Raw genomic sequence first — 230,686 nt, forward strand, 5'->3', positions numbered from 1 at the left:
GGCGATCTCGCCCTTGGCCTCGGGGAGCGGCTTGCCCTGTTCGGCCGTCAGGATGCGGCCGAGATCATCCTGGTTTTCCATCATCAGCTCGAACCAGCGCTTGAGGATGCTGGAGCGTTCCTTGGCGGTGCGGGCGGCCCATTCCTTCTGGGCAGCTTCGGCCGCGGCAATCGCCTTTTTGGTCTCGGCAGCGCCCAGATTGGGAACGCGGCCGATGATCTCGCCGGTCGCCGGATTGTCGACCTTGATTGCGTTGTCCCCTGCCTCGATCCAGTCGCCACCAACCAATGCGGCCTGCCGGAACAATGTTGCGTCTTTCAAATGCATGACGGCCTCCTCGCATCGCGAAGGTTGATGAGAAACGGACGTTTTCGCCCGCTCTCAAAGGTAACGCTTAGGGCGCGATAATCGGCTGTGCCTTCAAGTCAGGCTCGGTTACTTCAGCACCGGCGAACAGACTGCCATGTTCGAACCAGGATTTGGGAGCGGGTGCGCCCCACAGCGTCTGGCGCTGCGGATCCTTGAGGTCCCACTTGATCGGCTCCAGATCGGGATCGACGGTCTGATAGTCCGAGCAATAGATCTCGATGCGATGGCCGTCCGGATCGAGGATGTAGAGGAAGAAGGCGTTGGAAATGCCGTGACGTCCCGGACCGCGCTCGATATTGGCAACCCAGCCGGTGGTCGCCATCAGGTCGAGCAGGTCGATGATGTTCAGCGGCGTCGGCACCCAGAAGGCGGTGTGGTGCAGGCGCGGGCCACGGCCGTTGGTGAAAGCGATATCATGGACGCCGCCCTTGCGATGCGTCCAGGCCGCCCAGAGGCGGCCGGTTTCCTCATCCTCGGTATATTCGGTCACACGGAAGCCGAGTTCGTTATAGAAGGCGACGCTCTCGTCGACATTGGTCGAAAAGCAGTTGAAGTGGTCGATGCGCAGCGGCTTCACGCCCTTGTAGAGGGCATATTTCTGATGGATCGGCGGCAGGCGATCCATCTTCGAATAGAATTCGAGCGGGATGCCGTGGGGGTCGCGGGTGCGGAAGGTCCGCGCCTGGTAGGGACGCTCGACCCATTCGACCGGCAGGTCCTTGCCCTTGAAGAAATGCGCCGCCTTGTCGAGGTCCTCGTCGCCGAAGACCTTGAAGCCGAGATCGCGGGCTTCGGCCTTGTCGGATTTCTTGAGCACGATGCAGTGGTGGCCGCGTTCCTCCATTGCCCGCAGGTAAATCGTGTCGGAGGTCTCGTCCGTCACTTGCAGGCCGAGCGTGTCGACATAGAAGGCACGGGACTTGGCAAGATTGGTGACACCGAATTCAACATGGCTGAGGCGCACGATGTTGAAGGGCGGATAGAGATTGGGTTTCGGCAGGGGCATTTGTTCCTCCTCTTTATGCGTGTTGGCGGCTCAGCCGCCGAGTTTCTGGATGGCGTGCGGCTTGGTGGCGAAGGCGATGTTCTTGGTTTCCATGTAGAAATCGAAAGACCAGTCGCCGCCGTCGCGGCCGATGCCGGAGCTCTTGACCCCACCGAAGGGGGTCGGCAGGTGGCGCACATTTTCCGAATTCACCCAGATCATGCCGGCTTCGAGATGGTCGGTGAAACGGAAGGCGCGAGTGACGTCCGACGTCCAGAGATAGCCGGTCAGGCCATATTGGACGTCGTTGGCAAGGGCGAGCGCATCGGACTCATCCTTGAAGGGGATGGCGGTCAGCACCGGCCCGAAGATCTCTTCCTGGGCGATACGCATCTGGTTGTTGGCACCGGTGAACAGGGTGGGCGAGACGTAGCAACCGCCGCCCGGGCCGTTGAGTTTCTCGCCGCCGGCCGCAAGTGTTGCGCCTTCCGATCTGCCGATCTGGATATATTCCAGCACCTTCTGTTCATGCACGGGATGGATGAGCGGGCCAACGACCGTTTCTGGGTCCAGCGGATGGCCGACCTTGATGCGCTTGGCCTTCTCGGCGACGATCGCGGTGAACTTGTCGTAGACGCTGTCTTCGACCAGCAGGCGTGAGGAGGAGGTGCAGCGCTCGCCGTTCAGCGAATAGATCATGAAAACGGCGGCATCGGCTGCGCGCTCCAGATCGGCATCAGCAAAGACGATGACCGGGTTCTTGCCGCCGAGCTCGAAATGCACGCGCTTCAGCGTGTCGGCGCCCTGCTTCATGATCATCGAGCCGGTGCGGCTTTCGCCGACGAAGCCGATCGCCTTGATCAGCGGATGCTCCGTCAGTGCGCGACCGGCATCCTCGCCGAAGCCGTTGACGAGATTCCAGACACCCTTCGGCAGGCCGGCCTCTTCGGCGATTTCGACGAGCAGGCGGGCCGTCAGCGGCGAGAATTCGGCCGGCTTATGGACGATGGTGCAGCCGGCGGCGAGCGCCGGCGCGATCTTCCAGGTTGACAGCATAAAAGGTGTATTCCAGGGCGTGATGATGCCGACCGGGCCGATCGGCGTCCTAGTCGTCAGGTTGACCTGACTATCGGTACGCAGTGACTTGCCATCCCGGGCTTCTGGTGCGCGGTCGGCGAAAAAGCGGAAGTTCTCCGCGCCGCGCAAGGCGGCCTTGGCCATGAATTTCAGGGACTGCCCGGTATCCATGCATTCGACGAAGGCGATCTCCTCAGCACGGGCGACGATCGCGTCGGCAATCTTGTGCAGGAGCTTCTTGCGCGCATCGCCCGGCAGGGCAGCCCATTCGGCGAAGGCAGATCTCGCGGCCTTTGCGGCGCGGTCGATGTCGGCGGCCTTGCCGCGGGCAACGGTGGCGAGCGGCTTCAGATCGACGGGCGAGATGGTCTCGAAGGTAGAACCGTCATCACCCGGCACATCCTCGCCATTGATGCGGTTGAGTACGCCGCGATCCTTGAACCGGGCGAGAAAGCTTTCGGCCTTCGCGATGTTTTCCTGCAGTTTGGACATCGTCTATTCCTTTGGTGTTACGTCGTCCCGCGAAGGGGTGTCACTTGCCGCGTAACCGCGGATGGATGGCGTTCTTCTTCCAACTCAGCTCCGCGTCGATCTCGCGGATTTCCAGCGAGAGGGCGAAATGCGGCGTCTCGAAGAGAGGGGCGAGAACGTCGATTGCCGCGGCAAAGATCGCTTCGCCGGCCCGCTTCTTTTCGTCGTCCGTGCGGCCTTTCCCGATGCGGAAGTTCAGATCGACGAAGGCGTTCTCGGGCAGCTTGTCGGCAATTGCGTAGTGATCGGCGCGAAAGGCGCGCACCCGCACGGCACCGACCTCGAAGAGGCCGGTTTCCAGAACCGTCTTCAACAGCAGCTCGCAGAGCGCACCAATGTCGGCGCGCCCCTCTAGATTGGCCGAATATTCTATGGCGAGATGTGGCATGGGTCCTCCCTGTCGTCGTCTCATAATTAACATGTTAAATATACGGGCGGCTGTCAAGCGGCTTTCGACGATTACGATTGCGGGAGTGGATGACGCATAGACTTCGGCGGCTCTTAGCCCCCGAAGCTGCCGGTCTGCGTCGGTACGTGTACGTAGTTACGATCAAAGTAGAGCAAGGCGTGACCATCCTTGCGCGAGCGAATGTCAACCACTTCGCCAATGAAGATATTGTGCGTGCCGATGAGGCGCGACTCGACCAGCCGGCAGTCGAAGGAGACGATCGCGTCGGCGAGCGCCTGGTTGCCGGAGCGCAGGTCCGTCCACTCGGCGGCCGCATAGCGAGCCTCCATGTCGGATTGCTGGCCCGCAAAATAGCCGGCGAGTTCCTTGTGCTCGCCGGTCAGCACGTTGACGCAGAAACGACGGTTCTCAACGAAGAGCCCGCTCTGCGCCGAGCGGCTGTTCATGCAGATCAGAAGCGTCGGCGGTTCATCCGTGACGCTGCACATCGCCGTGGCGGTAAACCCGCCCCGCCCGGCAGGTCCGTTGGTGGTGATGACGTTGACCGGGGCGCAGACCCTGGCCATCGCATTGCGGAACTCGATTTTCGAGACTTGCTCCTCCATGGCCGTGCCTCATTCAGCCGCGTTGCGGGTGAGGATTGTTCTGTCGATCGGCGGCAACCACGTATCGCCGGTCCAGCCGTTTTCGTCGTAGTCGCTCATGCAGCGATCGACGAGCGCTTCCATCTCCTTGAGACGCCCGCCGCGCTCCGCGCCCTTCAGCACCTGCAGCCGGACCTCCTCCGGCGCGCCGGCGTAGTTGAGTTCGTAAAGAGCGTGGCGTCCACCGAATTCGGTGCCGGTCGCGTCCCAAAGCAGTTTCATGATCTTGATGCGTTCGATATGGCCCATATCGTTCGAGCCGCGGACATATTGCGCGAGATAGCGGTCGATCTCCGGATTGCCGAAGTCCTTGGCCGAGGAGGGAAGATAGATCAGACCAGAGGCGACAACCTTGCGCACTGTTTCGATGACGCGTGGATAGGCCTCCGACATGAAGGTGCGGTAGGAAAGGGCGGCTTCCATGTTCGGCAGCACCGCGCCGTTCGCCCAGGACTGCGGATTGTAGGCCATAGCATTGGAGAAGGACCAGAACATGTGGCGAAGCGCGATGACTTCGCCAAGCGCCGCCTGGTTGCCGCGGAAGGCATCGCCGCCGGTGGCGCGCAATGCCTTGGCGAGCAGGCCGGCCAGGAAGTCGAGCTTGACGGCAAAGCGCGTGCAACCCTGGAAGCAGTAGCCGTGCATGAAGCCGGAGGCCGGATGGAACGACAGGATCTTGGCGGCATCGCGAAGGACGAGCACGTCCTCCCAGGGCACGAACACATTGTCGAGCACCAGGATTGCATCGTTCTCGTCGAAGCGCGAGGACAGGGGATAGTCGAAGGGCTGACCGACGGTGTTGGCAGTCTGCTCGTAGGAGACGCGGCAGAACATCTTTATGCCAGGCGCATTCATCGGCACGATGAACATCACCGACAATGAAGGGTCTTCCGTCACCGTCGCCGAGCTTTGGGCGAGAAAATTATAGTGGGTGAGCGCCGAGGAGGTTGCCACCACCTTGGCACCGGAAACATATATGCCGGCATCGGTTTCCTTGGTGATATGGACGAAGACGTCCTTGACGGCATCGGCGGGCTTGTGGCGATCGATCGGCGGATTGACGATCGCGTGGTTCATGAAAAGAACGGATTCCTGCGCCCGCTTATGCCAGGAACGCGCATTGTCCTTGAATGGCCCGTACCAGTCGGCATTGGCACCGAGCGTGTTCATGAGGGCCGCCTTGTAATCGGCGGTGCGGCCCATCCAGCCATAGGACATGCGCGCCCAGTCGGCGATGGCGCCCTGCTGGGCGACGAGTTCCGCAGAGGATTTCGCGACCCGGAAATATTTGTGGGTGTAGCCGCCCGAGCCGGTATCGGTCGGTGAGGTCAGACGCTCCTTCGTCTTTTCGTCATGCAGGGCGTCGTACATCCGCGCGATGGAGCGAGCGGAATTGCGCATCGACGGATGAGCGGTGACATCGGCAATTCGCTCGCCGTTGATATAGACCTCACGCCCGTCGCGCAGGCTGGCGAGATATTCGGCGCCGGTAAATGGACGGGTGCTGTCCCCGCGGTGGTCTTCAGCTCGCATGTCGCGTTCCTCCCCTGAAATGTTGATAAAAGCTAGATCGGGAGAGCCGTCGGGACCATGGACAAAGAGGGCAATTCGCTTGTACTTTTTGCGGCATGGTTGCGAGAAATGATATTCCATCCTTCTTCGTCTACGGCGAGCCCGCCCGTGAACTCGACGTCGGTTTCCTCCACGTCGAGACGGTCATGGACCGAAAAAGCGAGCATTTCGGCCATGTCGCTCCACATCAGCACCCACTGATGGGACAAATAACCTATTGGTTCGAGGGTGGAGGCACCTACCGGATCGAGGAGGAGACTTGGAATTTTTCGGCTCCGGCCATCAGTTTTGTGCCGAGCCGTGTGGTGCACGGCTTCGATGTCGGCGAACAGTCGGACGCTATTGTCGTCTCGGTCTCCGACGATCTTCTGCGAGCTATGGCTCCCCAGGTGGATCTCAGCCTCGACGTGCCGATGCTGCTCAAGGGGGAGAGCGCCGATCCCACGTGGACAAGGCTGGGTTTGCTTCTCACGATGATTGCTGATGAATACCGCGCCGATGCAAGTGCCAGCGAGAAGGTGCTTGTCAGTTTAGTGTCGGTCGTGCTGTCGCTGATGGCACGCCTCGGCGGAGCGGGCGGCCTCGATACGGCGTCACCGACCGTGGCCTTGGGAATAGCACTGCGCCGGGCTATTGACCAGCACTACAAGAAGGATTGGCCGGTCGGGCGCTATGTCGATCTGCTGGCGACGACGCCACATTTGCTCGACAAGGCGGCGCGTGAAGTCTTTGGGCATACCGTCAAGGAAACGCTGCTTGATCGAAGACTGCTTGAGGCCAAGCGGTTGTTGAAATTTACCATCCGTCCGGTCGAGGACATCGGCCGCGAGGTCGGATTCGAGGATCCCGCCTATTTCTCCCGTTTCTTCCGCAAACGCACCGGTGAAGCGCCGGCCGCCTGGCGCCGGCGACATCTGCAGCCGGAGGCCGGCCCGTCGGGGGACCTCAGGGTCGCAGCCCTTCAGCCCGTTACCTGATGATCGAGCCTGTCACCGCTGGGAGAGCCCCTCCGCAAGCTCCAGGGACTCCGCAACATAGCGCGCCAAACGCTCCTTCGCTTCCGATGCGGTCACGCGGCTGCTGGCCCAGCCAATATAGGTAAGGCTGCGCAGCAGTAGAAAGAGGGGAAGGGTTTCGAGCGCCGTATCCGATAGCGGCCGTCGTCTGCAATATCCCTCGATAAGCGATGCGCTGATCAGCTCGAAATCCGGCTCCCGCCGATTTCTGAGGAGTGCCGTGGCGATATCGAACATGCGCCAGCCGTAGCCGGCATCATCGAAATCGATCAGCTCGACATGATCGGGACCCACAAGAACATTTTCGCGGACGAGATCCGCATGGATAAGCCCATAATCGAGCCCGGATCTTGCCGCCGATCTCAGGCTGTCGATGAGCAGCGGCCGGAGTGTGGCAAGCCGATTTGCCGCCTCTGGCGCCAGCCCGGGACAATCCCAGAAACGCCCCCAGAGGGGGCTTTCCCCGAGTAAACCGTCGAAATCCCATGCAGGCCGCACAAACGACGGCGGTGGTGTCCAGCGGTCGGAGATATTGTGAAGCTCAGCCATTGCCTCGCCGAGATGGCCGAAGATCGCTTCAAGGCGCAGACGCGCGTGGTGAAGCGGCGTGCCGGAACGGCCCAGCTCTTCGCCATCCATCCAGCTTACGATATCGGCCTGCTGGGTGAAAAAGTACGGCGTAGCGGCCAGGGTCACCAGATTGCGCCCGTCAATGGTCGGGATCGGGGCTGGCACGCGTAGTCCGCCAGCCTTCAAAGCCGCCATCCATTGCAGTTCGGAGGCGAGAGCGCGGTCGTCATGATAACCGGGACGATGTAGCCGCAAGACCGCGGGTGTGCCATCGGCCATCCGGATCCTGAATACCGCATTCTCGCGGAATTTCAGCAGTTCCGGCGTTTGGTCCGCCAGTCCCCAATGGACGAGCGCTTCCTTGGCTCTTGCACAGAGATCATCCGCAGGCGCGGCAATGTTGGGTTCGGCCATGGGCAGCTCACAGGCCTGCCAGCACGTCATCGAAGATCGACAACATGAAGTCGGCATTGTCCTTCGAAAACGGCATGGGCGGGCGGATCTTCGTGGCGCATTGGTGAATGCCGATTTTGCCCATCAGCACACCGCGTTCACGCATGGCGTTGACGATCCGGGTCGCCTCAGCGGCGGCCGGCTCCTTCGTCTGCCTGTCCAGCACGAATTCCGTGCCCATGAAGAGACCGCTGCCGCGCACGTCGCCGATGATCGAATACTTCTGCGCGAGCTGCTTGAAGGCATCGCGCGTATATTCGCCGACATTGCGGGCATTCTCGATGAGGTTCTCGTCCTCGATGACATCAAGCACGGCCATTGCCGCCGCACAGGAGACTGGATTGCCGCCGAAGGTGTTGAAGTAGCGGAACGCTTTGCGGAAGGCATTTATCGTATCGACATTGGCAATGACGCCGCCGACCGGATGGCCGTTGGCCATCGGCTTGCCGAGCGTCACGATGTCGGGAACGATGCCGGCGTGCTGATGGCCCCACATATGCGAGCCGGTGCGGCCGAAACCGGGCTGCACCTCGTCGGTCATGACGAGACCGCCGGCCTTGCGCACGGCTGAGACCGTCTTGTCCAGAAAGCCTGGCGGCAGATCCGGAAAACCTTCATTGGCGAAGAACGGATCGATGATGATGGCCGAAAAGCCGTGTGGGCTGTCCTGAAGCGAGGCGATCGCCTTCTCGACCTCGGCCGCGAAGGCCGTCGCGAAGGCATCGCCGCCTTCGCCGCCGAGGGGGCGATAGCTGTCCGGCGCCGGCACATGTCGGACATGACCTCCGAAGCCGCCGACCGGCGGCATGCGGGTCGATAGCTGCGACACGGCAGTCGTGTTGCCGTGATAAGTATGGTTCGTGGCGATGACGCCCGTCTTGCCGGTTACGGCCTGTGCCATGCGCAGCGCCACATCGTTCGCTTCGCTGCCCGTGCAGGTCAGGATCGCAGCATTCAGGCTCTTGTCGAAGGTGGCGGTCAGCCGCTCGACATAATCGAGAATGCCTTCATGCAGGTAGCGCGTATGCGTGTTCAGCATCGAGGCCTGCCGCGTGATCGCCTCGACTACGTGGGGATGGCAATGGCCGACATGCGGCACATTGTTGTAGCAATCGAGATACTTGCGGCCATCGGCGTCCCAAAGCCAGACGCCTTCCCCGCGCACCAGATGCACAGGGTCGTCGTAGAAGAGCGACATGTTCCGGCCTAAAAGCCGTTCGCGACGCGCGATCAGGGCTGCATTGTCGGACATGATCAGCCCCTCGCCGCGGCAAGACCTGCGTCGAGCGCGGTCAGGATGGTCTGAACATTATCGGCCGTCACGATGAGCGGCGGCGACATGATGACGTTGGCGCCCGATGTGCGGATCAAGACGCCAGCGTCATAGGTTGCGTCCTGAACCTTCTGGATGACGTCTTTGGCGGCACTGCTCTTCTTCTTCCGGTCGCTGACGAGCTCGAGGGCGCACATCAGGCCCTTGCCGCGCACGTCGCCCACTAGCTCATGCTTGTCCTGCAGCCTCTTTAGCCCGGCCAGCAGCTCTTCGCCACGTGCCGCGGCATTGGCGGCGACGTTGAGGCGCCTGGTTTCCTTCAATGTGGCAAGGGCTGCGGCGGCACCGACCGGGTGGCCGGAATAGGTGTAGCCGTGGCCGATGCTGCCGACCGGGCTCTTATTGCTTTCGAAGACCTGTACCACCTTGTCCGCGATCATCACGGCGCCGAAGGGGAAATAGCCGTTGGTGATGGCCTTTGCCGTCGACATCAGATCCGGCTGCACGCCCCAGAGACGCGATCCGGTCCAGGCGCCTGTGCGGCCGAAAGCGGTGATGACTTCGTCGGCGATCAGCAGGATGCCGTGTCGATCGCAGATCTCGCGCATCAGCGGCAGGAAAGTCTCGTGCGGAACGATGACGCCGCCGGCGCCAAGCACCGGTTCAACGACCAGCGCCGCGATGGTATCGGCGCCCTGGAAGGCGATTTCATCCTCGAAGAGCCTGCCGATCGCAGCCGCAATCTCCGCACCGTCGGTGGTGTTGAACGGGTTGCGATAGGTAAAGGGAGCGGGCAGGTGAATGACGCCTGGAAGCAGCGGCTCGTAATTGCGGCGGAAATTCTGGTTGCCGTTGACGGAGGCACCGCCGAAATGCGTGCCGTGATAACCCTTCTTCAGCGCAACGAACTTGGTGCGCTCCGGCTCGCCGTTGATCTTGTGGTACTGGCGCGCCAGCCGCAGGCAGGTCTCGACCGAATCCGAGCCGCCCGAGGTGAAGAAGGAGCGGCTCAGGCCATCCTGCTTGAACCATTCGGCAAGCTCATAGGAGAGTTCGATCAGCGGCGAGTTCGTCGTGCCGCGGAAGGTCGAATAATAGGGCAGCTCGTCAAGCTGGTCGCGGATTGCCTTCTTCACCGGCTCGCAGGAATAGCCGAGATTGACGTTCCAGAGGCCGCCGACTGCGTCCAGCACCTTCCTGCCCTGAATATCGACGATTTCGACGCCTTCGCCGGCATTGATGATACGCGGCGGGTTGGCCTGCATTTCCGCAGGGTGGGCCATCGGATGCCAGAGGTGGCGGGCGTTGTTTTCGATGATGAAATTGGTTTCACGCATGTCGATTCCTCTTGGTTCAGAGCCCCAGCATGGCAAGTGCGCGGGCATAGCTTTCAGCGGGCCGGGTCACGTCGAAATGCACGTGAGGCAGGTTCACGGCTTCGGCGCCTTCGATGTTTTTCCTCTGATCGTCGACGAAGACGCAGGCCTCGCGCGGCAAATCGAGCTCGGCAAGAACGAGCTCATAGGCGCGCGGATCGGGCTTGAGGATCTTGGTGTAAGTGGCATCGACAATGACGTCGAAGAGCTCAATCAGCGGAAAGCGCTGGCGGAATTCGACGCCGTAGAAGAGGTCGAGCTCGTTTGACAGGATTGCCAGCTTGAGACCTGCCTCCTTCGCACGCAGGATGGCGTCGCGCGCTTCCGGGCGCAGAACAAGCTCCGGCTCGGCGCCGCGCGCCCGGCGTACGAAGGTCTGCATGTCGGTCCAGTTTTCGCCGACAAGCTTGCCGACTTCGCCGGCGCGCCTGAGCCAATAGTCGCGTTCGGTGATCTCGCGGTTCTGCATCGCAACCCAGAGCGGGTCCGTGGTCGTATCGAATGGCCCGAGCCAGGTCAGCGATCCCTTGGGAAGGTCGAGCGTGCGTTCGGTAATATCATGCGTTTCGAAAAGGGTGCGGGTAACGACGCCGCCGAAGTCGAGGATAAGCGCGCGGTCTTGTGTCATGGCCGTCCCTCGGGAATGACGCCCTCGGCGACCCATTGGTCGAAGATGGCGAGTGCCGCAGCCGAGAAGGCCGGCGCGTTGATATGGGCATCGACCTCCTGCAAGGTGACAGAAGACGGTACGGCGCGGCGCATCTCATCGAGGAAGGCGTCCAAGCCCTCCGGATCATGCAGCGGCTCATCCGGCTTGTCCCATTCCTGCAGCCCTTCGGTCGGCAGGAGGAAGGCGACCTTTGCTTCGGCGCGTTTCAGTTTTTCCCCGATCAATCGGGCGACTTCCCGTCTACCCTCTGGCGACGTGGTCACCGATCCGATCAGCCGGTTGTGGGCGTGATAGGGACGATCGGCAAAAATCTCCGGCAGGGCCTGCCACGCCTGAAGATCGACCATGTCGACAGCGCCGGGGGCGACGATCTGCGGAATGCCGGCGCGTCCGGCATTTTCCAGCCTGTCCGGCCCGGAGGTGACGACAGTGCCGTAGTGATGGTTGCTGACTTCCTGAATGCAGAAATCGAAAACGGCGGCAAAGTCGCCCTGGGAAGCGATGGCTTCATAGGCGCGTCCACCCATGCCGGTGGCATGGAATACGGCGACGTCATAGCCGCGCTTTTCCAGCTCAGGCCGCAGATATTTCATATATTTCAGGCAGGACGAGCCGAGCGAGGTCATGCCGACGAGCGGCCGTTTGCGATCGGGTCTGCTTCCGTGTTTTGCCGCACCGACGACCGCGCCGCAGGCTTGCGAGAGGACAGAGCGGCAGATGCTGTTGAGGCCGTAGAGACCACCGGCCCACAGGATCATCATCAGGTCGGGCGCAATGCGTTCGGGCGGGATAAGGTGAGAATAGGCGATGGTCGAAACCACGAATTTCGGGACGCCGAGCGGCAGGAAAGCGGCGACATCCAGCGCCAGATCTGTCCCCATGGAGCCGCCGAGCACGATGACGCCGTCGACAAGTCCGTCTTCATAGAGGCGCCGGGTCAGTGCTGCCGCGCCCCTTGCCATGGCGGCCATGGCGCTGTTTTCATCGCCGCTTTCGGCGATTGCCGCGATTGTAGTTTCAGCGGCCTTGGCAACGTCATGCTTGGAATAATCAGGACTATAGGGTGGATCGCCGAGAATGCTGACATCCATCAAGGTTGGCTGGCCGCCGGCTTCCGCGATGACGGATGCCATGAATTGCAGTTCGTCACATTTGGTGTCACCGGTTCCGATGACAAGTATCTTTGGCGAGGGAGCCTCCGGGCTCATCAATCTGTCCTCCTGATTTTTGCAATGGTTCCCATGGGTCTTTCCGACCCGTAATATTTTTCTGAGATCGCATTGGCCGCAGCGACTGCCTGCGCGCCAAATTCGTGGATGGCTACCTTCGTCGTGCGTGAGAGCGGGGCGGCGACCGCCACGCAGCCGATGGGATGGCCATTGGGCGTGCGGACCGGCGCGGCCGCGCTGATGACGCCGGCCTCTAAACCCTGATGACTGATGGAAAAGCCGCGTGCTGCCGTCTCATCGAGCATCGCACGCACCAGCAGGGGATCGACGATGGTATGGTCCGTAAATTTCTCGAGCGGCTTTTGGAGAGCCGCGTCGATCTCTGAGCGTGGAGAGAAGGCCAGAAAGGCAAGACCGGACGCCGTGGCATGAAAGGGCAGGAGGCTGCCGACATCGATGATGATGCGGTGGGCGCGGGGCGAATCCTCCACATGGATGGTCGAAAGCCGCCCTCCCGAAAATTCCGAAAGGTGTACCGTCTCCGTCGATGTTTCGGCGAGCGACTTGATGAACGGGATGGCGACCCGCAGAAAAGGAAAGCGTGCTTCGCGAATGCGTGCGAGGCGAACCGGCGCCGAGCCGATGCGATAGCGGCGCGTATCCTGATCCTGCTCCACGAAGCCGTGCCTTTCCAGCTCCACCAGAAAGCGTCGCGCTGTTGCCTTGTCCAGCGCGCACAGGCGGGCGATGTCGGTCAGGCCCGCCTCCTTGTCCAGCCGTGACAGGGTATCCAGCAATGAAAGCGCCTTTCCGATCGTGCTCATCGTTCCTCCTCTTGGGTGGTCGGGTTCTGATTTCCTGTGTCCGGCCGAAGCTTCCCCTCAAATCAGGTCGCCGACCTTGCGCCGCGGCACGATAGCAGCGACCCAAGATACTTAACATGCGAAATAACTTGACAGAGGCCGGGAATGTTTGCAAGTCTATATTTGAAGCTGCGGTTCAAATAATGAACCATAAGCGCTGACGGCGGCAAAATCAACAAAAGCCCAAACCCCGCTCGTCAGTCCGGTTCTGGTGGAGGTCGCCTGCGCGCAATCGCAGCGATGATCGGATATTCTCAACAAGGGGAACGAACGAAGATGAATACGCAAAATTCGCAGGGCGCGGCTGAAAACCAGTTGCGCAAAAACAGTCTCGGCGTAGGTGCCGTCACCTTTCTGGTGGTTTCGGCCGCAGCGCCGCTGACCGCCGTTGCTGGCGGCGTGCCGCTTTCGATGATGCTTGGCAACGGGCCGGGGATACCGCTCACCTTCCTGCTGGTGACAGGCATTCTGCTGCTGTTTGCTGTTGGTTACGTCGCCATGGCGCGCCATATCCGCAATGCCGGCGCCTTTTATGCCTATACGGCCCAGGGTCTTGGCGGCCTCATGGGCGGCGCGGCCGCGCTGATCGCCATTCTCGCTTATAATGCCATGCAGGTCGGCGTTCTCGGCCTTTTCGGCGCAGCGACCAAGGGTTTCTTTGCCGAGCAGCTCGGCCTTGACCTTCCCTGGTGGGTCTGGAGCTTCGTCGGTATCGCCTTCGTCGCCGTTTTTGGCTACCGCCGCGTCGATCTATCGGCCAAGGTGCTGACGGTGCTCGTCATTCTCGAATATCTGGTCGTCCTCGTCATCGACGCCGCGATCTTCGTCAAGGGCGGCGACGCCGGCCTTTCCGCTGCGTCGTTTACGCCGACGGCCTTCTGGAGCGGAACTCCGGCCATCGGCCTCTTGTTCTGCTTTGCCGCCTTCATCGGCTTTGAAGCGACGACTATTTACAGCGAAGAGGCCCGTGAGCCGGAAAAGACCGTGCCGCGCGCAACCTATATCTCCGTTCTCATTATCGGTCTCTTCTATATGCTGACTTCATGGCTGATGGTGGATGGCGCAGGCGTCGACAAGCTGGTTCCGGCGTTACAGGGTCTTGCCGATCCGACCACGTTCCTCTTCGGCCTTGCCGAGCGCTATGTCGGTCACTGGATCACCGTCGTGATGAGCGTTCTCTTCATCACCAGCCTGTTTGCCGGCATTCTCGCCTTCCACAATGGCGTGGCGCGTTACATGTATGTCGCCGGTCGCGAGGGTCTGCTGCCGAAGTCGGTCGGGGTCACGCATCCGGTCTTCCAGAGCCCGCATGTCGGCTCGATCATCCAGACCGTCATTGCCGTGCTCGTCGTCGCACTCTTTGCAGCGACGGGTCAGGATCCGGTGCTGGCACTCTTCTCCTGGCTCACCAATGTCGCCACGCTTGCAATCATCCTGCTGATGGCGTTCACGGCCTTCTCGATCGTGGTGTTCTTCAGCCGTAATCCGGGGCTTGAGCGCAATGTGCTTGTCATCAAGGTGCTGCCGATCGTGACGGGGCTGATCCTTCTGGCGCTCGTCTACTACATCTCGGCGAATTTCGGTGCGATCGCCGGTGCCAACGGCGTACTTGCCGTGTTGCTGCCAGGTCTGGTGCTGATCGCGGCGATCATCGGATTCATCGCCGCGGCGCGTCTGAAGTCTTCGGATGCGGCAGGCTATGCCCGCCTTGGTGCCGGTCAGGAAGCCTGAAGCAGTTCCAATCGCGGTGGCGGGGAAACCCGCCACCCTCTTTGTGAGACAATGAGATGCAAGACAAGATCGACCAGCTCCGGACACTATCCGTTTCCCCGCAGGCATTGTTCATCGGCGGCGCATGGCGCCAGCCGGTCAGCAGCACCACGATGGATGTCATTTCCCCGATCGATGGAACGAGGCTGACCACCATCGCCGATGCCGGTAAGGAGGATGTCGATCTTGCGGTCAAGGCTGCACGGCATGCTTTTGAAAAGGGTAGCTGGTCGAAGGCGGCGCCGGCGGAACGCAAGAAGGTGCTGCTGAAGATTGCCGAGCTGATCGAAAAGAATGCGCTTGACCTCGCCGTGCTCGGCGTACGCGATAACGGCACGGAAATCTCGATGGCGCTGAAGGCCGAGCCCGGCAGTGCCGCAGGCACCTTCCGTTATTATGCCGAGGCGATCGACAAGGTTTATGGCGAAATCGCTCCGACGGCGGAGAATATTCTGGGTCTCGTTCATCGCGAGCCGATCGGCGTCGTCGCTGCCATCGTGCCGTGGAATTTCCCGATGATGATCGGCGCCTGGAAGATCGCCCCCGCACTCGCTGCCGGCAATTCCGTCGTGCTGAAGCCCGCCGAAGGCGCATCGCTGACGCTTCTCAAGCTTGCCGAAATTTGCGCCGAAGCTGGATTGCCAGAAGGCGTGTTCAATGTCGTCACCGGGCGCGGCGCGGTCTGCGGCGAGGCCCTGGGGCTGCACATGGATATCGACGTGCTCGCCTTCACCGGTTCCGGCTCGATCGGGAGGCGTCTCTTGGAGTATTCCGCGCGTTCAAACCTGAAGAGGGTCTATCTCGAACTCGGCGGCAAATCTCCGAACATCGTCTTTGCGGATGTGCCGGATATGGATGAAGCGGCCAAGGTCTCGGCCTATGGGATATTCCGAAATGCGGGGCAGGTTTGCGTCGCAGGATCGCGGCTGCTTGTGGAGAAATCGATCCATCAGGCGTTTGCGGAGAAACTCGTAGGGGTCGCGGAGACGATGAAGGTCGGCGATCCTCTGCAGTTCTCTACCGAGATCGGCGCGGTTTCCAGCGAAGCGCAGCTCGGCAAAGATCTTGGCTATGTCGAGCAAGCTCTCTTCGAAGGAGCTTTTTTGCGCACGGGCGGCAAGCGCATTCTGGGGGCGATGGGGGGCTTCTACATGCAGCCCACTGTCTTCGATATCAGGCCCGACATGACGCTGGCGAGGGAGGAGGTCTTCGGCCCCATTCTGTCGATCATACCCTTTGAGAGCGAGGCCGAAGCTTTGGAGATTGCCAACGCCACCGATTATGGTCTCGCCTCGGCGGTATGGACCTCGAACCTTTCGCGAGCGCACCGCATGATCCGCAACATCCGCGCCGGCGTGGTGCATGTGAATACCTACGGCGGGGCTGACAACACCGTACCCCTCGGTGGCGTCAAGCAGTCAGGCAACGGTCACGATAAGTCTTTGCATGCGCTCGATAAGTACGTCGATCTCAAGACTGCTTGGATCAAACTCTAAGGTTCACGCAGGAAAGATGCTGTCGGGCATTGGGTTGGTGCCCGACAGCGCGCAACAGATTGGAGTCCACCGTCATTCCTCGACTCCTGAGAAGTGAATGACAAAGGACTTTGACCAAAGTCAGCCCGGAAGTTTTCCTAAGAAAAAACCCGGACTGATCGGGGCAAGGTTACACAGCGAGGCCTACCCCCACTTCATCTCGCCCTTTGCGACCTTGGCGCCCAATTCGAGCGAGCTGGCGTCGCCCAGATGGGGATAACGCTTGGTCATTGCGGCGATCAAAGCCGCACTGTCCGTGGCCTTCACTTCCTCTTCATGGAAGGCGACAAGATAGTCGCGCGTAAACTTGACGGCATCGAGACCTTGCGGAGCACCCTCGGCCTGATGAGCGGGGACCACGATCTTCGGCTTACGAGCCGCCAATGCGTCGAGCGCCTTGATCCAGGCTTCCCGCTTTTCAGGCGTGGCCTCGTCGGCGACCCAGACGTGGATCCCGGAGGAAATCAGCACGCCGCCGAACACAGCCTTGATGGAAGGGACCCAGAGATAGCGGCGATCGTGCATGTCAGGGACTTCGATGATTTCGATCTTCTCGCCGTCAAGTTCGAGCGTACTCAGATCCGACGCAGTGGGAATGACGACGTCCGAGAGCTTTTGCGGACCATTTTCCTTCAGTTGCGGTCCCCAAACCGCGAGCTTGCCTTCGACATTGGCATGGATGGCCGCGACGGTGACGGGCTTCGCGATGACCTTGGCATCCGGGAAGGCTTCGACGATTGGCCGGAGGCTGAAATAGTAATCGGGATCGTTGCAACTCACATAGATGGTGCTCAGATGCTTGCCGGTCGCCTTGATGGCGTCCGCGACGGCGCGGCCATCCGAAAGCGTGAAGCCGCCGTCGATGAGAATGGCTTCCTTCTTGCCGGTTAGCAACACCGGCGTGCGGCGGAACCCGGTCTCGGACGCCTGAAAATATTGCCACTTGATCTTCGAGCTTGCGGCCCGGGAAACGCTGAGGGGGACAAGCGAAATGGCGCCGGCGGCCAAGGAAAGTTTGAGTGCATCGCGTCTGGTAAACATACAGGTTCCTTTGTGGTTAGTAAGATCAAGCGGCTTGGAGATGCGCCATGAGGTTGTCATAGCTGCCGAAGAGGGCACTGGCGTTCAGCAGACGCTGGTGTCCGTTTCCTTCGACGACGAGGGCTGGGACGCCGTTGGCGCCATGTTGGCGGAAGAGGCCCTGGCCTTGAGCAATGAGTTGCCGATTGGCGTCGAGCAATTCGACCGAGCCTTCGGTCAAGAGACGGGCGGCTTCGCTCAATCCTTCGGATTCGAACAAGCCTGCCAGAACCGGCACGCTGGTAATGTCCAATCCCTTCACATAGCGGGCATGCTGGATGAGACGCAGCGCATCGAGGCGTCTGCGGTGGTCCGCAAGGCCAGCCGCCGTGATTGCCAGTGTTGCCGGACCCGAGTCGAACAGCGAGCCCGGCCTATTCAAGACCTTCGATCGATAATCCTCAGAAAAGGGCTGGCCGCTCAAGCGTTCGATCCGTTGATCGTTGGACCAGGCATAGGTTGCCAACGACGCATCCATCTCACGGGCACCCCCACCCGTGAACAAGCCCGTCGGCAGGAGCTCGAGCTCGACACCTGCCAGATGCAACCGCTCAATCACTGGGCTGGCTCCATAGCACCAGCCGCATAGGGGATCGAAGAGATAGACGGCCGAGAATTCCTGCATGGATCGTAGTCCTCCGTTGGTGGGGCCGATCATCTCAGCGGTTGCGATGTAAGGAAATATCGGTCAATCATACAGACTGTACGAACAAATCAGACAATGGCATGAGCGAACTCCTCAATCTCAACAGGTTGATCTTCTTCACATCCGTGGTGGAAACCGGATCATTCACCGCCGCCGCTGAACGGCTTGGCGTCGCCAAGGCCGTGGTCAGCCATCAGGTGGCACGTCTGGAGGATGAGCTTGGCGTGTCGTTGCTGATGCGAACGACCCGGCGGCTGCATGCTACGGAAGAGGGGCGGGTGTTTTATGACCGGTGCGCCATCATTCTGCGGGAAGCAGAAGCCGCTTATGGAGAGATGTCGCTTCACGCCATCGAACCCACCGGCACGCTGACGCTGACGGCACCCTTGGACTACGGTGAAGCAGTCGTTGCGCCGGTGGTCGCCACCTACAGGGAGCGGTTTCCGCAGATGCGCGTCGATCTCATATTCGATGACAATGTCATCGATCTCGCCAATGGGCAGTTGGACCTGGCAATCAGGGTTGGCTGGCTGACGGATATGAGCAACAAGGCCCGGCGCTTGGGCACGTTCCAGCAGTATCTGGTGGCAACGCCAAAGTTGGTGGCGAGTTTTCCCAAGGTCTCGAAGCCGGCCGATGTAGCGGCGCTTCCCTGGATCGAGAACGCGGTCCTGCGCCAGCCTTTACGTTGGATGTTTTCTCGCGAGGGCCATTCCTCCGAGATCGTCGAGACGAATTCGGCCGTGCGCACCGACAAGACGCCATCGGCCTATGCCTGCGTGAAGGCTGGTATTGGTGTTTCCGTCTTTCCTGACTACATGGTCGTCGACGATATCGCGGCCGGGCGTTTGAGCCGGTTGCTGCCTGACTGGACCTTGCCCGCCGGCGGGATCCATGCCGTGCTGCCGATGGCTCGTTTCCGTCCCGCCAAGGTACGGCGGTTCATCGAGATGATGCAGGCCGCCGAGCGGCGTCGGGGATCTACGCCCAAATAGGCTGCTCGCCGCCGCTGGATTATATGCCGAAAACGACGGCACCTCCCGTCAGGCCTGCGCCCGCGGCTGTCAGTAGCAGCTTTTCCCCCGAAACGAACGGCCTGGCTCGATGTGAGACCGACAGGGAAAGAGCGATCGTCGCCGCCGACGAATTTCCGTAGGTTTCGATCGTCCGCACAGTTTTTGCCGGATCGATGCCGAGCCTGTCGGTAACGGCATCGAAAATGCGGGCATTCGCCTGATGTGGCACGAAGCGGTCGATCGCTGCCGCATCCAGATCGGAAGCAGCAAGCGCGCGGGCGCTGCTGGTCGCCATCATGTCCACCGCTTGGGTAAACATTTCGCGGCCGTCACGCATCGTCATCAGGAAATCCTCCGTCGCCATGCCCGGTGCGAAGGGCCTGTTGCTGCCGCCGGCCGGAATGGAGATCAGATCGTAGCGGCTTCCGTCTGAGGCGAGATCCACACCAAGAATGCCCTTCTCCGTATCGCCTGACGGCGCCAAGACGACGGCGCCGGCAGCATCCGCGAAGAGAACGGCGCTAGCCCGTTCGGCCGGGTTGATCCGCCGGCTGAGAATATTGGCCGCCACCACCAGGACCGGCCGCCCCTGCGTGCGGACAAAGCCGTCGGCAAGCGTCAGCGCGTAGAGGAAGCCGGAACATGCGCCGGCCAGATCGATCGCGCCGCTATTTCGAAGGCCGAGGCGATGTGCCAGCAGGGGGGCAGAGGGTGGCAGCAGATGATCGGGTGTCGACGTGGCGAGCAGGGTCAAAGCAATGTCGTCACGCGCGATGCCGCAGTCGCCGAGGGCAGCTTCGCCGGCCTTTGCGGCAAGTCCGCTCAGCGTCTCAGCATCGTCAACCCAGTGGCGCGCGCGGATGCCGGTCCGGCGCTCGATCCAGCCGGGTTCCAGGCCGAGTCTCGCTTCAATCTCGGCATTTTCGACGCGCCGATCGGGCACGGCATGGCCGACGCCCGCGAGAGAAGATGAGCGCGCCTCCCTCATAGCCGCCCAGCCGCAAGAAGGCCTGCCGCTTCATCGATGGCGTCATAGGACCGGTCAAGGTCAGCGGCGGTAATGCAGTAAGGTGGCATCAGATAGATGACGTTGCCGAGCGGACGGATCAACAGACGTCGCTCGCGGAAGAAGGCGCGAAGGCGAGGCCCGACCTCCGAGAGGTATCCGCCTTCCGGCACGACGAGATCGAGCGCGGCGATCGTGCCGCATTGGCGAATATTGTCAAACCGCGGATCACCTTGAAAGCGGGAAAGCCCCGCGCTTTGGCGCTCTGCGAGCTTGGCGATGCGCTCGCCGACGGGTTCCGTTTTCCAGATCTTCAGGTTGGCAACCGCTGCCGCGCAGGCGATAGGGTTGGCGGTATAGGAACTGGAATGGAAGAAGGTCTTGCGCCGGTCCGCCGAGAGATGCGCATCGAATATCTCGCGGGTGCAGAGCGTTGCCGCCAACGGCAGCGCGCCGCCCGTCAAGCCCTTGGATGTGCAGAGTATATCAGGGGTTATAGATGCCTGCTCGCAGGCAAACAGACTGCCCGTCCGGCCCCAGCCGGTCATCACCTCGTCGGCGATCATCAGAGCGCCGTATCGCTCGGCGATGCGCTTCAGCTCGCTGAGCAGTGAGGCTCGATAGATTTTCATCCCACCCGCTCCGAGAATGAGCGGTTCGATGAGAAGCGCCGCCACCTCGCCTGACCGGCAGGCATCCTCGAACGCATCGAGCGTGGCCTGCTCCTCGCCGATCGTCGGAAAGGGCAGTCTGTTGACCTCGAAAAGCAGCGGCTCGTAAGCGGCGTTGAACACGCCGCGCTCTCCGACGGACATCGTACCGATCGTATCGCCGTGATAGCTGTGCTCCATCACCACGATGCGGCTGCGCGGCTTTTGCGTGTTATGGAAAAAGCCGAGCGCCATCTTCAACGCCACCTCGACCGCGGTGGAGCCGCTGTCGGAATAGAAGACGTGCTTGAGCCCAGCGGGTGCGATCTCGATCAAGCCTCTGGCCAGCTCTTCGGCCGGTTCATGGGAATATTCGGCGAAGATGATCTGGTCGTAGGTTTCGCAGGCTCGTCGGATCGCATCCATGATCACGGGATGACGGTGGCCGTGGGTAATCACCCACCACGAGGAGATCGCATCCAGAATGGCGGTGCCATCTTCGTCTACAAGATGGGCACCTTCGGTTTTTGCAATACGCTTCATCGCCGGCTCGAGCGCGTGCTGCGTAAAGGGATGCCATACGGGCGACGACGTCATACCGGCTCCTTGCGGAAGAGATCGATGTCGAAATTTTCGCCAAAGGCCTGGCGCAGAAGCTCCGGCGTGAGCGTATCGAGTTTTGGAAGCCGTCCGAGTGAACGGACTCGCCCCAGCTTTGCGATGATGCTTTCCGTTTCCGCCTGTTTATCGCCGATGAAAGCGACGCCGAAAACTGGAATGGACCGGGCGCGCAGCGCCTCCAGCGACAGCAATGTGTGATTGATGGTTCCGAGGCCCGTGCGGGCGCAAAGGACAACAGGTATTTTCCAGCGGGCAAAGACCTCTGCAAACACGGCCTCTTCGGTGAGCGGCACCAGCAATCCACCTGCGCCTTCGATGATCAGCGGCGCATCGGTGCTGGGCGGAATAAGGGCTTCGGCCTCCATCCGGACTCCGTCGATCCTGGCCGCAAGATGCGGCGAAGCCGGTGTCCGCAGCCGGTAGGCTTCCGGCATGATGCGCGCAGGCGGGATCCGACCGAGCCGCTGCACCGTCTCACTGTCCGTTTCGTCTTCGAGACCGGCTTGGATCGGCTTCCAATAATAAGCGCCGAGCGCATCGGTCAGGGCCGCCGAGAAAACCGTCTTGCCGATGCCCGTGTCGGTTCCTGTGATCACAAACCTTAGCGTCACGGCTTTTCCTCCGCGATGACGGCGGCGAGGCGCGCGAACATGTGCGATATCGTCGCCTTGTCTACGTTCAAGGTGATGGCAATTCTGAGCCTCGCCGTGCCTTCGGGTACGGTCGGCGGCCGGATCGCGCGGATGTCGAAGCCTTCGTCGCGCATCCGCGCTGCGATCCGCATCGATAGGGCGTTATCGCCAATTGGAACCGGCAGGATCTGCGAGCCGCTACCGTCGGCGCCAAGTGCGGCAGCAAGTTCTGCGTTGGCGAATGTCTGCAATGCTTCCAGAGAGGCCCGGCGCTCGGGTTCGTCGGCAAGAACCTTCAACGCCTCGCGTACGCCGGCAGCCATCAGCGGCGATGGCGCGGTCGAGTAGATGAAACCGCGTGCCCGGTTGACGAGATAGTCGCATAGCACCGCACGGCCGCCGATCAGCGCGCCGCTACTACCAAGCGCCTTGCCGCAAGTATGGAGAACGACGATGTTCTCGCGGCTTTCAAGACCGGAAGCGAATCCACGCCCGCCGGGTCCGAAAACGCCCGTCGCATGGGCCTCGTCAATCACCAGAAGGCCGTCATGCCGGTCGGCCAGTTCGGCGAGCTCGGTCAGCGGAGCCCGATCGCCATCCATCGAATAGAGGCTCTCGACGGCAATCCATGGATGGCCGGCGCCGCCCGCAGCGCGCCATTTCTGAATGGCCTCGGCAAAGGCCTGGACGTCATTGTGCTGCACGGAGACCGATGGTGCCTTGCTTGCCGAAATCCCTTCGTGCACGCTCGCATGTACCAACGCGTCATGAACAATCAGGTCATCCCGCTGCGGTAGGGTCGAAAAGAGCGCGACATTGGCGGCATAGCCGCTGCCAAAGTAGAGGCAGCGTTCCACGCCGAAATAGGCGGCGGCTTCCGCTTCGAGTGCTTCATGTTCCGGATGGTTGCCGCGTAGCAACCGCGAGCCGCCGGCACCGACCGGCACGCCCCGTTCGATCGCTGCGGTGATGGCAGCCTTGAGGCGCGGAGAATTGGCGAGTGCCAGATAGTCGTTCGAGGTGAAGTCGACGCCCCCTTGCGGCAGCAAGGTCCGATACCGTCCCTTGCGCTCGAGCCCGTTCAATGTCCGGCCATAGCGCGCGAGGCCCGCGCCTGTCATGCATTCGGCTCCAGTTCCATGGGCTTCAAGCCGAGGCGGCGGAAAAGGCCGGTGTCGTGGTCCTCCCCCGGATTATCAGTGGTCAGCAACGTATCGCCGACGAAGATGGAATTGGCTCCGGCGAAGAAACAGAGCGCCTGCGTCTCATCGCTCATTTCCGTCCGACCGGCTGACAGGCGCACATGGGATTGCGGCATCAGAATTCGCGCAAGCGCAATGGTGCGGATGAATGCGATGGGATCGATCGGCGCGGCATCGGCGAGTTTTGACCCAGGGATCGGAATGAGCATGTTGATCGGCACGCTTTCCGGCGGCGAGGGGAGGTCGGCGAGCGTCACCAGCATGGAAATGCGGTCGTCAGCCGTTTCCCCCATGCCAAGGATGCCGCCGGCGCAGACCTTGATCCCGGCGTCGCGCACGTTCGAAAGCGTTTCCAGACGGTCGGCGAAGGTGCGGGTGGTGATGATCTCGCTGTAAAAGCGCTCGGAAGTATCGATATTGTGGTTGTAATAGTCGAGGCCGGCATCTGCGAGTTCCGCGCTCTGCCCGGGCGACAGCATGCCCAGTGTCATGCAGGTCTCCATGCCGAGCGCCTTGACGCCGCGAACCATCGCAACGATCGCCTCCATGTCGCGTTCTTTCGGGCTGCGCCACGCAGCGCCCATGCAATAACGCGTTGCACCACCCTCTTTGGCCTTGGCCGCCTCGGCGACAACCCGCTCGACCTCCATGAGCTTCGACGCTTTGAGCCCTGTTGGATAATGTGCCGACTGGCTGCAGTAGCCGCAGTCCTCGGCGCAGCCGCCGGTCTTGATCGAAAGAAGCCGGCTCATCTGCACGGCATTGGGATCGAAATTCTCCCGATGCACGCTATGCGCACGGAACAAAAGATCATTGAAAGGAAAATTATAGATTTTTTCTGCTTCGAAAAAACTCCATTTCTCCGTTGATGCAACCAGTTTTGGATCGTTTGTAGCGATTTCGTGCGGCATCTCCGGCAAATTCCTTCTCCCTGCAGAATAGTTATCGATAGAGCGTTCCTGATTATCTATAATTTCTCGATGCGAACTACTGCAAGCACGCATACGGCGAAGGTTGTCGGTCGTTCAACAATTCATGAGAGTGTGGTTACCGGGGCCGGCGATGGTTTGTCCTCCCTTTGCCGGCAAGCAGTTCGTCTCGGAGACTATGGCTTCATGTGCCGTGCCGCGTTATATTCCACGCCACCGGCGCGAAATGATTGCGACATCAGGGCGCGCGATCATTCATGGTGCGGCTCAGGCAAGCGAAATGATTGCCTCGATCTCGACTTGTGCCCCTTTGGGCAGCGAGCTGACCTCATAGCAGGCTCGGGCTGGAAAAGGATTTCGGAAGAAGGTTGCGTATATCTTGTTGATGTCAGCGAACCGGGAAAGGTCCGTGAGCAGGACGGTCGTCTTGACCGTCTTCTCGATGCTCGATCCCGCCGCTTTCGCGATCGCCGCAATGTTTTTCAAGCATTGTTCTGCTTGTTCGACAGGATCGTCGGAAACGAACTCTCCGGTGGCCGGATTGATCGGGAGCTGCCCCGAGACGAAGAGCAGATCGCCCACCTTGATTGCCTGCGAAAACGGGCCGATTGCGCCCGGAGCTTCAGACGTCGTTATTGCCTCGATCAATGATGCCTCCATCCTGTCTTGCGTTGAATAATGGCTCAGCGGTAACGGCTGATTGCCAGATCGGCCGCGTCGATTTCCGGCTTGCGCCCACTGACCAAATCGCTGATCAGACGCGCAGAGCCGCAGCTCATGGTCCAGCCGAGCGTGCCGTGGCCAGTGTTGAGGAAAAGGCCGGCAATCTTCGTCGGGCCGATCACCGGCGTACCGTCCGGCGTCATGGGCCTCAGCCCGGACCAGAATGACGCCTTCCGCAGATTGCCGCCTGGGAAAAGGTCGGTTACCGAATGGTCGAGCGTCCGCCGGCGGGCATCGCCAAGATCGTTGGTATAGCCCGAGATTTCAGCCATGCCGCCGACGCGGATACGATCGCCGAGGCGGGTAATCGCAATTTTGTAGGTTTCGTCCATCACGGTCGATTCCGGTGCCCGTGATGCATCGATGATCGGGATCGTCAGTGAGTAGCCCTTGACCGGATAGACGGAAAGCCGGATGCCAAAGGGCCTCAGCAGCAGTGGCGAATAGCTGCCAAGTGCGACGACGATCGCATCGGCGCTCATATGCCCGCGGTCGGTCATGACGCCGCGAACCTTGCCGCTCTGGACATCGAGCCCCTTGATCGTCGTTCCGTATTGGAACCGGACGCCGAGTTCGCTTGCCCTTGCGGCGAGGGCATTGGTGAACTTGAAGCAATCGCCGGTCTCGTCCTTAGGCGTCAGCAGACCGCCGACGATCTTTTCGCGGACATGGCGGAGCGCCGGCTCCACGCGAATGCATCCGTCGCGGTCGAGTACCTCATAGGGAATGCCGTCGGCTGCAAGAGCCTTGACGTCCTTTGCCGATGCATCGAGCTGTTGCTGCGTTCGGAACAACTGCAGCGTGCCCTGCATGCGCTCGTCATAGGCGATGCCGGTCTCCTTGCGGACCTCGGCCAGCGAGATGCGGCTGTAGTCGGCAAGGCGCAGCATCCGGCTCTTGTTGATCGCATAGCGTTCCGACGTGCAATTGGACAGCATCTTGACGAGCCAGGACAGCATGGCGCGATCGAGCCGTGGACGCAGGATGAGCGGAGCATGTTCCATGAACAGCCACTTCATCGCTTTCATCGGGATGCCTGGTGCGGCCCAGGGCGAGCAGTAACCGAACGAGACTTCACCTGCGTTTGCGAAGCTCGTTTCCAGGGCGGGTCCTTCCTGACGGTCGACGACGGTGACCTCGTGTCCTGCCTTGGCGAGTTGGTAGGCGCTGGTTACGCCGATAACGCCGGCGCCGAGTACGATGACTTTCATAGTTTCCTCGATGGTGGTCTGTTGCTCAGCGATACCGACGTTCGTAGCGACGGCCGAGGCTGGTCAGGAGTTCATAGGAGATGGTGCCGGCGGCTTCGGCGACGTCCTCAAGCGTCTGGTGAGGGCCGAGGACTTCGACGAGGCTGCCAAGCGAAAGCGTGCCGGAGGGGAGGGCGGTGATATCCACGGTAATGCTGTCCATCGAGACACGGCCGACAATCGGCAGACGAACGCCACCATAGAAAACGGCTCCTCGATCACTGAGACTGCGCGGCAGCCCATCGGCATAACCTGCGGCGATCGTGGCGAGCCTGCTCTCGGCAGAAGTCACGCGGGCGCCGCCATATCCGACGCGCGTGCCCGCCGGAACTGTTCTCGTCTGGATCACGGCGACATCGAGCCTGACGATCGGCTCCATTGGATTGGCTTTGCCACGAGTGGGCGCTCCGCCGTAAAGCGCGATGCCGAGACGGGCCAGAACCCCGTGATACTCGCTGCCTAGAAAAACGCCTCCCGAATTGGCGAAGCAGACATCAAGGCCGGGAAATTCGGTCGCGACAAGACGCATTTCCGCGAGCTGATCGGCATTCTGCCTGTTGTCCGCCTCGTCGGCGCAGGCGAGATGGCTCATGATGAAAAGGACTTCGATGTTGCTGCAGCTCTTGAGATCGGTTGCGAGTGCGCTTCTTTCTTCCGGCGAGATGCCCAAGCGCGACATGCCGGTGTCGAACTGCAAAACGGCGGGAAGAACGCGTCCGAGCTTCTGAGCCGTAGACGACCACCGCCGGAACTGCTCAAGCGAGTTGAGAACCGGAACGATGTCGGCCTCGGCACAGCCAATCTCCGATCCCGGCTGCAGTCCGTTCAGCACGAATATTCGCGTATCGTTTGGGACAAAGGGCCTGAGTTGGATCGCCTCCGAAAAGTGTGCAACAAAGAAATGCCGGCAGCCTTGCGCATAAAGGGCCTTGGAGACCTGTTCGGCGCCAAGACCATACGCATCAGCCTTGACGACGGCTGCGGCTTTTGCGGGCGCGACCGTCGCCGAAAGCTTCCGGTAATTTCGGCACAATGCGGGAAGGTCGATGGTCAGATAGCCGGAAGCCCCGATACCGGCTTCGGTCTGCTGATAGTCTACATGCAGAGTCTGATGATCCATATGCACCCCCTCGGACATGCGAGAAGATATTGAAATATTCTTTGAATATCCCGCCTATTGCTGATCGTTTGTTTCAATGCATGATATTCAGTCGAATAATCTGCGAAAAAATGGAATATTCTGCATGGCAGCGATTGACGCGATCGACCGCAATCTCCTCCGCCTGCTGCGGTTGAACGCACGCATGAGCAATGCGCACCTGGCGCAGGAAGTCGGCTTGTCCCCTTCGGCCTGCCTGCGGCGGATCAAATTGCTCGAGGAGGCTGGCATCATCCGCGGCTATACGGCCCTGGTGAACAGCGGCAGTTCCGAGGATACGATCGCGGTGATCATAAACATCACATTGGAGCGGCAGACCGAGGAACATCTCGACCGCTTCGAGGCAGCGGTGCGAAAGCATCCCGAGATTCGTGAATGTTTCCTGATGACCGGCGGCTCGGACTATTTGCTCAGGGTGGAGGTGGCAGGCGCGGGTGAGTTCGAGAGAATTCATAAGGAAATTCTCTCGACGTTGCCCGGCGTCCTGAGAATTCATTCCAGCTTTTCAATTCGAAACGTCCTGGCTACCCGGACCAGGGGGCGACGTTGATCCCATCTGGCAGATCGGCCGGTTGATTATCTGGTAAGCAAGATCGCCAGTTCCGCCCGCTTCATCCTGGAACTTGTTCCGCCGCTGCGCCGCAGATCATATTCGTCGTGCAGAGGGGGAATGTCCTGAACATCCCTTATTCGAATACGTTGTGCCCAACGCCATTGAATGTCCGAGCCAGTCAGGCACTTTTGCTGATGTGCAATAAACTCAAGCCGTAGTGAATTTTTTTGCACAGTCGCGATCGCTATATCGATGGTAGACAGTATAGCATCATCGCTTTTAAAGGCGAATTCGCCAGCTTGGTAATTAAAAATAGAGAGATGAATAGGCGACTTAGATAGAGGCTATGTCGTCTTGAGAATAACCGCGCTCTTATGCGGGAACTGCGGCGCAATTGGAATCCTGCCCGCGGAGGAATGGGCAAGAGAGACTTAACCCAGGAGGAGACAGACTATGAGCAGGAACAGAGGCGTCGTCTACATGCGGCCCGGCAAGGTCGAGGTCCGCGACATCGACGACCCCAAGCTGGAGGCGCCGGACGGTCGCCGTATCGAGCATGGCGTGATCCTCAAAGTGATTTCCACGAACATCTGCGGCTCAGACCAGCACATGGTGCGCGGCCGCACGACGGCAATGCCTGGTTTGGTGCTCGGCCACGAGATCACGGGGGAGATCATTGAAAAGGGTATCGATGTCGAAATGCTGGAGATCGGCGACATCGTCTCCGTGCCGTTCAACGTGGCCTGCGGGCGCTGCCGCTGCTGCAAGTCACAGGACACCGGTGTCTGCCTTACTGTTAACCCTTCGCGCGCTGGTGGCGCCTACGGTTATGTCGACATGGGCGGCTGGATCGGCGGGCAGGCGCGCTACGTCATGGTGCCCTATGCGGATTTCAATTTGCTGAAGTTCCCCGATCGCGACAAGGCGATGGCTAAGATCCGCGATCTTACTATGCTGTCCGACATCCTGCCGACAGGTTTCCATGGCGCGGTGCGCGCGGGCGTCGGTGTCGGCTCTACGGTCTATGTGGCGGGCGCCGGTCCAGTCGGCCTTGCCGCTGCCGCTTCGGCGCGCATCCTGGGGGCGGCCGTTGTCATGATTGGCGACTTCAACAAGGATCGCCTGCAGCATGCTGCCAATGTCGGCTTCGAACCCATCGATCTCTCCAAAAGCGACAAGCTAGGTGACATGATCGCCCAAGTGGTCGGCACGAACGAAGTGGACAGTGCGATTGATGCGGTCGGCTTCGAGGCGCGCGGCCATGCGGGCGGCGAGCAGCCAGCGATCGTGCTCAACCAGATGATGGAGATCACACGCGCAGCAGGCTCGATTGGCATTCCAGGGCTCTATGTGACGGAAGATCCTGGCGCTGTCGACAACGCGGCAAAACACGGCAACCTGTCATTGCGCTTTGGTCTCGGTTGGGCGAAAGCGCAGTCCTTCCACACTGGTCAGACGCCGGTGTTGAAGTACAACCGTCAGCTCATGCAGGCGATTCTGCACGACCGGCTGCCGATCGCCGATATCGTCAATGCGAAGATCATTGCACTCGACGATGCCGCTCAGGGTTACGAGAGTTTTGACCAGGGCGCGGCGACCAAATTCGTCCTCGACCCGCATGGAGACCTGCTGAGGGCTGCCTGAAGTAAAACAGATTGCCACGGCGGAACATTGTCCGTCTGCGATATGAGCCAGGAAGCAGGCTTTGCGTGGCACGATGATATGGAAGCTCAGGCCTAGTCTGAGCTTCTATTCAAAGCAGTCGACTACATCCTCATTTGGTTGAGCTAGGTCGATGCTGCGACGTTTGACCTGGGGTCGCACGCCTGCCGTCAGTGATTTGTGTAACACGCATCGGCCGTGAGATTTGTGCCGCCGGACAAGGACATCAGTAAATCTGGCACGACGGTGATGAATTGATAGGTGATTTTTACTTGCGAGAAGCCTGCCAAGCCATGGCAAGTGGCGTCGTGATCGAGCGTGACCGATGCGTCGTCCAGCCCTACGAACCAGCCGGTAGCCGTACTGCGTGCGAAGGCTGCCGCCTTCGACGCACTGTAAGTCCCGCCATCTTCGCATTCCGTCTGCGGAATGCCCATGCATCGCGCCGTTGCAATCGCCGTGTCATGGAGGGCATGGCTCGTCCAGAGCAATCGGCCGAGCTCGATCATGCCGAACAGCATGAGGAAAAAGACTGGCGCAACCAGCGCGAACTCCACCGCACTAGCGCCGGAACGCGACTGCCAAATTTTTCGGATAGCGCGCTTCATTGTGTCCGCACGATCGCGCTGGCGTCAATAAAGTCGCCTTTCACAAGGCCGTAGCCGGAGAACAACGGCGTATAGGCCTGTTTTACCATGACGGAGACAAACCGGCCCGCCCGCCCGCCATCGGGGCAGGACGAACCACAGGATTGCTGCGAGCCCCAATCAAGCGACGACGCGCTGCCGCTCGGACAGTAACAAGCATCGGCTTGGCTGACGTTGCCGCTGATCACAATTTTCGCACCATTGTAGTTGGCGACTGCGCCGTTATTCACATTTACTGATGCCTGCGTATCGCCCGCCGCGTATTCGCTGGCGATCATGGTGGCGATTTTCGTTGCCAGATCGCTGCCATCCTTGCCATCGACCAGATCAGCATTGACCATCGCATAGCTGGCACTGTCGGAAACCGTAGCTTCTAGCTGAAAGCGCGAGAATATGAGCATGCCGAGATCAAGGCTGCCAGCCAAGATGAGGATGAAAACTGGCGCAATCAGTGCAAATTCGACTGCTGCATTACCCGAGATATCTCGCAGAAAATGTCTTAGGCCGGCTCGAAGCTGGAGAGCTTTTTTCCCGGCTACATGGATGAAAATCATTGAACCAATTCCACCTCGCTACTGGTGGCCGACAGAGTGCATTCCGACATCGTTTGTGAACCACCGGACAATGAAATACTTGCGCCAATCAATTGCAGGCAGCCGGTTGCGGCATCACCGATCTGGCCGCCGCCGCCGAAATCGATCAGCCCTTTTGGAAAATAGAACGCGCCGGAAATCTTACCTCTGCCGCCGGAGGTGATTTCCGCGTCTGCATAAGATTTCGATGATTGCGGGCCGATAACCGCAAGATTGGCGTAGGTGCCGCTCTGCGGGGCAGAAAGTGTGATGGCATTGCCGCCAGTCAAACAGAATGCCTTTCCTTTGCATTCCCAATCGGAGGGCGTTTCGGTCCCCGAAATGACGATCGTGACATTTGTCCCGGAAACGGCGATGGAATCGCTGCAGCTAGCGCCCCCGGTATTGACCGAGAAATATCCGTCGACCGTGTAGACCCCGGCACCCAGCCTGGCGCCGCCCGCGAGGTTGACGCTGCCCGATATGTCGTGCTGTGCGCTTGCGGGAAACGTGATGCAGCTACCACCGCCGCCGCCATTGATGTCGCCGTCGGCGCGGAAAACACCCTTGCCCGTACTGGCATCCGCCATATAGGTGGTCGAGCCGCCACCCACGCCCATCGCGTTGTCGCCGCTGGACTGGCCGATGGTATAGCTGTTGGCCGTTCCGGCTCCGAGCTTCAGGCTAGCGCCATCGCCCGTGTAGAAGCCGGCGTCCAATATGAAGGTGCTGGGTCCGTCGATGACGGTTTTTCCCGAACTGCACAGGCTGTAGCGCGCATCGCCGCAATTGGTGTCGCCCATTCCGAAGTGAAAGGAACCGGCGCCGAATGTCAGATCGGCGCCGTAAACGCCTCCTGCAACATTGTAGGTGCCGTCCCCGAATACCAGCTTCGTGCCGAAATCATTCTGGATCTTGCCCGAGAAGTTGTAGGTCGTGTTTTTGCTGCCCGAAATATTGAATTTTACCTGAACGTTGCCGTGAACCAGCAGGGAGCCGATATTCACCTCAGACCCGGAGCAGGTGATGTCCCATTTGGTTGTCCAATATTGATTGTAGTTCGCAGGATCGTAGCTGCAGTCGATGGATGTTATGGCGTCTGCGGTTTGCTTTGGGGTCGCGTTGCCGCCAAACTCAATGTTGGTACCCGTGCTCACGGAGACCTTCTTTGGCCACGACGCCTTGCGGATGGTATCGAAGCGTGCGGTAAGTTCGGCTACTCCGGAATTTCCCGAGAGAGGATCCTCTGTGTATTGCTTGGTGACGGGCGCCGCACTTCCATCTGCCTGCACGAGGTTGGTAGACCAAGGGCAAGGCTGCGACGTACCGCCGTAATAGGTCGTACCCTTATTGGTGATCTTCGTTCCGCAGGGGGCGACGACATCACTGTTGGAGTTCACGTAGCACTTGCTTGCGCTGACCTGCACGCCGCCCGAGAGAGTGACGCCCGATCCGGATTTGTCCAAGGCGATGATGCAGCCGCTCTCCGCCGAACCTATAGATGAATAAGCTTCAGCCCCGATTTCGAGCTTTGAACTGACGCCGAGAACGGGTGCGAGAAAAAGTGTGTTCGCGGTGGAGATGGTGGCATGCACCGCCTGAACGCGCGCGTCCTTCGGAGAGGTTGTCAGCGAAACGGAAACGCTGCCGGCATCGACACCGTTGAGCTTCGCCACGGCAAGCGCTGCCGCTTTCATCTCGTCTTCCGAACTCGTATCACTATAGGCGAGCGCGCCGGCATAGGAGGCAAGATCCGCCGTGCGCTGGTTTTCGTTGCGCACCAGAAGCCCGTATCCGTACTCCACGGAGAGAGCAGCAAAGCCGATAACAATCGGCAGGCATAAGGCTGCCATGATCGCGATACCGCCGTCCCGGTTCCGGCAAAGCGACCGCAGTTGATGCAGCGCGATTTTCATTGACTCGTCTCCGTTTGAACGATGAGCTTCAAAAAGTCGGGCAGGAGGTACAATCGCAGGTGTTGAGCGGTGGAGATTTTCGCTTGCGCTGACTAACTGTCGGGTATTTCTTAACAAAACCCTTTGTTTCTGCTGCGCCGCACCATTGCCGGCGCGATGCGGATAATTATGCCGAAAACGGATAGAATTTCTCGAAGGCCCGGCCATGCAGCATCGATAGGGCCAGTCATCACCTCGCCTTCGCGGGGCGAGACGCTGGACGCGCGAACCGGCTCCCCTCAGGGCGCACCGACCGTCTATCGCTCTGCCGGCGAGGTGTCGAACTCATTCCTGCAGGGAATGATCTCTTGTACATAATGAGATAGTCCGTTCACCGACGCAGCGATATCGTGCTGAAAAACTGCTAACTTTAGGAAGATCGGCGCCGATGTTGAATGATCCGAAATCGCATGGACTGTGGGAAACATCAGCGCCGCCCGCCCCGATCACGGAAGAGCTGAACGATGATGCTCACGCAGACGTTGTTATTGTCGGCGGAGGCTACACAGGATTTTCGGCGGCGATCCATCTTGCAAAACTCGGGATAAAATCAGTTCTGCTTGAAGCGGTGGAGGTCGGGTTTGGTGGCTCCGGAAGAAATGTCGGGCTCATCAATGGCGGCATGTGGGTGATGCCCGACGACATACCCGGCGTCCTCGGTCCAGAATATGGAGAGAGATGTCTTAAGCTCCTATCGGATGCGCCTGTACTCGTTCGCCAGGTTATTGAAGAGCATGAAATCTCATGCCAGTTGGAAAAGAATGGGACGCTTCACCTCGGCGTCGGGCGCAAGGGTCTGGAAGAGCTCGAGACCCGTCACCGCCAATGGACCGCGAGAGGAGCGCCGCTTCAACTTCTCGATAGCGATGAGACACGGCGCCGTACCGGCTCGGCCGTGTATTCCGGCGCACTTTTCGATCCGAGGGCCGGTACGCTTCAACCTCTTGCTTATGTGCGTGGCCTGGCACGCGCGGCGATCGCGTCAGGCGTCAAAGTCTATACGAAGAGCCCTGTCTTGGCGGTAGAGCGCCGGGCAGATGATTGGCGGGTGGCGACGCGTCGGGGTTCCGTGACTTGCAAATGGATCGTCGTAGCGACCGACGCTTATTCGACCGGGCCGTGGAAAATCGTGCGCGAGGAACAGGTTCATCTTCCCTATTTTAATTTCGCCACGAAGCCGCTTTCCGACAATGTGCGTAAAACGATCCTTCCGAATAGGGAAGGATGCTGGGATACGAAGGAAATTCTCTCGTCTTTTAGAATGGACCAGCGTGGCCGGCTTGTTTTCGGCAGCGTCGGAGCGCTTCGTAACACGGGACGTGCAATTCACGAGTCCTGGGCAAAGCGGTCATTGAAACGGGTTTTTCCCCAGCTTGGCGATGTCGAATTCGAAAGTGCCTGGTACGGGAAAATTGGCATGACCTCGGACGCAGTTCCGCGGTTCCATAAGTTTGAAAACAATGTGGTGGGCTTCAGCGGATATAACGGACGAGGCATTGCGCCTGGAACGACCTTCGGAAAGGTCTTGGCGTCTTACATTGCCGGCAATATCGATGATGCAGGCTTGCCACTGCCGATTACCGAACCAAAGTCCGATCCCTTGCGCATGGCGAAGGAGGCGTACTACGAAATGGGCGCGCAGGTAGCACATCTGGCAGGAGCGCGCTTGTAGGAGGGCATGGGTGCAAGTACCGCGAAGATTTTTGCCTTCACTGCCACTGCTCGCTGCTTTTGAAGCGGCGGCTCGTACCGGGAGCGTAACCGCGGCAGCCAAGGAGCTCAATCTCACCCAGAGTGCCGTTAGCCGGCAGATTCGCGCTCTGGAGGAGCAACTCGGTGTGGAGCTCTTTCATCGAGAGCGCCAGACGATCAAGCTCACCGTCGGAGGTGAGGGCTATGCGCGCGAGATCCGGGACGCGCTGCGTAAGATCAGCAGCGCATCGTTGAACCTGCGGGCAAACCCGTATGGAGGGACGCTGAACCTTGCAATATTGCCAACATTCGGCACCCGATGGTTGGCGCCCAGACTACCGGACTTTCTCGCTGAAAATCCTGGAATTACCGTCAATCTCGTCACAAAGATCACGGCGTTCGATTTTCGGTTGGAGCCGGTGGACGCTGCGATTCATTTCGGCGCCGCGGAATGGCCAAGCGGCGAGCTTGCGTTGCTTCGCCAAGAAATCGTCGTTCCAGCATGCAGTCCGAAGCTGCGTGAACAATACAATTTCACGGAGCCCTCGGACATCCGAGCAGCGCCATTGCTCCATCTGACCAGCCGCCCTGATGCTTGGGAACGCTGGATGATGATGAACGGGGTTACGCCGGATTCGGTTCACGGCATGCTGTTCGATCAGTTCGCAACGGCAACCCAAGCCGCAATAGCAGGCGTGGGGGTGGCGTTGCTGCCAAAGTTCCTCATTGAAGAGGAACTCTCTCAAGGCAAGCTGGTCTATGCTCTCGATCTCCAGATGAAGAGCGCCGAGGCGTACTATCTGGTATGGCCTACCGACCGCGCCTCGCACCCGCCGCTGCTTGCCTTCAAGAAGTGGATATTGGCGCAGACCGCCGCCGATCGATGAAAGTTCATTCCTCGTTGGAATAACATCTGACCTATTGCTTGATAGAAATACAAGCACATCGAAGCGAATACTCCTCAACAATCATGATCTCGGAGAATGACCGAGCTCGTAGCAGACTAGAGGAGGCCATCATGGCGATCGACCACGTGCACCCAGATGATGTTCGGACCCGTTTTTCGCGGGCCATGTCGGAGATGTACCGCACGGAGGTGCCGCAATACGGAACTCTCATGGATCTGGTCGCTGACGTGAACGAAGACACGCTCGCGAACGATCCGGGGCTCCACGACGCGCTTGTTCGCAATGACGAGCTCGATCGCCTGAGCGTCGAACGCCATGGAGCTATTCGCCTTGGCACGGCGGACGAGCTTTTCAATATTCGCCGGGTGTTCGCCGTCATGGGCATGTATCCGGTCGGCTATTATGATTTGTCGGTGGCGGGCATACCCGTTCATTCGACCGCTTTTCGGCCTGTAGACGACGAGGCTCTTCGCCGCAATCCGTTCCGAGTCTTCACCTCCCTGCTGCGCCTGGAACTGATAGCCGACGAAGTATTGCGTGCTGAGGCAGCGGAAATCCTTTCTCGCCGCAAGATCTTTACCGACCGTGCCCTTTTCCTGGTCGATAAGGCGGAAATGGACGGCGGACTTGCCAGCGAAGATGCGGATGAGTTCGTCCGGGAGGTCTTGGAAACGTTCCGTTGGCACAGCGATGCCACCGTCACCCTCGCCACCTACAAGCGCCTGCATGATGCTCATCGGTTGATCGCGGATGTCGTCAGCTTCAAAGGGCCGCATATCAACCACCTCACGCCTCGGACGCTTGATATCGATGCTGTTCAGGAAGGCATGCCCAAGCGCGGCATCAGTCCGAAAGCAGTCATCGAGGGTCCGCCGCGTCGACGGTGCGCCATTCTTCTCCGCCAGACGAGCTTCAAGGCACTTGAGGAGAACATCAAATTCAAACCAGCCGCAGATGGTGGTTCGTCCGGAACGCACACGGCGCGGTTCGGCGAGATCGAGCAGCGAGGCGTAGCCCTGACGGCCAAGGGCAGGAAGCTGTATGACGAGCTTCTTGCGTCTGTTCGTAGTGACGTTCAAGTGGCGTCGACCGGTGGCAACTCGGGAGATTACAACAGCCAGCTCGTCGAAACGTTCAGGCAGTTTCCCGACGAGTGGCGTGAGTTGCGCACGAAGGGCTTGGCGTTCTTCCGGTATTCCGCGACCGAAACCGGATTGAACAACGTCGCCGGTGGTCGCCTTCCGTCGAACTTGGATGCGCTGATCGACGCCGGATACGTCAGATTCGATCCGATCGTCTACGAGGATTTCCTGCCGGTCAGCGCTGCGGGGATCTTCCAGTCCAACCTCGGCACCGATGTGCAACAGAACTATTCGGAGAGCTCGAACCGGGTAGCGTTCGAACAAAGTCTGGGTGCCGCCGTCCAAAACGAACTGGATCTTTACGCCGATGCCGAACGACGCTCGCTCGACCTAGCCTACGAAGTCCTGGGGCTTGGGCAGCCGGCCCAACGCCTTATCGCGTAGGGCGGCAGCAAAGCCACGCAATCGATGCGCAACAATACAGTTTCAATGTAAAAGAGAAAAAGGGAAGCAAATGTCGACAGCTCTCGCTCACCAGACAGCCGGCACATCCATTCAGTCGCTGCAGGCCGAAACACACCAGCTCTTGAGTGAACTCGGCGTCACCCCCCAAGCCTATGCGGATGGCGAGATCCGTGCTCGCACGCCCATCACCGGCGAGACCGTTGGCAATGTCAAGTATATCCCGGCCAGCGAAGCATCCGCCCGCGTCGCCAAAGCCCATGAGGCCTTCCTCGCTTGGCGGAATGTGCCGGCTCCCAAGAGGGGCGAACTCGTTCGACTTCTCGGCGAGGAGCTGCGGGCCAACAAGCAGGCACTCGGACGCCTGGTTTCCATTGAGGTCGGTAAGATCACATCCGAAGGTTTGGGCGAAGTCCAGGAGATGATCGATATCTGCGACTTTGCCGTCGGTCTCTCCCGTCAGCTATACGGCCTGACGATCGCCACGGAACGCGCCGATCACCGGATGATGGAAACCTGGCATCCGCTCGGGGTGATCGGTATCATTACCGCCTTCAACTTTCCCGTTGCCGTCTGGGCGTGGAACGCGGCACTCGCGCTCGTCTGCGGCAATAGCGTCGTCTGGAAGCCCTCCGAAAAGACCATGCTGACTGCGCTCGCGACCGAGGCAATCTTCAACCGGGCGCTGGAACGCTTCAAGGCTGAAGGGGGAGAAGCCCCCGAAGGACTCGCGCAGCTTCTCGTCGGTAACCGCGAGGTCGGCGAGATACTCGTGGACGATCACCGGGTTCCGCTGGTGTCCGCGACGGGCTCCACCGCCATGGGGCGGGCCGTCGGCCCCAAGCTTGCCAATCGCTTCGCGCGGGCAATTCTCGAACTCGGCGGCAACAATGCTGCCATCGTTACTCCCACCGCCGATTTGGATCTGACGCTGCGCGGCGCCGCGTTTGCGGCAATGGGAACGGCGGGGCAGCGTTGCACGAGCCTCCGGCGGCTTTTTGTGCACGAGAACGTGTACGACCAGCTCGTCGATCGGCTGAAGAAGGCATACTCCTCCGTCACCGTCGGCAACCCGCTGGATGGCAATCTCGTGGGACCGCTCATCGACAAGGCCGCCTTCGATGCCATGCAGGCCGCGCTTCAATCCGCCAAGAATCTGGGCGGCGAGGTATCGGGCGGAACGCGGCACGATGTCGGCCAGGAAAACGCCTATTACGTTCGGCCTGCCCTCGTCGAAATGCCCCGGCAGGAAGGGCCGGTCGAGAACGAGACCTTCGCACCCATCCTCTACGTCATGAAGTACCGCGACTTCGATGAGGTCTTGAAGCTTCACAACGCCGTCCCACAAGGACTTTCCTCGTCGATTTTCACCAATGACATGCGCGAGGCGGAACTCTTCATCTCGGCACGCGGATCGGACTGCGGTATCGCCAACGTCAACATCGGTCCTTCCGGCGCCGAAATCGGTGGTGCTTTCGGTGGCGAAAAGGAAACCGGTGGCGGCCGCGAATCCGGATCGGACGCGTGGAAGGCCTACATGCGTAGGGCTACCAACACCATTAATTATGGCCGCACCTTGCCGCTCGCCCAGGGTGTCAAGTTCGACGTCGAGTGAGGGGCCGCGATGAACAGTGTAGCTCAGACCACAAGCTTCAGGCCCGCGGACCGGCTGTCGCAGATCGGTGTGTCGGAAATCCTCAAAATAACGGGGCTCGCGAACGAACTTAAGCGCCAAGGCCGCGACGTGATCGTCCTTGGCGCCGGCGAGCCCGACTTCGACACGCCGGAAAACATCAAGGAGGCGGCGGTCCGGGCGATCGCCGCCGGCCAGACCAAATATACGGCTCTCGACGGGACAGCCGAACTCAAAGCTGCGATACGTCACAAATTCAAGACCGAGAATGGCCTGGAATTTGAGCAGAGCGAGATCACGGTCGCGGCCGGTGCGAAACAAGTGATCTATAACGCGATGATGGCCACGCTCGATCCGGGCGATGAGGTGATCATTCCTACGCCGTTTTGGGTGACCTACGCTGATATAGTGATCATTGCCGGCGGCAAGCCAGTTCTTGTTCCATGCAAGGAAGAGAACGGGTTTCGCCTTTCTCCGGAAGACCTCGAAGCAGCCATCACGCCGAAGACCCGCTGGCTGATGCTCAACTCGCCGTCAAACCCATCTGGTGCGGCCTACTCCGAGGCCCAATATCGTCCGATCCTCGACGTTTTGTTGAAGCATCCGCAGGTGTGGCTGATGGTCGACGATATGTATGAGCACATTGTTTACGGCGACTTTCGGTTCGTTACGCCGGCGGCGATCAAGCCAGAGCTTAGAAACCGCACGCTCACTATCAACGGTGTCTCCAAGGCCTATGCAATGACCGGCTGGCGGATCGGATATGCAGGCGGCCCCGCGGCGCTCATCAAGTCCATGGCGGTGGTCCAGAGCCAGTCGACGTCCTGCCCATCCTCGATCAGTCAAGCCGCTGCCGTTGAAGCTTTGACCGGGCCGCAGGACATCCTCCTTCAGCGTCGCAAGTCCTTCGAGGAGCGCCGTGACCTGGTCGTGAAGGCTCTAAACAATATCGAAGGCATCACCTGCCGGGTTCCGGAAGGCGCATTCTATACATTCTCGAGCATCGCCGGGCTTGTCGGTCGAAAGACGCCGGAGGGACGAGTGGTCGAAAGCGATTCCGTTTTCGCTGACTACCTCCTTCGAAGCGCAGAGGTGGCGGTCGTTCCGGGTTCGGCATTCGGTCTCGCCCCATATTTCCGCATATCCTATGCGACCTCGCTTGCGGAACTCGAAGACGCTTGCAAACGAATTGGCGCTGCCGTCGCGAAACTTCGACCTGAAGGCCGGTAACTCCATACCGAACCTTCAGACAGGTCTCCGGTCCTTCCGGCTACCGCACGACGACGGCCGTCAGGCCTTCTCCGAGATCCGGATGCGGCACGCCGATGATAGCATCGCGCGGCCATTCGCTGTCAGATGAAAATGACTGCGAAGGGTGCGGGGGTCCCGTTTGGCAATCACCAAAAACTCGCCGACTGCGTCCAAGACATTGAGCTCGCGCAGCACGAGAGCATGCTCGACACCAAGTCGCTTCGAAAACGTTCGACTGTCCGAGGCGATGTCGAGCGCACAAGCGACGAGCAGTGCGCCCTGCAGTCCGGTGAGGTGTTTGTTCACCTGAACGAGATTTTCGACCAGATCGAAAAATATCTGCGGCTCGGTCGCGATGTCGTTCAAGATGCCTCGCGGGTCCGCAACGACACCATGATCGATTTCGATGTTGGCGTGTCGCTTTCCTCGCCGGCGCTGGCGAGCGGTACCAGAACGTTCAGCTCCGGATAATAGCCGGCGATGCTGCCACGCGGAATATCGTAGGGGACGAGCCGGAAATCCGCTGCTTTCCGCTCCACGCCGTCGTTGTATTCGCCGATGACATCCACGCGCTCGCCACTCCCGGCGCCCAGCGCAGCCAGGTCGTCGGGGTTGATGAAAATTACCTGCCGTTCGCCGTAGACGCCGCGATAGCGGTCGTCGAGACCATAGACCGTCGTGTTGTACTGGTCGTGCGAGCGGAATGTCTGAAGTGCGAAGCGTCCACCGCCCTTGCGCGCCCGTTGATGGACCGTTTCCTCCGGCAGGCTGCCGGAAGAAAAGGTCGCCTTGCCGGCTGTCGTATTCCACTCGCGATGCGCCGCACTGTTGCGCAGATGAAAGCCGCGCGGCTTGCGCAGACGCTCGTTATAGCGCTCAAAACCGGGAATCGTCGCCTCGATGTGGTCGCGGATACGATCGTAATCGTTGGCGAGCCGCCCCCAATCCACATGGGTATTGCCGACGGTGGTGGCCGCAATGCCGGCGATGATGGCGACTTCCGAGAGCAGGTGCGGCGACGCAGGGCGATTGATGCCGGCCGAGCCATGAACCATGCTCATGGAATCCTCGACGCTTATGAGCTGGGACTGCCCGTTCACATTCAGATCCATTTCCGTGCGCCCCAGGCAGGGCAGAATGAAAGCGATTTCGCCCGGCATCAGATGCGAATGGTTCGGTTTGGTCGCGATATGAACCGTAAGCTTCAGGTGACGGAGTGCCTTCTCCACGAGCGCGCTATCGGGCGTCGCCCGGGCGAAATTGCCGCCGAGGCCGATGAACGCCTGGGCCGATCCGTCGAGCATTGCGCCGATCGCCGCCAGGACATTGTGTCCGTGTTCCCGCGGTACCGCGAAGCCGAACTCCTTCTCCAGGGCAGCAAGAAAATCCTCCGACGGCTTTTCGTTGATGCCGACGGTGCGGTCGCCTTGAACATTGGAATGGCCGCGCACCGGGCAAAGACCGGCACCGGGTTTGCCGATATTGCCGCGCAGGAACATGAAATTGGCGATTTCGCGGATCGTCGCGACGGAATGCACATGTTGCGTCACACCCATCGCCCAGGTGCAAATGACGCGTTCGGCATTGATGTAGACGGCCGCGGCCTGCTCGATCTCTGCGCGGCTCAGACCGGATTGGTCCTCGATGTCGGCCCAGCTCGTTGCCTCCACCGCGGCGCGATAGTCTGCGAAGCCGGCGGCATGCTCGGCCAGAAAGGCCTGATCCAGTATCGACGGTAGGCCGGCGGCGATTGCCGCATCATCGGCCGCAAACACGGCCTTGCTCATGCCGCGCACGGCAGCCATATCGCCGCCGAGCTGCGGTTGAAAATAATGGCTGGCGATCTCGGTCGATCCGCCGCGCAACATCTCCACCTTGTCCTGCGGATCGGAAAAGCGCTCCAAGCCCTTCTCGCGGACCGGGTTGAACACGACGACCCGAGCGCCGCGCATTGCGGCGCGTCGGAGATCGCCGAGCATGCGCGGATGGTTGGTGCCCGGATTCTGCCCGATCACGAAGATTGCGTCCGCTTCCTCGAAATCTTCGAGGAGCACGGTTCCCTTGCCGACGCCGACTGCCTGCTTCAAGGCGACGCCGCTCGCCTCGTGGCACATGTTGGAGCAATCGGGAAAATTGTTGGTGCCGTAGAGCCGCACGAAGAGCTGATAGAGGAAGGCTGCCTCGTTGCTCGCACGCCCCGACGTATAGAATTCGGCGCGATTGGGATTGTCGAGGCCCCTCAGCACCGAGCCGATTTCGGCAAAGGCTTCCTCCCAGGCCACCGGCAGATAGCGGTCGCTTGCCGCGTCGTACCGCATTGGATGAGTCAGGCGGCCGTTCAGTTCAAGCTCATAGTCGCTGAGGCGCCGCAGCTCCGAAACGGTGTGGGCGGCGAAGAAAGCGGGGTTGGCACGCTTTTCCGTCGCCTCCCATGCAACGGCCTTGACGCCGTTCTCGCAAAATTCGAACGAAGAACCATGTTCTGGATCGCCCCAGGCGCAGCCCGGGCAATCGAAACCATCAGGCTGATTGGCACGCAGCATCGCGCGTGCACCCGAAAGCGGCGCTCCGCTTTGCAACAGTCGCTTGCCGCAGCTCTTCAGCGCGCCCCAACCGCCGGCCGCCGATGACTTTTTTCCAATAAAATCAGTGCTCATGACGCATCTATTTGCTGCGGCGCAGCAAAGGTCAAGATTACTTACCTAATGGCTTGATAGAATTTTCCTATCGGTGATCGCAAGTGTGCTTCTGGGGTTCGACAACCACATCGCACATTGGCGCCTTCAAGGCTCGGATGCTGTCAACACTCTTGACTGGCGAGCGCCGAACAACAGGACGACAGCGGCAAAGAGAGCGACCAAGGAAGCAACGTGGAGCACGGTTCGAAAGCCGTAGGCCTGTGCGATGATCCCCACCGCCGGGCCTGCGAGCACGCCGCTAATCATCAGCGTATTCCAGTAAATTGCGGTGGCACGCGCCGGACGGCCTTCGGCGTAGGACTGCACAAAACTGATGCCAAGACTTGCATAGAGCCCATAGTAGAGCCCCTCCATTGCCGCACCGGCCACCATCTGCGGAAAAGTCTGGACCGACGCCAGAACCTGGATGGCGACAACGGCTAGCAGCGTCGTGGCCATCAAGGGCTTCCGAATTCCAAACCGGGCCATCAGAAGCGGGGTTGAAAAAATCGCGAATACTTCGACGAAGGTTTTTACGGTGAAGGCCGTCCCCGGCGCATAGCCGGGCAGCCCGACCTCCTGCACGTAGAAAAGAGGCAAGGTCGAAAACGTCAGGGAGTGCGCGGACGACAGGCAGAACACAAATGTTGCAGCCAGCCAAAGTCCGGGATTTGCGTTACCGCCCTCACGGTTTTCCGGGACGCTTTCCTTGGGCTTGGCCGTAGCATTTTGTGGCTTCACACACCACCAAAGCGCCAACCAGACGAGTCCGAGCAAGACGCAGCATCGGAAGACCGCGGCCTTGCCGAATTGATCTGCGACGAGAAAGGAGACCGCCGGTCCGACCATCCAGGCCGTGGATGTCGTGGCACGCATGAAGGCGTTAAGCCGGCGATTTTCGATCTGGTGCTTCGCGGCCAAACCGCCGCCAAGGCTGAACATCGTCGATACGGCGCTGGTGCTCACCCCGAACCCGATCACGCCGAAGGTCAGCACCGTCCAGAGAGACGGAATGATTGACAAAGAAAGGTTCGCCGAGAGGTAGCCGGCCAAGGCGATCCCGATCAGCGGAAAGGCATTTTTTCCACGGTCGATACGACCGGCAAACTGACGATTGATAGCAATCGCCAAACATGACAGGGCGCCCGCATAGATGCTGATCGTCCACGGGGGCTGTTTCAGACCTTCGACGATGAAGAAGCCCATGAATGGCGCGATCATCGCGTTGCAGACTGTTCCCACGAACAATAGGAGCAGAAAGGGAAGCAGAGCTTTTAAATGAGGGCGAGCCATGAGGACCAATGCGAGCTGATGGGACGCTCTGCATCGCACGGCTTAAAGTTCTAGGCAATCGCGATGCTTCGGCAGCTTTCGCCTATCCGTAAATCAAATGGCTGGGCTCCAATTATTTGCGACGATCGGCGATCAGATAAGGTTCGGACATGCGTTGCCTGCTGTCATCGCAACTGTTTCTTATGGCGTTATACGTTCGATTTCTGACTGACATTCGCCGGCTTAAGCCTGACAGCAGTATTGGTTCCGGCCGGCCGCATTGAATTATCGATATTCGAATGGGCTCAGGATGCTGACCATCCTTGTTCCCGCTGGGTTTTTTATTCCATTGCTATTCAGCCCCCGAGAGGCGAAATGAGTGTTGAAGCCGCGCCCGATACAGACGGGCAGCCATTGTTGTTTGATATCGCCGCTTTTGCCTCACCGCGGCAGGGATTCGAGCGGTTATGTGAGCTGATTGTCGACATCTGCGACGCAACGATGCTGGGCGAGCCGGAGAATTTCCGCTTCGCCGCCAGTACGTTGCATCTTGGCAGCGCGTTGTTGCTGGAAAGTCGGTCGAGCGCCTTGCGCTATAACAGGACGCCTGAGCACGTCGCGCGGGGCCTCGACCATTTTCAGCTCGTCATGTATCTCGGCGGTGGCGCTGAATTCATCGCTGGCGAACACACCTTTCTGCAGCGAGCGGGCGATGTCTCGCTGATCAATATGAGCAAACCCCTCCTGACGCGGGAGATTCCGGGGGATGACGGCGTCGTCCAGGTTTTGAGCTTCATGCTTCCTCGGCCCCTGCTTGCGCCTCTGTTCGCTGCGATCGAAAACGTTCCGACGATCGTCGTCGCGAGGCGCGATGCCGCTTTTGGAACGTTGCTCGGCGAACATATGCTGACGCTGCGGCGTTGCGCGACGCAGCTCACGCAGGCGGAGCGCCAAGCAGCAGCACAATCGCTGGCGCAACTCGCCGCCGGCGGCATGGAGTGGCGCGCTGACAACGCCGACCCTCTGCCACGCTTATCGCAAGAAGCGCTGCGAACCCGGATCAAACGGCACATCGAGGAAAATCTCGGCACGGACTCGCTTGACGTGCCGAACCTTTGCCGCCGCTTCGCCTTGTCGCGCGCAAGCCTCTATCGCCTGTTCGCACCGCAGAGCCCGGCGAGCTACATTCAGCAGCGCCGGCTGCATCGCGCCTTCGCCATCCTCGTTACGCCAGCGTTCCGCCCTTGGCGGGTCATCGACGTCGCCATCGAATGCCAGTTCAGCTCGGACGCGACCTTCATCCGCGCCTTTCGTCGCGAGTTTGGCATCACGCCCGGCGAGGCGCGAGAGCGCTCGCTGCGGACCTCCAACGCGCCTCGCGACGATCACCCGGCCGAGCCGCATCCCGATGCCGAATCGGCGCGCTGGGTGGCTCAGCTCACGGGCGCCATGCCGCAACTTTCGGCGCTTCGCGGCGACCGCAAGCCGTAGTGGGCCGGTAGACGGGCCAATTGCCTCCGCAATAATTCGAAGCTTGAAGCCAACAAAAAAGGCGCCCGAGCGGGCGCCTTCAAAAGGTGGTTTCCGGCGCGCGCGATCAGTTGGCGGCACCCATGCCGGCCTGCACCTCGACGATCGCCTGATTGACCAGATCGATCGCGTTGAGGCGGTGGCCCCCCTTGTTGGTCGCGCCCTTCTGCAGCGATGATTTCGCCGCAAGCAGCGAGCTGAGTGCCGACTGCATATAGGGCTGATTGGCGCCCCATTGGGCTTCGGCATGGCTCGGTTGCAGGACGATCACCGCGCTCGAAGCAAAGGCCATTCCAAGGCAAAAGGCGATCGCCGTACGGCGCGGCAATAAAGACAAAGATTTCATCAAGGACTCCATTAAATCTAAATTTCGTGGCGAGAGATCAATCACTTACGTCGCGCAAGATACGTGGGCGGTAATGAAGGGCAATCACTGGAGCGCATATTTGTGAGGCCAGCAATGAAATTGATACGCTCAGAAAACTTCGCTGAGACGCTTGGCAAATACTTGATGTATTATCGCTCAACCGAAGGCCGGCGATGCGCGTATTTACCCAAGAAGGTTTTAATATCGTCGGGCTGAGCCGCCTTCCCTCGGCGCTTCGCGGCGAACGGAAACATTAGCCGTTCGCCTAGAGGAATGAGACGGTGCGCAAGGCGCGATGGGACATACGGCAAAGCCGCCGTTCCCATCTTCCGCTAGCGTCCATGCTTTCCAACGCAAGGAGATCAGCGTGAACGGGATCGGCATGGCTATTTTTGGAGCGCTAGGCGCAATGTTTTTGCTGAGCGCGGCCCCTGCTTTCGCGGAGGACCAGGTCGGTCTGTTTTATCGTTGCGACGACGGCACGGCCTTGACGGCAAGCTTCCTGAATTCAAGCAACGAGGCCCTCATCACGACAGGCGGGCGCAGCTACCGCTTGCCGCAGGCGAGATCCGGTTCAGGCGCGCGCTACACGGATGGCAGCGTGGTTTTCTGGATCAAGGGCAGAGACGCGCAACTGGAAGCGCCCGGTCGATCGACCAACTGCCACACGCGATAAGTCCAAGCATCAATCGAGAAACTGATATCACCGCCCTCTGCGAAGCTGCGGGGCATTTGACATGGGTTGAACACATGACCGCATGCCTGCTTTCCTACGCCAACGACAAGGATCATTTCGCTAAGCGCATGGCCATTCGTGGCATCGAAAATGCACTTGGCCGCCGCGCGGTGGAAAAAGTCTTTGAACGCTGGCGCGTCGATGTTCACGGTGTTTCTCAACATCCGTTCGGTCGCATACTGGAAATGTACGGCATCGACTTCCGCATCAAGGGCGAGTGGCCGATGCGAGAGATACCCGATGGCCCGATCGTGATGGTCGCCAATCATCCGTTCGGCGTGGCCGATGGCATGGCGCTCGGCGCCATTGCCGAACATTTCGGCCGGCCCTATCGGGTGATCGTCAACGAGCGCATGATGAAGGTGCCGGAATTTCGGCCCTATATCCTGCCGATCTCTTTCGATGAGACCGCCGAGGCGATGGAGGTTAATCTCTCCACCCGCAATGAGGCGATCAGGCTGCTGCGCGACGGCGTCACGATCGGCATTTTCCCCTCCGGCGGCGTGGCAACAGCGCCGCGCGGCTTCGGGCCGGCCGAGGAACTACCGTGGAAGATGTTCCTGGCGAAACTCATTCAGATGGGCAAGGCGAATGTGCTGTCGATCTTTATCGAAGGGCAGAACAGCCTGCTTTTTCAAATGATGAGCCGCGTATCGCCGACGGTGCGCCTGGCACTGCTGTTCAACGAATTCCACCGCCTGTCGCAGCGATCCATCACCGCTCGCGTCGATTGCCTGATGCCCTGGAGCGAGCTTGCCGCCATCCGCGATCGCAAGGCAGTGATGAATCATATCCAGCAAAGGGTTATCGCCATGCGGCCCTATGACCGGCGGCGCCTGTCTCCGGCTGCGCTGCGGGCCCAGCAACAACACTGGCTCTGGCGTGAAGGCGGCATCAGCACCGGATGGGAGATAACTGGCATTTCCAAGTGAAAGCCATAGTGCCGGGAGGTCACGACGGCGCCTCGCGATATCTAACGACATTATGTCGACATTTATGCAAATTTAACCTCATTGGTAGCAGTATTTGGCATTGCTTGCTGGGGTTACAAAAATGTGGGCTGTTTTAGCGGCGAAATTCAATTGGACGATCAGTAGAAAGATCCCGGTGTTGATGGTCGGGGTTACCGTGCTAGCCTGCGGCACCGTGGCCGGTTACGCGGGCCTGACGTCATTCTCCACCGCTAGAAGCCTGATCGGAACTCACCTGGAATATGTTGCCAGTACCAAGCGGAATATACTGGCAACCAAGCTGGATATGTCCAAGCTCGATATCGAGGGTCTGGCCGTCAATCCGGCGCTGGTGAAATCATTCGACAACATGATTACCGGCTACAAGATCCTGCCGCAGGAACAGGCAGCCGCCTTGTCCAAACTCAAGGCCTCAGGCGAAGATCTCAAGGGCGGCGCGACGCCGAAGGCGCAATTCTATCTGGATGCCTACAAGCAGATCGACGTCTGGCTGAAATCCCTGGGTTCCGAGCATGGCTACTCCAACATTCTGCTCATCAACGCAAAAGGGGAACTCATATACAGCACCGGGACGGATCCGCTCGGCGCGGTTGCGCCCGATAGCCCGATCGCTCAAGCCGTACGACTATCTCAGGGCCAGCGGCGGGCGGTGATGACGGATTTCTCCCCGCCGTCGAAAGAAGGACCGGGCTTGGCCTTTTTTGCGATCGGGGTCGCCAACGCGATGATCCCCGACGAGCGTGGGGGCACGCTAGTCGTCGCCGTCAGCACGAATGTCATCGATGCGATCATGCATGACAGCGCCGGCTTCAGTGCGCAGGGCGAAGCGCTTTTTGCGGGAAGCGACGGCCTGGCGCGCTCGACATCGCGTTTCTCCGGCAGCAGCAACGCATCGTTGGCGATCGACAAGAGCCTCCTCGCCCCGAAAGCCTCGTTCAGCGTCTATCGCGATCAGGAAGTCCTCGCAGCGTCCGAGCCGCTGTCATGGGGCGGACAGAACTGGTCGATCATTGCGGTCGAGCCGACGACGGCGGTCTTTGCGCCGGCGGTAGACATGCTGTGGAAAATCCTCGCCATCACTGCGGCGACAGCGCTTTTCACGCTGTTGCTGGCCGTTGTCGCATCCCGCTCCATTTCCGGGCCGATCGTCCGGCTGGTGGCGGAAATGAAAAGGCTGGCCTCCGGGGACACCAGCGGTGATGTGGAAGGAACGACCCGCACTGACGAGGTCGGGGACATGTCCCGAGCGGTTCTCGTCTTCAAGGACAATGCCGTTGCCAAGAGGGTTGCGGAAGAGGATGCGCGAAGGACCGAAGCTGTGGCGGAAAGCGAACGCAAGGTCATGGAAGCTGATCGGCTTGACAGGTCTCGTATTCAAGCCGGGGTCGTCGCTGAAATTGGCAGCAGCCTGTCCGCCCTTGCCAACGGCACCTTATCCCACAAGATCGCTATGAAATTCCCGGCGGACTATCAGCAACTGAAGGATGACTTCAATGAAGCGGTGACGCAGCTCAGTCATACCGTGCTGACCGTTTCTACCCAAGCAAAGTCGATTTCTTCGATTGCCGATGAGATGAGCGGCGCGATGGACACGCTTGCCACGCGAACGGAGCATCAAGCCATCGTTCTCGAAGGCGCCGTCAACACGCTGCATGCGGTCTCCACGGACGTCAATCGAACCGCCGAGGCGGCTAACAAGGCCAATACAATCGTTGCCGAGGCGCACTCGGCCGCCTCCTCTTCCGACGAGATCGTGTCCCAGGCGATTGCCGGCATGGGCCAAATCGAGGATTCCTCGCGGCAGATCGCCAGCATCGTCAACGTCATCGACGAAATTGCTTTCCAGACCAACCTTCTGGCATTGAATGCCGGTGTGGAGGCCTCGCGCGCCGGTGACGCCGGAAAGGGTTTTGCCGTCGTCGCTTCAGAAGTTCGCGCGCTGGCGCAGCGCTCCGCCGACGCCGCGAAGGAGATCAAGGAATTGATCAATACCTCGTCGCGGCGTGTCGAGCGGGGAACTCAGCTTGTCAGTTCCACCGGCGAACTGCTGAAGACAATCGCCGGCCAAATCGATCTCATCAAGTCGGTCGTCTCGAATATCGCCTCGACTGCATCCAATCAGGCGACGCATCTCGGCGCATTCGGTGCGACGATCAAGGAAATCGACATGTCGACGCAACAGACGGCGGCAATGGCGGAGGAATCGACGGCGGCTTGCAGGTCCTTGGCGGAGGAAGCGACCCATCTGCTGCATCTTATCAGCCAGTTCGATCTCGATGAGAATGCCGTGCAGGCCGAGCAAGGCGCTCGTGCCAAGGTCGCTTAATTGCTATCTCTGAGGATGTGCATGCGCCGAAGATAGCCGGACATAACCGAATAGGCCGAGGACAAGCTCGGCCTAAAAGGTGCCCGGGCACCATTGCGGTAGCTCGGGCAACACTTTGATCTCGCCTTTGCAGCCGTTCCGAGGTCGACAGTATTTTGCGTCCATTTAACGGGCTCGTCGAACATCGGGCTGCGCCCGTGCAAGCTGCACCCATACCCAACTTTTATTCGGGTCCCGCCGGCGGAAGCTATGGTCTGAGGCCAAGCCTTCGCCTGTTTGGATGCGGCTGCGCGTCGAAAAACGCCGCTGCAGCGGCGAAAATTAAAAATAAAACTTGACTATGTCGACGGGTAGTCGACAATATAATCCAGTCGACATGCAGCCGACAGAAATTGAACGGGATCCAGCAGACCGAGGACGGGTTCAACTTTTTGCTTGACTTTGTCGACATTAGAACGACTAATTATAAAGTCGACATTAGAACGACAATTGATTGGCCGAAGATGCCAACGGGTGGGAACTGCGCTTAGCGCGCTAAAAATAGGGTGAGGCGATGAAATCGAGCACTGGGGGAATGCGTTTCCCGCTGCCAATGCCTGTCGATCAAAAGTCGAAAGGCGACGCTTTCTTTAGCTCTGTGATGACCTTGTTTTTGCGTCGCAGACGAGCCGTGTGGCCACTTTCTTAAAGCTGACGACTTTCGTTCGACCGTGCCATCTGACGGCTTCGAACTGAATGAATGGGTCGCTTACGGGCTTAAGCCCCCGCGACGCGTCCCGGGCAATTGAAAATCAAGGTCACATCCAACAGAGGACTGAAGGTAATGAAGAATATCTTGAAACTAGCCGTCGCCTTGGCGTCATTGACTGCAGCGGGTACTCAGATCGCTGCTGCAGCCCCTGGCGATACGTTGAAGGCCGTTCAGGGGCGCGGCTATGTCAATTGCACGTCGAGCGATGGCAACTTCGAAGGCTTCGCGGAAGTCGATGCCCAAGGCAAATGGCATGGCCTGGATATCGATTATTGCCGCGCTGTCGCGACCGCGATCTTTGGTTCTGATGACAAACTCAAACTCATCCCCGTGAGCTGGGCCCAGCGCTTTCCGGCGCTTCAGTCCGGCGATCTCGATCTCGTCATCAAGGCGAGCGGCTGGTTGATGAGCCGCGACACCGAACTTGGCCTTCAATTCAGCATGCCCTACTTCATTGGCGTCACAACGTTCCTGGCCCACAAGGACCTGAACGCAAAGTCGATGGCTGACCTGCAGGGTGGGACCGTATGTCTCGCTGGCGGCACGAGCACGGAAAAGCTCATCAGCGACTACATCAAGCAGAACAAATACGACGTCAAAATCGTAACGTTCGAAAAGAACACAGAGGCAGCGGCCGCTTATTTTGCGAACCGTTGCGACTCCTATGCCGAATGGGGCCCTATCGTCGCCGCTACTCGTGCGACTTCGGCCGACCCTGACAATCACGTCATTCTGTCCGATTCCATTTCGCTGGAGCCGGAAGCTGTCGTGATGCGCCAGGGGGATGACTCTTGGGTGGACCTCGTCAACTGGGTCATCGCCGTTCAGCGCATCGCCGAAGAAAACGGCGTCAACAGCACCAACGTCGACCAGATGAAGGCCAATCCTCCGAATACGGTCGTCGGCAAACTGCTCGGCGCCACGCCTGGCATTGGCACCCGTCTCGGCCTCAAGGATGACTGGGCCTACAATGTCATCCAGAAGCTCGGCAATGCCGAGGAAATGTACAACCGCAACTTCGGCACGGAATCCCGCTACAAGTTGCCGCGCGCTTTGAACTCGCCCTGGAACAAGGGCGGCGTGTTCTTCGCTCCGGTTCTCGACTGATCGCACGAATGTCCCGCCGGCCAAGGTCGGCGGGACATAGGCCTATGACAAAATCCCAACATGCCCTTGGGGGGATCGCAGTGATGACCACATTGATCGGAAACCGCAGATACCGCAATGTCGCCTTGCAGCTAGCATTTGTCACGACAATCGCTGCAATCGTGATTGTGGGTGTCGTGACGACGCGGCATAACCTGCAGGTGCAGGGGGTCTCCATGGGATGGGACTTCCTGAACTATACCACGGGATCGACCATCTCTTTCAGCCTGATTGATTACGACATCAACTCGACGTTCGCGCGGGCGCTTCTGGTCGGTTTCGTCAATACGATTTTTCTGGGCGTCATTTCCGTTTCCCTGGCGGTGATACTCGGCACGATCATCGGCACGGCGCGCCTGTCCAGGCATAAGCTCGTCAATTTGATAGCAGCGTCCTATGTTCAGGTCTTCCGGAATATTCCGCTGATATTGCAGGCATTTTTCTGGTATTCCCTGATCACCCATCTGCCTTCGCCCCGTTCGGCGATCGCTTTGCCCGGCGGTATTTATATTGCCAATCGCGGCATTTCCTTCCCCTGGCTGAACGTGGAGCCCTGGCATGTGGTCTTCGCGGCGGCTGCTTTGGCGGCTGGACTCATGCTGACTGTCCGCTCCCTCCGGCGTTCGGCACGTTCAGCCGCTTTTCTTTGGCTTGCAGGCGGCGTGGCTTGTGCCGCCGTTGCCATAATCTTCGGCCGGCTCGACGGTTTGCCGTTGGTCGATGTACCGCACGTCCAGGGACTTCGTCTTGCGGGAGGTGTCATGATGGTACCGGAGCTCAGCGCCGCCATCGTTGCCATTTCGCTGTTTGGCGCATCCTATGTCGCGGAAATCGTCCGTGCCGGCTTTCTGGCAATTCCAATCGGACTGACGGAAGCCGGGCAGGCCCTTGGCCTGCGCAACTGGCATATTTTCTGGCGCATCCGGCTGCCTCTGATGATCCGCAAAATACTGCCGACCATGACCAACCAGATCATCTGGCTGATGAAAGCCACAACGATCGGCATAGCGATCGGCTTCTCGGATTACTTCGGTGTCATCGCCAATTCGATCAATCACTCCGGGCAGACCCTGACGCTGATCTTCCTGCTCATCATCGGGTTCTGGGCAATCAACATGTCCATCGCCTTTGTCATGAACACCATCAATCGTGCAATCGCACTGCCGGGGCGTTAGAAATGAAAGCGGAAACCACATTGACCGCCATCGATCTGTCGTCAACACCGTCGGCCAGGTGGATTGCCGACCTTCGACGCGACTATTTTTCGACACCGGGCCAGGCCTTGGTGACACTCGTTTGCCTGACGCTGGTTGGAATTTTGGTCTGGTCATTCGTCAGTTGGGCCTTCCTTCATTCCGTTTGGACTGGAACGCCCGAGGACTGCCACAAGGCCAGCGGCGCATGTTGGGCTGTTGTCACCGACCGTTATCGCCTCATCCTGTTCGGCCTCTACCCATATGAGGAGCAATGGCGCTCTGCCTTGGCTTGTCTTGCGATCCTGGCAACCGTCATTCTCTCCTGTATTCCCCTGTTCTGGTCGGCAAAGGTGCTGCCTGTCATCTGGCTCGTTGGATACGGGACCTTCTATTATTTGATGAGAGGCGGGATCTTCGGCTTGCCAGTCGTCCTTGAGACGCAGTGGGGCGGCCTGGCACTTACGACATTCGTCTTCTCTTCCACCGTCGTGATCGGCATGCCGCTGGCAATCATCCTGGCATTGCTCCGCAGATCGAAATTGCCCGTGATTTCGTCGGTAACCGCACTCTTCATCGATGGCGTGCGTTCGCTGCCGCTGCTGTCCATTCTTTTCACGGCTGCCATTATCCTTCCCTTTGCGCTGCCGAGCTTCCTGGTTGGGGATAAGCTTTACCGGGTCATTCTCGGCGCAGCGGTTTTCTTTGCTGTCTATCAGGCGGAAATCATCCGGAGCGGCATTCAGTCCCTGCCGGCGGGCCAGGAGGAAGCAGCCGTCGCGCTTGGCCTGAACTATTGGCAGACAATCTCGCGGATTATCCTGCCGCAGGCATTCCGTCTTGCATTGCCGCCGACGATCAACCAAGTCGTTATCGCGTTCATGGAAACGTCGCTCATCGTTATCCTCGGCTTCTTCGAGGTCACGGCATCGGGCAATGCATCCTTTTCGGCGGGCGGCTGGAACACGTTCTATGCGGAGGTCTATTTCTTCGTCGCGCTGATTTACTTCACCTTCACTTTCTCGCTCTCGCGATATGGCGCCTATCTGGAGCGATCGCTCAAGACATCGTCGCGTTGATGGTGCATAGGAGCATGGAGCACGCGCGATGCTGATCGGCTATACGGACAGATATTCGGCGCGGGCTGGCGAGACCATTGAGGTCAAGGTTTCGAGCAGCTTCCGCTGCGATTATCGGGCCGATCTGGTCCGCCTCTATTCGGCGGATCCGAACCCAAAAGGGCCGGGCATGGATGCACGTCCTGTACCCGCAGCCTTCGAGGGAACATATCCCTCCGTTGAGAAATCCGCTTACCCGGGCTCCTACGCCCTGATACCGCTTGCCGGGCTGGACGATATTCGCGGCGCCACGGTCTCGATCCGGTTCCAGCCGCGGCTGGAGAAGGATCGCCCGCAAACGATGCTTTCGCTGAAGGCCGCCAATGGTCGAGCGGTTTCCGTCAGCATCGAAGCGGATGGTCCGACCGTCGATTTCGACGGCACTGTTACACCCGTCGCCTGTCGGCTCGAACTCGGCGTCTGGTATGAATTACGGCTCGGTTTGACGGCTGCCGACGTCAGGCTGGCCTTTTATGTGGTCGCCACGGGAGAGCGGATTGCTCATGCCTCTGTGGCCCGGCCCGACAATGACGGGATATTCGTCGAGCTGTCGCTCGCGGCCCGGAGGAGAGGGGATGACGCCTCCTTTATGGCGCACTTCTTCAATGGGCGGCTCGAAAACCCTGCGATCACCCGTGGTCTTCATTTGCCGGACGCCCTCGGGCCGCTTCCGGCGGATGACGGCGCGGTCCTCGCCTCCTGGGATTTCGCGCAGGGCATCCCCACCGACACGATCCGGGATCGGGGGCCGAAATCGCTCGACGGCAAGCTGGTAAATCTGCCCGCCCGTGCAGTGCGAGGATCGCGGTGGACCGGCGCGGAGATGTGCTGGCGGCATGCGCCGGACGAATATGCCGCCATTCATTTCCATGAAGACGACCTGCATGATTGCGGCTGGGAAACAGATTTCCGCTTCGATATTCCCTCTGATCTCCAAAGCGGCGTCTACGGGATAAGGCTCCGCTGCGAAGGGGCTGAAGACATCATTCCGTTTTTTGTCCGTCCCGCTGCTGGCGGCAAAAATGCGAAGATCGCCGTTCTCTTTTCTACATTCACCTACCAAGCCTATTGCAACTATCCGAGGACGAATTACGGCCCGGCCTATATCGCTCGGCGCGAGGCCTGGGGCGGCTATCCGCATCATCCGGCCCAATTTCCCCAGTTCGGGCGTTCGCTCTATGACGTGCATCCCGACGATAGTGGGGTGATGTTCAGTTCAGCCCTGCGGCCACAGCTTTTGATGCGGCCCGGCTTCTTCGCCTATCTGGACGACAAAGGATCGGGGCTGCGGCATTTTCCGGCCGATATGCACCTCATTGCGTGGTGCGCGGCAAAAGACATCGCGGTCGATGTCGTGACGGATCACGATCTCGACGCGGAGGGCGTCGCAGCACTGGCCGGTTACGATCTGGTGCTGACGGTGAGCCATCCGGAATACCATACCGGCCGCTCGCTCGACGCGATCCAGGATTTCATCCGGGATGGCGGCAATTTCGGCTATCTCGGCGGCAACGGCTTCTATTGGCGCGTCGCAACGAGCGCGGCGTTTCCCGGCGCGATCGAAATGCGCCGCTGCGAAAGCGGCGTCAGAATGTGGCAAGCCGAGACCGGAGAATTTTACCATGCCTTCGACGGGCAGTATGGCGGCCTCTGGCTGAAGAACGACCGCCCGCCCCAGAGGCTCGTCGGCATCGGAATGTCGGCACAGGGTCCGTTCGACGCCTCATATTATCGCCGCACGGCTGCCTCCCGCACCCCGAACTTCGCCTGGCTGTTCGAGGGCATCGAGGAGGAGATTATCGGCGACTTCGGTTTTTCCGGCGGCGGCGCGGCGGGCTTCGAACTGGATTGCATCGATCCCTCCCTCGGCACACCGGCCGAAACCGTCGTGCTCGCATCGTCCGAGGGACACTCGGCCGAATATAGTTGTGTGCCGGAAAGGATCTGGAACCCGGACGTCCATACGCGCGAATGGCAGGCGGAGCAGATCAGGGCAGATCTTTGTTTCGTGCCGATGAAAGGGGGAAACTTCGTGTTTTCAACCGGGTCGATCATGTTCTGCGGAAGCCTGCCCGCGAACGGATACGACAACAACGTCTCACGGCTTCTGGAGAATCTCGTGCGACGTTGTCTGTAGCCAGTTTCGAGGCGTGATCCGCCTCGTATTCGTCGGCACGATGCCGACGGCCGTTTGACGAACCGCCGGTCTCACCCCGTACTCGTCCGAAGCCGCTCGAAAGTTCGGCAAAAATGAGGATATGATGAGCCTTTCAAATTCGATCAAGGACAAGGACCTCGCGTCCCACCTGCATCCGTTCACCAATCTGGCCCGCCATCAGGACGTCGGGCCTTTCATGATCGAGCGGGGCGAAGGCATCTACGTGTTCGACGATCAGGGGCGCCGATACATCGAAGCCATGTCGGGGCTGTGGAGTGCCGGTCTGGGGTTCGGCGAGAAGCGGCTGGTTCATGCTGCGACACGGCAATTGGAGAAATTGCCCTACTATCACAGCTTCACACACAAGGCGCACGCACCTGCCATCGAATTGGCGTCAAAACTTGCGGAGCTTGCCCCTGGCGATCTCAACCATGTGCATTTCACCAATTCCGGTTCGGAAGCGAATGACACCGTCGTCAAGATGGTCTGGTACATCAACAATGCTCTCGGGCGGCCCCAGAAAAAGAAATTCCTGGCGCGCCAGCATGGCTATCACGGATCGACGGTGGCCTCCGCGAGCCTGACGGGTCTACCGGCAAGCCACCGGGATTTCGATCTCCCGGCAATACCTGTTCGGCATCTCACCGCGCCTTACTTTTATCGCTTCGGGCTTCCTGGCGAAACCGAAATGGAGTTCTCCGCGCGGTTGGCGCGGCAACTCGAGGATACGATCCTCGCCGAGGGGCCGGAGACGATCGCCGCTTTCATTGGCGAACCTCTGATCGCTGCCGGCGGGGTCATTCCCGCACCGACAGGTTATTGGAGCTATGTTCAAGATATCTGCCGGCGTTACGACATCCTCCTCGTCGCGGATGAGATCATCACGGCTTTCGGTCGCCTCGGGACCATGTTCGGTTCGGAATATTATGGCTTCCAGCCGGACATAATGGTGCTATCCAAACAATTGACGTCCTCCTACCAGCCACTGGCGGCAATCGTAATCTCCGATGCGCTGAACGAGGTGCTTGTCGAAAACAGCGGCAAGATTGGCACTTTCGCCCACGGCTTCACGACGACGGGACATCCCGTCGCCACGGCGGTCGCGCTGGAAAATATTGCCATCATCGAGGAGCGCGGCCTTGTCGCCCATGCGCGCGATCTCGGCGAGCGGCTGCAGGCCGGGTTACGGCAATTCTCCTCTCACCCATTGGTAGGGGATGTTCGCGGAGCCGGCCTTGTCGGCGGTGTCGAGCTGGTCGCCGACAAGCACACAAAGGCAGCTTTTGAGCGCCGCGGCGATCTCGGCGCTTATGTTTTCCGACGTGCCCACGAGCACGGGCTGATCATTAGAAGCATCTACGACACCATTGCTTTCTGTCCGCCGCTGATCACGACGGACGAACAGCTCGATGTGCTTCTGGACGCCTTTTCGAGAACGCTCGACAACGCCGCAAAGTGGGTCGAGACGGAAGGGCTGAAGTGACGAACCGAAATCATGGAGCTGGCGACTCCACACCTCGCCATCAAGCAGAGAAAGGGAGCAAATATGAACAGCAAGCAGCCGTCGACGGCCGTTGAGGTCGTCAATCTTGGGAAATCCTATGGAAGCTACCAAGTGCTTTTCGATGTGAACCTCAAGGTGGCGAGGGGGGAGAAGATCGTCATCTGCGGGCCTTCCGGTTCCGGCAAGTCGACCTTGATCCGGTGCTTGAACAAGCTGGAGGATCATCAGTCCGGTACCATCCGTGTTCTCGGCACCGAATTGAACGACGATATCGAGAACATCAATGAGATCCGCCGCGAGGTCGGCATGGTCTTCCAGCACTTCAACCTGTTTCCCCACCTGACTGTGCTCGAGAACTGCATCCTTGCACCCATGCTGGTCCGCAAGCAGGACCGCAAGACGGCGGAAGCGCAGGCGATGACCTATCTCGAGCGGGTCAAGATTCCGCAAAAGGCCGGCGCCTATCCGGGCGAATTGTCCGGTGGCCAGCAGCAGCGCGTCGCGATTGCGCGGGCGCTCTGCATGAAGCCGGAGATCATGTTGTTCGATGAGCCGACATCGGCACTCGATCCTGAGATGATTTCCGAAGTGCTCGACGTGATGGCCGAGCTCGCCCAAGGCGGCATGACCATGTTGTGCGTCACGCACGAAATGGGCTTTGCCCGCAAGGTCGCGGACCGCGTGGTCTTCATGGACAAGGGCAGCATCGTCGAAGAGGCGTCGCCCTCCGAGTTCTTCGACAATCCGAAGCACGAGCGTTCGAAAGCCTTTCTCAGCCAGATTCTGGGGCATTGAGGAGATACGAAGGAGCGCAGCCAGCATGAAACCGAACATCCTCCTGGTGATGTGCGATCAATTGACGGCGATCGCGCTCTCCACCTATGGCAATACCGTCTGCAAGACGCCCAACCTCGACGCCCTTGCCGCGCAGGGCTCGGTGTTCGAGAACGCCTATTGCAACTATCCGCTTTGTGCGCCTTCGCGTTTTGCGCTGATGAGCGGAAGGCTACCATCGCGGATCGGTGCGTACGATAATGCCGCCGAGTTCCCCGCCGCGGTTCCCACCGTCGCGCATTACCTGCGGGACGCCGGCTACTACACCTGCATTTCGGGGAAGATGCATTTCGTTGGGCCAGATCAGCATCACGGCTATGAAGATCGTCTGACCACGGAAATCTATCCCGCCGATTTCAGTTGGGTGCCGCCAAAAACCTACGACGAGCTTGAGGACGAGGAGACAGTCGCGAAGGGTAAGGTGCCATTCGGGGTTTCCAGTGTCGAAACCATTGCCGACGCAGCGCCACTCGCGCGCTCACAGCAGATCGACTACGATGACGAGGTGGCGCGGCGGGCCACCCAACATATTTACGACTGGCGGCGATATGGCGATGGCCGTCCGCTGTTCATGACGGTTTCCTTTACCCAGCCGCACGACCCCTATGTCATCACGAGGGAATTCTGGGACCTCTATTCGGACGAGGGTATTGATCCGCCACGAACGCCGAAGATTGCGCTGGAGGATATGGACCCCCATAGCCGATCTCTTTACTTCCACTACAGCCTCGACAAATTCGATGTGACGGATGAGGTCTATCGCCGGGCGCGGCGGGGCTACTACGGCATGATCGGCTATGTCGACCGCAAGCTCGGCGAGCTGCGTCAGACGCTTGATGATGCCGGCATGGCCGACGACACCGTGATCATCTTCACGTCCGACCATGGCGACATGATCGGCGAGCGTGGGCTCTGGTTCAAGAAGAACCTGTTCGAACCGGCGATCCGGGTGCCCCTGATCATCCTCCGTCCGGGCGCCAACCAGCTTTCGCGGATCTCGGCGCCAGTGTCGCTGATCGATCTTCTGCCGACATTCGTGGACATCGCGACAGGCTCGACCGAGGCCATCATCACCGAACATGAGGGAAGCAGCCTGCTGCCGTTGCTCGACCGGGATCAGCCGGATCGCATCGCCATGGCCGAACATATCGATGGCGGCACGAAAGCGCCGCGCGTCATGCTGAGGCGTGGGGCGCAGAAGATTGTCGTGTCCGAAGCCTATCCGACGCAGTTCTATGACTTGTCTGCCGATCCCTGCGAAATGCGCAATCTGGCGGACGAGCCTTCAAGGCAAGCCGATGTGGCCCGGCTCATGGACATAGTCCGACAGACATGGGACCTCGGCCGCTTGCGCGAGGACGTCATGCGAAGCCAACGCGTCCGTCAGTTCGTGAACCGGGCGATGCAGAAGGGCAAAGCGCGGGAATGGGAGCATTATCCGGAGCCCATCCGGGAACACACCAAATTCGTTCGCACGGGCGAACGCTTCCCCGATGTCGAGCGGCGCTCCTATTTGCCCTATGGCGACTACTGACATGTTCGCCGAGCCCATGAACTCGACCAGTTGCTCGGCGCTTGCCGTTTCGGAAGCGCGCGGCTTGTGGGACCGCATGCGCCAGCACCAGCCCGACCATACCAAAAGGGGCGGACGACGTTCGCCCACAGCAGAGAGGCAGAAATGAAATTTGATCGGAAACTTGAACTCCTCCTGGTTCATTGCCAGGGGGAGATTGGAAATGTCCTGGTCGCGGGCGCGCCGGATATTCCCGGGGCGACCATGCTCGATAAAATGAATTACATCAACTCGGTGGATGACAGCCTTCGCCGTTTCGTGACATTCGAGCCCCGCGCCAATGTCGCAATGACGGTCAATCTTCTCTTCCCGCCAACCCGTCCGGACGCCGATGCCGGCTTTATCGTGCTCCAGGCCGACCGCGCCCATCCGATGTCGGGGAGCAACAGCATATGTGTCGTCACCGCGCTTCTCGAAAGCGGTCGTGTGCCGATGGTGGAGCCGGAGACCATTGTCAGGCTCGACACGCCCGCAGGACTGATCACTGCAAGAGCAAGGTGCGAGAAGGGCCGATGCGTGTCGGTCAGCATCGATAATGTCCCGAGCTTTGCCGAAAAGCTGGATCAGGAAATCGACACGCCGAAATGGGGGCGTATCAAAATCGATATTTCGTTTGGGGGCGTCTATTACGGCCTGGTCGATGTGGAGCAGATCGGCTTGACCATTGCGCCCGAAAACGCGCGCGCACTAGCGGAGGCCGGTATCGAGCTCAAGGCATTGTTGGCCGAGCAGGTGAGTGTCAAGCATCCGACGTTGCCAGGGATCGATGAGATCGCCTACGTCATGTTCCGCAGTCGTGAGCCGGACGGCGCAATTCGTACATGCACAACGCTCAAGCCGGGCCGCGTCGACCGATCGCCCTGCGGCACGGGCAGTTCGGCGAATCTCGCAACCCTTCACGCCCGTGGACTGGTTTCCGTTGGCGAGACGCGGATTTCCCGCTCGATCATCGGCGGTGAATTCCGTGTCGAAGCGATCGGCGAGACAGAGATTGGCGGGAAGAGGGCCGTCGTGCCGCGGATTTCCGGGCGGGGTTTCGTCTACGGGAGCCAAATTCTGCGCCTGTCCGAAGACGATCCTATTGCGAAGGGGTTCGCGCTTTCCGACACATGGGGGCCTCAAGTCGGCCTGCTAGGCTGAGCCCGCTCGTCAGATCCATCCGTGCGCCGGACATTTCCGTCTACCGACGGGAGTATCCGGCGTATTGTTTCGGAGCGCTATTTTCGAAGGTAGGAAAGCACCATTTCAACCGCCTGCTTACGCTGGCGCGCAACGGTTTGGTCGCTGCTTAAGTCCTCCTCAAGCACGATCGAGAGCGTGTGGATGTTCGAGAAGTAAAAATAACCGAGCGCCGAGATCGAAATATAGAGGTGCTTCAAGTTGACGTTCGATCGAAACAGACCCTTTTCCTGCCCCTTGCGAATGATCTGGTCCAGTTTGTTTAGTAGGGGCGTATAGAGCGATTTGATGCTCACCGCCTGCTTCAGGAAGCGCGCGTTTTGCACATTCTCATGGGTCAGCATGCGCACGATCCGGGGATTCTTGGCGAAGGTGTCAAATGTCGACTCGGTAAGCCTCCGCACCGACTCGATCGGATCGAGATCATCGAGCTCGATTTCGTGCTGTGACGCCCTGAGCTTCTCGTAGGTGTCCGAGAGGCTGGCGATATAAAGCTCTTCCTTGCTGTTGAAATACTTATAGATCAGGCTTTTGTTGGTTTGCGATTGCTCTGCGATCGCATCGATGCGGGCGCCATCAAAGCCGCGCTCCGTGAACTCGTCGATGGCAGTATCGATAATTCGCTGCCTGGTCACGAGTGGGTTGCGGATTCTTTTTTTCTTGGGCGCTTCGTTTGCTGGCATGTGCATTGTGATATCCGCTCGATATTCTGACTGGCCCGAACTGAACAATCGCCGTTGCGTACTCGTTCACGCCTGCCGCGGGGCAAGGACCTTTCGTAGCCCAAAGAGACCCACTTCGCAAATCGCATAAATCCGCGTTCCCGCGCCGACGGAGCGGGGCCATCAAGCCATTGATATTGATTGGCAATTTTCTGCGTCAGTCCCGCAATTGACCATTGACTGGCCTCTTAAAACGGGCTAGCTGTCTCCTTAATAAACTAAATAGTTCTATAGCGAATGGCGATCGGCCAGTCAATCGGTAGCAGCGGCACGGCTGCTGGCGAACGACCTCGCATGTCCAATCGCTCCCAATCGCCTCAAGGCGCGAGAACGCAGGAGACAGCAATGAACAATGCACGCATAGGCGTGGATATCGGCGGCACCTTCACCGACTTGGTTCTTTTCGGTGATGGCGGAGAGACCTTTTTCACCAAAGTGCCGTCGACCCCTGCAAAACCCGAGGAAGCGGTTCTGACAGGCATCCGCCAGATTACCGCGTCGGCGGGATTGAACGTCGACAGGGTCGTGGAGGTCGTCCACGGCACCACGGTCGGTTCGAACACGCTTCTGCAGAAGGTCGGCGCCAAGACCGGGTTGATTACCACCAAGGGTTTTCGGGATGTCCTGGAGATCGGCCGCGTCCGCACGCCGACCATGTTCGACCTGAGCTGGGAGAAGGCCGTTCCGCTGATCGCCCGCCGCTATCGCATGGAGGTCGATGAGCGCTCGACCGCAGACGGACGCATCTTAAAGCCGCTCAACGAGAGCGAGATTATCGAAATCGGTCAGTTCTTCGAAAGTGAAGGCGTCGAATCCGTCGCGATCTGCTTCATCAATTCCTACCGCAATCCCGAGAACGAGACCCGGGCGCTGGAGATCATGCGCGCCAATTTCCCCGATATGTGGGTCACGGCTTCGGTCTCCGTTCTGCCCGAAATTCGCGAATATGAGCGGACCTCCACGACGGCGGTAAACGCCTATGTTCTGCCGTCGCTGCGGGCCTATTTCGAACGGCTCGAGAATGGCCTTCGTGAAATCGGCGTATCCGCTCCGCTCCTGATCAGCAATTCGAATGGCGGCCTTTCGAGCGCGAAAATGGCGCAGGAAAAGCCCGTTTTCTTCATCTCCTCCGGCCGCTCCGCCGGCGTCGTCGGCGCCGGCCGGCTGGGCGAGGTGATGGCGGAAAAGGATCTCGTCGTCTTCGATATGGGCGGAACGACCGCTTCTGCATCGCTCATTCACAAAGGCGAGCTCTCGCGGGCCAATGAATATGAGTTTCGCGCCGGCATTTCGACGCCCAGCCGCTTTATCAAGGCAGGCGGCTATCTGATGCGCGTCCCGACGGTGGATGTTGCCGAAGTCGGCAGCGGCGCAGGTTCCATCGCCCGCATCGACGAGGGCGGACTGCTGCATGTGGGGCCGATCTCGGCCGGCGCCGACCCCGGGCCGGTTTGCTATGGAATTGGCGGAAACGCAGCCACGGTCACGGATGCGAATGTGATCCTCGGTTTCCTGCCCCCGGCATTGGCCGGCGGTACGATGAAGCTCGACGTCGATGGCGCCCGTGCCGCGATCAAGCGTGATCTCGCCGACCCTCTGAAGCTCTCCGTCGAAGACGCCGCGTTCGGCATTCGCGAAGTCGTGAATATCAACATGGCTCGTACGATCAAGGCGGTTACGGTCGAACGCGGTGTCGACCCGCGCGATTTTGCAATCCTGGCCTTTGGCGGCTCCGGCCCGGTTCACGCCTGCGATCTTGCGAGGACCCTCGGCATCTCCCGCGTGATTTTTCCGAAGTCGCCGGGCGTCTTCACCGCGACGGGCATGCTGGCCGCCAAGGTCGAACGCTATTTCCTGCGCAGCCTCAACGGCATGCTGGATCAGTTGCCGGTTGCTCGGGTCAACGAGCTCCTCCGGGACATGCGCGCCGAAGCGATCGCCTCCCTCAGGGAGGAGGGCTACAGCGAAGCTCAGGTCGAGTGCGGATTCGAGGCCGACCTCCGTTTCAAAGGCCAGGATTTCGAACTGCCGATCGCCTTGCCGGAAACCGTTACGGATGCGCATCGCGATTCGCTTCGGGCTGCGTTCCGGGATGCCTATAGGGCGATCTATGGCTATGCGTCCGATGACGGCGTGGAAATCGTCAATATCCGTCTCAATGCGAGCGGCAACACCGGCAATCGTCTGACCTTCAAGCCACATGCGCCGGATGACGCCGTAGCTGAAGTGGCGACTCGCAGGATCTACTTTTCGCGGACCGATGGCTGGATCGACACGCCGATCTATCAGCGTAGCACTTTCAAAGGCGGCGTCAGCGGCCCGCTCATCATCCAGAGCCCGGACACAACCATCGTCATCCCGCCGCGCGCAAAGGCCGATCTCGATGCGTTCGGCAATGTCGTCGCAACGCTCTCTTGAGTCCCTGGGAAGGAACCGCTTCATGGCTCAGAAACACAACGATCCCATCACTTTTGCCGTCATCAAGAACGCGCTCGATACGATTGTCGACGACATGGCCTTTGCCGTGATGCGCACGGCACGCTCGCCGATCGTGCGCGACGTTCTCGATTATTCCGTCACGCTTTGCGACCGCCAAGGCCGCATCCTGTCGCAAGCCAAGACCGTTGCGCTTCACCTCGGTGCCGTGCCGGATGCCATGGCGGTTATCATGGCGCGCTACGCCGACGACATGGCGCCGGGGGATGTGATCATCTTCAACGATCCCTATGAAGGCGGAATGCATCTGCCTGACATCTTCATGATCAGGCCGATCTTTCACCGGGATACGCTGCGGGGCTTCTCGGTCGTGATCGCGCATCACTGCGATGTCGGCGGACGCGTGCCGGGATCCAATGCCGCCGACTCCACCGAGATCTTCCAGGAGGGGCTCCGGATTGCCCCCATGAAGCTCTACGATAGGGGCGTTCTCAACGATACGCTCATGCGTATCATCACCAAGAATGTGCGCCTGCCCGAGCTCGTTCTCGGCGACCTCGAAGCGCAATTTGCGACCTGCAACCTCGGTGAACGCGAGCTTCTGCGCCTGATCGAGCGTTACGGCGCCGACGAACTCGATGGTTATTTCGACGACCTGATCGATTATGGCGAGCAGCTTACAAGGGCGGCAATCCGGGCATGGCCGGATGGCGATTATTTCTTCGAAGACTTCATCGACGGTGACGGGTTCTCGACCGATGCTATCCCGATAAGGGTGAAGCTGACGGTGAGTGGTGATCATCTGAACGTTGATTTCGCCGGCTCCTCTCCCCAGGTCAAGGGGGCGATCAATTCGACGCTCTCCTTCGTCAAGTCGGCGACCTATCTTTCGGTCCGCTGCGCGCTCGACGAGGAAGTGCCCAACAATGCAGGCGTCTACCGTTGCATCACGATTTCGGCGCCGGAGGGATCCATTCTCAATCCCTTGATGCCGGCTGCGGTGGCGGCCCGTGCTCTCACGGGATATCGCGTCGTTGATACCGTCCTCGGTGCTCTCTCGCAAATCGCGCCGCGCAAGATCATGGCCGCCGGCGAAGGCGGCAACACGGTGCTGGCTTTCGGCGGCTGGGACAAGACGACGCGCGAACCCTTCGTTCTGGTCGACATGATCAACGGCGCCTGGGGCGGCCGTTGGAACAAGGATGGCGTCGAGGGCGTGACCAACCCCTCGCAGAACATGTCGAACCTGCCGGTCGAAACACTCGAAGTCCGCTATCCCATGATGATGGACGAATACAGCCTGCGCCCGAATTCCTGCGGAGCAGGAGAATATCGCGGCGGTCTCGGTCTTATTCGGCAATATCGCCTTCTTGCCGAGGAAGCGGTCCTGCAGATCCGCGCCGACCGCCACGATCATCCGCCCTATGGCCTGTTCGGCGGCAAGCCGGCGGCGCCATGTGTCAATATTCTCGACCCCGAGGGCGAGAATACCAGGCTGCCGGCAAAGATCACCCGGACGATCGGGCGCAACGTGGTGGTTCGGCACGAACAGGCCGGTGGTGGCGGCTATGGTAATCCACTTAAGCGATCGCTCGATCTCATCCGCGACGACCTCTGGAATGGGAAGATTACCCCCGCTTTCGCAGCGGAGCATCACGGCGTCGTTTTCGCCGCTGACGGTATCACCATCGACATAACGGCGACGCAGGTGCGCCGAGCCGGGGAGGCTGCGTGATGACGCAATACGATCTTACCCGCTTCGCCATCAATCAGATCACCACACCGAAATGGTCGATGCCTCAGGCGATCGAGGGCTATTCCCGCCATGGCGTAAGCGGAATTGCGGTCTGGCGCAATTTTCTGGATGACTATGGCGTCGAGGCGACCGTCAAACATCTCCGCGACGCGGGGATGTGGGTTGCGTCGCTATGCACCAGCGCCTGGGTCAACGAAAGTGACCCGGCCCTCTACAGGAAGACGATCGAGGAAAACCGCCGTATCATCGACCAGGCGGCCGCTATTGGCGCGCCCTGTGTCGTCATGGTCATGGGCGGTCTTCCCAAGGGCGACAAGGATCTTGGCGCGCAGCGCCGCCGCATCCACGATGCACTTGCCGAGCTGGCGCCCTATGCTGCGTCCTCGGGCGTTAAGCTCGGACTTGAGCCGTTGCATCCGATGTATTGCGGCGACCGCAGCGCCATGAATCTCATCACCGATGTGAATGACATGATCGACGAGTTCGGCACCGATGCCACCAGCCTCGTCGCGGATGTCTATCACTGCTGGTGGGATCCGGCATTCGAACGCGAACTGCGGCGCGCCGGGAAAGACCGGATCAACACGTTCCATCTCTGCGATTGGCTGGTGCCGACGAGAAATCTGCGCGACCGCGGCATGGTCGGCGATGGCGTCATCGACATCCCGCGCATCCGCGGCTGGCTCGATGACATCGGCTATGAGGGACCCTTCGAGCTGGAGATCTTCTCCGAACTCGACTGGTGGCAGCGCGACCCGGACGAGACCGTTCGGATCGCGGTCGAGCGTTGCGGTCCGTTTGTGGGGCCGCTCGTCCGCAATGGCTCAATCAAGTCGGGTTCCGCACAATGAAGAAAATACGCAATTCAGAGGAAATCCTGTCGCAAGGCGACATAGCCTCCAGACGAGTCGTGATCGAGATAGCCGACCGCACGCTTGACAGGCTGGACAGCTATCGGCGGATCAGAAGCATCATGCGCATGGAAGGCAGCGTCCTTCACATCGGCACCCGGTCATGGGACTTGTCCCGGAAGCGCAACGTCTACCTCTTCGGTGCCGGCAAGGCCTGCAATCATATGGCGATGGCGGTCGATCATGTGCTGGGCGATTACCTGACGTGCGGCATCGCCATCGTGAAGATCCATGAGGAAACGGATCGGTTCAACAAAACCGAGGTGTTTGTCGGCGGCCATCCTCTGCCGAATGAAGAGGGACACCGGGCATCGAGGAAGATTATCGAGATCGTCGATCAGGCCGGCCCCGACGATCTCTTCATCGCTGTGATCAGCGGTGGCAGCTCGGCGCTCATGTCTTGCCCGATCGAGGGCATCTCCCTGCAGGACGAGATCGATACCACCGACGTTCTTCTGAAATCCGGCGCGGGAATTTACGAAATCAATGCGGTGCGTCGTCATATCTCGGCGCTGAACGGTGGAATGCTGGCAAAGCGCATTCAGGATGTCGGCGCCGAACTCATCGGTTTCGGCATTAGCGATGCCGTCGGTTCCCCGGCCACGGGCGATATTGCCGTTCCCTATGCCGCCTACAAGAGTACGCCGATCGGCCCCGATGCGACGACCCTGGACGATGCGCGCGCCACCATTGTCAACTTCGATGTGGCGGATCGCCTGCCCAAAAGCGTTGTCGATTACTTGATGAATGCAGGCCCCGAAAAGGAAACGCCCAAAGCATTCCCCGACAACACCTACTTCCTGCTCAACACGCTGCCGGATTCCTGCATCTACGCCAAGGAAGTCTGCGAAGAGATGGGCATTCCGGCGATCATCGTATCGTCCTTCCTCGAAGGCGAAAGTCGCGATGCCGGCACCTTCTTTGCCTCGATGGCGCGCGAGATCCAGACCTATGGCAATCCGGTCAAGGCGCCCTGCGTGCTTCTCAGTTCGGGCGAAGTGACGACGCAGATTCTGGATAATAGCGTGATCAGGGGGCACGGCGGCCCCGGCCAGGAAATGGCTGTGAGTTTTGCCATTACCGCTGCCAAGACCAAAGGCGCCTGCCTGCTGTCGATTGACAGCGAAGGCACCGACGGCACCGCCAAAGTCGCCGGCGGTATCACCGATTCCACCAGCTTCCGGAGCGCGGCAGACAAGGGGATCAGCCTCTATCAAGCGCTGCGCGAGCACAGTTGCTTCGAGGCGCTCAACGCCGTCGGCTCGACTGTCTTTACCGGCAATACGGGCACCAATCTGTGCGACCTGAATATCGTCTACGTTCCTGAGCTGAAGGGTGCGTAAGATGGAAGACAGGATCGCATCCATCCGGGCACAGCAGATCATCGACTGCAAATGCCGCCCTGCCGTGGAGGTGGAGATACGCACCGAAAGCGGGGCGATCGGCCGGGGCGCCGCGCCGACCGGTACTTCCGTGGGCATGTATGAAGCATTTGTCCTGCGCGACGGCGACTCCAGGACCTACAAGGGACTGAGCGTCCATAAGGCGGTCGACAATGCGGTGAACCTCATCGGTCCCGCGCTGATCGGAATGAACGTATTCGACCAGCGCGCCATCGATGAGAAGATGACCGCGCTCGATGGTACTCCAGACAAGAGGAATCTCGGCGGCAATACCATTTACTCGGTGTCCATCGCCGCTTTCCGTGCGGCGGCGGATGCGCGCCGGATACCGCTTTACGACCACATTGCAGGCAGCGGGATCAAGACCGTGCCTGTGCCCTGTTTCAACGTGATCAATGGCGGGCGATACGATGGGTTCACTCAGGCGTTCAACGAATTCCTGATCGTCCCCTATGGCACTGACAGCGTCGACTATTCGATCGAAATGGCAGTGAGCGTTTTCGAGAAGCTTGCCGACATATTGAAGGATCATCTGGGGCATAAGCCGCAGGTAGCGAGCTCCTACGGCTATGCGGCACCCTCGGACGACCCTGAGGTGGTGCTCGGGCTTATGCAGAAGGCCATCGACCAATGCGGACTGGCCGGCCGGATCGCCTTCGCGCTCGATTGTGCCTCAAGCGAGATGTTCGACCGGGAAACCGGCACTTACCTCCTGAAAGGCAAGCGGGTTTCATCGGACGATCTGATTGCCTATGCGAAGTCGCTGACCGAGAAATTCAACCTGGTTTTCATCGAGGACCTGCTCGATGAAAATGATTGGGCGGGCTACAGCAAGGCTGTTCGGGCATTGGACCGCACCATCGTCCTGGGTGATGACCTGACGGTGACCAACCTGGCGCTGCTTCGACGGGCTCATGAGACGCGGGCCGTGGACGGTTTTGTCCTCAAGCCAAATCAGGTCGGCACGGTCACGGAAGCAATGGATGCCTACCGCTTCGCCGAGGAGCACGGGATGATCGCCGTGCCGTCCGGACGCTCCGGCGGAGTGGTCGATGATGTCGTGATGGATTTCTCGGTCGGCCTGCAAGTCCCATTCCAGAAGAACGGTGCGCCCCGCTCGGGCGAGCGCATTGAAAAGCTGAACTTCCTGATGCGCGCAAATGCGAGAAGCCCCGGCTGCCGCCTCTACGACATATCGCCACTTCTCAAATTCTGACGCGGCGTTCGCGCCCGCGGCAGCAAACTGCATGAAATGCTCAACGCCTCTCAGAAAAGGTTGCCCCAATGTATCCTAAGATCGACTTTCTCTATCTTTCAGAACCGGACATGATCGCCGCCGGCGTGCTTGATGCCGAACGTTGCGTGACCGTCTGTGAAGAGACCTTCAGCCTGCTTGGCGAGGGTGACTATTTGATGGGCGGCGCCAATCACAACAATCACGGCATGAACATCGTTTTCCCGAAGGAGACGAAGTTTCCGAATATGCCGGTCGCAGGGCCGGACCGTCGTTTCGCCGCGATGCCCGGCTACCTCGGTGGACGCTTCGATGTATGCGGCAACAAATGGTATGGCTCCAACCACGCCAATGCCGAAAAGGGATTGCCGCGTTCCATCCTGACGGTGATGATCAATGACAAGGATACCGGTGCGCCGCTGGCGCTGATGTCAGCGAACCTTCTGAGCGCGGCGCGCACGGGCGCCGTGCCTGGCGTGGCGGCGAAGCACCTTGCTAACGCCGATGCGAAGATCGTGTCGGTCGTCGGCTGTGGTCCGATCAACAAGGCCTGTTTCACGGCGATCATGACTCAGCTCAAGGCGGTCGAGAAGGTTGTCTGCTTCGACCTCTTCCTGGACAAGGCAAACGAGTTTGCCCGCTGGGCCGAAGGAAAATACGGCGTCACAGCCGTTGGCGTGGACGAAACCGAGGCCGGTTTTCGCGACGCCGATGTGATCACCGTCGCCGCCTCGCGCCTGAAGCCGCTTCATTTCAAGGACGAATGGATCAAGGACGGCGCAACCATTCTCGTGTCAGGCCCGGTCAATACCGACGAATCCTTCCTCACCGGATGCAAGATCGTCTACGACCATACGCCGTTACAAGAAGCCTATGTCGAGGATGCAATCGCGTCGGGCAACAAGGATGCCTATTACAGCGGCGTCATCGGCGGCCCGTTTTATCGGCTGATCGATGCTGGCAAACTGCCTCCGCTGAAAGAGTCGACCGGCCTTGGCGATGTCGTCAACCGCAAGAAGCCGGGTCGTGAGAGCGCGACCGAGCGGGTGATTTTTATCGCCTGCGGTATGGCGGTTTTCGACATTAGCTGGGGCTTCGAAATGTATCAGAGCGCCAAGGAAAAAGGCATCGGCCAATCGCTCAATCTCTGGGACAAACCAAGCCTGTCTTGATGAAGACGCGCCGGCCGCGACAGACCGTCGTGGCCGGCTTTTCAGGCATGCATCATGTCTGATCGAGTTCCTGTAACAGCGCTCGGCATCAGAAGCGGGTGGAACGATAGGGGGACAGATCCAGCCCCGGAGTGCGGCCGGCGATGAGATCGGATACGATCCTGCCCGTCGTTGCGCCAAGGGTCATTCCCACCTGTCCGTGGCCGAATGCCAGAACGACGTTGTCATGGCCCGGCGCGCGGTCGATAATGGGCAGAGTGTCGGGCATGAATGGCCTCGGCCCCATCCATTGTTGTCCACCCGAGATGTCGAGCCCCGGCAAAATACCGACAGCCTTGCGCGCAATGATGTTGGCGCGCTCGAAGTTCGGACGCGGGTCGAGGCCGGCAACCTCTATGGTTCCTCCAATTCGCAAACCGCTTTCCATCGGCGTCAGCACGAAGCCGCCATTGGCGTAAAGCACAGCGCGGTTAAGCTTTACCCTCGGTTTCGGCAGGTGATGGTGATATCCCTGAAGCGCCGCAATGGGTACCTTGATGCCCAGATTGCGCGCGAGCTTGCCGCTCCAGGCGCCGGCACAGATTGCCAGACGGCGAACCTGCAGCCTTTCTCCACCTGCGAGATGAACCGCCACCGCCTTTTTGCCATCCGTCTCGATGCGCTCGACGGAGGCAGTACGAAGCTTTCCGCCACGCGAGACGTAGAACTTGGTAAGCCGCTGTTGCACAAGCCCTGGATCGGAGAACTGCAACCACCCTTCCAGCAGCACCCCGCATGAAATCGGGCCGTCGAGAGCCGGTTCGAGTGATCGCAATTCCTCACCTGTGAGGAACCTGTGATTGAAGCCATGCTGCCGACGAAGGTCCCACGAAAACTGATCGGCTTCGTAATCGGCCTTGGAGTTGAAGGCCATGATGTTCTCTGCCGGCACAAGATTGTCGGATATGCCGACTTGCGCAAACAATGCCTTATAGTCGTCCTCGGCCCGGTGCGTCAGAGGCGCCATAGCTTTGGCAATCTCAAGAACGCGCTTTCGCCGTCCGGACCAAAGGAAACGCAGCAGCCAGGGCATCTGCGTAATCATCTCCTTTGGGCGCACGAACAGCGGGCTTTCCGGATCGAGCAGCCATTTCGGTATTTTGGTGATGACCCCGGGCTTGGAAATGGGAACCACCTCTCCCACGGCAAGAAGGCCGCAATTGCCGTAGCTTGCGCCTTCGGTTGCAATTCCACGATCGACGAGTTCGACCGAAAAACCCTCATTTTGCAAAGCAATGGCCGTACATACGCCTATGATACCACCGCCAATGATCGTCACATCGCTCACGGGCTATGCCTCTTCAACTTGCTTTGGAGGCTGCCGCATGGGGAGTTGATATGACGCCGCCGACCGCCCAGTTGCCTCTTTCGACTTCACTGAAAACGATCTGGACGTCCTTGATCCCGCAGCCCGCGATCCTGGCAAGTTCCTTCGTGAAGACCTCGGCAATTTCATTCTTTTGCTGCTGGCTACGGCCACTTAACATTTCAACTCTGACGACGGGCATGGGGATCTCCGGTTTTGCTCAAGCAGTCGAACGGCTCTCATCACACCGCTTCCGCCGCCGCTGGCACTTGTCCAGGACCGCGCTTGACTGCAGAAAAAGATATTGCATATCTAATGTCGACATTCTATAGGCAATATGCAAGGATTTGAAAATTGCGCGTCACACAGGACGCTCAAATCTGCAGAAAGGCTTGCACGCATGATTTCCGGAAAGACGAAGATTTTCTACATGCTGGCGGATCCGATCGGGCACGTCAGGACGCCCGAGGTGATCAATCCGGTCTTTGCTTCGCGGGGCATCGATGCTGTGATGGTGCCAATTCACTATACGCCGGAGGATTTCGTGCTCGGCTGGTCGGCGATGAAGCGGACAAAGAACCTCGGGGGGATTGTCGTCAGCGTACCGCTAAAAGAGCAGGCGCTTGAGCTTGCTGACGAAGCCGATGATGTTGCCAGCGAGCTGGGGGCCGCCAACGTGATCAGGAGAACCGACGACGGCCGGATGATCGCGACAAATTTGGATGGGCGAGGCTTCCTTCGCGGCGTGCTGAATGAAGGGGTTGATGCCCGCGATCGAAGAGTATTGTTGGTCGGGGCCGGTGGTGCCGGGAAAGCGATTGCATTCAGTCTGGCAAAAACCGGTTGCCGTTCCCTTCGGGTAAGCGACGTCGATGGCGCGCGCGCTCAGGCGCTGGTCCACGAGATCAGCAGGCGTTATCCCGATTTCGATGTCACCGCCTCGGGCAACCATCTCGCTGATATCGATTTGCTGATCAACGCCACGCCATGCGGCCTATATCCAGACAAGGACCCGTTGCCGGTCGACGTCTCGGAACTGCGGCCGGACATCATGGTCGCCGACATCATTATGAAGCCGCGCGAAACGCCGCTGCTGAAAGCCGCCCAAGCGGCCGGTTGCGAAATCCGCTATGGCGCAGGCATGCTCGACTCGCAGATTGACCTAATGGTCAGCTATTTTGGATATTAGAAACGCATCGGAGCGGCGGTCTATTTCCCATAATCGAGTGAGAGCTTGGCCGTCAGATTCTGGTTCAGGAACTCCATGAACCGGCCTCTGAACTGAACAGCATGCAAATGCGCCTGATGTTCCGCGGCGTCGGCATTTTGTTCCTCGATGGCGGCAACCATTGCCGTATGGCCTTCCGCCAGCTCTTCGACGGAGAGGTTCGGATCCAGCGATTGATATTTGAAATGAAAGAACAAGAGGCGTCGCCCCTCCTGCAGGAGGCGGCGATATGAATCGGCGAAGTAGGAGTTTCTGCAGGCGTAGGCAATGGACATATGAAATTCGAAGTTCTTCTCGATCATTCCGATGCAATCACCGGAGATCAACGCCTTCTGAGCCTCGACCTCGTAGTTTTTCTGGGCGGCACGGATCTTTGTGAAGTCCGCACTCGTGCGATGTAGTGCAGCAAGGCGCGTTACCACGCGCTGCAAAAGATCCAGGGCATCCAGGAATTCCGGCATTTTGTCGAACTCCATCGGCGTTACGATCGTGCTGCGGTTCGGCAGAATTTGAACCAGTCCTTCGCCTGAAAGCCGGACCAGGGCTTCCCGAATGGGCGATCTCGACAGGTCAAAGCGCTCGCTGAGACTTATTTCATCCAGAGGAGCGCCAGGAGCGATATGAACGCGCAGGATATCATCGCGGAGCTTTTGGTAGACACGAGAGCTGCCCGTCTCCTTGGGCGTTTCGGCTTTTTGATCGGTGCGCTGTTCTCGCATCCTGTACTCCTAAATCGCTGCCTCGCGTTTCGCGGTGGTCACCTGTTGTCAATGACCTGACTCTGCGCCGCACGCAACGTTTTTTGCCTGCCGAAGCAGGCTGAGTTATTTGTCGACATTAAAACTACAATTCTTGCGGTCAACAAATTTCGGCATTGGAACAGGAAATCAAGCGGAGACTTTTGTCAGACGGACAGCCAAGCGGGAAGGGCGGGATCGACATAACCCTTGCATGCGGCATCCACACACCGCTCCAAGCTTCCGAAATGGAAGCCCTTGTTGACCACGGCCGGGCCGTAGTGGGCATATTTTCCCGAGTTCGTCAGGATATTTCTGACTTCACGCGCCACAACAGGTTCGCCGATCAGACACCAGCAGGTATCATTCATGAACTTGCCGCCGAAGTCGGAGATTGTCTTCACATAACCTGCAGCCTTTGCCTTTTCGAACACGTCGCGTCCGCAGGTGATGATGAGACTGACGCCGTCAGCCTTTTTTCTGTCGGCGCATAGTTTGGAAAGTCGCTCGCATTCCGTCAGCGAAAAGTGGGGATTGCCGAGGGAAACGAGGTCCACGTCTGGTGTGACGGCGTTGTTCAACTCGTGCCAGGTTTCCGTCAATTCCTCGACACTGACGACATGGCTTCTGCAATCGGAAGCTCCCGTTGCTTCCTCGACAGTCCCGGCTTCCGGAGTAATGCTTACGATATGGAACATCGCCGCTGCGGAGGTGGTCGCAAAAGCCGCGCCGAACGCCTTGAGGTCATCGCGCGAAATCGCCAGGTCTTCCAGTCCGCAAATCACGGGTATGTCGTTCGTGGCAATCTTTCCGATATGGTATCCCAGCGCGGGGTAATAGGAATCGTCCGGTTCCAGCGGCCGTGGGACATCGATCCTGAGCGTCGCTAGGCGGTGGGATCCGACATGGCAGTCGGCGTTCGGCGCGCGTCCCGTGATGGCGACCGGAATGTCGAGGTAGTCGGGATATTTCATCGTCCGCGCGCCCAGGACGGAATTTGCGAAGACGACCGCGTTTGACTCCGCCCACGCGATCTGCTGGCCGAATACCGGCGCACCGTCGAGGAGATAGGGAGCGCAGGTGTAGGTCGGCTTGACGCCCATCTTCACATAGGTTTCCGCCAGCTCGTCGGATGGGAGGCCCATTTTGTCGTCGACTCCGAGGTGTTTCCATTGGCGGCGGTCGACGCAAAGGGCGTTCATGGACGAAGGCACCCTGACGCGGCCTCCCAAATCGAGGAGCCTTTTGGCGAATTCCAACCCTGCCGGGCCGTGATAGAAACATCCGTCGATATGCGCCATGTCGATATCGATGAGGTTGTTGGCACCTTCGAGCTGGGCGGTGCGTATGATGATCCGCATCGCAACCTTTCCAGCCTCCCCATACTCCCCGGCAAGGAAACGGCGATCGTTTTCCGTGAGATCGAAGCCATCTAGGTCGAGGTGTGGCAAGTCATCCCCGCCGGACACTGAAGACGGAGGAGTGTCGAGGATCTCGACTGAACCGTCCCGCACGACTGCGTGGGACGCACTTGCCAGCGACGCGAAATCCGCGGGCTTGAGGCACACCACCGGAATCCCCTTGTCGAAAAGCTCCTTGGCTATGATGACGCCAAGGGTGAGGATCGTCTCCCTGTGCTGGAAAATGAGGGCTTTCGGGGCGTGCCCGTTCATCACGAGTTCGAATATCGCAAGGCTCCCGGCACATGATCCCCGTCCGCTGGGAATGGCCAGTACCTTTCCGCATACGTTTTTGCCATAGAGGGGATGATGGGTGTCGATGACCTCTCCCGTTTTCGGGTTCACCCCTCCCATGAAGCTGAGGCCGATATTCGCGAACAGAACCTCGCCAGCTTGCGCCCCCGGCACGAGACATTCTCCCAACATCCTACACCTTCCTTCCCTTGTTTTCGCGGCCGGACGCTTCTTGTCGTAGTCCATCACCGCAGACGCGTTGGATAGCGTTCGGCATGCTAATTTTTATGCTTGACTTTGTCGACATCAAGACGACATAAATATTCAGTCGACATCGAGACGACAGAATTCAGCCGCTCGCTGGTCCGTAAGGTCCGATGTCTTCGGCCGCTTCCTGTCGAGTACGACACCGCGCCGGGAGCGCGTACTAGTCGCACGTGCCCAATTATTGAAACCGGAGACACCCAATGAAACTTTCAGGCGTCATGCCCGCTCTCGTCACGCCGTTCGACAAGAACAACAGGATCGACTTCAAGGCCTTCGAGAAGCTTCTCGCCCATTTGCGCGAAGCGGGGGTAACCGGTTGGGTTCCGAATGGCTCGACCGGGGAATATTTCAGCCAGTCCAACGAAGAGCGGCGCGATGTTCTGAAGTTCGTCCGCGATTTTGCCAAGCCAGGTGAAATCCTGATTGCCGGGACCAATGCGCCTGCCACCCGCGAGGTGATCGAGCAGACGGCGATGGCCAAGGATATCGGCTACGACACGGTCCTGCTCGCACCGCCCTTCTACACCCGCCCGACCCAGGAAGAGCTTATCAAGCATTACGAAACGGTGCTCGATGCGGTCGATGTCAATCTGGTCCTCTACAGCTATCCGGCAAAGGACGGTTCCGACATCAGCTTCGAACTGATGGACCATTTCGCTGACAATCCGCGCGTCATTGGCATCAAGGAAAGCTCCGGCGTGTTGCAGCGCGCCGTCGACATCGCCAGCCGCTACGAGGGCAAGATCCAGCTCGTCAGCGGCTCGGACGACATTGCGCTCGACTTTATGTTCTGGGGCGCCGAATCCTGGATTTGCGGCCCGTCCAACTGCATGGCCAAGGCATGCTGCGATCTCGACCGCACCTATAAGGCGGGAGACCTCGGCAAGGCCCGCGAGATGATGAAGACGCTCTACCGCGCCATGAACATCCTCGAGTCAGGCAAGTTCGTGCAGAAGATCAAATATGGCTGCGAATTGCAGGGCATGCCCGTCGGCGAATGCCGCGCGCCGCTCGGCCCGCTCACCGATGCCGAGAAGGCGGAATTCAAGGCGGCGATGCAACCGATCCTGAATTGGTAACCGACGTTGCGGAGTGGCGTGCTGCCGCTCCGCGATTTCATTGGTATTCGGGGGAGATTTGAGATGCGCTTCAAGAAAGTCCTGTCCGTGGTCGATTGCCATGCCGAGGGCGAAAGCGGCAAAGTCATCGTCGGCGGAGTCGGCCAGGTGCCGGGCAAGACGATGTTCGACAAGAAGCTCCATCTCGAAGCTCAGATGGACGACATCCGCAAGATGGTCCTGTTCGAACCGCGCGGCGCCGTCTGGCACAACGCCAACATCGTCCTGCCGTCGAACCACCCGGATGCGGATATGGGCTACGTCATCCTCGAGACGACCGAGTACCCTGCCATGTCCGGGTCGAATACGATGTGCGTGGCGACGGTTCTTCTGGAAACGGGGATCCTGCCGATGCAAGAACCCGTCACCAACCTGACATTGGAGTCGCCGGCAGGCCTGATCCGCGTTCGGTGCGAATGCTCGGACGGTAAGGTGACGAGCGTCCGCCTCGTGAACCAGCCGGCGTTCTGCTACCACATCGACCGTTACATCGAGGTCGCCGGGCTTGGTAGCGTGCGCGTCGACATCGTCTATGGCGGGATGACCTACACCATGGTCGATGCCGCCGATCTCGGCTTTGCGATTGATCCATCCGAAGCGCGCGATCTCTGCGAAGTTGGCCAGAAGCTGAAGTTCGCGGCCGCCGAACAGCTCGCCGTCGAGCATCCCGAAAACCCCGCCATTCCGGGGATCACCAATACCGAATTCATGGGGCCATTGCGGCGCGAGAACGGGCAACTCGTCTCAAGAAATTGCGTCGTCGTTTCGCCGGGCCGCTGCGACCGCTCGCCCTGCGGCACGGGCTCGTCGGCAAGGCTCGCATTGCTGCATGCCAAGGGTCTTATGAAGGAGGGAGAAACCCTCATCCATGAATCGATCACGGGCAGCAGGTTTACCTGCACCATTGATGGGCTGGCGAAGGTCGGCCGCTACGATGCCGTCGTTCCCGCCATCGCAGGACAGGCTTGGATCACCGGCTTCTACCAGATGGGCATGGATCCGACGGACCCCTATCAGCAGGGTTTCACGGTGGCCGACACCTGGATGACCACCGTCTAAGAAAGCCTCCCGGAGAGAGTTGAGAATATGAAGTCGGAACGGAACCTTGTGGTGGTCGGAGCGGGTATCATCGGCGTTGCCATCGCCTATGAGCTTCAGCGCCGCGGCAAGTCAGTGATCATTGTCGACCGGGACGAGCCGGGCCGGGGTGCTTCGTTCGGCAACATGGCCTCCATCGCCGTCACCGAGTTCATGCCTGCGTCGCGCCCCGCCATCTGGAAACAGATGCCGAAATGGCTGCTCGATCCGGAAGGGCCGGTGAGGGTACGGCCGTCCTACATGCCGAAACTCACGCCTTGGTTCGCGCGCTTCCTGGCCGCCAGCAGGCAATCCAAGCTGAGGCAGCTCGAAGGGCAGGGAGCCGCACTATGCAAGCGTGTCTACGAGGATTTGCTTCCGCTCCTTCGAGACACGGGCCTGTCTGACATGCTGACGGAGGAAGGGTGCCTCGCGCTCTACGCCAACGATGCCGAACTTGCCGCCGACCGCGACCATATCGAAATCCTCGAACGCTTCGGCTTTGCGCACAGGCATCTCGGACGAGATGATATCCACGCACTGGAGCCGGAGATCAGTGACCGGATTGCCAGGGCGGTCCTGTTCCCTGACAACCGTTCCATTCGCGATCCTTACAAGCTGGTGGTCGGCATATTCGACAAGTTCAAGGAACTTGGCGGGAAATTCATCAAGGGCGATGTCGCTGGATTCGACCGTTCGGCTTCGGGTGTGGATGCCGTCAGGCTCGGAGATGGCCGTGCCATCGGCACGGACCAGCTCGCGCTCTGCGCCGGAGCCTTCACGGCGCGCATATCGAAACAGTTCGGAGAGCCGATCCCGCTTGAGACCGAGCGCGGATACCATACGCAAATCATGTCCCCCGGACTTGGTCTTCGTCATTCGATCATCTGGCCTGCAAAAGCCTTCATGGTGACCCCGACCGCCGGTGGCCTGCGTGTCGGCGGGACCGTCGAGATGGCAGGGCTGGATGCTTTGCCGGACTACCAGCGTGCCAAAGTACTGGTTAAGCGCGCTCGCGAAGCTCTCCCCGGCCTGAAAGTGGAAGGCACCAGTGAGTGGATGGGACACCGACCCGCACTGCCCGACACGGTTCCGATCATTGGTCGCTCTGCCAAGATCACCAACCTCCTCTACGCCACCGGCCACGGGCATCTTGGCTTGACCTATGCGGCGACCACGGCCCGCATCATCGGCGATCTTGCCACGGGCGCGCCGCCGCCGCTCGACATCAGGCCTTATCGCGTCGACCGCTTCTGACACGTTCAACACGGGAGAAACACCAATGCGCACGGAACTCTATATCGACGGGCAATGGACGCGCCCCCTCAAAGGCGGCACCTTCCCGATCGTCAATCCCGCGACCGAAGAGGTCGTTCATCATGGCCCGCTGGGCACGGCGGAAGATGTCGAGCTTGCCGTCCGGGCGGCGCGGCACGCATTCGATCAGGGTCCCTGGCCAAAGATGCCCGGCACCGAACGGGCAAAATACCTTCGGGCGATCGGCGCCGGTATCCGCGATCGGTTGCAGGAACTGGCACGGCTGGAAACCATAGACAACGGCAAGCCTTTGCCGGAAGCCGAGTGGGACATCGCCGATGCTGCCGGTTGCTTTGATTTCTATGCCGACCTCGCAGAGGGTCTCGACAAAAAGCCGGAGGAAGCAATCACGCTCGCCGACGGCCGTTTCGTCTCCAAGGCGGTCAAGGAGCCCGTCGGCGTCGCCGCCGCCATCATTCCCTGGAACTTCCCATTGCTGATGGCCGCCTGGAAGGTCGCGCCGGCGCTGGCTGCGGGCTGCACCATGGTCCTCAAGCCTGCCGAACTGACCTCGCTGACGGCGCTCGAACTCGGCGCGATCGCACAAGCTGCCGACCTGCCGCCGGGCGTCCTCAACATCGTGACGGGTGCAGGCTCGGTGGCCGGCCAGGCGATGGTCGACCACCCCGATGTCGACAAGCTCGCCTTCACCGGTTCGGGGCCTGTCGGCTCACGGATCATGCAGGCGGCGGCGCGCGACATCAAGCGCGTCAGCCTTGAGCTTGGCGGCAAGTCGCCCTTCATCGTCTTTGATGATTCCGACATCGACGCGGCGGTCGAATGGGTCATGTTCGGCATCTTCTGGAATCAGGGCGAGGTCTGCTCGGCGACGTCGCGTGTGCTCGTCCAGGAAGGCATCTATGACCGGTTCATGGACCGCCTTGTCGAGGAGACGAAGAAGATCAAGATCGGCGATGGCCAGGAACCGGGCGTGCTGCTCGGGCCGATGGTGTCGGAGAAGCAGATGAACCAGGTGCTGGCCGCAATCGAGAACGCTCGTACTGATGGTGCGAAGGTCACGGTTGGCGGCGGGCGTCCCGCGGGTTTCAACAAGGGATACTATGTCGAGCCGACCGTCCTCACCGACGTGCCTCTCGACAGCGATGCCTGGAAGGAGGAAATCTTCGGCCCGGTCGTCTGCGTAAGACCGTTCAAGTCGGAAGATGAAGCCGTGGCGCTTGCCAATGACAGCAGGTTTGGTCTCGCCGCTGCCGTCATGTCGAAGGACGACGCCCGCGCCGACCGCGTCGCGGCGGCCCTGCGTGCCGGCATTGTCTGGATCAATTGCTCGCAACCGACGTTCACCGAGGCGCCATGGGGCGGCTACAAACAGTCGGGCATTGGCCGCGAGCTGGGTCGCTGGGGCCTCGAAAACTATCTCGAAACCAAGCAGATCACCCGTTTCGTCAGCGAAGAGCCATGGGGCTGGTACATCAAGTGAATTGGGAGAAGGCATGGTTATGGACAATCCGCTAGATCGCATGAATGTCCTGGTCACCGGAGCATCCGGCGGCTTGGGCCAAGCCATCGTCGAACGCTTGGCGGCTGAAGGCGCGACGCCGATCATCCATTTCGCTCGGAATGAGGCAGCCGCCCATGCGCTGCTCGAAAGGATCGGTGGCAAAGGACACGTGGTTCAGGGAGATCTCTCCTCGCGAGAAGGTCCGGAAGAACTATGGAGCAAGGCAGTGCATGCCGCGCGACGTATTCATGCCGTGGTGAATGCCGCGGGCATCCGCACGGAGGTCGCCCTGACCGACAGCCTGGAGACTTGGCATTCCGCCTGGCAAGGCGAATTCCAGGTCAACCTGTTCGCTGCTGCCGACCTCAGCCGCAACGCCATATTGCATTTCAAGCAAAATGGCGGCGGACGGATCGTCAATATCGCCAGCCGCGCGGGTCAGCGCGGCTATTCTGCCGACGCGATGGCCTATGGCGCATCGAAGGCGGCGCTGATCAATCTCACCAAGTCCATCGCGCGGAGTTTCGGCGGGGACGGCGTGACGGCCATCGCGATAGCTCCCGGCTGGATACGGACCGACATGGCCGAGGACTTCATCGCCAAGAATGGCGAGGCGGCCGCCGTCGCCGACATTCCCATCGGCGCTATGGCGTTGCCGGAGGAAGTCGCGGAACTGACTGCCTTTGTTCTCCGGCCGTCCCAGCGCTCGCTCAACGGCGCAACGCTCGACGTCAATGGCGGCAGCTACATTCGATAGGGGGATAGAAAATGCAGCGATTTGAAAACAAGGTTGCGATCGTAACGGGTGCAGGTGGAGGCATCGGCTCGGCGATCGCCAAGCGGCTGGCAAGCGAGGGCGCCTATGTCGTGGTCACCGACATGAACGGTGATGCCGCCAGCACTGTCGTCGCGGAAATTGAGGCAGCCCATGGAGAGGCGGTAGCCATCGTGGCGGACATCGCCAACGGCGAGTCCTGCCGCGAACTCATCGCGGAGGTTATCGGCAGGAAGGGGCATATCGACATTCTTTGCAACAATGCCGGGATCAACCGCCGCGGCAATCTGCTTTCCGTTACGGAGGAGGATTGGCGGCTGAGCTTCGCGGTGAACATCGATTCCATGTTCCATCTCTGCAAAGCGGTCATTCCACATATGATCGAGACAGGCGGCGGAGCAATCGTCAACACGGCCTCGCAATGGGGTCTCCATCCCGCGCCGAACCATATTGCCTATAACGTTACCAAAGCCGCTGTCGCCTCCTTCACCCAGAATCTCGCACGCGACTACGCGCCCCACAAAATCCGGGTCAACGCCGTCTGCCCGGGTGAAATTCACACCCCGATGCTGGAGGCCGGCGTCATTCGTTCGGGCCGCACCATCGCCGACCTGGACAGGCTGGTTCCCTTCGGCCGGATCGGCAAGCCGGAAGAAGTGGCGGCGCTCGTCGCCTTCCTCGCCTCGAACGAAGCGGAGTTTATGTGCGGCTCATTGGTGGAGATAACAGGCGCACAGGCAGTTGCGTAAGCTTCTACTGAGGCGATGGCGGCCCGTTCAGAAGGGCCGCCGGAGATGTACGCCGGCCGTTCCTGGAACGATGACCGTCGAGAAAAGGCGCTCAATCGGCCACAGAGTTGACGACGCGGCAAAGGTTGTCGCTCATGCTGGGAGCAACTTGTCCTTGCGGCACCATGAAAAGAGCATCGACGCGGCTGCCCTTGCCGCTTTTCCTGACGACGACTCGCAAAGTCTGTGGACGTCCGGATCCGGTCGTTTCCTGTTGGGCCGTCAGCGTGCCGAGTTGTTTCTCGGCATTCACATCGACAAAGCCTTCCGCCAGGACCGCTCGCGATACCTTGTCAAAGGCAACAGTGGGGTTGACCGATGGGAATTCCATCCAGGTCTTGTAGGTCACAGCGGTTACGAGGGGAACGCCGCTGCTTTGATAATGCTGCGAGCATGGACTGGCATGGGCGGAGCTGAGGGAGATAGTGGCAAAGGCGAAAGCGTACAGAATTGTCTTATGCAAAGCGAAACGTCCTCTGTTGATAATCCGACGCGGCCTGGCCGTCGTTTGCGGCATGCTGTCCAGCAATGATGGGACCTCTATTGGAGTCGGGATATTCGCATAACGTGGCGCCGTGGCCGATTACAGTGGATTTCCGAAATCTAAACGCAAGTGCACTTGTTATGGACGATCCTGCACCGCATGCGATCGGCTATTTTCAATTGCCCGGCACACCGAACGGCAATGTCCAACCCGAAAGCCGATTGACATGGTCTTGACGATGGGGAGCGGCGTGTTTCAGCGCGGCGCCGGCGCGAATGTTCTCCAGCGTCTCGCCGGGGGTGTGGCCGAATTCGGTCGTGAACAGACGATAGAAGTATTTCTCGTTCGAGAAGCCGTGCCTCCAGGCGATCTCGGCGATATGCGCCTGCGGCCGGCTGGGGTCTGCCAGCACTTGGTGGGCGCGACGCAGCCTGCGGCGCTGTATTTGCCGCATGACACCGCCGCTGCCTTCGAACAATTGGTAGAGTTTTGCCCGCGACAGGCCGACCTCCCGGCAGATCCGATCGGGCGTCAGATCGACATCCAGCAAATGCGTATCGATGTAGCGCAGGATCCGCTCACGCAGCGCATTTCGGATCGGACCGTTCGCCTCAACCAAAGCATCCGGTGTCGGGGAGACTGCGGCGGTCAGAAGCTGCAGGGTCGATTGAACGACATAGGGAATCTCATGCTCGGTAAGGCTTGCGAGGTTTCGCAACAGCGAAAGCAGATGGTCGCCAAGAAGACGAGCGACGCCACCCTGCAGCGTCTGCCCGTGCAAAAGCGCGGTCCGGTGCGGCAGGAGATCTCTCGGCACCACCAAAGAGATCACGTCGCCAGCCTCGACCAGGCCTTCGTTCACCTGAGCGGCGTCAAGGACGAACAGATCCCCCGCCGCTTTTATGGGTTGAGGCGTGTTCCATCGACACAAAAATCGGCCACTCACCATCAAGGTGAACCGAAAAAAATCCTGACCGTCGGTCCGTATGTGCCGCCCGCTTCGATTGATTTCATAAGCCGAAGACCGGGTCCGATTGAGCCACCGTCTCCCGGACAAGATAAGAGGACCGAGAGCAGCGCCGGTTGCTTCGGCGTTGAACGCAATGGAATCATCGCTCCGCAAGATGCAATCGCAGTGATTGTCTCTGACCCAAGCGTGAAACCGATCTTTTTCAGGAAAGTCGAGCGTCGAGAAACTGAACATCAGCGTGGAATATGTCTGCGCCATTGAACTATGCATTGACCTTTAAGCGATACATAGAGCAACCGCAAAATGTGGCAATAGGTCATAAACTAAACGTTATGCGTGCTTATGCGAGGCCGTCATTACAAAACCCTATTGCCCCAAACGTCGTCGACATTGAAAAGCCTGTTTGATGTCAAATCAATTTCTCGTTAGACGCAGATGGGGGCCTAACCGCGACAAAATCAGAGAATTGGGTAGGGCAAGTTGACCGAAATTTTGACGCTTAAACTCGAGGCGACGTCACTCACAACGAGTGAAGTCTCCGAATGGCTTACTGGCGAAAAGCAGGACAATTTCTATCGGCCTCTCAGTACCGACAGCCGCGGTCTCTTCTCATTCGGTGTTCATGGCGCTGGCGAGCTGGTGGGCTGGGTGGGGGCGAGCTCAACGGACCGCGCCTTTTCCGTCACGATCGAGAATGATGACTTCATGTTTTTTCTCGAGCATGGAACCTGCTACGATCTGGCAACAGGCGGCATAAGGCATGCTATCACGCCCTGCACGGGACTGCTGACGACGGCCGACCGCTATTCCGCGGTGAATATTCACGCAGGCTCCGTTGCCGAAGGATTTTGCGTCCCGAGGAGCGCGGTACACGCGGCCCTGACCAGCACCTTCGAACGTCTGCCGCCTGTCGATTTCGAATTCGTTCCCCTGCAGGACCTGACGGCGGGACCGGCGGCGCATCTTTTCAAGCTCATGCGGTTCTTCCGAGATGAGATTTGCGCCGATCAAAATCTCGAGATTTCTCCTATTGCCCTGACTAGCTTCCAAGAGATGTTCTGTCTGCTGATGGTGCAGAATCTGCCCCATACGCTTTCGGACACCGGATCGCGGGTGCAGACAATTGCCCCTCGCCAGCTTCGAAGAGCGCTGGAGTTCGCCAGAGCGCATATCGCAATGCCGATCACGATCACGGACATGGCAGCGGCAGCGGGTGTCAGCGTGCGGGCGCTGCAGATCAATTTTCGACGATTTTTGAATGTCACCCCAATGGCTTACCTACGACAGCTCCGCCTTGATGGCGCACGCCAAGATCTGTTGACGGCCATGCCATCCGCGACGGTCAGTGAAATCGCGCGCCGCTGGGGGTTTATACATCAGGGCCGCTTCTCTCAGGAGTATCGTGCTGCTTTTGGCGTCCTGCCGAAATACGATCTCGGACGCAGTTATGAGAAGAATCGGCGTGCGGCGTCATAAAGCACACGTCGATACCGGTTCGATATCGGCGCGTGTTCGCGGCTCCTCATGATGGACAAATCGAGGGCGGCGGATCTGCCGGCTAGAGCAATTCCAGGAAAACTGTGCAGCGGTTTTCCGTCAGGAATGCGTAAGAACAAAGAGATAGAGCGGGAAAGCTACTCCGTGAAACGCTGAACCGCTCTAGAGAAACTGAACTCTCTGGGCAATTGCATCCGCTATTTCGCTCGGGCTGAATTCCCACGCATCCAGGTACCCGTCAGTTCCAAGATCGCTCTCCGCGTCGCCATGGTCGAGGCGAACATACATAACGCGGTCATGCGCTCTTTGAGCAGCAATTTGCTGAATAGTGTTCCATTCGATACCGCACCAAGTCTTGGACTGATGGTCGGAGCCGATGAATATGACGATCAGCTTGGAACGGTTCTGGTAGATGTCCCGCAGCAGAAGGTCGGTTGTCGGCCTCGCCAGTTGTCCCTGGTAATTGTAGTCATAAAAGTAAGAGTGGGGCCCAATGTTCTTTTCAAGCTGAGTTGCAACTTTTGCAACCAGGCCCGTTGCTTCAGCGGGAAACGACAAACCGACATCGAAGCGATGCGAGTTTATGTTTATCGCGCGCCCCACGGGGTTCGTCCAGGAGGGCAGGGTAATTCCCAGTCGCTGCAGTTCTTTGGGTAAATTCGTGTCCTTAACCGCCCAATGCGTGCGGTTCATTTCCCAATCGCCAAGGTCGAGGATAAAATGCTTATCCGTCATGTCCTGCCAGCTCAGAAACTTTGGAAGAGGTTGAATCTCATAGTCGATGTGAACCAGCTTCTGGCGAATGGCAATGTCTCGGATAATGCCAAAATGTGGAGCGCGCTCACGGAAAGTTTCGTGAGCAAATATGGTCGGCAGCCTCATGAGCTGTAGCTGCGACGCCTCTGTCGTTACGTCAAATCTATCGGCTATCGCTTTTTCTGTGTACTCAAAGATGCTGATGCATCTGCTTAAATCGATTTCAAATGGCGTTCCGTCCCACGGTTCTTCTCTGCTGGAGACGATCAGATTATACATGCCGCCCTCCCTCAATTTAGCGATCCCGCTACTCCATAATAAATAAACCTCTAGGGTCTGAAAGTCACCAACTACCAAAGCTTGAGGTTGAGACCGCGCAGCTTTTCTGTCGTGCGGGCGCAAGGATTGGAACGCACGATCATGCTTCACAACTGCATAGCGATTTTTTCAGTCCCACCAGCCTCGCTGGTCCTTACACCGGGCTGCAGACACTCTCTGGGTCGTCATTGTGTGATCGGCCAGGGCAAGAAAAAGCGGGTCATCGTCGGTGTTTGCTTGCGAGCGTGGAACAATTGTCTTCTGGCGCAGTTCGGGGACCCGGGATTGAAGAAGATGAAGCGCCAGTGGTGGGATGATACAGTAAAGGTCGGAACCTCCGTTCCGGGCAGGTATCTCATTATCAACAGCACCGAAAGTGCAGCTCAGTACATGTTCGAGGAGTGGCCCGGCGACCGCAGCACGATGGCTTTTCAGGCGACGGTGCAAGCCCTCTTCGATGCCCATGACGGAAAGCTGCCGATTGGCGCTGCGCGCGCCGCCTTCACGACGGCAGTCGAGAACGCCGGACTACGCTTTGCTGCTGAATGATTGGTCAAAATCTAAGAGGAGCAAAAAAAGCCGTTAGCAGGGACAGGGCTCTGCCAACGGCAATAGGAAATGACACCACCTTGGGCACGGTAGTGGCCAGGCGTGTCCCTGGCGGCTGACCAAACTCGCTAGTCTGACTATTGTTCCCGCCGCGAATCGCGATTTTGTAAATCGGTAAAAATCGCGTGAAACCTCAGCTCGTCAGGCGAGGGCTTCTGATGATTTTCAGGAAGAGCGCGTTCATTGCGTCGGCGATGCCCTGCGTCGGATTGACTTCGAAATAGAGGCCCGGCGAAGCGCAACTTTGCAGGCGCGTCGGGATTTGCGATTGAAACGGGGCGATCCAGGTATTGTACCAATTGTTTGCCGGCAGCGGCAGATAGGTCGTGTATAGAATGGCAATCTTGACGTTCTGATCCTTCAGCGGCTGACAGAAGGAGGTGTCGATCGGTTCCTGGCACCGGTTGCCGGTCAAGGGCTTCGTGCAGGTGTATGGCTTTTGGCTGTCACCAACCCCGTCCGTTACGAAGAAGAGAACCTTTTCGCGATCGGTGCTGCTTGTGCCGCCGCCGCCCGTGCCCATATTGCTCTTCATCTGGGTGAGCGCGTTGTCGAAGCTGGTCGTCTGATCGTTGTTATAGCCTTGATAGGGAATGGTCATGAGATCGACATTGTCGGTATAGCTTTTGACCTGCGCCATGTCGGACGACAGGCCGGACACTGTCGTTAGCTGTGCTTTCTCTGCCTGTGTGCCGAACGTATAGACTGCCATCCTGTATTGATCGGGCGTCGAGCGGCTGGTGGTCGCCGTCTCCGTCAGCTTCTGCGTTGCCTGGCGCACCACGTCGATGCGCATGCTCACCCCAAGCTTCTTCGCCAGATTGTAGTAGTTGTTCGTCGTATCCATGTTGTGGCAGGCAAAGGCGCACTTGTCGCTGGTATTCTTTTGCATCGTCGCGACGTCGGTCGGGGTCGCTCCCACGCCCATGGACGGGGTATTGTCGAGCAGCATGTAAAAATCGATGAAGGTGGCGGTCTGGTATTGCGCGGTGGCTGCCCCGGCGATCGGAATGGTCGTGTCGCCAAGGATCTGCAGAAACGACGTTGGAACAGTCGCATGGAACGTGACGTTTGACGTTACGATATTGGCTGCCTTCGTTACGGAGACGTCGACATCCACCGGAACACCCTTCCAATCGCTCGCGAGCTGGCCGAAGAAGAGCTTGCGTGCGTCGTCCTGCCCGATTGTCACGACGCCGTCTCCAGACATGGCCATGGCCGCCGCTACGCCGCTTGAGGATTCCGCGATCGCTCCGAGCGCCGCCGCATCGGCAGCCGCATAGAGCTGGCTGCGCAAGCTGAGCGCGTTCGAGATATCGACCGCCAAGCCCGCCGCACCGATCAAAGGTACGGCGAGGAGTGCTGTTATCGTGCCGAAATTGCCGGATTTGCTCCGCGCGAAGCGAAGGAGTGTATGAAGCATCTAATAACTACCCCAGGCTAGACGACGCAGTTCATTCGCGTTCGACCCGCCATCATGGCAGTTTCAAATCCGTATATCGCTAACTTATAAAGCTGCGTTTAAAGTATAGTACTAAGAAAGAATGAACAGTTTCGGCAAATACGATCGACGCTCTGCTGCGATCTTCGATAACACTTCGAGGAAGTCTTCGTCGACCGCTCGCTCAGAGGTACTAGGCACTTGCCCGCAATAGATCGACACTCACCGGTTTGCCGAGATGAAACCCTTGAACCCGGTCAATGCTGAGGCTCTGAAGGACAGACATCTGCGCCTCGGTCTCCACACCTTCCACCAGAATGGTGTTTCCCCGGTTGCGTATCAGGGCGACCATGTCTTGTAACATCGTCAGCCCGCGCTCGTCCGAACAATCATGCAGGAAGGTTCGGTCAACCTTGACGGTGTCGAACTCGATCGCCCGGAGCCATGACAATCCGGCGTAGCCGGAGCCGAAGTCATCCAACCAAATCTCGACGCCGAGCGCCTGGAGATCGGCGACACACTGCAGCACCTCGGGTTGCATCTCCATATCCAAGCCCTCGGTGACTTCCAATGCAAGCCGGGACCCCGAGACGCCAGTTTCTTCGAGGATCGCTGCAACGCTCGAGGCGAAGCCGGGAGATCTTAGCTGCACCGGAGAGACATTCACGCTCACCGTGGCCATGCGGTCGGACGCCAGGATATCCTGACATGCCGTTTTGATCGCCCAGCGACCCAATTCGACAATAGATCCGGTCCGCTCAGCGATCGGAATAAAGACGCTTGGCGGCACGGAGGTTCCATCGGGCATGCGCAGCCGCATCAAAGCCTCGGCGGCTTTCATCTGCCCGTCCCTGAGATCGAATATCGGTTGATAGACCAGCGATACCAGTCTCCGATCGATGGCTGCGGCCAGCAGCGGCACCAATTTTCCGGCATCCTCGTTCGGACGCCGCAGCACCGGATCAAAGATTCGAACGCAATTGCGGCCGGAGGCTTTTGCACTGTAGAGCGCAAGGTCGGCCTCACGCACAAGCCATTCCACCTTTGCCGCGGATCGCTCGCTGATAAAAGCAACGCCGACACTTACCGTTACGAACTGCGTGTCGTCCGGCCGCTCTTCATGTCGGATTGCGAGCGCCTCGACTTGGTGCCGAATTTTGCCCGCTATATAGATCGCTTCATCCTGCGCTTTCAAAGGCATGACGACGATGAACTCCTCGCCGCCATAACGACCAATAATGCCTCCGTGGCGCTCAACCAGCTTCTGAAGCGTCGTGGCAATGACCGTCAGGCAGCGGTCGCCTTCCTGATGGCCGTACCGGTCGTTGAAACGCTTGAAGAAGTCGACGTCGATCAGGATGACGGAAAATTCGCGGCCCTTATCTTTCCAGGCGCTCCAGCACTCATCCAGCCGCCGATCGATCGCGCGTCTGTTCTCGATGCCGGTGAGGTAATCCGTGTGTGAAAGACGCAGCAATGCCTTTCCGCGCTCTGCCGCCTCCCAATGCTGGTGGCGCGCTTCCACCGCATTCAGGAAAACGTTGTAGCGCTCGACATTCAGGCGCCAGTTCACGAAAGACGTGAACACGAAGCACGAGACGTAAAATAGTCCGAAAGCGAGCTGGTAAGCCGGCGTCGATGGAAACGAACTGTAGAGAGCCGCAAAAAACACGGCCAATACAGTGCCGGACGTCAGGACGGACAGGCGAAACGAGAAGCTGAAGAACAGGTTCGCGCCCATCATGAAAATCGCGCCGAAGATCATGTAGTATGACATGCTCGTCGCATATTCTGTGGCGATAGCCGGATAAAGCCAGCCGGCATAGCCGAAGATCAGCGCCAATGCGCAAGTGCTGTCCAACCAGACGGTCTTTGCCTTCGCCAACCGCAAAGTCTCAAAGGCCAGCAGCGCAATAGCCGCCACGACAAACCGCATGAGGATTGTCAGCGGCGCAACATCGGGAATAAGCCAGCTATCGGGAGCGGCAAAGACCAAATAGACGACGACTGCCATCCACAATCCCTTGCGCGTGCCTTCCCGGCGGACGGCATCGTTTTCCGATGCGTAGGCGGCCCTCATCTCCAAAGCAAAGCCACGGTGTTTTTCTGTCGGGACAGCGCCGTCTACAAATGGAGCCTTTGCGGAAATTTCGGATGCGGTCTGCTCTGTAGATAACTGCTCATAGAACATGCGGCGATGCCTCCCGAGCATTGCTGCCGATAAACCTGCGTTCACCGCTTCCAAAAGTTCCGTCCGTGTCAATCACGAAATTTAGCTCGTACTGCTAGAAATACCCTCTTGACGTGCAGAATCCAATCGCGTTCTGTCGTCCACATATTTATGCTTAACATTGCGTCAACGGAGTTCATAATGGCACAAGGCTTTAAGTTCGACGGCGAGAGTCTCATTGCACCTGGACAAATTTTTCGCCCGACTAAGCCAGACGACCTTCCGTCATCAGACCAGATGGTAATCGCCAAGGCGGAACTTGCTCTCACGCTCGACTTATCGCTTCAACAATTCCGATCCGAAGTGGATCCTCATGCGATTGTCAGCCGGCTATCGCAGGCGTTGCATCAGATCCGCCGGCGGTTTCACGCCAGCATATGGAGCGAAATCGTCTTCCTTGCGCAGAACCATCCCGTTGCACAGTTTCTGCTTCAGGATCCGTTCACGAAATGGTCATTCGATAAACCGCGGGGCTATTCCGGTGACGCGCATCTGCTCGACTTCATTTATGGTCATGCCATCGTGGAGGCGGAAATCGCAGCATCCACCGCGCTGGGCAGAGCGATATATGAATACACCAAAAACGCGTCCTCATCCGTCGCGGTGAGAGAACGCCGCGACATCCTCGCACAACGGGTGGATGAGCACGCCAAGGATCGACCCGGCTCGGCCGAAGTCTTGGCGATGGCATCGGGCCATCTTCGCGAAGCGACGCTGTCGACTGCGCTTAGGGAAGGAAAAATCAGGCGCTGGATTGCGCTCGATCAGGACCCGCTGAGCGTGGGGACGGTTGCGCGCGATTTTGCCGGAACATGCGTCGAAGCGGTGGACGGCACGGTCAAGAGCCTGCTTTCCAACAAGCACGCTTTCGGACATTTCGATTACATCTACGCTGCGGGTCTCTACGATTACCTCACGCTTCCGGTTGCCGCCAAACTGACGCGCAAATGTGTTGAAATGCTCAAGCCCGGCGGCTCCTTCCTGTTCGCGAACTTCTCGCAGGAAATCGAAGTCGACGGCTACATGGAAGCATTCATGAGTTGGCCTCTGCTCCTGCGTTCGGAAAACGACATGCAAATGATTGCCGATGCAAGCGCTAGCAAGGCAGAGACAGATGTATCCATCTGGTTTGGAAAGAACCGCAACATCATCTATTGCGAAATTACGAGGGTAAAGTAACTCGGCAGCCGTTTTTGCCTCTCGCTATGTCGCGCTGCATAAACGGCCGCCAACTGAGACCACTCGCAATGAGGGGCAGGAGCTAGCTAGCTACCTTGGCTAGCTTGCCCCTTCATCATGCAAGGCGCGATGCGCCTCGATTTCCCCCAGGTGATCCAGCACCCACATAGCGAGCTGCAACAGGGGCGCTGAAAGCGAGCGGCCGAGATCCGTCAGGCTGTATTCGACCTGCGGCGGTATGGTCGGATAGACCTTGCGCGTCACCATGCCATCGCGCTCCAGCGCCTTCAAAGTGCGGGTGAGCATCTGCTGGGAAATGCCGCCGATCAGCCGTTTCAGTTCGTTGAAGCGGCGCGGCTGATCGGCCAGCATGGTGATTGCCATGATCGTCCACTTGTCGCCCATGCGGCCGAGGATCTCATTGACTTTCCGGCAACTGGGGTCCGTGCCGGGCATAGTTGGCGGGGTGGGCATATGCATGTGACTAGGCCTCGAAAATATGCGTTCTTGCGACATTGCAGTCATCATATCATATCTGGTCAGTAAAACATACCGCCATCAAGGAGTAAGTTATGACTGACAGAAAAACGATTGCCCTCTTCGGCGCCGGCACCGGGCTCGGAAGCTCGCTGGCCATGCGGTTCGGTCGCGAAGGCTATCGCGTAGCACTTGTCGCTCGCCGCGCCGGCCCGCTCGATGAGCGTGTGGCCGAGCTCGCCCAGGCCGGCATCGAGGCCGCGGCATTTCCGGCCGATCTCACCGATGTCGATGGCATCGCAACGCTGGTGCGCTCCATCGAGGATCGGTTCGGCTCGATCGATGTCGCCGTCTACGCGCCCGTGCCCTCCGATGCGGCTTTTGTGCCGGCGGCGGAACTCGACGCGGCAAGGCTGCGGTCGATGGCCGATATCTTCACCTTCGCGCCGGTCGAGGTGTCGCATGCAGTGCTGCCCGGCATGCTCGCGCGCGGCGACGGCGCGGTCGTCATCGTCGGCGGGCTGACGGCAGTGGTCACGATGCCGGGCATGAGCGGCGTCGGACCGCTGATGGCGGCGGCGCGCAACTACGTCTTCACCCTCAATGCTGAGGTCGCGGAGAGGGGCGTCTATGCCGGTACGGTGAATATCGGTGCGTTCCTCGATCGCTCGACCGGCCTTCGCGCCATGACATCCAATGGCGTGCCGCTCGATCCGAAATATCTGGTGCTCGATCCCGACGATGTCGCCGAGGAGATCTGGGGTCTCGTCACCAGACGCGACCGGGCCGAGATCATCCTCCCGCCGCTGCCGCAGGGTTGATGGGAAGGCGCCATGCTGCAGATCGACCTTTTTACCGAAATCACCTGCCCCTGGTGCATCATCGGGCAACACCGACTCGACAAGGTGCTGGCCGAGCGCTTCCCCGGCCTTGCCGTCGATATCAGGCATCATCCGGTGATGCTCATGCCGGATGCACCGGCGTCCGGGCTTTACATTCCCGACCTGCTGCGCGCACGCTACGGCGTCACCGATCCAAAGGCCGCGTTCGCGCGGCCCGAGGCCGAGGCGCAGGCCTCCGGGCTGGCGCTCGACCTCTGCCGGCAGCTTTGGGCCTATCCGACGCAATCGGCACATGCGCTCATCCTTGCTGCCCGCGAACGCGGCACACAGCATAGGCTCGCATTAGCGATCTCCAGCGCTTATTTCCTCGGCGCGCGGAATATCGCCGATGCCGACGTGCTCGCCGATATCGCGGTGGACCACGGGTTCGAGCGCGCCGAAGTCCACGCGATCGCTTGCGACCCCGCCTGGTGCAGGCGCGTCGAACAGGAGGCGGCGAGATCAGTGGCCGCGGGCGTTCGGTCAGTACCCCACTTCGTCTTCGCCGGACGTATCGCGATCAATGGCGGCCGCAGCGAAGATGAAATTGCCTTATCGATAAAAGAGGCAGTGGCGACCGGCTAAGCGGCAGCGTGTGGTCTGCCCAGACCGGCATTTCCCACGAGCTCGTCAAACAACCCTCAAAGGCGGGCGTTCGGGGCAAAGCTCAACCGGCAAGGCACCTCTAGGCCCGCTTGATCCCTCCCCACCGCAAGTCTTTGCCATCTGGCGCAGCGCTGGTAGCAATATGCAATCCCCTCACCAAAGAGGTAAGGGGATTCGCTTTCCTTCATTTCATCCGCGGACGTCCGGTAGTCATCTCCACGCCGAGAGGGAGAATGGAGCGATTTCCTGGCCGCCGAGCACGAAGTCGTGCTTTTCCGGGATCGTCCAGGCGTCCGGCCCGTAATTGAAGGCGAATGTGAGATTGCCTGCACGACGAAGGCGGATGAAATCGGGCAGGGTAGCGGTCGGCAGATCGAGCCCGGCGGCAAGGTGCGACATCAGATTGTCGAGGAGTTCGCCGTCGGCCCAGCAGGCCAAATAGACGTATCTCCCCTTCGACACCAGCGCTGGGCTGCCATCGTCGAACGCTGCCACGACATCCGCTCCCGCCGCTGTCTCAAGATATTCGCGCCATCTTGTCGCCCGGCCGCTGATCGCGCCCGACAAAGAGGCGCTAAGCCCCGGCCGTAAGGAAGCCACCTGCGTGATCCTGATGCCGGTAAGCTCGCCGATCGGCCCGGGCGGGAGATTGGCGGGAATCTGGAAGTTGCGGTCCCGCGATCCGGTCCGCGGACCGAAAAGCACTGTTCCATCCGCCTGCTCGAATGCCGCCAATGCCGCGTCGGAGACGTGCATGAGGCAGGGAACGAGAACCAGCTTGTAGCCCGTGAGGGACGCGCCGGGGCGGACGAAATCGACGTTGAGGCCAAGCTTCCTGACCGCCTCGTACCAGCGGAAGGCAAGTTCTTCGTAGCGAAAATCCTTGCCCTGCGGCTGAATGACCGTGGACCAATAGGTCTCATAATCATAGACGATGGCGACGGGCGCCCGCGCCGGCTTCTGCAAGGGGCCAACGGTATCGATCTCATGGCCGGCGATTGCGGCTTCCTTGCCTCCGGGCGAGAGCTCGTCGAGGCCAGGAAGGTTCAGGCCGGCATGCATCTGCTCCTGCGCGAACGGCGCCTGACGCCAACGGAAGTAGCTGACAACCTCGGCCCCGTGGGCAAGGCCCTCCCAGGTCCAAAGACGAACCATCCCCGGTTTGGGGACAGGGTTCCATGGTGCCCAGTTCACAGGCCCCGGTTGCTGTTCCATGATCCAGAACCGGCCATTGCCGACGCCGCGGTACAGATCGTGATGGAAGGCGGCGATGTCGGGGTGGGATGTTTCCGCCCAGCGCACGCGCTCTTCCTCGCTGAACGGAAATTTCTCCACGAAGCCGATTGGATAGGAATCCCAGGAAGCGAGGTCCAGGTTTTCGCCAACCTTCCAATGATCGAAATCGTTGACGAAGCCCATGAAGTTATGGGTTATCCAGCGATCCGGGGAGTGCTTTCTGATGATATCGCACTGCATTCGGTCATAGGCGGCGATCTGATCGGACTGGAAGCGCCAGAAATCGAGCCGGACGGCAGGGTTCGCCTCCGTCACTGTCAGATTGGGCAGCGCGACGTCGTCGAAGCTTTGAACTTCCATCGACCAGAAGACGGAACCCCAGGCCTCGTTCAGTTGCTGCGGTGACTGATAGCGAAGGCGAAGCCAGCGGCGAAACGCCTTCAGGTCTTGGGCGCCCCAGGAAAAGCTCGTATCGTGGCAGCCATATTCATTGTCGGTCTGCCAGCCGGCGAGACCAGGGTGCGAACCGTATCGCTGCGCGACCGCTTCGACGATACGCGCCGATTCCTTCCACCAGACTTCCGACGAGAAGCTGTAGTGACGACGAGAGCCGAAGCCCCGCACTCTACCCTCTTCGTCCACCGGAGCGATCTCGGGATATTCGTCCATCAGCCATTTCGGCGGCGTGGCGGTCGGCGTGCCAAGCACAATTTTCAGGCCGGCCGCAGCCAGCGTGTCCATCGCCCGGTCGAGCCAGCCGAAGTCGAAGGAGCCGCGTGAGGGCTCGAGGCGCGACCAGGCGAATTCGCCGATGCGCACATAGGAGATTCCAAGCGCCCGCATACGGCGCGCGTCTTTTTCCCACCAGCTTTCGGGCCAGTGTTCTGGGTAATAGCAAACGCCGAGCATTATTTCGTCAGGTCCCCGTTGAGGATAGCGTTGCCGGCATCATCGAACAGATGGCAGGCAGCCGCCGGAATATGGATGGAGAATTCGTCGCCCGGCTTGGCCTTCGCCAGCCCGTCCGCCTTCACGGCAATCTCGGCGCCGTCGGCAAGGGTGATATAGAACATCGTTTCCGATCCCAGATATTCGGCAAGACGCACCTTGCCCTGAAGCGTTGCGTCTCCGCCTTCGCTGCGATCGAGATGTTCGGGACGGACCCCGAGAGTGATCGATTGCCCTTCCTTCACCGAACCGCCCTCTAGCGTGATCGACTGACCACCGGGGAGATCGACTTTAGCGCCGCCTTCTGCGGGCGATGCCTTGGTCTTGATGAAGTTCATTTTCGGCGACCCGATGAAGCCGGCGACAAAGATGTTCTTCGGCCGGTGATAGAGCTCCAGCGGCGATCCGACCTGTTCGATCAACCCGCCCTGCAGAACGACGATCTTGTCGGCCATGGTCATGGCCTCGACCTGATCGTGGGTGACGTAGATCATCGTCGTCTTGAGATCCTGATGCAGCTTGCTGATTTCCGTGCGCATCTGGACCCTGAGCGATGCGTCGAGATTGGACAGCGGCTCATCGAAGAGAAACACTTGCGGATTGCGCACGATGGCGCGGCCGATGGCGACGCGCTGACGCTGGCCGCCGGATAGCTGGGAAGGCTTCCTGCTGAGCATCGGTTTCAATTGCAGCATCTCGGCGGCAGCGCTCGTTCGGCGCGAGACCTCTTCCTTGGAGTGGCCGGTCATACGCAGGCCAAAGCCGATATTCTCGGCCACGGTCATATGCGGATAAAGGGCATAGCTCTGGAAGACCATGGCAACCCCACGCTCCGAGGGACCAACCTTGGTCATGTCGTTGCCGCTGATCCTGAGCCCACCGGAGGAAATATCTTCCAGCCCGGCAATCATGCGCAGAAGCGTGGACTTGCCGCAGCCGGACGGCCCGACGAAGACACAGAACTCGCCATCTTCGATGGTAAGGTCGACGCCCTTGATGACACTGGCGGCGCCGAACTGCTTCGTCACGCGGTTGAGCGTTACATTTCCCATGAGGCTTAACCTCCCTTCACGGGCTGGAATTCAAGAAGGAGCCCGCTCTCGGGCTTGAGCATCGGCAGCGGCAATCCGACATGTCTCAGCGTATCGAGACTGAAGGTCAGTTCTCCGTTTAGAAGCTTTTGCTGGCCTTCCGAGATCCGGATGAATTCCGGCTCTACGGGATGCACCGCTGCCACGCGCCACAGCACATCGCTATCACCGCTCACAGGCAAGCGGACGGGTGCGGGCTGCTCGCCCGCCATTTGCGGGCCCTGGACGACGAAAGCGACGATGCGGTCGGTATCTGCCGCTCCCCAAACATAACGCCCGTCGAGCGGCGGCAGACGAAATTGCTTGCCGGCTGCATGCAGAAGCGGCCGCAGGCTCTTATGAAGCGCGATCCAGCGTTCCAGTTCCTGCTTCTCTTCAGCGTCGAGCGTCAGTGGATTGAGTTCCACGCCCAGGTGATAGGCGAGCGCGACCAGCGCGCGGAAAGCAAGGCTCAACTTGCGGGCGGTCTGGTGGTTCGGAGATGCGGCGATATGTGCGCCGAGAAGCTCCGGGGGAACGAATTGCGACGCCCCATGCTGTATTTCAAGCCGCTCGAAGGCGTCGGTGCAATCCGATGTCCAAACGCGGTGCGTGTATCTGAGGACGCCATAGTCGATACGCCCGCCGCCCGAGGCGCAGCTTTCTATCTCGACTGCGGGAAAGGCTTGCCGGACCCTGTTCATCAGGGCGTAGACGGCTCGCGTCTGCCTCGCGGTGCGCGCGCGCCCATCTGTGCCGCCGGCATGGGTCAGATCGCGATTCATGTCCCACTTGATGTAGGCGATTGCGTGCTGCGAAAGCACCGCTTCCATGCGTTGGAAGAGATAGTCGCTGACCTCCGGGCGCGTCAGATCCAGCACAAGCTGGTTTCGCGACAGCAGAAGCGGGCGTCCTTCGACTTGCAGAGCCCAATCGGGATGGGCGCGAAACAGTTCGGACTCCGGGTTCACGTTCTCGGGTTCGAACCAGAGGCCGAACTCCATGCCGAGGGACGTCACGTGGTCGACGAGTGGCTTCAGCCCGTTCGGGTATTTTCGCTCGTCTATGAACCAGTCACCAAGGCTGGTCGTATCGTCGTCCCGCTTGCCGAACCATCCGTCATCGAGGACGAAACGCTCGATGCCGACAGCCGCCGCTGCATTCGCCTGGGCTTTCAAGGACTCTATGCGGTGATCGAAGTAGTTGCCTTCCCAGGTGTTCAGCGTCACCGGCCGGGGCTTCATCTCGCCGCCCGGCCAGGCAATCACGCTCTCTCTGACGAAGGCATGGAAAGCCTCGCTGTCAGGACCGGCAAAAGCTGTCGGGCTGTCATAGGCTTCGCCCGGTGCGAGGCGCATTTCACCCGATTCGAAGAGTTCGCCGAGATGCACCAGCCGGCGTCCATCGTCGAGCGTGTCGATCGCCATCTGGTGATTGCCGCTCCAGCCGAGATGGAATCCCATCCGCTCGCCGCCGCACTCGAGGAAGATGATAGGAAAGCGGTCATGCGAGGTTCGCCCCCTCCGGCTTTCCTGCATCCAGAGCCCGTTGGGGAGTTGCGATTGGCGCGTCTGGAACTCCCGGCCCCACATTCCCGTAAAGCTGGTCAGCTCTGACGCGCCGGCCGGCATCAGGAAACTCGCCGCCATGCAGCGATCCAGCGTATAATCGCTGGAGCCGCGGTTGATCAGTGATGTCGAAATCGACAAAACCCCAGTCGCGCCGCCGTTCAGGCATATCTGCAGGCCGATTTCCGCGACGGGATCTTCAGTCTTCAGGATTATGCCGGCGTCGATCTCTTCGGTCTGCCAGTTCTGGAATTCCAGCGTGAACATACGCCCATCGCGGTGCCCGCAAATCGCCGGCCATCCGAAGAATCCGAGTCCGCCGACTGGCAGCAACACATTCGAAGGCACGTCCACGTCCATGCCGTTGACACGGCTCGAACGCGGCACATCGGGCCAGAATTCCGGGGCAAGCGCCCCGCGGCCGAAGCCCAGGATCTCGGGCATGCCACGCTCCGGCAGGCCGAGAGCGAGGCAAATGGCCCCCGCTTTTACAACAATTGTCTTGTTCATCCCTTGGTCGCTCCGAGAGTGAGGCCCGCAATGAAGTGCCTCTGCATGAAGAAGAACATCAGAACTGGCGGCATCGCGGCGACGATCGAACCCGCCGACACCAGATGCCATGCTGCAACCCATTGTCCGTTCAACGCGTTCAGTCCGGCGGTAACGGGCATTGCGGCCTGGCCCTGGACAAGCACGGTCGCCCAGAAATAGTCGTTCCAGACGAAGGTAAAGATCAAGACTGACAGCGCCGCAATGGCCGGGCGCATCAAAGGCAGTACGATGTGGATGAATATCCGCCATTCGGAGACGCCCTCGACCCGCGCCGATTCGATCAGCGAAAAGGGCAAGCCCTTTATGAAGTTGCGCATGAACAAGGTGCAGAAGCCGGTCTGGAAAGCGACGTGGAACAGCACAAGCCCGGTTACGGTGTCGTAGAGACCCATCTTGAGCGTCAAGTCGCGAACAGGGACCATCAGGATCTGGAACGGAATGAAGTTGCCGGCAACGAAGACGAAGAACAGGAACAGGCTTCCCTTGAACCTGTAGACGGCCAGCGCAAAGCCACAGAGGCATGACAGCCCGACCGCACCGATCACCGTCGGGATGGTGATCTTGAAGGAATTGAGGATGTAGTGGCCGATCGGCGAATCCCGAAAGACGGCGGTATAGTTCTCGACACCGGCAAAGCCCGAGGGAATGCCGAAATAATTGCCGGCCGCCAGATCGCCCGATGGGCGGATCGACGTGACCGCAACGCCGATCAGGGGAAGAAGCCAAATGATGAGGGCGATCGGCAGAAGAACCTGATAGGCGGCCGACACCCATGGGCCCGATTTCTGGACAGGAGTTGGAAACATCAGGAATTCCTTTCCTGTCTCAGCATGCGAATAAGGAAGAATGTGATGAAGACCATCATGATCAGGAAGAGCACGACCGCGATGGCAGCGCCATAACCCATCCGGAATCCGTATTCGGAAAGCGCTTCTTCGTACATGTAATAGGAAAGGACGCGGCTCGAACCGTAAGGTCCGCCGGCCGTCATGACCGAAACGAGGTCAAAGGATCGAAGTGCGCCGATGACGGTCACCACCACCGCGATGAAGGTGGCCGGCCGAAGCTGCGGCAGGACGATGTTCCAGAACAGATGCCAGCCCTTGGCGCCATCCATGCGTCCTGCTTCGATCTGCTCCGGATTGATGTTGTTGAGGCCCGTCAGGTAGAGGATCATGCAATAGGCGATCTGCGGCCAGAGGCCGGCGGCGATGATGCCGTAGGTCACCAGGCGCTCGTCTGCGAGAATGGCGACCTGCGTCCCCGTCAGGGCCTGGATCAGCGCAGAGAATAGCCCGAAATTAGGAGCGTAAAACCACGTGAAAATCAGGCCGACGACCACCTGGCTGATCACGAATGGAAAGAAGAACAGTGATTTGTAAAGGCGAATGCCGGTGACGGTCTGGTTCAGGAACAATGCCGCAGCCAAGCCAGCCGGAACCGCCAGCAGATAAAGAACGAGCCATATGACGTTGTTCTCCAGCGACGTATAGAAGGCGTCGTCGGAGAGGAGTTCGACATAGTTCCCTAGTCCGATCCAGGTTTTGGGTCCCAGACCATCCCAGTCATGGAAACTGATCCATACGGATTGGAATACCGGGACGATCACATAGACCAGAAACATCAGGGCGCCTGGCGCAAGAAAAAGCCAAGGTGCAAATGTCCGCTGATTGCGTTTCCAGAACCCCGGTAGAGCGGGACTGCTCGTGCCCATCGTCTGCTCCTATACAAATGCGACGAAAAACGCTGCCGGACGGAATTAACATCCGGCAGCGCGGTATCTTCAGAACGAGTTATTTGTAAGCGTGAGCCCGGATCTTATCGAGGCGAGCCAGGATCGCATCGAGTTTGTCAGGCTTGACCATGAATTCCTGGAAGCCTTCCATGCCGGCCTTCGCCATATCGGCCGGGGCGTCGCGGTCGTAGAACTGCGCGAGAGCGTGGGCGTTCGCCAGCATCTCGAAACCAGCCTTCAGGAACTTATCGTCCGGCACGGTCGACTTGTTGTTGATCGGTAGCTGACCGAGCGTCTCGTTGATTTTCGTCTGGGCTTCAGGCGAGGCGAGATAGGCGAGGAACTTCTTGGCGTCTTCCTTGTTCTTCGCACCCGACGGAATGTGGAACGTGTCGGTCGGAGCCTCTTCAGAGACCGGCACCCCTGCGGTAATCTGCGGGAACGGAAGGAAGCCGATCTGGTCTTGCTTCAGTCCGCCATCCTTCATCGGGGCGACGGCGAAATTGCCCATCAGATACATGGCCGCCTTGCCTTGAACGAATTGCGGCATGGCGTCCTGCCAGTCGAGAGCTGCGTGGTTCTCGATGAAATAGCCCGGCTTTACCAGTTCTGCCCACTTGGCGAATACGGCTTTGACCCTCGGATCGGTGTAAGGCACCTTGCCTGCGGTCAGATCCATGTGGAATTCATAGCCGTTGACGCGCAGGTCGAGATAGTCGAACCAGCCGGCGGTCGGCCACAGGGCCTTCGTGCCGATCGTAAACGGTGTGATGCCTGCGCTTTTCAGCTTGGCGCATGCGGCCACCAGCTCGTCCCAGGTCTTTGGCGGGGTAATGCCTTTGTCCTTGAAGATATCGGCGCGGTAATAGATGCCCCACTGATAGTTGGTGTAGGGGACGCCCCACTGCTTTCCGTCGATCGTCATCGATGCGGCAGCAGACTTCAACTGGTCGTTCAGGCCGTTCGCTGCCCAAACGTCGCTGACATCGGCAAAGAGACCCGCTTTGACGAAGGGCGCCATGCGGTTGCCAGCATACCATGCCACGACGTCAGGCGCGTCGGCGGTCAGGAAGTTGCGGATCGCGGACTTGTAGCCTTCGTGGTCGAAATTGTTCCACTTAACCTTGATGTCCGGATTCTTCGCCTGAAAATCCGCAATCAGTTGTTCCATCGCCTTCTTCGGCGCCGGATCCGACTGGTCGGAATTGAGAACGATTTCGCCAGCGCATGCCGCCGATGCGACGAGCATGTAGCTGAATGCTATAGAGCCGATATTCTTCAATAGGGTCAATTGATCCTCCACAGACCTCATGGGCGTTGGCCGCCCGCGCACACGTCACTCCCGTGTACGGTGGTTGATATTCATCATCCAAATTCGTAGAGCTCTACCGCCATACGGAAGATCGCTTCCGGTTTTCTAAGATCGAGACCCCGCCAGAGCATCTTCCAATGTTGATCGAAGACGAGTCAGTTCCAGTTCACGATGGCCCGACGCGCCATCCGCTTGTCGTTTTCGGCGATCATCGCTTTTGCGCTGGAGAAAGGCTGGAGGTGCGGCGCATGAGCGGTCCGCACATGCACAGCCAGGTGGAGCTCAACTACGTCCTCGATGGACGCATCACATACTGGTTCGACGGCCGCAGGCTCCAGATTTCGCAGGGGCAGCTCTGCCTTTTCTGGGGAATGATCCCGCACCAGGTCGTCGAGGTGACGGAGCCTGCGAACTTCGTCTGCCTCTATGTCCCTATGTCCGTGCTCGTCAACATGCGCAGCATGGGAAGCTTTCGGGATGCTGTCTTCCGCGGCGGCCTGATAGAGGCGCAAAGCGTCAGGCCGCATGACCGCGAAGTCCTTCTCAGATGGCGCGATGAGTTGCTGTCGGGCGATCCGGAGCTGGAACAGATTGTCCGCGACGAGCTGGTCGCTCGCATACGGCGGATTGCGCGTGAGGGCTGGCTGGACTTGCGCGAGCAGGGGTCGGCAATCGCTGTATCGCGCAATCAGGACCCTGACCGGCTGCCAAAGGTCGAGAAAATGATCCGCTTCATTGCCGAACATGCATTGGGCGAAATATCGGCTGTCGATGTCGGATTGGCGGCAGGGCTGCATCCAAACTACGCCATGTCGATATTCAAGAAGACGGTCGGTCTTACCGTCAATCAGGCCATAACGCGCCATCGGCTGGATACGGCCCAATCCCTGCTGATCTCAAGCGACCTTCCGGTGGCCGCCGTCGCGTTCGAATCGGGATTTGGCTCGCTGTCGCGCTTCTATGAGGCCTTCGAAGAGCGTTTTTCGACAACCCCGGCCAGATATCGGAGCGGCTTCGGTCTGGTGAGCGCGAAGCCTGCTCCGGCCGCCTAGCTGGTGGAGCAGGCTATCTCAGACCGAGCGCAAAAGCTCAGGCAATGCCTCGAAAAGATCGGCGACGAGGCCGTAGTCGGCAATCTGGAAGATCGGGGCCTCTTCGTCCTTGTTGATGGCGACGATGACCTTACTATCCTTCATGCCGGCGAGATGCTGGATGGCACCGGAGATGCCGCAGGCGATATAGAGCTGTGGTGCCACGACCTTGCCGGTCTGGCCGACCTGCCAGTCGTTCGGAGCATAACCGGCATCGACGGCAGCGCGGGATGCGCCGACGGCAGCCCCGAGCTTGTCGGCGACGGGAAGGATGACCTCCTTGAACTTCTCCGCCGAACCGAGCGCGCGGCCACCGGAGATGATGATCTTGGCAGACGTGAGTTCCGGACGGTCGGACGCCGACAGCGCATCGGCGACGAAGCTGGACAGGCCGGGATTGGCGACCGCCGGGATTGCTTCGATGCTGGCCGAACCACCGTCTGCGGCAGAGGCGAAGGAAGCGGTGCGCACGGTGATGACCTTCTTGGCATCGGTCGACTGCACCGTCTGAATGGCGTTGCCGGCATAGATCGGCCGCTTGAAGGTATCGGCGGAGACCACCTCGATGATCTCCGAGACCTGAGCGACATCGAGCAGGGCGGCAACGCGCGGCATGACGTTTTTGCCGACCGAGGTGGCCGCCGTCAGGATGGTGTCATAGGAGCCAGCCAGGGACACGATGAGGGCTGCGAGCGGCTCGGCGAGATTGTTGGCAAGGCTGGCATCGTCGGCAACCAGCACCTTGGAGACGCCGGAGAGTTTCGCTGCCTGCTCGGCCGCAGTGTTGGCGTCCTTGCCGGCGACGAGGATATGCACGTCGCTTCCCGTTCCCTGGGCAATCTGTGTCGCCGCCGTCAGCGCCTTGGCGGTCTGGTCGGATAGATGGTTGCTGTCATGATCAGCCAGAAGAAGAATGGCCATGGTGTCTAACTCCTCGTTCGGACTGGATTACAGGACGCCGGCTTCGGTCTTGAGTTTTTCGACCAGCTCGGCCACCGACTTGACCTTGACACCCGCCTTGCGGCCCGACGGCTCCTCGGTCTTCAGCACCTTCAGGCGCGGTTCGGTGGAGACGCCGAAGTCGGCAGGTGCCTTCTTGTCGAGCGGCTTCTTCTTTGCCTTCATGATGTTCGGCAGCGAGGCATAACGCGGCTCGTTGAGGCGCAGGTCCGTCGTGACCACCGCCGGCAGCTTGACCTCGATCGTCTGCAGGCCACCATCGACTTCGCGGGTGACCTTGGCGCTTCCCTCACCGATCTCGATCTTCGAGGCAAACGTCGCCTGCGCCGAGCCCAGCAATGCCGCCAGCATCTGGCCGGTCTGATTGCTGTCATCATCGATCGCCTGCTTGCCGACGATGATCAGGCCGGGCTGTTCGGCCTCGGCGACACCCTTGAGGATCTTCGCCACCGCCAGCGGCTCGACTTGATCCTCGGTCTCGACCAGGATGGCGCGATCGGCCCCCATGGCGAGCGCCGTCCGCAGCGTCTCCTCGGCCTTGGCCGGGCCAATCGACACCACCACCACCTCTTCGGCCTTGCCGGCCTCCTTCAGCCGCAGCGCTTCCTCGACCGAGATCTCGTCGAACGGGTTCATCGACATTTTCACATTCGCAAGCTCGACACCCGTGCCATCCGCCTTCACACGGATCTTCACGTTGTAATCAACCACCCGCTTCACCGGGACGAGAATCTTCATCACATATTTCCTTATGCGAGCGTGTAGGCGGTCTTGACCGAGGTATAGAATTCCGCCGCGTATCGGCCCTGTTCACGCGGCCCATAGGACGAGCCTTTTCGTCCGCCGAATGGTACGTGGAAGTCGACACCGGCGGTTGGAAGGTTGACCATCACCATTCCGGCCTCCGAGTTTCGTTTGAAATGGGTCGCATATTTCAGGCTGGTCGTCGCAATGCCGGAGGACAGGCCGAAATTGGTGTCATTTGCGACCGCAAGTGCCTCCTCGTAGTCCTTCACCCTGATGACTGCAGCGACAGGGCCAAATATTTCTTCGCGCGCAATCCGCATCTGATTGGTGGCTTCGGTGAACAAGGCCGGCTGCAGATAGAAGCCGGGCGTGCTTCGTTCCAGTTGCTCGCCACCGAATGCAAGCTTTGCGCCTTCCCGACGCCCGATATCGATATATTCCACATCCTGCTTCAATTGGCTTTCGTCGACGACCGGGCCGATATGAGTGCCGCCCTTGAGGGCATCATCAATAACGAGTCCCTTCATGCGTTCCGTCAACGCGGCGACAAAGCGGTCATGGATGCCTTCCGTCACGATCAGGCGGGAGGACGCGGTGCATCGCTGGCCTGTCGAGAAAAAGGAAGAGTTGGCGGCTGCTTCGACGGCGACGGAAAGGTCTGCATCGTCCAAAACCACAAACGGATTTTTGCCGCCCATCTCGAGCTGGAACTTCCTGTTATGCTCGATGGACGACAATGCGACGCGTTTGCCGGTCCCTACCGATCCGGTGAATGTCAGAGCGTTCACGTCGGGGCTGTCGAGCATGGTTTGCCCAACCACGCTGCCGCGGCCCATGACCAGATTGATGACACCGGCTGGCGCGCCGGCACGATGAATGATGTCGACGAGCGCCCAGGCGCAACCCGGCACCAGGTCGGCCGGTTTCAAGACGACGGTGTTGCCGTAAGCTAGTGCCGGAGCGATTTTCCAAGCGGGAATCGCAATTGGAAAGTTCCAGGGTGTAATCACCCCGACGACACCAACCGGTTCACGGGTGATCTCGACACCGATGCCGGGCCGAACCGAAGGAAGGATTTCGCCTGAAAGCCGCAGCACTTCACCGGCAAAGAAATCGAAGATCTGTCCCGCGCGGGTCACCTCTCCAATCGCCTCGGGAAGAGTCTTGCCTTCCTCTTGGGCGAGGAGCCGGCCAAGTTCTTCCTTCCGGGCCACGATTTCGTCGCCCGTCCTCTTCAAGACGGCGTGACGCTCCAGGATCGGCGAACGCGACCAGGCTGGGAACGCCGTCTTTGCCGCAGCGATCGCGGCCCTGGTATCATCAGCGCTCGCGCGTGCGTATTCCCCGACACTCTCGTTGGTGTTGGATGGGTTGATGTTCGCAGACGCGTCGCCCGCAACCCATTCACCGGCAATCAGATTTTTGTGCAGCATGGAGATGGTTCCGTTCAATGCAGTCCGAGATAAGCCTTGCGGACTTCCTGGTTGTCGAGAAGGGAGGCGCTCTCGCCGGAAAGATGGATCTTCCCGTTCACCATGACATAGGCTCGCTGCGAGAGTTTGAGCGCATGATTGGCATTTTGCTCGACCAGAAAGATCGTCTTGCCCATGGATGCGATCTCGCGCAGCACCTCGAATACGCGCTTGACCACGAGAGGCGCCAGTCCGAGCGAGGGCTCGTCGAACAGGATCAATTCGGGCCGGGCCATCATTGCCCGGGCAATCGCCAGCATCTGTTGTTCACCGCCCGACATCGTACCGGCCGTCTGGTTGCGACGTTCCTTGAGGCGAGGAAAGAGTTCGAACATGGTCGTTCGATCGTCCTCGAAATAGGTCATTCCGATGGGTGTCGTGCCCATCATCATGTTCTCTTCCACGGTCATTTCCTGATAGATCTGGCGACCTTCCGGAACGAGCGCGATGCCGCGGCGGGAAATCCTGTTCGTCGGTATGCGCGAGATGTCCTCGCCGCGATGTAAAATCCTGCCGGAAGAGGCCCGCGGCGCGCCGAAAATCGATGACAGCAATGTCGTTTTGCCTGCGCCGTTTGCGCCGATCAGGCTGACGATCTCGCCCTCGAAGATGTTGACGTCAACCGCTTTCAGGGCTTCGACCGGGCCGTAATGAGCATGGACGGCGACAAATTCCAGAAGCGGTATCTTTATACCGGAAGGCTGGCTCATGCTTGCACCTCCTCTTCACTGACACCCAGATAGGCCGCAACCACAGCGGGATCGTTGGCGACATGCGCGGGCGTGCCGTCGGAGATGACCTCTCCGTGGTCGAGTACGACGATATGGTTGGAAATGCGCATGACCAGGCTCATGTCGTGCTCGATGACGAGAACTGTTTGGCCGTGTTCGTTGCAGAGCCGTTGGATGACCTCGGACAGATCCCGTGTTTCGGAGGGATTGAGGCCGGCGGCGGGCTCGTCGAGGCAGATCAGCCTCGGCGCAGTGCACATCGCCCGAGCGATCTCAAGGCGCCGCTGGCGACCGTAAGGAAGTTCGGCCGCGAGGCGATTGGCATCCTCGACTAGGCTCATCTGCTCGAGCCAATAGTAGGCGCGATCCACCGCTTCGCGTTCGGCTCTCCGGAACCCCGGGGTGAAAAAGACGCCGCTCAGAAGATTGTTGCGTGTCGCAAGGTGCTGAGCGACGAGGAGGTTTTCGACGACCGACATCTCCTTGAACAGACGGATGTTCTGAAATGTCCTCGCGATGCCGGCGCGCGTTACGAGATGCGAGCCGCCGGAAATCGGTTTTGTAACCAGCTCGCCGACGTCCTCTGCACCATTAGTTCCGTTCAGGACGATCCGGCCCTCGCTTGCGCGATAGAACCCGGTAATGCAGTTGAACATCGTCGTTTTGCCGGCTCCGTTGGGGCCGATCAGCGCCGTAATCGAACCTCGTTCGACGCGGAAGCTGACATTGCGGTTGGCGATGATGCCGCCAAAACGCATCGTGACATTTTGGACGTCCAGTATGGGCTCACTCATCGTCTCGCCTCCAATTGGGTCTGGAGGGGCATTTCGGCGCTGCTCGCTTCCATCCTGGTGCTCGGGAAGAATGCCGGGCGTTTGATCCGAACCAGGCCGCGCGGCTTCCAAATCATCATCACGACCATGAGGACGCCGAACACCAGAACGCGATATTCCGCGAACTCTCGCAGCATTTCCGGCAGGACGGTCAGCACGAGAGCGGCAAGGATGACGCCGATGGTTGATCCAAGGCCGCCAAGGACAACGATGGCAAGGATGAGGGCCGATTCGAAGAAGGTGAAGGACGTCGGATTGACGAAGCCTTGGTGGACGGCGAAGAAGACACCGGCAAGCCCGCCAGTCGATGCGCCGAGCATGAAGGCGGTGAGCTTCGTGAAGACGTGGTTTACCCCAAGCGAGCGGCAGGCGATCTCATCTTCGCGCAGCGCTTCCCACATGCGCCCAAGCGGCATGACGCGAAGCCGCTCGACTACATAGATGACCATGCAGACGGCAAGGAAAAGTACGAGGTAGATGAACCAGAATTTGTAGTCCGCGCTGTAAGGAATGCCCAAATATTCATGCAGCGGAACGCCGCCTTGTTTTGCGGTGCGGGTGAATTCCAGGCCGAGGATTGTCGGCGGCGGAACGGGAGCGCCGTTTGGACCTCCGGTGAAATCGCCCCAATTGTTCAATATGAGACGGATGATCTCGCCAAACCCCAGCGTCACGATGGCAAGATAGTCGCCGTGCATCTTCAGCACGGGAAACGCAAGGATCATCCCGCAGAGGCCGGCAAGGAACGGGGCTATGATCAAAGCCGTCCAGAATCCGAAGCCGACATATTGCGAGCCAAGCGCAAGCAGGTAAGCGCCGACTGCGTAAAAGGCCACAAATCCAAGATCGAGCAGACCTGCGAGACCTACGACGATATTCAATCCCAGGCCGAGCAGGCAGTAGATCAGCGCCAGTATGGCGACGCCGAGAAAGTACTTGTCCGCGACGAAGGGGAGGCTCAGTCCTGCAAGGAACAGGACAGCTAGAAGCAGCACCGGCGATTTTTCCTTGCCGGTCATGACCGTGACGCCGGCATTATTTCCGGCAAAGCGTTGCCTGAATCCGTTGCCCAATCTGCTGGACTGGAAAACCGAGATCGCAAGACGTCCAAGCGTGACGATTGCCGCCAATGTGACCGCCCGCATCAGTTGGTTTTGGAAGGAGAAGCCCTCCAGAACCAGTCCGGAGATCGGGCCGAACAGAACGATGCAAACGGTAAATGTGAGAAGCGCTTCCTTGGCAAGCGCAACTAGCCTGTGGGGTTTCATGTTGCCTGGCTCCTCATTTAGACTTTCTGGATTTCCGGGCGGCCCAGAAGGCCGGAGGGACGGAAAAACAGCAGGATGATGAGCAGCGCGAAGGCAAAGACGTCCTTGTAGTCGGTACTGACGTAACCGGCGAAAAGGGCTTCTGTTAATCCAAGCAGCACTCCGCCCAGCACGGCACCCGGCAGCGATCCGATCCCGCCGAGAACGGCGGCGGTGAATGCCTTGATACCCATGACGAAGCCGATGAAGAAATTGAACGATCCGTAATTGAAGGTGACGAGCGTTCCGCCGACTGCGGCGGTAGCCGCACCGATAACGAAGATCGTCGAGATGATGCGGTCGGTATTGACGCCCAGAACGGCCGAGATGCGGATATTCTGCTGGGTCGCACGGCATTCGCGCCCAATTCGCGTGTAGTTGATCACGTAGGTCAGAATCCCCATGGCGATCAATGAGGCGAACAGGATCACGGTCTGCATATAGGTGATCTGAGCAAAATGGGTGTCATCGCCGAAGCGGAACGCGCCTTGAATGAGGGTCGGCACTCCCTGGTCTCGCGCACCCTGAGCGATCTGGACGTAGCTCTGCAGCATGAGCGAAATTCCGATCGCCGAGATGAGTGGCGCGAGCTTGGTCGAGCCGCGCAGCGGCCGATAGGCGACACGTTCAATCGTCCAGCCATAGACGGCGGTGATGGCGCAGCTAATGACGAGCACCGTGATCAGCGCGAACGGAACGGATTGAACGCCGAAGAAGCTGAGCACCGCCAGGACGATAGCGGCAATGTAGGCAGAGACCATGTAGACGTCGCCATGGGCGAAGTTGATCATGCGGATGACACCATAGACCATGGTGTATCCCACGGCGATCAGGCCGTAGATCGTCCCCAGCGTAACGCCGTTGAACAACTGTTGAACCAGGATGTAAAAGTCCATGGCGAACCCCTCTTATGTTTTTTAGGGCATGGATGAGCGCGCCGGACCGATGACCCGGCGCGCAGGCAAAGCTGCCTTACTTCACGAGAACGGGGGTTCCCTTGTCGTCGAAGTTGTAGAAGACGAACTTGAAGTCCTTGATGTCGCCCTTCTTATCCCACGTGACCTTGCCGATTGCGGAATCAACGGTGTTCGTGCGCAGCCAAGCGGCCTGAGCCTTCAGGTCTTCGCCGGCCTTGAGTGCGGCAACGATTGCCTGAGCGTTCGCGTAGCCATAGAGGACATAGTTTGCCGGGGTGATGTTCGCCTTCTTCAGCGCATCCTGAACGCCCTTCGTGGAGGGGTCTTCCAGCGGATCGGGTGTCGCCGAGTAGTAGACATTCTTCAGGTTCGCCGGGCCGCCGGCGGCGGAGACAAGTTCCGCCTGCGCGAAGGCGTCACCGGTGACGAATACGACATCGACGCCCTGTTCCTTAAGCTGGCGAACAAGCGGCCCGCCTTCCGGGATGAGGCCGCCAAAGTAGACCGCGTTTGCGCCGGAGCTCTTGATCTTGGTGACAAGCGCGTTGAAGTCGCGCTCCCCGCGCGTCAAGCCTTCATAAAGGACCGGCTTGATGCCGCGTGCTTCGATGGTCTTCTTGACTGCATCCACCAGGCCCTGGCCGTAGGTGTCCTTGTCGTGGATGAGAGCGATCTTGTCACGCTTCAGCGTATCCAGAATGAAGCTGCCGGCGACGACCGCCTGCTGGTCGTCACGACCGCAGCCACGGAACAGATTGTCAAAACCGCGATCGGTGACCGTCGGGTTGGTCGAGGACGGCGTCATTTCCAGAATGCCGGCTTCGTTATAGACCTCGGATGCCGGGATTGTGCTGGACGAGCAGAAATGTCCGATCACGGCGTTTACTTTGTCCTGATCGACGAAGCGGTTGGCAACCGCGACGGCCTGCTTGGGTTCGCAGGCGTCATCGCCCTTCACCAGCTCGATCTTTTTGCCGTTGATGCCGCCGGCAGCATTTACGTCATTGATATAGGCCGACACCCCGTTGAACACCTGTTCGCCGAAGGTGGCGTTTGCGCCCGTGAATGGTCCGGCGACGCCGATCTTGATCGTGTCTGCCGCCAAGGCGTTGGAGAAGAGCAGGGCGGACGTGAGCATGGTCGCCGTCAAGAGCCTGGAAATCGATTTCATGGAATTTTCCCTCTGGTTGAAGCTACTTCGTTCAGGTTGATCAGATGCGGGTTCAGCCCGCATTCGCATGTTATTGATTCGAGGAACTGCCTAATTTCATTAGGTAATTCTCGCTTTTTGGAGTTCGGGGCTTGGCGCTTTTCGCAGCGTTTTTAGCCCTCTTCCCAGTTGACAGTTATATGATAAGTGACATATACGAAGAACGTCAAGCGGAAATGTTGCGGCACCGCTTGTCGTGGAGGAGAATGCGCAGACGCACGGCCGCATGGTTGCGGTCTCAACCGGATCTGACGCTTCGGGCGGAAGACAAAAGTGGGGAACAAGCTGGTGAACAACGCACCACGAAACTGCCGGGTCGGCGTCGACATCGGCGGCACCTTTACCGATATCGCGCTCGATCTGGGTGGCGCGCTTCACTCGACAAAGGTTTTGACGGATTACACGGCGCCCGAGCGCGCGATCCTGAAGGGTGTGAGGGCTGTCGCCGACATGGCCGGCATTGCGCTTTCAGAGATAGACATTCTCATTCACGGCACGACCCTTGCCACCAATGCGCTGATCGAGCGGCGCGGCGCGAAGACCGCCTTCGTGACGACGGAGGGTTTTCGTGATGTGCTGGAAATGCGCACCGAGAACCGTTTCGAGCAATATGACCTCAATATTTCCCTGCCGCCGGCCCTCATTGCACGCGCCGATCGCTTCGTGGTGCGTGAGCGCATCGATGCGTCGGGCAAGGTTCTCCTGGTGCTGGACGAGGCATCGGTGGCGGCTGTGGTCGAAAAGATCGCGGAGGGCGGCTATGAGAGCGTCGCCATCGGCTTCATCCACGCTTATGTGAATGGTGCGCATGAGGTTGCCGTCCGCGACGCCATCCTGAAGCGTCTTCCGAATGTCTCGGTGTCGATCTCATCCGAGGTCTCGCCGCAGATGCGCGAGTTCGAGCGCTTCAATACGGTTTGTGCCAATGCTTATGTAAAGCCGGCGATCAAATCCTACCTCGATCGCCTCGTCGTCTCGCTGAAGGACATCGGCGTCGGTTGCCCGGTCTTCATGATCCATTCCGGCGGCGGCATCGTGTCCGTCGAAAGCGCCTCGGAATTTCCAGTGCGGCTGGTCGAATCCGGCCCGGCCGGCGGCGCGATCTTCGCGGCTGATATCGCCCGTCATCACGGTCTCGACGCGGTTCTTTCCTTCGACATGGGCGGCACCACCGCCAAGATTTGCCTGATCGAGAACCAGGTTCCCAAGACGGCCAAGACTTTCGAGGTCGCGCGCACCTATCGTTTCCGCAAGGGTTCGGGCATGCCGATTTCCATCCCGGTCGTCGAAATGGTGGAGATCGGTGCGGGTGGCGGTTCTATCGCCTCCGTTGACGGCATGCGGCAAATCCGCGTCGGACCGCATTCGGCAGCGTCCGAACCTGGCCCTGCCTGCTATCAGCGCGGCGGCAAGAACCCCACGGTGACAGATGCCGACCTTATCCTCGGCAAGCTCGATCCGGAAAATTTCGCCGGCGGCGCCATCCGTCTTTCCATCGATGCGAGCCGCAGGGCGATGAGCGACGATATCGGATCGGTCATCGCGCTCGATCCGGAAGCGGCGGCTTACGGAACCTGCGAGATGGTGGATGAGAACATGGCCAATGCCGGCCGTGTTCACACCGTCGAGAACGGCAAGGACATTTCCGATTTTACGATGATCACCTTCGGCGGCGCGGGGCCGCTGCATGCGGCGCGCCTGTGCGAGAAGATGGGCATTTCCACTTTCCTTGTGCCTCCCGGCGCTGGCGTGGGCTCCGCCATCGGCTTTCTCAAAGCGCCGTTCGGCTACGAGTCCGTGCGCAGCGCCGTCTTCAATCTTTCGAGCTTCGATTTCGCCGAAGCCAACCGGTTGCTGGAATCCATGAAGGCCGAAGCCCTCGGCTTCGTTGAAGGTGGTCTCGACAAGGGCGCACCGACCATCGAGCGCACCCTGTTCATGCGTTATGCGGGGCAGGGCTGGGACATTCCGGTGGCGCTTGAAGACGACCGGTTTGATGCGGCCAGCGCCGAAAAGATCACCGCTCTGTTCGAAAGGGAGTACGAGCGCTTCTTCGGCCGTGCAATCGAAGGCCTCGATATCGAGATCGTCAGTTGGTCGGTCAAGGCAAGCTCGCCGCTTCCGCCGGTTGACCGCGTACCGCCGATCGCTGAAGGCAGCGTCGTCAAGTCGAGCCAAACCCGCCGCCTGTTCGAAGCTTCGCAGGGCTCTTATCTCGAAGCTGGCATTCACGAGCGCACGAGCTTGAAGCCCGGCGACGTGGTCAAAGGCCCCGCAGTCATCGTGGAGCGCGAAACCTCCGCAGTTCTCACCTCTTCCTTCAAGGCAATCGTCCAGAACGATGGCTGCCTCCTCGTAACGCGGCTTTGAGGATAGCTACATGAACCAATCCATGATCGATATCCATATGCAGGTCATGTGGAACCGCTTGATCTCCGTCGTCGAGGAACAGGCGCAGACGCTGATCCGCACGGCCTTCTCCACCTCCGTCCGCGAAGCGGGCGACCTGTCCGCCGGCGTCTTTGACCTGGATGGTCGCATGCTCGCGCAGGCCGTCACCGGCACGCCGGGCCATGTCAACGCAATGGCGGAATCAGTCGCCCATTTCATCCGTGACATCGGCCCGGAGAATATCTTTGAAGGTGATGTCTACATCACCAACGACCCGTGGAAGGGAACCGGTCATCTGCACGACATCACCGTCGTGACGCCTTCCTTTCACCATGGCAAACTGGTCGGATATTTTGCCTCCACTGCCCACGTTGTCGACGTCGGCGGACGCGGCTTCGGGCCGGATGCGCGCGAGGTCTATGAAGAGGGTATCTTCATCCCGATCATGAAGTTCTTCGAGCGCGGAGAGCTGAACCGGACGCTGATCCACATTGTCCGCAACAATGTCCGTGAAAGCGACAAAGTGGTCGGCGACTTTCACGCACTTGCCGCCTGCAACGAGACCGGCCATCGCCGGCTCATCGACATGCTGACGGAATTCAATCTGGAAGACCTGTCGATGATCGGCGGCTTCATCCTCAAGCACAGCCGCGAGGCCACGCTGGAGCGGTTGAGAAACCTTCCGCACGGTTCATGGAACTACAGCCTCGATCTCGACGGCTATGACGAGCCGGTGCATCTGGCCGCAAAATTGACCATCGGCCCGGATGGCGTCGTAGTGGATTTCGATGGCACATCGGGCATGAGCAAGTTCGGCATCAACGTGCCGCTGGTCTATGCGAAGGCCTATGCCTGCTACGGCATCAAATGCGTCGTCGCTCCGGAAATTCCGAACAACGCGGCCTCCCTCGCTCCGTTTGACGTCGTCGCGCCGGAAGGCTGCATCCTCAACGCCAAGCGTCCTGCCCCGGTCGCCGTCCGTCACGTGCTCGGGCATTTCGTCCCCGATCTCGTTCTGGGGGCGCTTCATCAGGCGCTTCCCGGACAAGTGCCTGCCGAAGGTGCAAGCGCCCTCTGGAACTTGCATATGAGCGTGCGACCTGTTTCCGATCAGATCGGCGGCAAGGGTGCCGAAATCCTGATGTTCAATTCCGGCGGGTCCGGCGCACGCGCCTCGCTGGACGGGCTCAACGCAACGGCCTTCCCGAGCGGCGTCCATACCATGCCGATCGAGGCGACCGAAAATGTCGGCCCGGTCATCGTCTGGCGCAAGGAGCTGCGCGAGGGGTCCGGTGGCGCAGGCGCTCAGCGCGGCGGTCTCGGTCAGATGATCGAGATCGAAGCGGCCGAAGGTTACAGCTTCCGTTTCTCGGCGATGTTCGACCGGCTCAATCATCCGGCTCGCGGCCGCGACGGCGGACTTGATGGCGCATCGGGCGGCGTTTCGCTTGACGACGGCACGATGCTGAAGGGCAAGGGCCTGCAATTCGTGCCGGAAGGCCGGCGCCTCGTTCTGTCCCTTCCGGGCGGTGGCGGCTATGGCGATCCTGCCGAGCGCCCGGCCGAGGCCGTCGAGCACGATCTCAAGCACGGCTATATCACCAAAGAACAGGCCGCAGCCTATGGCAAGGGCGGCACCCGGGGAGGGCAGGCATGAACATGATTGCATTCGAAAGCAGCCGCACGGCCACCATCAAGTCGTCGCCGTCTATGGCGGTTTCCCTCGCCGCCAAGGCGATGCGGGCAAGGGGCGAGCATGTCGTCGATCTCTCGCTCGGAGAACCGGATTTCGATACTCCCGCCCACGTAGTCGAAGCCGCGATCGAGGCTATGCGCAAAGGGATCACCCGCTATACGGCCCCGGACGGCCTGCCGGAGCTGCGCCAAGCAATCGTTGCCAAGTTCAAGCGCGAGAACGGCCTGGACTACGCAATGGACGAGATTTCCATCGGCAACGGAGCCAAACAGATCCTCTTTAACGCCTTCCTCGGCACGCTCGAGCCGGGCGATGAAGTGGTCGTTCCCGCACCCTATTGGGTTTCCTACACCGACATCGTCATTCTGCATGGCGGGACGCCCAAGGTTGTCCCTTGCGGAGTGGAAGACGCCTTCAAGATCACGCCGGAACGGCTGGAGGCGGCAATCACCCCCAAGACGCGTTGGTTCCTATTCAACTCGCCGTCCAATCCTACAGGCGCAATCTACACGGCGGAGGAACTGAAAGCGCTCGGCGACGTATTGGCGCGCCATCCGCGCGTTGCGATCATGTCCGACGAAATCTACGAGCATATCGTCTGCGGCGACGTGCCGTTTACGTCCTTCGCCGTGGCGCGTCCGGATCTCAAGGACCGTACCTTGATCATCAATGGGGTATCCAAGGCCTATGCCATGACGGGCTGGCGGCTCGGTTACGCCGCGGGTCCGAAGGATCTCACCAAGGTGCTGAACAAGCTTCAGTCCCAGAGCACAACATGTCCCTCTTCGGTCACGCAATATGCAGCCGCGGCCGCGCTGAACGGACCGCAGGATTTCGTGAGGAAGGCTGTCGAGGAATACAAGGCGCGGGGCGATCTCGTTGCGCGGGGCTTCGGCGCCATTCCCGGACTTGAAGTGCGCGCGCCGGAGGGAGCATTTTATCTCTTCCCCAAATGTGCTCCCTATATCGGCAAGACGGCGCCTGACGGGACGAAAATCACCAACGACACGGCGTTGGCATCCTACCTCCTCACGGAGGGCAAAGTCGCCACCGTGCCGGGCGCTGCTTTCGGCGTCGAACCCTATATTCGCCTGTCTTTCGCAACGTCTCGCGAAAACCTCTCCCTTGCCATCGAACGGACAGCGGACGCGCTGGCCAAGCTTCGCTAATCAGGACGAATTCTCATGACCGACTACAAACGCACGCTTCTGACCGGCGCCGCCGGCGCTCTTGGAACCCAGCTCCGCAAATCCGGAACGAAGCTCGGCAAGATCGTTCGGCTTTCCGCGCGCAACTCCTGCGAAAACCTCGAGCCGCATGAAGAGGATTTTCCAGCGGACCTCGCTGATTTCGATGCAGTTTCCAGGGCCGTCGAGGGCTGTGAAGCCATCATCCACATGGGCGGCCAGGGCCTGGAAGCACCCTGGAAGACCATTCTCGATGCCAATATCGTCGGCAGCTACAACATCTACGAGGCGGCGCGGCAGCACGGCGTCAAGCGCATCGTCTATGCCAGCTCCGTTCACGCCATCGGCTTTTACGATCGGACGGAAACCATCGACGGCAACGTGCCGACCCGCCCCGATAGCCTTTATGGCGTGTCGAAGACGTTCGTCGAGAATCTCGGCCGGTATTATTTCGACAAGTTCGGCATCGAAACCGTGAGCCTGCGCATCGGCTCGTCCTTCCCGGAGCCGACCGACCGACGCCATCTCATCACCTGGCTTTCCTATCGCGATTGCCGCCAGCTCGTCGAAAAGAGCCTGTCGGCCGAGCGCGTCGGTTTCATGGTTGCCTATGGAATGTCCAACAATAGCCGAGCGTTCTGGGATAACCGCACGGCGGCATCCCTTGGTTACAGGCCGGAAGACAGCGCCGACGACTACGCGGAAAAAGTGTTCGCAAAGACCAAGCAGGGTGATCCGAACGATCCCGCGGTTCGCTTCCAGGGCGGCAGCTTCGCGGCGGCTGGTCACTATGAAGACGAACACAAGTGAGGCGAGCCGATGCAAGCTTCCAGATCTGCATATGACGTGATCATTGTCGGGGGCGCAGTCGTCGGCAGCTCCGCAGCTTATTTTCTCGCGACTAATCCCGACTTCAAAGGATCGGTCCTCGTGATTGAAAAGGACTGGACCTATCAGCGCTCGGCAACGGCGCTGTCTTCCAGCTCCATCCGCCACCAGTTCTCGAACGCGATCAACGTGAAGGTCTCGCAGTTCGGCACGGAATTCATCCGCAATTTCAAGGAAAATGTCGCCGTCGATGACGACACCCCCGAAATCGGCTTCCACGAAGCGGGCTATCTCTTCCTGGCCGAGGATGAGCGTGGCGAGCAGGTCCTGCGCCGCAATCATGAAACACAAGTCTCTTGCGGGGCGGAAGTAACGCTTCTCGATCCGGAAGGCTTGGGCCGGCGATTTCCCTGGCTTAATCTCGAAGGATTGACGCTCGGCAGCACCGGCGAGCGCGGCGAAGGCTGGTTCGACAGCGTCGGTCTGCTGCAGGGCTTTCGAAAGAAAGCGCGCTCGCTCGGCGTCGAGTACATCGAAGACGAAGTCGTTGCTGTTGACAGGGAAGGAGACCGCGTCGTTTCCGTATCGACGAAGAGCGGCCAGACGATCGCCTGCGGCATGATGGTCAATACGTCCGGTACCAACGGCAAGAAGGTCGCGCGGATGGCCGGGCTCGACGTCCCCGTGGAGCCACGCCGTCGCTCTCTCTTCGTTGTCGACTGCCGCACGCCCTTGGAGGGTAAAGTTGGCCTGACCATCGATCCGACCGGCGTTTTCTTCCGCCCGGAAGGCAAGTTCTATCTGATGGGCACCTATCCGAAACACGATCCGGAAGTGGACCCGAACGATTTCGACGTCATGCATGACGAGTTCGACGAGGAAATCTGGCCGATCCTTGCAAACCGCGTGCCTGCCTTCGAAGCGATCAAGGTGGTCAACTCCTGGGCCGGTCACTACGACTATTGCACCCTCGATCACAACGTCGTTCTCGGCCCCCACATCGAAGTCAAAAACTTTCTCTTCGCCAACGGTTTTTCGGGCCACGGTTTGCAACAGTCGCCCGCGATGGGCCGGGGCCTGTCGGAGCTCATCACCTATGGGGGGTTCAAGACGCTCGATCTTGCGCCTTTCGGCTACGAACGGGTGGTAGCGAACCGACCCTTCCTCGAAGACGCCGTCATTTAACGAACAGAATAAGGGAACCCCATGAGGTACGAAACTTCAAAGCGCAGCGGCGGTCAGGTCCTGGTCGATGCCCTGCGGATCCACGGCGTCGATCGCGTGTTCGGTGTGCCGGGCGAAAGCTATCTTGCCGCGCTCGATGCTTTTCATGACGCAGAGGATGCCATCGAATTCGTTATCTGCCGTCAGGAGGGCGGGGCGTCCTATATGGCGGAAGCCTATGGCAAGATGACCGGCAAGCCTGGCATCTGCTTTGTCACCCGCGGTCCGGGGGCAACGAATGCTTCCATCGGCGTGCACACTGCCTTCCAGGACTCCACGCCGATGATCCTGTTCATCGGCCAGGTGGCGCGTGACCAGATGGAACGTGAAGCCTTCCAGGAGATCGATTACCGGCGCATGTTCGGTCAGATGGCGAAGTGGGTGGTCGAGATCGAGGATGCGGCCCGCATTCCCGAACTGATCAGCCAGGCGTTCCACCGCGCAGTCAACGGGCGCCCGGGCCCGGTGGTTGTGGCCCTGCCGGAAGACATGCTGACCGACATGGTCGACGTTGCGGACACGCCGGCCTACCGGCGCGTCGAGGCCTATGCCGGCGAGCCGCAATTGCAGGAATTGCAGGCACTCCTGTCCAAGGCCAAGCGTCCGATGGCCGTCGTCGGTGGCGGTGGCTGGACGCAACAGGCGGTGGCGGATCTGAAAAGCTTCTCGGAAACTTTCAGCCTGCCGATCGCAGCCTCCTTCCGCTGCCAGGACCTCTTCGACAACACGCATCCGAATTATGCCGGCGACCTCGGGCTGGCGGCGGGACCGAAGCTGATTCAACATGTTAAAGACTGTGACCTGCTGATCTCGATCGGGGCCCGCCTCGGCGAAATGACCACCGGCGCCTATAGTTTGATCGACATTCCGGTTCCGAAGCAGACGCTTGTCCATATTCACCCCGGTGCGGAAGAACTGGGTCGCGTCTACCACGCGACATTGCCGATCAACGCCAGTGTCGCGGGCTTCTTGGCCCAGGCGGTGAAGCTCAAGCCTGCAGCGGCACCCGCCTGGACCGATTGGACGGCGGCGGCGCATGCCGACTATCTGGAAAACCTCAAGCATCCGCAGGTTCCGGGTCCTGTCCAGATGGGCGCCGTCATGGAATGGCTGCGCGGCCACCTGAAACCGGACGCGATCCTGACGATGGGGGCAGGCAATTATACCGCCTGGGCGCACCGCTTCTATCAGTACCGTACCTTCCGAACCCAGCTTGGTCCGACCAATGGCTCGATGGGTTACGGTGTCCCGGCTGCGGTCGCCGCGAAGATCACTGATCCTTCGCGAACTGTCGTGGCCTTCGCCGGCGACGGATGTTTCTTGATGAACGGACAGGAGCTGGCGACCGCCATGCAATATGACGCACGCGTCATCTTCCTCGTCATCAACAACGGCATGTACGGAACAATTCGCATGCATCAGGAGCGCAACTATCCCGGCCGTGTGTCAGGCACCCGGCTGACGAACCCGGATTTTGCCTCGCTGGCCCGGTCCTATGGGCTGCACGGCGAAACCGTGGAGGTGACGGAGGATTTCGCCGGCGCCTTCGAACGCTGCGAAGCATCGGGCAAGCCGAGCCTGATCGAAATCCGGATCGATCCGGAAGCGCTGACGCCGAAGATGAGCCTTACGCAAATTCGCGATCAGGCAATCGCACAGGGCAAATAAAAAGACGATGCGCCGCCCGGCAAACGGGCGGCGCAGGCCACTTTTTCTCCGCTACTGCTCCGTTTCGCTGCTCACAGGCTCATCGAGCAGCGCGCGATAGCGATTGAGGCTTTCTTCCAGATGGGTTGCCAGCGCGCTTTTTGCCGCCTTAGGATCGCCTTGAGTAATGGCGGATAAAATGGCGGCGTGTTCCTTGTTGATCTTCTTCAGATAGGTGCCGTAATTGCGTGCGGATTGCCGATGCTTCAGTAGCAGATCGAAATTGATCCTCTCGATCACCGCTTCCAGAAAGTTTGGGAAATGTGGATTGCGGGTGGCGCGGGCAATGGCGAGGTGAAATTCGAAATCAGCGCGCGCTTCGACTTCCGCATCTTCCGTTGCAAGCGTTTCCAGCCGATCGTAGGCGCGTGCGATCTCAGCAAGAGCTTCCGGCGTACGCCGCGTAGCGGCAAGCGCGACGGACTGCATCTCCACACCAAGCCGGAGTTCGAGGATCTGCATGGCCGAGCGGATGTCCTCGATGCGGCCTATCTCGAAATTGAGGGCCTTGGCATCCTTTTCGCTCACATAGACGCCAGCGCCCTGACGCGCGGTGACCCGGCCTCCCACTTTCAGGGAGGTGAGCGCCTCGCGAATGACGGTCCGGGAAACGCCGAACTCTTCGCAAAGCTGCGCGCTTGACGGAATCTTCTCGCCGGGCGCATAAAGACCGGAATCGATGCGCTCACTGAGTTTCGCAACAACGATTTCCGCGAGATTTCCCCGTTGCGTGATGATCGACACCTGATTTTGCTCCGATTTTCCTGGGCCGAATTTAGCACATATCACATATCATGCCACATTTGATCGCGGCATGGTCGTGCTAATCTGCAATTATTTCATTCAGCACTTCAAACGGATGCGAGATTCTTTTGTGATCTATCTGCTTGACTTGAGACCGGCATGAATAACCTGTGGCCATCAGCATGTTGGTTTTATCCTCGGCTTCAATCTCGCGTTTCCAGCTCATTGCATAAAGCCGCTCCGAGATGGCGCGGTTGCGCGCTTCATGGCCGAAGGTGCCTGCCATGCCACAGCAGCCGACGTCAGCCGTCCGAAGTTCGATGCCTAACCTTCCGAACACCGCTTTCCATTGCCCCAGTGAAGCGGGCGCGTTCGTGCGTTCCGTACAATGGGCCAGCAATCGGAACCTCTTGCCTTCGGCGGTCGATGGCAGGGCGCCGAGCCTGTCGACATTGGCCGTTAGCCATTCCTGTGGCAAGAGGACGGTTGCCTTCAGCTTCGCACCGGCCGCGCTTTTGTATTCGCTGCGATAGGCAAGTGTCATCGACGGATCGAGGCCGACGAGAGGCACACCGCTATCGGACAGGCGGTTGAAATAAGCGGCGGATTGCCCTGCAGTCCTCTCAAAGCGGCCGAGATAGCCATGGACATGCAACGCCTTGCCGTTGGTGTGACGGGCGGCGAGAAAGGGCGACAGGCCCATTTTCCGAGCCAATTTTATCGCAGCCACAGCAACTTGGGGGTCGAAATGCTCCGTGAAGCTGTCGGGAACGAAAATGACGCTCCGTTTCCGTTCGTCAGGCGACAAGGCTTCGATCCGGCTGGGGGTCGCGACCGGCACGCCCAGGCGGGCGGCCTCTCGTGCCAGGGAGAGGCGTGGAAGCAGCGGCAGCGCCGTCAGCCCGGCGGCATGCATCAGCTTCTCGCCCACGTGCGTTCCCACGAATAGGTTGTATGCGGGGCGCATCCGAACCATCAAGGGCAGAGTGGTCTCGATGGTCGCGACGAGCAGATCCTTCATGGGGCGCAGGTAGCGTCCGTAATAAAGCTCCAAAAACTTGGAACGAAACGATGGGACGCTGACCTTGACGGGGCATTGGCCGGCGCAGGCCTTGCAGGCCAGGCACGTATCCATCGCAGCGCGCACCTCATGCGAGAAGTCATCCCGGTTTTTGGGATTGAGTGAGTTCAAGGCGCGCCGGGCAAGATCAAAAACGGGATTGGCGCCGCGCGCCCGCTCTGCTTCCTTGCGCGGATCGACGCCCTTCTCGACAAGGAGCCTCAGCCATTCCCGCATCAGTGCGGCACGGCCTTTCGGAGAGAAGCGCCGGTCGCCCGTCGCCTTATAGGAAGGGCACATCGGGCTTGCTTCGTCGAAGTCGAAACAGGCGCCGTTGCCGTTGCAATAGGCGGCATTGTCGAAGGCAGCGCGGATCTCGTTGCCGAGAACGCGGTCGACGCTGCCGCGTAGCGGCACCTCGTCTATTTTCAGAAGCGGTTCGTTTGAAGGCGCCGCGATCTTGCCGGGATTAAGCCGGTTCTCCGGATCGAATGCCCGCTTGATCTCCTGCAGGCAGGGATAGAGGTCGCCAAAGAATTCCGGCACATATTCCGAACGCACGCCCTTGCCGTGTTCGCCCCAAAGGACGCCGCCATATTTGCGGGTGAGCGCCACCACTGCGTCGCTGATGTTGCGCACCAACGGGACATGATCTGCGCGGGTTAGGTCGAGCGCCGGTCGCACATGCAAAACGCCGGCGTCGACATGGCCGAACATGCCGTATGAAAGGCCCGCACCGTCCAGCAATGCGCGGAACTCGCGGATATAGGCCGCGAGGTTTTCAGGGGGAACAGCCGTATCTTCGACGAAGGGCACGGGCCGGACCGGCCCTTCCACATTGCCGAGCAGGCCGACGGCGCGCTTGCGCATCGACCATGTCGCTTCGATCTCGGCGTGGTTCCGCACCACCGTGTAACCTCTTCGGCGTGCATTTGCACCGGTGTCGATGGCTGCGGTTATCTCGGATAACTTGCGTTCAAGCTCGTCCTCATCATCGGCGAGAACTTCCGCGATATTGATCCCGTTTGCCGGTCCGATTGCATCATCGGGGAAAAACCGGGCAATGCTGTTCCAGACAATGTCGCTCTTGGCGAGCTTCAAGACCGTCTCGTCGATCGTTTCTACCGAAGCGACTTTGAGCGCCGCCAGGGTCCGGGCATCCTCCAGCGCCGTATTGAAATCGCCATATCTGATGTTGATCAGCGCGGCGTGGGCCGGAAGCGGCAAAAGATTGAGCTCCGCCTCGGCGATCATCGCCAATGTTCCCTCCGAGCCGCAGAGAATGGCGTTGAGGTCGAAACGCCCGTCGGGATGCCGTATGTGGGCGAGATCGTAACCGGTCATATAGCGATTGAGGTTCGGAAAGACCTCGGCGATCCGGTCGTGCTTTTCTCTAGCGATCCGGTCGACCGTCCTGTGGATCTCCCCGATCCGGTCCTGGCGCGCTGCAGCCTCGGCGAGCGCGGCCGCATCCAGTGGGCGCGACCACCATTCGGAGCCGTCGACGAGTACGATACGCAGGCCGAGCACATGGTTGCTGGTCTTTCCATAGAGGCAGGAGCCCTGGCCGCAGGCATCGGTGGAGACCATGCCGCCGATGGTGGCGCGGTTGGAGGTGGAAAGCTCAGGCGCAAAGAAGAGGCCGTATGGCTTTAAGGCGCGATTCAACTGATCCTTGACGACGCCGGCCTGGACGCGAGCAACCCTTCGGACCGGATCTATGTCCAGTATGCTGTTCATATGCCGCGAACAGTCGACCACAACGCCCGATGTCAGCGATTGTCCGTTGGTGCCGGTGCCGCCGCCTCGCGGTGCAATCGCGATCGTGCGGAAGGCCGGTTCCGAGAGGACGGTTGCGACAATTTTCAGATCTTCGGCGCCCTTCGGAAAAAGAATGGCTGCGGGCTCGACCTGATAGATGGAATTGTCGGTCGCAAAAACCGTCCGCGCCGCGGCGCCGGTTTCTATGTCACCGTTGAAGCCTGCTTCAATGAGCCGTTCGAAGAAACTGGCCGGGGGCAGGGGCGTGACGAAATTCGCCCGCAGACGTGGAATCATCGGAAAACCTTTATAAAGCGCTTGAGCTTTGTCAAAGTTGGCATATAAGTGATAACATACAAATTAGGTGACGCAACGCAAAACAACGAGGTGGAACTTGAAGAACCAAACCGCAATCATCGTCGGTGGCGCATCTGGTCTCGGGCTGACGACAGCGAAGCTTATGATCTCTCATGGTGCAACCAAAATCGGCCTGATCGACCGCAATGAACAATTGCTGGCTTCGTCCGCGCAGGTGCTGCGTGCTCTCGGCGCAGAGGTGGCGACGGCGGTCGCCGACATCTCCCGCGCCGAAACGGCGCATCGGGGTTTCAACGAAATCGTCGGGCAGCTTGGTCGCATCCATGTCCTCGTCAACAGTGCCGCGATTTATCCGCGTCGGCCGATTCTCGAAATCACCGATGAGGAGTGGGATCTCGAAAACGCCATCAACGTCAAGGGCACCTATCACATGATGGTAGCTGCCGTACTTCATATGCGCCAGCATGTGAATGCTCCGGAAGTGACGGGACGCATCGTCAACGTCACCTCGGTCGACGCCTTCAAGGCACATCCCCAGAATGCCCACTATGCCGCGACCAAGGCAGCCGTGGTCAGCCTGACCAAATCTTTCGCTCAGGAATGCGCCAAGGATCAGATTCTCGTCAATTCGGTTGCGCCGGCCGGCTTTGCGACCGATCGCGCCAAGGAACTTGGCTTCCTGCCGGAACTGGCCAAGGCCAGCGCGCTTGGCCGCGCAGCCGAGCCGGTCGAAATGGCGGAGTGGATCGTCATGATGGCATCAAGCCGCAACACCTATGCCACCGGTGAAAACGTCGTCATCAGCGGAGGCTACATCTATGTCTGATGTCTATCGCACCGTGGTCGTAACCGGAGCGACCAGCGGTATCGGCAAGGCGATTGTCGTCGCTCTTAGGCAACGCGGATTCACGGTCTATGCCGTCGGCCGCAACGAAGATGTGCTCAAGCAACTCTCCGAGACCAGCGGTGCGATCCCGATCAAGGCGGATGTGCGCGATACGCAGAGGATCGCCGAAGCGCTGAATGGTATAGAGGTCGATATCCTCATCAACAATGCCGGCATCCTGTCGACCCGCGCATCCTTCCAAGAGATCGATCCCGACGAGATCGACGCGATGATCGATGTTAACCTGAAGGCGCCGATGCGTCTCACAAGGGCGGTTGTGTCTGGCATGGTGGAACGCAGGCGCGGTCATTTGATTTTCATCGGCTCGATCGCGGGGCGGGCCGCTTTCCCGAATTCATCGGCCTATGGCGCCTCCAAAGCCGGCTTGAGCCTGTTCTGCGACAATCTTCGTCTTGATTTGCTCGGGACATCGGTGCGCGTCAGCGAGATCGTCCCCGGACGTGTCGAGACCTCGCTTTACCGCACCTCTATTCCGGATGGTCAGGCGAATGCCGTGCTCTATGACGGCTATCGCTCCATTCAGCCTGAAAACATTGCTCGCGTGGTCGAAAATATCATCGATCTGCCGATCTTCGTCGACGTCTCGCGTGTCGAGGTCTATCCGACGGATCAAGCAGCGGGCGGGGGAACCATGGTCAAATTCCAGCAGTGAGAGCAGACGTATCTCCTTGATTTCTGTTCGGTATCTGGAGGGGAACCGATGGCAGACAACACTGCAATTGAAAGGGCGGCGCCCATGCTTTCGCCCCATGAGGACCGGGCGTTTGTGCTTGAGGAGGTACATGCCCGGCCGTTCAGGCCGATCGAAACGCCGGCACGTCTTTTGCATTTCGCGTTTCTTTCAGCGGGAGCCGAACGGGACACTGAGCGCGAAGCGCTTTCGCTTTACTGCCAGGAAAACGGCCACGACGCCATTCCGGCCAATGCCAGACATCATCGCGTGTCGTTTGGCGATATTCATCTTCGTTGGGAACGGCACAGCGAATTTGCGACCTATTGCTGGTATTACAAGCATCCCGCCCAGGCAGATTTTGCTGCGGAACCGGCAACTCTTGCTCCGCAGATGTATGCCATTCTCCAGCCAGGCCCGCACCTCGTCGCCATCGACCTGCACATAGTTGATGTGTCTTCGGCGCCCGATATCGATGCAATGTTCGCAAAGGAGTCCCTTTGCGTCATGACCGCCGAAAAAGGGGGCGTAATAGTTGCCACGGATTTCAAGCCGGACGCCGGCGGCTTCGTCAAAATTCTCGTGGTCAACAATGGCGTGCCCGCCATGCGGATTGGTGCGCTTGCCCAGAGACTGCTTGAACTCGAAACCTATCGAGTCCTCGCTCTATTATGTCTGCCCGAAGCTCAACGTCTGGAGCCGTCCGTGCGCCAGATCGAGCGTTCACTGGTCGATGCAACGCAGGAAATGACGCAAACCGTCTCGCTGGAAGACAACGAAAGCTTGCTGGATAAGCTCGTCGTGCTTGCAGCACGCCTTGAAGCAGGTGCGGCGAAATCCCTGTTCCGCTTTGGAGCAAGCCGCGCCTATCAGAATATTGTTCTCGGAAGGATCACCGCAATCGGTTTCGAACCGGTGCCGGATCGCGAAACCTTTCAGGCATTCCTCAATCGGCGCATGGCGCCGGCGCTTCAAACATGCTTTTCGCTTGAGGAAAGGCAGGTCAACCTTTCGCGGAAGCTGGCGCGCGCGACCCAATTGTTGCGAGCGAAAGTCGATGTGGCGATGGAGCGACAGAACAGGGACATTCTGCAGACGATGAGCGAACGCGCTCAGCTTCAGCTACGTCTCCAGCAGACGGTGGAGGGGCTTTCGATTGCGGCTGTCAGCTATTACGTCGTTGGGCTGCTTGGCTATTTCCTTAAAGGTCTGGCGCATGGAGTCCATGCATTCGATGCGGAACTGGCAATGGGCTTGGCAAGCCCGATAGCTGTCATCTTCGTGGCGACCCTCATCCGCCAGCGCACGAAACACTTCCATTCATCCAGCAATTCTCACAATTACAGCACTCGCTGAGGGTCACATCATGCGCCGCAAGATCGAAAATCAGCCGAACGAAGTCTCAGACCTTGCCGACAATTATGGGCCAATTGCCATCAAGGCGGTGCTTGCCGCCTTCAGCGTGAAGATGCCAAAAGCTGAAAAGACCAACACGGCAGAAGATGATTTTCCACGGCACCCGGACTTTCATGGCTATGAGGTAGACTAACCTTCGTCTTCCCTGCAGAGCGCCGGAAGAACGCCGTTTTATTGCGCGAATGAACGTAGGTGTTCGTAAGTGCTGGCGCTCAGTCGGATGCCATCGCGCTCTGACGCTGCTCGTGTCCTATACCTTCGGTCTGACGGCAGTCGTGTTCCGCCGGACTGCCGGACCAATTCAATCAGATGGGCAACCCGGCTTGCAAATGCGTTATTGTTTCCGCACGTCGGATCAATAAGGATCAGAGCCTGCCCGGTTTTCGGGGTTTCTGCACCGGGATGAGTCGAGAAATCGACCTCCGTTGAAAATTGACCACCCGTTAGCCCAGATGCCAGAACCTCCACCATGAGTGAAAGGGCGAAGCCCTTGTGGCCGCCGAACGGAAGAAGAGAACCGCCCGCAAGAATTCTTTTCGGGTCTTCGCTCAAGAGGCCCTCGGCATCGACTCCGGTGCCCGGCGGAACGTTATGGCCCTCACGCGCCGCGATCCGCAGATCGCCATTCGACATTGCGCTGGTCGCGAAGTCGAAAACGAAGGGATCAGCGCCCGCAACCGGTGTTGCAAAAGCAATGGGGTTGGTTCCCATGATCGGCTTCGCACTTCCCGGAGGCGCAACGCATGCCAGTCCGGACACCATCGAAAGTGCGACGAAACCCTTTCTGGCAAACGGTTCAAGATCTTGCCAAAGCGCACTGAAATGATGCGAGTTCCGGATCGCGAGGACTGCCGCGCCGTATCTTGAAGCCTTTTCGATCAACAGCGGCGTGGCAGCCGCCAGTGCCGGTTGAGCAAAGCCGTTCCTGGCGTCGACGCGAATGAAGGCCTCGCCGCCATTTTCGATGGTAGGCAATGCCTTACCATCCACCCAGCCGCTCCCAAGCGTAGCAACATAGCCAGGGATACGAAACACGCCATGGCTCATGCTGCCGTCGCGTTCACATCCGGCACAGTTTTCAGCCAGGATCGCCGCATTCGCCTCGGAGACGCCGAAGCGAACGAAGATCTTGACCAACAGCAATTTCAGATCGCCAAAGCTGATACGGATGGAGTCTTCTGGATTTTCGATCATCCGATTAATCCTTCGAGACTGGCGTATGGCTCGACATATATCAATGGCAAGATTTGCCTCCTAAATATCCATGGGCCAAGTGTCCGAGAGGCGATAACCCGCTTGAAATGGGTCGCTAGGATCGACCATTAGCTGTTTCGTGCCGATCACCCATGCCCGGCCTGAAATGATCGGATTGATGCCGAGCTTGCCGTTGATGTCAACTTCACTGTCGATGCTGCAATGGAATTCCGTATCGAGCAACGAGGTGCCCACGAACTTGTCGCCCGGCTTCATCTGGCCCTTCGCATGGAGAATTGCCATTCGCGCCGAGCATCCGGTCCCGCAAGGGGAACGGTCGATCTTACCCGGACGTATGGCGACGGCATTCTTGCCCCAAAGCACGCCGTCCCTCATGACCACAGGATCGGTGATTTGGCAGAATGAGATGTGGCCCCAGTCGTTCGCTGGATGCTTGAAGCCAAGCTGTTCGTTCGCGGCTTCTGTGATCTTTACGCCAAACCGGGCGATATCTCGAGCCTGGTCGGGCTGGAGCTGCAATCCCAGCGACGCCGCGTCGACGACGACGAAGCTGTCGCCGCCATAGGCGGTGTCGACAGTCAAGGTGCCAATTCCTTCGACTTCGAGCTTGGCATCGAGCTTATCGGCGAAGGAAGGAACATTCCGCACACGGATACGCTCGGCCTTGCCATTGCGGCACTCTGCCTCAACCTCGATCAAGCCGCCTGGCGGTTCCAGCACCATGCGCGTGATCGGTTCCTGCATCGGGATAATGCCGGTATCGAGAAGGACGGTTGAGACGCACATGGAGTTTGAGCCCGACATGGGTGGGGTATCGGCCGGCTCCATGATGATCCAGCCCATCTGCGCCTTCGGGTTCTTTGGTGGGACAAGAAGGTTCACATGTCTGAAGACTCCCCCGCGAGGCTCGTTCAGGACGAAGTTCCGCAGCGTTTCGTCCTCAGCGATCCAACGAGCCTGATCCCAGACGGTTGCGCCCGGCGGTGGGGCGACGCCGCCGACGATAACATCGCCGACCTCGCCTTCGGCGTGGCAGCTAACAACGTGCACAACCTTTGACGTTCGCATCTTCGTTCCCCATGGATTATGTCACATTCGCATCAATTTCGGATAACGTATACGATCTACGAAAGGTGAGTCAAGGCTGGCTTATGGAAGATGGCGTACGGAAGCATCTGCGACGTTGGACGTCCCGACAAATGCGGAAGCCTTGAGAACAAAAGTGGCCTACGATATTGCTCGCCTATCGAGAACCAAGGACGCGAACCGGGAATGCCGTTTAACTCAGAGCAGGCTACGAATTTGGGAAGCGTCCCAACGGCTTCGGACGTAATCGTCAAGTTCATCCGCGATTCCATCATTGATGGGACGCTCGACGAGGGTGAGCCGATCCGCCAGGACGAAGTCGCCCGCATGTTCAACGTCTCCAAAATCCCTGTTCGGGAAGCGTTGAAGCGCCTGGAGGCCGAAGGTCTCGTCGCTTTCCAGAGAAATCGCGGAGCGGTGGTGACGCCGACCTCCGAGCCGGAGCTCGTCCAGATTTTTGAGGTACGCGCGATCCTGGAATCCAGCGCGATAAAACTTTCAATTCCTCAAATGACAGAGGAGACTTACGCACAGGCGCAAGCCTATTGCGACGCGTTTGCTCAGGAAACGGACATCGGACGATGGGCCGAGCTCAATTGGCGTTTTCATTCACGGCTCTATGAGGATGCCCACAGGCCGTACATGGTGAACATGATACGGTCGGTGAATGATCGGATCGAACGCTACTTGCGGATTCAGCTCACGCTTTCGAACGGGCATCAGGTCGCCGACGATGAGCATCGTCAGATCCTCGAACTTTGCCGCAAGCGGGACGTCGAGGGTGCCGGCAGTCTTGTCTACGCCCACATTATGCGGGCGTGCCAATCTCTGATGGAGCACCTTCCCAAGGGCACCGCGTTGGCTCCCGCAACTAAGCGACCCTAAGGCGGACTTCTCCGCGGCGGACGGCGTTCGCCTCGCGATCACGTGTGTTCAGCCATCTCAGCGAGCATCTCTCGAAAATCGCTCCGGCGTTCCCGCCCGGCTGCAGATTCCCTCCGCGTCGGTGCAACGGCTGAGAAATTCTGGATCTTTGGCGAAATTCGTTGTTCTGGCAATAGCTTGGAATGTACATTAGAGTACACAAAACAACCATAGATGAAAATTTAATAGACATATATGTACATTTTGCTTGTTACGCCGATCCGCTTTTGCTAGAAGCTCTCCCAATCCGCTCGATGGGATGACGGGACGCGTGAGAACGCCGCTGGGGAAGGCCCTCGTCCATCGATGCACGACCGCTGTGAGTTTCCAAAAGAGGAGACGTGATGCGATGCCCATGAAAATCACCGGAAGCGGCGCGTTGTCCGACGACGCTTCAAATGATCTGCCGATGCCAAATCGTCGGCGAGGAGAATGACGCAATCTCCATCGGCTCAGGGCCGGCGTCACGCGGCTTTCAATCGATCGATAGACAGATGGGTTAACCTTCGGGACAGGTTCTGCGGCACCCTGTTCCTATCGACTGCCGCTAAGAATAGAGGGAACTCAATGAAGTATTTGCTTGCATCTACATGTCTCGCCGTCGGCTATTTGGGCCTGTCACTGCCTGCCTCTGCCGCCGGCTGTGGCACCGTCACCCTTGCTTTGCACAATGTTCAAAGCGCGGAAGTCCTGACGTATGTCGATAAGTTCATCTTGGAGAACGGTTACGGTTGCAGCGTGGAAACGATGCCCGGCGACACCGTGCCGTCGACGACGTCCATGGTTGAAAAGAGCGAACCTGACGTTTCGTCGGAGACCTGGGTTGATCTTCTGCCGGAAATCGTTCCTCGCGGCCTGAAGGAGCAGAAGATCATCGAGGCGGCAAAGGCGCTGCCGGACGGTGGTGTTCAGGGCTGGTGGATTCCGAAATACGTTGCCGAGGCGCATCCGGATATCAAGACGATCGACGATGCGCTCAAGCATCCCGAACTCTTTCCCGATCCTGAAGACTCGAGCAAGGGTGTGATCTTCAACGGAGCCCAGGGCTGGGGCGCAACCGTCGTTACCGCACAACTCTTCAAGGCTTACAACGCAACCGACAAGGGGTTCAACCTCCTCGACCCCGGCTCTGCGGCCGGTCTCGATGGTGCGATAGCCAAGGCTTACGAACGCAAAGAAGGTTTCATCACCTATTACTGGGCTCCGACTGCGTTGCTCGGAAAGTACGATATGGTGATGTTGAAGTTCACCGTTCCGCAGGATGCTGCCGAGTGGAAGCGTTGCATCACCAATCTTCAGTGCCCGGATCCCAAGCCGGCCGCTTGGCCCGTCGACAACGTCTACACCGTTCTGACGAAGAAGTTTGCCGACAGCGCCCCGCCGGAAGTCCTCGAATACTTCAAGACGCGCGGTTGGAGCAATGCGACCGTCGGCAAGGTGATGGCCTGGGAGACGGAAAACCAGGCAACCGGCGACGAAGGTTCCAAGCATTTCCTCAAGGAAAACAAGGATATCTGGACCAAGTGGGTTCCTGCCGACGTAGCAAAGAAGGTTGAAGCTGCTTTGTAAGTCTTAAGCGAGGGCGCGCGACGCTTCGCGCGCCCTAACTTATCGCCCACCGGCTTAAAGCCTATTTGCCTTTCCGAGGCATTGGTGCATCCCGCTCTTGCGCGGCGAGTTTCCTTATCCAGTCTCGAACTGTCTCCGCCGCCACCGAAAGTTCACGGTTACTGTTCCAGGTAAGGTAGTAGCCGCCGGGCGCCGGTATGACGAGATTTGTGAAGCGGACGAGTTCGCCCTTTTCCACGAGCGGCCCGACCAACCGATGCCAGCCGACCACCAGCCCCTGGTCTGCCATGGCAGCCTGCAGCGCCACGCTGAATTTGCCGAAGCGTCTCACATTCGCAGAGCTTGAGGCGACGCCTGCGCGCACCAATACCTCCTCCCAGCCCATCCAATCAGGTTCGACCCATTCGACGTTCAACAACGGAAGGTCACTCAGATCGGCAGTCGTTGCGCCTTGATGCCGTTCCGCAAATGCTGCGCTGCACACAGGATAGAGGCAATCGTCAAACAAAAACTCCGCCGTCTCGTCGATCCATGCACCAAGGCCATAACGAATTCTGAGCTCCACCTCTGCCCGGCGAAAATTCTTGACGTTATCGGAGATCAGGTGATCGACGGTTATTTCTTCAAAGGTCCGCCAGAAGTCCGGCATTCGCGGTACGAGCCACATCGTAGCGAAGACGTCGCTGCAGGCGATCGTCACGTTTCGAGCCTTGTCTCCACGTCGAATGGAATTGATGACATCTGAGGCGCGGGCAAATCCGGTCGCTAGGGCGCTGTATAGTTCTTCGGCAGGCGCTGTCAGCGTCACTCCTCTCGCCTTGCGGGCAAACAGCAATACGCCGACATCGTCCTCCATGGCCTTGATCTGCCTGCTCACCGCCCCAGGCGTGACGTTCAACTCGGCGGCAGCCAGCGTGAAACTTCCATGTCGTGCAGCGGCTTCGAAAGCTGCCAGCGCCGTAAGGGAAGGAAGGCCGTAAAAGCGACGAACCAATTGTTTTTCTCCACTGTGGAGCCGACACGATACGCCATCGATACCCCGAGAGCGATGGGAAAGGTTGCTTCTCCAAATCATTGGTGGGGTTAGGTTTCCATCGGAAGATGCCACGGCCGGATTGAGATTAACTCAAAGCATTGCTGAGTTTTAAGTGCGTTGTCTTCAACCCGCAGATGCCGTTCTCATGGCTGAAGAGCACGCCAATGGTCGGCGTCGCCCAAAGCCTCAAACAAGCAATAGTGGGTGAAGATGAGCCTGAACGAACCTGCAGCCACAAATCAGATTTCGGCGTCTTTGCCGGATCGCATGAGCGGCGTCGAGCTAGTTGGCCACGGTGGATTTGATAAGCTTCAATACCGGGAAGATATTCCGGTTCCGAGGCCAGGGCCTAGCGAAGTACTGATCCGTGTTGCCGCCGCTGGCGTCAACAATACCGATATCAACACACGGATCGGATGGTATTCGAAGGCGGTAAGCGCAGGAACGGAAACCGGCGCGACAGAAGGTTTCCAGTCTGCGAAAGATCTCGATGCCAGTTGGTCCGGCACGCCAATGACATTTCCGCGAATTCAGGGTGCGGATTGCTGCGGCCGCATCGTTGCCGTTGGCGAGGGAGTGAACGCGGAACGCCTGGGCGAGCGCGTTCTCGTTCGCAATATGCTGCGGACCTATGTTGGATACCGGCCCTACGAATGTTGGACCTTCGGTTCCGAATGCGACGGCGGGTTCGCTCAATATGCGAAGGCGCCGTCTGCGGAAAGCTACAAGGTCGACTGCGATTGGAGCGATGTCGAGCTCGCGTCCATACCCTGTGCCTATTCCACGGCGGAGGGCATGCTTCATCGCGCTAACGTAAGCTATGGCGAACGTATTCTGATCACGGGCGCTTCGGGTGGTGTTGGATCCGCGGCGATCCAACTGGCAAAGCGACGTGGCGCCTTTGTCACTGCGGTTGCCGGGCGCGATAAGGCCGATCAATTGCTCGCGCTGGGGGCCGACGAGGTTCTTCCCCGCGGCGAGAATATCGTCGAGAAGCTCGGGAAGGATTCGGTGGATGTCGCTCTCGACGTCACGGCTGGTCCGTCTTTCGGCGAGCTTCTGGAGGTCCTCAAAAGAGGCGGGCGATACGTCGTTGCAGGAGCTATTGCCGGCCCCATTGTCGAGCTCGACGTCAGGACCCTTTACCTCAAGGATCTGTCGTTCTTCGGATGCACATTTCAGGACGACGTCGTGTTCAAGAACCTCGTCGGTTACATCGAGCGTGGCGAGATAAAGCCAGTTATCGCAAAGACATATCCGCTCAAAGACATCGTTCGGGCTCAACAGGACTTTCTGTCGAAAAGTCTCGTCGGAAAGCTCGTGCTCGTCATTCCGTGATTGAAGGATGGACCATGAAAGATTTGAAGATTGCCAAGATCGATGTTTTTAAGGTGGACCTGCCGTATGCGGGCGGAGTTTACCGCCTGTCCGGAGGGCGGGAATATCGAAGTTTCGATGCGACGCTCGTCCGCATTACGGCCAACAATGGCCTCGAAGGATGGGGCGAGAGCACGCCATTCGGATCGACCTGGATTGCCTCCCATGCGCTCGGCGTGCGAGCGGGGATCGCGGAAATCGCGCCCAGCCTCATCGGGCTCGATCCGAGACGTGTCGATCGGATCAACGACGCGATGGATGGAGCACTTGTCGGTCATCTTCACGCGAAGACGGCGATCGATGTGGCGTGCTGGGACGTGTTTGGAAAGGCGGTGGACCTGCCGGTATGCGATCTCCTTGGTGGCCGCACCGATGTCGCCATGCCTGTGATCTCTTCGATCTATATGGGCGATCCAGAGGACATGCGCCATCGGGTCGCACAGCACCGCGCGATGGGCTATATCGCCCACTCGGTAAAAATCGGAGACGAGCCGGCGATGGACGCCGCGCGCATTGCGGCATCGCTTGCGGACAAGAAGCCGGGCGAATTCTTTATCGTGGATGCGAACGGCGGCATGACCGTCGAGACGGCGCTTCGGATGCTGAGATTGCTGCCCGATGGCCTCGATTTCGTCCTCGAGGCACCATGCACTACCTGGCGCGAATGCATTTCACTCAGGCGTCGAACCGATGTTCCCATCATCTTCGACGAACTCGCTACGGACGATGCTACGATTGCACATATCGTCGGCGACGATGCGGCAGAAGGGATCGGGCTGAAAATCTCGAAGAATGGCGGACTGACCCGGGGCAGGCGTCACCGAGACATCTGCGTAGCGGCCGGTCTTACGGTAAGTGTTCAGGAAACGACAGGCTCCGACATCGCCTTTGCTGCCATCGTGCATATGGGCCAGACGGTCCCTGAGAAGAACTTAAGATGCGTGCTTGAATGCCGCGATATCGTATCGATCAAAACTGCTGACGGCCCCTTCGAAGTCGTAGACGGCCGCGTGAGAGCGCCGAGCCTTCCGGGACTCGGAATAACGCCGCGCCTTGAGATCCTGGGTGAGCCGATAGCGAGCTATTGTTAGAGTAGAACGGCGTCTTTGGGCGACGGCATTTGCATGCCGTCGCCCCTGATCCCAAGGCACAATAGCTGTAGCCTTTGCCTCTTTTCTTTCACCGGCATATCAGGCCCAGGTATCTCCCACGGTGAAGCCCTCGACGAAGGGATCGTCATTGTCCAGGACGATCGTGTTGATGCCATAGATCCAGCTCGTTCCGCTGACTGTCGGCACCACAGCGTTCCGGTCGCCGATCTTGGCCTCTTCGACGAGCCTGCCGGTATAGATGTTTCCGAGAATTCCCTGATGGCGGAAATCCTGGTTGAGCGGCAGTTCGCCCTTGGCATGAAGCACCGCCATCTTTGCGCATGTACCAGTGCCGCACGGGCAACGATCCAGCGCACCCGTCCAAGTAGCCGGATTGTCCCATGAGAATTCCCCGGACGCCATGGTGACGGTGTTCTTCCAGTCCGCACGCGGATCGTCTGTTGGGCCGGAGAGTTGCGAAATGGTGATGCCGACGCCAGGATAATCCGGATGCGACACCGGCAATTGTTCGATGGCGGCTTCCCTGATCATGGCCGAAATTCTTGCGATTTCCCTGCCGTGCTCCGGCTTGAGCTCCAGCCCGCGGAACTGGCGAACATCCGCAATGGCATAGAACATCCCGCCCCATCCGACGTCCACGGTCACCTTGCCAAGGTGCGGCACGTCGATGACTGCGTCCAGATGCGCGGCAAAGGCGGGCACGTTTTTGAACGTGACGCTCTTCACCTTGCCGTTCTCGCATTGCGCGCTCACCCGGATAAGACCTGCGGGTGCCTCGAGAACCAGCTCCGTGACCGGCTCCTTCATCGGCAGCATCCCCATTTCCAGAAGCACGGTCACAACCGAAATCGTGTTTCCGCCCGACATGACGGGATATTCGATCTGCTCCATGATGATGTAGCCGGCCTGAGCCTCCGGATGGGTCGGCGGCACGATGATGTTGCAGCAATGGGCAGAATATCCACGCGGCTCGCGCAACAACAGTTTGCGCAATTGATCGTCATTGCTCTCGAGCCACTTCATCTTTTCGTAGACCGAATTGCCGGGGATATGGGGTATGCCTCCGGTGACAACACGCATGGGCGTGCCGGCATGCGTATCGATCGCCTGGATGGTGCGTTTGAATGCCATTTTCTTGTTCCTGTACTCTCGTGGTTCGATGGTTCGCGACGATTGGACGGAAGTCTCAGCCAGGGAGCTCCGATCTCTTTTTTGCTAGTTGCGCTCTGCCTGCAGCGACGCAAATCGACTGATGGACTCAAAGACGGTGCGCGGAATCTTAAGCTCCGCCGTCGGGGAGGGCGGGAAAGGAATTCCAGTGACACCGGGAATGAAGACGCCGTGATCGTGAAGACGAATGGTCTGCGCGTGAGCACGACGAATGCGCTCGTCTCCGAGACCTGGCATGATCGCAATAATGCTAAGGCCGACAGCGGGAGACGCATTCCCTGATCTGAAATCGGGAGTGTCCAGCGACCATGGCCCTCCGGACAGGCCCGCGGAAAGCATCTCGACGAACAATGCCACGTTCCCTCCCTTGCGGCCGCCGAACGGCAGCAATGCTCCTGTCAGTGCCTTGGTGGCGTCTTGTGTCGGCTCGCCGTTTTCGTCGACCGCCCAACCGTCGGGGATCGGCTGACCCTGTTCGGCCGCCTGAACGATGTTGACGAAGGCGGTTGCGCTGGAAGCCTGGTCGATGACCAAGGGAAGGGTCTGGTCGCCAAGTGGAAAACCGAATGCCATGGGGTTCGTGCTGTAGACGGCCACACCGCCAGGCTTGGGTACGACCATTGCGTTCGCGTTTGTTGCAGCTAGCCCGATAAGACCTTCCCCGGCCAGCCTTCGAACGTAGTATCCGAGCTCTCCCGCGGTGTAGCTGTTGGTCTGCGTAAACACCGCGACGCCTAATGTGCGGGTGGTTTCAACCAGATCCGCAAAGGCAAGGTCAAAGCCGAGCTGGGCAATTCCGCCGTCGGCATCCGAAACCATGAATGCAGGGAAACTCCGTTGCAGACTAGGTTGCGAGTCGCCCTTGATCCGGCCTTCGGCGAAGGCATTGAGGTAATCCACGAAATGCGGGAAGCCCAGCGTTGCAGGACCAAAAAGCGCAGCCGACAATGTTGCGTCGACGAGGGAACGGGCGCTCGCCTGCGACGCACCGGCCGCTACGCAGGCGCGCATTGCGAGTTCTTCTGCTTCCGACCTACGGAGCGAGACCTCTTCTGCCATATCAAATCTCCAATCCTGTCTTTCGACCTTCGTAAAATGCGTAGGGAGCTTGTCGCGGGGCCGCGCAATCGCCGATCTGACGAATGGTGACACCCAAAGCCGACAGACCTGGCATCAGCCAATCCGCGGGAAGATTTGTCGTCGCCATGACCAGCGTATCCGCCTCGAGAAAGCGATGTTCGCCGGTATTGTGATCCACGAGCGTTGCGCCGCCCCCCTTCCACTCGACCACGCTCGATTCGACGATCCACTGGACGCCGAGTTTGCGCAGGGCCTGCCGCATGGGGACGTCGGCTGCGGTCCGCTGAAGCTCTTTGCCGACGAAAGGGTCTGGGGTGACAATAGTGACCAAATGACCTTCTTCGGCCAGCTTCCAGGCCGTGCCGCATGCCCTCCAGCCGCCGCCCTCGTCCAGAAGAAGAACGTGTTTTCCGGGTCTGACCTGCTTTGCCATCACGCCTTCGACGGTAAAGACGCCGCCCTTCTCGATACCGGGCAAGGTCTCAACAGTCGGCAGCGCCTTCTGGAAGCCAGTTTCCGGCGAATAGGATCCCGTGGCCACAACGACCACATCCAACTCGGCCGCATTGATTTCCTCAGCTTCCACGTAGGTATTAAGCCGGACTTCGACGCCGAGGCTTTCGAGCTGGCGCTCGTACCATGCCAGGAGATCCAATATCTGCGCCCGGCGCGGCTGCAGCCCTGCCAGCAGGAAATTGCCGCCCAGGCGGCTGGACGCCTCGGCGAGTATGACTTTATGGCCTCGCTCTGCGGCCACTCTCGCCGCCTCCAGCCCAGCCGGGCCTCCGCCGATGACAAGAACCCGTTTGGGGGCGTCTGTTTTTGTGAAGCGATCGCCGTTCCACTCGGACTCGCGGCCGGCAGAGGGATTGATCAGACAGCTTATCCAGTAGTCACGTGAGCGGCGGCCCCAACACATCTGATTGCACGAAATGCAGCCGCGAATGTCCTCAGGGCGACCTTCGCCGGCTTTCCGTGCCAGATGAGGATCGGCGATTTGGCCTCGCACGATCGAGACCAGGTCGCAGGCGCCCTCTCCCAGCACCGTCTCGGCATTCTCGGGTGTCCGGATGTGACTTTCTGCCGTGACGACCGCTTTCTTCACGACCTTTTTCAAAGTCGATGCCAGATCGGCCCCGAGCTTTTCAGGATAGATGAAAGTCGGCATCAGCTTGTAGAAGTCGAGATAGCCGCCCGATCCGCAGGTGACGTAGTCTATCAGGCCGAGCTCGTCATGGAGTTTGACGATCTCGGCGAGCTCCTCGCGTGAAAGAGCTGCCTTTACGTCAGGCTCGTCGCTGACGGCGATGCCGACGATGAAGTCAGGCCCGCAGGTCTCACGAATCCTGGAGAGTATTTCCCGAGACATCCGTGTGCGATTTTCCAGCGACCCTCCCCATTGGTCGTCCCGGCGGTTGCTCCAGGGCGTCCAGAACTGATCGACCATCCCGAGATAGGCCGCCCAGACCTCCACTCCATCAAAGCCCGCCTCGCGACATCGCCGTGCGGCCTGAACGAAGCCATCGATGGTTTCCCATATCTCGTTTTCGGTCATCGGATGTGAGCCGTCGCTATCGTGATAGCTCGGCAAGCCGGAAGGCGACCAATGAGGATGGAAGGAGTTGTCGGAGTCGCCGTGCGCGCCGACATGGTAGAGCTGCTGAATGGCAACGGCGCCGTTGTCTTTGATCGCCCGGACGACCTTGGCGAAATGCGGTATAACGGCGTCGTCCGAATGCCGGAAGTTGTGATGCGTCAGGACCGCGGACGCATGCACCGGCATCGGCTCGACGACAATCATGGCAGCGCCGCCGATCGCCCGCTCGGCATAATATGCCGCATGGCGTTCGGTCGGCAGACCCTCCAAGGCGAGGTTTGAGGTGTGCGCGCCGAAGACAATTCGGTTTCGAAGGGTGCGGGAACCAATCTTTAGAGGCGCGAACAGGCGAGGAAACGTCTGGGACATGGTGTTGGCTGCCAAGATGAGTGTCGTTGGTTACGATGCGCTATGCGCTGCGATGCCCTTTCGGACATGCCGAATGCCCGCCCAGATCGCGAAAACTGCCACGGGAACGGTAAACAGCAGGCCGGCCTTTGCCAGATGGACGTCGAAGCCAAGTTCGCCGGCCGCCTCCAGGCACACCTTTGTCAGGCTGATGGCATAGTAGGTGATCGCGATGACCGAAAAGCCCTCGACTGCCTGCTGAATGTGAACCTGCACGCGTGCACGCTCTTCCATCGAGCTTAGGAGCGATGCGTTCTGGTCCTCAAGCTGTACCTGGACGGTCGTCCGCAGGAGATCGCCTGCAAGGCTGACACGCTCACCCACTTCGGAAAGACGCCGCTCCGTTGCATGGACGAAGCGAACGGCGGGCTGAAAGCGGCGGTCGATGAAGGTACAGATGCGCTGTCTTTCCTCCACTCGTTCTTCGCGCAGCTCAATCATCCTGCTTGCGACAATTTCGGCGTATGCCTTTGTGGCTCCAAATCGTTGTTTTGCCTTTGCCGTCAGCTTCAAGACGTCGGAAGATAGCTTCGTCACTTCTGACAGAAGCGCCTTGTCCACCTTTATTTCGCTCTGCATGTGCTCAATCAGAACGGTGAGGCGCCTGTCAAAATCCGAAAGTTGTTTGACCGTTTCACGCGCCACCGGCATGCCGAGCAGCGCCATCATCCGGTAGGTTTCAATTTCCAGCAGCCGCCTCACCATGCGACCCGTACGGTAGGCATTGAGGTTGCGGTTATAGACGCGAAATTCCACGAATCCGTCATCATCGAGACGGAAGCTCGAATAGACCTCCGCGTCGCCGCCGCCCACTTTCGATGCGACGTAGTCGACTCCGGGTTTTGGACGCGGCGCCTCCTTTTCGTCTCGCACCAGGACACGCACGGCAGCGATCACCTTGCCTTCTACGAAGCGAATGCAGTCGTAAAACGGCTTCGGCAATGCAGTCGGCTGGTCGATCGATGCCGGTGAGACGTAGGTCAACGTCACAAACTCGGTATGCGCCTCCCATTTCAGCCGTCCGTCGCCACATTTTCCTATGCCGTGGCTTCCCTGGCCTGTGATTGCGACATCATCGAGTTCCAGCAGTTCCGATGGGATTGGAGGAGCTGCGTTCTCCGAAACGATGGCGACGTGCCAGACATCGGTGTCGCCATCGAAATAAAGTGAAGGTCTTGCGTGGAGTTCCTGATGGAGTTCCCTGCGCAATGGATGTTCGGCGCCGACAAGCATCTGGTTGACCCTTTTCAAACAATGGATCAGCGCGCCATGGCGACCACGTCCCTTTGTCGTTCTTGACCTTGTGAACTGACCATTGCGCAAGCGAGCTGGCGCAGTGTCACGACGCCGACAGGCTCGGAAGAGGCGCCTAGCACCGTCACATCACCGTCCGGAACGGATGCGAGTAAGCGCACGGCTTCTTCCACCGTCGTCCCCGCGTGCACCGTAAGGCCGCTGGATGCTGTCGCGCCACGAAGAGGTGACATGATCGCCTCCACCTGGACGACGCGCCCGCGGTTTACCTCCTTGACGAAGTTGGCAACATAGTCGTCTGCCGGGCGCAGGACGATGTCCTGGCTGGTCCCTTGCTGAATGATCTCGCCGTCGCGCAGAATTGCGATTTGATCACCGAGACGCAGAGCCTCGTCGAGGTCGTGGGTGATGAAGACGATCGTTTTCTTGATCTCCTTCTGGATGTCGAGAAGGACAGTCTGCATGTCCGTTCGGATCAATGGATCAAGAGCCGAATAAGCCTCGTCCATGAGCAGCACCGGCGCATCGTTCGAAAGAGCGCGTGCGAGCCCGACGCGTTGCTGCATCCCGCCCGAGAGCTGATTGGGATACTTGTCTTCAAATCCCTTCAGTCCCACTCGCTCCAGCCATCGCATGGCGACATCGACGGCTTTCGCACGAGCAATTCCTTGGACTTCCAACCCGAAAACGGTGTTGTCGAGGACGCTACGGTGCGGCAGAAGTGCAAACTTCTGAAACACCATTGCCGTCTGGTGCCGGCGGAACTCGCGAAGCTGGGTCTCGTCCATTTTGACAACGTCGACACCATCGACCAGCACTTCGCCCGCTGTCGGATCGATCAGACGGTTTATGTGGCGAATGAGTGTTGACTTGCCTGAGCCGGAGAGGCCCATGATGACTTGGATACAGCCCGATGGGATCTCGATATTGATGTCTTTCAGACCCAATATATGCCCGTGCGTTCGGTTGAGCTCGGCCTTGGTCATGCCCTTCTGAGCAGCCTCGATATGGGCTGCCGCATTGGGACCGAAGATCTTGTAAAGGTGTCGGATCCTGATACCGCCGAAATGATGATCAGCCATGAACGGTCTCCCGGTGCTTCTGGAGTCTTTTGCCGTATGCCTGGCTGACCCGGTCAAAAATGATGGCGATGCCAACGATGGCAAGTCCGTTGAAGATGCCCAAGGTGAAGTATTGATTTGCGATTGCCTTGAGCACGGGTTGGCCGAGGCCTTGCACGCCGATCATCGAGGCGATGACGACCATCGCCAGTGCCATCATGATGGTCTGGTTGATCCCGGCCATGATTGTCGGCAAGGCAAGCGGCAACTGCACCTTGAAGAGCTTCTGTGATCGGTTGGTTCCAAACGCGTCTGCAGCTTCCAGGACATCCTTATCGACAAGCCGGATACCAAGGTCGGTGAGCCTGATCATCGGCGGAATAGCGTAGATGACGACTGCGATGAGGCCGGGTACGCGTCCGATGCCAAGAAGCATGACCACGGGGATGAGATACACGAAACTCGGCATGGTCTGCATGATATCGAGGATCGGGCTGACCAGCTTCTGAATGCGGTCGGAGCGCGACATCAGAATGCCGATAGGCAGACCTATGGCGATCGAGAGTACGGTGCAGACGAAAATCATCGAGATCGTGCGCATCGTGTCCTGCCACATGTCGAAATAACCGATCAGCAACAGCGTGACGAGACAGCCCAGGACGATCTTGAAATTGCGGCTCGCAAGCCACGCGACCGCCAGGATCAAGAGCGTGATGATCGGCCACGGGGTTTGGGTCATGAATTTCTCGGCCGCCATCAAGAAATGCTGCAGCGGCGTGAAAAAGCCCTCGATCGTGTCTCCGTAGGCTCTCGTGAATGCGCGAAAATTGTCGTCGATGAGCTTCTTGAGATCACGAAGCGCATCGTCGTTCATATGAGGGAAGGTGTAAAACCAGTCCATGCGGTTCCCCTTTTCTTAAAGAAGCCGTGCCAGTCTTTTTATGTTGTGCGGCGGTGAGGAGCGGCGCGCCGTGCGCGCCGCTTGTTTAGGGGCGGCTAGAGAGCGGCCTCGATCTTCTTGGCGGCGTCCGGAGTGACCCACTTCGTCCAGACGTCTTTGTTTTCCTTCAGGAAGTGCTTGGCGCCATCTTCGCCGCTTGCCTGGTTGTCCGTCATCCAGGCCATCAGACCGTTGACGGTCTGGTTGCTCCAGGAGCGCTTCTTGAGATAGTCCATGACTTCGGGGCTGACCTTCTCGGAAAAGGTCTTGGCAACCAGCGTGACGACATGGTCGGTCGGCCAGGCATTCGGCTTGGGATCGGCGCAGTCAGCCACTGTATTGCAGCGCTTCCACTCCGCAGGATCGTTCGGCACGCCTGCATCGAGCTTCACCATCGCGTATTTGCCGAGCAATGCCGTTGGCGCCCAGTAATAACCTACCCAGCCTTCTTTGCGCTCATAGGCTTTTGCAATCGAACCATCGAGGCCTGCCGCAGAGCCGGTATCGACCAGAGTGAAGCCTGCCTTGTCCGCATTGAAGGCCTTGTAATATTGCGATGTGACGATCGTGCCGCCCCAACCCTGGGGGCCGTTGAAGATAGCGCCCTTCTTGGCGTCTTCAGGATCTGGGAACAATTCGGGGTGCTTCAGCATATCAGGAATGGTCTTGATGTCCGGATGTGCGTCGGCAACATACTTCGGGATCCACCATCCCTGCACGCCGCCATCGGGAAGCGGGGATCCGACCTGAACGATCCTCCCTTCGTCGGTACCCTTCTTGACGACGTCTGGCAGCAGGTCGATCCAGGCTTCCGGCGCAATATCGGGTTCACCCTTCTCCGCCATGGAGGTGATCGTCGGAACGGTGTCACCAACGGTGATATCCGCTTCGCATCCATAGCCTTCGTTCAGGATGATCTTATCGAGATTGGAGAGGACTTCCGCGCTTTGCCAGTTCATGCTGGCGATCGTGATGTTGCCACATTCGGCGGCACTCGCAATGGAAGCTCCGCCTACCAGTCCAAACAACATGCAGGTCGATGCCAATAGCTTTTTCATTATCGTTCCCTCAGTTTAGCGGCTTGTCTTAGGGGCGGGGCGCCGCAAACCCGCATTCAGGCTATCAGGAAATCTGTCCCATTTTTATTGATTTTGCGAATGCTGCGGACAAACCATTTTGTACCGCGGTATCGAAGCCGGAAGCGCGCATTTCCTCGATCGCTGCTGCAGTTGTGCCGCGATAATCGAGAAAGGTGCGAACGATGTCGTCGGGATTTTCATCCCGCTTTTGCAGCAAGCCGCCCGTGCCGACCAGAACCGCGTTAACGGCGCGGTGCGCGACTTTTGGTTCCAGCCCGCGCGCGATCGCATCCTTCAGCATGGCAGTGGCGAGCAGGGCGGGGAATGCCGGCCCCGCGCCCGAAAGACCGGTCAGATAGTCGATGTCGCCTTCGCTTGCGACCTCGTCCTGCATTCCGCAGGCGTCGAATATGGCTCGAATAGCGGCCTTGTCTTCACCTGTCGCATGCTGCGTGGCGATCCATGGTGTATAGGAAAGCGCCACTTCCGCGGCTGCGTTGGGAAGTGCACGGACAACGCGCGGAGTATTGTGGTGATGGCAAAGCGCGGCGAGGGAGACACCGGCCATAACAGAGATCACCAACTTGCCTTTGGCATCGATACGCAATTGCCTCCAGTCGGCAGGTCGCACGGAAAGAAAAATGATATCGGAACGGTCTGCCAACTCTTGATTGTCGACGGTCCAGAAAGCTTGCAAAAACCTGTCCGGCCGCGTGCTTCGGTAGGAGAGGGCAAGATCTTCTTCGATGACGACGCCAGCGTTCACCAAGGACTCTGCGATCGCCCCGCCAAGCCAGCCCGCACCTCCAACGATACCGATCTTTCCTAAACCGCTCATTCTTGCCCGCCGTTAGTCTGGCTTGTAACCGTGCCGCGCAAAGAAGCGGTCCAGCTCTCTCTGCTGAGGCACCTGGCCAGTATAGATTGCGATATATTCAGGTATGCGCTTCATACGCAGACCGATATCCTCGTTGGACTGCATCGAGATGTAGCCGATCTGCACCAGATAGGTTGTTCTCGCGCGCACGTCTGCGGCGGCGGCTTCATAGCCGAACCGCATGAACATCCGCGTAAGCGCCTCTACTCTTGCCTGGTCCGCGCGCTGAACCTCTTCGAGAATTTCCGACGATTGCAGTGCCCAACTGCGCACTGCGAACTCGAACTGCGAGTCAAAAAGGTCCTTATTCAGCCAGCAATCGAAAACATTGAGCATGGCTTCCGCCAAGGATTCTGCATATGCCTCCGACTGCTTGATAATGTTGCCGGTGTTCTTGTCTCTCCATCTTGCAAGCAAAGCGCCCAGCAGCTCCTCCCGATCCTTGAAGAACCAGTAGAAGCTGGTGCGGGAAAGCTTGAGCTTCTTTGCCAGCGGCAGGATTTTGACCGCATCAACTCCGGCGTCGATCAGCGAGCTGTATGCCGCCTCCAGCCAGCCTTCCTGCGATCCGCGCCAACCACTGTCGTTCAAACTCTGGTCCATGACCTATCTCCTATCAAATTGCGAAGGCCGACACAAGAAAAATGTACATCAGTGTCGAAATTAGAGACTAAAATGTTTTCCGCATTGACACGTATGTACATTTGCGCATAGCGTCATTGTGATGTTTCTAATCCGGAGCCCGACATATGTCGAACGATCCTCTTCTTCAGCCCTATAAATTAAAGCATCTGACGCTGCGAAACCGCATCATCGTGACATCCCACGAGCCGGCTTATCCCGAAGACGGAATGCCGAAGGAACGGTATCGGGCTTACACGGTGGAGCGGGCGAAGGGCGGAGTGGCCTTGACGATGACGGCGGGATCTGCGGCCGTTTCGCGCGACAGTCCGCCGGTCTTCAACAACCTGCTCGCCTATAAGGACGAGATCGTTCCCTGGATCCGCGAAATGACCGATGCCGTTCACGAAGAGGGCGCGGCGATCATGATTCAGCTCACCCATCTCGGGCGCCGCACCCGTTGGGACAAGGGCGATTGGCTGCCGGTCGTGGCTCCATCGCATCACCGCGAGGCGTCCCACCGCGCCTTTCCCAAGAAGATGGAAGACTGGGACATCGAGCGCATCATCAAGGACTTTGCGGATGCCGCCGAACGCATGAAAGCGGGCGGCATGGACGGGGTGGAGCTGGAGGCCTATGGCCATCTGATCGATCAGTTCGCGTCTCCGCTCACCAACGAACTCGACGCTCCCTATGGCGGCCCGCTGGAAAATCGGATGCGCTTCTGTTTCGATGTCTTCAAGGCGATGCGTGAACGCGTTGGTGACGACTTCATTCTCGGCATTCGCTACACCGCCGACGAATGTCTTCCCGGCGGGACCGGTAAGGCAGAGGGTATCGAAATTTCCAAGCGGCTGCGCGATAGCGGTCTGGTCGACTACCTGAACGTCATCCGTGGTCACATCGACACCGATCCGGGCCTGACCGATGTCATTCCAATTCAGGGCATGGCCAATTCGCCGCATCTCGATTTTGCCGGTGAGATACGCGCCGCGACGAACTTCCCGACATTCCACGCCGCAAAAATTCCGGACGTTGCCACCGCCCGCCATGCCATCGCGGCCGGAAAAGTGGACATGGTCGGAATGACCCGCGCTCATATGACCGATCCGCATATCGTGCGGAAGATCATCGAAAAGCGCGAGGAAGACATTCGGCCGTGCGTCGGCGCAAACTACTGTCTCGACCGCATCTACCAGGGCGGCATGGCATTCTGTATCCACAACGCCGCGACCGGCCGCGAGCAGACAATGCCTCATATCGCGTCGAAGGCTGACACCCGGAAGAAGGTTGTCATCGTCGGTGCCGGTCCTGCCGGTCTCGAGGCCGCCCGCGTCGCCGGGGAACGCGGCCATGACGTCGTCGTTTTCGAGGCGGCGAACAATCCGGGCGGCCAGATCCGGCTTACCGCGCAGAGCGAACGCCGACGAGAGATGATCAGCATTATCGACTGGCGCATGAGCCAGTGCGAGAAGTATGATGTCAAGTTCCACTTCAATACCTGGGCGGAAGCGGAAACGGTTGCTGCGGAGAATCCGGACGTCGTCATCATCGCGACGGGCGGCTTGCCGCATACGGAGGTATTGTCGAAGGGCAACGAACTCGTCGTGTCCTCGTGGGACATCATCTCCGGCGACGTGAAACCCGGCACGAACGTTTTGATCTTCGATGACGCCGGCGATCATGCGGGATTGCAGGCTGCCGAATTCCTGGCAAAGGCTGGCGCGAAGGTCGAGATCATGACGCCCGACCGCTCCTTCGCGCCGGAAGTCATGGCGATGAACCTCGTTCCTTACATGCGCTCGCTGCAGAAGCTCGATGTCACCTTTACCGTGACGTTCCGATTGGAGTCGGCTGAGAAGAATGGCAACCAGATCGTCGCCCATGTCGGAAGCGACTATGGTGGTGTCTCCAAGCAGCGTGTCGTCGACCAGATCGTCGTCAATCACGGCACCATTCCACTGGACGAACTATATTTCGAGCTGAAGCCGCTCTCCAGCAACTTCGGCGAAATATCGCACGATGAGCTTCTCGCAGGAAAACCCCAGTCCGTCGTTCGCAATCCGGAAGGAAAGTTCCAGTTGTTCCGGATCGGTGACGCCGTCGCGGCTCGCAACACGCATGCAGCGATCTACGATGGCCTTCGGATCGCGAAGGACATCTAGCGCGGGCGGACGGTTGGTCGATCCGGCGGGAGGGGATGGAATGAGCCAAAGAAATGAGGACCTGCAGCACTTCATCGACGCTGCTTTCGTAGCCTTCGACAAATGTGTGAAGGATCCGCAGGGTCGCCGCTCGATCGCGGAAATCTTTTCGGCGCTGGAACGTCCAGGCATGCAAAGGGAAGGGAATGGCAGCCGTCTTCCGGTCTGCGCGTTCCTTGCCGACGCCTTGTCCGTCCACACGTCCGATCCTGCTCTTCGGCGCATAATGGAGCTTTTTCGGCGAGTTGAACCTCTGCTCGAGTGGAGACAGCGAACCAAGTATGATGCCGCCACGGCCAGCGAGAATTTCCTTGATGGCCACGCCAATGCGATGATCATTGGCCCGGGCGGTTTGGAAGTTCGCAACGACCTCTGGTTCGGAGTGACCCTCTTGGCGCCCAGAGTTCGCTATCCGGATCACAATCACCCTCCTGAAGAAACCTATCTCGTGCTGTCTGATGGCGAGTTCCGGCAAGAGGACGGGGATTGGTTTTCGCCCGGTATCGGCGGGTCGTTCTATAATATCCCCGGTATCAAACATGCCATGAGATCGGTCGACACGCCTGTCTTCGCCTTCTGGGTGTTGCTTGCCGAACGACCGCATACGGAACAATGAAAGGGGTTCGCCATGAAGATTCTCGTCCCGGTGAAGCGGGTGGTTGATTACAACGTGAAGATCCGTGTGAAGGCGGATGGCACGGGTGTCGAGCTTGCGAATGTGAAGATGTCGATGAACCCGTTCGACGAGATCTCGGTCGAGGAAGCGCTGCGGCTGAAGGAGGCCGGCAAGGCCGAAGAGGTGGTGGTGGTATCGATCGGTCCGGCCAAGGCCGAGGAGACGCTGCGGACGGCGCTGGCCATGGGGGCGGATCGCGCCATCCTGGTCGAGACCGACGATCAAGTCGAGCCGCTGGCGGTGGCGAAGATCCTGAAAGGGGTCGCCGAGGCCGAACAGCCCGGCCTGATCATCGTCGGCAAGCAGGCGATCGATGATGATAGCAACCAGACCGGCCAGATGCTGGCGGCATTGCTGGGCTCGGCGCAGGCGACGTTTGCCTCGAAGATCGAGATCGGCGATGGCAAGGCGACTGTCACCCGCGAGGTCGATGGCGGCCTGCAGACGATCGAGGTCAAGCTGCCGGCGGTGGTGACCACGGACCTGCGCCTCAACGAGCCGCGTTATGCCTCGCTGCCGAACATCATGAAGGCGAAGAAGAAGCCGCTCGACAAGAAGGCACCTGCCGACTTCGGCGTCTCCACCGAGCCGCGCCTGAAGGTGCTGAAGACCGAGGAGCCGTCGGGCCGCAAGGCGGGCGTCAAGGTCAAGTCGGTGGCCGAGCTCGTCGAAAAACTCAAGACCGAAGCCGGCGTGCTCTGAGGCCGTTCATGCTCCCGAAAAGTGGGTACCGGTTTTCGGTCAAGAGCATGGACTCAGCAAATGTAAAGGATAAGACCCATGGCCATTCTTCTTCTGGCTGATCATGACAGCAACCACCTATCCGACCAGACCGCCAAGGCGCTGACGGCGGCGACACAGATTGCCCAGGGAACGGGAAGCGACGTGCACATCCTCGTCGCCGGCGCGGGCGCCAACACTGCGGCCGAACAGGCAGCCAAGCTTGCCGGCGTCTCCAAGGTGCTGGTTGCCGACGATGCCAGCCTCGCCAACAATCTCGCCGAACCGCTCGCAGCCCTCATCGTGTCCCTGGCTGGCAGCTATGACACCATCCTGACGGCGGCCACCTCGGTCGGCAAGAATGTGCTGCCGCGGGTTGCCGCTTTGCTCGATGTCGCCCAGGTCTCGGAAATCATCGAAGTCGTCTCCGCCGATACCTTCAAGCGGCCGATCTATGCCGGCAATGCCATTCAGACGGTGCAGTCGACTGATGCCAGACGCGTGATCACCGTGCGCACCGCTTCCTTCGCCTCTGCCGCAGACGGTGGTTCGGCCAGCATCGAAGCAATCCCGGCGGTCGCCAATCCCGGCCTGTCCAGCTTCGTCGCCGATGCATTGTCGACCTCGGACCGTCCGGAACTGACGTCTGCAAAGATCATCATCTCCGGTGGCCGCGCGCTCGGTTCGGCGGAGAAGTTCAAGGAAGTCATCCTTCCCGTCGCCGACAAGCTCGGGGCGGCCGTCGGCGCATCCCGCGCTGCCGTCGATGCCGGTTATGCCCCGAACGACTGGCAGGTCGGCCAGACCGGCAAGGTGGTGGCGCCACAGCTCTATATCGCCTGCGGCATCTCCGGTGCCATCCAGCATCTCGCCGGCATGAAGGATAGTAAGGTCATCGTCGCCATCAACAAGGACGAAGAGGCCCCGATCTTCCAGATTGCCGACTATGGCCTCGTCGCCGATCTCTTCGAGGCCCTGCCGGAACTCGAAAAGGCGCTGTGATATCGCAATGACCGACGCTAGCGAGCTGCCAGAACGGGAAAGCATGGAATTCGACGTGGTGATCGTCGGAGCGGGGCCGGCTGGTCTTGCGGCGGCGATCCGTCTGAAGCAGGTCAATCCCGATCTGACCGTCGTCGTGCTCGAGAAGGGCGCGGAAGTCGGCGCCCATATCCTGTCGGGTGCCGTTGTCGATCCCATCGGCATCGACCGCCTGCTGCCCGGCTGGCGCCAAGAAGACGGCCATCCTTTCAAGACCAAGGTGACGGACGATCATTTCCTGGTGCTCGGACCGGCCGGCTCCGTCCGCCTGCCGAACGCGCTGATGCCGCCGCTGATGAACAATCACGGCAATTATATCGTCTCGCTCGGCAACGTCTGTCGCTGGCTCGCCGAAAAGGCGGAGGCCCTCGGTGTCGAGATCTATCCCGGCTTTGCCGCCACCGAAGTGCTTTACAATGACGAAGGTGCCGTCATCGGTGTTGCCACTGGCGACATGGGTATCGAAAAGAACGGCGAGCCCGGCCCGAACTATACCCGCGGCATGGCGCTGCTCGGCAAATACGTGCTGATCGGCGAAGGCGTGCGCGGTTCGCTTGCCAAGCAGCTCATTGCCAGGTTCAAGCTCGATGAGGGACGTGACGTACCGAAGTTCGGCATCGGCCTCAAGGAACTCTGGCAGGTTAAGCCCGAGCACCACAAACAGGGCCTGGTGCAGCACTCCTTCGGCTGGCCTTTGGGCATGAAGACCGGCGGCGGCTCGTTCCTCTATCACCTCGAAGACAATCTCGTCGCCGTCGGCTTCGTCGTGCACCTCAATTACAAGAACCCCTATCTCTATCCCTTCGAGGAATTCCAGCGCTTCAAGACGCACCCGGCGATCCGCTCCACCTTCGAGGGCGGCAAACGCCTCTCCTATGGGGCGCGCGCCATCACCGAAGGCGGTTACCAGTCGGTGCCGAAGCTTTCCTTCCCCGGGGGGGCGCTGATCGGCTGTTCGGCCGGTTTCGTCAACGTGCCGCGCATCAAGGGCAGCCACAATGCGGTGCTGTCGGGCATGCTGGCGGCCGACAAGATCGCCGCGGCGATCGCCGCCGGCCGCGCCAATGACGAAGTGATCGAGATCGAGAACGAATGGCGCAGCACCGACATCGGCCGCGACCTGAAGAAGGTCCGCAACGTCAAGCCGCTGTGGTCGAAGTTCGGCACGGCGATAGGCGTGGCGCTTGGCGGTCTCGACATGTGGACGAACACGCTGTTCGGCTTTTCCTTCTTCGGCACGCTGAAACACGGCAAGACCGATGCGCAGTCACTGGAGCCGGCCGCCCAGCACAAGCCGATCGCCTATCCAAAGCCGGATGGCGTTCTGACCTTCGATCGTCTCTCGTCGGTGTTCCTGTCGAACACCAATCATGAGGAAGACCAGCCGGTGCATCTCAAGGTCAAGGACATGGACCTGCAGAAGCGCTCGGAGCACGACATCTATGCCGGCCCGTCGACGCGCTACTGTCCGGCTGGCGTCTATGAATGGGTGGAAAAGGACGGCAAGGACATCTTCGTCATCAACGCCCAGAACTGCGTGCACTGCAAGACCTGCGACATCAAGGACCCCAACCAGAACATCAACTGGGTGCCGCCGCAGGGCGGCGAGGGGCCGGTCTATCCGAATATGTAAACCACGAACGAAACGAGAAGGGAACCACATCCATGGACGTACGCGCCGCCGTAGCCGTTGCCGCCGGTAAACCGCTGGAAGTCATGACCGTTCAGCTCGATGGCCCGAAGGCCGGCGAGGTGCTGATCGAGGTCAAGGCGACCGGCATCTGCCATACCGACGATTTCACCCTGTCGGGCGCCGATCCGGAGGGCCTGTTTCCGGCGATCCTCGGCCATGAGGGCGCCGGCATCGTCGTCGATGTCGGCCCGGGGGTGACCTCGGTCAAGAAGGGCGATCATGTCATTCCGCTTTATACGCCCGAATGCCGCGAATGTTATTCCTGCCTCAGCCGCAAGACCAATCTCTGCACCGCGATCCGTTCGACGCAAGGCCAAGGCCTGATGCCGGACGGCACCTCGCGCTTTTCGATCGGCAAGGACAAGATCCATCACTATATGGGCTGCTCGACCTTCGCCAATTTCACCGTGCTGCCGGAGATTGCCGTTGCCAAGGTCAACCCGGACGCTCCCTTCGACAAGATCTGCTATATCGGCTGCGGCGTCACCACCGGCATCGGTGCGGTCATCAACACCGCCAAGGTGGAGATCGGCTCGACGGCGATCGTCTTCGGTCTCGGCGGCATCGGCCTCAACGTCCTGCAGGGCCTGAAGCTTGCCGGCGCCGACATGATCATCGGTGTCGACATCAACAACGACCGCAAGGCCTGGGGCGAGAAATTCGGCATGACGCATTTCGTCAATCCGAAGGAGGTCGGCGACGACATCGTGCCTTATCTCGTCAACCTGACGAAGCGCAATGGCGACCTCATCGGCGGGGCCGACTATACCTTCGACTGCACCGGCAACACCAAGGTGATGCGCCAGGCGCTGGAATCGTCGCATCGCGGCTGGGGCAAGTCGGTCATCATCGGCGTTGCCGGCGCCGGCCAGGAAATCTCGACCCGTCCCTTCCAGCTTGTGACCGGCCGCAACTGGATGGGCACGGCCTTCGGCGGCGCCCGTGGCCGCACCGACGTGCCAAAGATTGTCGACTGGTACATGCAGGGCAAGATCCAGATCGACCCGATGATCACCCACACCATGCCGCTCGAGGACATCAACAAGGGCTTCGACATGATGCACAAGGGCGAAAGCATCCGCGGCGTCGTGGTCTATTAAAGCCATGAAGACCATATCGAAAGAGAGGTCGTTCGGCGGAACGCAGGGCGTCTACTCGCACGCGTCGCAGGCATGCGGGTGCGAGATGACGTTCGCCGTCTACGTCCCACCGCAGGCCGCCGAACGCCCATGTCCGGTCCTCTGGTATCTCTCCGGTCTCACCTGCACGCATGCAAACGTCATGGACAAGGGGGAGTACAGGCGGCTTGCTGCACATCTCGGGATCATCGTCGTCTGCCCGGACACAAGTCCCAGAGGGGATGCGGTGCCGGACGAGCCGGAAAACTGGCAGATGGGCAAGGGCGCCGGCTTCTATCTCGACGCCGCGCAAAAGCCATGGGCCGAGAAATATCGGATGTACACCTACATCACCCAGGAGCTGCCGGCTCTGGTTGCTGAGGAGTTCCACGCCGACATGGAGCGGCAAGGGATTTTTGGCCATTCGATGGGCGGGCACGGGGCGATAACCATCGCCCTCAAGAATCCGGATCGTTACCGAAGCTGCTCGGCCTTCGCACCGATCAGCCGCCCGAGCGTCTCCGGATGGTCGAAGCCGGCATTGGAGAAATATCTCGGACCCGACCAGCAAAGCTGGCGCGAGTACGACGCCTGCGCGCTGATAGAGGACGGACGCAGATTTCCGGAAATGCTCGTCGATCAGGGGACTGCTGACAGCTTTCTGGAAGATGGGCTCCGCCCGAACGAGCTGAAGGCCGCGTGCGACACCGCCGGCATCTCGCTTCGCCTCAGGATGCAGGAGGGCTACGGCCACTCCTACAGCTTCATCTCGACTTTCATGGACGATCATCTGCGCTGGCACGCCGAGAGGCTAGCGTAGAAGGCTCAAGAGAGAACTACAGCTCGGTCGCGGCATTCTGCCGTGACCCAGGAGGAAGGGAGAAACCTCAATGACGAGCATATCAATACATCCGACGGTCGACTCCGGATATCGGGCGACCGACGCATCCTTTTCCGGAGGCACCCTCATCTGCAATTGCGCAAGCAACCCGGTGAAGGTCCGCATCAAGGGCGACATTGCGCACAATCACGCCTGCGGCTGCACGAAATGCTGGAAGCCCGAAGATGCGGTATTCTCTGTCGTCGCCGTCGCGCCGACGGAGAATGTCGAAGTTCTGGAGAACGGCGACAAACTCGCGGTCGTCGACCCGTCGGCGCTGATCCAGCGCCATGCCTGCAAGGAATGCGGCGTCCATATGTACGGACCTGTCGAGCGCGATCATCCCTTCAAGGGACTGTCTTTCGTTCATCCCGAGCGTTTCGAAGGGAAGGGTTGGGCCGCGCCTGGCTTTGCCGCGTTCGTTTCGTCGATTATCGAAAGCGGATACGACCCAGCCAAAATGGATGCCGTGCGAGCCCGTCTGAAGGAACAGGGGCTTGAGCCCTATGATTGCCTGAACCCGGCGCTGATGGACTATATCGCCACCTGGACAGCCAAGAAAAACGGCGTGCTGGCCGCCTGAGAATAGATCAAATCATGCAAAGGCCGCCTGGCAAACCACCAGGCGGCCATTACCATCAGCGAATTGGACACTGCGGTATCAGATACCTGTCCGCAGTCCCGTGCATCAATTCTCCTCCCAAGGGAAGGTATCCAGCCTTTCCGCACCGTTCGCGGTAATGAGCACCTGGGTTTCCAGTTTGATACTCTCTGATCCGTCTTCGGCGATGAGACTTTCGACGTTCAACACCATGTTCTCTTCCACGACGCCGGCGAAATTCTCGTCATAATCCGGATGCAGCAACACGCCCGGCCACTCGTCGCACATGCCTGTTCCATGCAGCGCCAATGTATAGCGATAGGGTATGTATTTTTCCGGAATGCGCCAGGATCTTTCATTGAATTCCAGGAAGCTCAGTCCGGGCTTCAGCAGGGAAAGATTATGTTCGATCTGCTCCCTTGCCGCCGAATAGAGCTCGCGCTGCTTGGGTGTCATCGCCACATGGCCGCAAGTTCACGAGCGAGACAAGTCGGCACAATATCCGTAGGGGCCAATCATATCCGTGTCGAAGGAGATCATTTCTCCGGATTTCACCATGTAGTCCGAGCATTCCTGGTACCACGGGTTCGTTCTGGCCCCCGCGGTCAGCAGCTTCGTTTCAAGCCACTCGCCGCCGCTGCGCGCGTTCTCGAAATGGAGTTCCGCCCAGATCTCGCGTTCCGTCCGGCCGGGTTCTGAGGCCTCATACATCCGCGCCATGCCGGCCTCGCAAACGCGGATGGTCCAGCGCATCAGTTCGATTTCCTCGGCACTTTTTATGGACCGCGCCCGCTCCGCCAACTCCTGGCCGTCGAGCAGTTCTATGCCTCTCTTTTGCAGCGCAAAAGCGCCTGGAGGGTCGAGCCGGTCCACGGCCAGGCGGTGATTCCGACCTTTTTCCCTCAGGATGTCGGCGATCTCGTCAGCCCATCCTTCTAGTCGTTCTTCAACCAAATTGCCTGCGGTGAAGAAGATCCAGGATTTTGCCGGCCGGATTTCATCGACACAGGGAAGACCTTGGTTGAGGTGTTCCGAGCCCTCGAACTCAAACATGATCGCTGGTCCGTCGGCCAGGATCAAAGCGTAGCGGGCTGGATTATGCATCGTCCAGATGCTCATATTCGACGAGTCGAAAGCATATCTTATGTTCACGGGATCATAGAGAAGCAGGGCGGAACAGTTGGCTTCCTCCATCTTCATACGCAAACGACCGAGCCGATAATGCCGCGCCGTATCGAGAACATGCGCCGGAATGGAACTGCGGAGCGGCCGATCGGCGCCTTCTGGATTGAGATATGCTTTCTTTCGTTCGTCTTTGAAAACGGTTGTGTGATCATGACTGCCGATAAGTGCAGAGGCATTTTGCATTCGAGGCGTTCCTATAGGTCTGTGGATGCAGTGGATTTGCCGGAGGACGGATCTTCGGCGGAGCAACGGGAACCAAAGATGAGGTAAACGGTTGGCGCTGTGTCGGACCGCGACTTTGGGCAGGATGGGAGGAAGAGGCCCTTTTTCTCAACGGCAAAAATAAGCCGCCTTGACATAATGGAATGTAATGCAAAAAACTGCTGAGGCTGGTGCGGCTGCACCCCTCATCAATAAGGTTTTCCATGGTAAGTCTGCGGCGACGATTGCCTCCTTTGACCGGATTGACTGCATTTGAAGCCGTGGCTCGCAATGGCAGCTTCACGCGTGCGGCAAGCGAGCTCGGCGTTACGCAAGCCGCCGTCAGCCGGCAGATTCATCTGCTCGAAGAAATGCTGGGTTTCGATCTTTTTCGGCGCTTGCACCGCAGGATAGAGCTGACTGAAAAAGGAAGAACCCTGTCGACGGCCGCAACCACCGCCTTCAACCTTCTTGCCGAAACGATCTCTGAAATCACCAAGGAAGAGGCAGCCGAAGGGCTGACGATTTCCGCCACCGTCGCATTCTCACATTTCTGGCTGCTGCCGAAGATCTCTTCCTTCTCGAAAGTCTGCCCAGACAGCGCGCTTCGCATCATTACACAGGACAACGCGACCAGCCTTGGGAGCAGCGACGTGGACCTCGCCATCCGTTATGGCAATGGCATGTGGCCGGATGGACAGGCTGAACTGCTTTTCGATGATGAGATCTTTCCGGTCTGCAGCCAGGAATATGCTGAGAACCTCGGAAAAATCGGAGATCTTGCCGAGTTGGTGCGCTATCCGCTCATCAGCTCCGACACCGACGACCCAAGTTGGACAGGCTGGAACGAGTGGCTCGCTGCGTTCTCGGTGGAAGCACCCAAGCGCTCCCTCGGCATGCGCTGCAGTTTTTATACCGAAGCGGTTTACGCTGCATTGAACGGGCAGGGGATCGCACTCGGCTGGCGGCGCCTCGTTCAGGATCTCTTGAACAGGAAAGCGCTTGTTCGGCTGACCGAGCAGTCGATCGCGACGAGGAACGGTTATTTCATTGTTGTTCCGCGGCGAAGCGCAAAAAATCCGCATGTCGCTCAGTTTACCGCGTGGTTGAAAGAGACAGCGCATGCCATGCAGCAATGACGTTGCTGTCCGATGATGGCCGCTACAAGCCGCTTGTCTTTATTCGGCCGCCTTCCTTGACTGTTTCCATCGCCACACTTGTGGATGTGCTCGCCACGTAGGGGAGGGTCGATATTTTTTCTCCGAGGACGTGGCGGTATCGGCGGATGTCCCGTGTTCTTATCTTGATCAGATAATCAAAACGCCCTGCGATCATGTGGCATTCTTCCACCTCCTTGATCTTCCTCACTGCTGCATTGAAGCTTTTCAACGCGTCTTCCTTGGTACTCGTCAGCTTCACTTCCGCGAAGGCGACGTGATCGAGCCCAAGTTTGGCGGGATTCAAGATAGCCGAGAATCCCACGATGTATCCTTCGTCCACGAGTCTCTTAAGGCGAAGCTGACAAGGGGTTTTCGATAATCCGATCCGGCTGGCCAGATCCGTAATCGAGATTCGGCCGTCCTCGGTAACGACTTCGAGGATCTTCAAATCAAACTGGTCCAATTCACTAGTTTGAGCCTTTTCTGTAGACATTTTGCAATCCTATTGCCGTTCAAATAAGTGAATACATCAATCATTCGGCCTTAATCAAGTCTGAATGACTTTATCTCCTCGGTTATGATGAAGCGAAGCCGGTGGAGGAAGAAGTCCAGATGAATTCCGCAGCCAAGAAGGTCGAAGGATTCCTTCAAAAACGCGCTCATCGACATACCGTTCGGCGGATCAAACGATGCGCTTTGCATCTCAATCAGATTGCAGAGGCCTATGAGGCGGTCGGCATCTGATTTTGCCTATTTCGCTCGCGTCAAAAGGGGATCACGGATGTATAACTACAATAAGAAACGCGAAGTCAGTCAGGAGCCGGATCTGCTGGCTCACTATCGGCCGGTGGCGATCAGAGCGGTGGCGGCTGCGCTCGCTGTTAAGGCGAGCAAGCCGGATGCGGTGCCGCTTCGAGACACCGAGTATTCAGGTCCGGCCTGGCTGGACCATCCCGACGACGGCGAAGCCGGCGTTTCATTCATTCGCTAATCGACACATCGTTCACAGGTATTCCCATGCTAGACGCGGTACCCAATTCCACCTCTTCCCACGACGGCGTGTCACCCTTTGCTGACTTCGCGCCGCCCATTCGACCGCAATCCGAACTTCGGCAAGCAATTACCGCTGCCTATCGCCGGCCGGAAACCGAATGTCTGCCACCGCTTGTCGCTGCGGCCCGTGTCTCCGAAGCAAAGCGCTATGACATTCGCAGCACTGCCCGCACCCTGATCGAAGCGCTGCGCGCCAAGCATAAGGGCACCGGTGTTGAAGGGCTTGTGCACGAGTACTCGCTGTCGAGCCAGGAAGGCGTGGCTCTGATGTGCCTTGCCGAAGCGCTCTTGCGCATTCCCGACACCGATACCCGTGACGCACTCATTCGAGACAAGATTGCCGAGGGCGACTGGTCGTCTCACATTGGCGGCGGCAAATCGCTGTTCGTCAACGCTGCTACCTGGGGGCTTGTAGTCACCGGCAAGCTGACCTCCACCGTCAACGACCGCAGCCTTTCGGCAGCGCTGACGCGGCTGATCGCGCGCGCCGGCGAGCCAGTGATCCGCCGCGGTGTCGACATGGCAATGCGCATGATGGGCGAGCAGTTCGTCACCGGCGAAACAATCGAGGAGGCGCTGAAGCGCGCCCAACCGCTGGAGGCCCGCGGCTTCCGCTATTCCTACGATATGCTCGGCGAGGCGGCGACAACGGCGGCTGATGCCGAGCGCTATTTCCGCGATTATGAAAATGCGATCCACGCGATCGGGAAAGCCGCGGCAGGGCGGGGCATCTATAATGGGCCCGGCATCTCCATCAAGCTCTCGGCACTACATCCACGCTACAGCCGCTCGCAGTCCGGTCGGGTGATGAGCGAGCTGCTGCCGAAAGTGAAGTCATTGGCTGCGCTCGCAAAGGGATATGATATCGGCCTCAATATCGACGCCGAGGAAGCCGACCGGCTGGAGCTTTCGCTTGATCTTCTCGAGGAGCTTTGCTTCGATCCCGCTCTCAAGGGTTGGAACGGCCTCGGCTTCGTGGTGCAGGCATACGGCAAACGCTGCCCGTTCGTGCTCGATTACATTATCGATCTGGCTCGTCGCTCTGAGCGTCGGATAATGGTGCGCCTCGTCAAGGGTGCCTATTGGGACGCCGAAATCAAGCGCGCCCAGCTTGATGGCCTTGAGGATTTTCCGGTCTATACCCGCAAGATCTATACCGACGTCGCCTATGTCGCCTGCGCACGCAAGCTGCTTGCCGCGCCGGATGCGGTGTTCCCGCAGTTTGCCACCCACAATGCGCAGACGCTTGCTACGATCTATCATCTGGCGGGTCCGGATTTCGAAGTCGGCAAGTATGAGTTTCAGTGCTTGCATGGCATGGGCGAGCCGCTTTATGACGAGGTCGTCGGCAAGCAGAAGCTCGATCGCCCCTGCCGGATTTATGCGCCCGTCGGCACGCATGAAACGCTGCTCGCCTATCTGGTCCGACGTCTCCTGGAAAACGGCGCCAATTCCTCCTTCGTAAACCGTATCTCCGATCCGAATGTTTCGATCGACGCACTGGTCGCCGATCCCGCTGAAGTCGTCGCGGCAATGCCCGTGGTCGGCGCACCCCATGAACTGATCGCTCTTCCTGGCGACCTATATGGCAGAGCTCGTGCCAATTCCTCCGGTCTCGACCTGTCGAGTGAGAAGACCCTCTTCGAGTTGTCGCAATCGCTGGCCGCGACGGTCCAGACGCCATGGCACGCGCTTCCCATCCTCGCAGACGGTTCGACTGATGGGGTGACACGGCAGGTTCTCAATCCAGCCGATCACCGCGACGTCGTCGGGACGGTCACTGAGCTCAAGGTCGAAGAAGCAGCCCGCATTGCTCGCATGGCTGCCGAACACGCCCCACAATGGGCTGCTGTTCCCCCGGCAGAGCGCGCGGCATGCCTGGAGCGGGCCGCCGACATCATGCAGTCCCGTATCGAGACGTTGATGGGGATAGTCATGCGCGAGGCAGGGAAGTCGGCGGCCAATGCCGTTGGCGAGGTTCGGGAAGCCATTGATTTCCTGCGCTACTATGCCGACCAGGCCCGCAAGACGCTCGGTCCGGCGCATGCGCCGCTTGGACCGATCGTCTGCATCAGCCCGTGGAACTTCCCGCTTGCGATCTTCACCGGACAGGTGGCGGCAGCCCTCGTGGCAGGTAACCCAGTGCTTGCGAAGCCCGCTGGCGTGACGCCGATCATCGCATCGGAAAGCGTCAAAATCCTGCACGAGGCGGGAGTGCCACAGGGGGCGCTGCAATTCGTACCCGGTAGCGGTCGCCTTGGTGCTGCTCTTGTCGGCGCTCCCGAAACGGCAGGCGTCATGTTCACGGGGTCGACGGAAGTCGCCCGCCTCATTCAGGCGCAGTTGGTCGAGCGCCTATCGGCCACCACGGGCAAGCCCATTCCGCTGATTGCCGAAACGGGCGGCCAGAACGGCATGATCGTCGACTCGTCCGCACTTGCCGAGCAGGTCGTCGCCGATGTGATCGCCTCTGCCTTCGATAGCGCCGGCCAGCGCTGCTCGGCATTGCGCGTCCTGTGCCTTCAGGATGATATTGCAGACCGAACTCTTAATATGCTCAAGGGCGCCTTCAAGGAGCTGACGATCGGCCGCACCGATCGGTTGAACATCGACGTTGGTCCGGTCATCAATGACAGTGCCAAGACCGAGATCGATCAGCATATCGAACATATGCGCGGTCTTGGCTGCAAGGTGCATCAGTTGCCGCTCCACGAGGGCGCCGTGGCCGGGACGTTTGTGCCGCCGACGATCGTCGAGATCCGATCCCTTTCCGACCTCACCAGAGAGGTGTTCGGGCCGGTTCTGCACGTCATTCGCTACCGCAGAAACGGGCTCGATCGCCTGATCGATGATATCAACGCTTCCGGCTACGGTCTCACCTTCGGCCTTCATACCCGGCTCGATGAAACGATCGCGCATGTGACGAGCCGCATCAAGGCCGGCAACCTTTATGTGAACCGGAATATCATTGGAGCGGTCGTTGGCGTTCAACCATTCGGTGGACGTGGCCTCTCCGGTACCGGTCCGAAGGCTGGTGGCCCGCTCTATATCGGCCGCCTGGTTCAGAAAGCGCCTGTTCCGCCGCAGCAGGATTCGGTTCATACCGACCCGGCATTGCGGGACTACATCATCTGGCTGGATCGTCGGGGATTGTCAGCGGAAGGCGAAGCGGCCCGTGGCTATGCAAGCCGATCGGCGCTGGGACTGGAACGCGAGTTGGTCGGGCCTGTTGGCGAACGCAATCTCTACGCGCTTCATCCTCGCGGCCGAATCCTCCTGGTGCCGGAGACAAAGACCGGTCTTTTCCGCCAGATTGCCGCTGCTCTGTCGACAGGAAACCAGATCGCTATAGATGCGGGATCCGGTTTGGAATCCGTTTTGCCGGACTTGCCATCATCCGTTTCGAGCCGCATTTCCTGGACGTCGAACTGGGAGAAGGACGGGCCGTTTTCGGGTGCGCTGGTGGAAGGGGATCGGGCTAGGGTCCAGTCCATCAATCAGAAGATTGCGGCTCTTCCCGGCCCGCTCCTCCTGGTGCAGGCGGCGACCACGGATGAAGTAGAGAGCGACCCCGACGCATATTGCCTCAACTGGCTGCTGGAAGAGGTGTCGACCTCGATCAACACCGCGGCAGCGGGCGGGAATGCAAGTCTGATGACGATCGGATAGCCCGTTGTAGATCATATCGTGTGGGCGCGTTGCTTGCGCCCTCACGATCATCTCTTTGATGTTCAGATTTCGCCCATCGCGAACGCGGTCGCATGAACCGTCGACCGGTCCGTGTTTGACGAAATCCTTCTCGACTGATGCGTTCGCCCGATCCGCTATCAGAATGAGAGCCTATGCGCATAGCTCCGCACTTTTTGAAAAGTCACCCTGCGATTCTTCATGAGAAATTTATTTTCTTTTGAAAAAAATTCGAAAGATGCGAAATGGAGCACGCGGATACCAATGAAGACGCTTTCGGGGAAGCTCGTAATTGCAACCGGTATTGCAGTTGCGACGATTTTGCTTGGATATACAGCAATCAACACAATTTCCGCCAAGGTCAGGACCGAACAGGAAGTCATGCTCCGGGCGACGGAGCAGGCAGCTTCTGTCAGCCAGAGTGTTGCTGTTCAAATCACCGAAGCGACTTCGGCAGGCAAGGCGCTAGCGTCATCGCTGGTAGGTTTTGTCGATGGCGGATCAAGAAAGCGGGCGGATATTGTTGCCATGCTAAAGACGGTGCCGCCGCAATACTCCAATGTATTCGGCGCCTGGATGTGCGAACTTATCGACGGGAAGTCCCCAAAGCCGACCTCCGGCGATGAGGGATTGAACAAGGAAGGTATTTTCACGCCTTATTGGACCAAGGGCGACAGCGGCCAGATGGAGTTCTCGACTTGGAAAATCGATCCCAAGCAGGAATATTATCGCGTTCCGCTGGAAACCGGAAAGCCGGTCATCACCTCTCCCTATCTCACCAACATGAAGAAGCTGGTCACGTCGGTTTCCGTCCCGATGACGTTGGATGGGCATATCGTCGGATTGGCGGGTGTTGACATAAAACTCGATGATCTGACAGCGGCGCTCAACACCATGCATCCGTTCGGAGACGGGCGCGTCATGCTTGTAGCCAATGATGGAAAATGGCTCGCGCATCCGAGCCAGGATAATCTCATGAAGGACTATGGCGACGTCGGCGCCGATCTGGTCAAACAAGCGCTGGCGGATGGCAAAATGCGCGTCGTCCCCGGAATGCCAGACGGCGTAGTTCGCCTCGTCTATCCGTTTAGCGCGCCCGGAATGAATACGACCTGGGCCGCAATTCTTGACGTTCCCGCTTCGGCTTTCGCGACACCTGTTCGCCAGCAGATGTATAGCGCCATCCTTGGCGGCTTCGCTATTCTGGTCGTGACGCTCGGCGTCATCCTGATCGCGAGCCGAAGCCTGATCGGCAAGCCGCTGACGAATGTGCTGGCCCATGTCCATCGCATGGCGAATGGGAACTATCGTGACGCGATCGCGGTCGGCAAGAGGAGCGATGAGCTCGGAAGCCTCATCTCGGCTCTGGAGATGTTTCGCCAGGAACTCGCCAACGGCGACAAGATGAAGGCCGACCAGGAAATCCTGCAAGGCCAGATCGAATTGGATCGAAAGACGCAGCGGAATCACGAAGTTGCCAAGGCCGAGGACCTCCGCCAGTTTGTTGAGACCGTGCAAACGCGATTTGAACGCCTTGCTTCCGGCGATCTCACGGTGCGCATGAACGAACCAGTCGCCCCGGAATTCGAGATGATCCGGCAAAATTTCAACACCGCCATCGCGGCTCTCGAGGAAACGATCCTCAATGTCGTCCAGTCCGTCTACACGATCAGGGGCGGGCTCAACGAGATTTCCAATGCATCCAACGATCTCGCGCGGCGCACCGAGCAGCAGGCAGCCTCTCTTGAAGAAACGGTCGCGGCGCTTGGTGAAGTCACCCGTGGCGTGAATGAGACCGCAGACGGCTCCCGCAAAGCGCAAGATGTTGTTTCGAACGCGCGAGGCGATGCCAAGATGGGTAGCGAGGTCGTTTCCCGCGCAATCTCGGCGATGATGGAGATTCAAACCTCCTCCAACAAGGTCGGCAATATCCTGCGGGTGATCGACGAGATTGCCTTCCAGACAAATCTGCTTGCTCTGAATGCCGGCGTCGAAGCTGCGCGGGCCGGGGAGGCAGGCAAGGGCTTTGCAGTTGTGGCTCAGGAAGTTCGGGAACTTGCGCAAAGATCGGCCCAGGCTGCCAAGGAAATTGCCGCGCTGATTTCGCTGTCGTCGTCACAGGTAGGAGCAGGTGTCGATCTCGTCGAGGAGACGGGAACATCTCTGTCGCACATCGTCACCAAGGTCAGCGATCTAACCGAGACCGTAAACGCAATTGCAGCCAGCGCTGCGGAGCAAGCGGTAAGTTTGCGAGAGGTTTCGGCGGCTGCGGACTTGATGGATAAGGTTACGCAGCAAAACGCGGCGATGGTTGAAGAGACGACGGCTGCCGCAAGAAGCCTTGCCGACGAAACAAATTCTTTGGCCAATTTCGTCGCACGGTTCAAACTGAGCAAAGCGCGCGGCTCCGTTGAGCACACAAGGGAAACGAACTTCGCCTTGGCGAGCTGACTGATCGCCCAGCTATCATTTGGGCAGCAGATACGAGAACTGCCTAGGCAGAAGGCGTGCGGAGGTCAATGGTAGCGTCATATCGCCTGCCGATTTATCGATCGGCAGGCCTCATGCCCGAGATCCTGGGCCGATCGGCGCCGCCGCGTTTCACGGCGCTTTTTCTTGCAAGCTAGTGGACCTTTCTTTCGACCTCAGTTTCAGTTGCTACGCTGAGCATTTGAAGCAGATATCGTATCAATGTGACGTCCTCGGTGGACGTCTGGTTTTCAAATACCTGAGTGATGATCGCTCTCAAATTATTGGCCTGGTCGTGCACCAGCTCCTTAATATAGATTTCGGATTCCGCAAAAATTGCATTTTCGTTCTGTTTATCGCTTGTCATCTCACACCAACTGGTCCTGAAGCGTCTTTCCGGTTTGTCCGGCATTCTGCAGCCCTCAATTCTCGATCGAACTGATCGATCATGCGTTGCACCCATGGCTCATTGTAAACGTCGTCGCCGTCCGGACGGCGATCGCGTTCTTGGACGGATCTAATCTGCTCGACCAATGCTCGCAGCAGTGACATAACCCCCTCATTTCAGCTCGTTTCCGGAACGGAGCGACCTGGCGCATCTCGTTTGAAATCCGTCGGCCGCGTTCGACAATCGGCGCTTGCAGCGCCTTCCGATCGCATAATGTCGCCTGCTTCAAGCCGGCTCGCGCTTGCGGATTTGGCCATTGCTTTCACTTAGCCAAATAGGCGCTTTCATTGTGGTTTGAACGAGCTCTTGCATGAGCCAAATAGGGAAGGTGGCTCAAAATAGTCTCGGGCTTCAGCGGGTTGCGAAGCTCTGGTTCCAGCAAGAGGGTTGTTCCCTGGATGGAGTAGAGTTGATGATGCTTCATCAAACCGGCCATCGAAGGCTTTGCTTGGATCGGCACAATCAAGCCGCCCTCCAGCAGTGATGGCAATCCGAGTTTGGTTACCTGCCAACCCGTCGAAATCAGCAGATCCACCAACTTTGGATGCGTTTCGACAATCACCGAAGTAATGCCAGCGACAAGGCAAAACTCCATGACGCCGGTCATCAAGACATGGGAGGCCGGCACCTGATTGATCAGTATGTCACCTTCCGCGACACATCGGGTCCACTCGAAAATGTCTGGCGAGCGTGGCCATGTTCCGCCGTTCATTATCTGAGGGTATACGTCCGACAACAAATGCGGTTCTGTCGTCGGGAGCAATCGCGTATATCCGACAACGGCATCTTCGTGAAAGAGGGCGAGATGCACGGCGCGGTCGCGATCGAACTGGTCAATTTCCAATCCGTCGCTTCTGCGAATGGCTTCCCAACCGAGCCTTTCCACAAATTGCTCGTGCCGAAAGCGCCAAATTTTCTCCATTGTTTGCTCGTTCGTTGCCGAGCAACCGACGTAGACTTTTATCATCCTTGCCCCTGATTTTACGGCAAGAATGCATGATAGTCCCTGTCATTTAAATGAGTAAAAATACCCAGCTTTCAGTCGTTAGCCGACTTCTAAGACCCTTTAGCGAAGTATTCCGAAACGAAAACTTTCCGCTATCATCTGCGCCGAATTCACGACATTCAGTTTGCGCTGAACATTCAGGATCTCATTCTGAATGGTGCGGTGCGAACGTCCCAGAATTTCGGCGATCTCGATGGCTGTCTTGCCCGCCGCGCACCATTGAATGATCTCGCGTTCCCGCGCCGTGATCCGCAACAAGCTTCGATCTCGCGATCTCGCCTCTTTTGCCATGAGGCCACGCAGGGCGTTGTGGGCGTAGATCGACAGAATATGCAACGCCCCTCTGGCGGCGTTGGAGAGGTCCACCTTTTCGGCACCAAATGTAACAACCGCCTGGAAGCCGCTCGCTGTGTGCAACGGCACGCTGTAGCCGTCTTTCATTTTGAATTCCCTGGCTTCGTTCATGACGCGTCGCCCGTGACGGCCAAGCTCTTGATCTCGCAGCGCCTCCGACCAAACGAAAGCGCCGTCCTGCATCTTACAGAGCTGGATAATGGGATCAGCGTGCACGTAATTGTTCGACAAATAGTGTTCAAACCATTCCGTCGGCCAGGCATTCAACATGAAGTAGGAATCGATGCGTTCTGTGGGCAAGGGTATGCCGGAAATTGCAAAACAGTTGAAACCGAAGTGGCGTGCGGATCTGTCCAGGGATCCGAGTATGTCTTCCTTGCTTTTTGCGGCTGTTGTTTCCGACAAAAAGTCGAACATTAGATTTGCGGTTGCCACTGCTTCGCTGTTCACTCGCCCCTCCCCAGGATTTCGGACAATGTAGGGCATATTAGCTCAAGGAAGTATTATTTTCATGACCGCATCCCGCCGAATGCTGTGTGTATATGATATTTTTATAATAAACTTGAATACGGAAGGGAAGGTCATTGGCGAGAGCAGGGCGGTCCGCATGATCTGATGGACATACCACATGCCATGAATTGCACGGCTTCGCTTCGCTTTCATGCTCCTGGTCAGCGCTGGCAGCTTCGCCACAGGTCCCCTTGTCCAATCGAAAATGCACTTAAAGGTAGGCAAAATTGCTTATTTACCGTTGCGTAAGGTAGCTGTTAAATCCGACATTAAGGGAAGGAAATAACAGACAAACGGGTGCGGGCTTACCGGAGGCCAACGATGATCTTTCGTTGGAGGCAATGCCGTGCAGAATGGCATTGCCTGGCCGATCTTTCGGCATCTGGGAAAGAAATTCCAAAGAGCTGTGCAGGCGGGATCGAACCCGCCGCTTAAACCTCCGATACCGACGGAAGCGCCGACTTCCGTCGGCACCAATAAAAATCGTCAGCTTTCAGAATCGATCCTCAACATTACTGGGTCGATGAGGCGGTGAAGCTACGGCTTGGCCGCGGCCAGGAGAGACCGGCACGGGCACGCAGCATGTGCGGCCTGTTTCGGGAAATTATGACGTGTGACTGATGGAGGGGCACTTGTCCTGCCTCATCGATCAGTCTTCAGGCCTAATGATGGGACGTTTGCGCCGAGGTCTTCGCGATCTCGTGCCGAAGCGCCAATGCTTGAATTCCGAAAGTCGAACCAAATTCAAAGCCTTGCGTCACGGTCGTAGACGACCGTGCGGGGCGCAGCGATTACGTTTCCGGCAAGCAGAGAGGGGCCCATGAACAGCCTTAAAGGATCTTGGAAACTATCAGGATGGCGCAGGACGACCAGCAAGGGGGATGTTTCCTATCCGCTTGGTGAGGAAGCATCGGGTTTGCTTGTCTACACGTCGAGCGGCACGATGATGGTGCAAATGACGGCCGCAAACCGTCCGGCTTTCGAAACCAGCGATCCTCTCGGGGGGAGTGCAGAGGAGCGGGCGGCCGCATACTCAACGTGCCTCGCTTATTTCGGCAGCTACAGGGTTGCCGAAGGCAAGGTCACGCACCGGATCGAAGGCAGCTCCTTTCCCAATTGGTCGGAAACCGAACAGGTTCGCCCCTACGAGCTTAAGGGCGACGAACTGATCTTACGCACGCCCCCTTCTGAGAGCGGCGGAATAACCACCGTAAACGAGATGTCCTGGATCCGCGTCAAGGGACCAGCCGACGCCTGACTCACTTGGGCGCGGCTGCGCCTCATTCATGCATTCGAGGGAGGAATAGATGAACATCACCAGCACCATCCATCATACGGCCCGTGCTCGGGCGGGAGTGCCGCTTGCTTTGGGAAGGCAGCACCCGAAAGCGGCCTATCAACAAACCGATCTGGCAGCTCTCGCCAAATATTTCATTCTGCTGATGCTGCGCAATGTCACGAGCGACGGCTATGTCATCGAGGATCCCGCCAATCCCGGGCAATATTCGGTGCCGGGATGCATTATCGCCGCGCCTTCCTTTCCTTCCAACACACCCGGCGTCGATCAAGACTATGTCTATAATTGGGTGCGCGACGCTGCCATCACCGCCATCGAGATCGCGGCTGCCGACTTGCCTGCAACCCCAGGCGGAGGCGTGCCGAGTCTCACGGATTACGTCAGCTTCGCCAGGCTCTGTCAGAGCAATGCACATCCGACGCTGGGGCATGCATGCTTTACCGTGGCCGGGCAGCCGCGTCCCTGGACCGAACAGAATGATGGCCCCGCCATTCAGAGCCTCGCCCTCCTGCAGGCCTATCCACAGTTGGACGCAGCGACACAAGCCATCGCCAGACAGGTCATCGAAACAAATATCTCTTATCTCCTCAGCGCCTACCAGCAGCCCACCACCAATCTGTGGGAGGAGCACGAAGGTCTGTCCTTCTTTGCGCGCTCGGTTCAGCTCCGCTGTTTCCGGGAGGTTGCCGCCAATAGCTACGGCATCGGCGTTGCCGCCAATGTCCCAACGGCAATTGCCTGGCTTGAAAACGCCCTCCAGGATCATTGGAACGGCTCGTACTATGTGACGATGCTGGCGCCGGGCGCCGGTCCCGGCGTTTCCATTGTTTCCGGCGACCTTGGCTACGATCCAAACATCGACATCATTTCAGCCTGTGTCTATGGAGCGGTGCCGACAACCGACACGAGGTTGCTTGCGACGGCAGCCCGCCTGCGCAGCCAGTGGGCGGACCCCAATTCCAATTCGTTCTACCCGATCAATGGTACGGATCAGGCACGCGGGATTGGTCCTCTCCTCGGTCGCTATCCGGGCGACACCTATGACGGCGATGTCGCCCATCCCGTCGCCGGCGGGCATCCCTGGGCCCTGTGCACATGCAACTTTGCGGAGCTTTACTATCGTCTCGCAAACGACGTCGATCACGCAGGCAAGGTTCCCTTGGACAGTCTGTCCGAGGATTTCTTCGCACAGGTTGGGGTGACGAGCACGACCTCCATTGCCGATGCGTCCGCCGCGCTGCGAAACGCGGGTGACGCTATGCTGCGCGCGGTTGTCTATCACAGCGATCGTTATGAGTTGAGCGAGCAGTTCGACGGCACGTCCGGCTACGAAAAGAGCGTGCACAATCTGACATGGAGCTACGCATCATTTCTGTCTGCGGTGCGCGCCAAAACCGGCGGAAGCAAATTGTCCGGTAAGGCCGCCAGCAAGTCCGCGCGGACGTCCGGAGGCAAGAAATGAGCGAGCGCTTTGCAAGCTTCATTGCTCTCTCAAGCGTGCTGACCGGTTTCAACGCGATGCAGCTTCACGCCACCGGCCTGGCGGAAACCTATCTCGGCCTGCTGGATCAGATCGTTCCCGTCGATATCGTGAACGATCTGCTCGAAAGCCTTCGAGAACTGCCGGCGAACCGGGATGGTGAGCGATCAGCGGCAATTCTTAGGGATCCGCAACTTGGGCCGATCGCGCGCAACGTGATCATGCTTTGGTACTGCGGCACCTGGCAACAATTGCCTGCGGGATGGCGTACCGCCTTTGGAGCATCGCCGCTCGACAAAACCCATCTGGTCTCCGGTGCGGCCTATCAGGCCGGCCTGCAATGGCTTGCGGCGGGTGCCCATCCGCCGGGAGCCAAGCAGCAAGGTTTCGGCGCATGGGCCTTGGCGCCCGCGGGGGGATGACATGACGACCGAGATGTCCTTTGACGTGGTGATCGTTGGCGCCGGTGTTGCCGGCGCCCTGATCGCCAAGCGTCTGACCAAGGCCGATATGCGGGTTCTGCTGCTTGAGGCAGGACCCGGCACGACGCGCAGCTACAACGAGTACACGCAGCATCTGGAGCACTTTTACGCCGCAAACAGCAAAGGCCCGGAATCGCCGTGGCCGCCGGCGGTCGCCGCCCCGCAACCGGACACGGCCGATTTGCGTTCGAACAACGGCTATTTCGTCCAACGTGGGCCGAATCTCTATGGCAGCAGCTACACGCGGCTATGGGGTGGATCGACCCTCCACTGGCTTGGCGTGTCGCTGCGCATGCTGCCGGAAGACTTCCGCATGCGATCGCTTCACGGGGTCGGGCGGGACTGGCCCATCGATTACGACACCATCGCACCCTATTACGAGCAGGCCGAACACGAAATCGGCGTTTCCGCCGACGTCTCCGAACAGCACTATCTCGGGCTTCGCTTCTCCGACGGCTACGACTATCCAATGCAGCGCGTCCCGCCCAGTTTTTCGGATCGGGTACTCGGGGCGGCGGTTGACGGTATGGAGGTTCAGCTTCAGGACGAGTCGTTCCGGCTCAAGGTCCGAGGCTATCCGGCGGCTCGCAATTCGCTGCCGCGAAAGTCCTACCGGCCGGTGGGCACCGGCTATCTCGGAGAGCGCTGCGAAGGCAATACATCCTGTACGCCGATCTGTCCGGTGCAGGCGAAATATAACGCCAGCAAAACCCTCGCTCAGGCGGCTTCGAACCGGCTGACTGTCATGACACAGGCAGTGGCCTCGAAGATCCGTATCGATCCGGCAAGCGGCGAAGTGAAGGGGATCGAATATCAGCGCTACGAGGATCAGACCTCGACGGAGGCAAAGACCTTCGTCGCAAAGGCCCGGGTCTACGTTTTGGCGGCCCATGCCGTGGAAAATGCCAAGCTCATGTTGGCTTCGGGTATCGACGGTCCGCGCGGTCAGGTCGGCAAGACCCTCATGGATCATCCGACGCTCTATGCCTGGGGGCTCGCGCCCTCTTCGATCGGTGCCTATAGAGGCCCGCAGTCGACGGCCGGCATTGAGGATTTGAGGGGCGGCGCGTTTCGCTCAAAACACGCGGCATTCCGCTTCGACATCGGCAATGACGGCTGGCGGGCGAGCACCGGAGCTCCCGATACAGCGGTTTTGCAGGCGGTGATGAACGGCGGGCTCTACGGCTCGGCGCTGCGTGGGGAACTGGAAGCGACGCTGCCGCGCCAAATCCGCTTCTCCCTTGCGGTCGAACAGCTTCCCGATGCTGCCAACAGCGTCAGTATCGATCCGCGCTATCGCGACCCCCTCGGCAATCCGCGCCCCGTGATCGATTACAGGATCGATGACTACACGCTGGCCGGAATGGCGGCCGCCTCCGGCGTCGCCGAAGCCGTGTTTCATCGAGCCGGAATAAAGGATTGTACCGATCCGGATAAGGGAAGCTGGTTCCCCACTGTCCAATATGAGGGGCGCACTTTTAGCTACCACGGCATGGGGCATTTTGCCGGCACGCATGCCATGGGCGCGGATCCCGGCGGCTCTGTCCTCGATATGGACCAGCGGGCCTGGGAGCATCGGAACCTTTTTGTCGTCGGTTCCGGCAGCTTTCCAACGCTTGGCACATCCAATCCCACGTTGACCCTATCGGCTTTGGCGTTGCGGACGGCGGATCGGTTGATCGCGACCTTCGCACACTGATCGCATTTGCGCGTGCCGGCAAAAGCCGGCCGACGAATTCATCTATCCGGAGCGGTCCTTTGATCGCGCCACGCAAAAGGGAGCAAGCGGAATGCATCTATCATGTCGGCTGCGCGCCAACCGGAAAGAAGGGCGAGAGAGCAGCACCCGTTTTTCACCGCATAGAATGGAGGTGCGCCATGCTGTTTGCTATTGACTCTGCGCGAAGGACCGACGCCGGAGCCGTCGCTGCGGACGGAAATTATGATGCGGTGGTCGTCGGCACCGGCATCTCGGGCGCCATCATCGCCAATGAGCTCAGCAAGGAGGGCAAGCGTGTCCTCGTCCTGGAAGCTGCGTCCGGAACGAACCGGACCTTAGCCGGATATGATGCCCTAGTAACCAACTTTTATAGTGCAGCAAGCAAGGACAACCAGTCGCCCTATCCGGTCAATCCCAATGTTCCGATGCCGCGTAGCGGGGAGCTGCGCAAGCTCCAGCCGGGCGAAACCGACGCCTCGACCTATATGGTGCAATCCGGCCCCTACGTGACCGACACGACCTATACGCGGATTTTTGGCGGCACGACCATGCACTGGGAAGCCAAAACGCCGCGACTGTTGCAGGAGGACTTCAAGTCGAACGCACTGTACGGTCAGGGGCTCGATTGGCCCCTGGACTATCGCGATATCGAAGCGGACTATCAGACTGCCGAGCGCGAGATCGGCGTGTCGGCCGATGTCGAGGACCAGAGCTATCTCGATATCACCTTTCCCCCCGGTTACGTCTATCCCATGCGGGGTCTGCCGCTTTCCTACCTGGACCAGAAGGTGGCAGAGGGCATCGACGGAACCACGGTCGAGCTCCGCGGCGAGACCTATCCCGTCAAGGTGCGGCCCTATCCCCAGGGACGCAACGGCATCCCCAATCCAGCCTATGACGGTGGCAAGGGATATGTGCCGGTCGGTGCGGTCAATACGCACGAGGTCGAGGAGGGGGGACGCTGTCAGGGCAACACGAACTGCGTTCCGATCTGTCCCGTGCAGGCGCGCTATCATTCCGGGAAAACGCTGGCGAAAGCATTCCAGACCGGCCGCGTCGATCTCCTCGCACAGGCTGTCGCCTCGCGCGTTCTGATCGACAGTGACTCGGGCCGGGTGACTGCACTCGAGGTCAAGGTCTACAAGAATGAGGCCTCGGCTGAATATGAAACGATCGCCGTCAGGGGCAAGATCTTCGTGCTGGCCGCAGGCGCCATCGAAACGCCGCGGCTGATGTTGGCATCGGGCCTGCAGAGTTCGAGCGGGCTGATCGGCCGCAACCTGATGGATCACGCCTATTTGCTGAGCTGGGCGCTGATGCCGGAGGTTTGCGGCACCATGCGTGGCACGAGTTGCACCGGCGGCATCGTGGATTTGCGCGGCGGGGCTTTCAGGCGGCATCAGGCGGCCTTCAGCGTCGATATCCACAATGATGGCTGGGGCTGGGCTGTCGGCTCGCCCTATTCCGACGTCACTGAGCTCGTAGACCAGCATAACCGCTTCGGCGGCGATCTAAGGCAGGGCCTGATAGACCGCATTTCGAGCCAATTGCTGCTCGCCTTCATGATCGAAGTGATGCCGGTCGAGAGCAATCGCGTCACGGTCGATCCGAAATATACCGATCTGCTCGGCAATATGCGGCCGGTCGTCTCGTTCACGGTTCCTGAATACACGATGCGTGGTGCCGCCTATGCGCGGGAGTTCGCAAAGACCATGTTTGCCCGGCTCGGTGCAGCCGACCACACCCGCTACGACCCCAGCGATTACGGCTACGTGAACTACGAGGGCCAAGGCTATGCCATCCGTGGCGGCAACCACCTGGCCGGCACCCACATCATGGGATCGGACAAGCAGAGGTCGGCGGTAAACATCGACCAGCGCTCATGGGAGCACGACAACCTCTACCTAGTCGGGGGCGGGAGCATGCCCACCATCGGTACCGCCAACGTCACCTTGACCCTCGCCGCACTGTGCTACCGCAGCGCTCGAGCAATGCTGAAACAGTTGCAACGATAAGCCTCGGACCGCTTCCGCGCGCACAACAATCGGAGAAGCCAGCATGTCTGACACTATTACAACGCTTCATGCTCTCAAGGAGCATCTGTACGCAGCAATGCAACTGGAACATGCAACCATTCCGCCCTATCTGACGGCGCTTTATTCGATCAAGCCCGGCACCAACGTGGATGCTGTCCAAGTCATTCGGGTGGTCGCGGTTGAGGAAATGCTGCACTTGACGGTTGCGGCAAACCTTCTGAACGCCATCGGCGGAACCCCTGATCTGACCAGGCCAGGATTCGTGCCTTCCTACCCCGCTCATCTTCCCGACGGTGAAACAGATTTCAAAGTGAGTCTGGCGTCATTCAGCAAGGAGACGCTTGCGATCTTCAAGAAGATCGAGCGTCCGCGTCTCGCCCCGGGATCACAGAAGCTCGTGAAACGCCTGTACCGTGGAAGCGTGTCGGTGCTTGCAAGCTATCCGGGCGCCAGCGACATGCAATATTACAGCATTGGGGATTTCTACGCTGCCATCGAAGACGGATTCGAGCGTCTTGAGAAGGAAGCGAATGCCGCCGGTAAGACGATTTTCATCGGGGATCGGAAGCGCCAGGTCACATCGGAATATTACTACTCCGGCGGCGGCGAGCTCTTTCCCGTCATTGATATCGAAAGCGCAAGATCGGCGATTCGCCTGGTGATGGAACAGGGTGAAGGTGCCGGTGGCGGCATCTATGACCATGAGAGAGAACTCGCGCATTACTACCGCTTCGACGAGCTGGACAGAGAGCGCTACTACCAGCCCGAGGACAGGCCCGGCCATCCGACCGGCCCGACCTTCAGCGTCGATTGGCAGGCGGTTTATCCGGTCAAACCCGATCTGAAACTCGGCGACATTGACGGTAATAAGAGCCCCGAACTCTACGAGGCGGCGCTCTCGTTCAATCAAACCTATGCGGAATTCCTCGAGCAATTGACGCTGGCTTTCAACGGCCAGCCGCAGTTGCTGCTGCAGGCAGTGCCCAGAATGTTCGAATTCAGGAATCTGATGGGAGACCTGATCCGCAATCCCCTGCCCAACCACCCCGGCCAATATGCGATGGCGACGTTTGAGATTGGCGACAAAGAACTGGCGCGCGGCGTGGCGGTCGAGGAGGCGCGGGTATGAGTACCAAAGATCATTCGCACCACTTTCTTGCCTTCTCGACGGAGGTGAGCGCCTTTGCCACCTTCGAATTGTGGGCCACAGGCCAGGTAGAAGCCTACCTTGCGACCGTTACCGCCGCAGTTGGCGACGAGATCTTGAACGAACTGCTTTTCACCTACGAAAAGATCTGTCTGGAGACGGAAGGCCAGCCTTCGTCCAAGCGGAAGGCACGTCTGCGCCGGGAGGTTTTTGGAAGCGAGAAACTTGGCCCGGTCGCGCGAAACATCATCAAGCTCTGGTACGTCGGCACTTGGTACGAACTGCCGACGGCCTGGTTCGAGGCGTTCGGTGTGAGGTCAAAGGACGTGACCTTTGTCGTATCGCCGGCGGCCTATGCCGAGGGCCTGATGTGGAAGGCGATCGGAGCCCATCCCGCGGGCGCGAAGGCCCCGGGTTACGGGTCATGGGCGTCCCCGCCACGGATTCCGGCATTCGCGGGCGGGCATGCGAATGCGCAAGTCAAGGAAGTTCAAGTCAACCGCAACGAAGGATTGGCAAAATGAGCACGCAAACACCTCGACTCTCCCCCGAAAAAGTTTGGCTCGGAATCACGCCGACGCTTTGGTGGAACGACGATTTCATCAATATCGACATCGGAATTCCCTTCGAGCAATGCATCAGTGAAATGGCTCTTGCCGGCTATGTCGGCTGCAGCATCGGCCACAAATATCCGACGAACCCCAAGGTCCTGAAGGCGGCACTCGACCTGCGTGGTCTGCGCGTCTCTGAACCATGGGTCAGCACCTATTTCACGATTAAAGCCATGAAAGAGCAGACAATCGCAAAGGTTCGCGAGCAACTCGCCTTTCTGGAGGAGATGGAGCGCGGCAGCACGGATCCGAGGAGAGCAGATCTTGTCGTGGCCGAGTTCGGCCATGCCGTCAATCCGCTGCCATTCGCGCTGTTTCCGAATTGCCCGACGTTGACGGACGAACAGTGGGATCGATTGGTGGATGGACTGCATCAGATCGGCAGGATTGCCCGGGAAGAAGGTCGACGCCTTTGCTACCATCCGCATCTCGGCACCGGTGTGATGATCGCTTCGGCCGTCGATCGGCTGATGGAAAGGACCGATCCGGATATCGTCCATCTGTTGCTGGATACCGCCCATCTTGCCGCCGCCGGCGTCGATCCCCTGGCTGTCACCAAGAAATACGCCTCCCGCATCAAGCATATCCACCTGAAGGATATCCGCGCCGATGTCGTAAGCCGCGTTCATGCAGAAGGGCTCTCCTTCGAGGCGGCCATTGAGGCCGGCATATTCACCGTTCCCGGCGACGGCTCGATAAAGACCTTCCCGCAAATTCTTGCGACGCTCGCTGAGGCCAATTTTGCCGGTTGGCTGGTGATCGAGGCAGAGCAAGATCCGGCAAAGGCCAATCCGCTCCGTTATGCCAAGATGGCGCGTGCCTATCTGCACGAGACGCTTGGGTGGTAGCCATGGACAAGGGCGCAAAAAGAGAGATTTTGCTGAGCCTGTTCATGTTTACGGCGGACCTGCGGCCGAATGATCGGGCCTATACTCAAATCCTGATCGATCACATCAAGGCCCTTCTCGCCATGGGTTACGACGGCTTCGATTTGCCGATCGCCGCCCAGCAGACGAGCGACCATCAGGCCGAGATCGACAGCTACGCCCGCTTCAAGCAAGCCTTGGACGCCGCCGGCTTGGAAACGATACGCTTCACGACCAATGTCGGGACAACCCGGACCTTCGATCCCACGTCGCCTTTCCGCGAACAGCGGGAAGGCGCCTTGGCCTATTTGAAGTCCCGCGTCGACATCACGTCGATCCTGGGTGGCAAGACCGTCATGGCGGGGCCGATCGTCTTTCCTTATGGCGTCTTTCCGACGCTCGATTCCGGCACGCCGCTATGGAGCGACGCGCTGCAGGATCGGCTTGAACCTCGCTACAGGCTCGCGCGGCCGATTATCGAGGAACTCGCCAATTATGCGGAGAAGAGGGCGGTCAAGCTCGCGATCGAGCCGGTGGACCATTGGGAAACACCGGCGCCGAACATGGTCTCGGACGTGCTCGATTTTCTGGAAGGGGTCGGCAGTTCTCAGGCGGGCTTGACCATCGATAGCGCCCATGTGGTGCTTGGAAGCAGCGGGCCTGCGGCTTTCCAGAACGACTTGCGTAACACCGTGGCGCAGCGTCGGCTGAACTACATACATATTTCTGCGCCCGATCGAGGCGCGTTGAAGGACTGCTGGATCCCCTGGGAAAGCTTCCTTGCGCCGATCCTGCCGGTCTATGACGGCCCGTTCCTGATTGAAGTCTTCAACGCGGTGCCGGCTTTTCTCGGCGGCCTGCGTCTAACCCGTCGCAAGTTCTGGATTCCCGGCGAGGATCAGCCGGTGGCGGACCAATCCAGTGCCTACGACGTCGCCCGCGACGGTTTGGAAACCCTCCGGGAGGAATTCGCAAAGCTTGAGTAACTTTCAGCGCTTTAATCGATCCGCTTGACACCGACCAATATCACAAAAAGGACTGGTGACGACGATGAACGAAATACAGCCTTCACCTCTTCACATGCGGGGCCTGACCACATTGCGGCGCGTGGCACCGTCTCAGCGGGTCACCGCCGATCGACTCGGCGCCCTGGCGGATCTTCCGGGCTTCTGGGAGGGGACGGGTTTCAGCCTTATTGCTCGTCCCGATTATTCCGGGCGCAGCGAAAACGGCTTCTACCTTCAACTCAATCTGTTGCATGAAACGATCGAATTCACTTCGATCGGCTCCCCCGTCTTCAATCGTGGCAGCGAGCAAGGCGATATCGCCATTTATGGCGTCACCTATCTGCATCGCGTCACGGACGGCACCAATGGCGGCGCGCTTCATATCGAACCCGGCATGTGGCTGACTATCCCGGCAACCACTGCGCCAAAGGCCGATGCGAGCATTGCGAGGTTGGGCACGATCCCCCACGGCAACGCCTTCTGTACGGTTGGTTTCGTACAGCATGCGGAGTTTAACAAAGTGCCGGAGATTCCGCCGGCCAATACGATACCCTTCCCCATAGACGGCAAGCCGCCGGAACCCGGCAGCAAGAATCCGTATCCGGAATATGATCTCGCCATTCCGAGCCAATTCCGAACCAATCCTGTCCCGGCAGGCATTGTTCAGGCGATGATCGATGACCCCAACCAGGTGCTGCGGGATACCTTGAACCGTCAGGTCTTCGAGCAGGGGCAGACGCTCAAGAAGATCACACGGTTGATAACCTCCACGGCCGGCGGCATCGCAAATATCCCGTTCATCACAACTAATGCCAATACGCTCGATCTCGACTCCGTCTTTGCCATCGAAACTGTCGTGGACGCTCTGGGTAACGAGTTTCTGCAACTGCAATATTCGCAAACCGGCTTGCTGAATTTCAAAGGCAAGAGCTTTCCGCACGTCACGGTCGGAACATTGATCAAAGCATTTTAGGCTGGTTTGGCGAAGTGCCGCTATGCGGTTGGAGCCGGTTCTGCGACCAGAACCGGCTCCCCGTGATATTATCGTTCTCTCCCCGCAATGCCGGCCGGAACGGCTGGGACGAAACCTCATCGCGGGAGGATTTTTCCCATTAGTGTTTCAAAACGACCTTCCCTTGAGCTCCCGCGGCGACCGCGTTTTGGGCCGCACCGATCTCTTCCAGCTGGAAGCTGTGCGATATGGGTATCACGAGCGCTCCCCGCGCGGCTGCGTCCAGCACCGCGTCGAGCGTGGCAGCATCGGTTCGATGGTAGAGTTCGTGGATGATCACGCGCTTGTCCGTGTTGGCGCCCTCGGGCACCGGAACGATGCTGGCGATTTGGCCGCCGTCTTTCACATGTCCAATGAGGTTTGCTGCCACAGGCGCCGCGGCGCTGATCGCGTAATCAAAGGTTGGGCTCTCGGCCGGCACCGTGATATCCAAGGCTTCTCCCGCTAGCTCCTGCGCCTCATTCAACCGCTCTGGCCGAACGCCGGCGACAGGTTTGGCACCTATCTGGTGGATGTATTGGATTGCGGCGCGTCCGACAGAGCCGAGCGCACCCGAGATCAATACACGGTCGCCTGCCTTGATACCCAAGGCGTCCACCGTCTGCCGCCCGGTAAGGCCAGCCTTAACCAAGGCCGCTCCCTGTTCGAACGTCAGTGCGGTGGGCAGCTTGGCAACGGAGGTTGCGGGCACGAGTCCGAATTCGGCATGGGCGCCTTTGCCATTCGCTGAGAAGTCGGCAACGACCCTGTCGCCGACCGCAAAGCCCGTAACGCCTTCACCGATTTCCGATACCGTGCCAGCGGCGTCCCCGCCCAGTACTGCCGGCAGCGGAAGCGGTATGTACTGAGCCATAAAACCTTGGCGCAGGATGAGATCGAAGGGGTTAACGGCCGAAGCTTCGATTTTGATCAGGACTTCACCGGCTCCCGGCTTCGGTGTCGGAATATCACCGATCTCAAATTGCTCGATACCGCCATAGGATTTCAGAAGAGCAGCCTTCATTGCTTGTCTCCAGATGTCTGGTGTTGCTTTCACAAAATTCCGGTCTTCCGCCGGACGTTTGATCAGATCGCATGAGCGCGATACGCCCCTGCCGTCCGACGGAAGTACGTTGGCTTATGCGTTCTTGGTGGCTGAGATCTGGTTCGAAGACGAGCGTCGGATGTTGTCCAATGCCCAGCTACCGGCGCCGGCAAAGGCGATGAAGAGGAAGATGAAGCAGAACATGATGGCTGGCTCGCCCATGTTGAGCGCGGGCCAGAAACCTTGCGGCGCATGCGCCATCCAGTAGGCGGCGGCCATTTCGCCCGAGGCGACAAAGGCGGCGACGCGCGTGAAAAGACCGGCGGTAATCAGCAATCCAGTGACGATCTCGATTGCGCCGGCGATGAGCATGATGGCCGGCAATGGATAAGGCACGCCCGGAATTGCCGCCGGGAACTGGAAGAATTTCATCGTCGCGTGTTCGAGGAACAGCAGTGCGGTCACGATCCGCAAAATCGCGAGGACATGAGGCGTCCATTTCGTGGTGTTCAACATGATATTTCTCCTGAATGGCCGTTGAGATCGTCAAGCGGCGGTGGTGTTGATTTCGATTTTCTTTTCAGCGCTTCATCATTGGCCTGACGCGGCGATGGGCGCATTGCCGAAGCGGAAGCTGGAAGCCGTGAGCCCGCCTGCGAAGTCATTCTGATGGTAGGTGACGGCGCCGGGTTCATCTCTTGCGGCCCCGACTGCCACCATCAGCGGGATGAGATGATCCTCGCGTGGATGCGCAGCACGGGCAGATGGTGCCTGCTCCCATTCGAGCAACAGCTTCGCTCGCTCATAGGGAGAAGAGTGGACCAGCGTCTGCTGGAGCCACGCATCGAACTGGCGGGATGGCTCGTGGCCTTCATTGCCCCGCATGGCCCTCAGATTGTGATAGCTGAGGCCGCTTCCGATGATCAGCACGCCTTCATCGCGCAGCGGCGCCAGCGCGCGCCCGGCTTCAAGATGCAATGCCGGATCGTAGCTCACGTCCAGCGAGAGCTGAACGACAGGCACGTTTTCCTCGGGATAGAGCGGCTTCAGGATACTGAAAGTACCATGGTCGAAACCACGGGTCGGATCGAGCGCAGCCTCAATGCCGCGTCCCTGCAGCAGAGCCTGCACGCGCTTGGCAAGCTCAGGCTGGCCCGGCGCACCATATTTGATGTGATAAAGATATTCGGGGAAGCCGTGATAGTCGTAGACCATCCCCGGCTGGGCGCCTGAAGATATGGCGAAGCGCTGTTCTTCCCAATGGCCGGAAACGACCAAGATCGCCCGGACTGCATTGCCGAGTTCCGCGCGCATTTCGACTAGAGATTGCTCGAGCTTGTCGAAGTTACGGCGGAATCCATCGGTGATATAAGGCCAGGGACCGCCGCCATGGCTGACGAAATAGGTCGGAAGACTAAGCTCATTCATAGGATCTGCCCTTGTCGAACTGTGCGGATGCCGCATGGCATCCCGGCTTGATGGTCAGACCTTGAACTTTTCGCCAATGTTGATCAATGTGCCTTACATTGAAGAACTATTTCCTCAGAGTTGATGATCAATGGACACCTTGACGAGTTTGCGCGTCTTTTGCGCGGTGGCTGAACTTAAGAGCTTCACAGTGGCTGCAGATCGCCTTGGCCTCTCGCCCGCCATGGCGAGCAAACATGTGATGCACTTGGAAAGCCGGCTGGGAACGCGGCTGCTGAACCGAACCAGCCGGCACGTCAGCATGACCGAGAGCGGCATGCTCTATTTCAACCAGACCAGGCAGATGCTCGACGGACTGGATGAGGTGGAAGCCGCCGTGAGCAACGTCACGGTCATGCCCCGCGGAACACTAAAGTTCAGTGCCCCGGTATGGGCCGCAAATTCGCTCATCGCCCGCGTGCTTGCCGAATATCAGCAGCGCTATCCCGACGTGCGCTTCGACATGGATCTCAGTGGCCGGATCGTCAATCTGGTGGATGAGGGCTTCGATCTCGCTTTGCGGGCGACCGCACCCGAGCGGCTCGATCCGAGCCTTGTTGCGCGCCCTTTGATGCAGGTTGCCTTTCATCTCGTCGGATCTCCCGGCTATCTGTCACGAACAGGGCGTCCTACCGAGGTGGCTGATCTCAATGGTCACGCGCTGCTGGCCTATAGCGGCATGAACATGAACGGCGGCTTGGCGATCAAGGGAACAGAGGGACCGGAAACGGTGAATTTCCGACCCGTCATGCAAAGCGAAAACGAGATCATGCTGCACCTGGCCGCGCTCGAGGATATGGGCCTCGTCTTTTTGCCGATATGGATGACGCAGAATGACATTGCCGAAGGGCGCCTGGAGTTGGTGCTTCCCAAGGCCGTGACATTCAACGCCACTCTTCATGCCGTTTATCCCAGCAAAAAATACCTTTCAGCCAAGGTTCGCACCTTCATCGACTTTATCGCTGCGCGAAAGAACCTCTGCTCAGCGGCAGCCGAAGAACAGTCGGCCGGGGAGGTTCATTCCGTTGATTGGTGACTTCCGGGCGGCAAACGCGACCGACAACCCCTAGCGGCTGAACTTCAGATCCGGCTTGTCGCCGTCCCAAGACTGGAGCCCGCCCGAAACCTCGCGGAATCTTAGACACTTCGTCCCCATCTTGCCGGAGAGGCACATCGCATCGCCCTTAACCGTCCAGGTGACGGAGAGCGCAAACGGCAGGGGGCCGCGTATGCTTCCAGTGCCATCCTTGTTGAGCGTGACTTTGAGCGTCTTGCCATCGGGCGCGTCGGCCATCCAGGGAGCTCCGTCGGCAAGCATGGCAGCGGCCTTTTGGGCCGGAAGATAAGCCTGCCCTTCCGTCGCGAATGCGGGGTTTGAAGCAAGAATTACGGCGATTGCCGCAAGCTTCAGATGCATCTTCATGGTCGATATCCTTTCCTTGTTCTATTCGTTTGGAGCCTTGTAGGCTCATGCTGAGGGGCAGTGGCAACGTCTACTGCGAAGCGGCCGCTCCTTTGTCGCTCCAGCCCGGCGGTAGGCCCAACTGGCCGGCGACCGCTCCCGTGATGCCGGGGGAAGATCCGAACGCCTTGCAGGCGTCGTATTTCGGAGCGCCACCGAGCGATGCCTTTATCTTTTGCATCGACGGCATGGTCGGCGTTCCCTTGAATGGATCGCGACCTTTGACCAGCATGCGGCTGAAGTCACCGCCGAATGCGGAGGAGAGGGAGTAGGCATCCCCGACTGTGGAGATCCGCGCCCTTGTCGTCAGCATATTCGCCCCGCGCGACCAAAGCATCGCCGCTTTCTGCGTCCCATCCTGACTGACCGCTTCCGCTTCGACGGACAGCCCGCCGAGGCCAATTGGAAGCCTTGGAATTGGAACGGCGAGTGCGACCGATGCGCCGAGCGATGCGACGGCGGATGTTGCGGCGGCCGTCCTATTTGTTGGAACGATATCGGTGACCGTGGCATGGACGACGAGATCCGCCGGATGGTTGGCAGCCACGATCTGAAAACGGTCGCTGAGGCCAACGCAAAGAGCTCGGTCTATGGCGTTGGTGACAAGCGCAAGACCCTTCGGGTCCAATGCACCGCTGTTGCCGAGCTGTGCCGATGTCGGCATGATGCGTACCGTGCGTGCATTGAGAACTGACGCTGGGTCCACCCGCAGCTTCGCCTTGGTCAGCGAACCTCCCGATGCCGCCATATCCGTATAAGAACTGAGAGAAGTACCCTGGTGCAGGGGCACGCTCGCACAAGAGGGAAGTATTGCAAGAGCAGCGGCGGCTAAGGTTTGTCGGCGGACGTCAGCAAGCCTAAGGCAAAAACTCATGTGGCAAATCTTCTGAACAGGGATCGTAGCTGTGCTTTAGCAATGCCGGCGTTAATGGCCGTAAAGGCAGTGTAAAGTTGGGTAAAACTGGAGAAGAGCGGTCTTTCCGGAGGCAGGATGGAGACCGATCTATTGCCGACTGAGCACGGCAGATCGCCCCGCTATGGGATAGCGTCGGTACGACAGCTCAATACTCAAGCGCTCGCTTCAATTACCATTGCGGCTCATGGTGTCGCTGCCGGTGCCGCTGAGTTCAACGTCGCTTCTTGAGAACGATAACCCGCACCTATTGCGACGTGGAGGTCAACATAGTCCTTGGCAAGCGTCTGAATGGCTTCGGCAAGACTTGCCTGCGCATCGGAAACGTCACGCTGCGAAGTCAGGACGTCGAGCAATGAGGATGCCCCATCTTTGTAACTCATGGTCGAAAGCCGCAGAGATTCCTGCGCCGTCTTGACCTGATTGCGCAGCGCTGCCTCAGCCTCTGCATCGCGATGAATGGCAGAAAGAGCGTTTTCCACGTCTTCCGCCGCACTGTTCACCGTATCCTTCCAGGCTAGATACGCTGTTTTGGCCTTGGATCTTGCGCTATCGACATCGGCACGCAGACTTCCACCATCGAAGATCGGCAGGTCAAGGGTGGGGCCGAAGGACCAGCTGGTCAGGCTTCCGGCATTGCTTGCCGTCGAGCCGACCCGGCTTGGAGAGATCGAGCCGGACAGGGAGATGGACGGATAAAGCTTAGCCTCGGCAACGCCGATATTGGCAACGGCCTCCGCCAATTCGCGCTCGGCCTTTCGTATATCGGGACGATTGCGGATCAGATCGGCCGGAACGCCGGCTTGTATCGTGCCGTTGAACACTGGCTGTGCAGCATCCTTGCGCAGCTCCGCCTTCATCGTCGATGCCGGCATGTTAAGCAATGTCGCTATATGATGAACTTCGCTATTGAAGCTGTTTTCAAGGCCGGGGATTTCCGAACGCGTCGATTGCACCAAACCTTCGGCCTGGACGACATCGAGACGAGAAGCGGCGCCGGCACTCGATTGTTGCTTGGTAAGATCATATGTCTCGAGCCGGGATTTCAGGTTCGCGTTGGAAAGCGCGATGCGCTCTTGGTAATAGCGTGCATCGATGTAGCTCGACACAATATCCTTCATCACGGAGAGTTTCTCGTCATCAGCCGAAGCGTAGGCTGCATCCAAAGCGGCGCGCGCGCTCTCCGTCGCGCGACGGTACCGGCCGAATAGATCGAGCAGCCATGAGGCGCTGGCCTCGCCGGTGGTTGTGTTGGTGGTGCCTGTGGTCGTGCGCAGCGAACCTTTTTCACCCGAAACCGTATGCGATGCGCTGAGATCGAGGCTCGGTAATCCGCCAGCGCCGGCGGTGACGACATTTGCGGAGGCCTGATTGATTTCCTCCAATGCTTGCTGCACATCGAGGTTGCGGGACAAGCCGCGTGCCACCAGACTGTCGAGCTGCTTGTCGCGATAGGCTGTCCACCACCGGGTCGTTGAAACATCGTTATTGCTCTTGGCTCCCCCTTCCGTGAACTTTGCCGGAAGCGGCATCTGCGGGGGGACATGATCCGGACCGCTCACGCATCCTGCCAGCATAAGCAGCAACGCCAGTGAGGAATAACGCAGGGATATCATTCAATTTCTTCCTGTGTGGCAGACGAAAGAGCGCTTCGTCGAAGGAGGGCATTTGATGGAATCCCCGGAACAGGGATCGCGGCCCAGGTGTAGCCACGCCAGCGTTAATGGCCGTTAAGACAGTGTAAAATTGGGTAAAGACACGCGCGGCTGTGGCGCCATGCGTCCTGAAGGTCGAGCCGGATCAGGCGCGATCGCTTGTCGGGCCAAACATCGCCGGCCGCCGCGGGATTTCAAGAGTGAGAGCCAGGCCGCCGGCTGCCGGCAGCGATGCGGCGACCCGCCCGCCGTGACGCTCGACCGCCTGCCTGGTGATTGCGAGGCCGAGGCCATATCCACCTTCCGGCACGGCGTCGTCGCCACGGGAGAACGGCTGGAAAATGCGTTCGAGCTCATCTCGCCCAACACCCGGCCCTTGATCCGTCACGCGGATCTTGAGGAGATCAGTCGTCGTCTCGCAGGAGACCGATATGCTCGAATGCGGGGCGGTATATTTGACGGCATTGCGAATGACGTTTTCAAGCGCCCGATAGATCAGCTCGCCTTCGACTTCGGCCAGGAATATGCCGCCGACATTGGAGGTAATCGAGACCTCCCGTGCCTGAGCTTCGAATGCCGCATCGCCGAGGATCTCGTTCAACAGCTCGATGACATCAAGGGATTGCGTTTTCAAAGGCAGGCTGGCTCCGGCGTTCAGGCGGGCAAGCGTCAGGATCTCCCCCACCAGCACATCGAGTCGTTCGACCTCGCGATCCATGCGGTCCAGCATGAGGTCGAGTTTCGCCGGGTTCTGACGAAGCACGCCCACGGCGGCCTGCAGGCGGGACAGGGGCGAACGCAGCTCATGGGATACGTCATGAAACAGTCGCTGCTGCGCATCCTGGAGCTCCTGCAGCCGCGCGGCGCTGGAATCGAAATCATGCGCGAGCGCGGTGACCTCGTCCTTTCGGCCGGCCATCTTGTCTCCGATGCGGAAGTCGAAACGGCCATGGGCGAGCGCACTCAGGCCGTCACGCAGATGAACGACCGGGCGAATGAGATATCGGGCGAGCGCGCCCGCCGATATCGTGGCCGAAATCAGGATCGTGATCCACGGCATCAATGGAGCCAAGGTCTCCAAGCTGAAACTGATCGGAGTTGACAACGAAATGCGATAGCAAACTCCGTCCCTCAAGACGGATCTCGTATCGGCCGTTTTCTCCTGTTTGCAGGCGTTGGCGTCGGCGACCTTGGAAAGGGTCAGGCCGAGCGGTCGCGTCTTTTCACTCATGCGCACGAAATGCGCGGCCGCGTCTTCGCCGTCCTGAACCAGAACGTTCTCAGTCAGGTTCAGCACCAGCGTCCGGCGTTCCTCCTCAAGTTCCTTGGCGAAGGGCACCGCCTGAAGCAGCTTGACGATAATGATGATGACCGCGACGGTTGTCGCCAGGGTCAGCCAGATGATTGTGAAGAACTTCCAGAAAAGCCGGGGCATGGTCAGTCCACGAGAAGTTGATAGCCCTGGCCCCGGACGGACTGTATCCAGGATTGCCCGTCCTCTCTGAGCCCGAGTTTCTGACGAACGCTGCTGATATGGACGTCGATGCGGCGATCGAACGGCGTGAGCGGCTTTCCGAAGGCGCGCTTCGAGATGTCCTGCTTCGACACGAGTTGGCCAGCGCTGCGGGCAAGGACTTCGAGCAGGCTGAATTCGGTGCCGGTCAGTTCCAACGTCTCGCCGCGCCATTCAGCGGTGCGGCTGCCCGGATGGATCACGAGCTGGCCAGCCCTCAGCGTATCGGTCGATGCGCCGGCCGCCGGCTGTCCCGCCCGGCGCAGGATCGCCCGCAGCCTGGCCGCAAGTTCGCCCGGCGAGCAGGGCTTCGGCACATAATCGTCGGCGCCGAGGTTCAGACCGGATATGCGATCGATGTCATCGCCTCTTGCCGTCAGCATCAACACGGGAACCCGGCTCAATTTTCTGATGCGTTGTAGAACTTCTATCCCGTTCATGCGCGGCATCATGATATCGAGCACGATGATGTCGACCGTATTGCCGGCGGCGGCGGCAATAGCCGCTCGACCATCCGTGTCTGTTGCGACGTCATATCCTTCCTCGGCCAGATATTCCTGCAGAAGCGTCGTCAGCTCGACATCGTCGTCGATGAGGAGAACCTTGTTCATTCACGTCGTCCGTCATTCCTATCTGTCATCCATACAATACAAATGCGAACGCGGGGCCAAGTTTTACCCAGCTTAACACTAACTTGACCGCACTTAACGTTCGTCCGGCTACTGATCGACGTGGGGCATTGGTCGCGCGGCAGGAATAGCCGTGCCCATGCCAGACTTGCCAAGGAATGCATCGTTGAAAAAGCCGTCCATAACATTTGCCACCGCGCTCGTTGCGGCGGCGCTTCTGTTTCACAGCAGCAATGTCGCAGCCGAACAGGCCGCCGCGCCCGCTCTCACCGTCTCTCTGACGATACCGTCGCAACGGGACTGGCCGGAAACCGTTCCCGCGAGCGGCTGGCTGAAGCCGTGGCAGGAAGCGATCATCGCCTCCGAGACGAGCGGCCTGCGCATCACTGACGTCCTGGTCGATGTCGGGTCCGTGGTTACGAAGGGGCAGACGCTGGCCCGGCTTTCGCAGGAGAGTGTGCTGGCAGACCTTCGTAAGCAGGAGGCGGCTGTCGTGACCGCCAAGGCAAATCTGACGAAGGCCAAGGCGAATGCGGATCGGGCACGGCAGCTCAGTTCGTCCGGGGCTCTCTCCGACGAGAAAATCACTGAATATTTCGCCGACGAGCAGACGGCGACGGCAAGCTTGGCATCCGAGGAAGCCGCGCTCGACAGCGAAAAGATCAAGCTCGGGCAGACGACCATCACCGCCGTCGACGATGGCCTCATAACCTCGCGTTCGGCCAACCTCGGCGCCGTCGTCTCAACCGGCACCGAGCTGTTTCGCATGGTCCGTCAGCAGCGTGTCGAATGGCAGGCCGAAGTATCGGCGCGCTATCTGCCGCGGATTTCCGAAGGCTTGAGCGTTGCGATCAACGGGCCGGATGGGCATGCCATCGAAGGCAAGGTGAGGCTTGTCGGGCCTTCGGTCAGTACCGACACGAGCCGGACAATCGTCTATGTCGCGCTTCCAGCCGATGCCCGTCCGCGCACCGGCCTTTACGTCACGGGCAACATCGAATTGCAGACCACGCCGGCCCTGACCGTACCCGAAACGGCGATCGTGTTCCGGGACGGCATCAGCTACGTCTTCGCGGCAGGCGAGGACAACCGGGTGCGCAGGGTTCGGGTGGAAACCGGCCGTCGCAATGATGGCGAGGTGGAAATCATCTCCGGCATAGATGCCTCGTCGAAGGTCGTGACCTCGGGCGGAGCCTTTCTGTCGGACAATGACCTCGTGAAGATTGCGGGGAAAAACTGATGAATTTCTCCGCCTTCTCGATCCGCAACCCTGTCCCGGCGATCCTGCTGTTCATCATGCTTGCCGCCGGTGGGCTGCTGGCCTTCAAGCATCTGCCGATCCAGAATTTTCCTGATATGGACCTTCCGACCATCAGCGTCACCGCCACGCTCGATGGTGCTGCGCCGACGCAGCTTGAGACGGAGGTTGCCCGTACCATCGAGGACAGTCTCGCCGCGCTGAGCTATCTCGACCATATCACCACGACGATCACCGACGGCACCGTCTCGATCAAGGTTTCCTTCAAGCTGGAGAAAGACAGCGAAGCCGCCCTCAACGAGGTCCGCAATGCCGTCGACAGCGTCAAGGCTGATCTGCCGTCGCAGATGGAAACGCCGAGCGTCACCAAGGTCACGGTACAGAGTTCCGCACTGGTCACCTATGCTGTCCGCTCAACCGCTCTCAATGAGACCGAACTGTCCTGGTTTGTCGACAATGATCTGACCAAGGCGCTGCTGTCGGTGCCGGGCGTGGGGCAGGTCAACCGCATCGGCGGGATCGACCGCGAGGTTCATGTCGATCTCGATCCATCGACGATGGCGTCGTTCGGAGTGACGGCGGCGACCGTATCGGCGCAGTTGAAGGCCGTGCAAGCCGACACGTCCGGCGGCCTCGGCGAGGTCGGCGGCTCTCGTCAGACATTGCGTACGCTGGGCGCGCTGCCCTCTGTCGAGGCGCTGAAGGGACTCAGGATTCCCCTGGCCAATGGGCAGCAAGTCCGACTTGACGATGTCGCATCCGTCACCGACAGCTTCGCGGAGCGCTCCTCGATGGCCTATCTCGATGGCAAGCCGGTGATCGCGGTCGAGATCAAGCGTTCGAACGGGTTTTCGGACAGCGGGGTCGCAGCCGGCGTCGACGCTGCGATCAAGACGTTCGCAGCCGCCCATGCCAATGCGCAGATCGATGAAGCCTACAGCACGATCGGACCGATTATCGATAACTATGACGGTTCGATGCACATGCTGTATGAGGGGGCGATCCTGGCGATCGTGGTCGTCTGGCTCTTCCTTCGGGACTGGCGCGCAACGATCCTGTCGGCCCTGGCGCTGCCCTTGTCGGTCATCCCGACCTTCCTCGTCATGTATCTGGCGGGCTTCAGCCTGAATATCGTCACCTTGCTCGCACTGTCGCTGGTGGTCGGAATCCTCGTCGACGACGCGATTGTCGAGATCGAAAACATTGCCCGCCACCTTCAAATGGGCAAGCGGCCGCTCGATGCTGCAATGGAGGCTGCCAACGAAATCGGCCTTGCGGTCATCGCGACCACCTTCACGCTGGTCGCCGTCTTCCTGCCAACGGCATTCATGAGTGGCATACCGGGCCTCATATTTCGCCAGTTCGGCATCACCGCCGCTGTTGCCGTTGTCGCATCGCTTGTCGTTGCCCGTCTGCTCACTCCCATGATGGCGGCCTATTTCATGAAGGCCCATCCGTCGGAGCAGAAGGATGGCCGCATCATGCGCGTCTATATGGCCGTCGCGAAGGCTGCCCTCAATCACAGGAAGACCACGGTGGTCGTGACCGCTGTCGTTGTTGCGCTTTCACTCGCCACCATTCCCTTGCTGAAGTCCGGCTTCCTGCCTGCTTCCGACGATGCGCGCGCCCAGATCACGCTCACCATGCAACCCGGCGCCACCATCGAGCAGACGGATGCGATGACCAGAAAAGCCGCCGATATCGCCGGCAAGCTGCGCGACGTCACGCATGTCTTCTCCTCGGTCGGCTCGACATCCTCCGGCGGCGGCCCGGACACCAGCACCACGAGCGATGTTGGCTCCGCAACGATCGTCGTCGTGCTGACGCCCATTGATGAGCGCGACCGCAAGCAGTCGGAAATCGAAAACGATATCCGACAGGCGCTCTCCGTCCTCCCCGGCGTGCGTGTGGCGGTCGGTAGCGGCGGCAACGGCACCAAGCTCGATATCACTCTTGCCAGCGACGACGCCAATGCGCTCGACAGCGCAAGCACGGCACTGGAGGAGCAACTGCGCACGCTGCAGGGCATCGGCGCGGTCACATCGACAGCGGCCAGGCAGGCGCCGGAAATTCAGATCACGCCCGATTTTGCCCGCGCCGCAGCGCTCGGCGTGACGTCGAATGCGATCGCCAGCGCCGTGCGCGTGGCGACGAACGGAGAATATTCTTCCGATCTGCCGAAGCTCAACCTGCCGCAGCGGCAAATCCCGATCGTCGTCCGCTTCTCGCCTGAGACGCGAACCAATCTCGATGACATCAAGAACATGCGCGTCGCCGGCACCAACGGCAATGTCGATCTCGGATCGATCGCCGATATCCGCATCGGCGGCAGCCCTTCGGAAATCGACCGCATCGACCGTATGCGCAATGTCACCGTTTCCGTCGAACTCAACGGCCGCATTCTGGGCGACGTCAACCGCGAGGCGAAAGCGCTGTCGGCGCTCCAGCACCTGCCGCCGGGCGTCACGCTGGTGGAACAGGGCGAACTTCAGCGCAGCTCCGAGCTGTTCCAGAGCTTTGCCCTCGCAATGGCGATCGGTGTGTTCTGCATCTATGCGGTGCTCGTCCTGCTGTTCCACGATTTCCTGCAGCCGTTGACACTTCTGATGGCCCTGCCGCTCTCGCTCGGCGGTGCGCTGGTGCCACTTGTGGTAACCGGCACCAGTTTCTCGATGCCCGCCGTCATCGGCCTTCTCATGCTCATGGGCGTGGTGACGAAGAACTCCATTCTGCTCATCGAATACGCGATCATGTCGCGTCGCCAAGGCATGTCCCGGTTCGATGCGCTCGTCGATGCCTGCCACAAGCGCGCGCGGCCGATCGTCATGACCACCATTGCCATGGCCTCGGGCATGCTGCCGGCCGCGCTCAGCCTGATGGGTGGAGATTCGAGTTTCCGGCAGCCAATGGCGATTGTGGTGATTGGTGGCGTGATGATGTCGACGCTGCTCAGCCTCATCGTCATCCCGGTCATCTTCACCTTCGTCGACGATCTGGAAAACGTCCTCAAACGGCTCCTGCGTTGGCTCGGGCTGAGCCATGAAAGTGATGACGACGCGGCGCCGCATGCATCCAATGACCGGGAGGCGATCGCCTTCAAACCCGATCAGAAGCAAGCACGCGGCCACAGATGATCTCCTCTCGGCAGGCCTGGCTCCGATGCATCTGCACCAAACAGAAGCAATGCTTGCCGATGCTTATCGCAACCTCTTCGGTCGCGTTCCTCCCCCGGGAACGAGGCCGCGGGACGTGTACCCCCCGCAGGCGGCGTCATGCCGCCTGCCGTCCTGCTCTCCAAAGGTCATAGGCCGATGAACCTCCGGTCGTTCGCGTTTTCCCGCAACAGCCCGATGCGGGCGCTTCTTATCGGACTCCCGCTTCTGCTTGCCCTCTCCGGATGCATGCAGACCCTGGACAGGGCTCTGGATGCGAAGGAGGCGGACAAGGCCGCCATTGCTGGCTTTGGCGAAATCCGGGCCTATCTCGATGACCGGTTCGATGAAGTCCCGCGCGATCTCCATGACTGGGCACCGATGACAACACACAAAAAAGCCGCCGCCCTGATGATTTCGGGCGGCGGTGCGGGTGGCGCGTTCAGCGTCGGCGTACTTTCGGCATGGAGCGCCGCCGGGAACCGTCCGCAGTTCGACATCGTAACGGGCGTCAGCACCGGCGCCTTGATCGCTCCTTACGCATTTCTCGGATCGGCCTATGACGATACCCTGGTGGACCTCTACACCAGCGGCGTTGCGCAAGAGTTGGTCCGGACCAAGGGCTTCGTCGGACTGTTCGGGTCGAGCCTGCTGCGAGCCGGACCATTGAGAGGAATGATCGAACGCTACATCACGCCCGCGATTCTGCAGCAGGTTGCCGCTGAGCATCGCAAGGGTCGCCGCCTCTTTGTACTGACCACCAATCTCGACAGCCAGCGTGCCGTCGTATGGAACATGGGCGCGATCGCCAATAGCGGGCGCCCCGACGCCCTGAAGCTGTTTCAGGATGTATTGACGGCATCGGCGAGCATTCCCGGCGTTTACCCGGCGGTCATGATCAAGGCCGAGTCGGGCGGGCGGCAATTCGAGGAGATGCATTCGGATGGCGGGTCGGCGTCGCAAGTCCTCATGATGCCGCAAGCTTTTCTGACGAGTTCCAATCGCCTTCTGCCCGTCAAAGGGCAGGGCATCGACTTCTACGTGATCGTCAACAATGCACTCATGCCCGAATTCGCCATCACGCCTGACAGAACGCTTCCTGTGATCGTAAGGGCCTATTCGATCTTCATCAAATCGCAGACGCAGAGCGCGTTGACGGCTCTCTATAACTATTCGCGGCTGACGGGCGCCGGTTTCCATCTCGCCTCGATTGACGCGCCGGTTCAATATTCGATGTTCGATCCGTTCAACACCAACTATATGCGGGCGGTTTATAGCCTCGGATACGCCGAATTCACCGCGGGGACTCTGTGGAAGGACAAACCCGTGTTTCGCTAGGGGGCGCTCGCCTAGAAACTACGCGAGGGCGGCGCTGCCGCTCTCGAATATGGACTGATCGTCGAGGATGTTCGCGGCAAGCATAGCCCCCTCAAGGGTGGCGAGAACCTGCACGGCGGCGTCTTTGGTGAGGCCATCCTTCATCAGCTTCTCGATTCCGAGGACAAAGAATCTTTTCACTTCCTCCCTGACCTCGTCCGCCAGATCGTATGACGTCACCGCCAAGGCACCGCAGAGGCACATTCTGCCGTCGCGGTGCAAGGCTGCACGGAAAACCTGCCGCCAAGCTTGGACGACGTCCGTGCCCTGAGCCAACTCATTCTCCACCGCTTCCAGAAAGCGATCCGTGTAGCGGCGAGCGACCGCTGCAGCCAGCTTCTCCTTAGCCGGGAAATGGTAATGCACGGAGGAAGCCTTCACGCCGACGTCGGCGGCGACATCGCGGAAGCTGAAACCACTATACCCTGCACTGCGAATCCTTTCTTCGGCCGCGTCCAGGATTGCACTTGCTGTATCGTTCATTACGCACGTCCTCTCTATCTAGTGTTAGATAGGGCTTGCGCATGGGAGACGCAACAACTATATGCCTCATATCTATCTAACGTTAGATAGGCAAATTGGAGATAGGCAATGAGATTTAAAGATAAAGTCGTCGCCATTACCGGCGGTGGGTCCGGCATCGGCAAGGAAGCGGCAGCTCGTTTTATCGGGGAAGGCGCGAGAGTGGCCCTCAACGGGCGCGATCTCGGTAAGCTTGAAGCCGCGGCGCGAGAAATCGATCCAAGCGGCACTAAAGTCGTCGTCTCCGCAGGCGACATCGCCTTGCCCGAAACCGGAGCGGCACTCGTTGACGCCGCCGTTTCACGTTTCGGCAAGCTCGACGTTCTCGTCAACAATGCCGGCGTCTTTAACCCGACGCCATTCCTCGATCTGACGGAAGCGGACTACGACTGGTATCTGGATACTATCCTCAAGGGTAAGTTCTTTACCGCCCAAGCCGCCGCCAAGGCGATGAAGGAGAAGGGCGGCGCTATCGTGCAGACCGGCTCCATGTGGGCCATCCAGGCGATCGGGGCGACCCCGTCGGCCGCTTATTCCGCCGCTAACGCCGGCGTGCACGCCATGGTCCGCAACCTCGCTATCGAGCTTGCTCCCTACAACATCCGCATCAACGCCGTCGCGCCGGCCGTCGTCGAGACGCCCGTGTACAACACTTTCCTGTCGGACGATCAGGTCAAGCAGGTTCTGCCTACCTTCAACTCGTTCCATCCGCTCGGCCGCAATGGTCAGCCGCGCGATGTGGCCGAAGCTATTCTGTTCCTCGCTTCCGAGCAGGCGTCGTGGATCACCGGGACGGTCCTTCCCGTCGATGGCGGCGTCACCGCCGGCCGCCAGTGAGGAGCCGAAATGAGCAATATGCAGGATTGGAATGCCTACCGTGACGCCTTGATCGTCCGTGTCGGCGAGTTCGCCAAGCTGAGCCCGGACGTCTTAAACGGTTTGCATGTGATCGAAGGCAGCAGCAACAAGACTGCTATACTGGAGCCGAAGATGCACGAGATCATCGCTCTGGCAGTTGCGGTCACGACGCGCTGCGATGGGTGCATCGCCGTTCACACGAAGAAGGCGGTCGAACTCGGGGCTTCAAAGGGCGAGATCGCCGAAGCGTTGGGAGTGGCCATCGCGCTCAACGCAGGCGCTGCGCTCACCTATACGGCCCGCGTGTTCGACGCGATCGAGGCGTTGCCTGGAAAATGAGCGCGAGCCGAGCGCAAGGCGCTGCAGTGCGCTCGGCTCTTCCTTGGAAATTTCTGGCCGGTAAAAAGACACTGCCGATGGCACAGCGCGGAACCGAAACATTATTCAGCGTCTGCGGATGCCTGACTGCGATCGATATGCAGGATGATCTTCTCCGGACGCTCGCCATCCTTTTGCAAGAGAATGATCACAGTGCATTTTTCGTCGCCTTGGCGAAACGATAGCAGCCGACCCCTTGTCTTCGACAGGACGTCTTCCACCACGTCGGTGCAATCGTTCAAGCGATTCGGTGCAGGATTTGGCCGCAGCGCTTGTGCATGCGCCGAGATGGCCAGAACCGAAACCACCGCCAAAGCGCTCCAAAACGAATTCATGCCATCCCGGCAGCTTATCGGAGATAAGCTGCGAAACGGGCTGGATTGATCCATTCGTAATCTCGACAGCATAATTCCCGCTTCTGCTCTGCTCAGCATCTTGGCAGAGCGTCAACACGGTTGAGTGTCAGCGTCCACTCGTCCGGGCCTCCCTTGTCGTGGACATAAACAGATCGGCCATCGTTTTCGGCGATTTTGAGCAGCATCACCACCCAATCTGAAGGCGCCTCTCCGGGAAGCTTCTGTTTCTCCAGCCACCGAATGAGATATCCTAAGTCGCCGAAGCCCTTTTTGGGTTCAATGTGCGGCCGATAGAGCGCCCAGAGATAAACGGTCACATAGATCCTCTTTGCAGTGTGCCGTTGCTGACGAGTGATTGCAAATATCCGCCAAAGATTCCGCAGCCTCGATTATCCGAGATTCAGGAACCGAAAGCGGAATCAGGCTTCCTTCTGGATTGGCCTGGCGGGATCCAGATCTTGGATATGCCCTGCAGATCCGCTCAACACGACATCTCCCCCCTTGTTGATCAGCTTGCCGTGGATCGTTCCGCGAATGATCACGAACGCACCCTTCTCAACAATGAGATCGTGCCCGATGCTTCCATGGAGTTCGAACCGTCGGCCGGCGGGAACCGTTACCGTGCCGGCGATAGACCCAAAGAACCGTACGTCGCGATCCAATACGATTGATCCATCGATATTGACATTGAGATCGTCCAAGCGATGCCCCTTTCAGTCACGAAGTTTTGGGATAAGGTTCGCGAGCGCTGCGTGTGGTGGCACGCGGCGCATATGGACCTAGCCTAAGCGCTCAGTGTGGCGCGCCCGCGAACGTCCTCCCAAAGCGGACGTCATAAAAATATATCATGTCATGATATAAATAAAGGAAAAATGTGCATGCCCTCGGGAAAGCGGTCCGGTCGGTCACACAAAAACGAACTTGAGACCCAGCCCCTGGATCCGGGTATCTACGAAGGCCTTGCGGGCGTCAGGCTCGCCATGCGGCTATTTCTTTCTTTCAGCGAAGCCGCGGTTTCCGAGGCGGGAGTGACATCACAGCAATATCAGGCGCTGTTGGTGATCAAGGTCGCGCCTGGAAGTCAGATCATGGTGCGTGAACTTGCCGATCAAATGCTCCTGCAGCACCACGGCGCGGTGCAGCTCGTGGACAGGCTCGCGACGGCAGGGTTCGCCGTCCGCATTCCCTCGGAAGAAGACAAGCGAAGCGTGCTCATCGGCCTCACTCCGAAAGGAGAAGAGTTGGTCGAGCGCTTGGCAAGAACCCATCTGAAAGGAATGCTGGCAAATGAACGGCTATTGGTCGAATCCCTCAAGAGACTGCGGCGTCTCTCGAGATTGGGCTAATTGCGGCTTGGTAATGACAACAGCTATCGAAAGCAGGATTGCAATGGCTTCAATACTGGCTCCCGACGAACTGGGTCCTACCGTGTGCGTAGGAGAAATCCTTGTGGAGATCGTGGCCACGACGGTCGGCGATGGATTCCGCGATGCGCAGCCCCTAATCGGACCGTTCGCCAGCGGCGCGCCGGCAATCTTCATATCACAGTGCGGGCGCCTCGGAGGTCGCGCGGCCATGGTCGGCGCCGTCGGCGACGACGATTTCGGGCGGGTGAATACCGATCGGCTCAAGCGCGACGGCGTCGATGTCTCGGCCATATCGATCGATCCCGAATACCCTACGGGCAGCGCCTTCGTCCGTTACCGCAAGGACGGATCGCGAGATTTCGTTTACAACATCGCAAAATCCGCCGCCGCGCGCTTCGGCTGGACCCGGCACGTCAGCGATCTCATCAATCGCAGCGGACATCTGCACGTCATGGGTTCCGCACTCTCCATGCCGAGCGCCCGAGAGGTCATCGACAAGGCGGTCGACGTCATCAAGTCCCTCGGCGGCACGCTTTCGGTCGATCCGAACATTCGGAAAGAACTGAGGCTCGACGAAGACACCGAGCGTCGATTTGCGAAGCTCGTTGCGGCTGCTGATCTGCTTCTGCCTTCCGGCGAGGAACTGGAACGAGCAGCCGGCGTGGAAGGCGAAGACAATGCGGTCCGACGCCTGCTCGAACTTGGTGTGAAGGAAATCGTACTCAAGCGCGGAGCTGCCGGCGCGACCTATTTCAACGGGCAAGGAGAGCGCATCGATATACCGGCTTTCGCCGTCGAAGAGATCGATCCTACGGGTGCTGGAGATTGTTTCGGTGGCGCTTATCTCACCTGCCGCCGGCTCGGCATGCCGGCGCAAGACGCTCTCACTTATGCTGCGGCGGCTGGCGCGCGAAACGTGACCGTGCGCGGCCCGATGGAAGGAGCCGGCACTCGTGAAGAACTCGATGCATTCATCTCCGCAACGGAAAGGCGTTCCTGATGCAGATCCATCTTAGCGAACTGGCCGCACTCAGGATCGCAGGCCGTCCGAGGGGGATCACATCCGTATGTTCCGCCCATCCCGTCGTGTTGCGTGCGGCACTTCGCCATGGACGCCAGCATGCCAGTACCGTCTTGATCGAGGCCACGTGCAATCAGGTCAATCACCGCGGCGGCTATACCGGAATGACGCCCAAGGATTTTGCCGCGCTTGTTCAGAAGCTCGCAAAAGAAGAGGGTTGCCCCGGTCATCTCGTGGTGCTCTGTGGTGACCATCTCGGTCCGAACCCGTGGCGAGACCGTCCAGCCGAAGAGGCTATGGCCGAAGCGGAGAAAATGGTCGCCGCATATGTTGAGGCCGGATTTCGCAAGATTCACCTTGATGCGTCGATGGGCTGCTTGGGCGAACCCCAGGCGCTCGACGACGAAACCACGGCGCATCGCGCGGCGCGTCTTGCGGCGGTCGCCGAAGCCTCGGCGAAGCGGAGCGGCGGCGCGATGCCCGTCTATGTCCTCGGCACCGAAGTTCCGCCGCCCGGCGGTGCGGATCATGCCCTTACCGCCATCGAGCCGACCGCGGCGTCTGCCGCCAGGCAGACGATCGATGTGCATCGTCAAGTCTTTGAAAAGGCGGGTCTGCAGGAAGCATTTGCACGCGCCATCGGCTTGGTCGTCCAGCCGGGTGTCGAGTTCGGAAATCACAATGTCATCCTTTACGATCGCAGCAAGATCGAAGCCCTCCAGCAGGTTCTGACCGACGAGCCGCAATTCGTGTTCGAAGCGCATTCGACCGACTACCAGGGCACGCGGTCGCTCGGTGCGCTGGTAGAGGATGGCTTTCCTATTCTGAAGGTTGGTCCTGAACTGACATTTGTATTGCGCGAGGCCCTTTACGGACTGGATTTAATCGCCTCCGATCTCGTGCCGGGCTACGGTGAGCGCCCGCTCCATGCGGCGATGGAAGCCTTGATGTCAGCGCACCCGGACAATTGGAACCGTCATTACCACGGAACGGAAGGGGAGAAGCGATGGCTGAGGCACTACTCGCTTTCCGACCGGATCCGATATTACTGGACGTCGCCGGACGCCCAGTCTGCAGTCGAACGTCTTTATGACGCGCTGCGGGGGCGGGCAGTACCCATTCCGCTGTTCTGGCAGCACATGCCGGCCGCTCAGCAATTTGCCGAAGCGCCACTCGATCCGGAAGAGGTTTTGATTTGGCGGGTGACGAGAAGCCTCGCGGACTATCACGCGGCCTGCGGCGCCGGCTGAGAATAGCGCGGCAGGCAACGTGCGGAGGACACGGGACTGTTTGCCCCGGCAAAGCTTGCATCGCGATAGAGGCGCGCAATTCGCGAATGGGTGATGATATGCTATCGTAACCTGCGCCTTCCACGAATTCTTGTTGTTTAAACTTCGACGTGCCTTGGATCGCATGCCATCCGTCATGGGCAATTCGGCATATGCGACTTTGGCCATGCGGCAGACGCGACGCGGCGGGCGGCAAAGCATCTCTGGATAGTCGGCGTGAATATCGCCGGAAAAGACAAATCATTTGAGGGAGATTGAAATGAAAAAATATCTGCTTGCCGCTTCCGTGATTGCTCTTATGGCGACGCCGGCCCTTGCCGAAGAATGCGCGCCGATCACCAAACCCCAGGTGGAACAGTTGTTTGATCGCTGGAACGCCTCGCTGGCGACGCTGGATCCTGAAAAGGTCGTCGAAAACTATGCGCCGGACGCCGTCCTCCTGCCGACCCTGTCGAATAAGCCGCGGCTGACGCAGCAGGAGCGCAAGGAGTACTTCGTGGACTTCCTGAAGAAGCACCCGCAGGGGAAGATCAACAGCCGTACGATCAAAATCGGCTGCAACGACGCGCTTGATACCGGCATCTACACCTTTACCTTGAAGGGCGGGGCCAAGGTACCGGCGCGCTATACATTCACCTACGAATTCAAGAACGGGAAGTGGCTGATCTCCTCGCATCACTCCTCGGCTATGCCAGAGAAGCACGCGGGTTAAGCGGCCTGAGGCGGGAGCACCGGGCTATTGCGGTGCTCCCGCAAAGGATACCCTCAGGCGATCGATACGATCTCCAGTTCATGGTCGCCGACCATGACTGGGTCGCCGACAGATTTTCCCATCAGGGACCGGGCGACCGGTGAAACATAAGAGATCGTCCCTTGTTTGGGCTCGGCTTCGTCTTCCCCGACGATGCGATAGGTCTGCACGCGCCCGTCATCGCGGCTGAAGGTGACAGTGCTGCCGAAAGCGACGGTCTCGTTGGATGTTGGGGCCGCTATCACCTCAGCAGTGCGAACCCGCTCGTTGAAATACCGCAGATCGCGAAGTGGTACTGCCGTTTGGCGCCGCCGCTCGTTTACATCCTCGACAGCGCTTGCGGCTTCGTACTGTTCGCGGGCCTCCTGCAGCGCGGCGTTGAGCGCCCTCAATCCTGCTTCGGTGACGAGGTTTTGATAGGGCGAGATAGCGCGGTCGGGAAGCTGCGTCTCCGCCGCCGTTTCCGCACTTTCCTCTTTTGTAAACGCAACAGCCAAAACAAACTCCGCAAGGCAAACGATCCTGTAACAGGATGATATAGTCGGCCAATTATGAAAGCCAAGACGCGAGCGCGCAGACGTGGCGAGAAGTTATTTAGCGCGACCTAAGGCGTGTATGTTGCCATGACCGACTGGCATAGTCGGCTGCCTCATCGGTGGGTGACAAATTCCCTATTTCTCCAGCTTCTGGAAAAACTTTCTCCGTCAGACCGATGGCTGCAAAACAGATAGCCTATTAAATCCATCGATTATACCGCAATACTTAACATACGGCTTTTGGCCCGGCTAAAACTCAAAATGCGGAGAGGAACTCATGACGAGACAGATCAAGCTTGGTGCATTTCTTCCCGGCGGCGGCCAGCATATCGCGTCCTGGCGCCATCCGGACCAGCCGGTCGACGGGGCGGTCAATCTCAAGTTCCACATCGAACTCGCGCAGGCAGCCGAACGCGGCCTCTTTGATGCCTATTTCCTGGCAGACGGCCTTGCGATCGCCTTCGGCGCCGGCATTGAGGGCGGAAATGCGAGGGTAGTCGGTTTCGAGCCGGTCACGCTGTTTTCGGCGCTGGCGCCGTTTACGAAGAACATCGGCTTCATCGCGACGTCATCCACAACCTATGAAGAGCCTTACTCCGTTGCGCGCAAGTTCGCCTCGCTCGATTTGATCTCCGCTGGCCGTGCCGGCTGGAACGTTGTCACCACCGCCACGGAAGCCGCCGCAAAAAATTTCAGTCTCGACCGGCAGCCGCCCCATGCGGCCCGCTACAAGCGGGCGGCCGAACATGTCGAGGTCGTCAAGAAGCTTTGGGAAAGCTTTGACGACGACGCCTTCATTCGCGATAGCGCAAGCGGCGTTTATTTTGACATCAACAAGGTGCACCGCACCGATCACCGCGGCGAGCATTTCAAGGTCGAGGGGCCATTGAATGTCCCGCGTTCGCCCCAGGGGCATCCCGTCATCGTGCAGGCTGGCCAGTCGGAAGACGGGCGCGGACTGGCAGCGGCCAGCGCGGAAGTTATCTTCACGGCGCATCAGAAGCTCGAGACCGCTCAGGAATTCTATCGCGATATCAAGACGCGTGCGCGCAGCTTTGGTCGCGATCCCTCGCATGTGCTGATCATGCCAGGCGTCTCGCCGTTCATCGGCCGCACGGAGTCAGAGGCGCGCGAAAAATACGAGCAGCTCACGAGCCTGATCATCGAAGAGGATGGGCTGGCGTTGATTAATGCTCTGAGCGGCGGCGAGCTGGATCTTCGGGGCGTCGATCTTGACGGCCCGCTGCCTCCGGCGCCGCCGACAGAGGGCATGAAAAGCCGCCAGGAACTGATCCGCCGCATTGCGGACGAGAACAATTTCTCCATCCGGCAGCTTTACCAGTGGATCGCTTCCGCGCGTGGCCACTTCACCATCGTCGGCTCTGCGGTCCAGGTCGCGGATACTCTGCAGGAATGGTTCGAAAACGAAGGCGCGGATGGCTTCAACATCCTGCCGCCGTGGCTGCCCACCGGTCTCAATGATTTCGTGGAACTCGTCATTCCCGAGCTGCAGCGCCGCGGTCTGTTCCGCACTGCGTATGAAGGCAAGACCCTCCGCGAAAATCTGGGCCTGCCTTTCCCGCAGAGCCGTTGGACCACCGCCTATACGGAAGCTGCCGAATAACCGAGACAGGATAGGGGAAAAGCTCATGGCGCTTGAAACTGAACAACAGGCTATTTTTGAGAGCTATCGCGCACCATATTTCTCGCAGAGCAGGCTGGTACGGGAAACAGGGGCGCTGTTGCGCGGTTTCATCTCGCGCTATGGCATGATTATCGCTTTTGTTGCTCTCTGGCAGATTTCTCCGTCGCTTGGCTGGAGCAATCCAGCGGTCTTGCCGCCGCCGGATGCGATCCTGCGAGCGCTCTGGAACGGGATCAGCGGCGGCCCGCTGCTGGGCGACATCGCCATCAGTCTCCAGCGTGCCGGTATTGCATTTGGCGCAGCGGTCGGCGTCGGCATCCCGCTCGGGCTGTTCATGGGGCAGGTCCGAACCATCGAGCGCAGTCTTGATCCGATCCTGCAATTGTTTCGGCAGACATCCGCACTCGCGCTCTATCCCGTGTTCATCCTGTTGCTTGGCCTTGGCGAGGCATCGAAAATCTTTGTGATCTTTTGGGCGACGCTGTTCCCGACACTTCTCGCCACGATTGGGGGCGTCAAGCAGGTGGACCCAAAGCTGGTGGAAATGGCACGTGTCTACGGCGCCAAGCCGCTCACCGTGTTTCGCCGCGTCGTCCTGCCGGCTTCCCTGCCGCAGATCTTTGTTGGATTGCGGCTGAGTGCCACGACCTCGCTTCTGCTGCTCATTGCCGCAGAAATGATCGGCGCCAATTCCGGTGTCGGATTTCAGGTGATGAATGCCCAGTACAATTTCCAGATCCCGTTGATGTTCGCGGCGATTCTATTGCTCGCACTTCTCGGGCTGTCGGCGAATTTCATCCTCGAGGCATTGCAGGCTCGGCTCTGCCGTTGGTCCAATCCTCGAGACTGAAGCCTGAAACGCGCCACCATTTTCCATCTCATCCGATCTATGGAGTTCACATGCAGATTTCGCGTCGTTCTTTCGGTATCGCCGCAGTCACAGCCGGCATGCTTCTGGCCGTCCCGGCAAGTGCTACCTTCGCTGCCGAGACAGATCAGGTCACCATCCGCTACCTCGCAAGCCAGGGCGGTCTTGCCGCTCATGAACTTGCCGATGCGCTCGGTTATTTCAAGGACACCGGCGTGACGGTAAAGGATGTCGGTTATGCCCAGGGCGGTCCGGCCTCCCTCTTCGCGCTGGCGTCGGGCAACGTTGAGGTCGGCGGTGCTGCGACCGCCGCGGTGCTGAACTCGATCGCCGGCGGCAATGATTTCGTCGCAGCCTATCCCTCGAATGGCATCGACAAGGTAACCGAGAGCATCTTCTATTCGCTTGACGGCAGCCCGATCAAATCGATCAAGGATCTGGCCGGCAAGACGATTGCCGTCAATACGCTTGGCGCCCATCTCGATTATACCGTGCGGGAAGCGCTGCATTCTGTCGGCCTGCCGGAAAATGCGGCGAAGCTCGTCGTCGTTCCGGGTCCGCAGCTCGAACAGGTCCTGCGTTCCAAGCAGGTCGATGTGACGGCTTTCGGCTACTGGCAGAAGACCTATGAAGGCGTGGCGCTGAAAAACGGTGGGCTTCAGAAGATCTTTGGCGACACGGACGTGCTCGGTGAAATCGCCGGCGGCTTTACGGTGCTGCGCCGCGATTGGATCAAACAACACCCGCAAGCGGCCAAGATCTTCGTTGAAAAGTCGCAGGCCGCGCTCGAATACGCGCGTCTTCATCCTGAAGAGACCAAGGCCGTGATCGCCAAGGTCTTGGCCTCGCGCGGCGAGAATGCGGATATTGCGCAATATTTCACAGGTTATGGCGTGCGCGAAGGCGGCAAGGCCGTGCCGCGCGACCTGCAATTCTGGATCGACATTCTCGCTCGCGGCGGCGTTCTGAAGCCTGGCCAGCTCAAGGCGGAAGACATTCTCTACGATCCGGCGAACTTCGCCGTCGCCGGCAACTGAGGAGCGGGCCGATGGCTGTCGCTGAACTAACCTTGCGCGGAGAGGTGACGATCAAGAACCTCTCCAAATCCTACTCGATCAACGGCCGCCATCTTAATGTGCTGCAGGGGGTCAGCAACCACATTCGCGCCGGCGAAAGCCTGGCGATCGTGGGCGCTTCGGGTTCGGGCAAGACGACCCTGCTCAGGGTTCTTGCCGGGCTCGAGAATGCGGATAGAGGCGATGTGCTGATCGATGGCCAGCCCGTTCACGGCGTAGGCACAGATCGCGCCGTGATCTTTCAGGAGCCAAGGCTTCTGCCCTGGCTCACAGTGCTCGACAACGTCGCTTTCCCGCTCGAAAATCAAGGTCTTAAGAAGGCCGAGGCGCGTGCGCGTGCACGCCACTATGTCCAGCTCGTCGGCCTCGGCGAATTCGCCGACGCCCTGCCGTCGCAGCTTTCGGGTGGCATGGCTCAACGCGTCGGTATTGCCAGGGCGCTCGCCGTGAAGCCTGAAATCCTGCTGCTCGACGAGCCTTTCGGCGCGCTCGACGCCATGACCAAGATCACCATGCAGGAAGAGCTCGCTCGCATCTGGCGGGAGGAGAAAGTGACGATGATCCTCGTCACGCACGATCTTGAGGAGGCGGTGTACCTCGCCGACCGGGTCCTCATCCTCTCCAAGGAAAAGGGTGGCCGCACCCGCGAGATCGAGATCGACCTTCCGCGGCCGCGGAACCGCAGCGAGGCGCGCTTCGTCAGGTTTCGCGAACAACTGTTGAACGCCTTTGGGCTGCACTGAAGTTTGGCTACGTAGCCTTTGAGAAGGAGACTGATATGGCCAAGCGTGACGGTCAGTTGAGCCGCGGCGCGTTCCTTTTATACACCGGCCAGTCTCTCTCTCATCCTGAGAAAGTTCGCCTCGGTCATCGAGGCGCCTTTTTCCGGGATTCATGCGCTACGCCTTGAACAGCCTTACCCCGGTCATATCCGCCAGCTTGTCCATGAGCCTGTCCTGATACGCCGGGTCCGTGACCCCTGCGGCGGGCTGGCGTCGTTGGCGATGGTACCAATAGGCGCCGCTAACCTTGGCGGCTTCATCGTCGCTTGTCGCGAGCCAGGTCTGGGTCTGATGGCCCATCTGAAGGTTATCGGGCGCTCCGACCCCGCCCATCTTCGTCGGTACCCAGCCGGGGTCTACCGCATTGCTGAGGACCTCCGGCCAGTGGCGTGCAACGGCGGCTGCGAGCGTGGCGACATGTAGCTTGCTTTCCGAATAGGCCTGGCTTGCATTCCATGAGCGTTGTTTCCAGTCGATATCATCGATGGACCCGCCGCCGCTCTGGTGCATGCCGCTGCTGAGGTAGACCAAGCGATCGGGTCGTTCGATCAGGGCCGTGAGTAGGTAAGGCGCGAGCGTATTGACCGCCAAGATTTTCGCATGGCCTTCGGCCGTCTCTCCGCGGCTTCTCTCGAGGTAGATGCCGGCATTGTGGATGATAGCGTTCATACGCCCGATCTCGTTGACATGATCCGCAATGGACCGCGTCTCCGCATCGCTGCTTAGATCGCCGATGACGACTGCCAAAGCCCTGGATTTCAAGTGGGCGACAGCCGAAGCTCTGTCGCGTGACCGTGCATGCAATACGACTTCATGGCCGTCATCCATGAGGGCACGCGCGGCCGCCAAGCCGAGACCATCGGTGGATCCTGTAACGAAAACACGGCTCATGGTAATCACCTTTCATCGCTGCTTGCCCTTGCTCGCCCGAACGGCGATCCAGTAAGCGATTAAAATACTTAAATGACATGCGTCGGTTCGGCATCGCAAAGTGCAGTTCCGGGTAATGCCCGGACGAGCACTATGACCTGACTTCCCTCTGCCGGCGCCCGGTGGAGGGATTTTTTGTGGTTGCGGCGCAAATGCCTAACCTTCGGCAGTCTTGAAGGGGTTCTCGGCGGTCCATTCGGTACCCAGCGGTTCGCCGCAATTGTCCCAACCACCGGCCTCGTCCATGACCTGCCATCGGCCCCTCTTGCCGCGCTTGGCCTCATCGCTGTTCGGCTTATAAGGTAAAAAGCGATATGGTTGGATTATGCGCCGGTAGATGACGGTTCCGTCCTCCGGCATTTCATCGGTTCGCCAGTCCACCATGTCTTCCCTCCCGCTCTACTTCCCGCCGTTTTTGGGCGGCGGCGATTATGCCATCGATGCTCACAGCAAGACCAGCGAGTTTTGCCTCAGCGTCATAGCGATAGAGCAGGGATGTCGCCTTCAATGATGTAGGTCGATCGGCGTCTTGTGGAAGACGTCGTCCGAGGGTGGAATGGCCTGGCGCTCGATCATGCGATGCACATGCGGCGGGTCATTGCCGCCGTGGAGAGCCCGCAGCCGATCGGTATTTTCCGCATCCGCCTGCGTGCGCCGCTGGTTGTGGCGGATATATTCCACCCAGGTCGGTGTGTGGTAGGTTTCCGTCCAGATGCCGGGTTTTTCCAGATCGCGCATCAGTGCCCAGTTTCTGGCACCGTCGCGGATACGAATCCGCCGCCGTTCGGCCATCAATGTCAGAAATTCCGGCAGGTCGTCGTCGCTGATCTGATAATCGACAAGGATGACGATCGGGCCGCTGCGCGGTTTGATGTCCAGGCCAAGGGAAGGTTCGATGAAGCGATTCAACGGATCAAGATTTAGCGAGGCAAAGGCCGGCATGGAGAAACGCAGACCGATGGCAATGCCGACCAGCATGACCGCGGCCGAGCCGTAAAGCGCATTCGAGACACCATATCGATCGGCTGCAATACCCCAGAGCCAACTGCCGCCAGCAATGCCGCCAAATGTCACTGTCTGATAAAGCGACAACGCGCGGCCGACGACCCAGCGCGGTGTTGATAGTTGGACGATCGTATTGAACAGCGAAAGTGCCAGCACCCAGCAGGCGCCGGAAACGAGCAGGCCGGCGCAGGTAAGGACGACGAAGGGACTCGACGCCGTCAGCGCCATACTGCCCGCAAATCCGGCGAAGGCATAACGGATGATCGTCTCGCTGCTCAGCGCCTCGCGAAGCCGGGCATTGAGCGCGCCACCGCCGATCGCTCCGATGCCGAAGGAGCCAAGCATGAAGCCGTAGGTGAGCGGTCCCCCGGAAACCAGATCGATCGCGACGATCGGGAGAAGGGCGAGCACGGAGCTTGCTCCGACACCGAAGATGAAGCCGCGGACAAGCACTTTTTCGAGATTCGGCGACATCGAGATGTAACGGAGCCCGGCAAAGATCGCGCTGCCCAGATTTTCGCGCGGCAGCGTCGATGTGGGGAGAGCGGGCTTCCAGCGCATCAGCGCGTAAATGAGCGGAAAATAACTGACGGCATTGACGGCAAAGGCGGCGGCAGCGCCGGCAGCCGCAACGATGATGCCACCAATCGCTGGGCCGACGCTTCGGGTCATGTTGAAGCCCATGCTGTTCAGCGTCACGGCATTCGGCAGATCCTCTCGGGGCACCATGTCTCCGACCGACGCCTGCCAGGACGGATTGTTGAGCGCCGTTCCGCAACCGATCAGGAAGGTAAAGAGCAGAAGCAGCCAGGGGGTGATCCAGCCAAGCAGGGCACATAAAGTCAGGATTACGGAAACGGTGAGCATCAGACACTGCGCTGTCAGCATCACGCGGCGGCGGTCGAAATTGTCGGCAAGGGCGCCGGAAACCAGCGAAAACAGCATGATCGGCAATGCGGTCGAGGTTTGGACCAGCGCCACCATGTCTTCCGATGAAGTGATGGTCGTCATCATCCAGGCGGCGCCGACGGCTTGGACCAGCCCGCCGAAATTCGACGCAAGGCTCGCGACCCAGATCCTGCGAAAGGTCTCGTGCTTAAGCGGCGCAAGCGTTGACGAATTCGATGACAAGGTTCCTCCAGCCCGTCTGATTCCCCACCGCTCCAATATATGACGAAGCTTTGCGGTGGCTAGGCAGAATTAGCTGGCGAGTGCGTCTTCTGAAGCGGCTGCATCCAGTAGTAAGAACCGAGGCGGCACGCGCGGCAACCCAGCAGCGCGCCGAAAGGAAGGTCGAGCAGTTGTGCTTGGCGATCACCAGATTGGGCGGAGATTTCCAGCGGCTGACGGCAGACGACATATCATTCCCGCTTTCGGAGCAATTTACGGTCGAATACGAGGCGCTGCGCGAAGAGTTTAATGCTTCACTCCGTCAACTGGGCGAGACGATCTTCGCTCCCACCGAGGAGGACTACAGCCCTCAAATTGTCATCCATTATTAACGCGCCGGTCGTATGGAGGTTCTGAGTTGCCACTTCTAGTTTGAAAGGATCTTTATGAAGGCGCTTTTCATCGCACTCATCGCTGCCGGTGTTTTTGTTCCGCCGGCGTCGGCTCAATCGACGATTACGCGCGCGAAATCGGATCATCTGATCGAAACATACCGCGCTTATATCGGCCGCGACGACCTTTACAATTCCAGTGGCGCTCGCCTCAGGGAACCGTGGCAGATCATCCGCCAAGACCGAGCAAACTTCTATGTCTATGGTCGCCGCGATCGTGGAGACGAAGCGGACAAGTTTTTCGCCGACAAGCGTAACCGTGAAACGCTTGAAGCGATGCTTGCCAGCGGTTCCATCTCGCCATCGGCTGCGAGCATGATCGTTCAGGGCGATATTTGGATTAACGTCAGTATTTATGGCGATGGCAACATCGGCGATAGGCTGGATATTACAGTTTCCGATTGATGGTCCGGCAATCTCCACCGCGATTATCGTGTACGCCGCTATGCCTTGAGGTCACGCCACCAAGGGAGATTTTGTGGCGATAACGAAGCGAGGCCGGAGAATTCTTGAGAGGCCCACCGCCTACATCTGCACGGCGAGATCCGGATGCGCACGGAAGCAGTCCTCACCGAAGATAGTGGATATGCGGTCGTAAGTGATGAGGCGACATCTCTACGCGGGCTTCGACCGAAAAGACGTCTTTCAGAAGGTCCTCGGTCAACACGACCTCCGGCGCACCGGAAGCGACGACCCTACCTTGTTGCATGATGATCAGTTGGTCGCAGAACATGGCCGCATGGTTCAGATCATGCAAAGCGATGATGCTGGTAACCGGAAGAGCGCAGACGAGCCGCATCAGGCTGATTTGATATTGGATATCGAGATGATTGGTGGGTTCGTCGAGGATGAGTTCCTTCGGGGACTGCGCTAAGGCTCTCGCCAGATGCGTGCGCTGTTTTTCGCCCCCCGACAGGCTTTGCCAGCGATCATTGCGTTTCGCCGTCATACCGGCGCGTTCGAGCGCGCCTTCGACGGCTTTTTCGTCGGCCGCAGTCCAGCCAGAAAACATGGGCAGGTGCGGAAAACGGCCGAGCTTTACGACGTCGATAACCCGCAGATTGGCATTGGTCGTGGCGTGCTGTTCGACGAAGGCGACGCGCCGAGCGATCGAGCGTCGGCCGATCGTCGCGATGTCCTTCTGGTCGAGCGTGATGCGACCGGAGTGTGGCCGCTTCAGACCGGCGAGAAGACGCAGAAGCGAGGTCTTGCCGGAGCCATTGGGTCCGAGCAGCCCGAGCATCTTGCCTGGCTGTGCCTCAAATGAAACGCCGTCGAGAACGGTCTTCTTACCGATTCTCCAGACGACGTTATCTGCCTTAATAGTCATGACGCACGCTGGAACCGGTAGAGAATGATCGAGAAGATGGGCACGCCAACCAGCGCCGTGACAACGCCGATCGGCAGGACCTGATGCGGAACGAGGACACGCGACGCAATGTCGGCGAGCACCATGAAGATCGCGCCCGCCACGGCGCAGGTCGGGAGAAGACGGATATGCAGCGGCCCGACGAGAAAGCGCGCCGCGTGCGGCACAACGAGGCCGAAGAAGCCGATCGAGCCAACTATGCTGACGATCGTCGCCGTCATCATTGCCGTCAGAACGAATAGCGCGATCCGCGCTCTCGCGACATTGACGCCGAGCGAGGCGGCCGCCTCGTCGCCGAAGGCGAAGGCGTCCAATACGCGGGCATAAAACAGACAGGCAACGAGCCCGATACCGACGACGATCGAAACCAGCGTAAATTCCGGCCACCGCACGCCGCCGAAACTGCCGAGCAGCCAGAACATCACATCGCGGGCTTGCTGGGCATTGCCCGACGTCGTGACGATATAGGAGGTCAAGGCATTGAAGAGTTGCGATGCGGCAACACCGGCGAGGATGGTGCGGTCCGCCCCGCCGCGCGTGCCGTTCGATAGCAATGCGACCAAGAGGAAGGCCGCGAAGGCGCCGGCAAAAGCCCCGGCGGACAGGGAAACCGCGCCGGCGCCGACGCCGAGGATGACAATCGCAACGGCGCCTGTCGATGCGCCGGCCGAGATGCCGAGAACGTAGGGTTCGGCAAGCGGATTGCGCAGCAGCGATTGCATGATCGCTCCTGAGAGTGCGAGGCCGGCGCCGCAGAAGACGGCCACCAGCGCCCGGCTGAGGCGATAGTCCCAGATCACAGCCTCATGGATCTTATTGAGTTCCACCGCCGTCCATCCCATGCGATTGGTAACGGCGGAAAAGGTCGTGGCGAGCGGGATCGGCAGATCGCCAATCCCGACGCTGATGCCGACGACGAGACCGATGACGGCAAATGAAATCAGCAGCAGAATGCCGAAGGCAAAAAACTGCTGAAGAGAGCGACGCGTTTCGGTCACTTCAGAAGACCAAGCGCCTTCAACTGCTCCGCCACCTGTTCGGCGCCATAAACCGTCCGGACGGTCGGATTCATGGCCTGGCCGTCCATGATCACTATCGCCTTGTTCTTGACCGCCGCGATTTGGCTTACGGCTGGATCAGTGGTCAGGAACTTGATCTTAGCTTCGGACTTGTCGAGTTCCCAACGGTTGCGGTCGAGATTGGCGACGACGATGACATCCGGATTGGCCGCGATGATGCTTTCCCATCCGAGTGTCGGCCATTCCGCTTCCGCGGTGATGGCATTGTGCCCGCCGAGCAGGTCGGCGATAAAGCCGGAGGCGCCATTCTTGCCGCCGAGATAGGCGTCGGCCGACGGGCTGGGGCTCGAGAACCAAAAGACATAGGAGAGGTTCTTGCCGTCCTTCGAAACGCTGGAGCGAAGTGCGGCCTCACGCGCCTTGAAATCGGCAATCAGGGCCTGGCCACGATCGGCGACGTCGAAGATTTGCGAAAGCTCGTCGATTTCCTTGAAGAGAAGGTCCGTGTTCCAGAGCTGAGCGCGGCTGCCGTATGCGTCCTTGGCATCCTTGGTGCTGAGGCAGGTGCTGGGTGAGAGATAGGTCGGGATGCCGACCTTGTCGAAGTCTTCGCGCTTGGCGACCTTGCTGCTCGGTCCGATCAGGCTCGGCAAGGCAGCCGCCACGAAATCGGGATTTTCCGCCAGGATCGATTCGAAGGTTGGGAATTCGACTGTCAGCAGTTTTACTTTGGAATTGGCTTCGGCAAGCTGCGGCAAGACCTTGCTCGGCCAGAAAGCGGTACCGACCATCTTATCCTGAAGGCCCAATAGCAGCATGATTTCCGCGCTGTTCTGGCCAAGGCCGATCGCCCGCTCCGGCGCCTTTTGGAAGGTAACCTGCCTGCCGCAGTTTTCGATGGTCAGCGGATATTTCGATGTGGCGAATGCCGGGGCTGCGGTAAGGCCAAGCACGGCGCAGAGACCGGAAACGGTGAGAAGTGATTTCAATAGGGTCACAAGAAAGGTCCTGATTGTTCTGTAGCCTTACAGGCCGGGCGCAAATGCCGGCGGTATAGCCTCTTCGCTGCATCAAAAACAAGACCTTTTAAGTCATATTTTGTTTGCGCCCGGGAGTGGCCGGGCATTGCACCCGTTCCAGACAGGTAAAATGCTTCATATGTCGCGAAACATTTCTGCTACAGTTGCAGCGCGCATTTGAACGACAACCATTCTTGGCGATTGGTGGGACGCATGACCCTGGATTTCGAAGCGATCTTCAAACGCGAGCTGGATGTCATCAACTTCCGGCGCCAGTCACTTCAAAATGGCGGCGTGGAAGAAAAACAGGCTGAGCGCCATCCCCCAACGGAAGGCGCGGAGAGGGCGAGGTTCCACATCCCTCGTCATCCGGCGAAACTGTCGCAGGATCATGCGGAGACTGGCAAACGCGGCACGGTCCGAATGGAGACGGGCAGCAACCTGACCGGGCTTTCTTTTTCCGGTGGCGGCATCCGCTCGGCCGCCTTTTGCTTGGGGGTCTCGCAGGCGCTGGATGCAATCACGCATGATGGCGAGCCACGGGTCTTCGACGCCTTCGATTATTTCTCCACGGTTTCTGGCGGCTGCTACATCGGTACATCCATCGTCTCGGGTATGATGCAGGAGCCCTACACGTTTCCCTTCGCCAGCAAGCTCGATTCCCAGGAGACGCCGGAAATCCAACATCTGCGGAACTATTCGAATTTCCTCGTTCCGAACGGAACCATCGATTATTTGACGAGCGTAGCGCTCCTGATGCGTGGATTGCTGGTAAACGCGCTGATCGTCCTGCCTGCCCTGCTTCTCCTTGCCGTGTTCACCGTCGCCTGCAATCCCCATTCCACTGATTTGGGGCAGCCGGATATTTTCGGCTTTCCACTGAGCGGCGGCTGGCTTCCTTTCATCACCATCAAGGGCCTGGAAGCCTTTACATTGACGATCAATGTTACCGCCGTCGTCCTCTTCCTGATGTTCGTCAGCGCGATCGCAACCTCCGTGACATTTCAGACCAGCCGGCTGATGACGCGAGAGCGACTTGCGTGGATTCTCGGCTGGCTCGTGGTGGCGATTGCCGGCGCCTTTCTCATCGAACTGCAGCCACTCATCCTCAGCGGCATGTTTGCGTATGCCAAGAACGGCAAGGTGGACATCGCTGGCTTGGAGGACGGGAGTATAAAGAGTGCCCTTCAGGCAATTGTCCACGTTGTGCCTGCACTTGCTAATGCTTTGCTTCCCGTAGCCGTGGTGCTGATCGGTGCCGCACAGAAGCTGGCAAACATCGCAAGGTCGACGCTTGGAGAGGCGACCTGGACGGCAACGCTGCAAAAATATGCGAGCCGCATGGCCCTCTATCTGGCGGCACTCGTTGTGCCGTTGCTGTTGTGGGTCTCGTATCTTTATCTCTGCTACTGGGCGATTGCACCTGAAGTCGGTCCGGCCACGGTTTCTCCGTCGGCTCCTGTCGCTTCCTCATGGCTCTCGGGTGTATTTGTCGGCATCATGAACTACATTCCCGGGAGCGGACGGCTCGGCATGGTCGGCTTCCTTTATTTATGGGCCGCCTTGGTGCTCGCCTTTGTCTGCCTGTTCATTGGTCCCAATTCCAACTCGCTCAACCAGCTCTACAGGGATCGTCTCAGCCGGGCCTTCCTGTTTGAGCGTGTGCGTCTTGGAAGCAACAAGCCGTCGGTTGATGTCGACCGGTGGAAATTCTCGTCGTTGAAGCCGTTCGATGCCAAGAGGGATCATTGGAACCAGGGCGCGGCCTATTCGCCCTATCTTCTCGTCAATACGACGATCAATTTGATCGGGTCGAAGGCCCTCAACAAGCGCGGTCGCAACGCCGACAATTTCATCTTTAGCCCGTTGCATATCGGTAGCCAGGCAACGCGCTATGTGGCGACTAAGGAGATGGAGGATGCCGTTCCATCGCTCAGCCTTGCGACGGCGATGGCGACGTCCGGTGCGGCGGCGTCGGCGAATATGGGAAACCACACCGTCAGAATATTGACCTTCAGCCTTTCCTTGCTGAACGTCCGCCTCGGCTATTGGCTGGCCAATCCGGCAAAGCTCGACGCGTTGCGCCGCTGGTGGAACCGGTGGTGGTCGAATTTCGGCACATGGTATTTTGCCAATGAGACCGCCGGCCGTTTGGACGAGAAGAAGCTGAACGTCTATCTGACCGACGGCGGTCATATTGAAAATCTCGGCATATACGAATTGCTGCGCCGCCGCTGTAAGGTCATTCTGGCCGTCGACGCGGAAGCCGATCCGAGCATGACGTTTGAAGCCTTCGTGAAGCTCCAGGTCATGGCGCGTATCGACCTCGGCATTCGCATCGAGCTTCCTTGGCAGGATATCCAGAGGAGAAGCCTGGAAGTGACGAGGGAGATGGCCTCGAACAGTGGTGAGCCGGCAAAATTCAGAGGACCCCATGCGGCCGTCGGAATCATAGAATATGGTGAGGATGAAAAGGGCATATTGCTCTACATCAAATCATCGCTGACCGGCGATGAGAACGACTACGTCATGGACTATAAGAGGCGGAACCCGACGTTTCCGCACGAGACGACGCTGGATCAATTTTTCAGCGAGGAGCAGTTCGAGGTCTATCGCGCACTCGGCTTTCACGCCGTTCAGCACTTTCTCAGCGGGACCGATGATTTCGCGCAGCCATCGACCTTGCCGGCCGGCTGGAGCGACGAGCTTGCCGCGGCTCTCGCATTGCTCAATGTCCCGCCGCAGATGCGCGCGGCCTTCAATGCGCGACTTTAGAAGGCATGGGAGAATAGATATACGATCATAAATTGCTTTAGGAATTTGCGTTACGTATTGTTATGACCGGGAAAACGGGGACAACCATTCAGGACTATTTCCTTGCGGTAATCTGAGGTTGAAGTTTATTTCAAAATGCGCAAAGATGGCCGCAACGATAAGGGAATGCGCCAACATTCCGCCTGATGGCAGTTTCGTTCGACAGCATATTTCAGCTTCGGTTGCTTGGATTTCACGCGCGGAACGCGACGGGTCTCACCAAGCGGGTTTGGCTCTTAATAGGTACTTCCGAATATTCTGGACTTGAAATGCAGGAGCAGTGTCTTTCCGCATTGACAATGTAGTTGGGAATTGGACGCGCCGGTTTATCTGTGCGTTTGGAGGGCATTCTCGATGAGAGTCTACGAAGCGATCGTGAAGGCACTTGAGGGAGTAGGGGTCGGCGCCGCTTTCGGCGGAGCGGGCGAAAATGCCGCCGGTCTGATGCTTGCCCTCAAACATTCCTCAATCAAGCCCATCATCGCCCGGCACGAACAGGCAGCTTCGTTCATGGCCTGTGGATATGCCATGCATTCGGATCATTTGGGCTTTTGCTTTGCGACCGCGGGGCCAGGCGCCTTCAATCTGTTTTCCGGACTGGCCGTTGCCATGTCGGATTCCTATCCGGTCCTGGCCGTTTCCGGCTATGCCTCCCTCGACTGGAAGGGAAAGGGCGCATTGAATGAAACCTCGGGTGTCAGTCGCACTCCGGATTCCCAGGCGATGTTTGCAGCCACCACGAAAAAGTCGTTTCTGCTGACAGATGCCGCCAAGACCTACGATGTCGTCGAAGAGGCCGTCAACCTAGCCTTCGAGGGCCGACCCGGCCCGGTTCACATCCATGTCCCGGAAAACCTGACGCATCATGGCGTCTCCGTTGACAACTACCGCGATATCAATCTCCAGCGGCGTCCGGTGGTTCCGGATTCCAAGCGGGTAAGCGAGGTGGCCGAGCTTCTGGCGGATGCTATTGCCAAGGATAGGAAGATATTGGCATTGATCGGCTTCGGTGCCGTTCGCAGTGGCGCCGGGCCGGAGTTGACGGAACTTCTTGTGCGCTACCAGATCCCCTTCGCGACGACGCTCGATGGAAAAGGCATCATTTCCGAGCGTCATCCGCTCTCTGTCGGCGTGTTCTGCGATAGCGGCCACAGCGCAGCCTGGAAGGCTTTCCTTGAGGCCGATGTGATCCTCGCGGTGGGCAATTCCTTCGCGCAGCATGCCACCTTCAATTTTCGCGATGATCTGCTGATCGGCAAGACGCTCATCCACATCAACATCGATAGCGGCGAGATAGACAAGGTCTACAAGGCCGATGCCGCCATCATCGGCGATGCAAAACGTGCGGTTGCGGCACTCAACGGAGAAATATGGCCGAAGGCTGCAGCTATGCCATCGAGACCCACCGAAGGGCGCGACTATGACGCGGAGCGCATCGTGCATCTCCTGGATGACATCCATCCCGGACAGCTTGCCCAAGCCGTCTCCAAGCGCCTGCCGAAGAATGCCATCGTGCTTGCAGACGCGGGCGCACACCTTGCCTGGCTCGGCTACTATCTGGAACTTTCGCCGGGACAGCTCTTCCGCAAGCCTGGCGGATTCGGGCCGATGGCGGGACATGTCAATGGCGCGCTCGGCGCCAAATGCGCCAATCCCGATCGTCCCGTCATCGTCGGCTGCGGCGACGGATGTTATCTGCTGTCGGGCTTCGAGCTGCTGACCGCCGTTCAATACGACATCCCTGTGATCTGGATCATTTTCAACGACGGCGAATTCAAGCTCATCAAGCTTTATCAGCTCGAAGCCTATGCGGAATCGGGTTTGGTCGAATTCGGCAATCCGGACTATGTCGCCTATGCCAGGGCCTGCGGTGCTGAGGGATACAGGGTGGAGACGATCGACGAGTTCGAAAGAGCCTTCGACGAGGCGCTCGCACTCGGCAAGCCGGCGATCATAGACGCCCACATCACACGACTTGCGCTGCCGCATTACAGCCCTTCGCCGAAAGGGCTTCTGTCCGGTATCGCAAAAATGGTCGAGGACCGGATTTTCCCCGGTCGGGGTACGCAATAGCCACTTTGTTGGTCGGCGCAATGCGCCGAAATCGGAAGGCGTTTCCTGTCGCATCGCGGACGGCGCCGGGAAACGGGGGATCATCGTCCGTCGCTTTTCAATCCCATGCATTCCCATCGATGCGATGTGCCGGAAGCCCATTGTTCGATGCGTTCACGGAGGGCGAACGAGAATGGAGTGGAGTGAATCCTATCAAGGGGGCGTGGAAGCCGAGCGCTTGATGTTCGAGCGCCTCGCTCAGGATATGATGCGTGTCCAATATAAGACGCGCAGCTATGCCAAGGCCGCCGATATTCAGCGCGCGTTTCACAGCAAGGCGGTCTTTGCGGCCATCGACGCCGAGCTGACATTCGTCGATGACTTGCCCGAAGATCTGAGGGTTGGGTTTGCCGAGCCTGGCAAGAGCTATCCGGCGATCCTGCGCCTGTCCAATGCCAGTGGTTATGGTCAGCCGGACTACAAGCCCGACCTGCGAGGCTTGGCCGTGCGGATCAATGTCTCGGATCAGGAGAGCCACGATCTCTTAGCGACCAATTTTCCGGTTTCCCACGCACGCGATGCCAGGCAGTTCGTCGCCTTCGCCAAGGCGACGGCGGGCGGAGGCTTGAGCCGGCTCTTCGGCGTGATCGGCCTCGCCCTGACTTTCGGACCCTCCGAAACCATACGGATGATCCGCAACGTCACTACAGGCCGCAACCGGAAAATCCGCAGCCTGGCGCTCGAGACCTTCTGGAGCCGCGGTGCCATCTGTTGGGGCGAAAGGCGGGCGGTGCGCTATCTCTTCCGTCCCGCACCGAACGCATCGCATGCCCCCGACCCTTCCGAGACGGATCCTAGCTATCTCTCCACCGAACTCGCACGGCGGCTGGAGGTGGGCGATATCCGCTATGAACTCTGTCTCCAGCTTTTCGTCGATCGGAAGTCGACGCCCATCGAGGACACGTCCATCGAATGGATGGAGACGGCCTCGCCTCCGATCAAGGTGGCAGAGCTCAAGGTCAGCAAACCGAAGACCGGTGACGCCGAAACCATCGCCAATGCGCGCCTTGTCGACGAACTGGCTTTCAACCCCTGGAACACGACCGATGCCTTCAGGCCGCTCGGCAATCTAAACCGGGCGCGCAAAGTGGTCTACGACGCCAGCTCCGCCTATCGCCACAGTTTCCGTTGGACAAGCCCGGTGCCGTTCCGCAACCGGCTGGCGGGAAGCATTACGCGTAGCGCTTTTCTGGTCATCAACCGGTACATTGCCTGGCACCGACTGCCGCTGCGGTTGAGCCTGCTCAATCTCGATGCTTTCCGCTATGTCTTGCGTGAAAAGAACCTGATCGGAACCGATCCCCTCGAGGCGCCGCCGGTCGCCCGCCCGACGCCACTACCGGCGATTGCCGAAGGCGAGCGGCAGATGCGAACCTATGACGGCACGTTCAACGATCTATCGGCGCCGAAGATGGGCGCCATCGGTTCGACCTTCGGACGCAACCTGACACCGGCTTTTGCGCCCGAACTGTTCGACACGCCCAATCCGGTGGTGGTTGCGCAGCAACTGCTGCATCGCGACTCGTTCATTCCGGCGCGCTCGCTCAACATCCTCGCCGCCGCGTGGATCCAGTTTCAGGTCCATGATTGGGTCAACCATGCCCGCCATCCCCTGGGGGAAAAGGACGTCGTCGTCGGTCTTCCCGCCGGCATGAAATGGACCAGTGAGGTCGGCGGCAAGCCGGAAGACGTGATGCGAATTGCCGGCAACATGGAGATCAGCGGCTATGACGGCAAGCCGCCCATCTATTTCGGCAATGCCGCCTCGCACTGGTGGGACGGATCGGAGGTTTACGGTCCCGATAGCAAGAAGGCCAAGGACCTGCGCGAGGGCCCGAAGATACGCCTGGTCAACGGGCACTTGCCGGTCGATGTCCACGGCTTCGAAGTGACAGGCTTCAATGAGAGCTGGTGGCTCGGCTTGAGCGCCATGCACACGCTTTTTGCGCGTGAACACAATCTGCTCTGCGACGAGCTTCGGCGCCAATATGGCAATTGGGACGACGAACGCGTCTACCAGACCGCCAGGCTGATCGTCTCGGCGCTGATCGCCAAGATCCACACGGTCGAATGGACGCCGGCGATCCTTGCTACCAAGGCGATTGAAGTCGGCCTTTCCAGCAACTGGAACGGCCCGCCCGCCAATGACTGGCTGACGAAGGCCGGCCTCTGGCTAATCGACGCGCATGCCTCTACCGGCATTCCGAAGACGATGCCGGATCATCATGGCACGCCCTATTCGCTGACCGAGGATTTCGTCACCGTCTACCGCATGCATCCGCTACTGCCCGACGACTACTGCTTCTATAACCACATGACGGGCGCCAAGATCGCCGAAAAGAGCTTCATGGACATACAAGGCCCGGGCGCTGACGAGATCATGCGGCAATATGGCCTTCGCAATACGCTCTATTCCTTCGGAACGGCGCATCCAGGCGCCATCACGCTGCATAATTTCCCGCGCGCACTTCAAGCCTTCACGCGCGACAAGGAGATCATCGACCTTTCCGTCGTCGACCTCGTGCGGACGCGACGCCGTGGCGTGCCGCGCTACAATGATTTCAGGGCCGGTCTGCATCGGCCGCGGATCAAGCATTGGGAGGAACTGTCGACCAACCCGGAAGACGTGCGGCTGCTCAAGGAGATTTATGGCAACATCGACCGCGTCGACACCGTGGTTGGCCTCTTTGCCGAACCACCGCCTGCCGGCTTCGGCTTCAGCGACACCGCTTTCCGCATCTTCATTCTCATGGCGTCGCGCCGGCTGCAGAGCGATCGCTTCCTGACGGTGGATTTCCGTCCGGAGGTCTATTCGCCCTTCGGGATCGACTGGATCGCCAACAACGGCATGACGAGCTTGATCCTGCGGCATTGCCCGGATCTCGCGTCGATGCTGCCGCGCAATGCCAGCGCCTTCGTGCCCTGGCGGCCGGTCCTTTTCGGCGGCGAAAAGCAGGATCTGGAAAAGAGGGCATCATGACCGACCGACCCGGAGCAGATGATCTTTCGCCAACAGATGCGGTCGCGGCCAGAACCTCGACCGGCAACCGCGGTCTCGACGCGCTGTTCCGCAGGCCGCTCATCGAGACGATATGGCGCCGGCGGACCCATCGCGTGAGCCAGGGAAGCTCGGTGCTGGCCGGCACGATGAGCTATGAGTCCCAGCAGCCGCGTGAACCCCTTTCAGAGCTTGAAGAGGCGATGCTGATCGCCATCACCGGTTCGACGGGGCTCACCATGCCCGACCGGCCTTTCGAGGACCCGGCCACGCATCAGCCGATCATGGCCAAGCCGAACCTTGTCATGGAGGGGCGCACCGCCGGCAGCCCCGACAACGCTCAGGGCACCCATTTCTTCATGATCAACGACAGCGGCACCTATTTCATCCGCAAATTGCCGCCGCCGCCGGACGGCGAAAAAGCGCTGACGGCGGAACGGCTGATCGCCCGGGCGGCAGAGGCAAAGGTGCGCATTCTCGATCACCGCCTCGATGTTCCTGACGGCAAGCGCGCCTTTCCCGCCTATCTCGATTCCAATCGCTTCCTGTCGAACCTGCCGGGCACCACGATCTTTCTGCCGGTCGTCGATCTCTCCCGGCAATATATCAACGGCATGATGTATCTTCTGACCCAGCCGGACGGCGCCCGGCCGGCAATCGTCGACGACCGCAATTTCTATCGGCTCGCCGGTGTGAAGCGCTGGGTGGACAAGGGCTTTCTGAACAAGGATATCAAGATCCCGCTGGGCGTCATTGGTTCGCTACGGACGCAGATCGAGGCCGACCTGCTGTTGCAGAACATATTCCTGACCGCCGATGCCATGGGGCTCGGTGCCTGGATCCATGGCTCCATAAGCCCGCCCGTCCTCGTCGGCGATCCGAAATTTGTGAAGACTTACGGTCCCCTGCTGGGGTTTGACGTCGTCACGCCACGCTGGCGACTGATGGACATTCTGCGCTGGCAGGTGCCCTTGCCACGTTACGCCAACTTGCGCAGCAATCCGATCGGACTGCGTTTCAAGGGGGAACACCTGATCAAGGGCATGTCGCCGCCCTACTACGACAGCATGGCCGACGCCGTTACCGCCGTCGTGGAGGAGAAATTCGGCAAGAACGGCCTCTTCAATGATCAGGCACTCTTTGCTGAGATCTACAAGGACGATTACGGCAAACGCTATCTCGCGGAGGCTGCGGTCTACAACGACGACGTGATCGGCTGCGCGCGCGACATCTGCACCTATATTTACGAGACGCATGGCCGGTTCCCCGCGCATTGCGATGCGATCCATGTGCCGGGCGTCTGGCTGCAGGCGCATCACATCGAGATCGACTATTACGACCGGTTCTTCAGAAACGGGCTCACGGACGCCCACCGTTCCCATAGCCAGGACTGGCACTGACGAGAGCAGGAGCGCCCGCGGTCATGACTTTGCGGAGATCGCGCTTAGCTCCTCGAGATCCAGGTCTCGCTCCAGTTCGCGCAACGTCTCGTCATCGATATCGCCGGCGCGATGAAGCCGTATGAGTTCGCGACGCCCTGTGGCAACCGCTTCGAGAACCACATCGAAATGGGCCTGGAGCATAGGCGAATATTGTTCCGTGCGCGCTGCATAATCGACAATTGCCACAGCCCTGCGCTGATATCGCTCCAGCAATTGCGGATGAATGAGCTTCCCTTCACTGTCATAGGCCAGGCTTTTGACGGTCGCAAATTGCGCTTGGACCATGGCAGCTTCGGCTTGGCTCATGGTGAGGCGCGCCTTCTCTGACTCCGGCTCGCTCAGCCTTGCCCAGGTGATCACGCGCCCAAGCGTTGTCCCTTGGACAAGCACAGTTCCGACAATGACGGCGAACGACGTGACCAGGATGAAGTCCCTGCCGGGAAAACCCTCGGGCACGCTCAGCGCCAGGGCCAACGTGACGACACCACGAACGCCGGCCCAGCTTAGGACGGTTACACCCCGGACGCCGAGCGGCGTATGTCGATCAAGCCCCAAAACATTGCAAAGTTTGATCACAAGGTCGGATCCGAAGACCCAGCCGAAGCGCGCCAGGGTGAGTGCAATCAGGATGACCAGTATCGGCAATCCCATCGTCGCAGTGACAACGCCGAAGCCGCCCCCGCGTTCGACAACGCCCCGCAGCGACAATCCGATCAAGATGAAAACCGCGGCTTCCATCAAAAAGATGATCACCGTCCAGAATGACGTGCCGCGCATGCGTGTCGACGCCGAGAGAACCGTATGCTGGTGCCAGCTCGCGATCAGGCCGGTGGTCACCGTTGCGATGACGCCGGAAACATGGATTTGTTCGCCAAGCAGATAAGAGGTCCAAGCCAATAGCGTTGTGGCGGCGATCATCAGATATTCATCGTGCAATTGCTTCACGAACAGGACCCAGACCGTTCCGACGACGATGCCGACGAAGGCGCCGCCTGCCGCCAAAAGCAAAAAACTTCCTGCCGCATCGACTGTGCTGAAAGCACCGGTGACACCGGCAGCGACGGCGAAACGGAAGAGCACCAAGCCGCTGGCATCATTGAGCAGGCTTTCGCCTTCGAGCAGGATTTGCAGGCGCCGGGGCAACTTTACCCGTTGCAGGATAGCGCGAGCGGAAATCGCGTCCGGTGGCGAAACGATCGCGCCTAGTGCCGCGCATGCGGCCCAGGGCAGCGATGGAAACAGCAGATGGGTCACCACGGCCAGGACGGCGCATGTAAAAAACACCGCGCCAATGGCGAGCGAGGCAATGCCGATCAAGTGGCGGCGCAATGGACGAAGCGCAATAAACCAGGCTCCGTCCATGAGTAGTGGCGGAAGAAAGATGACGAGCACCAGGCCAGGATCGACCGTAATTGTGGGCAGACCCGGCAGGAAGGCAAGCAACGCGCCCCCGGCAAGCAGCGCCACAGATGGCGGCAGCCCGAACCTGTGGGCGGCGTAATGCAGCGCGATGATCGCCACAAACATTCCGATAACAAGTTCAAACAAATGTGTGGGGTCCATGCGCCTGCGCCCTGATACAACTATCGCGGTGGGTTTTATTACAAAGCGCCTTTCGTCGAAACGCAATCGTCTATCAATCGTATGAGTCTTTCTCGCAACACCCGGCGGGCAATTCGCGGCTTGAACGGTTTGCGCTGGATTCCAGCGATTCAGTCGCGGTATTCGTCAGAATAAGAGGCGATTCGCATCGGCAGGACAGTGGCTGAGGGCGTCCGCCCGAATCTCCCTAAACAGGATACTCATGAACGCGGACATGATAGCCGCATGGGCGGCGCAGAATGGATTTCATTCACTGGATTCGTCGAATTTTCGTTGGCATGACGAGGCGCGCACGATCACCATCGAGATAAAGCGGTTGTCGGTCGTACTGATCGACGAAAGGCCAGGATCGCGTCCGCGCCTCATCTCGCGGCTGTTCAAAGATATGCGCTCCGCAAGCGAGAGTGGCCGGTTCGAGAGACTTCTGCTGGACGGCTATCTACCGAAGGCCTTGTGAAACGGCGTTTGAAGAAGGCAACTCCAAGCCGTATTCCTGTGGAATTGGCAATCCCATCGTTCGAACTGAAGCTTTTCCGCCCCTGCATGCGTTCTGTCATAAGCTGACAATCATGCGGAATATCGCTCAATCACCAATATTACCAAAGCAATGGGGAGAGGATTAGCATCCTTGTTGCACTCGCCGGCGAAAGCATCGAAATTGAGCAGGCGCTATCACTCTTTGTTATCGGTTTCCTCCTAATATCTTCACAATACTATGGTGGGGAAACAGATGATTGCTCGGCTTCTACTCGTTGCCTTATTCTTTGCAGGCTCCCTTGGCCTGGCAATGGCGGGCGATCAGCTTCGCATTGCCACCGAAGGTGCGTATCCGCCCTTCAACTTCAAGGACACGTCCGGGCAGCTCGCCGGATTCGATGTCGATATCGCCAAAGCGCTCTGCCGGCAGATGCAAACCGAATGTTCGCTCGTCGCCGTGCCGTGGACGGAGATCATTCAGGGTTTGGCGGACGATAAATACGATCTTATCGTCGCCAGCATGGCCTTTACCGACGAGCGAGCCCAGAAGATGGAGTTCTCCGCGCCATACTACCGTTCGCATTCGGTGCTGATTGGCGACTCGGACAAGTTCCAGGATAGCGCGCCGGCGGCCCTCACTGGCGTTCGCATCGCGGCGGCAACGGGAACCATTCAGGCTGAATATTTGCAGAAGGCCTATGGTGCGAGCAAGGCCGTGCTGGCGAAAGATCAGCCGGCGGCCCAACACCTGCTACTGGATAATAAGGCTGACCTTTTGATCGGCGATGCCATTGAGCTTCTCAGCTTCCTGCAGACGCCGGAAGGCGCGCGCTTTGGTTATGTCGGTGATCCGATTTCCACCGAGTTTCTCCAAAGCTCGGCGCATATCACTGCAAAAAAGGGAAATGCAGCTCTCATTCAGAAGGTGAACGACGCTTTGAAGCAAATCAAGCTCAATGGCGTCTATGATCGCATCAACGATGCCTACTTCCCCTTCAGCATTTATTGAGCGACTGGCATGGATGATATCAAAGGGTCGAGTAGGCGCCAGCTCTCGCTCAGCTTTGTCGGTCGGCTTGTTCTCCTGGGTGTTGTCAGCTACTCGCTGATCGCCGCCGGGATTTCGCTCGTCCTGCTGAATAGAATCGAGACCCAAGCAAACTTTACCCGTGATACCCAAATCCCGCTCATCCTGACACAGACGCGGAATGCGGTAAAAATCGAACGTCTCTCCTCTCTCCTGCGCTCCATCTATCTGGCGAAAGATCGCAGATTGGAGCGGCAAATCCAATTGCAGATTCAGGCCCTCACGCAGGGATTCTCGTTCGATCAAAATGCCCGTCTCATCGAAGGGTCGCGGCAAATCGCCGATGAAACCAAGATCATCGCAAAACTTCGTCAGCAGGCCCGCGACCTGCGCGAGGGCGAGACGTCGTCTGCCACAGCCGCATCGGATGCCGACGATGTCGATAAGCTGACGACGCAATCCTATGACCGCGCCATGCACACGATCGATGCGATGGCCGCACAGTTAAGCGGCGATGCTGCGGTCGTGGCCGACGATCTCGCAAGCGAAATCCAGCGAAGCGCAGGTCATATGCAGGTCGGGTGGATTTTGATCCTGCTCGTTCCAAGCCTTTTCGCCACCGTCTTGCTGATCGCCGCAAGACGTCACCTCACGGCGCCTATTGTGGCCGCGATCGATAATCTGGAGCGCATTGGAAAGAACGAGCGGGTCGTCAGTCTAAAGCGCGCTCCGCGCATCGCGGAACTGGCAATGATCGATGCTGCGATCGTGGCTTATGGACAGGTCTCAGACGATCTGCACCGCACCAATGCCATTCTGCATGGCTTGGCGGAACAGGATCCGTTGACCGGACTGGCAAACCGCCGGACCTTCGAGAACCATCTCACATCGGCCTTGAGCCGGCGATCCACCGTCTCTCCTGATCTTTCGATTATTATGGTCGACGTCGATCACTTCAAATCCGTCAATGACACATTCGGCCATCTGGTTGGCGACAGAGCTCTCGCAGCCGTCGCCGATGTGCTGAGCAGCCTGACCTGGCACGCCAACAGTCTCGTCGCACGATATGGCGGGGAGGAGTTCGTTATCGTCCTGGAAGACTGTTCGCAGCATCAGGCGGTCGAGCGCGCAGAAAGCCTGAGGCGTTCCATTCAGGAACTTTCGATCGAGACGCATGGGGGGACGTCTTTACGACTGACCGCTAGTTTTGGCCTCGCAGTGGCAAGCCATGCCAGCGATGCGCCGGCGGAAATTGTTGCGGCGGCTGACGGCGCCCTCTACAGCGCAAAGAGAAACGGTCGCAACAATGTTCAGGTCGCATCGCGGCCCGGCGAGATGTCAAAGGCCAGTTAAGTCCTGCGGCGCTCATTACGTCGTCTTCGATCCGGCCGCCGGACGCCCCAATCTCGATTTCGGGAGACGAGTGAGGCAGCAGACATCAGCTACTGCCTACATCGGCTATGGGCAGTTTGACGACGTTGCGGGGTTTGCTGCCTGGTCCTGCTTCATCGTTGTCGTGTTCTTCGATGTCGACATTCCGTTGCAGTCGCTGGCCTTTCCTTTGTCGTTGCTGGCGCCGTTGCCAGCCGCGTCGCCGCTGTTGGTGCCGCTGGTTGTATTGGCACCGGAGCCCTTGTTGCTGTTCATGCCGTTGTCAGATCCGGAGCCTGAAGGTGTCGAGGTCCCAGAACCCGCTCCGGATCCGCTACCGCTGGTGCCGGACTGTTGGGCCAGTACCGACGTTGCAAGGCCGAGGGAAAGAGCTGAGACTGCCAGGATTTTCAAGAACATGATTTTCTCCTTGGATGTTCTCTGTTTGCCGACGTCGAACAAATATCGGCCTGGCATGTTCCAAAGATTCCCGCTCAGCAACGCTAACAGATCATGCTTCGATGATCTTGGACAGCGAGCGAACATTGCTATTGGGGTAGTAGATTAACTGCTTCGAAGCTCCGTTTTGCTACAGTAGGTTCGCCTCGAAAACCCGTCGGCGAAAGAGAGCCTGAGCATGCAAACAGTCATGGATTTTATGAAGGCTGCTGTGGCGCTTATCACAAGCCTCATTGTTTTTGTGTTCTTTATCTTGATTGTGGTGGCGCAGGCAGGTTGCCCAATTCCAAAATGCAGTGGTCCAGACGGTGATATCTGGATGGGGCCGTTCGTCTTCAGCTTCATCGGCATTCCGGCTATTCTGCTTTTGGCTTTGATGATTTTTATCAGCCGACGGCGTTGAGAAGACGGGAAGGTCAACGGCAGCAATTAGCTTTGGTGGATGCGCCAAGGCTCTCACTTTAGTGTCTTGGTCATCGGATAACCCGAACTCGTCCCAAAAGCGCCGCTTGATGCACCCACTTCAAGATACCCATTCGACCGATAGAATTGACGAGCGGTTTCGGTGCTGGTCAAATTGCACCGGGTATTTCCGCGCTCGCCCGCTCTCTTTTCAAGGGCGCTGAGCAAGGTGCGACTAACCCCTCGAAACCGGGCGTCCGGTGAAACGTAGTTCAAGCTGATGGTTCCAGCATCTGTCACAGCGCCCACCGCGAGAATCTCGCCGTTCTCGACAGCAACGAGCAGCGAATTGTCGGGTCGGTTGATCCAAGCCACAAAATTGTCGACCGTCTTGTTGCCGAGCCAACCTGCCAGAATTGCCGGATCGTTCTTGTGGTCCGCCTCGCACAGCTCTGAAATTGACCGCCTCAAAACAATGCAGCCAGCCACGGCATCCTCCGGTGTAGCGTCTCGTATTTCCATGCTTCAAAAGACCTTTCGGAAAAAGACGCGTTCCTTGCCCCTTGGATAATCTTGCAGACTGCCGAAGCGCTCATACCCCTGCTTCTCGTAGAACCCCGGAGCCTGGAAACTGAACGTATCCAGCCAGACGCCGACGCAACCCTTTTCCCTGGCGATTTGCTCGGCTTGCGTAAGGAGTGTAGATCCCAAATTTTCACCCCGAAGACTTTCCGGTACGAAGAGCAATTCGACAAACAGCCAATCGTAATAGAGCTTCGCCCATAGCCCGCCGACGGCGTCGCCCGCCTCATCGCGCAGCATAATGCCTATCGGCTCATATCTGTCGTCGCCCGTTTTCGCGTCGTTGAAAGCCAGCAGAGGGTTAAGTATCGCCTGGCGATCGTCGTCCGATGGATTGTCGAGAATGGAGACGGTAACAGGTGACATGTTGGTTCCCTTGCATAATCGTGATGTTGTAACGAACGGACGGTCGCAGTGCAGACTGCTGGTGCAATCTTAACGGTAGATCTGGACGGTTGTTAAGCGCCCGGCCTTTCAAGATGCAGACGGCGATGAGACTCTCATCGACGCCTCGACGAGGTACTTGGTCCCGTCAGCTATTATTGCGGCCATCGCGGACCATGGCGCGCAACTGATCGAGATCCCGGCGCAACGTCTCGACGAGATCGCCGAGGTCGGCATCGAAGCCGGTTTTCATGGCGCAGGCCAGTGCGAATTCGCCGGAGCGTATAACGTCACGCCAGCGGGGTTGGAGCGGCAAGGTTTCGAGCAGCAGATATTTTTCCAGCGTTCGCGCCTGCAACGAAGAGCGGTCGAAGTTCACGCGCCAGATACCGCTGCTCTCCGCGAAGTCGATTTTGCCTTTGCCGGTCATCCGTTTCCAGAGCTCCAGGCTCTGTTTCATGACGTCGATGACGATCAAACGAAAGGCGCGTTGCTGTTCGGGCTCGCCCTGTGGTTCGATGGGTGAGGTATCAGCGCGTTCCGGCTCAGGTGCCAAAAGGGCCAGGTTGGCGCCGGCGCTGTCGATCGCTCCCAATACGTGGTGGACCATTCGGTCCCTGCGGGGCATGTCGCCAGCCGAAACTGCCGAGACTGGTTGAATAACAAGAGCAAGCCCTCCGCCGGTTCCGATGTCGAACTCGAAGACGTTGAGAGCAAACGCGTGGCCGCCGAGGCGAACGCTTGACAGGTAAAACTCTCCGTCCCGCTTCACGGCCTGATACATGCGTTCCGCGAGCTCGGTGCCCGTCAACGATGAAAGCGCTGTTTCATGCGCGATGATTGGCATGCTTAACATGCCAAGGGCAGCCTGGTTTGTGTAGATGATGCGGTGCTGGCGATCGGTGCAGAGAATTGCCACCTCGAAAATATCGAGAAGCCTCGCCATACGTTGCTGCGACAGCCGAAGCGCATCCTCGACTTCGACCCGCCGCTCGATTTCCGCCCTGAGCGAGCTATTCTCACGGAGCTGGCCGCGTGCACGCGCAGCCTCCAGCAGCGTCGCCACGCGGGCCAAAAGCTCGTCCTTGACGAAGGGTTTGACGACATAATCATTTGCGCCATGTTCGAAGCCAGCGATCACATCGCGCGTCCGGCTGCGCGCCGTCACCATGATGATCGGCACATCGAGCAAGTCGTAGCGCTCGCGGATGGCTTTGGCGACTTCTAGCCCGCTCATGCCCGGCATCATCACGTCGAGCACGACCAGATCGGGTTTCAGTCGATCGATGAAAGCCAGTGCATCCGCCCCGTTTTCGACCGCGCGCACGACATAGCCGACCGGCTGCAGGACATTGCGCAGCACCTGGATGTTGATCGGCTCGTCGTCGACCACAAGGATCAGCGGTACGCCGGGCGCCATCGGCGCATCGGTGGCGATCTGGCTGCGAGCGATCATGTCTACCGTCTCGTGCAGCCGTTTCTGATCGAGTTCCTCGCCGAAATAATCGACATAGGACGGCTCGACTGCCGCAGCGGGCAGGACGAGCGTGAAGCGCGATCCTTCGCCCAGCACGGAATGAGCAGTGAGTTTGCCATTGAGGAAGGTTGCGAGCTGACGGGCGATCGTCAGCCCCAGACCGGTGCCGGCAGGCGGCCGCGTGCCATCCCCGAAACCCGCCTGCTCCAAAGGTTGGAAGATGCGTTCGAGGCTATCGCTGGCAATGCCGACGCCCGTGTCCTCGACGCTGATCGCAACATTCATCCCGGCTGGCGTGGTCACGACGCGGATCGTGCTCTGGCCGGCATATTTGATGGCGTTTCCGAGGAGATTATAGAGGATCTGCTCGAAGCGCACGGGGTCGGCCATCACGAAGGGGATGTCCTCGGGAATGTCGACCTCGAGGGCCACCGGCTCGCCGCGCAAGAGCGGTTCGCACATTTTCAGCACGCTGCTCACGCTGGTTGCAATGTGCACAGGATGGATGTCGAGCCGCATGCGGCCCTGGCGGATGCGGTAGAGATCGAGGAGATCGTCCACGAGGCGCGAAAGCCGCCGGGCGCTGAAGCTGATGAGCTGAAGCTGGTTGCGCTGGGCTGTCGTCAATTCCCCGGCAACGCCCGCCACCAATGTTTCGGAAATGCCGATGATGCCGTTGAGCGGGGTGCGCAGTTCATGCGACGTGTTGGCGACGAAGGCATCCTTCATCCGGTCCGCCTCTTCGAGCGCCTTGTTCTTCTCCTCAATCAGGCCGACATGCTTTTCCAGCTCGGCATTCTTCTGATTGATGAGGTTGAGCTGCTCGCTGACAGCATCGCGCATGCGCGTGAAACTCGCCGTCAGCCTGCCGAGTTCGGACGGGTTCTTGATTGTCGGCATGGCGTGATCGAGATTGCCATCGGCAATCGCGCCTGCCGCGTCGGTCAGGCGCTGCACGGGCCGGGTCATCGTGCCGGAGAGATAGAAGACCAGGGCGGTGAGCACTGGCAGCAGAACCAGAGCCAGCGTGATGACGATTTGCCGAAGCGAATTGCTGTTTGCGAAGGCGACCGAGTCCGGCACTTCGGCAACGAGGCTCCAGGGAACGGCGCCAAAATGCAATTGTGTGCCTGCCGCGAGCGCAGGAACGCCGCCAAGCCCATCCTCTACGAGCGCTGCGCTAGAAGGCGCGCCGTCGGCGCCGGTAGCCGCGGAATTGCTGGGCATGCCCGGTTTGCCGCCTTCCGGCGCCGAAATGTAGAGACTATCGGAATTGAGGAGATAGAGGCTGCTGGTCCCGCCCTGCTGCGATTGAACGATCCGGTTGAGCCCTTTGGGACCGAGGCGGAAGATGACCATGCCGCGCACCTTGTTGTAGAAGGCGACGCGGACGGCGACGTAGGCGGCGAACTTGCCGGTGACCGGATCGGTGGTGAAATCGCCCACCAACATGGTCTGGTCCGGCGACGCTTCCGTCATGGCGCGCGACAGGCGGGAGAGGGGCGTCGCCGCAACCAGCGTCTTCAGGTCCGTACCGAGATAGCGGTCCTTCTCGACCGAATAGACGACACGCTGGTCCGGCGTGATGAGGTAGAGGTTCTCGAATTCGGACGTGGTGACGAAGCTGACGAAATCATCGTGAAACTGCTGATGGGCGTTGGCATATTCCAGCGCCGAGCGCAGCATGGCGTCATTGTCCTTCGGCAGCAGCGCTTCACCGCCGCCATCGCGATCGATTCCGAACATTTGATGCAGGATAGCGGTCGCCCGCTCCGGGGACGGGTCGATCTTCCGGAACGCATAGGCAAAGCCATAGAAATCGCCGATCGAATAGCGCACGGCATTCGACTGGCTGAGGCTTTCCGCCTGCCTTGTGGCAAAGGTCAGATATTGTTCGATCTCGCTGCGCTTGGCGTCGCGAACGAAAGCGAGCTTCGCGAAGGTTTCTGCCGTGACGCTGCGATTGAGGATGTAGAAGAAGGCGGAGGCGGTGGCCAGCAGCGGCAGGAGGCTGATCGCCAGAAGGATGAGCAGAAGGCGGCCGCGAAATCCGGATGGCGATAACACTCTCAGCATCGGCAGCATTTCCGCATCATCTCTGGCACCCGCTCCTCCCGCTCTCCCCATGGCGGATAATTCCGGCCAATCTATACAATTGCGGAAAAAGGGGAGTGGGTTTTTTCGATATGATCGGAATTTCCGGTTTTGACGATTTTGCCGCAACTCCTG

Annotated in this window: 196 protein-coding genes and 2 pseudogenes (1 of these 198 only partly in view); 103 read left to right on the forward strand and 95 right to left on the reverse strand. The window is 59.2% G+C overall.

Annotation, left to right across the window (positions count from 1 at the left end):
- The 6 genes from gabD to N2601_RS20135 form a co-directional block, all read right to left on the reverse strand.
- A protein-coding gene (gene gabD, locus N2601_RS20110; RefSeq protein ID WP_260304609.1) for an NADP-dependent succinate-semialdehyde dehydrogenase crosses the window boundary here: on the reverse strand, positions 1–327 show its 5' end (the start). 1,125 nt of this gene lie to the left of the window's left edge; 327 of the gene's 1,452 nt are visible here — the first part of the coding sequence; its start codon is at positions 325–327; its stop codon lies off the left edge, out of view.
- A gap of 67 nt (positions 328–394) precedes the next feature.
- On the reverse strand, positions 395–1,375 hold the full coding sequence (gene hpaD / locus N2601_RS20115; RefSeq protein ID WP_260304610.1) for a 3,4-dihydroxyphenylacetate 2,3-dioxygenase: 981 nt from the start codon (positions 1,373–1,375) through the stop codon (positions 395–397).
- A gap of 30 nt (positions 1,376–1,405) precedes the next feature.
- Positions 1,406–2,923, reverse strand: coding sequence for a 5-carboxymethyl-2-hydroxymuconate semialdehyde dehydrogenase (hpaE, locus tag N2601_RS20120; RefSeq protein ID WP_260304611.1), 1,518 nt, complete (start codon positions 2,921–2,923; stop codon positions 1,406–1,408).
- Between the two features lie 40 nt (positions 2,924–2,963).
- Positions 2,964–3,350 (reverse strand): 5-carboxymethyl-2-hydroxymuconate Delta-isomerase, encoded by a 387-nt coding sequence (locus tag N2601_RS20125; protein WP_104826042.1) that lies wholly within the window; start codon positions 3,348–3,350, stop codon positions 2,964–2,966.
- Between the two features lie 113 nt (positions 3,351–3,463).
- On the reverse strand, positions 3,464–3,976 hold the full coding sequence (locus N2601_RS20130) for a flavin reductase (protein ID WP_260304612.1): 513 nt from the start codon (positions 3,974–3,976) through the stop codon (positions 3,464–3,466).
- 9 nt (positions 3,977–3,985) lie between these two features.
- Complete coding sequence (locus N2601_RS20135; protein ID WP_104826044.1) at positions 3,986–5,548, reverse strand: 4-hydroxyphenylacetate 3-hydroxylase N-terminal domain-containing protein; 1,563 nt, start codon at positions 5,546–5,548, stop codon at positions 3,986–3,988.
- Between the two features lie 95 nt (positions 5,549–5,643).
- Here N2601_RS20135 and N2601_RS20140 point away from each other — a divergent pair, with 95 nt between their 5' ends.
- Positions 5,644–6,564: a helix-turn-helix domain-containing protein gene (locus tag N2601_RS20140; protein WP_260304613.1), complete on the forward strand. Its 921-nt coding sequence runs from the start codon at positions 5,644–5,646 to the stop codon at positions 6,562–6,564.
- Positions 6,565–6,576: 12 nt separating this feature from the next.
- On the opposite strand, the gene N2601_RS20145 is transcribed toward N2601_RS20140, so the two are convergent.
- Genes N2601_RS20145 through N2601_RS20170 form a run of 6 tightly spaced genes read right to left on the reverse strand, consistent with a single transcriptional unit; the run spans position 6,577 to position 12,938 of the window.
- The gene (locus tag N2601_RS20145; protein WP_260304614.1) at positions 6,577–7,587 is read right to left on the reverse strand and encodes a phosphotransferase enzyme family protein; all 1,011 of its coding nucleotides are present in this window, start codon (positions 7,585–7,587) and stop codon (positions 6,577–6,579) included.
- 7 nt (positions 7,588–7,594) lie between these two features.
- Positions 7,595–8,878, reverse strand: a complete 1,284-nt coding sequence (locus N2601_RS20150; protein WP_260304616.1) for an aspartate aminotransferase family protein — start codon at positions 8,876–8,878, stop codon at positions 7,595–7,597.
- Between the two features lie 2 nt (positions 8,879–8,880).
- Positions 8,881–10,236, reverse strand: coding sequence for an aspartate aminotransferase family protein (locus N2601_RS20155; protein WP_260304617.1), 1,356 nt, complete (start codon positions 10,234–10,236; stop codon positions 8,881–8,883).
- A 16-nt stretch (positions 10,237–10,252) separates the two neighbouring features.
- On the reverse strand, positions 10,253–10,903 hold the full coding sequence (locus N2601_RS20160) for an HAD family hydrolase (protein WP_260304618.1): 651 nt from the start codon (positions 10,901–10,903) through the stop codon (positions 10,253–10,255).
- The gene (locus N2601_RS20165) at positions 10,900–12,153 is read right to left on the reverse strand and encodes a Tm-1-like ATP-binding domain-containing protein (RefSeq protein WP_260304619.1); all 1,254 of its coding nucleotides are present in this window, start codon (positions 12,151–12,153) and stop codon (positions 10,900–10,902) included. The genes N2601_RS20160 and N2601_RS20165 overlap by 4 nt, the downstream gene beginning before the upstream one ends.
- Positions 12,153–12,938, reverse strand: coding sequence for an IclR family transcriptional regulator (locus tag N2601_RS20170; RefSeq protein WP_260304620.1), 786 nt, complete (start codon positions 12,936–12,938; stop codon positions 12,153–12,155). Before N2601_RS20170 ends, N2601_RS20165 begins: the two co-directional genes overlap by 1 nt.
- A gap of 315 nt (positions 12,939–13,253) precedes the next feature.
- Here N2601_RS20170 and N2601_RS20175 point away from each other — a divergent pair, with 315 nt between their 5' ends.
- Together N2601_RS20175 and N2601_RS20180 are read left to right on the forward strand one after the other, a co-directional pair.
- The gene (locus N2601_RS20175) at positions 13,254–14,708 is read left to right on the forward strand and encodes an APC family permease (protein WP_260304621.1); all 1,455 of its coding nucleotides are present in this window, start codon (positions 13,254–13,256) and stop codon (positions 14,706–14,708) included.
- A gap of 56 nt (positions 14,709–14,764) precedes the next feature.
- Entirely contained in the window at positions 14,765–16,243 is a 1,479-nt protein-coding gene (locus N2601_RS20180; RefSeq protein ID WP_260304622.1) for an aldehyde dehydrogenase, read from the forward strand.
- Between the two features lie 183 nt (positions 16,244–16,426).
- On the opposite strand, the gene N2601_RS20185 is transcribed toward N2601_RS20180, so the two are convergent.
- Both N2601_RS20185 and N2601_RS20190 read right to left on the reverse strand, forming a co-directional pair.
- Entirely contained in the window at positions 16,427–17,323 is an 897-nt protein-coding gene (locus N2601_RS20185) for an MBL fold metallo-hydrolase (RefSeq protein ID WP_260304623.1), read from the reverse strand.
- A 25-nt stretch (positions 17,324–17,348) separates the two neighbouring features.
- A complete protein-coding gene (locus N2601_RS20190; protein ID WP_260304624.1) occupies positions 17,349–17,987 on the reverse strand; it encodes a DsbA family protein in 639 nt (212 codons plus the stop codon).
- A 101-nt stretch (positions 17,988–18,088) separates the two neighbouring features.
- On the opposite strand from N2601_RS20190, the gene N2601_RS20195 reads away from it, so the two are divergent.
- Positions 18,089–19,003 carry a LysR family transcriptional regulator gene (locus N2601_RS20195; protein WP_260304625.1) on the forward strand — a complete coding sequence of 305 codons (915 nt, stop codon included), beginning with the start codon at positions 18,089–18,091 and terminating at the stop codon, positions 19,001–19,003.
- Positions 19,004–19,022: 19 nt separating this feature from the next.
- On the opposite strand, the gene N2601_RS20200 is transcribed toward N2601_RS20195, so the two are convergent.
- The 8 genes from N2601_RS20200 to alr form a co-directional block, all read right to left on the reverse strand.
- Complete coding sequence (locus N2601_RS20200; protein ID WP_260304626.1) at positions 19,023–20,012, reverse strand: beta-ketoacyl-ACP synthase III; 990 nt, start codon at positions 20,010–20,012, stop codon at positions 19,023–19,025.
- The gene (locus N2601_RS20205; RefSeq protein ID WP_260304627.1) at positions 20,009–21,277 is read right to left on the reverse strand and encodes an adenosylmethionine--8-amino-7-oxononanoate transaminase; all 1,269 of its coding nucleotides are present in this window, start codon (positions 21,275–21,277) and stop codon (positions 20,009–20,011) included. The genes N2601_RS20200 and N2601_RS20205 overlap by 4 nt, the downstream gene beginning before the upstream one ends.
- Positions 21,274–21,912 (reverse strand): dethiobiotin synthase, encoded by a 639-nt coding sequence (gene bioD, locus N2601_RS20210; protein WP_260304628.1) that lies wholly within the window; start codon positions 21,910–21,912, stop codon positions 21,274–21,276. The genes N2601_RS20205 and bioD overlap by 4 nt, the downstream gene beginning before the upstream one ends.
- Positions 21,909–23,054: an 8-amino-7-oxononanoate synthase gene (locus N2601_RS20215; protein WP_260304629.1), complete on the reverse strand. Its 1,146-nt coding sequence runs from the start codon at positions 23,052–23,054 to the stop codon at positions 21,909–21,911. Before N2601_RS20215 ends, bioD begins: the two co-directional genes overlap by 4 nt.
- Positions 23,051–24,046 carry a biotin synthase BioB gene (gene bioB / locus N2601_RS20220; protein WP_260304630.1) on the reverse strand — a complete coding sequence of 332 codons (996 nt, stop codon included), beginning with the start codon at positions 24,044–24,046 and terminating at the stop codon, positions 23,051–23,053. Before bioB ends, N2601_RS20215 begins: the two co-directional genes overlap by 4 nt.
- 285 nt (positions 24,047–24,331) lie before the next feature.
- Positions 24,332–24,712, reverse strand: coding sequence for a Rid family detoxifying hydrolase (locus N2601_RS20225; RefSeq protein WP_260304631.1), 381 nt, complete (start codon positions 24,710–24,712; stop codon positions 24,332–24,334).
- A 35-nt stretch (positions 24,713–24,747) separates the two neighbouring features.
- Positions 24,748–25,998 (reverse strand): D-amino acid dehydrogenase, encoded by a 1,251-nt coding sequence (locus tag N2601_RS20230; RefSeq protein WP_260304632.1) that lies wholly within the window; start codon positions 25,996–25,998, stop codon positions 24,748–24,750.
- Between the two features lie 25 nt (positions 25,999–26,023).
- Complete coding sequence (gene alr / locus N2601_RS20235; RefSeq protein WP_260304633.1) at positions 26,024–27,157, reverse strand: alanine racemase; 1,134 nt, start codon at positions 27,155–27,157, stop codon at positions 26,024–26,026.
- 124 nt (positions 27,158–27,281) lie between these two features.
- On the opposite strand from alr, the gene N2601_RS20240 reads away from it, so the two are divergent.
- The gene (locus tag N2601_RS20240) at positions 27,282–27,746 is read left to right on the forward strand and encodes an Lrp/AsnC family transcriptional regulator (protein ID WP_260304634.1); all 465 of its coding nucleotides are present in this window, start codon (positions 27,282–27,284) and stop codon (positions 27,744–27,746) included.
- A gap of 456 nt (positions 27,747–28,202) precedes the next feature.
- On the forward strand, positions 28,203–29,393 hold the full coding sequence (gene fdhA, locus N2601_RS20245; protein ID WP_104826064.1) for a formaldehyde dehydrogenase, glutathione-independent: 1,191 nt from the start codon (positions 28,203–28,205) through the stop codon (positions 29,391–29,393).
- A gap of 188 nt (positions 29,394–29,581) precedes the next feature.
- On the opposite strand, the gene N2601_RS20250 is transcribed toward fdhA, so the two are convergent.
- From N2601_RS20250 to N2601_RS20260, 3 genes are read right to left on the reverse strand one after another with little or no spacing between them, the layout of a single operon-like run.
- Positions 29,582–30,019, reverse strand: coding sequence for a TadE/TadG family type IV pilus assembly protein (locus tag N2601_RS20250; RefSeq protein WP_260304635.1), 438 nt, complete (start codon positions 30,017–30,019; stop codon positions 29,582–29,584).
- On the reverse strand, positions 30,016–30,612 hold the full coding sequence (locus N2601_RS20255) for a TadE/TadG family type IV pilus assembly protein (protein WP_104826066.1): 597 nt from the start codon (positions 30,610–30,612) through the stop codon (positions 30,016–30,018). Before N2601_RS20255 ends, N2601_RS20250 begins: the two co-directional genes overlap by 4 nt.
- Positions 30,609–32,546, reverse strand: coding sequence for a TadE/TadG family type IV pilus assembly protein (locus N2601_RS20260; protein WP_260304636.1), 1,938 nt, complete (start codon positions 32,544–32,546; stop codon positions 30,609–30,611). Before N2601_RS20260 ends, N2601_RS20255 begins: the two co-directional genes overlap by 4 nt.
- A 427-nt stretch (positions 32,547–32,973) precedes the next feature.
- On the opposite strand from N2601_RS20260, the gene N2601_RS20265 reads away from it, so the two are divergent.
- The 5 genes from N2601_RS20265 (at position 32,974) to N2601_RS20285 (ending at position 39,592) form a co-directional block, all read left to right on the forward strand.
- Positions 32,974–34,257, forward strand: a complete 1,284-nt coding sequence (locus tag N2601_RS20265; RefSeq protein WP_260304637.1) for an NAD(P)/FAD-dependent oxidoreductase — start codon at positions 32,974–32,976, stop codon at positions 34,255–34,257.
- A gap of 10 nt (positions 34,258–34,267) precedes the next feature.
- Complete coding sequence (locus N2601_RS20270; RefSeq protein ID WP_104826068.1) at positions 34,268–35,164, forward strand: LysR family transcriptional regulator; 897 nt, start codon at positions 34,268–34,270, stop codon at positions 35,162–35,164.
- A 131-nt stretch (positions 35,165–35,295) separates the two neighbouring features.
- Entirely contained in the window at positions 35,296–36,711 is a 1,416-nt protein-coding gene (hglS, locus tag N2601_RS20275; protein WP_260304638.1) for a 2-oxoadipate dioxygenase/decarboxylase HglS, read from the forward strand.
- Between the two features lie 70 nt (positions 36,712–36,781).
- The gene (gene amaB, locus N2601_RS20280; protein WP_260304639.1) at positions 36,782–38,344 is read left to right on the forward strand and encodes an L-piperidine-6-carboxylate dehydrogenase; all 1,563 of its coding nucleotides are present in this window, start codon (positions 36,782–36,784) and stop codon (positions 38,342–38,344) included.
- 9 nt (positions 38,345–38,353) lie between these two features.
- Positions 38,354–39,592, forward strand: coding sequence for a pyridoxal phosphate-dependent aminotransferase (locus N2601_RS20285; protein WP_260304640.1), 1,239 nt, complete (start codon positions 38,354–38,356; stop codon positions 39,590–39,592).
- 60 nt (positions 39,593–39,652) lie between these two features.
- On the opposite strand, the gene N2601_RS20290 is transcribed toward N2601_RS20285, so the two are convergent.
- From N2601_RS20290 to N2601_RS20300, 3 genes are all read right to left on the reverse strand, one after another.
- On the reverse strand, positions 39,653–39,979 hold the full coding sequence (locus N2601_RS20290) for a hypothetical protein (protein WP_260304642.1): 327 nt from the start codon (positions 39,977–39,979) through the stop codon (positions 39,653–39,655).
- Positions 39,976–42,270 carry an FdhF/YdeP family oxidoreductase gene (locus N2601_RS20295; RefSeq protein ID WP_260304643.1) on the reverse strand — a complete coding sequence of 765 codons (2,295 nt, stop codon included), beginning with the start codon at positions 42,268–42,270 and terminating at the stop codon, positions 39,976–39,978. Before N2601_RS20295 ends, N2601_RS20290 begins: the two co-directional genes overlap by 4 nt.
- Positions 42,271–42,396: 126 nt before the next feature.
- Positions 42,397–43,584 carry an MFS transporter gene (locus tag N2601_RS20300; RefSeq protein WP_260304644.1) on the reverse strand — a complete coding sequence of 396 codons (1,188 nt, stop codon included), beginning with the start codon at positions 43,582–43,584 and terminating at the stop codon, positions 42,397–42,399.
- 354 nt (positions 43,585–43,938) lie between these two features.
- On the opposite strand from N2601_RS20300, the gene N2601_RS20305 reads away from it, so the two are divergent.
- Entirely contained in the window at positions 43,939–45,054 is a 1,116-nt protein-coding gene (locus N2601_RS20305; protein WP_260304645.1) for an AraC family transcriptional regulator, read from the forward strand.
- A gap of 106 nt (positions 45,055–45,160) precedes the next feature.
- On the opposite strand, the gene N2601_RS20310 is transcribed toward N2601_RS20305, so the two are convergent.
- Complete coding sequence (locus N2601_RS20310) at positions 45,161–45,439, reverse strand: hypothetical protein (protein WP_104826074.1); 279 nt, start codon at positions 45,437–45,439, stop codon at positions 45,161–45,163.
- A gap of 430 nt (positions 45,440–45,869) precedes the next feature.
- Between N2601_RS20310 and N2601_RS20315 the strand changes: the two genes are divergently transcribed.
- The 11 genes from N2601_RS20315 (at position 45,870) to N2601_RS20365 (ending at position 60,910) form a co-directional block, all read left to right on the forward strand.
- Positions 45,870–46,136 (forward strand): MliC family protein, encoded by a 267-nt coding sequence (locus N2601_RS20315; protein ID WP_245464144.1) that lies wholly within the window; start codon positions 45,870–45,872, stop codon positions 46,134–46,136.
- 74 nt (positions 46,137–46,210) lie between these two features.
- Positions 46,211–47,128 (forward strand): 1-acyl-sn-glycerol-3-phosphate acyltransferase, encoded by a 918-nt coding sequence (locus N2601_RS20320; RefSeq protein WP_260304646.1) that lies wholly within the window; start codon positions 46,211–46,213, stop codon positions 47,126–47,128.
- 121 nt (positions 47,129–47,249) lie between these two features.
- A complete protein-coding gene (locus N2601_RS20325; protein ID WP_260304647.1) occupies positions 47,250–49,493 on the forward strand; it encodes a methyl-accepting chemotaxis protein in 2,244 nt (747 codons plus the stop codon).
- Between the two features lie 823 nt (positions 49,494–50,316).
- Entirely contained in the window at positions 50,317–51,351 is a 1,035-nt protein-coding gene (locus N2601_RS20330; protein ID WP_260304648.1) for an amino acid ABC transporter substrate-binding protein, read from the forward strand.
- Positions 51,352–51,434: 83 nt separating this feature from the next.
- Positions 51,435–52,565, forward strand: coding sequence for an ABC transporter permease subunit (locus N2601_RS20335; protein ID WP_104826080.1), 1,131 nt, complete (start codon positions 51,435–51,437; stop codon positions 52,563–52,565).
- A 2-nt stretch (positions 52,566–52,567) separates the two neighbouring features.
- Entirely contained in the window at positions 52,568–53,662 is a 1,095-nt protein-coding gene (locus N2601_RS20340) for an amino acid ABC transporter permease (RefSeq protein WP_260304649.1), read from the forward strand.
- A 28-nt stretch (positions 53,663–53,690) separates the two neighbouring features.
- The gene (locus N2601_RS20345; RefSeq protein WP_260304650.1) at positions 53,691–55,838 is read left to right on the forward strand and encodes a N,N-dimethylformamidase beta subunit family domain-containing protein; all 2,148 of its coding nucleotides are present in this window, start codon (positions 53,691–53,693) and stop codon (positions 55,836–55,838) included.
- 124 nt (positions 55,839–55,962) lie between these two features.
- Complete coding sequence (locus N2601_RS20350; protein ID WP_260304651.1) at positions 55,963–57,342, forward strand: aspartate aminotransferase family protein; 1,380 nt, start codon at positions 55,963–55,965, stop codon at positions 57,340–57,342.
- Between the two features lie 63 nt (positions 57,343–57,405).
- Complete coding sequence (locus tag N2601_RS20355; RefSeq protein ID WP_260304652.1) at positions 57,406–58,158, forward strand: amino acid ABC transporter ATP-binding protein; 753 nt, start codon at positions 57,406–57,408, stop codon at positions 58,156–58,158.
- A 25-nt stretch (positions 58,159–58,183) separates the two neighbouring features.
- Entirely contained in the window at positions 58,184–59,731 is a 1,548-nt protein-coding gene (gene betC, locus N2601_RS20360; RefSeq protein WP_260304653.1) for a choline-sulfatase, read from the forward strand.
- 144 nt (positions 59,732–59,875) lie between these two features.
- The gene (locus N2601_RS20365) at positions 59,876–60,910 is read left to right on the forward strand and encodes a proline racemase family protein (protein WP_260304654.1); all 1,035 of its coding nucleotides are present in this window, start codon (positions 59,876–59,878) and stop codon (positions 60,908–60,910) included.
- A gap of 77 nt (positions 60,911–60,987) precedes the next feature.
- Here the strand turns inward: N2601_RS20365 and N2601_RS20370 are convergent, their stop codons facing one another.
- Positions 60,988–61,680 carry a TetR/AcrR family transcriptional regulator gene (locus N2601_RS20370; protein ID WP_260304655.1) on the reverse strand — a complete coding sequence of 231 codons (693 nt, stop codon included), beginning with the start codon at positions 61,678–61,680 and terminating at the stop codon, positions 60,988–60,990.
- Between the two features lie 336 nt (positions 61,681–62,016).
- On the opposite strand from N2601_RS20370, the gene N2601_RS20375 reads away from it, so the two are divergent.
- The 6 genes from N2601_RS20375 to N2601_RS20400 all read left to right on the forward strand — a co-directional run bounded on the left by N2601_RS20375 (position 62,017) and on the right by N2601_RS20400 (position 70,583).
- Positions 62,017–64,089 carry a hydantoinase/oxoprolinase family protein gene (locus tag N2601_RS20375; RefSeq protein ID WP_260304656.1) on the forward strand — a complete coding sequence of 691 codons (2,073 nt, stop codon included), beginning with the start codon at positions 62,017–62,019 and terminating at the stop codon, positions 64,087–64,089.
- 22 nt (positions 64,090–64,111) lie between these two features.
- Positions 64,112–65,842, forward strand: a complete 1,731-nt coding sequence (locus N2601_RS20380; protein WP_260304657.1) for a hydantoinase B/oxoprolinase family protein — start codon at positions 64,112–64,114, stop codon at positions 65,840–65,842.
- Positions 65,842–66,714 (forward strand): sugar phosphate isomerase/epimerase family protein, encoded by an 873-nt coding sequence (locus tag N2601_RS20385; RefSeq protein ID WP_260304658.1) that lies wholly within the window; start codon positions 65,842–65,844, stop codon positions 66,712–66,714. Before N2601_RS20380 ends, N2601_RS20385 begins: the two co-directional genes overlap by 1 nt.
- Positions 66,711–68,117, forward strand: coding sequence for a glycerate kinase type-2 family protein (locus tag N2601_RS20390; protein WP_260304659.1), 1,407 nt, complete (start codon positions 66,711–66,713; stop codon positions 68,115–68,117). Before N2601_RS20385 ends, N2601_RS20390 begins: the two co-directional genes overlap by 4 nt.
- Position 68,118: 1 nt before the next feature.
- Positions 68,119–69,393, forward strand: coding sequence for a phosphopyruvate hydratase (eno, locus tag N2601_RS20395; RefSeq protein WP_260304660.1), 1,275 nt, complete (start codon positions 68,119–68,121; stop codon positions 69,391–69,393).
- 68 nt (positions 69,394–69,461) lie between these two features.
- Positions 69,462–70,583, forward strand: a complete 1,122-nt coding sequence (locus N2601_RS20400) for a tyramine oxidase subunit B (RefSeq protein ID WP_260304661.1) — start codon at positions 69,462–69,464, stop codon at positions 70,581–70,583.
- An 88-nt stretch (positions 70,584–70,671) separates the two neighbouring features.
- Here N2601_RS20400 and N2601_RS20405 read toward each other — a convergent pair whose 3' ends face one another.
- Together N2601_RS20405 and N2601_RS20410 are read right to left on the reverse strand one after the other, a co-directional pair.
- On the reverse strand, positions 70,672–71,910 hold the full coding sequence (locus N2601_RS20405) for an NAD(P)/FAD-dependent oxidoreductase (RefSeq protein WP_260304662.1): 1,239 nt from the start codon (positions 71,908–71,910) through the stop codon (positions 70,672–70,674).
- Positions 71,911–71,923: 13 nt separating this feature from the next.
- Complete coding sequence (locus N2601_RS20410; RefSeq protein ID WP_104826094.1) at positions 71,924–72,130, reverse strand: tautomerase family protein; 207 nt, start codon at positions 72,128–72,130, stop codon at positions 71,924–71,926.
- A 135-nt stretch (positions 72,131–72,265) separates the two neighbouring features.
- Between N2601_RS20410 and N2601_RS20415 the strand changes: the two genes are divergently transcribed.
- A complete protein-coding gene (locus tag N2601_RS20415) occupies positions 72,266–73,117 on the forward strand; it encodes a shikimate dehydrogenase family protein (RefSeq protein ID WP_260304663.1) in 852 nt (283 codons plus the stop codon).
- A 20-nt stretch (positions 73,118–73,137) separates the two neighbouring features.
- On the opposite strand, the gene N2601_RS20420 is transcribed toward N2601_RS20415, so the two are convergent.
- Positions 73,138–73,875 carry a GntR family transcriptional regulator gene (locus tag N2601_RS20420; RefSeq protein WP_104826095.1) on the reverse strand — a complete coding sequence of 246 codons (738 nt, stop codon included), beginning with the start codon at positions 73,873–73,875 and terminating at the stop codon, positions 73,138–73,140.
- A 185-nt stretch (positions 73,876–74,060) separates the two neighbouring features.
- A complete protein-coding gene (gene lhpI, locus N2601_RS20425) occupies positions 74,061–75,779 on the reverse strand; it encodes a cis-3-hydroxy-L-proline dehydratase (RefSeq protein WP_260304664.1) in 1,719 nt (572 codons plus the stop codon).
- 275 nt (positions 75,780–76,054) lie between these two features.
- Here lhpI and dapA point away from each other — a divergent pair, with 275 nt between their 5' ends.
- From dapA to N2601_RS20455, 6 genes are all read left to right on the forward strand, one after another.
- Complete coding sequence (gene dapA / locus N2601_RS20430) at positions 76,055–76,933, forward strand: 4-hydroxy-tetrahydrodipicolinate synthase (RefSeq protein ID WP_260304665.1); 879 nt, start codon at positions 76,055–76,057, stop codon at positions 76,931–76,933.
- Between the two features lie 63 nt (positions 76,934–76,996).
- Positions 76,997–78,031: a proline racemase family protein gene (locus N2601_RS20435; protein WP_260304666.1), complete on the forward strand. Its 1,035-nt coding sequence runs from the start codon at positions 76,997–76,999 to the stop codon at positions 78,029–78,031.
- A 27-nt stretch (positions 78,032–78,058) separates the two neighbouring features.
- The gene (locus N2601_RS20440; protein ID WP_260304667.1) at positions 78,059–79,306 is read left to right on the forward strand and encodes an NAD(P)/FAD-dependent oxidoreductase; all 1,248 of its coding nucleotides are present in this window, start codon (positions 78,059–78,061) and stop codon (positions 79,304–79,306) included.
- A gap of 25 nt (positions 79,307–79,331) precedes the next feature.
- On the forward strand, positions 79,332–80,807 hold the full coding sequence (locus tag N2601_RS20445; RefSeq protein WP_260304668.1) for an aldehyde dehydrogenase family protein: 1,476 nt from the start codon (positions 79,332–79,334) through the stop codon (positions 80,805–80,807).
- Positions 80,808–80,826: 19 nt separating this feature from the next.
- A complete protein-coding gene (locus N2601_RS20450) occupies positions 80,827–81,585 on the forward strand; it encodes an SDR family NAD(P)-dependent oxidoreductase (protein WP_260305277.1) in 759 nt (252 codons plus the stop codon).
- An 11-nt stretch (positions 81,586–81,596) separates the two neighbouring features.
- Positions 81,597–82,352 (forward strand): SDR family NAD(P)-dependent oxidoreductase, encoded by a 756-nt coding sequence (locus N2601_RS20455; protein WP_260304669.1) that lies wholly within the window; start codon positions 81,597–81,599, stop codon positions 82,350–82,352.
- Positions 82,353–82,443: 91 nt separating this feature from the next.
- On the opposite strand, the gene N2601_RS20460 is transcribed toward N2601_RS20455, so the two are convergent.
- Together N2601_RS20460 and N2601_RS34240 are read right to left on the reverse strand one after the other, a co-directional pair.
- Complete coding sequence (locus N2601_RS20460; RefSeq protein ID WP_260304670.1) at positions 82,444–82,854, reverse strand: hypothetical protein; 411 nt, start codon at positions 82,852–82,854, stop codon at positions 82,444–82,446.
- 196 nt (positions 82,855–83,050) lie between these two features.
- Positions 83,051–84,115: a helix-turn-helix domain-containing protein gene (locus N2601_RS34240; RefSeq protein ID WP_311319455.1), complete on the reverse strand. Its 1,065-nt coding sequence runs from the start codon at positions 84,113–84,115 to the stop codon at positions 83,051–83,053.
- A gap of 210 nt (positions 84,116–84,325) precedes the next feature.
- On the opposite strand from N2601_RS34240, the gene N2601_RS20470 reads away from it, so the two are divergent.
- Positions 84,326–85,321 carry a helix-turn-helix transcriptional regulator gene (locus N2601_RS20470; protein WP_104826103.1) on the forward strand — a complete coding sequence of 332 codons (996 nt, stop codon included), beginning with the start codon at positions 84,326–84,328 and terminating at the stop codon, positions 85,319–85,321.
- Positions 85,322–85,504: 183 nt separating this feature from the next.
- Here N2601_RS20470 and N2601_RS20475 read toward each other — a convergent pair whose 3' ends face one another.
- Positions 85,505–86,377, reverse strand: a complete 873-nt coding sequence (locus tag N2601_RS20475; protein ID WP_260304671.1) for a TIR domain-containing protein — start codon at positions 86,375–86,377, stop codon at positions 85,505–85,507.
- Between the two features lie 126 nt (positions 86,378–86,503).
- Between N2601_RS20475 and N2601_RS20480 the strand changes: the two genes are divergently transcribed.
- Complete coding sequence (locus tag N2601_RS20480) at positions 86,504–86,965, forward strand: DUF982 domain-containing protein (protein ID WP_260304672.1); 462 nt, start codon at positions 86,504–86,506, stop codon at positions 86,963–86,965.
- Between the two features lie 193 nt (positions 86,966–87,158).
- On the opposite strand, the gene N2601_RS20485 is transcribed toward N2601_RS20480, so the two are convergent.
- Both N2601_RS20485 and N2601_RS20490 read right to left on the reverse strand, forming a co-directional pair.
- On the reverse strand, positions 87,159–88,448 hold the full coding sequence (locus N2601_RS20485) for a TadE/TadG family type IV pilus assembly protein (RefSeq protein WP_260304673.1): 1,290 nt from the start codon (positions 88,446–88,448) through the stop codon (positions 87,159–87,161).
- Between the two features lie 211 nt (positions 88,449–88,659).
- Positions 88,660–90,546: a putative bifunctional diguanylate cyclase/phosphodiesterase gene (locus tag N2601_RS20490; protein ID WP_245464218.1), complete on the reverse strand. Its 1,887-nt coding sequence runs from the start codon at positions 90,544–90,546 to the stop codon at positions 88,660–88,662.
- Positions 90,547–90,837: 291 nt separating this feature from the next.
- On the opposite strand from N2601_RS20490, the gene N2601_RS20495 reads away from it, so the two are divergent.
- Entirely contained in the window at positions 90,838–91,875 is a 1,038-nt protein-coding gene (locus tag N2601_RS20495; RefSeq protein ID WP_104826108.1) for a class I SAM-dependent methyltransferase, read from the forward strand.
- A 99-nt stretch (positions 91,876–91,974) separates the two neighbouring features.
- Here N2601_RS20495 and N2601_RS20500 read toward each other — a convergent pair whose 3' ends face one another.
- Positions 91,975–92,355: a winged helix-turn-helix transcriptional regulator gene (locus tag N2601_RS20500; RefSeq protein ID WP_104826109.1), complete on the reverse strand. Its 381-nt coding sequence runs from the start codon at positions 92,353–92,355 to the stop codon at positions 91,975–91,977.
- Between the two features lie 92 nt (positions 92,356–92,447).
- Between N2601_RS20500 and N2601_RS20505 the strand changes: the two genes are divergently transcribed.
- Positions 92,448–93,173, forward strand: a complete 726-nt coding sequence (locus N2601_RS20505) for an SDR family NAD(P)-dependent oxidoreductase (protein WP_104826110.1) — start codon at positions 92,448–92,450, stop codon at positions 93,171–93,173.
- 12 nt (positions 93,174–93,185) lie between these two features.
- Positions 93,186–93,818 carry a DsbA family oxidoreductase gene (locus N2601_RS20510; RefSeq protein WP_104826111.1) on the forward strand — a complete coding sequence of 211 codons (633 nt, stop codon included), beginning with the start codon at positions 93,186–93,188 and terminating at the stop codon, positions 93,816–93,818.
- Between the two features lie 231 nt (positions 93,819–94,049).
- Here N2601_RS20510 and N2601_RS20515 read toward each other — a convergent pair whose 3' ends face one another.
- From N2601_RS20515 to N2601_RS20540, 6 genes are all read right to left on the reverse strand, one after another.
- Positions 94,050–95,984 carry a beta-galactosidase gene (locus N2601_RS20515; protein ID WP_260304674.1) on the reverse strand — a complete coding sequence of 645 codons (1,935 nt, stop codon included), beginning with the start codon at positions 95,982–95,984 and terminating at the stop codon, positions 94,050–94,052.
- Positions 95,984–97,075 (reverse strand): ABC transporter ATP-binding protein, encoded by a 1,092-nt coding sequence (locus N2601_RS20520; RefSeq protein ID WP_104826113.1) that lies wholly within the window; start codon positions 97,073–97,075, stop codon positions 95,984–95,986. The genes N2601_RS20515 and N2601_RS20520 overlap by 1 nt, the downstream gene beginning before the upstream one ends.
- 5 nt (positions 97,076–97,080) lie before the next feature.
- A complete protein-coding gene (locus tag N2601_RS20525; protein ID WP_260304675.1) occupies positions 97,081–99,171 on the reverse strand; it encodes an alpha-galactosidase in 2,091 nt (696 codons plus the stop codon).
- Positions 99,168–100,019 carry a carbohydrate ABC transporter permease gene (locus N2601_RS20530; protein ID WP_104826115.1) on the reverse strand — a complete coding sequence of 284 codons (852 nt, stop codon included), beginning with the start codon at positions 100,017–100,019 and terminating at the stop codon, positions 99,168–99,170. The genes N2601_RS20525 and N2601_RS20530 overlap by 4 nt, the downstream gene beginning before the upstream one ends.
- Positions 100,019–100,927, reverse strand: a complete 909-nt coding sequence (locus N2601_RS20535) for a carbohydrate ABC transporter permease (protein WP_104826116.1) — start codon at positions 100,925–100,927, stop codon at positions 100,019–100,021. Before N2601_RS20535 ends, N2601_RS20530 begins: the two co-directional genes overlap by 1 nt.
- Before the next feature lie 79 nt (positions 100,928–101,006).
- Entirely contained in the window at positions 101,007–102,197 is a 1,191-nt protein-coding gene (locus N2601_RS20540) for an ABC transporter substrate-binding protein (RefSeq protein WP_104827827.1), read from the reverse strand.
- 311 nt (positions 102,198–102,508) lie between these two features.
- On the opposite strand from N2601_RS20540, the gene N2601_RS20545 reads away from it, so the two are divergent.
- On the forward strand, positions 102,509–103,312 hold the full coding sequence (locus N2601_RS20545) for a helix-turn-helix domain-containing protein (protein ID WP_260304676.1): 804 nt from the start codon (positions 102,509–102,511) through the stop codon (positions 103,310–103,312).
- An 18-nt stretch (positions 103,313–103,330) separates the two neighbouring features.
- Here the strand turns inward: N2601_RS20545 and N2601_RS20550 are convergent, their stop codons facing one another.
- The 8 genes from N2601_RS20550 to N2601_RS20585 form a co-directional block, all read right to left on the reverse strand.
- Positions 103,331–104,272, reverse strand: coding sequence for an electron transfer flavoprotein subunit alpha/FixB family protein (locus N2601_RS20550; RefSeq protein WP_260304677.1), 942 nt, complete (start codon positions 104,270–104,272; stop codon positions 103,331–103,333).
- A 27-nt stretch (positions 104,273–104,299) separates the two neighbouring features.
- Positions 104,300–105,049, reverse strand: a complete 750-nt coding sequence (locus N2601_RS20555; RefSeq protein WP_260304678.1) for an electron transfer flavoprotein subunit beta/FixA family protein — start codon at positions 105,047–105,049, stop codon at positions 104,300–104,302.
- Between the two features lie 11 nt (positions 105,050–105,060).
- The gene (locus tag N2601_RS20560) at positions 105,061–106,491 is read right to left on the reverse strand and encodes an aldehyde dehydrogenase family protein (RefSeq protein ID WP_260304679.1); all 1,431 of its coding nucleotides are present in this window, start codon (positions 106,489–106,491) and stop codon (positions 105,061–105,063) included.
- Between the two features lie 14 nt (positions 106,492–106,505).
- A complete protein-coding gene (locus tag N2601_RS20565; RefSeq protein WP_260304680.1) occupies positions 106,506–107,240 on the reverse strand; it encodes an ABC transporter ATP-binding protein in 735 nt (244 codons plus the stop codon).
- Positions 107,237–108,055: an ABC transporter ATP-binding protein gene (locus N2601_RS20570; protein WP_260304681.1), complete on the reverse strand. Its 819-nt coding sequence runs from the start codon at positions 108,053–108,055 to the stop codon at positions 107,237–107,239. Before N2601_RS20570 ends, N2601_RS20565 begins: the two co-directional genes overlap by 4 nt.
- Positions 108,052–109,362 (reverse strand): high-affinity branched-chain amino acid ABC transporter permease LivM, encoded by a 1,311-nt coding sequence (gene livM / locus N2601_RS20575; RefSeq protein WP_260304682.1) that lies wholly within the window; start codon positions 109,360–109,362, stop codon positions 108,052–108,054. The genes N2601_RS20570 and livM overlap by 4 nt, the downstream gene beginning before the upstream one ends.
- Positions 109,363–109,379: 17 nt before the next feature.
- Entirely contained in the window at positions 109,380–110,297 is a 918-nt protein-coding gene (locus tag N2601_RS20580; protein WP_260304683.1) for an ABC transporter permease subunit, read from the reverse strand.
- A 76-nt stretch (positions 110,298–110,373) separates the two neighbouring features.
- Complete coding sequence (locus tag N2601_RS20585; RefSeq protein ID WP_260304684.1) at positions 110,374–111,489, reverse strand: branched-chain amino acid ABC transporter substrate-binding protein; 1,116 nt, start codon at positions 111,487–111,489, stop codon at positions 110,374–110,376.
- Positions 111,490–111,816: 327 nt separating this feature from the next.
- Here N2601_RS20585 and N2601_RS20590 point away from each other — a divergent pair, with 327 nt between their 5' ends.
- The 6 genes from N2601_RS20590 to N2601_RS20615 are packed head-to-tail and all read left to right on the forward strand — an operon-like array spanning position 111,817 to position 120,522.
- Positions 111,817–113,898 (forward strand): hydantoinase/oxoprolinase family protein, encoded by a 2,082-nt coding sequence (locus N2601_RS20590; RefSeq protein ID WP_260304685.1) that lies wholly within the window; start codon positions 111,817–111,819, stop codon positions 113,896–113,898.
- A gap of 10 nt (positions 113,899–113,908) precedes the next feature.
- A complete protein-coding gene (locus tag N2601_RS20595) occupies positions 113,909–115,576 on the forward strand; it encodes a hydantoinase B/oxoprolinase family protein (RefSeq protein WP_260304686.1) in 1,668 nt (555 codons plus the stop codon).
- Complete coding sequence (locus N2601_RS20600) at positions 115,573–116,784, forward strand: pyridoxal phosphate-dependent aminotransferase (RefSeq protein WP_260304687.1); 1,212 nt, start codon at positions 115,573–115,575, stop codon at positions 116,782–116,784. Before N2601_RS20595 ends, N2601_RS20600 begins: the two co-directional genes overlap by 4 nt.
- 15 nt (positions 116,785–116,799) lie before the next feature.
- Positions 116,800–117,612 (forward strand): NAD-dependent epimerase/dehydratase family protein, encoded by an 813-nt coding sequence (locus N2601_RS20605; protein ID WP_260304688.1) that lies wholly within the window; start codon positions 116,800–116,802, stop codon positions 117,610–117,612.
- A gap of 9 nt (positions 117,613–117,621) precedes the next feature.
- Positions 117,622–118,815: an NAD(P)/FAD-dependent oxidoreductase gene (locus tag N2601_RS20610; protein ID WP_260304689.1), complete on the forward strand. Its 1,194-nt coding sequence runs from the start codon at positions 117,622–117,624 to the stop codon at positions 118,813–118,815.
- A gap of 21 nt (positions 118,816–118,836) precedes the next feature.
- On the forward strand, positions 118,837–120,522 hold the full coding sequence (locus tag N2601_RS20615) for a thiamine pyrophosphate-binding protein (RefSeq protein WP_260304690.1): 1,686 nt from the start codon (positions 118,837–118,839) through the stop codon (positions 120,520–120,522).
- 51 nt (positions 120,523–120,573) lie between these two features.
- Here N2601_RS20615 and N2601_RS20620 read toward each other — a convergent pair whose 3' ends face one another.
- Both N2601_RS20620 and ydiJ read right to left on the reverse strand, forming a co-directional pair.
- Positions 120,574–121,305, reverse strand: coding sequence for a FadR/GntR family transcriptional regulator (locus N2601_RS20620; protein ID WP_104826130.1), 732 nt, complete (start codon positions 121,303–121,305; stop codon positions 120,574–120,576).
- A 79-nt stretch (positions 121,306–121,384) separates the two neighbouring features.
- The gene (gene ydiJ / locus N2601_RS20625) at positions 121,385–124,423 is read right to left on the reverse strand and encodes a D-2-hydroxyglutarate dehydrogenase YdiJ (RefSeq protein WP_260304691.1); all 3,039 of its coding nucleotides are present in this window, start codon (positions 124,421–124,423) and stop codon (positions 121,385–121,387) included.
- 97 nt (positions 124,424–124,520) lie between these two features.
- On the opposite strand from ydiJ, the gene N2601_RS20630 reads away from it, so the two are divergent.
- From N2601_RS20630 to N2601_RS20645, 4 genes are read left to right on the forward strand one after another with little or no spacing between them, the layout of a single operon-like run.
- Positions 124,521–125,270 carry an SDR family NAD(P)-dependent oxidoreductase gene (locus tag N2601_RS20630; protein ID WP_260304692.1) on the forward strand — a complete coding sequence of 250 codons (750 nt, stop codon included), beginning with the start codon at positions 124,521–124,523 and terminating at the stop codon, positions 125,268–125,270.
- A complete protein-coding gene (locus N2601_RS20635; protein WP_260304693.1) occupies positions 125,263–126,003 on the forward strand; it encodes an SDR family oxidoreductase in 741 nt (246 codons plus the stop codon). The genes N2601_RS20630 and N2601_RS20635 overlap by 8 nt, the downstream gene beginning before the upstream one ends.
- Positions 126,004–126,051: 48 nt before the next feature.
- Positions 126,052–127,377 carry a DUF3422 domain-containing protein gene (locus tag N2601_RS20640; protein ID WP_260304694.1) on the forward strand — a complete coding sequence of 442 codons (1,326 nt, stop codon included), beginning with the start codon at positions 126,052–126,054 and terminating at the stop codon, positions 127,375–127,377.
- 10 nt (positions 127,378–127,387) lie between these two features.
- Positions 127,388–127,570 carry a hypothetical protein gene (locus N2601_RS20645; RefSeq protein WP_260304695.1) on the forward strand — a complete coding sequence of 61 codons (183 nt, stop codon included), beginning with the start codon at positions 127,388–127,390 and terminating at the stop codon, positions 127,568–127,570.
- Positions 127,571–127,608: 38 nt separating this feature from the next.
- Here N2601_RS20645 and N2601_RS20650 read toward each other — a convergent pair whose 3' ends face one another.
- Together N2601_RS20650 and N2601_RS20655 are read right to left on the reverse strand one after the other, a co-directional pair.
- Complete coding sequence (locus tag N2601_RS20650) at positions 127,609–128,631, reverse strand: Ldh family oxidoreductase (RefSeq protein ID WP_260304696.1); 1,023 nt, start codon at positions 128,629–128,631, stop codon at positions 127,609–127,611.
- 60 nt (positions 128,632–128,691) lie between these two features.
- Positions 128,692–129,720 carry a trans-3-hydroxy-L-proline dehydratase gene (locus N2601_RS20655; protein ID WP_260304697.1) on the reverse strand — a complete coding sequence of 343 codons (1,029 nt, stop codon included), beginning with the start codon at positions 129,718–129,720 and terminating at the stop codon, positions 128,692–128,694.
- Positions 129,721–129,924: 204 nt separating this feature from the next.
- On the opposite strand from N2601_RS20655, the gene N2601_RS20660 reads away from it, so the two are divergent.
- Together N2601_RS20660 and N2601_RS20665 are read left to right on the forward strand one after the other, a co-directional pair.
- Positions 129,925–130,623, forward strand: a complete 699-nt coding sequence (locus tag N2601_RS20660) for a GntR family transcriptional regulator (protein ID WP_260305280.1) — start codon at positions 129,925–129,927, stop codon at positions 130,621–130,623.
- A 606-nt stretch (positions 130,624–131,229) separates the two neighbouring features.
- Complete coding sequence (locus N2601_RS20665; RefSeq protein WP_104826138.1) at positions 131,230–132,231, forward strand: glycine betaine ABC transporter substrate-binding protein; 1,002 nt, start codon at positions 131,230–131,232, stop codon at positions 132,229–132,231.
- Between the two features lie 61 nt (positions 132,232–132,292).
- Here the strand turns inward: N2601_RS20665 and N2601_RS20670 are convergent, their stop codons facing one another.
- Positions 132,293–133,225, reverse strand: a complete 933-nt coding sequence (locus N2601_RS20670) for a LysR substrate-binding domain-containing protein (protein WP_260304698.1) — start codon at positions 133,223–133,225, stop codon at positions 132,293–132,295.
- Positions 133,226–133,477: 252 nt separating this feature from the next.
- Here N2601_RS20670 and N2601_RS20675 point away from each other — a divergent pair, with 252 nt between their 5' ends.
- Together N2601_RS20675 and N2601_RS20680 are read left to right on the forward strand one after the other, a co-directional pair.
- Positions 133,478–134,605: an alcohol dehydrogenase family protein gene (locus tag N2601_RS20675; RefSeq protein ID WP_260304699.1), complete on the forward strand. Its 1,128-nt coding sequence runs from the start codon at positions 133,478–133,480 to the stop codon at positions 134,603–134,605.
- Between the two features lie 14 nt (positions 134,606–134,619).
- A complete protein-coding gene (locus tag N2601_RS20680; protein WP_260304700.1) occupies positions 134,620–135,735 on the forward strand; it encodes a mandelate racemase/muconate lactonizing enzyme family protein in 1,116 nt (371 codons plus the stop codon).
- A 99-nt stretch (positions 135,736–135,834) separates the two neighbouring features.
- Here N2601_RS20680 and N2601_RS20685 read toward each other — a convergent pair whose 3' ends face one another.
- The 9 genes from N2601_RS20685 to N2601_RS20725 all read right to left on the reverse strand — a co-directional run bounded on the left by N2601_RS20685 (position 135,835) and on the right by N2601_RS20725 (position 145,825).
- Entirely contained in the window at positions 135,835–136,887 is a 1,053-nt protein-coding gene (locus N2601_RS20685) for a proline racemase family protein (protein WP_104826141.1), read from the reverse strand.
- 84 nt (positions 136,888–136,971) lie between these two features.
- A complete protein-coding gene (locus N2601_RS20690; RefSeq protein WP_260304701.1) occupies positions 136,972–137,985 on the reverse strand; it encodes an Ldh family oxidoreductase in 1,014 nt (337 codons plus the stop codon).
- A gap of 1 nt (position 137,986) precedes the next feature.
- Positions 137,987–139,972, reverse strand: a complete 1,986-nt coding sequence (locus N2601_RS20695; RefSeq protein ID WP_260305281.1) for an oxidoreductase — start codon at positions 139,970–139,972, stop codon at positions 137,987–137,989.
- A gap of 30 nt (positions 139,973–140,002) precedes the next feature.
- Positions 140,003–141,244 (reverse strand): DUF3422 domain-containing protein, encoded by a 1,242-nt coding sequence (locus tag N2601_RS20700; RefSeq protein WP_104826144.1) that lies wholly within the window; start codon positions 141,242–141,244, stop codon positions 140,003–140,005.
- 26 nt (positions 141,245–141,270) lie between these two features.
- On the reverse strand, positions 141,271–142,347 hold the full coding sequence (locus N2601_RS20705; protein WP_260304702.1) for a quaternary amine ABC transporter ATP-binding protein: 1,077 nt from the start codon (positions 142,345–142,347) through the stop codon (positions 141,271–141,273).
- On the reverse strand, positions 142,340–143,227 hold the full coding sequence (locus N2601_RS20710; protein WP_104826146.1) for an ABC transporter permease: 888 nt from the start codon (positions 143,225–143,227) through the stop codon (positions 142,340–142,342). The genes N2601_RS20705 and N2601_RS20710 overlap by 8 nt, the downstream gene beginning before the upstream one ends.
- A 95-nt stretch (positions 143,228–143,322) precedes the next feature.
- Positions 143,323–144,324, reverse strand: a complete 1,002-nt coding sequence (locus N2601_RS20715; protein WP_104826147.1) for an ABC transporter substrate-binding protein — start codon at positions 144,322–144,324, stop codon at positions 143,323–143,325.
- Between the two features lie 64 nt (positions 144,325–144,388).
- Positions 144,389–145,183: a pyrroline-5-carboxylate reductase family protein gene (locus N2601_RS20720; protein WP_260304703.1), complete on the reverse strand. Its 795-nt coding sequence runs from the start codon at positions 145,181–145,183 to the stop codon at positions 144,389–144,391.
- 12 nt (positions 145,184–145,195) lie between these two features.
- The gene (locus N2601_RS20725; RefSeq protein WP_260304704.1) at positions 145,196–145,825 is read right to left on the reverse strand and encodes a TetR/AcrR family transcriptional regulator; all 630 of its coding nucleotides are present in this window, start codon (positions 145,823–145,825) and stop codon (positions 145,196–145,198) included.
- A gap of 146 nt (positions 145,826–145,971) precedes the next feature.
- On the opposite strand from N2601_RS20725, the gene N2601_RS20730 reads away from it, so the two are divergent.
- From N2601_RS20730 to gfa, 8 genes are all read left to right on the forward strand, one after another.
- On the forward strand, positions 145,972–148,008 hold the full coding sequence (locus tag N2601_RS20730) for an NADH:flavin oxidoreductase (RefSeq protein ID WP_104826150.1): 2,037 nt from the start codon (positions 145,972–145,974) through the stop codon (positions 148,006–148,008).
- A 40-nt stretch (positions 148,009–148,048) separates the two neighbouring features.
- Positions 148,049–148,663: a dimethylsulfoniopropionate lyase gene (locus N2601_RS20735; RefSeq protein ID WP_260304705.1), complete on the forward strand. Its 615-nt coding sequence runs from the start codon at positions 148,049–148,051 to the stop codon at positions 148,661–148,663.
- Between the two features lie 12 nt (positions 148,664–148,675).
- Positions 148,676–149,425: an electron transfer flavoprotein subunit beta/FixA family protein gene (locus tag N2601_RS20740; protein WP_260304706.1), complete on the forward strand. Its 750-nt coding sequence runs from the start codon at positions 148,676–148,678 to the stop codon at positions 149,423–149,425.
- A gap of 78 nt (positions 149,426–149,503) precedes the next feature.
- Positions 149,504–150,445 (forward strand): electron transfer flavoprotein subunit alpha/FixB family protein, encoded by a 942-nt coding sequence (locus N2601_RS20745; protein ID WP_104824515.1) that lies wholly within the window; start codon positions 149,504–149,506, stop codon positions 150,443–150,445.
- Between the two features lie 7 nt (positions 150,446–150,452).
- Positions 150,453–152,117 (forward strand): electron transfer flavoprotein-ubiquinone oxidoreductase, encoded by a 1,665-nt coding sequence (locus N2601_RS20750; RefSeq protein ID WP_260304707.1) that lies wholly within the window; start codon positions 150,453–150,455, stop codon positions 152,115–152,117.
- Between the two features lie 32 nt (positions 152,118–152,149).
- Positions 152,150–153,277, forward strand: coding sequence for an S-(hydroxymethyl)glutathione dehydrogenase/class III alcohol dehydrogenase (locus tag N2601_RS20755; protein WP_260304356.1), 1,128 nt, complete (start codon positions 152,150–152,152; stop codon positions 153,275–153,277).
- Positions 153,278–153,281: 4 nt separating this feature from the next.
- Positions 153,282–154,115 carry an S-formylglutathione hydrolase gene (fghA, locus tag N2601_RS20760; protein ID WP_260304708.1) on the forward strand — a complete coding sequence of 278 codons (834 nt, stop codon included), beginning with the start codon at positions 153,282–153,284 and terminating at the stop codon, positions 154,113–154,115.
- A 70-nt stretch (positions 154,116–154,185) separates the two neighbouring features.
- The gene (gfa, locus tag N2601_RS20765) at positions 154,186–154,758 is read left to right on the forward strand and encodes an S-(hydroxymethyl)glutathione synthase (RefSeq protein WP_260304709.1); all 573 of its coding nucleotides are present in this window, start codon (positions 154,186–154,188) and stop codon (positions 154,756–154,758) included.
- Positions 154,759–154,863: 105 nt separating this feature from the next.
- Here gfa and N2601_RS20770 read toward each other — a convergent pair.
- A pseudogene (locus N2601_RS20770) lies at positions 154,864–156,144 on the reverse strand (M24 family metallopeptidase).
- Between the two features lie 272 nt (positions 156,145–156,416).
- Between N2601_RS20770 and N2601_RS20775 the strand changes: the two are divergent.
- Positions 156,417–157,301 (forward strand): LysR substrate-binding domain-containing protein, encoded by an 885-nt coding sequence (locus tag N2601_RS20775; RefSeq protein WP_260304710.1) that lies wholly within the window; start codon positions 156,417–156,419, stop codon positions 157,299–157,301.
- A 22-nt stretch (positions 157,302–157,323) separates the two neighbouring features.
- On the opposite strand, the gene N2601_RS20780 is transcribed toward N2601_RS20775, so the two are convergent.
- Entirely contained in the window at positions 157,324–157,815 is a 492-nt protein-coding gene (locus N2601_RS20780) for an Lrp/AsnC family transcriptional regulator (protein WP_104826159.1), read from the reverse strand.
- Between the two features lie 288 nt (positions 157,816–158,103).
- On the opposite strand from N2601_RS20780, the gene N2601_RS20785 reads away from it, so the two are divergent.
- From N2601_RS20785 to N2601_RS20795, 3 genes are all read left to right on the forward strand, one after another.
- A complete protein-coding gene (locus N2601_RS20785) occupies positions 158,104–158,313 on the forward strand; it encodes a hypothetical protein (protein ID WP_104826160.1) in 210 nt (69 codons plus the stop codon).
- Positions 158,314–158,339: 26 nt separating this feature from the next.
- Positions 158,340–162,044, forward strand: a complete 3,705-nt coding sequence (gene putA, locus N2601_RS20790) for a trifunctional transcriptional regulator/proline dehydrogenase/L-glutamate gamma-semialdehyde dehydrogenase (protein ID WP_260304711.1) — start codon at positions 158,340–158,342, stop codon at positions 162,042–162,044.
- Between the two features lie 282 nt (positions 162,045–162,326).
- Positions 162,327–164,513, forward strand: a complete 2,187-nt coding sequence (locus tag N2601_RS20795; protein ID WP_260304712.1) for a methyl-accepting chemotaxis protein — start codon at positions 162,327–162,329, stop codon at positions 164,511–164,513.
- A gap of 728 nt (positions 164,514–165,241) precedes the next feature.
- On the opposite strand, the gene N2601_RS20800 is transcribed toward N2601_RS20795, so the two are convergent.
- Both N2601_RS20800 and N2601_RS20805 read right to left on the reverse strand, forming a co-directional pair.
- Positions 165,242–165,901 carry an acyl-homoserine-lactone synthase gene (locus N2601_RS20800; RefSeq protein ID WP_260304713.1) on the reverse strand — a complete coding sequence of 220 codons (660 nt, stop codon included), beginning with the start codon at positions 165,899–165,901 and terminating at the stop codon, positions 165,242–165,244.
- Positions 165,902–166,045: 144 nt separating this feature from the next.
- Entirely contained in the window at positions 166,046–166,789 is a 744-nt protein-coding gene (locus N2601_RS20805; RefSeq protein ID WP_260304714.1) for a helix-turn-helix transcriptional regulator, read from the reverse strand.
- A gap of 880 nt (positions 166,790–167,669) precedes the next feature.
- On the opposite strand from N2601_RS20805, the gene N2601_RS20810 reads away from it, so the two are divergent.
- From N2601_RS20810 to N2601_RS20855, 10 genes are all read left to right on the forward strand, one after another.
- The gene (locus tag N2601_RS20810; protein ID WP_260304715.1) at positions 167,670–168,107 is read left to right on the forward strand and encodes a lipocalin-like domain-containing protein; all 438 of its coding nucleotides are present in this window, start codon (positions 167,670–167,672) and stop codon (positions 168,105–168,107) included.
- Positions 168,108–168,156: 49 nt separating this feature from the next.
- A complete protein-coding gene (locus N2601_RS20815; protein ID WP_260304716.1) occupies positions 168,157–169,608 on the forward strand; it encodes a glycoside hydrolase family 15 protein in 1,452 nt (483 codons plus the stop codon).
- A complete protein-coding gene (locus N2601_RS20820; RefSeq protein WP_104826168.1) occupies positions 169,605–170,048 on the forward strand; it encodes a hypothetical protein in 444 nt (147 codons plus the stop codon). The genes N2601_RS20815 and N2601_RS20820 overlap by 4 nt, the downstream gene beginning before the upstream one ends.
- A 1-nt stretch (position 170,049) precedes the next feature.
- A complete protein-coding gene (locus N2601_RS20825) occupies positions 170,050–171,807 on the forward strand; it encodes a GMC family oxidoreductase (protein ID WP_260304717.1) in 1,758 nt (585 codons plus the stop codon).
- Positions 171,808–171,986: 179 nt separating this feature from the next.
- Positions 171,987–173,843, forward strand: coding sequence for a GMC oxidoreductase (locus N2601_RS20830; RefSeq protein ID WP_260304718.1), 1,857 nt, complete (start codon positions 171,987–171,989; stop codon positions 173,841–173,843).
- 43 nt (positions 173,844–173,886) lie between these two features.
- Positions 173,887–174,993, forward strand: coding sequence for a ferritin-like domain-containing protein (locus N2601_RS20835; RefSeq protein WP_260304719.1), 1,107 nt, complete (start codon positions 173,887–173,889; stop codon positions 174,991–174,993).
- Positions 174,990–175,535 (forward strand): hypothetical protein, encoded by a 546-nt coding sequence (locus tag N2601_RS20840; RefSeq protein ID WP_260304720.1) that lies wholly within the window; start codon positions 174,990–174,992, stop codon positions 175,533–175,535. The genes N2601_RS20835 and N2601_RS20840 overlap by 4 nt, the downstream gene beginning before the upstream one ends.
- On the forward strand, positions 175,532–176,470 hold the full coding sequence (gene iolE, locus N2601_RS20845) for a myo-inosose-2 dehydratase (protein ID WP_260304721.1): 939 nt from the start codon (positions 175,532–175,534) through the stop codon (positions 176,468–176,470). Before N2601_RS20840 ends, iolE begins: the two co-directional genes overlap by 4 nt.
- 2 nt (positions 176,471–176,472) lie before the next feature.
- Positions 176,473–177,474 carry a sugar phosphate isomerase/epimerase family protein gene (locus N2601_RS20850; protein ID WP_260304722.1) on the forward strand — a complete coding sequence of 334 codons (1,002 nt, stop codon included), beginning with the start codon at positions 176,473–176,475 and terminating at the stop codon, positions 177,472–177,474.
- Positions 177,475–177,538: 64 nt separating this feature from the next.
- Positions 177,539–178,468 (forward strand): FABP family protein, encoded by a 930-nt coding sequence (locus N2601_RS20855; protein WP_260304723.1) that lies wholly within the window; start codon positions 177,539–177,541, stop codon positions 178,466–178,468.
- Positions 178,469–178,607: 139 nt separating this feature from the next.
- On the opposite strand, the gene N2601_RS20860 is transcribed toward N2601_RS20855, so the two are convergent.
- The 3 genes from N2601_RS20860 to N2601_RS20870 all read right to left on the reverse strand — a co-directional run bounded on the left by N2601_RS20860 (position 178,608) and on the right by N2601_RS20870 (position 180,959).
- Complete coding sequence (locus tag N2601_RS20860; protein WP_260304724.1) at positions 178,608–179,510, reverse strand: NADP-dependent oxidoreductase; 903 nt, start codon at positions 179,508–179,510, stop codon at positions 178,608–178,610.
- A 114-nt stretch (positions 179,511–179,624) separates the two neighbouring features.
- Positions 179,625–180,047 (reverse strand): DoxX family protein, encoded by a 423-nt coding sequence (locus N2601_RS20865; protein ID WP_260304725.1) that lies wholly within the window; start codon positions 180,045–180,047, stop codon positions 179,625–179,627.
- Between the two features lie 75 nt (positions 180,048–180,122).
- The gene (locus tag N2601_RS20870) at positions 180,123–180,959 is read right to left on the reverse strand and encodes a DODA-type extradiol aromatic ring-opening family dioxygenase (protein ID WP_260304726.1); all 837 of its coding nucleotides are present in this window, start codon (positions 180,957–180,959) and stop codon (positions 180,123–180,125) included.
- A 130-nt stretch (positions 180,960–181,089) separates the two neighbouring features.
- On the opposite strand from N2601_RS20870, the gene N2601_RS20875 reads away from it, so the two are divergent.
- Positions 181,090–182,034 (forward strand): LysR family transcriptional regulator, encoded by a 945-nt coding sequence (locus tag N2601_RS20875; protein WP_260304727.1) that lies wholly within the window; start codon positions 181,090–181,092, stop codon positions 182,032–182,034.
- Between the two features lie 30 nt (positions 182,035–182,064).
- Here the strand turns inward: N2601_RS20875 and N2601_RS20880 are convergent, their stop codons facing one another.
- The 5 genes from N2601_RS20880 to N2601_RS20900 form a co-directional block, all read right to left on the reverse strand.
- Entirely contained in the window at positions 182,065–182,421 is a 357-nt protein-coding gene (locus N2601_RS20880) for a hypothetical protein (protein ID WP_260304728.1), read from the reverse strand.
- 70 nt (positions 182,422–182,491) lie between these two features.
- Positions 182,492–183,334: a DUF3313 domain-containing protein gene (locus tag N2601_RS20885; protein ID WP_260304729.1), complete on the reverse strand. Its 843-nt coding sequence runs from the start codon at positions 183,332–183,334 to the stop codon at positions 182,492–182,494.
- 224 nt (positions 183,335–183,558) lie between these two features.
- Complete coding sequence (locus N2601_RS20890; protein ID WP_260304730.1) at positions 183,559–184,989, reverse strand: efflux transporter outer membrane subunit; 1,431 nt, start codon at positions 184,987–184,989, stop codon at positions 183,559–183,561.
- Positions 184,990–185,173: 184 nt separating this feature from the next.
- On the reverse strand, positions 185,174–186,463 hold the full coding sequence (locus N2601_RS20895; RefSeq protein WP_260304731.1) for a HAMP domain-containing sensor histidine kinase: 1,290 nt from the start codon (positions 186,461–186,463) through the stop codon (positions 185,174–185,176).
- A 2-nt stretch (positions 186,464–186,465) separates the two neighbouring features.
- A complete protein-coding gene (locus tag N2601_RS20900; protein ID WP_260304732.1) occupies positions 186,466–187,152 on the reverse strand; it encodes a response regulator in 687 nt (228 codons plus the stop codon).
- A gap of 157 nt (positions 187,153–187,309) precedes the next feature.
- Here N2601_RS20900 and N2601_RS20905 point away from each other — a divergent pair, with 157 nt between their 5' ends.
- From N2601_RS20905 to N2601_RS20915, 3 genes are all read left to right on the forward strand, one after another.
- Positions 187,310–188,410, forward strand: a complete 1,101-nt coding sequence (locus tag N2601_RS20905; RefSeq protein ID WP_260304734.1) for an efflux RND transporter periplasmic adaptor subunit — start codon at positions 187,310–187,312, stop codon at positions 188,408–188,410.
- Complete coding sequence (locus N2601_RS20910) at positions 188,410–191,562, forward strand: efflux RND transporter permease subunit (RefSeq protein WP_260304735.1); 3,153 nt, start codon at positions 188,410–188,412, stop codon at positions 191,560–191,562. Before N2601_RS20905 ends, N2601_RS20910 begins: the two co-directional genes overlap by 1 nt.
- A 177-nt stretch (positions 191,563–191,739) precedes the next feature.
- A complete protein-coding gene (locus N2601_RS20915) occupies positions 191,740–192,918 on the forward strand; it encodes a patatin-like phospholipase family protein (protein WP_445945024.1) in 1,179 nt (392 codons plus the stop codon).
- An 18-nt stretch (positions 192,919–192,936) separates the two neighbouring features.
- Here N2601_RS20915 and N2601_RS20920 read toward each other — a convergent pair whose 3' ends face one another.
- Positions 192,937–193,440 carry a TetR/AcrR family transcriptional regulator gene (locus tag N2601_RS20920; protein WP_104826186.1) on the reverse strand — a complete coding sequence of 168 codons (504 nt, stop codon included), beginning with the start codon at positions 193,438–193,440 and terminating at the stop codon, positions 192,937–192,939.
- A 108-nt stretch (positions 193,441–193,548) separates the two neighbouring features.
- Here N2601_RS20920 and N2601_RS20925 point away from each other — a divergent pair, with 108 nt between their 5' ends.
- Positions 193,549–194,316: an SDR family NAD(P)-dependent oxidoreductase gene (locus tag N2601_RS20925; RefSeq protein ID WP_260304736.1), complete on the forward strand. Its 768-nt coding sequence runs from the start codon at positions 193,549–193,551 to the stop codon at positions 194,314–194,316.
- An 18-nt stretch (positions 194,317–194,334) separates the two neighbouring features.
- Complete coding sequence (locus N2601_RS20930) at positions 194,335–194,676, forward strand: carboxymuconolactone decarboxylase family protein (RefSeq protein ID WP_260305284.1); 342 nt, start codon at positions 194,335–194,337, stop codon at positions 194,674–194,676.
- A 101-nt stretch (positions 194,677–194,777) separates the two neighbouring features.
- Here the strand turns inward: N2601_RS20930 and N2601_RS20935 are convergent, their stop codons facing one another.
- The 3 genes from N2601_RS20935 to N2601_RS20945 form a co-directional block, all read right to left on the reverse strand.
- Positions 194,778–195,050, reverse strand: a complete 273-nt coding sequence (locus N2601_RS20935; RefSeq protein ID WP_104826188.1) for a hypothetical protein — start codon at positions 195,048–195,050, stop codon at positions 194,778–194,780.
- Between the two features lie 92 nt (positions 195,051–195,142).
- Positions 195,143–195,388, reverse strand: a complete 246-nt coding sequence (locus tag N2601_RS20940; protein WP_260304737.1) for a DUF1654 domain-containing protein — start codon at positions 195,386–195,388, stop codon at positions 195,143–195,145.
- A 102-nt stretch (positions 195,389–195,490) separates the two neighbouring features.
- Positions 195,491–195,772 carry a hypothetical protein gene (locus N2601_RS20945; protein ID WP_104826189.1) on the reverse strand — a complete coding sequence of 94 codons (282 nt, stop codon included), beginning with the start codon at positions 195,770–195,772 and terminating at the stop codon, positions 195,491–195,493.
- 177 nt (positions 195,773–195,949) lie between these two features.
- Between N2601_RS20945 and N2601_RS20950 the strand changes: the two genes are divergently transcribed.
- The 4 genes from N2601_RS20950 (at position 195,950) to N2601_RS20965 (ending at position 199,460) form a co-directional block, all read left to right on the forward strand.
- On the forward strand, positions 195,950–196,417 hold the full coding sequence (locus N2601_RS20950) for a MarR family winged helix-turn-helix transcriptional regulator (protein ID WP_260304738.1): 468 nt from the start codon (positions 195,950–195,952) through the stop codon (positions 196,415–196,417).
- A 43-nt stretch (positions 196,418–196,460) separates the two neighbouring features.
- Entirely contained in the window at positions 196,461–197,438 is a 978-nt protein-coding gene (locus tag N2601_RS20955) for a tagatose kinase (RefSeq protein WP_260304739.1), read from the forward strand.
- Complete coding sequence (locus N2601_RS20960; protein ID WP_260304740.1) at positions 197,438–198,709, forward strand: D-tagatose-bisphosphate aldolase, class II, non-catalytic subunit; 1,272 nt, start codon at positions 197,438–197,440, stop codon at positions 198,707–198,709. The genes N2601_RS20955 and N2601_RS20960 overlap by 1 nt, the downstream gene beginning before the upstream one ends.
- A gap of 298 nt (positions 198,710–199,007) precedes the next feature.
- Positions 199,008–199,460 (forward strand): SgcJ/EcaC family oxidoreductase, encoded by a 453-nt coding sequence (locus tag N2601_RS20965; RefSeq protein ID WP_260304741.1) that lies wholly within the window; start codon positions 199,008–199,010, stop codon positions 199,458–199,460.
- A gap of 53 nt (positions 199,461–199,513) precedes the next feature.
- On the opposite strand, the gene greA is transcribed toward N2601_RS20965, so the two are convergent.
- The gene (gene greA / locus N2601_RS20970) at positions 199,514–199,996 is read right to left on the reverse strand and encodes a transcription elongation factor GreA (RefSeq protein WP_260304742.1); all 483 of its coding nucleotides are present in this window, start codon (positions 199,994–199,996) and stop codon (positions 199,514–199,516) included.
- Between the two features lie 316 nt (positions 199,997–200,312).
- Between greA and N2601_RS20975 the strand changes: the two genes are divergently transcribed.
- The 4 genes from N2601_RS20975 to N2601_RS20990 all read left to right on the forward strand — a co-directional run bounded on the left by N2601_RS20975 (position 200,313) and on the right by N2601_RS20990 (position 204,367).
- On the forward strand, positions 200,313–201,659 hold the full coding sequence (locus tag N2601_RS20975) for an LLM class flavin-dependent oxidoreductase (protein WP_260304743.1): 1,347 nt from the start codon (positions 200,313–200,315) through the stop codon (positions 201,657–201,659).
- A 25-nt stretch (positions 201,660–201,684) separates the two neighbouring features.
- Positions 201,685–202,530 carry an ABC transporter permease gene (locus tag N2601_RS20980; protein ID WP_260304744.1) on the forward strand — a complete coding sequence of 282 codons (846 nt, stop codon included), beginning with the start codon at positions 201,685–201,687 and terminating at the stop codon, positions 202,528–202,530.
- A gap of 98 nt (positions 202,531–202,628) precedes the next feature.
- Positions 202,629–203,585, forward strand: a complete 957-nt coding sequence (locus tag N2601_RS20985; protein ID WP_245464219.1) for an ABC transporter substrate-binding protein — start codon at positions 202,629–202,631, stop codon at positions 203,583–203,585.
- A gap of 11 nt (positions 203,586–203,596) precedes the next feature.
- Entirely contained in the window at positions 203,597–204,367 is a 771-nt protein-coding gene (locus N2601_RS20990) for an ABC transporter ATP-binding protein (RefSeq protein ID WP_260304745.1), read from the forward strand.
- Between the two features lie 156 nt (positions 204,368–204,523).
- Here the strand turns inward: N2601_RS20990 and N2601_RS20995 are convergent, their stop codons facing one another.
- The 3 genes from N2601_RS20995 to N2601_RS21005 all read right to left on the reverse strand — a co-directional run bounded on the left by N2601_RS20995 (position 204,524) and on the right by N2601_RS21005 (position 207,472).
- The gene (locus N2601_RS20995) at positions 204,524–205,297 is read right to left on the reverse strand and encodes an SDR family NAD(P)-dependent oxidoreductase (protein ID WP_260304746.1); all 774 of its coding nucleotides are present in this window, start codon (positions 205,295–205,297) and stop codon (positions 204,524–204,526) included.
- A gap of 195 nt (positions 205,298–205,492) precedes the next feature.
- Positions 205,493–205,720 (reverse strand): hypothetical protein, encoded by a 228-nt coding sequence (locus tag N2601_RS21000; protein ID WP_104826199.1) that lies wholly within the window; start codon positions 205,718–205,720, stop codon positions 205,493–205,495.
- 120 nt (positions 205,721–205,840) lie between these two features.
- Entirely contained in the window at positions 205,841–207,472 is a 1,632-nt protein-coding gene (locus N2601_RS21005; protein ID WP_260304747.1) for an MFS transporter, read from the reverse strand.
- Positions 207,473–207,588: 116 nt separating this feature from the next.
- On the opposite strand from N2601_RS21005, the pseudogene N2601_RS21010 reads away from it, so the two are divergent.
- Both N2601_RS21010 and N2601_RS21015 read left to right on the forward strand, forming a co-directional pair.
- A pseudogene (locus N2601_RS21010) lies at positions 207,589–207,819 on the forward strand (methyl-accepting chemotaxis protein); the annotation flags it as partial.
- A gap of 78 nt (positions 207,820–207,897) precedes the next feature.
- Positions 207,898–208,308 carry a hypothetical protein gene (locus tag N2601_RS21015; protein ID WP_260304748.1) on the forward strand — a complete coding sequence of 137 codons (411 nt, stop codon included), beginning with the start codon at positions 207,898–207,900 and terminating at the stop codon, positions 208,306–208,308.
- A gap of 163 nt (positions 208,309–208,471) precedes the next feature.
- On the opposite strand, the gene N2601_RS21020 is transcribed toward N2601_RS21015, so the two are convergent.
- The 3 genes from N2601_RS21020 to N2601_RS21030 are packed head-to-tail and all read right to left on the reverse strand — an operon-like array spanning position 208,472 to position 211,289.
- Positions 208,472–209,233, reverse strand: coding sequence for an ABC transporter ATP-binding protein (locus N2601_RS21020; protein WP_260304749.1), 762 nt, complete (start codon positions 209,231–209,233; stop codon positions 208,472–208,474).
- Positions 209,230–210,270, reverse strand: coding sequence for a FecCD family ABC transporter permease (locus N2601_RS21025; RefSeq protein ID WP_260304750.1), 1,041 nt, complete (start codon positions 210,268–210,270; stop codon positions 209,230–209,232). Before N2601_RS21025 ends, N2601_RS21020 begins: the two co-directional genes overlap by 4 nt.
- Entirely contained in the window at positions 210,267–211,289 is a 1,023-nt protein-coding gene (locus N2601_RS21030) for an ABC transporter substrate-binding protein (protein WP_260304751.1), read from the reverse strand. The genes N2601_RS21025 and N2601_RS21030 overlap by 4 nt, the downstream gene beginning before the upstream one ends.
- A 234-nt stretch (positions 211,290–211,523) precedes the next feature.
- Between N2601_RS21030 and N2601_RS21035 the strand changes: the two genes are divergently transcribed.
- From N2601_RS21035 to N2601_RS21050, 4 genes are all read left to right on the forward strand, one after another.
- Entirely contained in the window at positions 211,524–214,085 is a 2,562-nt protein-coding gene (locus tag N2601_RS21035; RefSeq protein ID WP_260304752.1) for a patatin-like phospholipase family protein, read from the forward strand.
- A gap of 393 nt (positions 214,086–214,478) precedes the next feature.
- The gene (locus N2601_RS21040) at positions 214,479–216,197 is read left to right on the forward strand and encodes a thiamine pyrophosphate-binding protein (protein ID WP_260304753.1); all 1,719 of its coding nucleotides are present in this window, start codon (positions 214,479–214,481) and stop codon (positions 216,195–216,197) included.
- A 172-nt stretch (positions 216,198–216,369) separates the two neighbouring features.
- The gene (locus N2601_RS21045) at positions 216,370–219,216 is read left to right on the forward strand and encodes a peroxidase family protein (protein WP_260304754.1); all 2,847 of its coding nucleotides are present in this window, start codon (positions 216,370–216,372) and stop codon (positions 219,214–219,216) included.
- Entirely contained in the window at positions 219,213–220,634 is a 1,422-nt protein-coding gene (locus tag N2601_RS21050; protein WP_260304755.1) for a hypothetical protein, read from the forward strand. Before N2601_RS21045 ends, N2601_RS21050 begins: the two co-directional genes overlap by 4 nt.
- A gap of 21 nt (positions 220,635–220,655) precedes the next feature.
- Here the strand turns inward: N2601_RS21050 and N2601_RS21055 are convergent, their stop codons facing one another.
- On the reverse strand, positions 220,656–222,239 hold the full coding sequence (locus tag N2601_RS21055) for a Na+/H+ antiporter (RefSeq protein WP_260304756.1): 1,584 nt from the start codon (positions 222,237–222,239) through the stop codon (positions 220,656–220,658).
- A 241-nt stretch (positions 222,240–222,480) separates the two neighbouring features.
- Between N2601_RS21055 and N2601_RS21060 the strand changes: the two genes are divergently transcribed.
- From N2601_RS21060 to N2601_RS21080, 5 genes are all read left to right on the forward strand, one after another.
- Complete coding sequence (locus tag N2601_RS21060; RefSeq protein WP_104826210.1) at positions 222,481–222,735, forward strand: hypothetical protein; 255 nt, start codon at positions 222,481–222,483, stop codon at positions 222,733–222,735.
- Positions 222,736–223,008: 273 nt separating this feature from the next.
- On the forward strand, positions 223,009–223,764 hold the full coding sequence (locus N2601_RS21065) for a transporter substrate-binding domain-containing protein (RefSeq protein WP_104826211.1): 756 nt from the start codon (positions 223,009–223,011) through the stop codon (positions 223,762–223,764).
- A gap of 9 nt (positions 223,765–223,773) precedes the next feature.
- Positions 223,774–225,135, forward strand: coding sequence for a GGDEF domain-containing protein (locus N2601_RS21070; RefSeq protein WP_260304757.1), 1,362 nt, complete (start codon positions 223,774–223,776; stop codon positions 225,133–225,135).
- 70 nt (positions 225,136–225,205) lie between these two features.
- Positions 225,206–225,721, forward strand: coding sequence for a hypothetical protein (locus tag N2601_RS21075; RefSeq protein WP_260304758.1), 516 nt, complete (start codon positions 225,206–225,208; stop codon positions 225,719–225,721).
- Between the two features lie 69 nt (positions 225,722–225,790).
- Positions 225,791–226,015, forward strand: a complete 225-nt coding sequence (locus N2601_RS21080) for a hypothetical protein (protein WP_104826213.1) — start codon at positions 225,791–225,793, stop codon at positions 226,013–226,015.
- Positions 226,016–226,068: 53 nt separating this feature from the next.
- On the opposite strand, the gene N2601_RS21085 is transcribed toward N2601_RS21080, so the two are convergent.
- The 3 genes from N2601_RS21085 to N2601_RS21095 all read right to left on the reverse strand — a co-directional run bounded on the left by N2601_RS21085 (position 226,069) and on the right by N2601_RS21095 (position 230,533).
- On the reverse strand, positions 226,069–226,503 hold the full coding sequence (locus tag N2601_RS21085) for a GNAT family N-acetyltransferase (RefSeq protein ID WP_311319457.1): 435 nt from the start codon (positions 226,501–226,503) through the stop codon (positions 226,069–226,071).
- A gap of 36 nt (positions 226,504–226,539) precedes the next feature.
- Positions 226,540–226,962: a GNAT family N-acetyltransferase gene (locus N2601_RS21090; protein WP_260304760.1), complete on the reverse strand. Its 423-nt coding sequence runs from the start codon at positions 226,960–226,962 to the stop codon at positions 226,540–226,542.
- Between the two features lie 166 nt (positions 226,963–227,128).
- Positions 227,129–230,533: a hybrid sensor histidine kinase/response regulator gene (locus N2601_RS21095; protein ID WP_260304761.1), complete on the reverse strand. Its 3,405-nt coding sequence runs from the start codon at positions 230,531–230,533 to the stop codon at positions 227,129–227,131.
- Between the last annotated feature and the right edge of the window lie 153 nt (positions 230,534–230,686).

Source organism: Rhizobium sp. CB3060 (genome assembly GCF_025200735.1).
In the GTDB taxonomy this organism is placed as follows: domain Bacteria; phylum Pseudomonadota; class Alphaproteobacteria; order Rhizobiales; family Rhizobiaceae; genus Rhizobium.

Bases quoted from the DNA above. Each gene is read 5' to 3' on its own strand.
- hpaD (WP_260304610.1), bottom strand. From the start codon at position 1,375: ATGCCCCTGCCGAAACCCAATCTCTATCCGCCCTTCAACATCGTGCGC.
- hpaE (WP_260304611.1), bottom strand. From the start codon at position 2,923: ATGTCCAAACTGCAGGAAAACATCGCGAAGGCCGAAAGCTTTCTCGCC.
- N2601_RS20125 (WP_104826042.1), bottom strand. From the start codon at position 3,350: ATGCCACATCTCGCCATAGAATATTCGGCCAATCTAGAGGGGCGCGCC.
- N2601_RS20130 (WP_260304612.1), bottom strand. From the start codon at position 3,976: ATGGAGGAGCAAGTCTCGAAAATCGAGTTCCGCAATGCGATGGCCAGG.
- N2601_RS20135 (WP_104826044.1), bottom strand. From the start codon at position 5,548: ATGCGAGCTGAAGACCACCGCGGGGACAGCACCCGTCCATTTACCGGC.
- N2601_RS20140 (WP_260304613.1), top strand. From the start codon at position 5,644: ATGGTTGCGAGAAATGATATTCCATCCTTCTTCGTCTACGGCGAGCCC.
- N2601_RS20145 (WP_260304614.1), bottom strand. From the start codon at position 7,587: ATGGCCGAACCCAACATTGCCGCGCCTGCGGATGATCTCTGTGCAAGA.
- N2601_RS20150 (WP_260304616.1), bottom strand. From the start codon at position 8,878: ATGTCCGACAATGCAGCCCTGATCGCGCGTCGCGAACGGCTTTTAGGC.
- N2601_RS20155 (WP_260304617.1), bottom strand. From the start codon at position 10,236: ATGCGTGAAACCAATTTCATCATCGAAAACAACGCCCGCCACCTCTGG.
- N2601_RS20160 (WP_260304618.1), bottom strand. From the start codon at position 10,903: ATGACACAAGACCGCGCGCTTATCCTCGACTTCGGCGGCGTCGTTACC.
- N2601_RS20165 (WP_260304619.1), bottom strand. From the start codon at position 12,153: ATGAGCCCGGAGGCTCCCTCGCCAAAGATACTTGTCATCGGAACCGGT.
- N2601_RS20170 (WP_260304620.1), bottom strand. From the start codon at position 12,938: ATGAGCACGATCGGAAAGGCGCTTTCATTGCTGGATACCCTGTCACGG.
- N2601_RS20175 (WP_260304621.1), top strand. From the start codon at position 13,254: ATGAATACGCAAAATTCGCAGGGCGCGGCTGAAAACCAGTTGCGCAAA.
- N2601_RS20180 (WP_260304622.1), top strand. From the start codon at position 14,765: ATGCAAGACAAGATCGACCAGCTCCGGACACTATCCGTTTCCCCGCAG.
- N2601_RS20185 (WP_260304623.1), bottom strand. From the start codon at position 17,323: ATGTTTACCAGACGCGATGCACTCAAACTTTCCTTGGCCGCCGGCGCC.
- N2601_RS20190 (WP_260304624.1), bottom strand. From the start codon at position 17,987: ATGCAGGAATTCTCGGCCGTCTATCTCTTCGATCCCCTATGCGGCTGG.
- N2601_RS20195 (WP_260304625.1), top strand. From the start codon at position 18,089: ATGAGCGAACTCCTCAATCTCAACAGGTTGATCTTCTTCACATCCGTG.
- N2601_RS20200 (WP_260304626.1), bottom strand. From the start codon at position 20,012: ATGAGGGAGGCGCGCTCATCTTCTCTCGCGGGCGTCGGCCATGCCGTG.
- N2601_RS20205 (WP_260304627.1), bottom strand. From the start codon at position 21,277: ATGACGTCGTCGCCCGTATGGCATCCCTTTACGCAGCACGCGCTCGAG.
- N2601_RS20215 (WP_260304629.1), bottom strand. From the start codon at position 23,054: ATGACAGGCGCGGGCCTCGCGCGCTATGGCCGGACATTGAACGGGCTC.
- bioB (WP_260304630.1), bottom strand. From the start codon at position 24,046: ATGCCGCACGAAATCGCTACAAACGATCCAAAACTGGTTGCATCAACG.
- N2601_RS20230 (WP_260304632.1), bottom strand. From the start codon at position 25,998: ATGAAAGTCATCGTACTCGGCGCCGGCGTTATCGGCGTAACCAGCGCC.
- alr (WP_260304633.1), bottom strand. From the start codon at position 27,157: ATGGATCATCAGACTCTGCATGTAGACTATCAGCAGACCGAAGCCGGT.
- N2601_RS20240 (WP_260304634.1), top strand. From the start codon at position 27,282: ATGGCAGCGATTGACGCGATCGACCGCAATCTCCTCCGCCTGCTGCGG.
- fdhA (WP_104826064.1), top strand. From the start codon at position 28,203: ATGAGCAGGAACAGAGGCGTCGTCTACATGCGGCCCGGCAAGGTCGAG.
- N2601_RS20250 (WP_260304635.1), bottom strand. From the start codon at position 30,019: ATGAAGCGCGCTATCCGAAAAATTTGGCAGTCGCGTTCCGGCGCTAGT.
- N2601_RS20255 (WP_104826066.1), bottom strand. From the start codon at position 30,612: ATGATTTTCATCCATGTAGCCGGGAAAAAAGCTCTCCAGCTTCGAGCC.
- N2601_RS20260 (WP_260304636.1), bottom strand. From the start codon at position 32,546: ATGAAAATCGCGCTGCATCAACTGCGGTCGCTTTGCCGGAACCGGGAC.
- N2601_RS20265 (WP_260304637.1), top strand. From the start codon at position 32,974: ATGTTGAATGATCCGAAATCGCATGGACTGTGGGAAACATCAGCGCCG.
- hglS (WP_260304638.1), top strand. From the start codon at position 35,296: ATGGCGATCGACCACGTGCACCCAGATGATGTTCGGACCCGTTTTTCG.
- amaB (WP_260304639.1), top strand. From the start codon at position 36,782: ATGTCGACAGCTCTCGCTCACCAGACAGCCGGCACATCCATTCAGTCG.
- N2601_RS20285 (WP_260304640.1), top strand. From the start codon at position 38,354: ATGAACAGTGTAGCTCAGACCACAAGCTTCAGGCCCGCGGACCGGCTG.
- N2601_RS20295 (WP_260304643.1), bottom strand. From the start codon at position 42,270: ATGAGCACTGATTTTATTGGAAAAAAGTCATCGGCGGCCGGCGGTTGG.
- N2601_RS20300 (WP_260304644.1), bottom strand. From the start codon at position 43,584: ATGGCTCGCCCTCATTTAAAAGCTCTGCTTCCCTTTCTGCTCCTATTG.
- N2601_RS20305 (WP_260304645.1), top strand. From the start codon at position 43,939: ATGAGTGTTGAAGCCGCGCCCGATACAGACGGGCAGCCATTGTTGTTT.
- N2601_RS20310 (WP_104826074.1), bottom strand. From the start codon at position 45,439: ATGAAATCTTTGTCTTTATTGCCGCGCCGTACGGCGATCGCCTTTTGC.
- N2601_RS20315 (WP_245464144.1), top strand. From the start codon at position 45,870: ATGTTTTTGCTGAGCGCGGCCCCTGCTTTCGCGGAGGACCAGGTCGGT.
- N2601_RS20320 (WP_260304646.1), top strand. From the start codon at position 46,211: ATGACCGCATGCCTGCTTTCCTACGCCAACGACAAGGATCATTTCGCT.
- N2601_RS20325 (WP_260304647.1), top strand. From the start codon at position 47,250: ATGTGGGCTGTTTTAGCGGCGAAATTCAATTGGACGATCAGTAGAAAG.
- N2601_RS20330 (WP_260304648.1), top strand. From the start codon at position 50,317: ATGAAGAATATCTTGAAACTAGCCGTCGCCTTGGCGTCATTGACTGCA.
- N2601_RS20335 (WP_104826080.1), top strand. From the start codon at position 51,435: ATGACCACATTGATCGGAAACCGCAGATACCGCAATGTCGCCTTGCAG.
- N2601_RS20340 (WP_260304649.1), top strand. From the start codon at position 52,568: ATGAAAGCGGAAACCACATTGACCGCCATCGATCTGTCGTCAACACCG.
- N2601_RS20345 (WP_260304650.1), top strand. From the start codon at position 53,691: ATGCTGATCGGCTATACGGACAGATATTCGGCGCGGGCTGGCGAGACC.
- N2601_RS20350 (WP_260304651.1), top strand. From the start codon at position 55,963: ATGAGCCTTTCAAATTCGATCAAGGACAAGGACCTCGCGTCCCACCTG.
- N2601_RS20355 (WP_260304652.1), top strand. From the start codon at position 57,406: ATGAACAGCAAGCAGCCGTCGACGGCCGTTGAGGTCGTCAATCTTGGG.
- betC (WP_260304653.1), top strand. From the start codon at position 58,184: ATGAAACCGAACATCCTCCTGGTGATGTGCGATCAATTGACGGCGATC.
- N2601_RS20365 (WP_260304654.1), top strand. From the start codon at position 59,876: ATGAAATTTGATCGGAAACTTGAACTCCTCCTGGTTCATTGCCAGGGG.
- N2601_RS20375 (WP_260304656.1), top strand. From the start codon at position 62,017: ATGAACAATGCACGCATAGGCGTGGATATCGGCGGCACCTTCACCGAC.
- N2601_RS20380 (WP_260304657.1), top strand. From the start codon at position 64,112: ATGGCTCAGAAACACAACGATCCCATCACTTTTGCCGTCATCAAGAAC.
- N2601_RS20385 (WP_260304658.1), top strand. From the start codon at position 65,842: ATGACGCAATACGATCTTACCCGCTTCGCCATCAATCAGATCACCACA.
- N2601_RS20390 (WP_260304659.1), top strand. From the start codon at position 66,711: ATGAAGAAAATACGCAATTCAGAGGAAATCCTGTCGCAAGGCGACATA.
- eno (WP_260304660.1), top strand. From the start codon at position 68,119: ATGGAAGACAGGATCGCATCCATCCGGGCACAGCAGATCATCGACTGC.
- N2601_RS20400 (WP_260304661.1), top strand. From the start codon at position 69,462: ATGTATCCTAAGATCGACTTTCTCTATCTTTCAGAACCGGACATGATC.
- N2601_RS20410 (WP_104826094.1), bottom strand. From the start codon at position 72,130: ATGCCCGTCGTCAGAGTTGAAATGTTAAGTGGCCGTAGCCAGCAGCAA.
- N2601_RS20415 (WP_260304663.1), top strand. From the start codon at position 72,266: ATGCAAGGATTTGAAAATTGCGCGTCACACAGGACGCTCAAATCTGCA.
- N2601_RS20420 (WP_104826095.1), bottom strand. From the start codon at position 73,875: ATGCGAGAACAGCGCACCGATCAAAAAGCCGAAACGCCCAAGGAGACG.
- lhpI (WP_260304664.1), bottom strand. From the start codon at position 75,779: ATGTTGGGAGAATGTCTCGTGCCGGGGGCGCAAGCTGGCGAGGTTCTG.
- dapA (WP_260304665.1), top strand. From the start codon at position 76,055: ATGAAACTTTCAGGCGTCATGCCCGCTCTCGTCACGCCGTTCGACAAG.
- N2601_RS20435 (WP_260304666.1), top strand. From the start codon at position 76,997: ATGCGCTTCAAGAAAGTCCTGTCCGTGGTCGATTGCCATGCCGAGGGC.
- N2601_RS20440 (WP_260304667.1), top strand. From the start codon at position 78,059: ATGAAGTCGGAACGGAACCTTGTGGTGGTCGGAGCGGGTATCATCGGC.
- N2601_RS20445 (WP_260304668.1), top strand. From the start codon at position 79,332: ATGCGCACGGAACTCTATATCGACGGGCAATGGACGCGCCCCCTCAAA.
- N2601_RS20450 (WP_260305277.1), top strand. From the start codon at position 80,827: ATGGACAATCCGCTAGATCGCATGAATGTCCTGGTCACCGGAGCATCC.
- N2601_RS20455 (WP_260304669.1), top strand. From the start codon at position 81,597: ATGCAGCGATTTGAAAACAAGGTTGCGATCGTAACGGGTGCAGGTGGA.
- N2601_RS34240 (WP_311319455.1), bottom strand. From the start codon at position 84,115: ATGCATAGTTCAATGGCGCAGACATATTCCACGCTGATGTTCAGTTTC.
- N2601_RS20475 (WP_260304671.1), bottom strand. From the start codon at position 86,377: ATGTATAATCTGATCGTCTCCAGCAGAGAAGAACCGTGGGACGGAACG.
- N2601_RS20485 (WP_260304673.1), bottom strand. From the start codon at position 88,448: ATGCTTCATACACTCCTTCGCTTCGCGCGGAGCAAATCCGGCAATTTC.
- N2601_RS20490 (WP_245464218.1), bottom strand. From the start codon at position 90,546: ATGAGGGCCGCCTACGCATCGGAAAACGATGCCGTCCGCCGGGAAGGC.
- N2601_RS20495 (WP_104826108.1), top strand. From the start codon at position 90,838: ATGGCACAAGGCTTTAAGTTCGACGGCGAGAGTCTCATTGCACCTGGA.
- N2601_RS20500 (WP_104826109.1), bottom strand. From the start codon at position 92,355: ATGCATATGCCCACCCCGCCAACTATGCCCGGCACGGACCCCAGTTGC.
- N2601_RS20505 (WP_104826110.1), top strand. From the start codon at position 92,448: ATGACTGACAGAAAAACGATTGCCCTCTTCGGCGCCGGCACCGGGCTC.
- N2601_RS20510 (WP_104826111.1), top strand. From the start codon at position 93,186: ATGCTGCAGATCGACCTTTTTACCGAAATCACCTGCCCCTGGTGCATC.
- N2601_RS20515 (WP_260304674.1), bottom strand. From the start codon at position 95,984: ATGCTCGGCGTTTGCTATTACCCAGAACACTGGCCCGAAAGCTGGTGG.
- N2601_RS20520 (WP_104826113.1), bottom strand. From the start codon at position 97,075: ATGGGAAATGTAACGCTCAACCGCGTGACGAAGCAGTTCGGCGCCGCC.
- N2601_RS20525 (WP_260304675.1), bottom strand. From the start codon at position 99,171: ATGAACAAGACAATTGTTGTAAAAGCGGGGGCCATTTGCCTCGCTCTC.
- N2601_RS20530 (WP_104826115.1), bottom strand. From the start codon at position 100,019: ATGTTTCCAACTCCTGTCCAGAAATCGGGCCCATGGGTGTCGGCCGCC.
- N2601_RS20535 (WP_104826116.1), bottom strand. From the start codon at position 100,927: ATGGGCACGAGCAGTCCCGCTCTACCGGGGTTCTGGAAACGCAATCAG.
- N2601_RS20540 (WP_104827827.1), bottom strand. From the start codon at position 102,197: ATGCTCGTCGCATCGGCGGCATGCGCTGGCGAAATCGTTCTCAATTCC.
- N2601_RS20545 (WP_260304676.1), top strand. From the start codon at position 102,509: ATGAGCGGTCCGCACATGCACAGCCAGGTGGAGCTCAACTACGTCCTC.
- N2601_RS20550 (WP_260304677.1), bottom strand. From the start codon at position 104,272: ATGGCCATTCTTCTTCTGGCTGATCATGACAGCAACCATCTATCCGAC.
- N2601_RS20555 (WP_260304678.1), bottom strand. From the start codon at position 105,049: ATGAAGATTCTCGTCCCGGTGAAGCGGGTGGTTGATTACAACGTGAAG.
- N2601_RS20560 (WP_260304679.1), bottom strand. From the start codon at position 106,491: ATGCTGCACAAAAATCTGATTGCCGGTGAATGGGTTGCGGGCGACGCG.
- N2601_RS20565 (WP_260304680.1), bottom strand. From the start codon at position 107,240: ATGAGCCAGCCTTCCGGTATAAAGATACCGCTTCTGGAATTTGTCGCC.
- N2601_RS20570 (WP_260304681.1), bottom strand. From the start codon at position 108,055: ATGAGTGAGCCCATACTGGACGTCCAAAATGTCACGATGCGTTTTGGC.
- livM (WP_260304682.1), bottom strand. From the start codon at position 109,362: ATGAAACCCCACAGGCTAGTTGCGCTTGCCAAGGAAGCGCTTCTCACA.
- N2601_RS20580 (WP_260304683.1), bottom strand. From the start codon at position 110,297: ATGGACTTTTACATCCTGGTTCAACAGTTGTTCAACGGCGTTACGCTG.
- N2601_RS20585 (WP_260304684.1), bottom strand. From the start codon at position 111,489: ATGAAATCGATTTCCAGGCTCTTGACGGCGACCATGCTCACGTCCGCC.
- N2601_RS20595 (WP_260304686.1), top strand. From the start codon at position 113,909: ATGAACCAATCCATGATCGATATCCATATGCAGGTCATGTGGAACCGC.
- N2601_RS20600 (WP_260304687.1), top strand. From the start codon at position 115,573: ATGAACATGATTGCATTCGAAAGCAGCCGCACGGCCACCATCAAGTCG.
- N2601_RS20605 (WP_260304688.1), top strand. From the start codon at position 116,800: ATGACCGACTACAAACGCACGCTTCTGACCGGCGCCGCCGGCGCTCTT.
- N2601_RS20610 (WP_260304689.1), top strand. From the start codon at position 117,622: ATGCAAGCTTCCAGATCTGCATATGACGTGATCATTGTCGGGGGCGCA.
- N2601_RS20615 (WP_260304690.1), top strand. From the start codon at position 118,837: ATGAGGTACGAAACTTCAAAGCGCAGCGGCGGTCAGGTCCTGGTCGAT.
- ydiJ (WP_260304691.1), bottom strand. From the start codon at position 124,423: ATGATTCCACGTCTGCGGGCGAATTTCGTCACGCCCCTGCCCCCGGCC.
- N2601_RS20635 (WP_260304693.1), top strand. From the start codon at position 125,263: ATGTCTGATGTCTATCGCACCGTGGTCGTAACCGGAGCGACCAGCGGT.
- N2601_RS20640 (WP_260304694.1), top strand. From the start codon at position 126,052: ATGGCAGACAACACTGCAATTGAAAGGGCGGCGCCCATGCTTTCGCCC.
- N2601_RS20645 (WP_260304695.1), top strand. From the start codon at position 127,388: ATGCGCCGCAAGATCGAAAATCAGCCGAACGAAGTCTCAGACCTTGCC.
- N2601_RS20650 (WP_260304696.1), bottom strand. From the start codon at position 128,631: ATGATCGAAAATCCAGAAGACTCCATCCGTATCAGCTTTGGCGATCTG.
- N2601_RS20655 (WP_260304697.1), bottom strand. From the start codon at position 129,720: ATGCGAACGTCAAAGGTTGTGCACGTTGTTAGCTGCCACGCCGAAGGC.
- N2601_RS20660 (WP_260305280.1), top strand. From the start codon at position 129,925: ATGCCGTTTAACTCAGAGCAGGCTACGAATTTGGGAAGCGTCCCAACG.
- N2601_RS20665 (WP_104826138.1), top strand. From the start codon at position 131,230: ATGAAGTATTTGCTTGCATCTACATGTCTCGCCGTCGGCTATTTGGGC.
- N2601_RS20675 (WP_260304699.1), top strand. From the start codon at position 133,478: ATGAGCCTGAACGAACCTGCAGCCACAAATCAGATTTCGGCGTCTTTG.
- N2601_RS20680 (WP_260304700.1), top strand. From the start codon at position 134,620: ATGAAAGATTTGAAGATTGCCAAGATCGATGTTTTTAAGGTGGACCTG.
- N2601_RS20685 (WP_104826141.1), bottom strand. From the start codon at position 136,887: ATGGCATTCAAACGCACCATCCAGGCGATCGATACGCATGCCGGCACG.
- N2601_RS20690 (WP_260304701.1), bottom strand. From the start codon at position 137,985: ATGGCAGAAGAGGTCTCGCTCCGTAGGTCGGAAGCAGAAGAACTCGCA.
- N2601_RS20695 (WP_260305281.1), bottom strand. From the start codon at position 139,972: ATGTCCCAGACGTTTCCTCGCCTGTTCGCGCCTCTAAAGATTGGTTCC.
- N2601_RS20700 (WP_104826144.1), bottom strand. From the start codon at position 141,244: ATGCTTGTCGGCGCCGAACATCCATTGCGCAGGGAACTCCATCAGGAA.
- N2601_RS20705 (WP_260304702.1), bottom strand. From the start codon at position 142,347: ATGGCTGATCATCATTTCGGCGGTATCAGGATCCGACACCTTTACAAG.
- N2601_RS20710 (WP_104826146.1), bottom strand. From the start codon at position 143,227: ATGGACTGGTTTTACACCTTCCCTCATATGAACGACGATGCGCTTCGT.
- N2601_RS20715 (WP_104826147.1), bottom strand. From the start codon at position 144,324: ATGAAAAAGCTATTGGCATCGACCTGCATGTTGTTTGGACTGGTAGGC.
- N2601_RS20720 (WP_260304703.1), bottom strand. From the start codon at position 145,183: ATGAGCGGTTTAGGAAAGATCGGTATCGTTGGAGGTGCGGGCTGGCTT.
- N2601_RS20725 (WP_260304704.1), bottom strand. From the start codon at position 145,825: ATGGACCAGAGTTTGAACGACAGTGGTTGGCGCGGATCGCAGGAAGGC.
- N2601_RS20730 (WP_104826150.1), top strand. From the start codon at position 145,972: ATGTCGAACGATCCTCTTCTTCAGCCCTATAAATTAAAGCATCTGACG.
- N2601_RS20735 (WP_260304705.1), top strand. From the start codon at position 148,049: ATGAGCCAAAGAAATGAGGACCTGCAGCACTTCATCGACGCTGCTTTC.
- N2601_RS20740 (WP_260304706.1), top strand. From the start codon at position 148,676: ATGAAGATTCTCGTCCCGGTGAAGCGGGTGGTTGATTACAACGTGAAG.
- N2601_RS20745 (WP_104824515.1), top strand. From the start codon at position 149,504: ATGGCCATTCTTCTTCTGGCTGATCATGACAGCAACCACCTATCCGAC.
- N2601_RS20750 (WP_260304707.1), top strand. From the start codon at position 150,453: ATGACCGACGCTAGCGAGCTGCCAGAACGGGAAAGCATGGAATTCGAC.
- N2601_RS20755 (WP_260304356.1), top strand. From the start codon at position 152,150: ATGGACGTACGCGCCGCCGTAGCCGTTGCCGCCGGTAAACCGCTGGAA.
- fghA (WP_260304708.1), top strand. From the start codon at position 153,282: ATGAAGACCATATCGAAAGAGAGGTCGTTCGGCGGAACGCAGGGCGTC.
- gfa (WP_260304709.1), top strand. From the start codon at position 154,186: ATGACGAGCATATCAATACATCCGACGGTCGACTCCGGATATCGGGCG.
- N2601_RS20780 (WP_104826159.1), bottom strand. From the start codon at position 157,815: ATGTCTACAGAAAAGGCTCAAACTAGTGAATTGGACCAGTTTGATTTG.
- N2601_RS20785 (WP_104826160.1), top strand. From the start codon at position 158,104: ATGTATAACTACAATAAGAAACGCGAAGTCAGTCAGGAGCCGGATCTG.
- putA (WP_260304711.1), top strand. From the start codon at position 158,340: ATGCTAGACGCGGTACCCAATTCCACCTCTTCCCACGACGGCGTGTCA.
- N2601_RS20795 (WP_260304712.1), top strand. From the start codon at position 162,327: ATGAAGACGCTTTCGGGGAAGCTCGTAATTGCAACCGGTATTGCAGTT.
- N2601_RS20800 (WP_260304713.1), bottom strand. From the start codon at position 165,901: ATGGAGAAAATTTGGCGCTTTCGGCACGAGCAATTTGTGGAAAGGCTC.
- N2601_RS20810 (WP_260304715.1), top strand. From the start codon at position 167,670: ATGAACAGCCTTAAAGGATCTTGGAAACTATCAGGATGGCGCAGGACG.
- N2601_RS20815 (WP_260304716.1), top strand. From the start codon at position 168,157: ATGAACATCACCAGCACCATCCATCATACGGCCCGTGCTCGGGCGGGA.
- N2601_RS20820 (WP_104826168.1), top strand. From the start codon at position 169,605: ATGAGCGAGCGCTTTGCAAGCTTCATTGCTCTCTCAAGCGTGCTGACC.
- N2601_RS20825 (WP_260304717.1), top strand. From the start codon at position 170,050: ATGACGACCGAGATGTCCTTTGACGTGGTGATCGTTGGCGCCGGTGTT.
- N2601_RS20830 (WP_260304718.1), top strand. From the start codon at position 171,987: ATGCTGTTTGCTATTGACTCTGCGCGAAGGACCGACGCCGGAGCCGTC.
- N2601_RS20835 (WP_260304719.1), top strand. From the start codon at position 173,887: ATGTCTGACACTATTACAACGCTTCATGCTCTCAAGGAGCATCTGTAC.
- N2601_RS20840 (WP_260304720.1), top strand. From the start codon at position 174,990: ATGAGTACCAAAGATCATTCGCACCACTTTCTTGCCTTCTCGACGGAG.
- iolE (WP_260304721.1), top strand. From the start codon at position 175,532: ATGAGCACGCAAACACCTCGACTCTCCCCCGAAAAAGTTTGGCTCGGA.
- N2601_RS20850 (WP_260304722.1), top strand. From the start codon at position 176,473: ATGGACAAGGGCGCAAAAAGAGAGATTTTGCTGAGCCTGTTCATGTTT.
- N2601_RS20855 (WP_260304723.1), top strand. From the start codon at position 177,539: ATGAACGAAATACAGCCTTCACCTCTTCACATGCGGGGCCTGACCACA.
- N2601_RS20860 (WP_260304724.1), bottom strand. From the start codon at position 179,510: ATGAAGGCTGCTCTTCTGAAATCCTATGGCGGTATCGAGCAATTTGAG.
- N2601_RS20865 (WP_260304725.1), bottom strand. From the start codon at position 180,047: ATGTTGAACACCACGAAATGGACGCCTCATGTCCTCGCGATTTTGCGG.
- N2601_RS20870 (WP_260304726.1), bottom strand. From the start codon at position 180,959: ATGAATGAGCTTAGTCTTCCGACCTATTTCGTCAGCCATGGCGGCGGT.
- N2601_RS20875 (WP_260304727.1), top strand. From the start codon at position 181,090: ATGGACACCTTGACGAGTTTGCGCGTCTTTTGCGCGGTGGCTGAACTT.
- N2601_RS20880 (WP_260304728.1), bottom strand. From the start codon at position 182,421: ATGAAGATGCATCTGAAGCTTGCGGCAATCGCCGTAATTCTTGCTTCA.
- N2601_RS20885 (WP_260304729.1), bottom strand. From the start codon at position 183,334: ATGAGTTTTTGCCTTAGGCTTGCTGACGTCCGCCGACAAACCTTAGCC.
- N2601_RS20890 (WP_260304730.1), bottom strand. From the start codon at position 184,989: ATGATATCCCTGCGTTATTCCTCACTGGCGTTGCTGCTTATGCTGGCA.
- N2601_RS20895 (WP_260304731.1), bottom strand. From the start codon at position 186,463: ATGCCCCGGCTTTTCTGGAAGTTCTTCACAATCATCTGGCTGACCCTG.
- N2601_RS20900 (WP_260304732.1), bottom strand. From the start codon at position 187,152: ATGAACAAGGTTCTCCTCATCGACGACGATGTCGAGCTGACGACGCTT.
- N2601_RS20905 (WP_260304734.1), top strand. From the start codon at position 187,310: ATGCCAGACTTGCCAAGGAATGCATCGTTGAAAAAGCCGTCCATAACA.
- N2601_RS20910 (WP_260304735.1), top strand. From the start codon at position 188,410: ATGAATTTCTCCGCCTTCTCGATCCGCAACCCTGTCCCGGCGATCCTG.
- N2601_RS20915 (WP_445945024.1), top strand. From the start codon at position 191,740: ATGAACCTCCGGTCGTTCGCGTTTTCCCGCAACAGCCCGATGCGGGCG.
- N2601_RS20920 (WP_104826186.1), bottom strand. From the start codon at position 193,440: ATGAACGATACAGCAAGTGCAATCCTGGACGCGGCCGAAGAAAGGATT.
- N2601_RS20925 (WP_260304736.1), top strand. From the start codon at position 193,549: ATGAGATTTAAAGATAAAGTCGTCGCCATTACCGGCGGTGGGTCCGGC.
- N2601_RS20930 (WP_260305284.1), top strand. From the start codon at position 194,335: ATGCAGGATTGGAATGCCTACCGTGACGCCTTGATCGTCCGTGTCGGC.
- N2601_RS20935 (WP_104826188.1), bottom strand. From the start codon at position 195,050: ATGAATTCGTTTTGGAGCGCTTTGGCGGTGGTTTCGGTTCTGGCCATC.
- N2601_RS20950 (WP_260304738.1), top strand. From the start codon at position 195,950: ATGCCCTCGGGAAAGCGGTCCGGTCGGTCACACAAAAACGAACTTGAG.
- N2601_RS20955 (WP_260304739.1), top strand. From the start codon at position 196,461: ATGGCTTCAATACTGGCTCCCGACGAACTGGGTCCTACCGTGTGCGTA.
- N2601_RS20960 (WP_260304740.1), top strand. From the start codon at position 197,438: ATGCAGATCCATCTTAGCGAACTGGCCGCACTCAGGATCGCAGGCCGT.
- N2601_RS20965 (WP_260304741.1), top strand. From the start codon at position 199,008: ATGAAAAAATATCTGCTTGCCGCTTCCGTGATTGCTCTTATGGCGACG.
- N2601_RS20975 (WP_260304743.1), top strand. From the start codon at position 200,313: ATGACGAGACAGATCAAGCTTGGTGCATTTCTTCCCGGCGGCGGCCAG.
- N2601_RS20980 (WP_260304744.1), top strand. From the start codon at position 201,685: ATGGCGCTTGAAACTGAACAACAGGCTATTTTTGAGAGCTATCGCGCA.
- N2601_RS20985 (WP_245464219.1), top strand. From the start codon at position 202,629: ATGCTTCTGGCCGTCCCGGCAAGTGCTACCTTCGCTGCCGAGACAGAT.
- N2601_RS20990 (WP_260304745.1), top strand. From the start codon at position 203,597: ATGGCTGTCGCTGAACTAACCTTGCGCGGAGAGGTGACGATCAAGAAC.
- N2601_RS20995 (WP_260304746.1), bottom strand. From the start codon at position 205,297: ATGAGCCGTGTTTTCGTTACAGGATCCACCGATGGTCTCGGCTTGGCG.
- N2601_RS21000 (WP_104826199.1), bottom strand. From the start codon at position 205,720: ATGGTGGACTGGCGAACCGATGAAATGCCGGAGGACGGAACCGTCATC.
- N2601_RS21015 (WP_260304748.1), top strand. From the start codon at position 207,898: ATGAAGGCGCTTTTCATCGCACTCATCGCTGCCGGTGTTTTTGTTCCG.
- N2601_RS21020 (WP_260304749.1), bottom strand. From the start codon at position 209,233: ATGACTATTAAGGCAGATAACGTCGTCTGGAGAATCGGTAAGAAGACC.
- N2601_RS21035 (WP_260304752.1), top strand. From the start codon at position 211,524: ATGACCCTGGATTTCGAAGCGATCTTCAAACGCGAGCTGGATGTCATC.
- N2601_RS21040 (WP_260304753.1), top strand. From the start codon at position 214,479: ATGAGAGTCTACGAAGCGATCGTGAAGGCACTTGAGGGAGTAGGGGTC.
- N2601_RS21045 (WP_260304754.1), top strand. From the start codon at position 216,370: ATGGAGTGGAGTGAATCCTATCAAGGGGGCGTGGAAGCCGAGCGCTTG.
- N2601_RS21050 (WP_260304755.1), top strand. From the start codon at position 219,213: ATGACCGACCGACCCGGAGCAGATGATCTTTCGCCAACAGATGCGGTC.
- N2601_RS21055 (WP_260304756.1), bottom strand. From the start codon at position 222,239: ATGGACCCCACACATTTGTTTGAACTTGTTATCGGAATGTTTGTGGCG.
- N2601_RS21060 (WP_104826210.1), top strand. From the start codon at position 222,481: ATGAACGCGGACATGATAGCCGCATGGGCGGCGCAGAATGGATTTCAT.
- N2601_RS21065 (WP_104826211.1), top strand. From the start codon at position 223,009: ATGATTGCTCGGCTTCTACTCGTTGCCTTATTCTTTGCAGGCTCCCTT.
- N2601_RS21070 (WP_260304757.1), top strand. From the start codon at position 223,774: ATGGATGATATCAAAGGGTCGAGTAGGCGCCAGCTCTCGCTCAGCTTT.
- N2601_RS21080 (WP_104826213.1), top strand. From the start codon at position 225,791: ATGCAAACAGTCATGGATTTTATGAAGGCTGCTGTGGCGCTTATCACA.
- N2601_RS21090 (WP_260304760.1), bottom strand. From the start codon at position 226,962: ATGTCACCTGTTACCGTCTCCATTCTCGACAATCCATCGGACGACGAT.
- N2601_RS21095 (WP_260304761.1), bottom strand. From the start codon at position 230,533: ATGCTGAGAGTGTTATCGCCATCCGGATTTCGCGGCCGCCTTCTGCTC.